This window comes from Burkholderia sp. AU19243 (genome assembly GCF_018148075.1).
Lineage (GTDB): Bacteria > Pseudomonadota > Gammaproteobacteria > Burkholderiales > Burkholderiaceae > Burkholderia > Burkholderia latens_A.
Map to the genome: position 1 here is coordinate 227,641 of NZ_JAGSTV010000005.1, position 189,560 is coordinate 417,200.

A 189,560-nucleotide genomic window follows, 5' to 3' on the forward strand; every position below is an offset into this window, starting at 1 on the left:
GCCGTTGATCAGGCGAACCGACGGGAACGTGCGGCGCACGAATTCGAACGCCTGCTGCGGCAACGCTTCGCCGCCGAACGCGAGCACGCGCAGCGTCGGCGGGACGCCGTCGCGCGCGGCAACCGCCGCGAATTCGCGCAGATACGCGGGCGGGAACGCGGCAACGCTGACCGATTCGCGCAGCATCAGCGCATGCGCGGCGTCCGGCGCGAACGGCTGCGGCGGCGCAATCGTCACGCTCGCGCCCACTGCCAGCGGCGCCAGCCAGCATTCGTGCGCGGCATCGAAGTTGACCGATGCGAAATGCAGCAGGCGATCGCCGCCGTGGATCGGCAGCGCCGCCGCGAGCGCATCGCAATGCGCGGCGAGCGGCCCGTGCTCGACGACCACCGCCTTCGGCGTGCCGGTCGAGCCGGACGTATAGATCATGTAGGCGGCCGCACGCGGATGCACAGGCACGTCTTCATCGTCGGCGCAAGCAGCCGCATCCGCATCGTCACCGTCTGCCCACGTCGCATCGAACGCATGCTCGAACGGCGCGCCGAGCGCCGCGCGACCCGCCGCGTCGGCGATCCCGTGCCGCAACTGCGCATCCCTGACGATCCAGTTCAGACGCGCGGCCGGATGACGCGGATCGAGCGGCACGAACACACCGCCCGCCTTCAGCACGGCCAGCAACGCAACGAACAGCTCGCACGAGCGTTCGACGCACACGCCGACGCGCACTTCCGCGCCGACGCCGGCCGCGCGCAAGCGCCGCGCAAGCTGCGACGCCCGCGCGTCGAGCGCGCCGCGCGACAGGCGCAGGTCGTTCTGGAAAGGCGCGGCGAGCGCGAGTGCGTCGGGCGCAACGCGCGCCAGTTCGCGGATTCGGTGATGCAGCGCAGTCGGGAAACTCGTCATGTGCGTGAAGTCCTTCGGTCCGGCCGCTTAGGCCAAGTCTCGGGGCCGCTTGGGCGGCTTCACTGGTGTGACGAACGGCGCGGCAGATTTTTTACCGTTTTATGCGCAAAGTCCGAACCATCGCATTCTTCGACGGCAGCGCTAAATATTTGCGCGCGCCGTTCGTCTATCAGGTGGGAAAGCCGCAACCGGGCCTGCCGGTGCACTGCTTTCACGTCACCTTTGCCGTTTCCGCAGAATTTGCCTGCCCTTCATTTACCGACGTTGCCGATGACCGCCGCTCACGAGCCTTCTTCCCCGCCGTCCCTCGACGCTTCCCCCGGCCGCCCCGCGGCCCGCCTGATCCTCGCGCTGCTGCGCGAAAGCCGCGCGTCGCTCGCGCTCGCGCTCGTCGCGTGCGTGCTCAACGGCATCGCGAGCGTGCTGCTCGTGGCGACGCTGAACCGCGCGCTCGCGACGCCCGGCGCCGCCGACGCGGCGCTCGCGTGGCGGTTCGCGCTGTGCGCGGTGACCGCGCTCGTCACGCGCATCGTGTCGGGCACGCTGTTCGCACGGCTGTCTCAGGACACGATGGCGCGGCTGCGCGTGCATCTCGCGCGCCGCGTCGGCGCGGCCGAGCTGCGCGACATCGAGCGGATCGGCGCCGCGCCGGTGCAGTCGGTGCTGACCGACGACGCGACCAACGTATCGATGCTGTTCTTCGCGCTGCCGAATCTGGTGATGCACGGCTCGATCGTGTTCGGCTGCCTCGGCTATCTCGCATGGCTGTCGTGGCCGGTGTGCGCACTCGCGCTGACCGCGATCGTCGCGGGCTCGCTCGGCTACCACACCGGCGACCGGCGCGCGATCGCATCGCTGGAAGCGGCCGGCCACGCGCAGGACCGCCTGTTCGGCTATCTCGGCTCGCTGTTCTCCGGCGCGAAGGAGCTGAAGCTGCACGACGCGCGCGCGCGCCAGTTCGTCGACGGCCAGCTCGGCGCCGCGATCGGCGAAGTGCGCGATCACCGGCGCCGCGCGTTCAGCGCGTATGCGGTCGGCGTCGGCTGGATCATCTTCCTGTTCTACGTGTTCCTCGGCGCGGCCGCGTTCTGGCCGCAGCTCGGCGTGCATGCGGACGCGCGCACCGCGGCCGGGTACGTCGTCGTGTTCCTGTTCATGCTCGTGCCGCTCGACGGGCTGCTGAACAATCTGCCGACCGTCAACGCGGCGCGCGTGTCGCTCGGACGGATCGAAGGCGTGATGACCGAATTCGGTGCGCTGCGCACCGTGCCGCCGGCGAGCGATGCGCCCGACGTGCCGCCGGCCGGCGCCGTCACGCTGCGCGGCGTCACGCACGCGTATTTCCACGAACGCGACGAACGAATGTTCCGGATTGGGCCGATCGACCTGACGATCCGGCCGGGCGAACTGGTGTTTATCGTCGGCGGCAACGGCAGCGGCAAGACCACGCTCGCGAAGGTGCTGACGGGGCTCTACGAGCCGGAGGAAGGCACGATCGAGGTCGACGGCCGCACGATCGGCTGGCGCGAGCGCGCCGCGTACCGGCAACGCTTCAGCGCCGTGTTCAACGACTTCCACCTGTTCGATGCGCTGCTCGGGATCGTCGATCCGGACGACCCGGCGCGCGCGCAGGCCGACGCGCGCGCGAACGCGCTGCTCGCGAAGCTCGCGCTGGATCACAAGGTGAAGGTCGTCGACGGTGCGTTCTCGAACCGCGCACTGTCGACGGGCCAGCGCAAGCGGCTCGCGCTCGTCGTCGCGTATCTGGAGGACCGGCCGTTCTACCTGTTCGACGAATGGGCGGCCGATCAGGATCCGTCGTTCAAGGCCGTGTTTTACGAGCAGTTGCTGCCCGAGCTGCGCGCGCGCGGCAAGGCCGTGATCGTGATTACGCACGACGACCGTTACTTCGGCCTCGCCGATCGGCTGCTGAAGCTCGACAACGGGCAGATCGTCAGCGACACGGCGCCCGCACGGCCGCACGCACGGGACGGCGCCGACGCGCTGAGCGCGTAAGTACGGATCGGCAACGGCCGCCCGTGCGCCGGAACACGCGGCGCACGAGCGGCCGGCGGTATCCGGCTCGAAGGATCGGAGGGAGCCGGAACAGCCGACGGCGCGCAAGACATTGCCCGGTCGACTGGCGTGTTCACGACACCTCTGCGATGGCGCGGAAAGAACCTTCGCGCAACGCGGCTTCGCGCCGCGCCTCCCTGCCCGCGCAAACGACCACCCGCACGCTCAGCGTGCGGCCGGCAGCTTCAGTACCGAATCGGTCATCACGTCGGCCAACTTCAGCGCCGACATCGGCCCGCCGAACCCCCAGATGTTCCGCTCGACGAGCGCGATCCTGCGCTCGCGCAGCGCGGGCACGAAGCGCCACACCGGCGAATCGAGTTTCGACGACAGCGGCACGTCCATCCCCGTTGCAGTGACGAACAGCACCGCGAGATCGCGTTGCGTGAGCAGATCCGCGGACGTCACGTAAAGCGTGCCTTCCCGCGTCGGCTTCTTCGGCCATGGATCGAGCCCCAGCGCGCGCGCAAGCCCCGCCGACGTACTGTTGCCCGTATACGCCCAGTAGCGGTCCGGCAGCCCGAGATCCTGCAGCAACGCGACGCGCTCGCCGCGGCGGCCGGCCGCCTCGAGCCGCGACGCATTGCGTGCGATCCCCGCGTCGAGTTGCGCTTCGACCGCCCGCGCACGCGCGTCGCGCCCGGTCACGTGACCGATCGTCCGGAAGATTTGCCGCATCCAGTCGAGTTGCGTGACGGGCACACCGTCTTCGGAAACGTTCGGGCTGAACTGGAACAGGATCGTCGGCGCGATCCGGTCGAGCGCAGCGAAGATCGGCGCATGGCGAAAGCCGACGCCGACGATCAGATCGGGCTTCACGGCCGCGATCGCCTCGAGCCCCGGCTCCTGCCGCGAGCCGATGTCGGTCACGCGCGCGAGCCGGTCGCTCTCGTAACCGAGCCAACCCGGGTAAAACGCGGTATCGGCCATGCCGGCCGGCACGATGTCGAGCGCGATCGCGCTTTCCGCGAACATGAAATCGAGCGCGACGATGCGCTGCGGCCGCACGGGCATCGTCGCGCTCGCCTGCGAGACGACAGGGTTGCCGGCGAGCGCGCCGCCCGCCGGCGCAACCGCGCTGCGCCCGCCCGCGCGCGGATTGTCGGCGGCTGCGACGCCCGGCGCGACGAACGCGACGCCGAGCGCCGCGAGCGCGCCGAGCGCATGCCGGCGGCCGGCATGCGCGACCGCCGTCAGCGGATCGCGTCCTGCTCGGCGAGTGCCGCGTCGTCCATCGTCAAAAGCAGCGGGCAGCTTCCACACAGTTGCGTTTCTCCTGGAATTTCATAGCGCAGGCAACACACGCGCCGCGCACGAAACGGTGTCGGCAGCAGCGGCGAGCGCGGCACGGCGTCGCGCACGGGCGTGCGCAGCGGGTTCGGCTCGCCGTGCATGCACGCCGAACCGAACAGCCAGTCCGCATCGCGGCCGGGATCGGCTGCGCACGGCAGCGAACGGTAGGTGCCGAGCAGATAATCGAGCAGATTGCCCGCGTTGCTCCACAGCACGCGCGGCGTCACGCGGCCCATCGCGGCGAGCAGTTCGATCACCGCGCCGAGATGCGCGACGAGCGCTGCATAGCGCGGCGCGGGCGCGTCGCACGGCGCGCCGAGCGCGTCGCGCGCGAAATACAGCGCGGCCGGCATTCCGTCGTCGAGTGCGACGAACGTGCGATCGGGCGCCATGTCGAGCGGCCGGCCGAGCGTCAGCGCGGCGACCACGCCCGCGGGCGCCGCGCGGCCGAAGTAGTATTTGCTCCATTGCGACATCAATGCGCGCGCATGCCGCGCCGGATCGCCACCGTAATGGCGGACCATCGCGTCGAGCATCGCGTCGCGATGATCGGGCAGCGCGCCGACCGGCACGACGGTGCGGCCCGGCGCGTGCACGTCGTCCGGCATGCCGAGCCACACGACGTCGAGATGCCCGGCAAACGGCTCGGGCGCGAACGTCGAGAAACGCGTGGCGCGCGCGTCGTCGAGCGCCGGCGTCATCGACCCGCGCGCCGGCCGCGGCGCCCCTCGACGATCAGCAGGCCGAGCAGGTACGGCGCGCCGATCAGCGCAGTCAGCACGCCGGCCGGCACCTCGCGCGGCGCGACGACCGTGCGGGCCGCAAGGTCGGCGCAGCCGAGAATCAGTGCGCCGCATGCTGCCGCGAGCCACAAGCGCGTGCGATGCCGGCGCGCACCGAGCATCGTCGCGACGTGCGGCGCCATCAGCCCGATGAAGCCGACCGGCCCGACTGCCGCGACGGCCGCGCACGCGGCGAGCGTCGCGATCGTCAACGCGAGCGGCCGCAGTGCGGCGACCGGCAGGCCGAGTGCGGCGGCCTGGTCGTCGCCGAGCGCGAGCATGTCGAGCGGCCGCGCGAGCCACGCGAACACGGGCACCGCGAGCGCACACCACGGCACGAGCATCGACACCTCGCCCCAGCTGCGGCCGTACGTGCCGCCGACGAGCCACACGACAAAGCGCGCGGGTTGCACGCTCTGCTGCGTGATCAGCCACTGCGCGAGCGTGGTCCACAGCGCGCCGATCACGATGCCGGTCAACGCGACCGCGAGCGGCGCGTAGCGATGCCGGTGATTCAACGCGAGCGTGATCGCGAGCGACAGCGCACCGCCGAGCAGCGCAGCGGCCGCCAGCGTTGCGTGGCCCATCAGCGGCCACGTCGACAACGCGAGCAGCGTGACGAGCCCCGCGCCCTGCGTGACGCCGAGCACTTCGGGGCCGGCGAGCGGATTGCGCACGACGCTTTGCATCGCGACGCCGCTCACGGCGAGCAGCGCGCCCGCGAGCAGCGCACACAGCAGGCGCGGCATGCGCAGATCGATCAGCATCCGCGCGAGCGCGTCGTGGCCCGACAGCGCGGCGGCCCAGCGCGCGGGCGACAGCCATTCGGGGCCGGCGGATACGCCGACGAACACCGCGAGCGCGCCGGCCGCGACGAACAGTGCGGTGCGCAGCGGCCAGCCGAGCCGCTCCAGCCAGCCGACGATCCGCGTCGAGCCGCTGCCGGCCGCGCGCTCGGCCTGCGCATGCAGCACGCCCGACCACGCGGCGCCGCGCCGGATCATCGCGAGCATCAGCGGCGTGCCGACCAGCGCGATCGCAACGCCGGTCGACAGCGTCGCGTCGAGGCCCGACGCGAGCACCGCGCTGTCGGTGACGAGCACGAGCGCACCGCCCGCGAGCGCCGACAGCGGCACCAGCACGCCGAGCCGCGCCGCACGCGCGCCGCGCACCTGCCGCAGCAGGTTCGGCGCGACGAGCCCGACGTACGACAGCGGGCCCGCGATGCTGACCGCGACGCTCGTGAACGCGACCGCAACGATCGTCGCAGCGAGCCGCGTCGCGTCGACGCGCACGCCGGCCGCGGCCGCCGCATCGTCGCCGAGCGCGAGCGGATTCAGCGGCCGGATCACGAACGGCAACGCGACGAGCGGTACGACGAGCCAGCGCGCGGCGAGCGCGAGCCCGGTCGCGCCGGGTTGATAAAGACTGCCGTTGGTCCACAGCGCGGCGCCCGCGATGTTCTGCTCGAAAAACGCGAGCACGAGCGTCGACAGCGCCGCGAACAGCAACATGCATACACTGCCCGCGAGCACGAGCCGCAGCGGTGTCGCGCGCCAGCCGCCGGCCGCGACGATCGCGAGCGCGGCGGCGATCAGCCCGCTGACGAACAGCAGCGGCACCGACGCGACCCCGGCGAGCGCCGGCACCAGCATCGCTGCGAGCAGGCCGAGCTGTGCGCCGCCCGTCACGCCGAGCAGATCGGGCGACGCGAGCGGATTGCGCGTGAGCGACTGGAACAGCGCGCCGGCGATGCCGAGGCAGCCGCCCGCGACCAGCGCGGCCGCGACGCGCGGCAGATTGAGGTCGAACAGGAACACGCCGGCAAGCGCGGCGGCGTCGCTGCCCGGCGCGGCATTCCACCATACGTGCAGGTCGGGCGCGACGCGCAGCACCGCCAGCGCCGCGATCAGCGCGACGAGGCCGAGCGCGAGCGCGCCCGCGCGACGGCCGCGAACGCTACGCTGCCCGCTCGCCGAGAGCCGCTTGCGCATCGCGAACGTCGTCATACGGCGATGTCCCGGCCGATCGCACGCTCGAACGCGTGCGCGGCGCCCGATGCTTTCGGCCCCGGCGATTCAGCCGGCGGCCCATAAGCCGGCACGCACATCGGCGCGCCGGTCTGCGGGTGCGCGAGCTTCAGCATGTCGACGCCGAACGCCGCGCGCAGCTGCGCGGGCTCGAGCATCGCGTCGGGCGAGCCTTGCGCGACGACGCGGCCAGCGCGCATCAGCACGATGTCGTCGCTGTACGCAGCCGCCTGGTTCAGGTCGTGCAGCACCCAGACGATCGTCAATCCGCGCGCGCGGTTCAGCGCACGCAGCGCGTCGAGGATGTCGAGCTGGTGATGGATGTCGAGATAGGTTGTCGGTTCGTCCAGCAGCACGATCGGCGCCTGCTGCGCGAGCGCCATCGCAATCCAAGCGCGCTGCCGCTCGCCGCCCGACAGCGCGCCGACGTCGCGCTCGGCGTCGCCCGCGAGTCCGCTCGTATCGAGCGCCTCCTCAATCGCCGCATGATCGGCGCGCGACAATCCGCGCAGGAAGCCGCCGTATGCATAGCGTCCGTACGCGACGAGTTCGCGCACGGTCAGCCCCGACGGAATCTGGTTGAACTGCGCGAGCATCGTGAGTTCGCGCGCGAGCGCGCGACGGCGAAACGACGCGAGCGGCCTGCCGTTCACGTCGATCTGCCCTGCACGCGCGGGCTGCAGGCCCGCGAGCGTGCGCAGCAGCGTGCTTTTGCCACAGCCGTTCGGGCCGCACAGCGCCGTGACGCGGCCGGCCGCGATCGACAGGTCCAGCCCGTCGATCACGACATGGTCGCGATAACCCACCGTCAACCCGCGCGCGGCAAGCGCGGCGGTACTACGCGTCATCGGTCCTCCGTTCGGCCGCACGCGGCGCCGTGTAACTCTGCGCCATCGCGACGACCACCTTGCGCGGCCCTTCGAACGGGTCGCGCGCATGTGCGCTCAGCATGTTGTCGAGCATCAGCACGTCGCCGGTCTGCCACGGAAACACGATGCGCTGGCGGTCGAGCACGCCGCGTATCTCCGCCAGCGCATCGGCCTCGAGCGGCGCACCGTCGCCGTAATAGACGTTGCGCGGCACGTTCTCGAGCCCGACCGCGTCGACGAGCGCGTCCTGCATGTCCTCGTCGAGCGCGGACAGGTGAAACAGGTTCGCCTGGTTGAACCACACGCGCTCACCCGTGCGCGGATGGCGCGCGACGGCCTGGCAGCGTTCACGCGTGCGCAGCAGCAGTTCGCCGTCGTCGCCGGTGCGCCATGCGCATTCGATCCCGCGCGCCGCGCACATACGCTCGACTTGCGCCGGCTCGTCGGTGCCGAACGACTGCTGCCATGGCAGATCGAGTCCCTGGCCGAAATTGCGCACGTACAGCAGCTCGCGCCGCTCGAAGCGCGCAACGAGCGCGGGATCGAGCGCCCGATGGACGGCGCGGCTGTCCGCGATCGGCGTTGCGCCGCCCTTCGGCGCCGCGAGCGCGCAGTGGAACCAGATTCGCAGCGGCCATTCGCGCGTATACGACTGCTCGTTGTGCAACGGAATTGCGCGATGCGGCGGGTATTCGGTCGACGTGTAGACCGCGCCTTCGACCTGGCTGCGCGGCGTCGACGCGTATTCATAGCCGATCAGCGGATCGCCGAACGATGCCGCGAACCGCTGGAACGCATCGATCGACGGCACGTGAAAACCGGTAAACAACACACCGCCCGCGCGCTCGAGCGTGTCGGCGGCGATCGCGTGCGCGAGCGGCGCGAGCGCATCGATCGACATCCCGTCGGCGCTGCGCGGCGACACGACGGTGGGCAGTCCCGGCTCGATACGCAGGTCGTCGAGCGTCGGCAACGAAAGCAGGGTCATGCAACGTCCTCTTCAGATGGCGCGCCGCACGGGCGGCGCAGCAGGTCACGACGCGCGTGAAGCGCGCTCGCCGTCCATCGCGCGGCGCAGGCTCGCCGGGCGCATGTCGGTCCAGACCGTTTCGATGTGCGCGAGGCAATCGGCCTTCGGGCCGCTCACGCCAACTTCGCGCCAGCCGGCCGGCACGGGCCGGAACGTCGGCCAGATCGAATACTGTTCTTCGTCGTTGATGACGACCGTGTAGACGATGTCGTCGGTATCGGAAGGCGTCGTGGCTTGCGTCATGATCGGAAAAAGCGGAAGGCGGTTGAAGGAGGCGAAGCGGCGAACCGTCGATTCGGCCGCTCCTGTGTTGAAGACGATTGGCCGGCGCGATTTTTTACCGGCGCCGTGCGCGGCCGCCGAGAAACACCGGGCAAGCGACGCCGCGCTGGCACGCGTCGAGACATTCCACGCAGTGCCGTTCGGCATCGCGCACCATGAAATGCACGAGCGTCTGCGACACGTTCAGCGCGCGCGCCGCGCTCTGCAGCGTCTCCTCGCGCAACCGCACCATCTCGAACGCCGCGCGGCTGCGCGCCGGCAGGTCGTCGAGCGCAGCCCACACGCGACGCAGCGTGTCGCGCGTCACCAGCGCGGCCTCGGGAGTCGGCTCCGGCGACGGAACGTCCAAGCCGTCGTCCTCTTCCGTGTGATAGACGTTTTCAAGACTCTGCCGGCGGCACGCGTCGATCGATGCGTTGCGCACCATCCGCGTCACGTATGCAACCGGCTGGCGCACCGCGTCCTGGTTCGGAAATTCGACGAGCTTCACGAACACGTCGTGCACGACGTCTTCGGCGCGGCTCGCGCATCCGACGAAGCCGCGCGCGACGTTCACAAGCATTGCCCGATGGGCGATCAGCACGTCGAGCAGCGCGCCGTGCGCGCGCGACTCCGCGACTCGGCGCACCCGCCGCGCGGGGCGCGACGGCCGCTCCGGACAACCGGCGACGAACGGGTTTGCCGGGGCTGCTGCCGATCGTTCGAGCACTTCCGCCATTGCCATCGATCTGCTCCGTCCAATTTCGAGATAGCGCAATTTAACGTAAACGCAAATCATTCTCAATCCGATTCCCGAATTCCCCTTCGGATCATCCGGATTTGTCTGATCAATCGGAGAGAACGGGTTTCGACGGCGCGCGCGGCGGCGCAGCATCGATTGGCGAGGGAAAGCTTTCTGCATGAAAGAAACATTCCCGCCGTCGGCGCATGGGGAGATTCATTCGCCGAGCCCCACGCCACGGGCCCGCGGCGGCTTCCGCCCATGCTGCGCGCCCCGCACGACGCCTGCGCATTCTTTCATCTGCCCGACAGAATGCGTACGAGCGTCATTTGCGGTAGCAACTTCTTACCGCGTGAAATTTTGGGGGCTCGTACGATGAACGAGCTGTTTCCAACGGAGAACGACATGAAATCCATCGTGTTATCCGCGGTGATGGCCGGCGCGCTGGCGAGCGTGATGCTCTCCGGCTGCGTGGCCTACCCCGGCCCTGCTGAAGTCACGCTCGGCTGGCATGGCGATCGCTACTGGGACGGACATCGCTACTGGGAGCGCCACGACTGGGAAGCGCAGCATCCGCGCGATCGTGACTATGGCCGGGACGAGCGCCGCGACGACCGCCGCGACGATCAGCGCCCGCAGTGGTGATGGCGCCCCTCCCCGTGAACCGATACTGAACGACAGGACCTCAACATGAAGACGCTACTGAAAACCCTGACTGCCGCCGCCGTCGCCGCCGCCGTGCTCGTACCGGCCATTGCCGAAGCGCACCCGCACCGCGTGTGCCATTTCGAGCATCACCATCACCACAAGGTGTGCCGCTGGGTGCGTTGAGCCCCGCGACGCGGGTTCGATGAAAAACGCCGGCATGCCGGCGTTTTTCGCTGCCGCGCATGCGTGCGCGTCAGTAGATGAACAGCCTGATCGTTGCGCTCGCATCGAAGCGTCCGATCTTCGGCGCCCCGAACGACTTCAGTACCGCGTCCATCAACACGCTTTGATTCATCACGTTCGACGGAAACTGCGCGAGCGTGAACTGCTGGTTGAACGGAATCGCATTGCCGCGGCTGTCCTCGATGCCGATTCCGAAATTGCTGTCTTTCGCCGGGACCAGCAAGCCGTTCTGCACCGGAAAGCTCGTTTCGAAATAGCCGTCGACTCGCACCGCGACGTTGCATTTCTTCGTCAGCGACAGCGAGAACCGCTTGCGCGGCACCGCCGGCATGAACCCGTTGCCGACCGCTTGCACCTGCCCGAAATTCACGATGCCCGGCTCGGGCGTCACCAGCACGTCGACCAGGCACGGCGTCGGCTTCAGGTTGCGCAGGCCGCTCAACCGGTACTGGAAGCTCGGGCTGTACGCGTTCAACCCGAACTCGCCGTCGAACTGGAACACCGTATAGACGTCGCTCGGCGGCTGCACCCAATTGCCCTTCTTGCGCACGACGACCTGATAGTCGATGCTGATCCGCGTCTGCTGACAGCGGCCGCGATCGAAGTCGTACCGGCTGCACGGCGGCACCGCATAGCCGGTGAACACGCCGCCGCCGCGATTGCTGGTCTTGTCGAAATAGTCGATGCCCTTGTAGCGGATACCGATCTCGAGCCCCCACGCGGCCGGATTGGTGCGGTTCGGGTTCGCGTAGAAATAGATGTTGTCGACGACTTTCAGGCTGCCGGCGTCGCCGAGGTCCTTGTAGCAATAGCCGGACGTCGTGCGCACCGGCGACACCCAGATCACGTAGCCGTCCGGTGCGTCGGTCGGATACGACGCCACGCCGCCGATCGGCTCGGTCAGCGACGTCGCGCCGCTGTTCGTCAGGCAGCGTAGCGCCCATGCGGGCTGCGCCGACGCGATCAGCAACGCGAGCATGAGCCATCGCAGCCACGCGGCCGGCGATCGCCGTTCGTGCACGGCTGCGCTCATTTCTTCACGCTCTTGCACGCCAGCGCATCGCACGCATACTCGACCGGCACCTGGCCGCCGTAATCGTCGATGTGCGTGACGAACAGCGTCGACGGCGCCGCGCCTTTGAACGGCACGTCGGCCGTGCTCATCGGACTCACCATCACCGGGTCGATCGGCACCGGCGTCTTCTGCGCGCCCGCCGCCACGTCGACGACCGTCACGTGATACGGCGTCGGATTGTCGAACACGAGCTTGTGCGCGGCCGCGTCCACACGCAGCGTCATCGGCAGCGTCCAGTCCTCGTCGCGTGCCGGCTGCACGCCTTTCGGCCGGTAGAACAGCTTCATCTGCGTATGCAGCGCGATCTGCAGCGTGTTCGGCGTATCGGTCTTCGGCGGCACTTCGCGAATGTTCAGGTAGAACACCGATTCGCGATCGGCCGGCAGCGCGGCACCGGGCAGCTTCGCGATGCGCAACACGTTGCGCTCGTTCGCCTCGACGCGCTGCAGCGGCGGCACGACCATCAGCGGCGACGCGATCTTGTTGCCGTGCGTGTCTTCCAGCCACGACTGCACGAGATACGGGTACGTCGTGCTCTTGTTCGTGATCGTGACGATCGCGGCCTGTTCGCCTTCGTTGAAAATCACGCGCGTGCGGTCCGGCACGATCGCCGCGTGCGCGGCGCCGGCAAGCAACGCACCGGCGGCACTCAGCATGCACGACACGCGTCGTACGCAGGAAAGGGAGAAAGCATGGTTCATCGCTGGGTCCGTGAAATCATCGTTCGGTTCGGCGCGCCGCCGCGTGCGGCCCGCCGGACGGCTGGCACGTCACCGGGATCGGCGTGCCTTCGAGTTGAAGCTGGTTCGGCAACGTGTGCACCGTGCACAGCGTGCGTTCGCCCGCGCGCACCGCGAGCGCGGATTTCGGCTGTACCTGCGTCAGGAACGCGGCGCCGCCCTCGCCGACGATCCCGAGCTCCTTGCCGTTCGCCGCGTCCTGCACCGATGCGCCGAACGGCAGCGGCTCGCCGGCCGCGTCGGTCAGCGTCAGGTACAGGTTGCTGCCGCGCGCGGCGGAGAACTTCGCGAAGCCGATCGCGCCGTCGGTCAGCACCATCCGCTGGATCGGGTTCGACACCTGCACTTCGAGCGGCAGCTTCTCGACGTTGACGGTCGCGTCGTACACGTTGTACGGCGAGATCCCGTCGAGCACCGCGTAGCCGCGCGAATCGGTATGCGTGAGCGTGCCGGACAGCGGCACGCCGGACACGCCGTCGGTCGACACCAGCAGGCGCGTATCGCCGGCGTTGCCGTTCGCGTGCGCGGACACGCCGTACTGCGTCGCGACGAGCGAGCCGTCGAGCTCGAGCGACGCCGCTGCATACGCGTTCGCGAGCGTCGATGCCTGCGCGCTCAGCTGGTACGTCGACGTGCGCTGGCGGAAGCTCGCGTTCGCCGACGCGCGGCCGTCGGTCGCGCCCGCGGCGATCTGATAAGTGCGCCCGGCCGGGTCGTCGTAGATGTAGCCCGCGCTCGCGCTCGTGCTGCCGTTGCCTGTCGTCAGGTTCGACGTGACCGTGTGGCGGCCGCCGATCGGCAGCGTCGCGGTCACCGAGAACTGGTTGCCGCTCGCGCCCGCGCTCTGCGTACGGAACGCCGACAGGCTGACGTTCAGGTTGCGCAGTGCGCCGAGCGAGAACGCGCGCGTCAGCGTAAGGCCCACGCGCTGCTCCGATGCGCGCGCCCAGTAGGTCGTCTGGTCGTACGAGAAATACGTCGACGTGTCGCCGAAGCGTTTCGACAGTGTCGCCGAGTAGCGCTGCTTGCTGTTCGCGAGCCCGTACGCGGTCGGATCTCCCGAGAACTGCGCGAAATTCGTGTAGTCGCGCTCGGAAAACCGATAGCCGAAAAAGCGCACGTCGGCGTCGAGGCCGTCGAAGTGCTTCGAGTAGTTGATGCGGTACGAGTTGCCGTTGCGCGTCGCGCCGGTCCACCACAGCCGTGCGCGCGCATGCGTGACGTCGGCCGACACCGCGCCGAACCGGCCGAAATCCCGGCCGACGCCGAGCGCGATCGACGTGTAGCCCGATGCGGCAATGAAGCCGCCATACACCGTCACGTCGAACGGCAGCCCGTACGCCGCTTCACCGAAGCCGAAGAACGGCGTGATCCCCGCGCCGCCGAACTGCCGCGGCTTGCCGACGGCGGCCTTGTAGCGCAATTGCCCGGCGCGAGCGAGAAACGGCACGGCGGCCGTCGTCACCTGGAAGCGCTGCACGCTGCCATCCTCTTCCTCGACCGCGACGTCGAGCGTGCCCTGCACGCTCGTGTTGATGTTCTGCAGCGCGAACGCGCCCGGCGACACGCGCGTCACGTAGAGCACGCGGCCGGCCTGCGACACGGTCACGGTCGCGTTGGTGCGCGCGACGCCCGCGATCAGCGGCGCGTAACCGCGCAGCGACGGCGGCAGCATCCGGTCGTCGCTGCGGATCGACGCGCCCGTCAGCGCGAACGTGTCAAAAATGTCCGAGCTCAGGTAGTCGTCGCCGAACGTCACCGTCGACCGGATCGACGGCAGCGCGCGAAACGCGTAAAGGCGGCTGAAGCGGAACGTGCGGTCCGCATACGCGCTGCTGCCCGCGTTCGACTGCGCCTGGTAGTCGCCGCGAAACCGCCATGCACTCCAGTTCGCGCCGATCGTCCCGTATGCCTGGATCGCGTTCGTCTGTTCGCCGCCCGCGCCGAAGCTGCGGTTCGTGTTCGCGATCACGCGATAGTCGAGCATCGCGCCGGCAATCCCGTCGGACCAGCGCTCCGGCGGCAGATACGACGCATCGGTGAATTCGAGCGCCGCCTGCGGAATCGTGATCTTGAGCCGCCCGTCGCTCTTCAGGTAGCGCACGGTCGCACCTTCTATCGCGCCGAGATCGACGCACCGTCCGCCCTGCAGGCGCGGCAAATCCCGCACGAGCGACGGCTTCAGCCCGAACTGCGCGACGAGTTCGGGCGCGACGCACGGCTTGCCCGCGCCGGAGCCGTCGAGCGCGACGAACTGGATCGCCTGCAGCCCGTAGAACAGGTCGTTGACCTGCACGTCGAGCATGTACTCGCCGGGCAGCGTGAAGTCTGGCTGCGAAAACTGCGACAGGTCGACGTTGCTGTTGCCGCCGATGTCGAGGAACGACGAATTGAATTCCGTCGCATGGCTCTGGCTGCCGACGACCAGCACGGAGACGCAAAGGAAGGAATGTCTGATTCGCACGCGGCGCTACCGAAAATCCTGAACGAAGCGGAAAGGGAAGATGGACGGAGAAAGGGTGCGCACACCCCTTCTCCGATTCGGCCGCTTACTGGTAGCGCACCGTGAAGTTAGCGACGCCGTCGGCGGTACCCGGCGTCACGCCGGCTGCCGTCGCTTCGTACATCGCCGCGAAGCGCGCGACGTTCGTGCCGTTCTGCAGCACGGTCGGCGCCTTCTGCTCGGCGCCGTTGTCGAGGTACTCGCCCGATGCGGCTTGCAGGCGGATGCCGACGTTGGTTGCCGAGCCGATCGTCGCGAGCAGTTTCGGCTGGCCGGCGCTCGACGTGCCCGTGAACGTGAAGTACGCGTTCTGCGCGATGCTCGTGTCGCAGTCGGTCAGCTTGATGTCGAAGTTGGCCGGCGTGGACTTGTCGCCGGCCTGCTTGAACGTGTGCGTCGGCACCTTGCCGAGGTTCACGGTCTGGTTGACCGAGCCCGAATCGATGCCGCATGCGCCCGCGACGATCTCGCCGGTGAAGTTGATCGTGCCGGAGCCGTCTGCGAACGCCGACGTGGACAGGGCCGCGAGTGCGACAGCGGTCAGGAGGGATTTTTTCATGACGTTTTCCGTGAGAATTGCGAAGGAAATGAACGACGTGGCGGATACAAAAGGCAGCGTGTGGTTGGCTCCCGTCCGTCACGAGGCGGCATTATCGAGATAGCAATGAAAGTTTTCTGTAAATCATTGTTAAATCCGGCATGACAATGTTCGATTCAGTACCGAACGAACCGAATACTTCCCGCCGATTAATAATCCCGATATTTTTCTTCCGCAGTCCTTTTCTATTTCCCGGAACCGGCTGAAATACAAGACGAATTCCGCCAAACCCTTACGGCAAAGCCTCTCTACACCGATGACAAAGGCTTTGCGGAATCGCCCCGCGTAAAAGCCAAAATACTGTCCCATTTCGCCATCGTTGCAGTATCGCAACGCGAGCATTCGACGATTTTCAACTGACAGGAAATTAATTTATGGATTCCAACATCGAAAAACTCTCGCGCAAACGATTGCGATGTGCATCCGAACGATTTACCGCGACACTTTGTCGCCCACATTATTAACGCAGCGAGAATTAATCGATTCGTCAATTCAGGATTTAAAGCGCGATGCGGCGCCGCGCATGATGGCGGATTTTGATGCACGAGTGCGACGACGCGCACGGCGCGATCCGGTTGCGTCGGAGGAAGGCGAAAAGCAGAAAGCGCGGCACGGCCGGCCCGCCGAGTGGCGACGCGACCGGTCGCGGTGATGCGTATCGGGTCGAACGCGGTCGTTCGGCCCGGCAGCCTGGAGAAACACATGCGCGACGGCGATACGCGAATGCGCGCACCGCCGCTCCCGCCGGAGGCCCGTCAGAATCAGAGCCTGTGAAAGACGACGACGCGCGGCAATGCGCGGCCGCCGCCGCGATCAACGACTCACGCGGCCGGCTGTCCTGGATCGCCCGACGCCCATCCGCCGCCGAGCGCACGATATAGCGCGATCGCGTTCGCGAGTTTCAACTGCTTGAGCCGGATCAGTTCCTGTCCCGACTCGTACGTGCTGCGCTGCGCGTCGAGCAGTTCGAGATATGTCGCGACGCCGCCCGCATAGCGGCGTTCGGCGAGCTTGAGACGCGCGCCGTCCGCCGCGTATACGTCCTGCTGCGCCGCCAGCTGGCGCTCGATCCAGTCGCGCGCGGCGAAAGCGTCGGCCACCTCGCGGAACGCGGTCTGCACCGCCTTCTCGTATTCGGCCACCGCGATGTGCTTGCGCGCATTCGCGACGTCGAGATTCGCGCGATTGCGCCCGCCCGCGAACAGCGGCAGCGTGATGCGCGGCGCGAACGTCCACACGCTCGTGCCACCCGCGAACAGGCTCGAGAACGCGTCGCTGACCGAGCCGTAGTCGGTCGTCAGCGCAATGCGCGGAAAGAATGCCGCGCGCGCGGCGCCGATCTGCGCATTCGCGGCCTTGAGACGCGCTTCGGCCTGCCGGATGTCGGGCCGCCGTTCGAGCAGTGCGCTCGGCGCACCGGGCGCGACCGGCGCGATCGCGAGCGCGTCGAGCGCGGCGCCGTCGGCCGGCACGCTGCGCGCGAAGTCGCCGGCGAGCAATTGCAGCGCGCGCACCGACTGCGCGTGCTCGCGCTGCAGCGCGGCCTGCGACGCGCGCGCGGACGCCACCAGCATCTCGGCCGAGCGCAGCTCGATCGCATCGGTCGTGCCGGCTGCATAGCGGCGCTGCGTGAGCGATGCGATGCGTTCGCGCGCGTCGAGCGTGCGCTGCGCGAGCGCCAGTTGCTCGTGCAACGCGCGTTCCGACACGTACGCCGCGGCGACTTCCGCGATGACGCCGATGCGTACCGTGCGCTGCGCGTCGGCGGTCGCGAAATACTCGGCAAGCGCCGCATCGGACAGGCTGCGCACGCGGCCGAACAGATCGAGCTCGTACGCACTGATGCCGACGCCCGCGCGATACAGCCCGCTCACCGCGCTCTCGCGCAGTACGGGATCGTACTGGCGCGCACGCTCGTAACCGACGTTCGCATCGACCGCCGGCATCAGGTCCGCGCGCTGCACGCCGTACAGCGCGCGCGCTTCGTCGAGCCGGCCGGCCGCGATCCGCAGGTCGCGATTGTTCGCGAGCGCCGCATCGATCCACGCCTGCAGCGCGGGATCGGTGAAATACGCACGCCAGTCGTCGAGCAGCGCGGCATCGGGCACCGCAACGGCGGCATCCGCGGCGCCGGCGCGCTGTGCGGCCGCATCATCGGCCGGCGCATAACCTGCGGGCACCGGCGCCGCGGGCCGCTCGTAACGCGGCGCCAGCGAGCAGCCCGCGAGCGCGAACCCGAGCGCGGCGGCCAGCGTGGCCCGCATGCCGGATGCGGCGCGTGCATTCAACGCGAACCTCATTGAGAACCCTCCAGCGTCGCCGGCCGCGCTGCGCCGCGCCGGCGCGGGCCGACGTCGAACAGCCTGCCGACGATCACGAAAAACAGCGGAACGAGAAACACCGCGAGCACCGTCGCCGTGATCACGCCGCCGAGCACGCCGGTGCCGATCGCCATCTGCGCACCGGACGCGGCGCCCGACGCGAACGCGAGCGGCAGCACGCCGACGCCGAATGCAAGCGACGTCATCACGATCGGCCGCAGCCGCAGGCGCGCCGCCTCGAGCGCCGCGTCGACGAGCGACATGCGCTGCGCGACGAGATCTTTCGCGACTTCGACGATCAGAATCGCGTTCTTTGCGGACAAACCGATCGTCGCGATCAGCCCCACCTTGAAATAGATGTCGTTCGGCATCGCGCGCAGCGTGACGCCGAGCACCGCACCGATCACGCCGAGCGGCACCACCAGCATCACCGCGAACGGGATCGACCAGCTTTCGTACAGCGCGGCGAGCGCGAGGAACACGACGAGCACCGACAGCGCGAACAGCATCGGCGCCTGCGCGCCGGACAGCCGCTCCTCGAACGACTGCCCCGACCACGCATGGCCGATGCCGGCCGGCAGCTTCGCGGCGAGCCGCTCGATCGCGCTCATCGCTTCGCCGCTGCTGTGCCCCGGCGCGGCCGAGCCGTTGATCGTGAACGACGGATAGCCGTTATAGCGCGTGAGCTGCGGCGGCCCGAGGGTCCAGTGCAGCGTTGCGAACGCGGCGAGCGGCACCATCTCGCCGCGCGCGTTGCGCACCCGCAGCTTCTTCACGTCGTCCGCATCGAGCCGGTGCCGTCCGTCGGCCTGCACGATCACGCGGCGCACTTGCGTGCCGTGCATGAAGTCGCCGATATAGTCGGAGCCGAACATCACCGCGAGCGTCGTGTTGATCTCGTCCATCGACACGCCAAGCGCCGATGCCTTCGCGCGGTCGATGTCGAGCTTCAGCTGCGGCGCGTCCTGCGTACCCGCGAACATTACGTCGGTAAGCGCCGGATCCTTGCCGGCCGCTGCGATCAGCCGCTCGCGCGCGGCGCTGAATGCAGCGTAGTCGAGGCCGCCGCGGTTCTGCAGCCGGAAGTCGAAACCGCTCGTCGAACCGAGATCGGGCAGCGCCGGCGAGTTCATCGCGAACACCGTCGTGTTCGGCGTGCCCGCGAAGCGCTCGTTGATCCGCGCGACGATCGCCTGCACGTGATCGCGTTCGGCCTTGCGTTCCTTCCAGTTCTTCAGCGTGACGAAGATCATCCCGCCGTTCGGCCCTTCACCGTACAGGTTGAAGCCGCCGAGCGCATACGTATAGGCGGTCGGCTCGTCGCGGCGAATGGCCGATTCCACCGCGCGCACGCTCTGCATCGTTTCGGCTAGCGGCGTGCCCTGCGGCCGGATCACCATCACCATGAAATTGCCCTGATCCTCGTCGGGCAGGAATGCCGTCGGCAGCTGCGCGAGCATCAACACCGCGGCCGCGGTCAGCGCGCCGTACACGACGAGCCAGCGCAGCGGCTTGTTCAGCATCGCGCCGACGCGCGTCGCATAGCGCTGCGTCGAGCGTGCGACGAAACGGTTGAACCAGCCGAAGAAGCCGCGCTTTTCGTGATGGTCGCCGGACGCCGGCTTGAGCAGCGTCGCGCACAGCGCGGGCGTCAGCGACAGCGCGAGGAACGCGGAGAAGCCGATCGACACCGCCAGCGCCAGCGCGAACTGCCGGTAGATGTTGCCAACCGCGCCGCCGAAGAACGCCATCGGCACGAATACCGACGTCAGCACGACCGTGATGCCGACGATCGCGCCGCTGATCTGCTGCATCGCCTTGACCGTTGCGTCGTACGGCGACAGCCCTTCCTCGACCATCAGCCGCTCGACGTTCTCGACGACGACGATCGCATCGTCGACCAGGATGCCGATCGCGAGCACCATCCCGAACATCGTCAGCACGTTGATCGAGAAGCCGGCCGCATACATCACGCCGAACGTGCCCGCCAGCGCGACCGGCACGACGAGCGTCGGAATCAGCGTTGCGCGCAGGTTCTGCATGAACAGGAACATCACGAGGAACACCAGCACGCCGGCCTCGATCAGCGTCGTGACGACCTTGTTCATCGACACGCGCACGAACGACGACGTCTCGTACGGGATCTGGTATTTGACGCCCGGCGGGAAATACGCGGACAGCTCGTCCATCGTCGCGCGCACGCGTTTTTCGGTAGCCACCGCGTTCGAACCGGGCGCGAGCTTGATGCCCATCCCGGTCGCAACCTTGCCGTTCACGTACGACGGATAGTTGTAGTCGTTGCCGCCGAACTCGACGCGCGCAACGTCGCGCAGGTACAGCGCGGATCCGTCCGGCTGCGTGCGCAGCGCGATCGCGCCGAAATCGGCCGGCGTCTTCAGCGGCGCATCGGCGAACACCGTCGCCGCGATCGGCGCGCTGTCCGGCACCGCACCGCGCCCGATGTCGCCGACCGTCGCCCGAGCGTTGTGCGCGCGCAAGGCCGACGCGATGTCCGACGCGGTGAGCCCGTGCCCGGCCAGCTTCACCGGGTCGGGCCAGATGCGCATCGCATATTCGGCGCCCCAGAACTGCACGCGGCCGACGCCGTCGACGCGGCGCAACGCCTGCACGACGTTCGCCGACGCATATTCGCCGAGCTGCACGTCGGTCAGCCGGCCGTCGTCCGACGTCAGCGACACGACGAGCTGGATGTTGTCGGCGGCCTTCTCGACCTGGATGCCGTCGCGCCGCACCGGTTCGGGCAGCCGCGCGTCGACCGACTTCAGGCGGTTCTGCACTTCGACGGCCGCGAGGTCGGCGTTGACGCCCTGCCTGAACGTCAGATACAGCGACGCGGCGCCGGCGCTGCTCGTCGCGGACGTATACAACAGCCCCGGCGCGCCGTTCATTTCGCGCTCGATCAGCGCGGTCACCGATTCCTCGACGACCTGCGCCGACGCGCCCGGATACGTTGCATAGATGCTGACGACGGGCGGCGCGATGTCCGGGTACTGGGCCACCGGCAGCGCGCGAATCGCGAACGCGCCGCCGAGCATGATGAAGAGTGCGATCACCCACGCGAAGACGGGGCGATCGATGAAGAAACGTGCCATGTTGGTCGATTGAACCGGTCAGGTTTGACGGGCGGCAGGCTGCGATGCGGCCTGGGCCGGCGCTGGGCGCTCGATGGGCTTCACCGGGGTGTCGGGTGCGAACTGCGCGGCGTTGTCGACGATCACGCGCTCGCCGCCGGCGAGGCCGCGCGTGATGCGCCAGTCGCGGCCGTTCATCTGGTCCGCGACGACCTCGACGTCCTTCACCTTGCCGTTCGCGCCCACCACGCGCACCGACGTGCGATCGGCCGTGCGCACCAGCGCATCGCGCGGCACGAGGATCGCGCGCTGGTCGACGGCCGCATCGAGCGCGATCCGCACGTAAGCGCCCGGCAGCAGTTCGCGCTCCGGATTCGGGAACAGCGCGCGCATCGCGACCGTGTCGGTGGTCGGATCGACCGCGAGATCCCTGAACAGCAGCTTGCCCTTCAGCGGATACGCGCTGCCGTCGGCGCGCAACAGCGTCACCGTCACGTCGTGCTGCGCGATCCCCGTCGCACGCCCGCTTTTTACCGCGCGACGCAGCGCGTCGACGTCGGCCGCCGGCTGCGAAAAGTTCACGTAGATCGGATCGAGCTGCTCGACCGTCGTGAGCGGGGTCGCCTGATCCTGGCCGACCAGCGCGCCTTCGGTGACCAGCGCGCGCCGCGCGCGGCCCGAAATCGGCGCGGTGACGGTCGCATAGTCGAGCTGCAACTGCGCGCGGGCGAGTTCGGCCTTCGCCGAAGCGACGTCGGCCTTCGCCCGCGTATCGTCGGCGATGGCCTCCGTGTGATCGCGCTCGCTGACCGCGCGGTCGCGCACCAGGTCGTCGTAGCGGCGGCGCTTGTCGCTCGCCGCGAGCGCCGCGGCCTGCGCCTTCGCGAGCGCGCCCTGCGCGGCGTCGCGTGCAGCCGTGAGCGGCGCGGGATCGATGCGGAACAGCACCGCACCCTGCTTCACTTCCTGCCCTTCCTCGTAAGTGCGCGCGGTGACGATGCCCGCGACCCGCGCGCGCACTTCCGCCTGCCGATACGCGTCGAGCCGGCCCGGCAGCTCGATGGTCATCGGCACGGCCGTCGGACGCACCGTGACGACGGTCGCCTTTTGCAGCGTGTCGGGCGCCTTGTCCGGCTCGCCCTTTCCGCATCCGGCCACGGCGAGCAGTGTCGCGAGCGCGAACGGCGCCAGCTGCAGGCGCCACAGGGTGCGTTTGTTGTTCATGTTCTGACCTCGGATCGTTCGCCGCCGATACAATGCGGCGGCTCAGGGTGGCCGATTATAATCAGTCACGACTGATTAAATATGGTCGTTTGCAACCGGATCGTCAGACTGTCTCAATAAAACGACAGCGAACTGTAAGGAAATTCACGCCATGGCCCGCAAGACCCGGGAAGAATCGCTCGCCATCAAGCACCGGATCCTCGATGCCGCCGAACTCGTGCTGCTCGAAAAAGGCGTGGCGCAAACCGCGATGGCCGATCTCGCCGAGGCGGCCGGGATGTCGCGGGGCGCCGTGTACGGCCATTACCGCAACAAGATGGAAGTGTGTCTCGCGATGTGCGACCGCGCGTTCGCGCGCACGTCCGAAGGTTTCGACGCGGTGGACAGCCTGCCCGCGTTCGCGACGCTGCGCCGCGCGGCGTCGCACTACCTGCGGCAATGTGGTGAGCCGGGCGCGATGCAGCGCGTGCTGGTGATCCTCTATACGAAGTGCGAACAGAGCGAGGAGAACGGCGCGCTGCAGCGGCGCCGCATGTTGCTCGAACTGCAGATGCTGCGCATTGCGAAGGCGCTCTTGCGGCGTGCGATCGCCTCCGGCGAACTGGCAGCCGATCTCGACGTCCATCTCGCGGCCGTCTATCTCGTGTCGCTGCTCGAAGGCGTGTTCGCGTCGATGATCTGGACCAACCGGCTGCGCGGCAATCGATGGACCGACGCGGAGGCGATGCTCGACGCCGGTTTCGACGCCGTCAGAACATCCGGGGCCCTCCGCGTGCGCGCGCAAAAATTGCCTGACGGACGAAACACCGCGCAATAAATGCGGATTTAACCCGATTTACCGCAGTGCGAAACGATTGAGCCGACCCTCTTTAAAATTTTTAACGTTTCGCGGAACATCGGTAGACTGACGCTGTCATCTTTCTTTAGCGTCTTCGTGATACCGGGTTCGACCCGGAAATTCACGCCGCCGTTCGAAGCGGGCCCGCCCGCAAGTTGGGTCGAACGGGAACGATACAGGCCCCTGGCGGGGCCTGTTTTGTTGCACGCCCGTCGCCTGCCCCCGTCGTCACCCGACGGATGGACCGCCGACGGTCCCTGCCCACACCTCTTTGAACCGCTTTCCTGGATGTGGACACCTTTGGTCAAGCCTGCCGCAACCCCTGATGCTTTCGCGCCCGGCCGCGCGCAGCGCCTCGTGCGCGCGCTCGTGCCGGCCGCCGTGCTCGGCGCCCTTGCCGCCTTCGGTCTCGCCGCCGCGCTGCCTGCCGTTTCGCAACTTCCGGGCGCCGTCGACACCGGCACCGCGGCGCTGCCGCAGCGCGTGCTGTCCGACACGCCGTTTCCCACCGCACAGCATTTCGTGACGAGCGAACTCGTACGCACGCTCGGCGAGCGCAACGAATTCGACGAACGCAGCAACCGCAGCGCACAGCCCGGCCTGTTCGCGCCGCTCAGCGCACACCGCAACGACATGCTCGGCTATACGAGCCTGTTCCAGTACGCGGCGCCCGAAAGCGCGCACGGGATGCGCGCGGGCGACATCGAACTCACGCTGTCCGATACGCTGAATCGCCTGGACGTGCCGCCCGAAGTGCGCATCCAGCTCGGCGATCTCGTCAGCGGCAAGGTCGCGATGCGCGCGAGTGCGCAGCGCGGCGACTACTACCGCGTCGCATACGACACGAACAACGGCACGCCGCATCTCAGCGCGGTCGAGCTGCGGGTCGCGGGCCGCACGTTCGGCGCGATCTGGTTCCGCGCGCCGGGCGCCGATCATGGTGCGTACTACGCCCTCGATGGCACGCCGCTCGAAGCGGCGGCATTCACGATGCCGGTCAAGTGGACGCGCATCAGTTCGTTCTTCGGCGAGCGCATCCATCCGCTGTCGCAGGCAATGGCGTTCCATACGGGCGTCGATCTCGCCGCGCCGTCGGGCACGCCCGTCACCGCGGCAGCCGACGGTGTCGTGTCGTTCGTCGGCACCGATCCGGGCGGCTACGGCCGCTACGTGATCGTCGATCACGCGGATGGCTATTCGACGTACTACGCGCACCTGTCCGCGTACGCGCGCGGGCTGAAAGTCGGCGAAACCGTCAAGCAGGGGCAGCGCATCGGCTCGGTCGGGATGACGGGCGCGGCCACCGGCCCGCACCTGCACTTCGAAGTGCGCGTCGCGAACGATCCGGTCGATCCGCTCGTCACGCTTGCGAGCGCGCAGACGGGGCTGTCCGACATGCAGCTCACCGCATTCCGTCAGGAGGCCGCGCAATGGCGCTTCCGCCTGGCATCGATCAGCACGGCGCCGTTCGCATTCGCGCAAAGCGACGGCCCGCTGTGGGGCGACTTCGCGACCGGCCCGTCCACGCTGCGTGCGGTGTTCGATACGCACTACAGCGCGTCCTGACGCGCACGCGAACGCGGTCCGCCGATATTTACGCGACGAAGCCGCCAAGCATCGCAGCACACCGATGGCCGTCGCCGCTCGGTGCAGCGGCGACGTGGCGGCGTTCCCGCCTCATCGCCGCAAATCCGCCGCGTGAATCGCACGCGGCACGCCGTCACCGCGCGGGTTCGGTGCGTTCGCGCGTCGCCTGCGCGATGCGCGCCTCACGCGGACGGCGCGACAGCAACCATCGCGCCGCGCCGTCGAGCGACGTGCACAGCACCAGGTAGATCGCCGCGACGAACAGAAAGACCGGGGCCGGATACACCATCAATCTGTTGTTCACCTGTGTCGCGACGAACGACAGTTCGGGCACCCCGACGATATACGCGAGCGACGTGTCCTTCACCAGCGCGACCCACTGGTTGACGAACGACGGCGTCATGATCCGTATCGCCTGCGGCAGCAGCACGTAGCGCACCGTCTGCCAGCGCGTGAGCCCGAGCGACAATCCCGCCTGCCGCTGTCCGTCGCCGGCTGCGACGATACCCGCGTGCACCGCGTGCGCGAGATACGCGCCGCCGACCAGCGCGAGCGCGCACACGACCGTCGCGAGGCCCGGCACGTCCATGTGCAGCAGCATCGGCATCAGGAAGTACGTCCAGAAGACGAGCATCAGCACCGGAATCGCGCGGAAGAAACCGACGAACGCGAGCAGCAGCACGCGTGACGGCCCGCGCGCGAGCGCCATCGCGACGCCGAGCGCCACGCCGAGCACCGCCGAAGCGACGGCCGACGCGATCGCGAGCACGAGCGACAGCGCAGCGCCGCCGAGCGGGCCGTCCGGAAACGGACCGACCAGCAGGTACGGAACGTTGGAGAGCAGCAGTGCGAAGTCCATCGTCAACGCCCTGCCCCGAGCCGGTCGCGCCATTGTGTCGCCGTATACGCGCCGGCCTCGATCGCGGCTACCGCCGCAACGTACAGCACGGTCGCCACGCCGAACGCGGCGAACGTCTTGAACGTCTCGGTCTCGACCTGCCGCGACGCATACGACAGCTCGGCGACGCCAATCGCCATCGCGAGCGACGAGTTCTTCACGAGGTTCATGTATTGGCCGAACAGCGGCGGCAGCGCAATGCGAACGGCCTGCGGCAGCACCACGTAGCGCAGTGACTGCAGCGGCGTGAGCCCGAGCGCCGCGGCCGCATCATGCTGCGCGCGGCGCACGCCGCGCAGCCCGGCTTCGCATTCCTCGGCGACGAACGCCGCCGTATATGCGCTCAGCCCGACCCAGCCCGCGACGAATTCGAACGACGGCCACGCGAGCGTGAGCAGTCCCGCGCCGAGCTCATGGCGAGCATTCAGCCATGCGATCCATGGATCGGGCAGCAGCGACGCAACGCCGAAATACCAGAACAGCAACTGCACGAGCAGCGGCGTGTTGCGAAACGCGACGATGTAGCCTGCCGCGAGCGTGCGAAGTGTCCGGGCGCGGGCATGCCGCGCGACGGCCAGCAGCAGCCCGCCGACGCTCGCGGCGAGCGCCGATGCCGCCGCGAGGCCGAGCGTCAACAGGAAGCCGTGCCAGAGCCACGACAGATATTTGGGAGCCAACCCGAGCATGCGATGGTGTGGTCGCGCAGTACACGCCGCGAAAAAGGATGTAGAAAGCGCCGCGATCCATGCGCGCCGGCATTGCCGGCGTCCGATCGCGGCGCGCCCGGTATGCGGCTCAGGTCTTGTCGCCGATGCGGAAGATGCGCGTGAGCGGCGTCTTCGTCGTCGGCCCGAACCATGCGTCGTAGATCCGCGCCGCGCGGCCGTTCGCCTCGAGCCCCTTCAGCGTGTCGTTCACGAAGCCGAGCAGCCGCGTTTCGCCCTTCGGCACGCCGACACCCATGTAGTCGTTCGAGATCGTGAACGGAGGAATTTCGTAGTTCTGCTTGTCGGGCACGTTCGCGAGCAGGCCGATCAGTTTCGGCCCGTCCTGCGTGATCGCCTGCACGTTGCCGGCGCGCAGCGCGGCGAACGCGAACGGCGTGTCGTCGTACGCGACGATCGTCGCCTTCGGGAATTTCTCGCGCAGTGTGATCTCGTTCGTCGTGCCCTTGTCCGCACCCACGCGCAGCGTGTTCAACTGGTCCGCCGACTTCAGCACGCCCTTCTTCGCGAGAAACTGCTGGCCCGACGAGAAATACGGAATACTGAAGTCGACCTGCTTCGCGCGCTCGTCGGTGATCGTGAAGTTCGCGAGCACGAGGTCGACCTTGCCCGACGTCAGAAACGGAATGCGGTTCGCGGGGTTCGTCGGCTGCAGCTGCAGCTTCACGCCGAGCTTGTCGGCGAGCGCCTTCGCATAGTCGACGTCGAGGCCGACGATGTGATTGCTTTTCGCGTCGACATAACCGAACGGCGGGTTGCTGTCGAACGTCGCGACGCGCAGCACGCCGGCCTTCTTGATGTCGTCGAGCCGATCCGCGTGCGCAAGCGTGCCTGCGGTGACGAGCGCGGCCCCGACGAGCCACGTGGCGAGTGTGTGGAATTTCATGAGCACGACCTGATTTGTTATGAAGGCCGCCGCGGATCGCGCGGCGGCCGGTTCGAGGAACATCGCGACGCAGTGTGTGTCGCCGCGAAGCCGCTAACGTATCAGCGCGTTCGGCAATTTCGAACCAACAAATGGTGCTTAGCTCTGCGGGTTTCGTGATGACGCGTGCACGGCTGCGGCGCACTCTGCGAACACGCAAAAAAACGCCCGCTGCACGCAGCGGGCGCGAATCCCAGTCAAGGAGGTGTCACACGAACTACGGGCACAGAATAAAAGCATCGTACGCGGCGAACAACGAAGCGATTTCGATATCGATATCGCGGGTCGCGCGATGAGCTTGCACGCGGCGATGCGAACGCGCCGCGCATGAAAAAACGGCGCGCCGCCTGCGTGGCGGAGCGCCGTTTCGGTGCGTCGCACCGGTGCGGGCAGCGTGGCCGCCCAGCCGATCACGGCTCGTGACGCAGATACCCTTCCTTGCTCGGATCCCGCATCCGCCACGACACGATCAGCGAGATCGCGCACAGCGCGGTCACGTACCAGTAGAACGTTTCCTCGCTGCCGATCGACTTGAACCACAGCGCGACGTATTCTGCCGAACCGCCGAAGATCGCGTTCGCGACCGCGTACGACAGGCCGACGCCCATCGCGCGCACTTCGGGCGGGAACATCTCGGCCTTGATGAGGCCGCTGATCGACGTGTAGAAGCTGACGATCGCCAGCGCGACGGTAACGAGCACGAATGCGGCCGTCGGGCTCGTCACGGTCTTCAGCGCGTGCATCAGCGGCACCGTGCCGATCACCGCAAACGTGCCGAACAGGATCATCGACGTGCGGCGGCCGATCTTGTCGGACAGCGCGCCGAACACCGGTTGCATCAGCATGTAGACGAGCAGCGCGACGGTCATCACGTTGCTGGCCGTCTTCGCATGCATGCCGGCGGTGTTGACCAGGTACTTCTGCATGTACGTCGTGAACGTATAGAAGATCAGCGAGCCGCCCGCCGTGAAGCCGACCACCGTGAAGAACGCGCCCTTGTGCTGCCACACGCCGCGGATCGTGCCCGCATCCTTCTTGTCGCGCGACGCGCTCGTCGACGTTTCGTCGAGCGATTTGCGCAGGTACAGCGAGATCAGCGCGGCCGCCGCACCGACGACGAACGGAATGCGCCAGCCCCACGCTTTCAGTTCGCCCGCCGACAGCGTCTGCTGCAGGATCACAAGCACCAGCAGCGCGCACAGCTGCCCGCCGATCAGCGTCACGTACTGGAACGACGCGAAGAAGCCGCGCCGCCCCTTCAGCGCGACTTCACTCATGTAGGTCGCGCTGGTACCGTATTCGCCGCCGACGGACAGCCCCTGGAACAGTCGCGCGACGAGCAGCAGTGCCGGCGCGAGCGCGCCGATCTGCGCATAGGTCGGCAGCACCGCGATCACGAGCGACCCGCCGCACATCATCAGCACCGAGATCATCATCGCCGTGCGCCGGCCGTGGCGGTCGGCGATGCGGCCGAACAGCCAGCCGCCGATCGGACGCATCAGGAAGCCGGCCGCGAACACGCCCGCCGTGTTCAGCAGTTGCGTCGTCGTGTTGCCGCTGGGGAAGAACGCCGGCGCGAAGTACAGCGCGCAAAACGAGTAGATGTAGAAGTCGAACCACTCGACGAGGTTGCCCGACGAGGCGCCGACGATGGCGAACACGCGCCGCCGGGTGTCATGCGCGGACAGCGCAGCTTGGTCGCTCTGGACGTCCATGGGTTGGTCTGTTCCTTTTAGTGCTTTCTGGGCGAGACGGCTCGAGGGCCGCCGCGTGCGGTCGCACGTGGCACCGGTTCCGGCGCACGGCGCTACGGGATTTTAGCGAAATGTAAAGTAACGGGCGCTCCGGGTTCGTCCCGATGTAGAAAAATTTTCTCCGGCAACGCGTTCGTCATATGAAAACGCCAGCGCTGAGGCTGGCGTTTCATGCAAGCTATTCTTCGTCGATCACACGCGCACCTCCGGGGGCACGTACCGGCACTCGTAGCGCTTGCGCACGGTGCCCGCCTCGTCGACGCTCTCCAGGAACACGTCGAACTGCCAGAGCCGCGCCATGTGCTTGAGCACTTCCTCGCTGTCGTTGGACAGATGGCGGTTGTCGGTCATGAAGTGACGCAGCGTGAGGCTGCGGTCGCCGCGCGTGTTCACGGCCCACACCTGGATGTTCGGCTCGCGATGATGGATGTCGTACTGCCGCGACAACGCCTGCCGCACGTACTGGTAACCGGATTCGTCGTGGATCGCCGACACCTCCAGCGAATCGCGCATGTCGTCGTCGAGCACCGAGAACAGTCGCATCTCGCGGATCAGGTTCGGCGACAGGTACTGCGCAATGAAGCTCTCGTCCTTGAAGTTGCGCATCGCATAGTGCATCGCCGGCAGCCACGGCGTGCCCGCGATCTCCGGAAACCACTTGTAGTCTTCCTCCGTCGGCGCTTCGCAAATCCGCCGGATGTCGCTCATCATCGAGAAGCCGAGCGCATACGGGTTAATCCCGCTGTAGTACGGCTTCGTGACGGGCGGCTGATACACCACGTTGCTGTGCGAATGCAGGAACTCCATCATGAAGCCGTCTTCCAGCTTGCCCTGGTTGTACAGCGTATTGAGCAGCGTGTAGTGCCAGAACGTCGCCCAGCCTTCGTTCATCACCTGCGTCTGCCGCTGCGGATAGAAGTACTGGCCGATCTTGCGCACGATGCGGATCACTTCCCGCTCCCACGGCTCGAGCAGCGGCGCATTCTTCTCCGCGAAATACAGCAGGTTCTCCTGCGGCTCCGGCGGATAGCGTTCCTCCTGCTCTTCCGCGAGCTCAGGCTTGCGGCCCGGCAGTGTGCGCCACAGCTCGTTGACCTGCGACTGCAGATACGCCTCGCGTTCGCGGCGCAGCGCAGCCTCTTTCGACAGCGAAGGCTTCTGCGGCCGCTTGTAGCGGTCGACGCCGTAGTTCATCAGCGCATGGCACGAATCGAGCAGTTCCTCGACGCGGTCGAGGCCATAACGCTCCTCGCATTCGGCGACGTAGTTCTTCGCGTACACGAGGTAATCGATGATCGCGTGCGCATCGGTCCACAGCCTGAACAGGTAGTTGCCCTTGAAGAACGAATTGTGTCCGTACGCCGCATGCGCGATCACCAGCGCCTGCATCGTCATCGTGTTCTCTTCCATCAGATACGCGATGCACGGATTCGAGTTGATGACGATTTCGTACGCGAGGCCCATCTGGCCGCGGCGATAGCTTTTCTCGGTCGCGAGGAAATGCTTGCCGAACGACCAGTGGCGATAATTGACCGGCATCCCGACCGACGCATACGCATCCATCATCTGCTCGGCGCTGATCAGTTCGAGCTGGATCGGATAGATGTCGAGTTCGTATTGCTCGGCGACCTGCGCGATGTGCGTGTCGTATTCCTCGAGCAGTTCGAACGTCCAGTCGGACGGACACGGCAACGGCTTGCGTTCGGCAACGTTCATACGCGCTTCCTTTTGCCCGGCGGCGGGCAAGTCGGCGGCCGGCGGCGCCGGTTCGGCCGGGCCGCGTTGCTGCGATGCGGCAGTGCCGGACGTATCGTCGCCGGAAGGGCGCGGCGTGTAGCCGCGCGACTCGTTGTGCAGATGGCGGCTCGTCATGACATTTCCACCTGCTTTTCGAACAATTCGCGAAACACCGGGTAAATATCGGCAGCCGATTCGACTTTCTTCATCGCCAGATGCGGTTGCGACAGCGCGAGCTGCGCGTATTCCAGCCACAGGTTCTGCTCTTCCGGCGCAACCTGGATATACGCGAAGTAGCGCGTCTTGGTGAGGATATCCTCTTCGAGGATTTTGCGACACTTCGGCGAATCGTCAGTCCAGTTGTCGCCGTCGGACGCCTGCGCACCGTAAATGTTCCATTCGGTCGGCGAATAGCGCTCGTTCATCACCTTGCGCATCAGTTCGAGTGCGCTCGACACCACGGTGCCGCCGCTTTCGGTCGAATGGAAGAACGTATCCTCGTCGACTTCCTCCGCGCGCGTGTGGTGCCGGATGAACACGACCTCGATACGCTCGTAGTTGCGCTTCAGGAACAGATACAACAGGATGAAGAAGCGCTTCGCGAGATCCTTGCGCTGCTCGTCCATCGAACCCGACACGTCCATCAGACAGAACATCACGGCCTGGCTCGACGGCTGCGGTTGCTTCACGCGATTGATGTAACGCAGGTCGAACGGATCGATGAACGGAATCCGCCAAATGCGCCCCTTCAGATGATGGATCTCGGCCTCGAGCGTCGCGATTTCCGCGCGGCGGTCTTCCGTGTCGCTCTTCAATGCTTCGAGCTGCGCCTCGAGCTCGCGCAGTTCGTTGACGAGCGGCGAGCCGAGCGCGATGCGCCGGCCGAGCGCGCTTCTGAGCGAACGCACGACGTCGATGTTGTTCGGCGTGCCTTCCGCCGACCAGCCCGCGCGCACGTTTTTCCAGCTCGGCACCGTCAGCAGGTGCGTCTTCACGAGGCGCGGCAGTTCGAGGTCGTCGAAGAAGTACTGCATGAACTCGTCGCGGGACAGTTCGAACACGAAGTCGTCCTGCCCTTCGCCCTCGTTGCTCGCCTGACTGCCGCCGCCACCCGAGCCGCCCTGCGGCCGCGGAATCTTGTCGCCGCGCACGTAGTCCTCGTTGCCGGGGTGCACGTACTCGCGACGGCCGCCCGGCGCGTGCCGGAAATTCGGCTCCGCGATGTCCTTGCGCGGGATCGTGATGCTTTGCGTGCTCTGGATATCCTTGATGCTACGGTCGCGCACCGCGTCGGACACGGCACGACGAATGTAGTTCTTGACGCGACGCAGAAAGCGTTCGCGGTTGGCGATGCTCTTGTTCTTGCCGGCCAGCCTGCGGTCGATGATTTGATGAAGCACTCCCGGTCTCCCGCTCGAAAGTCGATATGCCGGGACGCTCGCCGCACATGCCGTCTGCCGTCATGCGGGCGGCGTCTCTGAAGTCGCCCGTGCGGACGAACCGCACGGGCGCGGTACCGCGCGCGTCATGACGACTTGCGCACGCGCAGGTACCAGTCGCAAAGCAGCCTCACCTGCTTCGGCGTATAGCCCTTCGCGACCATTCGGTTCACAAAGTCCTCATGCTTGCGCTGCTCCTCGGCCGAGCCCTTCGCGTTGAACGAAATGACCGGCAACAGTTCCTCGGTATTCGAGAACATCTTCTTCTCGATCACGACCCGCAACTTCTCGTAGCTCGTCCATACGGGATTCTTCCCGGCATTCGCCGCCCGTGCGCGCAACACGAAGTTCACGATCTCGTTGCGGAAATCCTTCGGATTGCTGATCCCGGCCGGCTTCTCGATCTTCTCCAGCTCCGCGTTCAGCGCGGCGCGATCGAAGCTCTCGCCCGTGTCGTGATCGCGGAATTCCTGGTCCTGGATCCAGAAGTCGGCATACGTGACGTAGCGATCGAAGATGTTCTGCCCGTACTCGGAATACGACTCGAGATACGCGGTCTGGATCTCCTTGCCGATGAACTCCGCGTAGCGCGATGCCAGCACGTCCTTCACGAACGACAGATATTTCTGCTCCGTTTCCGGCGGGAACTGCTCGCGTTCGATCTGCTGTTCGAGCACGTACATCAGATGCACGGGGTTCGCCGCGACTTCGCTCGTATCGAAGTTGAACACGCGCGACAGGATCTTGAACGCGAAGCGCGTCGACACGCCGGTCATCCCTTCGTCAACGCCTGCGTAGTCGCGATATTCCTGGTACGACTTCGCTTTCGGATCGGTGTCCTTGAGGTTTTCGCCGTCATACACCTGCATCTTCGAGAACAGGCTCGAATTCTCCGGCTCGTGCAGGCGCGACAGCACCGAGAACTGCGACATCATCTTCAGCGTGCCCGGCGCGCACACGGCTTCCGCGAGCGATGAATTGCGGATCAGCTTCTCGTAGATCTTGATCTCTTCCGACACGCGCAGGCAGTACGGCACCTTCACGACGAAGATCCGGTCGAGCAGTGCTTCGTTGTTGCGGTTGTTGCGGAACGCCTTCCACTCCGACTCGTTCGAGTGCGCGAGAATCACGCCGTCGAACGGAATCGCGCCGAATCCTTCGGTGCCCTTGAAGTTGCCCTCCTGCGTTGCAGTGAGCAACGGGTGCAGCACCTTGATCGGCGCCTTGAACATTTCGACGAATTCGAGCAGGCCCTGGTTCGCGAGACACAGGCCGCCCGAGTAGCTGTATGCGTCGGCATCGTCCTGTGCGTACTGCTCGAGCTTGCGAATGTCGACCTTGCCGACGAGCGACGAGATGTCCTGATTGTTTTCGTCGCCAGGCTCCGTCTTGGCGATGCCGATCTGCCGCAGGATCGACGGATAGCGGCGCACCACGCGGAACTGGCGGATGTCGCCGTTGTATTCGTGCAGGCGCTTGACCGCCCACGGACTCAGGATGCTCTTCAGGTAACGGCGCGGAATGCCGTACTGCTCTTCGAGGATCGGGCCGTCTTCGTCGTAGTCGAACAGCCCGAGCGGCGATTCGTTGACGGGCGAACCCTTCAGCGAATAGAACGGCACGCGCTCCATCAGCTGCTTCAGACGCTCGGCGATCGACGACTTGCCGCCGCCGACCGGGCCGAGCAGGTAGAGGATCTGCTTCTTCTCTTCGAGCCCTTGCGCAGCGTGGCGGAAATACGCGACCACCTGCTCGATCACTTCCTCCATTCCGTAGAACTCACGGAACGCCGGATAGACCTTGATGACCTTGTTCGCGAAGATCCGCGACAGGCGCGGGTCGTTGCGGGTATCGATTTGTTCCGGTTCCCCGATTGCAGCCAGCATGCGTTCGCCAGCCGTGGCGTACGCTGACGGATCGTTCTTGCAGAGCGCGAGATACTCCTCCAGCGAGAACTCTTCCTCTCGCGTTTTTTCGAAGCGGTTCGCGAAGCTGCTGTAAATATCCATGCTACCTCCCTCGCCTGAGTCTGAAGACGTGCCTGCCTTCTATGACTGCGCAGAAGCAAGCGCGTTCGAATTCATCCTAAACCCTTTCTTATTTTTTTTCACGAACTCTTCGTATGAAGTTCGTCATTCTCGACAACCCCGCTTGGACAACGCATTTCGACGCTTTACAATTGTTGCCCCGAGCCGCAGAAACTGCATCCGCCGCGTCTCGTCGAGCATCGAATCGTCTCGTGCGTTGGACACCTCCGGTGTCGCCACCCTCCCTTCTTCCCCCTCTGCATCCCTATACGTTCGAGCGGTCCTCTGCGATGACGCCGCCCGTGCATCGTTACAAATTTTTTTCGCATCTTCCACGATGGCGCGGCACGCGAATGCACAGACGGAACGCGTGACGACGCGCGGCTGTGTCGGCGCGACTGTCACATTCCGCCGGTCGCGAAAACGACGACGCCCGCATGCCGCGGGCGCCGAGCGTTGCCAAATAGGGATAGATGCGCGAGCCTCCGCGAATCAGAACGTCTCCCAGTCGTCGCCGCCAGCGCCGGCCGCAACCGCCGCCTGTGCAGGCGCGGCGGATGTGGCCACGGGTTTGCGAGCAGACGGAGCAATTGCCGTGCGCTGCGCCGCTGCGTCGCGTACGTCGCGCGCATCCCGCTCGTCACGTGCGGGCGCCGGTGCCGGCGCGGCAACCGGCGTGACCGCCGCGCGCGGCTTTTGACGCACCGCAACGGCGGCGGTCGCGCTAGCCGCCGGCCGCACCGCGTCGTCGTCGATCCGGAACACCGACGCCGCCTCGCGCAGGCGTGCCGCCTGTTCGTCGAGTGATTGCGCGGCGGCGGCCGCTTCCTCGACGAGCGCCGCGTTCTGCTGCGTGACTTCGTCCATCTGCGCGACCGCACGCGCGACCTGGTCGATACCGCCGCTCTGTTCTTCGGAAGCCGCCGCGATCTCGCCCATGATGTCGGTCACGCGCTGTACCGCGCTGATCACGTCGCTCATCGTGCGCCCGGCTTCATCGACCAGCGTCGAACCCGTGCGAATACGCTCCACCGACGCGTCGATCAGCGCCTTGATTTCCTTGGCCGCGCTCGACGAGCGCTGCGCGAGGCTGCGCACCTCGCCCGCGACCACCGCGAAACCGCGCCCTTCCTCGCCGGCACGCGCGGCTTCGACGGCCGCGTTCAGCGCCAGAATGTTGGTCTGGAACGCGATTCCCTCGATGATCGCGATGATGTCCGCGATCTTCGCGGAGCTGTCGTTGATCTCGCCCATCGTGCCGACCACCTGGCCGACCACCGTATTACCCTTGTTTGCAATTTCCGACGCATTCGCGGCCAGCGAGCTTGCCTGCCGCGCATTGTCCGCGTTCTGCTTCACGGTGCCCGTCAGCTGTTCCATGCTCGAGGCCGTTTCCTGCAACGCGGCGGCCTGCTCCTCCGTGCGCGACGACAGGTCGATGTTGCCGGCCGCGATCTGCCGCGCCGCGGTCGCAATCGACTCGCTGCCGCCGCGCACCGTGCGCACCGTATCGACGAGCCCGCGCTGCATCCTCGCGAGACCGTCGAGGAGCTGACCCATTTCGTCGCGGCGCTGCACGACGATCGTGCGGCGCAGGTCGCCGGCGGCAATCGCGTCGAAATGCGCGAGCGCGTCCGCGATCGGGCGGCCGATCGCGCGCGTGAGCGTCAGCCACGACAGTGCCGCCGCGACGAAGCCGGCCACCAGCGCGGCGATCGACGCCGCGCGCAGCGTTTCATGCACCGATTCCGCGTGATCGAAGCCCCTCTGCGCATCGCTGAACTGGAAGTTGCGCAGCGCTTCGCTCGCGTTCGCGAGCTCGTTGTACAACACCTGGAGCTGCTTCGCGCCTTCGCCGATCCGGTCGTGGTCGCCCGCCGTGACGAGGCTGCCGAACGCGTCGCAGCTGCGCTGCAGCGCCTGCCGCTTCGCGGCGACGTCCTGCGCGAGCCGGTCTTCCTCCGGGCCGCGCGGCAACGCGAGGTACTTTTGCCACCACGCATCGGACTGCGTGCGCATCGCGCGGCTGCGCTCCACTGCCGCGGCGGAGTCCGGCGTACCCGCCAGCAGCGCCGCACGGTCGAGCGCCAGACGCTCGCGCGCAGCATACGTGTCCGCAACGGCTACGTTGACCGCGCTCGGCATCTGGTTCGTGAAGATTTCGCGCGTCGAGTCGTTCGCCGTCGTCATCCCGTAAATGCCGAGTATGCCGATCGCCGCCAGCAGCACCGCGAGAAACGCCATCGTCAGACCGATGCGCGCACGTATGGTCAGGTTTCGGATCACCATCATTCTTCCTGTGTTGCGTCGTCAAGGACGGGCGAGGCCCGTTTTCGAAACAGTGTTTCGCTCTGACTCATTTACGACCGTCTGTTGCGCAACTTGATGGTATTGACAGCAATTTTCCCCGCAATTCCTTAGTTCATTACGAATTCTTGAATGATGGGGACGATACAACGCACGCCTGCGCGAACGGAAGGCGGCGCGGGTGCCGGTGTCGGGAAATCGGGAAGAAACGGCCGGCGGCACGCGCCGGCCGTGACGGACGACCGAGCCTATTCGGCCAGTTCCGCGAGCGTGGGAATCGACGGCTGCGCGCCGGCGCGCGTGACCGACAGTGCCGCCGCGCGTTGCGCGAAGCGAATCGCGGGATCGACGTCGTCGCCGGCCGCGATCCGCGCGGCAAAGCCGCCGATGAACGTATCGCCGGCCGCGGTCGTGTCGAGCGCGCGTACGACCGGCGCCGGATAATGGCGCGCCGCGCCGTCGGCGGTGAGCGCGAGCACGCCGCGCGCGGAGAGCGTGATCAGCACGTTGCGCGCGCCGGCCGCCTGCAACGCGCGGGCGGCCGCTTCCGCATCGGCCGGATCGCGCACCGGCAGCCCGGTCAGCGCGGCCGCCTCGACCTCGTTCGGGATCAGGTAATCGACGAGCGGCAGCCAGCCGTCCGGCAGCGGCGCGACCGCCGGCGCCGGATTCAGCACCACCGTGCGGCCGAGCCGCCGGCCCGCCGACAGCGCCGCATGCACCGCATCAGGCGGCGTCTCGAGCTGGCAGATCAGCACGTCGGTCGCGGCCAGCGCGGCCTCGTGCCGCGCGACCGTATCGGGCGTGACTTCGCCGTTGCCGCCGGCGACGATCACGATCGTGTTCTGGCTCGCATCGTCGACGACGATCAGCGCGACGCCGGTCGACGCCGCCGTGCTGGTGGACAGCCCCGCGCAATCGATTCCTTCCGCTTCGAGGCCGGCCCGCAGCGCGGCGCCGTGCGCGTCCGCACCGACGCAGCCGATCATCGCGACCCGGGCGCCAAGACGCGCGGCCGCGACGGCCTGATTGCCGCCCTTGCCGCCTGCCGCCTGCGCATACGCTCGGCCGGCGAGCGTCTCGCCCGGCACCGGCAGACGCGGTGCGCGCACGACGAGATCCATGTTGAGGCTGCCGACCACCGTCACCCGGCCGGCGCCCGTGCGGCGCGCCGTCATGCGCGATCGCCGGACGCGGCCGGCTCGCGGTAGATCGCCGTCGATTCGCGCAGCACGAGGCGCGGCGACACGACGCGACGCCGGCTCGGCGCGGCCGACGAGCCGCCGCCAATCCGCTCGATTAGCGTCTGCGCGGCCATCTCGCCGAGCGCGCGCACCGACTGGCCCACCGTAGACAGCGCCGGATACGTGTAACGGGAGAATTCGATGTCGTCGAAACCGATGATCGAGCACTCGTCCGGCACGCGCAGCCCGCGCTCGGCCGCCGCGCGCAGCGCGCCGACGCCCATCAGGTCGTTGCCCGCGAAAATCGCGCTCGGACGCACCGACTCGAACAGCCGGGCCGCCGCGTGGTAGCCGCCAAGGCACGAGAAGTCGCTTTCCGCGATCGCACCCGGCACGATGTCGATCCCGCGCTCGGCCATTGCGCGGATGAAGCCGTGCACGCGCATCGCGCTGACGGCCGTGTCGGTCGGGCCGGTGATGCAGCCGATCTTCGCATGCCCGAGTTCGAGCAGGTGGCGCGTCGCGAGGTAAGCGCCGCGCTCGTGATCGATCTGCACGAGGTCGGCGGCGAGCCCCTCGATGTTGCGGTCGACGACGACGAGCGGCGCGTGCGCGTCGGCAAGCGTCTGCGCGAGCACGGCGTCCTCGCCGGCCGACGCGACGATCAGCCCGTCGATGCGCTTTTCCTGGAGCACGCGCAGGTAGTTGCGCTGCTTCACCGGATCGTCGTCCGAGTTGCAGAAGAACACGCAATAGCCGTTCGCCGCGCACTGGTCCTCGATACCGCGCGCCAGCTCCGCGAAGTACGGATTCGTGCTGTTCGGCACGACGAGGCCGATGGTCGCCGTCGCGCGCGCCTTCAGCGAACGCGCCACCGCCGACGGCACGTAGTTCAGCTCGCGGATCGCGCCTTCGACCTTCGCACGCACATCCGCGGACACCGGCCGCGAATTGTTCACCACGTGCGAGACGGTCGTAAACGACACGCCCGCCATGGCCGCCACATCCTTGATCGTCGCCATTTCCCGTTTCTCTCTGGTCTGCTTTCTGTGTAGTTCTACCGGGCGCGCGCGCGCCGGCTGCGATACGTATCGAGCACGACCGCCACCACGATCACCGCCCCGGTGATGATCCGTTTGGTCGGCTCGTTCGCGCCGATCTGCGCGAGTCCGGCGGCCAGCACCGAGATGATCAACACGCCGAAGAACGTGCTGATCACCGAGCCGCGCCCGCCCATCAGGCTCGTGCCGCCGATCACGACGGCGGCGATCACCTGCAGTTCGAGGCCTGCGCCCGCATTCGGGTCGGCGGCCTCGAGCCGCGAAATCTGGAACAGCGACGCGAGCCCCGCGAGCGCCCCCATCAATGCGAATACGAGGATTTTATACGGCCGCGGGTTAACCCCGGCAAGCCGCACTGCCTCCTCGTTCGTGCCGATCCCGACCAGATAACGGCCGAACACGGTGCGCGTCAGCACGAACTGCGCGGCAATCATCACCACGACCGCGATCAGGAACGCCGGCGAGATGCCCAGCGCGATCGGGTTCGACAGGAAATCGAACGCGTCGCCGATGTAGGCCGTGCGCGAATTCGTCAGCTGATACGCGACACCGCGCGCGGCCTCCAGCACGCCGAGCGACACGATGAACGACGGAATCCGCCAGCCCACCGTGATCGCGCCCGTCAGCGAGCCCGTCGCGGTCGCGACCGCGATCCCGATCAGCGCGGCCGGCAACGGCCCCCATTGCCATTTCAGCGCGGCCACGCTGACCATCGACGCGGCCAGCGCGAGCACCGAACCCACCGACAGGTCGATGCCGGCGATGATCAGCACGAAGGTCATCCCGACCGACATCACGACGAGATCGGGGATCTGGTTCGCGATCGTACTGAACGTATCGTAGGTCAGGAAATGCGAGCTCAGCGCCGAAAACAGCGCGATCATCGCGACGAGCGCGCCGGCGAGCCCGAGGTAGTTCGACACGCCGAGCCGCGTGCCGGACAGCGTGCGCGCACGGCGCCCGGTTACGTCCTGCTGCGCGCCGGCGTCGCTCGGGGATACGGGGGGCTGGGTCATTGCTGGGATCCTGTCGTCGAAGTGCCGGAAGCCGCGCGCGGCGCCGCTCCCGCGTCCGGATGGCGCACGCCTTCGGGCAGCGCTTCGCGGCCGAAGCCGGCGAACGCCGCCGCCAGCAGCGCATCCTGGGTCCAGTTGCCGCGCTCGAACACGGCGGTCATGCGGCCGGCCGACATCACGCCGATCCGGTCGCAAATCAGCATCAGTTCGCGCAGATCGCTCGATACGACGACCAGCGCACGGCCTTCGCGCGCGAGCGCGCCCATCAGCGTGTAGATCTCGAACTTCGCGCCGACGTCGATTCCGCGGGTCGGCTCGTCGAACAGCAGCACGCCCATGTCGCGTGCGAGCCAGCGGCCGATCACGACCTTTTGCTGGTTGCCGCCCGACAGTTCGCCGACGGCCTGCGCGGCGCCGTGGGTACGGATCCGCAACGCGTCGATCTGCTGCTCGGCGAGCGCCGTCTCGCGCGCCGTATCGACGATGCCGCCGCGCGCGAGCCGGTCGAGCTGGCCGAGCGACACGTTCGACGTGACCGATTGCGTCAGCAGCAGCCCCTCACCCTTGCGATCCTCGGTGATCAGCGCGATACCGTGCCTGACCGCGTCGACCGGCGACTCGATGCGCACCGGCTTCGGCGGATCGCCGACCGCGATGGTTCCCGCATCCGGCGTATCGGCGCCGTAGATCAGGCGCAGCAATTCGGTGCGCCCGGCGCCGATCAGCCCCGAAACGCCGAAGATTTCGCCGGCGCGCACTTCCAGCGACACGTCGCGCACCGCCGTGCCGCGCGTCATCCCGGACACCGCGAGCCGCGGCGCGCCGAGCCGGCGCACGCCGAGATCGATGTGCTCGCCGATCTCGCGCCCGACCATCAGCGTGACGAGCGCGTCGGACGTCGTCGCGGCCATGTCGCCCACATGCACGAGCCGGCCGTCGCGCAGCACCGCGACGCGCTCGGCGACCCGCGCGAGTTCCTCGAGCCGGTGCGAAATATAGACGATCGCGACGCCGCGCGCCTTCAGCCTGTCGATCTGCTCGAACAGCAGTTCGACTTCGCGCGCGGTCAGCATTGCGGTCGGCTCGTCGAGAATCAGCACGCGACAGTCGCCGATCAGATTGCGCGCAATCTCGACCATCTGCTGGTGGCCGATGCCAAGCGCGCCGACCGGCGTGTCGGGATCGACCGAATCGAGCCCGACCTGCGCCATCGCGGCACGCGCGTCGTCCCGCAGCCGCGCACGGTCGATGATGCCGAAGCGGCGCGGCAGACGGTTCAGAAACAGGTTTTCGGCGACGGTCAGCGTCGGCAGCAGGTTCAGCTCCTGCATCACCATGCGCACGCCGAGCGCCTCGGCCTGCGTGCGGCTCGCCGGCGCATAGGCTTCGCCGCCGAGCAGCATCGTGCCCGCCGTCGGATCGACGAGGCCGCCGATGATCTTCGACAGCGTGCTCTTGCCCGCACCGTTCTCGCCGGTCAGCGCGAGCGCTTCGCCGGCCGCGAGCGTCAGCGTGACGTCGGCGAGCACGGGTTCGGCATAGGTCTTGCCGATGCCGGCGACGGACAGTACGGGAACGGCTGAACGGGAGGGTTGGAAGGTCGGTTCCATCGCGATCCTGGTTGCGGCCGCGCGCGGGGCGCGGATATGACGCTCACAAGTGCAAGTGCATGCAGTGGCCGTGATCGCGCTCACCCCGTATAACGGCCGCCGCCCCGGATTCTTGAGGGAGGCGGCCGCAACGGCGCGGCGTTACTTCGTCACGAGGTCCACCGGCGTCTCGACCACACCGGTCATGTCGGCCTGCTTGCGATGCTCGGCGATCGCCTTGAGCGCCGTGTCGATGCCGAATACTGCCTGCTTCGCGGCGTACTGGTCGGCGGTCGCGAGCACGCGGCCGTCCTTGAGCATCGGCTTGATCGCATTGATGTTGTCGTAGCCGACCACGAACACCTTGCCCTGCTTGCCCGCCGCACGCACGGCCGACACGGCGCCGATCGCCATGTTGTCGTTGCCGCACAGCAGTGCGCGCAGGTTCGGGTATTCGTTGAGCATTGCGGACGCGACCGCGTTGCCCTTGTCGATCTCCCATTCGCCTGACTGCACCGACACGACCTTCATCCCGCCTGCCTTCATCGCGTCCTGGAAACCGGCCGTGCGCTGCTGCGCGTTGGTCGTCGTCGACACGCCTTCGATGATGCCGACCTGGTCGCCGGCCTTCAGCCGCTTCGCGAGGTAGTCGCCGATCTTGCGCGCGCCCTTGCGGTTGTCGGGACCGACGAACGGCACATTCAGATTTTTCGACTTCAGCACGTCGGGATCGAGCCGGTTGTCGATGTTCACGACGATGATCCCCGCATCGACGGCCTTCTTCACGACCGGCACGAGCGCTTTCGAATCCGCCGGCGCAAGCACGATAGCGTCGACCTTCGACACGATCATCTGCTCGACGATGCGGATCTGGTTCGCGGTGTCGGTCTCGTCCTTGATGCCGTTGGTGATCAGGTCGAACTGCGCGGCGTTGTGCTTCTGGTACTCCTTCGCGCCATTCTCCATCGTCAGGAAAAACTCGTTGGCGAGCGACTTCATCACGAGCGCGACCTTCGGCTTGGCCGCAGACTGCGCGTGAACGGCCGCCGGTGCGGCAGCGACCGCGACCGCGGCAAGCGCGGCGGTCAGAAAGCGACGGCGAAACAGGACATTCATACACATCTCCTGGCGACTGGCCCGACGGGCCGGATTGTTATTCGACTGTTGTTTTAATGCGAGCAAACGTTTGCGCCACACTACCCGGGCAATGGCCATCGATGCTGCTTGTCGGTACCAAGGAATGGAGCGAGGCAGACGGCCGACTGCCTGGCGCGTGCTGTCGTCGACGCGCCGCCGCCAGCGGGGACGCCAGCGGAGTGACGGCTATGCTGTACCGTTTCTATGCAACGCGCAACCCGTCTGATCAATATTTAAGGGTTTATTCGGAGCGCATTGTCGTTCGCGTCGGTTGCCGCGTGTTACGGCAGACGGATCACCGCTTCGCGCGGCGCGCACCGCCGGGTGCCGCCGCGCAGCGATGCGATGCAGCGAGCGCGCGCATGCCGCGCCCGCTGCGACCGCCGTGCATCGGCGGATCAGACTGCTTCGCGCAGCATCCCGGCGATTTCCGCTTCGTTCAGGTGCGGCGCGAACATCTCGATCAGCCGGTACGCATACGCGCGCAGGAACGCGCCCTTGCGCAAGCCGACGCGCGTCGTGCTCGCCTCGAACAAGTGCTGCGTGTCGAGCGCGACGAGCCCCGTGTCGCGCTGCGGATCGAACGCCATTGCGGCGACGACGCCGATCCCCATGCCGAGCTCGACGTAAGTCTTGATCACGTCCGCGTCGATCGCGGTCAGCACGACGTCGGGCACCGCGCCCGCCTGCGCGAACGCCTGGTCGATATGCGAGCGGCCGGTGAAGTCCTGGTCGTACGTGATGATCGGATATTCGGCGATTTCGTCGAGCGTGAGGTTCTCGCGGCCGACGAGCGGATGGCCTTTCGGCACGACGACCGTGTGATGCCACGAATAGCACGGAAACGTGACGATGTCCGGATAGCGATCGAGCGCTTCGGTGGAGATGCCGAGATCGGCTTCGCCGTTCAGGATCATCTGCGCGATCTGCTGCGGGCTGCCCTGGCGCAGCGCAAGATGCACCTTCGGGAACACCTCGGTGAACTGCCGGATCACCTTCGGCAGCGCGTAGCGCGCCTGCGTGTGCGTCGTTGCGACGACGAGGTGGCCGCTGTCCTGGTCCGCGAACTGGCGCGCGACGCGGCGCAGGTTCTCCGCGTCGAGCAGCATCCGCTCGATCAGCTGGTGCACGGCCTTGCCCGGCTCCGTGAGCCCGGTGAGCCGCTTGCCGCGCCGGATGAAGATGTCGACGCCCAGTTCATCCTCGAGATCCTTGATCTGTTTCGACACGCCCGACTGCGACGTGTACAGCACGTTCGCGACTTCCGTCAGGTTCATGTTCTGGCGCACGGCCTCTCGCACGAAACGCAATTGCTGAAAATTCATGGGTATGCCTCTTAGGCTGTCGTTGTTCGAATATCGATTCGATGTCGATCCGGAGCGGTATCCGCCCTCTTCTCGTTGCCGGGTTCAGGCGTCAGTGCGCGGGAAACACGCGAACCGCGCGCGGAACGGCCGTCGCGCCGTCGCCCACCTGCAGTTCGAGCGCACGCCACGCGTCGCGATCGAGCTCCGCCTCCAGCGCGCCGCCCGAGCGCGCCTCGAGCTCGATGCGTACCGAGCCGCCGAGCGGGATCACGCGGCGCACGTCGACCGCAATGCCGTCGCGATGGCCGTCGCCGGCCGGCCACAGCTGCAGATCGTGCGGCCGCACGTATGCGTTCGCGGGGCCTGCGAAATCGGCGTCGACCGCGATCGGCGCGGCCGCGCCGTCGGCGACGAAGCCGCGGCCGGCGACCGTGCCCGGCAGCCGGTTCGCCGCGCCGAGAAACTCGTAGACGAACGCGCTTTGCGGATGATCGTAGACGTCCTGCGGGCTGCCGACCTGCTCGACGCGACCGCGGTTCAGCACGACGATGCGGTCGGCCACTTCCAGCGCCTCCTCCTGGTCGTGCGTGACGAAGATCGTCGAGATGTGCAGGTCGTCGTGCAGGCGACGCAGCCAGCCCCGCAGCTCCTTGCGCACCTTCGCGTCGAGCGCGCCGAACGGCTCGTCGAGCAGCAGCACTTTCGGCTCGACCGCGAGCGCGCGCGCCAGCGCGATCCGCTGTCGCTGGCCGCCCGACAGCTCGGACGGATAGCGCTGCGCGAGCCAGTCGAGCTGCACCAGCTTCAGCAGCTCGTGCACCTTGTCGCGAATCACGGCTTCCGACGGCCGCTCGCGGCGCGGCTTCACTCGCAGCCCGAACGCGACGTTCTCGAACACGGTCATGTGGCGGAACAGCGCGTAATGCTGGAACACGAAGCCGACCTGGCGATCGCGCGCGCCGACCGATGCGACGTCGAGCCCCTGCAGCACGACCTGGCCGGCGTCCGCGTGCTCGAGGCCCGCGATCACGCGCAGCAGCGTGGTCTTGCCGCAGCCGGACGGCCCGAGCAGCGCGACGAGCTCGCCGGGCGGGAAGTCGAGCGACACGTTGTCGAGCGCGGTGAAATCGCCGAAGCGCTTCTGAAGATGACGGACAGTGATACCCATTCTGGTTGCCTCTTTACGATTTCGACGAAATGGCGGCGGCGGGGCCGGCATGAGCGGGAACGTCATCGCGCGCGCCGGCCAGTTCGGCGGCGAGATGGCGCTCGGCGAGCAGCTTCAGCGCGAGCGTGACGAGCGCGAGCAACGCCAGCACCGACGCCACTGCGAACGCGGCCGCGAAGTTGTATTCGTTGTACAGGATCTCGACGTGCAACGGCATCGTGTCGGTGACGCCGCGGATGTGACCGGATACGACCGACACCGCGCCGAACTCGCCCATCGCACGCGCGTTGCACAGGATCACGCCGTACAGCAGCCCCCATCTCACGTTCGGCAGCGTCACGCGCCGGAAGATCTGCCAGCCCGACGCACCGAGCACGCGCGCGGCCTCTTCCTCGTCGGTGCCCTGCGCCTGCATCAGCGGAATCAGCTCCCGCGCGACGAACGGGAACGTGACGAAGATCGTCGCGAGCACGATGCCCGGCACTGCGAAGATGATCTGCACGTCGTGATCCTGCAGCCACGGGCCGAGCCAGCCCTGCGCGCCGAACAGCAGCACGTAGACGAGCCCCGAGATCACTGGCGACACCGAGAACGGCAGATCGATCAGCGTCGTCAGGAGCGCCTTGCCGCGGAACTCGAACTTCGCGATCGCCCACGATGCACACACGCCGAACACGAGATTCAGCGGCACCGCGATCGCGGCGACGGTCAGCGTCAGCTTGATCGCCGACCACGCGTCGGGATCGGCGAGCGATTCGAGATAGAAGCCGACGCCCTTGCGCAGCGCCTCGAAGAACACCGCGGCGAGCGGCACCACGAGAAAGAACGCGAGGAACGCCAGCGCGATGCCGATCAGCAGCCAGCGCACCGCACGCGGCTCGCTGACGGGATCGAGCTGTTTGGCGGCGCGCGCACGCGCGGCGGACGGATTGTTCAGCACGACAGTGGACTCCCGGCTCATCGCTGGCCTCCGGCGGCGGCCGCCGTACCGGCCGCGGTGGCGGTTGCGGGCGCGGGGCCGCTCGCGCCCTTGCTCGTGCGGCGCTGCAGATACCACTGCAGCGTGTTGATCAGCAGCAGCATCAGGAACGACACGACCAGCATCACGACGGCCAGCGCGGTCGCGCCCGCGTAGTCGTACTGCTCGAGCTTCGTGATGATCAGCAGCGACGTGATCTCGGACTTCATCGGCACGTTGCCGGCGATGAAGATCACCGACCCGTATTCGCCGAGCGCACGCGCGAACGCGAGCGCGAAGCCCGTGAGCAGCGCCGGCAGCACCGCGGGCAGCACGACGCGGCGAAACGTCAGCCAGCGCGACGCGCCCAGGCATGCGGCGGCCTCTTCCTGCTCTCGCTCGAAATCCTCGAGCACCGGCTGCACCGTGCGCACGACGAACGGCAGCCCGATGAAGGTCAGCGCGACCAGGACGCCGACCGGCGTAAACGCGATCTTGATGCCGAACGGCGCGAGATACTGGCCGACCCAGCCGTTCGTCGCATAGACGGCTGCGAGCGAGATGCCGGCGACCGACGTCGGCAGCGCGAACGGCAGGTCCACGATCGCGTCGACGACGCGCTTGAACGGGAACGTGTAGCGGACCAGCACCCACGCGACGAGAAAGCCGAACACGGCGTTGATCAGTGCGCCGCCGAGTGCGGCCGAAAACGTCAGCCGGTACGACGCGAGCACGCGCGGCGACGTGACGGCAGTCACGAACTGGCCCCACGACAGCGTCGCGGTTTTCAGGAATGTGGCGGCGAGCGGGATCAGCACCACGAGGCTCAAATAAGCCACCGTGATGCCGAGCGTCACGCCGAAACCGGGCAGCGCGCTCGGCTTGCGAAAGGTGTACGTCGTCATCGGATGCTCTTGCTGGGTCGATGCTGCTCATGGGCCCGACGCAAACGCCGGCGCGAAGAATGCTCTCTCGCGCCGGCGGCCCGCCGGGGATGCTGCGCGCTGTCGTGGCGCGCCGCTGTCGTTATGGTGTTGCGTGCGTTACTGCGGCTTGTAGATCGAATCGAACACGCCGCCGTCCGCGAAATGCGTCTTCTGCGCATTCGTCCAGCCGCCGAACGTGTCGTCGACCGTGTACAGCTTCAGCTTGGGAAACTGCTTCGTCAGTTCCGCCGGCACGTTCTTCGCGCGCGGACGGTAGTAGTTGCGCGCCGCGATCTCCTGGCCTTGCGGGCTGTACAGGAAATTCAGGTACGCCTCGGCCAGCTTGCGCGTGCCCTTCTTGTCGACCACCTTGTCGACCACCGCGACCGGCGGCTCGGCCAGGATGCTGACCGACGGCACGACAATCTCGAACTTGTCGGTGCCGAATTCCTTGATCGACAGGAACGCCTCGTTTTCCCACGCGATCAGCACGTCGCCGATTCCGCGCTGCACGAAGCTCGTCGTCGCGCCGCGCGCGCCCGAATCGAGCACGCCGGCGTTCTTGTACAGCTTCGTCACGAATTCCTTCGCGCTCTGCTCGTTGCCGCCCGGCTTGTGCACCGCATACGCCCACGCGGCCAGATAGTTCCAGCGCGCGCCGCCGGAGGTCTTCGGGTTCGGCGTGACGATCGAGATGCCGGGCTTGGTCAGGTCGTCCCAGTCCTTGATCCCCTTCGGATTGCCCTTGCGCACCAGGAATACGATCGTCGACGTGTACGGCGACGCGTTGTCCGGCAGGCGCTTTTGCCAGTCCTTGTTGACGAGGCCCTTGTTGGCGATCGCGTCGATGTCGTACGCGAGCGCCAGCGTGACGACGTCGGCCTGCAGCCCGTCCAGCACCGAGCGCGCCTGTGCGCCCGAGCCGCCGTGCGACTGTTTGAAGTTGACCGTCTCGCCCGTCTTCGCCTTCCACTCCTTGCCGAACGCCTGGTTGAAATCCTGGTACAGCTCGCGCGTCGGGTCGTACGACACGTTCAGGAAGGTCGTATCGGCCTGCGCGTGGGTCGCGACGCCCAGCGCCGCCGCCGCCCCCAGCGCGAGTGTTGCGATCAGGCGGCCCGCTCCGCCCACCAGCCCCGTATTGCGCTTCGCCATCCTTGGTTCTCCAGTGTTGTCGATGTTGCGATGTCGGGCCAGTCTATCGAACGGGTTACATGATTAAAAATAATCGTTCTTCATTTTTTAATACTCAAAAGTGCTAACGCAGACTGGACGGACGGTTGCGGCAGACAAACCGGCGTCAGGGCGGCACAAAATGACGCCGGAACCGGCGCGATCGCGGCGAACCTCAAGTAACACTTGAAATTCGCGAAGTACTGTATAAAAATACAGCTCACTGTCTATCCATACAGTTCAGCCATGACCAAACTCACCGCCCGTCAGCAGCAAGTGTTCGACTTGATTCGCCGCGCGATCGAGCGCTCCGGTTTTCCACCCACGCGCGCCGAGATCGCCGCCGAGCTCGGCTTCAGTTCGCCGAACGCGGCCGAGGAGCACCTGCGTGCGTTGGCGCGCAAGGGCGTGATCGAGCTCGCGGCCGGCGCGTCGCGCGGCATCCGGCTGCTCGGCGTCGACGACGTCCCGCATCAGTTCACGCTGCCGCACGCCGGCCTGATGCAACTGTCGCTGCCGCTGGTCGGCCGGGTCGCAGCCGGTAGCCCGATCCTCGCGCAGGAGCACATCTCGCAGCATTACGCGTGCGATCCGGCGCTGTTCACGAGCAAGCCCGACTACCTGCTGAAGGTCCGCGGGCTGTCGATGCGCGACGCCGGCATTCTCGATGGCGACCTCCTCGCGGTGCAGAAGCGCACCGAAGCGAAGGATGGCCAGATCATCGTTGCGCGTCTTGGCGACGACGTCACGGTCAAGCGCCTGATGCGCCGCCCCGGCGGCATCGAGCTGATCGCGGAGAACCCGGATTACGAAAACATCTTCGTCAAGGCCGGCAGCGCGGAGTTCGCGCTGGAAGGCATCGCCGTCGGGCTGATCCGCTCGGGCGAACTCTGACAATCGGTCTCGCTGAGGAGAACACCATGGAACGCCTTTCCCGTCTGCTGCCTTTCCGTCAATTCGGCCGCCTGCGTCATCTGCGCGGCCGCACGCCCTGCGCGCCGCTGTCCGCCGCGGCGCCCGTGGTGAGCCAAGAAGTCGCAGTTGAACGGCAGGCGTCGCTGCTGCCGTCAGCGCTTCCCGCCTTCGCGCGCGTCTCGCTGAATGCCGGCCTCAATCACGCGGAACCGGCGCGCCGGGCGCCGGTGCGCGTCTATCACGGCCGGTCGCGCCTGATCATGGTGGGCACGATCGATGCCGTGTGCCGGATGATCGATCGCTGCATCGCCGAGGAACGATCGGCCACGCACGGCGGTCTCTGATAGCGGAACCCGTCCACCCGGAGGCATCGTGACTGGAGCAACGGGCCGCACGTTGCGGCTCAAACCTCTGCTGATCGTCGTGTTGGCCGTCGCCGTATTCGCGGCGATCGGCTACGCGTACGCTTCCCCGTATATCGCACTCGGTCGCCTGAAATCGGCGGTCGACGCGCGCGATGCGCAAGCGGTCAGTGAATACGTCGATTTCCCGTCGCTGCGCATCAGCTTGAAACAGCAAGTCACGGAAGAATTGATGCGCCGGATCGATGCAGTGAAGAAGGACAACCCGTTCGCGGTGATCGGCGCGCTGATCGGGTCTGCATTGATCGGCCCGTTGGTCGATGCGTATGCGACACCGGAAGGCGTAGCGGCGCTGATGAGCGGGATCCCGCCGCGCGGCAATCCCGGCGAAAGGCCGCCCGATTGGTCGGACGCTGTGCCAGACGGCACGCGTGGCAACGCAGCAGCACCACCAGCGGCAGTGCCTGCGGCCCCAGGCACCGCCGCCAGCGTGCCGCAACCCGGCAGTAGCACGATTACGACTGCGCCGGCCCCGCCTGCGGCAGCGCCCGCACCGGCCCGCCCCCGCGACGCAGGCCATCCGCAGCAGACGAGTGCGGGCTATCGGAATATCGATGAATTCGTCGTGACCTACCAGCGCAGCGCCGACGGCACGCGCTATGCAGCGATCTTCCACCGCGTCGGGCTGTTTTCCTGGAAGCTGTCCGCGATCGACCTGCACGCGTGAGCGTGCTTCGAGCGGATGAGATGCCGCCAACGCAGCGCGGCGCGAAACCGGCATGAATCGCGGCGCACCGCGCCCGGTCACGCGCTTGCGATATCGGGTGCGGTGTTACGTGCCGCTCGCGATCGCCGCTTCGCGCTCGCGCGCGATCTCGGCCTTTTGCTCTTCCGCCGAAGAACACGCGACGAGAATGCTGCAATTCACGCGATCCAGCAGTTGCGTGTTGCCCGAGCCCATCCACCATCTCGACAAGCCGCTGCGGCACCGGTGGCCGACGACGACGAGATCGGCGTTGATTTCCGTCGCGAGATTCGCAATTTCGTCGATCGGATAGCCGAACGCGAAATGCCCTTCCGCCTGAACGCCGCGCTCGCGCAGCCAGTTCACGCCTTCCTGCAGGATCTCGCGCGCGGTTTCTTCGAAGCGGCCGCACGCGACGTCGGTGAGCAGCCCGGCACTTTGCGCGATGCTGGAACGCATGTCGACAACCGACAGCAAATGCGTTTCCGCCTTTAGATCCAGCGCGAGATTGGCTCCGCACCGCAGTGCCTTGCGCCCTTCGAGGGTGCCGTCGTAGCAGAGCAGAATCTTGTTGTAGCTAGCCATGAAACCTCCCTATCGCGACTACGTGCGCTATGCACTCATCATGGTGCGCCGCAATTGCGGACGCAAGGGATGGAAAACGCTGATTCGCCACGCGGGGCGGGTCGGCGATGATGCGGTGCATGATCGGCGCGTGCATGCACCGCCCCGCGCGGACATGCCGTGATCGGATGCAACCGATGCACTAAAATGGCCCATTCGTGCCGCCGATGCACGGTCGCGTCGGCCATGCGCGTGTGACACGCATGCGCGCGATCCGTTCGCACGCCGGCAAGCCGGCCCGGCCGGCCGCGATACGCGCCCGCTTACAACGACAAACCCGCCCATGTCCGTTGCACCGATCGATTTCCGGAACGTCGAAAAGCGCTATGGCGACAAGCTCGTCGTCAACGGCCTGTCCTTCCACGTGCAGGCTGGCGAATGCTACGGCCTGCTCGGGCCGAATGGCGCCGGCAAGACCACGACGCTGAAGATGCTGCTTGGCCTTGCGTACCCCGATGCCGGCGCGATTTCACTGTGCGGCGAACCGGTTCCGTCGCGTGCGCGGCATGCGCGCCGCCGCGTCGGCGTCGTCCCGCAGTTCGACAACCTCGATCCTGACTTCACGGTCCGCGAGAACCTGCTCGTATTCAGCCGCTATTTCGGACTGTCCGCAGCGGCTGCACGCGGGCTCGTGCAGCCGCTGCTCGAATTCGCGAAGCTGGAGAACAAGGCCGATGCGAAGGTCGGCGAGCTGTCGGGCGGGATGAAGCGGCGGCTGACGCTCGCACGCGCGCTCGTGAACGACCCGGACGTGCTCGTGCTCGACGAGCCGACGACCGGTCTCGATCCGCAGGCGCGGCATCTGATGTGGGAGCGGTTGCGCTCGCTGCTCGCGCGCGGCAAGACGATCCTGATCACCACGCATTTCATGGAGGAAGCCGAGCGGCTGTGCGACCGGCTGTGCGTGATCGAGGACGGTCGCAAAATCGCCGAAGGCGCGCCGCACGCGCTGATCGAATCGGAAATCGGGTGCGACGTTATCGAAGTCTACGGACCGGATCCGAGCACGCTGCGCGACGAGCTGTCGCCGTTCGCGAAACACACCGAAATCAGCGGCGAGACGCTGTTCTGCTACGTGACGGATCCCGAGCCGCTCAGTGCGCGGCTCAAGGGTCGCACTGGCTTGCGCTATCTGCATCGTCCGGCGAATCTTGAAGACGTGTTCCTGCGGCTCACGGGCCGCGACATGCAGGACTGATCGATGATGGACGTACGCAACTATTCCACTGCCGCGCCGCTAACCCCGCCGCGCGAATCGCGCTTCGCGATTGCGCTGCCCGCGAATGCCACGAACTGGATCGCGGTGTGGCGGCGCAACTATCTCGTGTGGCGCAAGCTCGCGCTTGCGTCGATGTTTGGCAATCTCGCCGATCCGATGATCTATCTGTTCGGGCTGGGATTCGGGCTCGGCCTGATGCTCGGCCACGTCGACGGCGTGTCGTATATCGCATTTCTCGCGGCCGGCACGGTCGGGTCGAGCGTGATGATGTCCGCGAGCTTCGAATCGATGTATTCGGGCTTCTCGCGGATGCACGTGCAGCGGACCTGGGAGGCGATCATGCATACGCCGCTCGCGCTCGGCGACATCGTGCTCGGAGAAATCGTCTGGGGTGCGAGCAAGGCGCTGTTGTCGGGCGTCGCGATCATGCTGGTTGCCGGCCTGCTCGGCTATGCGCGGTTTCCGTCGATGCTCGCGGCCCTGCCCGTGATCGCGCTGGCCGGCCTCGCGTTCGCGAGCACCGCAATGATCGTCACCGCGCTCGCACCGTCCTACGACTTCTTCATGTTCTATCAGACGCTCGTGCTGACGCCGATGCTGCTGCTGTCAGGCGTATTCTTTCCGATCGCGCAGTTGCCGCCGATCGCACAGCACGCGGCGCACGTGCTGCCGCTCGCGAACGCGGTCGAATTGATCCGGCCCGCGATGCTCGGCCGGCCGGCGGCCGACGTCGGCATGCACCTCGCGGTTCTCGCAGGCTATGCGGTTGGCGGTTTCGTGGTGTCCGCGTGGCTGTTCCGGCGGCGAATGATGCGCTGACAGCCGGCGCGCGTTGCGCCGGCTCGATACGAAGCAATCGTGACGACGTTATTCGTCGTCATCGCTCCACGGGATCTCCACGTCGGTCAGGAACGCGACGGTCGCGAGCGGCCCGCCTTCGTGGCGGCCGAGTTTGCCGTCCGCGCGATGCCATTCGACGCGAAACTGCGTACCCGGGTCGTCTGCGACCAGATAAACCGCGCGCAGTTCTTCCGGATCGGCTTCATCGACCGGGCCGTCGAACGACACCAGCATCTTCTGCGGCCACAGGCCGTTTACCGGATCGTAAATGCGGTCGCCTTGCGGAATGTCGATGCTCGCCTCGACGCCGATCGTGGCCGACGCTTCGATGATCATCGTGCCGAGCGCGTTCAGCACGGCAGTCGCCCGCGCGGAATTGGCCTGGCGGATCGCGAGATCGCCGCGCGTCAGCGCCTTTTCGAGTCGAGGATGAATCTTCGGTTGGGTCATGCGTTTTCCTGTTTGCTTCTTGTAAAGGGCGCCGCACGCTCGAAGCGGCGGTGCCGGATGAATACGACGGTCGCACGGCAGGCGCAAGCGGCGTGGCGGGCGGCGGCTGTCATGCCGGCTCGTTTGCGGCCAGCCGCGTCTGTCGTGCCTGGCTGCCCGACCGGCGATGCGAACCCGGATGCGTCCGACCGCATCGCCCCGCTCGCGTGCCCGTCGCGCGCGGCCGTCAGAACCCGAACGCGATCGCAAGCAGCCCGCTCGCGATCCCGAATACGACGACGAGGCCCGTCACGATCGCCAGCATGTAAGGCTTGAACGAGCGCGCGAGCATCGCGAGCGACGGCACGCTGATCGGCGGCAGCGTCAGCAGCAGCGCAGCAGCCGGGCCGACGCCCATGCCGAGCGACAGCATGGCGTGGATGATCGGCACCTCGCCGGCCGTCGGGATCACGAACAACGTGCCCGCGACCGCGAATGCGATGATCCAGCCGAGATGGTTGCCGATGTCCGGGCCGATGTGCGGAAACAGCCACGCGCGCGCCGCGCCCAGCAGCAGCACGAGCACGATGTACTCGGGCACGAGCCGCACGGCCATCCGCGCAAGCAGCTTGACCCAGCGCACGAACGGGTTGCCCGCGGCAGCCTGTTCGGCCGCCAGCGCCGCGAGCTGTGCATCGTCGATGCTGCGGTCCTCGGGGCGGGCGATCCGGTTCAGCAGATAGCCGATCCCGAACACCATCGCGATGCCGAGCACGAGCCGCAACACGCTCCAGTGCCAGCCGAGCACGAAACCCATGAACACCAGCGCTGCCGGATTCAACACCGTGTTGCCGAGCCAGAACGCGACCGCGCCGCCGGGCGACGCGTGCCGCGCGCGCAATCCCGCGACGACCGGCGCCGCGCAGCACGTGCACATCATGCCCGGCAGCGACAGCAGGCCGCCCGCCGCGACGCTGCCGAAACCGCTGCGACCCAGCACGCGCGCGACCCAGTGCGCGGGCAGCAGCGCCTGCACCGCCGAGCCGAGAAGCAGGCCGAGTACCATCGCCTGCCAGATCGCCTTGCCGTATGCCCATGCATAGTCGAGCGCCGCCTTCAGCGACGGTTCGGGCGCGCTTGCCGACGTGCCCATCAGGATCGACTGACCGATCGAGTGGTGCTCGGCGGCAACGAACGCCTTGTTGTAGTACGGGAACCATTTCACGTAGAAAAGCCCCGCGACCGCGATCAGCAGGAAGGTCATCCAGCCGAGTGCCGGACTGGGTTGAGTGCGTGTGGTCGTCATCGTGTGGTGGTCGGTTGGTTTTTGTCGGTATCGGATCCGGCATGCGCGCCCGCGGCGGGCAGCGCCGGCAGCCCGGCCTGCTCCAGTGCGTCGAGCAGCGCGCGCGCCTGCTGCCGCCCGTCGGCCGCACTCGGCCGGAACGCGAACGTGAGCACGCGGTTCGGGTTGCCGTACGACGAACGGTTGGTGCGTGCGTACGCGGGATCGTAATGCTTGTCGATCAGCGTGCGAAACAGTTCGGCGCGCGCGTTCGCGTCGATCATCGCGTTCCAGCGCGCGACCTCTTCCCGGCTGTGCAGGCCGATCAGCCGGTCAAGCTGCGCCTTGAACGCGGCCGGCTCGTCGAACAGGTTCGCGTAATCGTCGAGCAGGAATGCGATGCGCTCGTCATGCGCGGCCTCGACCTGCACCCACGGCCCCGCGCGAAACGCGTCCAGCAGCGCGAGCGGCAACTGGATAAGCCCGATCTTGCGGCTTTCCGATTCGACGAATACCGGCCACGCGGGGTCGAAACGTTCGAGCGTCTTCACGAGACCCGAGTCGAACGACTTCTGCGTAGGCTGCGGCACGCCCGGCAGTGCGCCGAGCAGCGAGCCGCGATGGCACGCGAGCGCCTCGAGATCGAGCGTCTGCGCGCCTTCGTCGCGCAGCGCGTTCAACAGTCGCGTCTTGCCGCATCCCGTATGGCCGACGAGCGCGATGTAGCGAAAACGCGTCGGCAGCGTGTCGAGCGTCGCGCATACCGCGCGCCGGTACGCCTTGTAGCCGCCCTCGAGCTGGCGCGCCTGCCAGCCGATCAGGTTGAACCAGGTAGTCATCGAGCCGGAACGCTTCCCGCCGCGCCAGCAGTAGATCAGCGGCCGCCAGTTGCGCGGGCGGTCGGCAAACGTGGTGTCGAGATGGCGCGCGATGTTGCGCGCGACCATCGCAGCGCCGACGCGCGTCGCTTCGTACGGCGACACCTGCCGGTACATCGTGCCGACGATCACGCGCTCCTCGTTGCTGAGGACGGGCGCGTTCAGCGCGCCGGGAATGTGGTCCTCGGCGAACTCGAGCGGCGTACGCACGTCGATGATCTCGTCGAACTCGCCGGCGCGATCGAGGGTGACAATCAGGTTCTTCAATTCGGCGTCGAACAGGGGCGATGCGGCTCGGCGAGCCGCACGGGCACGGAAGGCGGATTCGAGATTATCTCACGCCCGGGCGCCCCGGGCCGCGCGCGGCGACCGGCGGCGCCGACGCGGCACGCATTGCGTCGACCAGATGGTCGCGAAACGCGCGCACCGACGCGGGGAGATCGCGCCCCGCCATGGTCTGCACCTGGATGCTCCGTTCGCGCAGTTGCGGGTTCGTGACGGGCACGACGACAAATCCGTCCGCGTCGATGCGGTCGCGCACCGACAACAGGCCCGTGAACATCACCGCGCCCGTACGCTGCGCGTAGCGGTACATCACCGCGGTGTTGTTGCTCGTCAGTTCCGGCTCCAGCATCAGGCCGTCGAGCACGCACGCGATGTCGATCAGCTGACGCACCGTCGTGCCTGCCTCGGGCAGCACGTGCGGGTGGCCGGCGATATCGGCAAGCGACACCGCGTCGCGCGCGGCGAGCGGGTGATCGCGGCGCACCAGCGCGAAGATCGGCGCGCGCTCCGCGTGTTCGACGCGCACGCCCTGCTCCGGTGCGAGGCTGAACGTCAGCGCGATGTCGGCATCGCCGTCGCGCACACGCCGCGTCGCGTCCGCCGGCGACACGACCCACACCGTGAAATCGACGCCCGGGTGGCGCGCCTTGAAGCTCGCGAGCGCGCCCGGCAGGAAATCGATCGCGAACCCTTCCGAGCATGCGATCTTCAGCAGGCTGCCGTGCAGCGCCTCCAGCCCGCCGATCTCCTTCATCACATGCTCGGCTTCCAGCAGACTGCGCTGCGCGAAGCCCAGCAGCCGTTCGCCGGCCTCGGACAGCGCCATCCCGCGCGGGCGCCGCTCGAACAGCGGCGCGCCGAGCTCGCTTTCGAGCTTCGCGATCTGCCGACTGATCGCCGAAACAGCCACGTGCAATCGCGCGGACGCGTCGCTGATCGACCCGGTGCGCGCCACTTCGACGAAGTACCGCAGCGCAAGACCATGCAGGAAAGCCGTCATCGTGGTGTCTCCGAGGCCGTCGACCGGGCCGCTCCGCTTTGCCTTTTCGGCAACGAAAGGTTCGAAATTCGATCATTGTGACAAAAAAAACGGCTTTCTAGAATCGATCGCAACCTGGACCCTGCGCGCCGCACCGGGCTCGCAAAACGACAGAGGAGACCGTCTTGAGCCGCACCGCCGTCCTTCAGCACGCATTGAATCAGTTCGAATCGGGTGCGCTCTTCGCGACCCTGAGCCGCCGTGTCGGTCTGCGCACCGAAAGTCAGGACTGCTCCGCAGGCGCCGCGCTGCGCGCGTATCTGACCGACGAGATCGCACCGGAGGCCGCGCGCCTCGGTTTTACGTCGCGCATCGTCGACAACCCCGTCGACGGCGGCGGCCCGTTTCTGCTGGCGTCCCGCCACGAGGACGACGCGCTGCCGACCGTGCTGATCTACGGCCACGGCGACGTCGTGCGCGGCTACGACGCGCAATGGCGCGCGCCGCTGTCGCCGTGGACGCTGACCGTCGACGGCGATCGCTGGTACGGCCGCGGCAGTGCCGACAACAAAGGCCAGCACACGATCAACCTCGCCGCGCTGGCGAGCGTGCTCGCCGGCCGCGGCGGCCGGCTCGGCTTCAACGCGAAGCTGCTGATCGAGATGGGCGAGGAAACGGGTTCGCCGGGCCTCGACGCACTGTGCCGCCGGGAGCGCGATGCGCTCGCGGCCGACGTGCTGATCGCATCCGACGGCCCGCGGCTGACGGCGGAACGCCCGACCGTGTTCCTCGGCTCGCGCGGTTCGGTCAACTTCAAGCTGAGCCTGCGCGCGCGCGATGGCGCCCATCACTCCGGCAATTGGGGCGGGCTGCTGCGCAATCCGGCGACCGTGCTCGCGAACGCACTCGCAAGCCTCGTCGATGCGCGCGGCGCGATCCGGGTTGCCGGGCTGCGCCCGCCGCCGATTCCGGCCGCCGTGCGCGCCGCGCTTGCCGATCTGTCCGTCGGCGGCGGCCCGGGCGACCCCGCGATCGATGCGGACTGGGGCGAGCCGGGCCTCAGCGCCGCCGAGCGCGTGTTCGGCTGGAATGCGTTCGAGATCCTCGCGTTCAAGGCCGGCAATCCCGAGCATCCGGTCAATGCGATTCCGCCCGTCGCGTATGCGCACTGCCAGTTGCGCTTCGTCGTCGGCACCGACTGGGAAGCGCTGCAGACGCACCTGCGCGCGCATCTCGATGCACACGGTTTCGCCGACATCGAGATCGACGTCGAACGCGGCGCACCGGCAACGCGACTGCCGCCCGACGATCCGTGGGTCCGCTGGGCCGTCGCATCGATTGCACGTACGACCGGCAAGAAGCCGGCGATCCTGCCCAATCTCGGCGGCACGCTGCCAAACGAAGTGTTCGCGGACACGCTCGGACTGCCGACGCTGTGGATTCCGCACTCGTATCCGGCGTGCTCGCAGCACGCGCCCGACGAGCATCTGCTCGCGAGCGTCGTACGCGAGGGGCTGCAGATGATGGCCGGCCTCTTCTGGGATCTCGGCGACGCACCGCCGTCCGCACGCCGCGCGGCGCCGGCCGTGGCCAGCACCGTCCTTTAACGCGTTCGCTCCTTTCTCGGGATCTGCTCATACGATGAATACGACTACCCTGACGTCGCAGGACGCCGCCCGCCCGAGCGCCGCGAAGATCCGGCGCATCATCTTCGCCGCGTCGATCGGCAACGCGCTCGAATGGTTCGATCTGATCGTCTACGGTTTTTTTGCGGTGACGATCGCCAAACTGTTCTTTCCGGCGACGAGCGAAGCGACATCGCTGTTGCTCACGCTCGGCACGTTCGGCCTGTCCTACCTGATCCGGCCGATCGGCGGCTTCGTGCTTGGCGCATACGCGGACCGCGCGGGCCGCAAGGCGTCGTTGCTGCTGTCGATCGCGATGATGATGGCCGGCACGCTGCTGATCGCCCTGATGCCGACCTACGCGTCGATCGGCGTGCTGGCGCCGCTCGGGATCATGCTGTCGCGGCTGATGCAGGGCTTCTCGGCCGGCGGCGAATTCGCGAGCTCGACCGCGTTCCTCGTCGAACACGCGCCGCAGCGGCGGGGCTTCATGTCGAGCTGGCAGTTCGCGAGCCAAGGGCTCGCGACGCTGCTCGCATCGGGCTTCGGTGCGCTGCTGACCGCAACGCTGAGCACCGTGCAACTCGAAAGCTGGGGCTGGCGCGTGCCGTTCCTGTTCGGGCTCGCGATTGGACCGGTCGGGCTCTATATCCGCCGCTACGTCGACGAAGGCATCGAATTCAAGACGCAAGCACGCTCCGCGGCCCCCGTGCGCGAACTGTTCGCCGACCAGAAAATGCGCGTGCTGCTGGCGATCGGCGTGCTCGTGATCTCGACCGCAATCAACTACATGGTGCTGTACATGCCGACGTACGCGATCAAGCAGCTCGGGCTGCCGGCGTCGACGGGCTTCGCGGCGACGCTCGCGACCGGCTTCGTGCTGACGCTGGTCACGCCGCTCGTCGGCCATCTGTCGGATCGCACGGGCCGGATTCGCGTGATGGCGGCCGCTGCCGTGCTGATGCTCGCGACCGTGTGGCCGACGTTCGCGTGGCTCACGCATCACGCATCGTTCGCGACGATGCTCGCCGCGCTGATCTGGATCGGCCTGCTGAAGGCGACGTACTGCGGCGCGCTGCCGGCGCTGATGGCCGAGCTGTTTCCGGCGCAGACGCGCGCGACCGGGCTCGCGGTCAGCTACAACACGGGCGTCACATTGTTCGGCGGCTTCGCGCCGTTCGTCATCACCTGGCTAATCAGCGCGACGGGCAATCGGCTGTCGCCGGCGCTTTACCTGATCGGCTGCGCGGTGCTGAGTCTTGCGGCGCTGCTGGTTGCGCGCACGCGGCTCGGGATGCGGTAACGGCACTTCTGCGCGCGGCGCATCCGCCTATTCATGTACCGCCGGTTTGCGACCGCGAAAGCCGCGAGCGCGCTGGGATGCGCGCGCTGCACGGCCCGCCGCCGCACTCGCGCCGCGCGGGCCGCTCGTCGTCTTACGGTGCCGGATTCGGCTGCAACTCGTGCAATGCGTCGATCTCGGCAAGGATCTCGTCGGACAGTTTCACGTCGATGCTGCCGATGTTCTCCTTCAGCTGCTCGAGCGACGTCGCGCCGATCAGGTTGCTGCGCACGAACGGCCGGCTGTTGACGAACGCAAGCGCGAGCTGCGCGGGCGACAGCCCATGACGTTTTGCGAGCGCGACGTAACGCGACGTCGCTGCGACGGCCTGTGGCTTGCTGTAGCGCTGAAAACGTTCGAACAGCGTGATGCGCGCCCCGGCCGGACGCGCGCCATTCTCGTATTTGCCGCTTAGCCAGCCGAACGCGAGCGGTGAATACGCGAGCAGGCCGATACCGTCACGGTGCGTGAATTCGGACAGACCATTTTCGAACGTGCGATTGAGCAGGCTGTACGGATTCTGGATGCTCGCGATGCGCGGCAGCCCGAGCTTCTCGGCCGCGCGCAGGAACTGCGCGACGCCCCACGGCGTTTCGTTCGACACGCCGATCGCGCGAATCTTGCCGGCCTTCACGAACTCCGCGAGCACGCCGAGCGTTTCCTCGATCGGCACCGTGTACGCATCGTCGACCCACGGATACGCGGGCCGGCCGAACGTCGTCGTGCTGCGATCGGGCCAGTGCAGCTGGTACAGGTCGACATAGTCGGTTTGAAGGCGCTTGAGGCTGCCGTCGAGCGCCTCGGTCAGGTTCTTTCGATCGAACTGATTGCCTTCGCCGCGAATATGGCGCGGATTGTGCGGCTGCCGCGCCGGACCCGCGATTTTCGTCGCGAGCACGATCCGGTCGCGCTGCGCGCGATGCCGAGCAAGCCACGTGCCTATGTACTGCTCCGTGCGGCCCTGGGTATCGGGCTTCGGCGGCACCGGGTACATTTCCGCGGCATCGATCAGCGTGACGCCCTGCCCGAGCGCGTAATCGATCTGCTCGTGCGCGTCGCGCTCCGAATTCTGCTCGCCCCACGTCATCGTGCCGAGACCGATCAGGCTGACTTCGATGCCCGAATCGCCGAGTGTGCGGTATTCCATGCTGTTCCTGTGGCGTCAGTGGAAAGCAGGAAAGCTATCACATTGACGCGAGCGCTTCAGACAGGCGGTGCGCGCGCTTACAGGCGGCCTTCGATACGCTGGCGGCACTCTGGATGCGCATGAAGGCCGCGTCCCGTTGACCGTCCGCTGCGTTGCCCACTGCAACAGCGTGCAACAGCTCACCCGTGCCCGCGCCGTTACTGCGGCCGTTGAATGAAGCAGGTCGCCGATGCATGCGCGACGATCTTGTCGTCCGGCGTCTTCAACGTCCCTTCCGCGACGCCCAGCGAACGCGACAGGTGAATCACGCGTCCTTCCGCGATCAGATCGACGTCGCGCGGCACGGGGCGCAGCATCTTCACGTGGAGATCGACCGTGCCATAGCCGACGCCCGCATCGAGCATCGAATGCACCGCACAGCCGGTGACCGAATCGAGCACTGTCGCCGCGAACCCGCCGTGCACACCGCCGAGCGGATTCAGGTGCCGCCCGTCCGCGCGCGCGGACATCTTCACGTAACCGAGCTCCACACCGAGCGGCCGCATCGGGATCGTCTCCGAAATCGACGCGAGCGGCACGTCGCCCGCAGCCGCCGCACGCAGCAGTTCGAGACCGGACAGGGAAAGCGGATTCATCGGGTTGTCTCCTGGTTGAACGCGCGTCGGCGCGCTAGTAAGTTCCGAATTGGAACGAATTATTGACAACCGCGCACGGCTTGTCAACGCAACCCGCAGCGATGGCAATCGAGCACGGGTTCTATAATCGAACCCGCTCCTTTACTGAACCGCCGCACGAGACTCGATCATGAAATGGGATGACATCGGCACGCTGAACTGTTCGGTCGCGCGCACGCTCGCCGTGCTCGGCGATCGCTGGACCATGCTGATCCTGCGCAACGCATTTCTCGGCTGCCGCCGCTTCGATGCGTTCCAGACGCAGCTCGGGCTTACGCGCCACGTCCTGGCCGAGCGGCTGGCGCGACTCGTCGACGAAGGCGTGCTGGTCAAGCGCGCGTATCAGGAACGCCCGCCGCGCTTCGAATACCGGTTGACGGAAAAAGGTCTCGACCTCTACCCGGCCCTGCTGGCGCTGATGACATGGGGCGATCACTGGAAGGACGACGGCAAGGGGCCGCCGATGCAATTGCGCCATCGCAATTGCGGGCAGTTGATGCATGCGGTCGCGGTGTGCTCGGCGTGCGGCGAACCGCTCGATGCGCACGACGTGCAGCCGGAACCCGGGCCCGGCTGGATTGCATGCGAGACTGGGGGGCCGCGCGATACCTGATGTTCGATGCTGCTGGCGTGCCGCACGTCGATCACCGCCATCGGCCCGCATGCGCGCGTACACGCGCCGCATAGGTTCGAGCATGCCGGCGCCCTCGAGTTGATGCGCCCCACTCGCAGTGTCGGTCGTTCACCCTTACCGCAGCGCGCTAACCGTTGCGATTGCGTGCACGCAAGCCGCCATGCCGCGGCAATCTACACGAGCGCGCATGCGCACGCATTCGCCGCCGAACCCGGGCACCGGCCCGACCATCCGGCCAATGCAAACGAGAGGCGACACGACGCGCCACGCCACGTCGCGCATGCCGCCTGCGCGACTGTGCATCTCGTTCCCACGAAGGCGTGGCTGCGCCGCCGTGTCTGCGTTACACTCACGGCCCGCTGTCTCGAAATCATTCGCTGTCCAAGATGTTGACGCGCCAACGCCTCGCCGCTGCCTGCCTCGCCGCCTCCCTGCTCGCCACACCGTTCGCCGCCTTCGGCAAAACGCATAACGAATCGCTGTTGCAACAGGCGATCGATTTCATCGCGCAGCTGCTGCCGGCTCCGACCCACGAAGCGCCGGCCACGCAGGTCGTCGAATCGGCGTTCTCGCCCGACGGGGGCGCCGAGGCGCTCGTGCTGAAGGCAATCGGCGCCGCGCGCAGTTCGATTCGCGTCGCCGCCTACTCGTTCACGTCGCCGCCCGTCACGCGCGCACTGCTGGCCGCGAAGCGGCGCGGCGTGAATGTTGCAGTCGTCGTCGACGACAAGGGCAATCGCGCGAAGAGCAGCAAACAGGCACTGAACCTGCTCGTCAATGCGGGCATTCCGACACGCACGATCGATGCCTATGCGATCCATCACGACAAGTATCTCGTGATCGACGCCGAACACGTCGAGACGGGCTCGTTCAACTACAGCGCGTCGGCCGCAAGCCGCAATTCCGAAAACGTCGTCGTGGTGTGGAACAACCCGCAGCTCGCGTCGCGCTACCTCACGCATTGGCAGAGCCGCTTCGACCAGGGCACGCCGTACCGGTCGTCCTATTAACGTACCGCACGCACGCGACCGCCAGCCGGGTGCGTCACGCGGGCGCTCGCCGTTGCCCGCCTTCGCTGCGTGATGTCGTCAATGATCGGCGCACCTCGGCCGCCAATCAATCTGGCCGAATGGCCGGCGCGCCGAGCGTGGCATTGCCGCAGCGAGCTGGATCAGTGGATGCCTGGCGATCGCTCGGAGATTTGCGCGGACGCGACGCAGCTGCGCGCATGCGCGTCGCTTACGGCAGGCTTCGGTCCGTCATGCGCGGCGCCCGGCAACGCCCCGAGTACGCATTCCGTGCTGAAATTCAGCGTGTTCTGGACCATTGGGTACAGCAAGTACAACGCAAACGCGAGATAACCCGCGTACAGAAGACGAACCATGGTGCGATAGGTGAACGATTGATCTCGTCCTGTTTACGGCATCGTCGTGCACGCCTTGAGACGTCAAACAAAAAAATCATGCCTGCGTCATGCATGATGTGCCGGTCGCAGACCATGGCGGCGGCGCTCAGAATCCGCGATACTGTCCCATACGCACTCGATGGCGGCGACAGCAGCGGCGTGAAGACACCCCGCGCGTGCGCAGCCCCGAGCGACACACGATCGATGTCCGGCCTTGTGGCTGGACCAGAGACAAAAGCCCATGCAGATTGCTGCCAAACCGGCCGATGAGGCGGCCCGGCTCGAGACGCTTCATTCGCTATCGATCCTCGACACACCGCCGGAAGAACGGTTCGACCGGCTCACGCGTCTCGCGCGCCGACTGTTCAACGTCCCGATTGCGCTCGTGAGCCTCGTCGACGAGAATCGCCAGTGGTTCAAGAGCCATCCCGGACTCGACGCCGCGCAGACGTCCCGCGACGTCTCGTTCTGCGCGCATGCGCTGCTCGCGAGCGATACGATGGTGATCCAGGATGCGCGCAACGACGATCGTTTTCACGACAACCCGCTCGTCACCGGCCAGCCCGGCATTCGCTTCTATGCGGGCCGGCCGCTTGCAGCGCCGAACGGCGCGCCGGTCGGCACACTGTGCCTGATCGACACGCAGCCGCGCGAGTTCTCCGCGGACGAACGCGCACTGCTTGGCGATCTCGCGCACATGACCGAACGCGAGATCGCGGCACTGCATCTGGCAACCACGGACGAGCTGACGCAACTGACGAACCGGCGCGGCTTCGAGATCCTCGCGCGCCACGTGCTGAGCCTGTGCGAGCGTGTGGGCCGGCACGCGGTATTGCTGTTCTTCGACCTGAACGGCTTCAAGGCGATCAATGACCGGTTCGGCCACGCGGAGGGCGACCGCGCGCTCAAGACATTCGCGGACACGCTGACCGCCGCCCTGCGCGACAGCGACGTGATCGCCCGGCTCGGCGGCGACGAATTCGTCGTGCTGCTGAGCGCCACCGAGGCGGCTGACGTCAGCGAGCCGATCGCGCGCGTCGCCGAGGCGCTCGATCGGCGCAACGCCGCCGACGCACGCGGTTATGCGATCCGGTTCAGTGTCGGCCATGTCGCGTACGATCCCGCGCGGCATCGCACGGTGGCCGACCTGCTCGAATCAGCCGATCGCCGGATGTATGAGGACAAGCAGCGCGGCAAGGCCGACGGCGCGTAGGTGCGACGAGTCGTGCACGCGCACACGCCACCGTGGGCGCTTGCCGCACAGTGCCGGTCGCCCGCCGCCGGTCGCCCTCAATCCGGTTGACCGGGCCCGCTCAGCTCCCGCACGGCGGCGCGCTCGCCATCGCTTCCGCGATCTGTTCCGGCGTCAGGTCGCGCTGATGGGTCGCGATCGACCATCGATGGCCGAACGGATCCTCGATCTGTCCATAGCGGTCTCCCCAGAACATGTCCGCGGCCGGCATCCGGACCGTCGCGCCCGCCGCGACGGCCTGTGCGATCGCCGCATCCGTATCCGGCACGAACAGGTGCAGGCAGACCGGCGTACCTTTCAGCGTTTTCGGACCGAGCGCGCCGTGCTCGGGCATTTCATCCACGAGCATCAACGTCGCATCTCCGATTGCGAGGCATGCGTGTGCGAGCTTGCCGTCGGGCGTCGGCAGGCGAAACCGTTCGGTCGCGTTGAACGCGCGTTTGTAGAACTCGATCGCGGCGGCGGCGCCGGCGCAGATCAGGTGCGGCGTCAGCGTGCGCATCCCTTCCGGGATCGGCTTGACGGTGGTGGCCATGGGTGTCGCTCCTTCAGTCGGTTGTCGTGTCGAAAAACGGGCGGACGCACGATGCGTACGCCCCCGACGCTACGACGAACGGGATCGACGCAAATCGACACGCGTGCCGATATTTTTTTCGTTCTCGAAGGCGCGATCTGGCCCGAAGCATCCTCGATGCGGCGAACCGATCCGGGTGACTGACGGGTTCATCGAGCACGCCGAGCTGTCCGCGACATGTTCCGCGCGACACGGCAGACGCCTGGCAAACGAGCCGTTACCACGGGCCGGCAGGACTACCGGTCATGCGCGACGCCCGCCAATGTATGCGCGTGCGGATCGACATGGCAGCTGGAAACCGTCCGCAGACATGCTTCGCCCGGCGCATCGGCGGCCTCGTCAATTGCATGCGTTGGCCGTACCGTCGGACGTGCACTGATGGACACTCCAGTGACTCTGCCCCGTAAGGTGCGGAGCGAAAGCGATCCCGCGAATGGGCGCCGCTGGTGACGCCGGAACCGCTGTCGATGCGGTCTCGGGCGACGGGTGCACGGGTTCGGTCTGGCAGGCGGCGAGCATCAGACAAGGAGCGGCCGCCAACGACACGATGAGGGATCGGCACATGGCTTCGTCCTCGCTAGGAAGATAGCTGCTTGAGCGATTCGCGGGCGCTCGCGCCCCTCTCCGCTCAGATCTGCGGAAGATCGCGCAACGTGCGCGACTCGTTGGTTGCGTCGATGTCCAGTTCGATGCCTTCCGACGCGTCGCGATACAGCACGCGCTTGAGCCTCGGGCCGACCGCCATTCCGTCCGTTTCGTCGAACACGGCACGAACTTCGCTGCCGCACGCAAGCGCGCGCGCCACTTCCGCGACCGTCGCCTCGCTCGGCGTCGCGGCCCAAGACCGGTCCGCCGGATTGACGGCCGCCCAGCGAACGTGCGTGACGCGCGCGCTGAGCACATCGATTCGGACACCATTCACCGCGAACATCGACATCGGTCTCTCCTCCGAAAAGGTGGCGGCCGGCAACGGCCGGACGACGAAGCCAAACGGCGGCGTGTCGGCAACACGAATTCGATCGGCACCGGCCGTTGCCCGACGCGTGACGAGCGCTTCGGCCAACCTGATTTTCGATGATACATTGGGACGCTTTGCAACCGTCAACAGACAATCGTGCACGGGAGAAACACATGACCGACGCCTGGGGAACCTTCCCGGCCAGAATGGGCGACCATCAGGCTTTCATCAGCTTCAATCACGGCTTCGCGGAGATCGCGGAAACCGACCCGCGCACGTCGCTGCTCAGCGTGCGCGTCGCGCTTGCCGATCCGACGCCCGAGGGCCTGCCGAGCAGCGACGAGTTCGCCGGTCTCACACAGATCGAGGATCTGCTGGACGCGGCCGTGACCGCGAAAAACGGCGTGCAGGTCGGCCGCATCACAGTCGACGGCAACCAGGATTTCCTTTTCTATGTGCCGTTCGACGAGGAAGCAGCGGCCGAAATCGTCGACTCGCTGGCCGAACGGACGACCTACGCGCTTCAGTACGCCTACCAGGACGATCCGGACAAGGAAACTTACTGGCGTACGCTCTACCCGACCGACGACGACTGGCAACTGATGCGCGACATGCGCGTGCTGGAAGCGCTGCGCCAGAAAGGCGACGTGAGCGACGTGAGCCGGCGCGTGATGCATTGGGCGTACTTCGCGGAACCGAGCGATGCGCATCAATTCGCGGACTGGGCCGAGTCGAAAGGTTATCTCGTCGAGTCGGTCGCCCCCACCGAGGATGGCAAATCGGCCGTACGATTCGCGCACGAAGGCACGACGGCGCTCGCCGATATTACCCGCCATACGCTGCAGATCAATGCCGAGGCACGCGCGCTCGGCGGCGAATACGACGGCTGGGAAACCAGCATCGAGCAGGCAGGTTGATCAGGCCGACGCGCGTGCGCCGCACGGAATTCGGCTTGACGGATTCAGTACAAAAAACATCCCGGCAGCGCGACGGCACGCCGCCGGGATCAAGGCGTCGCCGGCCACAGCCGGCGACGGGCCCAAGCAAGCGCTCAGGCACGAGGAAAGCGATTCATGCGGATCAGGCGAACGGATGCCGCGGCGCGAGACGCCGTGTGCCGAACGCCTGTCCCGTTCCGCCGGCGCGGCCTGCATGCGTCGGACGGGCAAAAAGCCCCGCTCCTGCGCGAGCGAGCGGGGAAACGGTTGACCGGGCCGGGGTAGAACGGTCAACCGGTAAGATTGTGACCTCGGCCCGTGCAACGGTATGTGCGGCAACTCACCCTTGCGGCGGGAAAACGTCCGCATGCGACGCGACGCGCGCATCGCGACATCGTCGGCGCGGCACACCGGCGAGCAGCGCAGCGGTCGCGACTCTCTCCGGCGATAAATCGATCGACGGGCCGTTCATATCGGGCGGTTTCGGACGGCGTCGCGGCAGTGGAGATTGCGCATTCCAGCGTCCGGATTTTTCGATTTATACAGGCGATTTTTAATCGTGCGCCGCTCTCCGGCATGTCGTATTCCTTCGCCGAGCGCCGTCATTCCGCCGTTCTCGTATTCGTGATTTTCTATCGGTTTTTTTGGCGAAGCGACGTTTCGCGATTGACATCGCCCGCTTGACGGAGAGGCGAGTCCGACGCTATGCCGGACCGTCCGTGAACCATTCGGCAATCATGTCGATCCAGCCGAGATCGCTGGCAATTTCGACGCCGACGTCGCTAATGACTTCCGCGACGGAAGAATCAGTCTCGACTGCGCTAACCGCGCCGATTTCAGCACGGCGCGTGACACCGCCGATCGCCGCCGCGGGTGACGCCGTCATGTCCGGGGGCGTTGCACCGCGTGTGGTCCCCAGCTGGTCGAGCCACTCGACGATATTCGCGCGCGCATCTTCCGGGTGCGCGAAATCGTTGCGCTTCAAGAACCGGTCGAGCAGCGTCCATGCGAACGTCTTGCCTCGCCCGACGGAATCGAGTTGCCAGTCGACCACGGCGACCCGCCCCGTTTCGCGCGTCGCGAGTGTCGCCGTGAAACGGTAATCGAGATAGTCGATCTTTAGTTCCGATGACATGATTTTCGCTGGTCAATAATCCGCACTCGGTTCTCGCAAGCGTTGCAATTGACGGCTTCACGTGTTGCGTGAACCTTCTGTGAATCCGTCGCCGCCCGTCATTCCGACAGAAGGTATCGCGATATTCTCACAGTCTGACGACGTCGCTTGAAAATGCCGGCCGCCTGCGTTTTGCGATCGTCTCCATGCAGCGCTTCCCGGCAGACGGTCTCGCCACATCTGGCCGGCGTTTCGGCCGCCTCGCGAGCGCGGCGCCGCTGCTACACTCGCGCCGCAAAGACCGCTTCCCCACTCAAGGAAACAATGACACTCGTTCGGGCACAACATCACGGCGTCGATGTATGGATCGTGCAGCTTCCGGGACACGCCACCTATGCGTACACGCACCTGAAGCGGATATTCGCATCCGACGATTCGCGCCACCGCGTCGTGACCGTCGACCTGACGAAGCTGTTGGTTTGCGCCGACCGCGACACGACCGACTATGTGCTGCCGTCGGTCCAGTACTGGGCGCCCGGCAAAGCCGCCGGCATTCGCGACTTTCTCGACCCTGCCAAAGCGAGGATTCCGGACATGCCGTTCATCACGTTTCGCGAGACGAGAACGCGGACGCTGCTCGGCATCCCGGGCCTGTCGAAGGTCGGCGTCGCGTCGTTCCGCAACGGCCAGCATCGCGCGCGCTATCTCGCATATGCGGGGGCGACGAGTGTGCCGGTCGAAGTGCATGAAACGGAAGCGGATTTGCTCGTCAGGTATTGCGGGGAGTAACGGACACATCGCCTCGCTTTTTGTGGAATGTGCTGCGCCGCGCGTGACGTTCCAGTGGGCTCAGACGCACCGAGCATGAGGTTCGTAATTCATTTGCTGCGGTCCGCGGCGTGTCGCGCGCATTGCACGCGCGCGTTGTCGCGTGGCTGTCCTCTGATTCGTTCGCGGTGCGCGCCGACAAAAAATGTCCCGACGCGTTCCGGGTCGTCGGGACCGAACGAGCCTGCAAAACTGCGGGCACGAGGAAGTCACCACATTACCCAATGCACGCATGTTAAGCATCGGCTGCTGACGCCAAGCCTCTGGCCTATTCCGCCAAATTCTCGCGATGCGTGCCGCGAAACGGGGGCGCCGCTTTGTTGCGCCGACGCGCCAGCGGACGGGAGGCTGCCGCGCGGCGCGAGTGAATGACGACGATCGTCGCTCGGGCACAGTATCGAAACTGCGACGAGCGGCTCGTGCAATACGGATGGATTGATCGTGGGCGGAACGCCGCGGGAGTGACGGGGGGGGATCCGCGGGACAGTCTCGCTCCGTGTAGAATCCCCCCGAAATCGAGACCCCCACCCGCAATGACTACACAACCGCGAGCATCAAAATTTGAATTTGTGGACGGACTTCGCGGCGTCGCTGCCCTGCAAGTCGTCCTTCTTCACTACGGCTCAGCGTTCTTGCCAGTATTTACGCGCGCCGGCTTGCCGGAACATTTCTCGTGGGAAAAGGCCGCGTCAAGCTCCCCGCTTTTTGTTGCAGTCCAAGGATATGTGGCAGTCTACATATTCTTCATTATGAGCGGATTCGTGCTTGCCAGCTCTTTTCTAAACTCGCCCTCTTCGATCCCAACACAAGTACTCAAACGATCCCTGCGGCTCTATCTTCCAGTCGCAGCATCGCTGATTATCGCCGCACTTCTAAAACTATTTTTTCACAATGCGGAGGCGCACGCAGGCGCAATTTCAGGATCAACTTGGCTAGCCGCATTATGGAGAGAAGATCTCAGCCCTGTTATGTTCGCGAAGGAACTGGTCGCGAATTCGATGCTTCTTGGATACGGCCCATTCTCTATCTTCTCGCATATTGAATTCCTTACATCCTCGCAAATACTGACCCCGCTAATCAATTCGACGAACCCTCCTCTCTGGACTCTTCATCTTGAGTTCTGGGGGTCGATCGTGGTACTGGCGGCGGCATTCATCGTTCGGTCATTTCCGAAAATCGTCGCGCGAGTCGCCATACTGGTGATATTCGTGACCGCAGGCACGAGTTTCTTGTCCCTATTCATGCTCGGCTTCGTTGTCTACCAGGTAGTGCATACGGGCAATCTTAGAGCCTCTCTGCTCAACTCGGCAGTTGGACTGACCATGCTGGCGGGAGGGATCTTGTTGGCATTTATCCCACTGGAGCATCAATTTCAACAAATATTAGATGTCACAAACCGGGCGCCGGTTATGCGGGCAATTAACGCATTCCAACTTGAATGCCAAGTCAGTGCGGTTTTTATTTTTCTCGGCGTACTTTTCTGCAAGGGCGCGCGCGACCTCCTGTCCTCGCGCATCCCTCAATGGCTGGGGAAAATTTCGTTCAGTCTTTACCTGACACACTTCGCCATCCTGCTCACATTGGGATGCGCTGTGTTCTCATGGGCCCAGCCATTTGGCTATATGACAGCTGTCATCGCATCGACCTCGATTGGACTGACAGCCTCGCTTCTTATTGCGGTCCCTTTTTACAAATACGTCGATCGCACTTCGATCCGTATTTCGAGGCGGGTGGCTCAATACCGACACCACGGCTCCCCTGTCAATCGCCAATCGATGGAGCGGTAAACAGCTTTCCGTTCACGGCCAGGAGCGCCGTAGCTCCGCTCGTCGCATTGAAGATTGCGTAAATGCCGACGACACCGCCGCTCGGCGCCGTGCCGGTATCCATGCCGCCCGCGCCGTTCGCCGCGAGACTTATCGTCTTGTTGAAACCCGCAACCACACGGGTTTTTCCACCTCGGTGCGGTACCGACATTGTCCGGTCTCCGGTCAGTGCGGCAGTCGCGGACGCACTCGGAATGTTCGTCGTCCGGTTCCGAACGGAAGCGACTACCGCGGCCGACTGCGCCTGAAAAGCGGTTTTCGGATTTGCGGGCAGCGTGGCGGTCGTCCCATCGTCGATCGCGTCCTCCCCGTCAGGTCAGCGATGCATTACGCCAGTACGGCCGCGATGATCGTACTCCGGCGCCCCGCCGTGTTGAGTTGCTGCGACCGCGCGGTACCGCTTTGGAAGCCAGTGAGCAGCCCAACGAGCGCGTCGTAATCGGCCAGCCTCATCACGTTCGCGTTGGCTGCACCCGCGAACACTTTGAAGTTATTGTTCGCCCTCTGTGTATTGTTCGCCCTCTGTGCTCCGAGCAATAGAAAAGCCGCCCGCAGGCGGCTCATGGCGATAAGCGCGTTGGGTGTTTTAGGCTAGTACGGCCGACGCCCCGGTATCGAATCCAGCGATGTATTGATCGCTAACGTCAAAACCGAATAGGGACACGGTGTCGACGCGGGTCACGATCGCGTAGTTCACCCGCACGCCCTCGCGTTTCAGCGGAATGTAGCCGCCGGCGAGCAGCGCGAGGAAGACGGCCGAAGGAACCTTGCCTACGATCCCGACCGTCATCGACATGTCCTGGTGGTCCTCGATGAACACATGCGTGTCCGCGCCGAAAATGATGCTCCGGGTCACAGCGCTCGACTCAAGCGTGTCGTCCCAATGGTTCGGGCCGATCTTCGCGTGGGCGACGAGCCGATACGTGTCGTCCTCCAACACGGTTGCAGTACACGCGCGACGACTACAAGCAACGCAGCGGACCGCTGTTGGGAACGTTCGACGACATGTGCGCCGCGGACATCGATGCAACTCGCGTCTCGCGCGACCTCCGCATCGAGCGCGCGGCCGCGACGGTGCGCGCCAAGCGCGAGGTCGCCCTGAGGCAAAGCGCCCCCTGTCGTGAGGTGCAGCGGAACGAACAGCAGCCGCGCACCGAGGCGCCGGAGCCGTAAGACTTCCAGGCCTTCGCCGCCTCGGTCGCATTACTAGCAGGCCCGAATCGGTATTGAAGACGTCCCCGGCAAGCGTGCGCCGCGTTTCGTGGGTTTTCGTGGTCGTCATAGGCCGCGCTCGCACGTTGCGCGCTCGATCTCTCGGCGCTTCACCAGACCCGGCAGCACGCGGCCGCCGCCCGTCACCCGCTGAGGCCGGCCGTTGCCGGCCTCGTTCATCGCGCGGCACGCGCCCGTACAGTCATCAGCATTGGAGCGCCTCGACGTCGTGCTGCCGCAATACGCGCCGGCGCCGACGTTGCAGGTAAAGCTCACGGCGGCCGCGAGCCGGTGCGTGCGTCCCTTCAGGCCGGGCGTGCATTTCGGCACCGGCGAGCGTGCTCGATCAGGCGTTGCTCGAGGCGCGCACGGCACTCGTCGGGCGTGAAGCGCTGGCCGGCGCGCACGTCCTTCGTGTCGCCGTTGCACGCCGTGACGATCCCGATCGGGTTCGGCCGCGCGACGAGCTCAAGTCCCCCGAACTTCGGGACCCGGAAACAAGAAGAGCTGCCGCAGCAGCCCCCACAACACCAGCGAGTGTCTTCTTCGGTACGTTGGCCATCGAGCAGTGCCCTCTTGCTCTTGTTTTTGATCAGGTAGCACGCCCGCAGGCCGATGTGCGCTATCGTCGCGACGGCTACCCACCAGTTGATGTCGTGGCCGGTGAGCCACAGCCAGAAGTTGCTACCCGCTGCGGGCGCCACTTGCGCAACACTCGTCGCGAGATCGTTCTTCATCGAGTCGCCGTAAACGAAAAAAGCCGCGCGTTGGCGGCAGATGTAAAATCCCTCGTCTTGCGCGCTGCGAATCTCACACTCGCAAGCCCGATTTGACAGTAGCAATAGAATGTGGCACTCGCCTGAGAACAGCGTCTGACTCTTATGCCCGCTTACTTGCACAATTTCGCCAATACAGCCTTGGCATACGCTCATAACTTGCTGCCGGTGCTTGCTGCTCGAACTGCTCCTGCCGCTGGGGAGAGCAACGCTTGCATCCAGGGTCCGGGGAGCTGGGTTTTGGGCGGCGTATGTGGTCATCACAACGGCATTTTTCGCCGCCTTCAATAGTCTATGGACGAGTCTCGGCCTCCGACCGCTGTTCATGCTCGACATCAGCGTCCTGAGCCACTCTGAGCACGCGGCGCTGCGCTGGCCGGCCTATATCGCGATAGCGATCGTCTCGACGATCCTCGGCGATTTTTTCTATTATTGGTTTCACCGGTTTCAGCACACCAGTGCTTTTCTATGGCGCTTCCATGAAGTCCATCATGCAATTCGCAACATGAACGCGTTCAACAGCGCGCACCACTGGACTGAAGAAATTTTCCGAATCCCGTTTCTCATCGTTCCGATGACGCTACTTATTAACTGGAACACCGGATACATCCCGGCGATTATCGGCGCCATATTAGGAGCACAGGGGATTTACGAACACTCAGCCACGCGCATCAGCCTCGGATGGTTCCGATACATCATCCCGGACAACCGATTCCATCGCATGCACCACTCTATTCATAAGAGCGACTGGAACCGCAACTTTGGGTCCGGCTCGGCGATCTGGGACATCCTATTTCGGACGGCTCGGTTCCCGCGTCGCGACGAATGGCCCGAAGTCGGAGTGCCCGGAGTCGCCGAACCCAGGACTATGGCCGACTACCTGTTCATGCCGTTCCGACGCCGAGACGATACTATCGCGGCGCAGTCGGCGGAAAACGTCACGGTGAAGTAGGCGCGGGCATGTCAGCCCGGGCGAATTCCGGCTGCGCGTCGTAATACGCCGCCCACCGTGGGTCCGAGTAATCGGTCTCGCCACAGTTCGCGTATCACCCTGTTGCTGCGGCATACCGAACCAGCCTCCGATTTCCTGCTCGCTCGAGTCAGTGAACTGCACGTAGATGGTCGGCATGATCAGAACTCGTATCTCCATGCCGAGGGTGTCGAAATACCGCGGCAATACGCCTACGGCATGGGCTCACTCGACTGCCTGCATTGTACGGCCCACCTTGCAGAAGCCGGCGGCAAGCTTCCCTATCTGCGCGACTTCCATCCCGATGTCGCCGTCGAGTATGAGCGACGCCTGCGCCTGATTCAAAGCGAGCAGGAACGGCACGCACGCCTGGTGAAAATCGCCCTGGGAGAACTCGAGCCGTCGACCGGTGAAGGAATAGCCGACTGACTACGTTAATGGACCGCGCTTGCCCATGGCCCGGCAACGGCCAAAGAACAGCCAAAGACCGCACCTCTCTGTCAGAACGGCGGCAAAACAGCAAACGCTGAACGCCGGTTCGACGCTTTGAAATCAATCAAAGGAATTCAAACGCCGGACCGAGTCAGCCTGCAAAAAACTCCTAGCGCCAATTGGTTGGCACGACCGAACGGAATCATTCTAGGACAGATACGCGCCCGCGACGGGACTAGTTTTCCGTGTCCATAAAAAAGCCACGAGTTTTCGGACCAATACGTGCGTGCGCGCGCGAGGCTACGAGTCCCGAAAATACGTCTTGGCGTCGATATTTTCTACGGTGCGCCTCACCTGCTGGTCATCCATCTGCATGACGTTGAGGCGTTGTTCGATGCGGTTTAATTTCGTCGAGACGGACTGTAGTTCCACGAGGATCAAAATAACGAGAATTGCAAGCCAATGAGCGTTGGCCCAGTCCCAGGCGGCCCCGATGCCGCTGACTGTCAGCGCGAATATACCCCATAACCATTCCATTTCTCGTTCTCCTATCGTGCCGGTGTCTTTCTGCGAAATCCCCGCCGAATCCAACCTACAGAAAAGAAAAACGCCCCGACCGAGCCACTTACCCACGCGACGAAGGACACTGTTGCAATAGCCAAGTCTCGCTTGGATACGGCAATAGCGTCGTCTCGTTTGCTTGCCAATTGCGCCGCGCTTAATGCCCCGGTCTTTGCACCATCGGCACAATCCCGGTACAGCAATTGGCCGAACGCGTCTGAAGCACCAGGCTGCCCAGCTGCTAGCGTCTGTCGGCAGGACTCCGCGGCGTCGAGCGCAGTGCGATATTCCTGGTTCGCACGCCGCTCAGCCGATTGGACCCTGTCCGTATAGGTCCATGCAGCGATAACACTCATCGCAACCGTCAACACCACCCAGATTCTGGTCCACCCGCCCATTTTGCCCCCTTACCCCGTTCAACTTTTAGTCGAATGGTAACGGATGGCGGATGAGTTGCGGTGATAGGACCGACACCTTCTCCGACGTTAGAGAAGAGTCATGCAGCCGTGATGAGCTGTCCGACGTTACAGGAGCGCTGCTAGAGAATTGCTGTCACGCGCAAATCAGATGCGCACAACATCTCCGGCATCTGGAGTGCGGCCACTGGCACCCAGTATTCCTTTGCGAGCTGTTCATTCAAGGCCATGAACGGGGCAGATGGATTGAAGCGAATCGGACCGGAGAGTAGATGCCAGTCCGCCACGTGCACTGCAGCGTCTGGAACGACCATCTCGACTTCGTACAGATGCGCGGGAGATGCCCACAACGGCATTCGCGCGACGGCTTGACCGTGGTCTGTAAATGCAAACGTGCAATCCAAACGGCTTGGCAGGTGCGAGGCAATCTCCCGCCTTACCTGCTCGAGCACCAGTTCACTGGCGAGCCGCCAGCCCTTGTACGCGCCGTCAGGTGAGCCCGCGTCGAAGTGATAATTCCGAAGGGCATTACCCCAGCGACCGCGCTGTACCAAGTCACCAATCGCGAATTGATGGTTGGAGATGTGAAAGAGCGGCATTGAGATTCGCTTCGCGATTGACGAAATCCGGTTACATGGTGGTTACACGGATTTCAGAAAGCAAAAAGCCCAGTCGCAATGACTGGGCTAAGTGCTTGAATTTGTTGGGGTGGCTGATGGGACTCGAACCCACGACAACAGGAATCACAATCCTGGACTCTACCAACTGAGCTACAGCCACCACTGATACTGCTTTGTTTCTTCGCTGTTTCGTTTCGTGTTCAGCAGCGAAGAACAAGATTATACGAACACTTTTGAATCTTGCAAAGCATTTTTTTCAAAAATTTCTTCGGCGACGTTCAGATGCGTACGCGCCTCCTCGAACACGGCCAGATCGCCGCGTGCGAGCTTCTTGTTGTCGGACAGCACGCGACGCCAGCCGCGCGCACCGGCGACGCCGCGATACAGCCCAAGCGCATGCCGCACGATCGCGCCGAGATACGTGCCGCGCTTCAGTTCCGCCGCACAGTATTCGATCAGCTTCGCCTCGGCCTCCTCGCGCGTCGGCACCGCCGCGGTCGATCCATAAAAGCGCGCATCGACGCCCGCGAGCACGTACGGGTTGTGATAAGCCTCGCGACCGAGCATCACCCCGTCGACATGCTCGAGATGCTGCGCAACCTCGTCGAGCGTCTTGATCCCGCCATTGATCACGATCTCCAGCGACGGGAAATCCCGCTTCAGCCGGTACGCATAGTCGTACTTGAGCGGCGGGATCTCGCGATTCTCCTTCGGCGACAGCCCCTTCAGGATTGCATTGCGCGCATGCACGACGAACGTCTCGCAGCCGGCTTCCGCCACCTTGCCGACGAAGTCGCGCACGAACGCGTAGTCCTCCACCGCGTCGACGCCGATCCGGTGCTTGACCGTAACCGGCACCGACACCGCGTCGCGCATCGCCTTCACACAGTCGGCCACGAGCTGCGGCTCGTTCATCAGGCACGCACCGAACGCTCCACGCTGCACGCGCTCGGACGGGCAGCCGCAATTCAGGTTGATCTCGTCATAGCCCCACTGCTCGCCCAGCTTCGCGGCGCGCGCGAGATCGTCCGGCTCGCTGCCGCCGAGCTGCAGCGCAACCGGCGATTCGCTCGGCGTGAACGCGAGATGCCGCTGCGCGTCGCCGAACAGCAGCGCGCCCGTCGTGATCATTTCCGTATACAGCCACGTGTCGCGCGTCAGCGTGCGATGAAACGACCTGCAATGACGGTCGGTCCAGTCGAGCATGGGCGCCACGGACACACGGCGAGGAGGAAGCGAAGACGAAGCGGACATGAAATTCGGCACGGAAAGCGGCGCGGGAAATAACCCGACATTTTACCGCAACGCCGCCGGACCGGCTGGGCGCCCGGACTAGACCGCTCCGCCACCGCCCAGTTCGGCGTCGACGGCCCGCCGCGCTTCGTCGAGGACGCGCTCGATCACGCGCCGTTCGGTCAGCAGCATCCCGTCGACCTTGACGAGCCGCCAGTCGATCCGCACGGCGTCGCCTTGCAGCACGCGGAAGTGTGCACGCTCACCGTCCCATACCTGCTCGGTCTTCACTTCGATCTCGTAGCCGCGGTACGGCTCGCTGAAGTCGCCGAGATCGCTGCCTCTCGGTTCCATCGTTCGCTCCGTCGCGACGCGGCACCGGGCCGCTTTGGCGGCCGGCGCCGTGCGCTCAATCGTATTCGTTGGACAAAACGGATTTGCCGTCGGCGGTCAGGTCGACGCGGTCCGCGGCCGCCTGGTAAATCAGCCCTTCGTTCAGCAACGCATAGACCACGTCGTCGAACGCAGCGGGAACCGCCCGGCTGTCGCCGAACTGGTCGATCCACTTCAGCGCCTCGATGGCTTCGGGAGAAAGGATGGGGGTCATGCGTTGGCCTCCGGCATCGGTGTCGCTCCATCCTAGCACTTCGTCCGGACGCCGAATACAGAGGCAAACGCGCGGCAAGGCCGCCGGCCGCCGCGCTCCGGTAGTCCGTACGCAGCCCGCCGGCGCCACACAACGGGATCAGAGGCGCGCGATCGACACCTCGGTGGACTTCACCAGCGCGACGACTTCCGCGCCGACCTTCAACTCCAGTTCGTCGACCGAACGCGTGGTGATCACCGACGTGACGATGCCGAACGGCGTCTCGACGTCGACCTCGGACACGACCGGCCCGCGAATGATCTCCTTAACCTTGCCTTTGAACTGGTTGCGCACGTTGATTGCAGTAATGCTCATCGGGTTGATCGCTCCGAAGAAAAAGTCCGAGAACGGGCGGCCGATGCCGCCCGGATTTAAACGGCCCAGCGGATCTGCCCGGCCGGTCGTACGTGATTGGTTTCAGAGGCGACAGGCTGTCCGGCACCGCCGGGCCCACCCGCGAGCACACGCTGCAGCACGCGATCCTCGAGCGCCGCGAATGCGGCCGACGCACGCGCACGCGGCCGGTCCAGCGGCACCGCTTGGTCGAGCGCGACACGTCCCTGCTCGATCAGCAGGATCCGGTCGCCGAGCGCGACGGCTTCCTGCACGTCGTGCGTGACGAGCAGCGCGGTGAACCGGTGTTCTCGCCACAACCGCTCGATCAGCGCATGCATCTCGATGCGGGTCAGCGCGTCGAGCGCACCGAGCGGCTCGTCGAGCAGCAGCAATTGCGGCCGATGTACGAGCGCGCGTGCGAGCGCGACGCGCTGCCGTTGGCCGCCGGACAGCTGCGCGGGCCAGTCGTTCGCACGCTCCAACAGCCCGACTTCGTCGAGTACCGCACGCGCCTGATCGCGTGCGCCGCGGCCAAGGCCGAGCATCACGTTCTGCAGCACGGTCTTCCACGGCAGCAGCCGCGCATCCTGATACATGATCCGGGTGTCGAGCGCGCCGCCGCCGTCGCCGCGCGTCACGAGCGTGCCGCCGCTCGGTTCCTCGAGCCCCGCGACGAGACGCAACAGCGTGGATTTCCCGCAGCCGCTGCGCCCGACGATCGCGACGAAACTGCCGCGCGCGATGCCGAGCTCGACGTTGTCGAGCACGGTACGCGAACCGAAACGCTTGCTGACGCCCGACAACGTCACCGCGTCGTCCTGCGCCGGGCCGCCCGTGCGCCGCCGGGAGAGCGGCACGATCGATGCGCCACTGTCCCGGTCGACGATTGCCGCATTGCGTGCGTCGTCATCCGCCACGCGCGCCTGCGCCAGCTCCACGTCCAGGTCCGCGCCGGCGAGCGGGCCGTAGGCGGCCGCCGAAGTCGTCGCATTCATGCCTTCGCTCCTGATTGATAAGCGGGGTGCCAGCGCAGCGTCACGCGCTCGATCCATTTCGCGAGCACGTCGGCCAGCTTGCCGAGCACCGCGTACAGCAGGATCCCGACTACCACCACATCGGTTTGCAGGAATTCCCGCGCGTTCATCGTCATGTAGCCGATGCCCGACTGCGCGGAAATCGTTTCCGCGACGATCAGCATCACCCACATCAGCCCGAGCGCGAAGCGCACGCCGACGAGAATCGACGGCAATGCGCCGGGAAGAATCACGTCGCGGTACAGCGCGAAGCCGCGCACGCCGTAGCTCTTTGCCATCTCGATCAGGTTTGCGTCGACCGATCGGATCCCGTGATACGTGTTGATGTAGACGGGGAAGAACACACCGAGCGCGACGAGGAACAGCTTCGCCTTCTCGTCGATCCCGAACCACAGGATCACGAGCGGAATCATCGCGAGCGCCGGAATGTTGCGGATCATCTGAATCGTCGAATCGAGCGCAACTTCCGCCGCTTTCGACAAGCCGGTCGCGAGCCCGAGCGCAAGGCCCACGCCGCCGCCGATCGCGAAGCCGAACAGCGCTCGCCAGGTGCTGACCTTCACGTTCGCCCACATCTCGCCCGAACTCACGAGCGACCACGCGGCCCGCACGACCGCAATCGGTTCGGGCAGCACGCGGGTCGACAGCCAGCCGACGCGCGCGCCGACTTCCCATGCAACCAGCAGCGCGAGCGGCACGAGCCATGGCGCGACGCCGCGCCATGCACGTGCGGCCACGGCGCCTGTCGTCGACGTTTTGGTAGTCATTGCAGGCCTCCTTCGTTCAACTCTGGGCCGCCTTCGGCAGGTAGTTGTTGCCGACGATCTCGCCGAACGGCCCCGACAGCGGACCGGAAGCCCGCTTTGCGTCCTTGCCCTTGATCAGCGGAAACACGAGTTCGGCGAAACGGTACGACTCTTCGAGATGCGGATAGCCGGACAGGATGAACGTCTCGATGCCGAGATCCGCGTATTCGCGCATGCGCGCCGCGACCTGCTCCGGATTGCCGACGAGCGCGGTGCCCGCGCCGCCGCGCACGAGCCCGACGCCGGCCCACAGGTTCGGATAGACCTCCAGCGCCTCGCGGCCGCCGCGCTTGCCGCCGTGCAACGCGGCCATCCGGCGCTGGCCTTCGGAATCCATGTTCGCGAATGCCTTCTGCGCGCGGGCGATCGTGTCGTCGTCGAGTCGGCTGATGAGCCGCTCGGCGTCGCGCCATGCTTCATCCTCGGTCTCACGCACGATCACGTGCAGCCGGATGCCGAACTTGATCTTGCGCCCGCGCGCGTCGGCACGTGCACGGATGTCGGCGATCTTCTTCGCGACAGCGTCGGGTGGTTCGCCCCAGGTCAGATATGTATCGATGTGATCGGCTGCGATCGCGTGCGCGGCCGGCGACGACCCGCCGAACCACAGCGGCGGGTGCGGCCGCTGCACGGGCGGATACAGCGCCTTGCCGCCCTTCGACTGAAGGTGCTTGCCGATGTAGTCGAACCCGCCGTTCTCGTGCGATGCGGACAGCAGCCCGCGCCAGATGTTCAGGAAGTCGTCGGTAATTTCGTAGCGCGTGTCGTGATCGGCGAACAGGCCGTCGCCTTCGAGCTCGGCCGCATCGCCGCCCGTCACGACGTTGATCAGCAGGCGGCCGCCGGACAGGCGGTCGAAGGTGGCGGCCATCCGCGCCGACAGCCCCGGCGACGCGATCCCGGGACGGATCGCGACGAGGAACTTCAGACGCTGCGTCGCCGGAATCAGGCTCGACGCGACGACCCACGCGTCCTCGCACGAACGCCCGGTCGGCAGCAGCACGCCCTCGTAGCCAAGCGTGTCGGCCGCGACGGCGATCTGCTTGAAATAGTCGTAGTCTGCGGCGCGCGCGCCTTCGGCGGTGCCGAGATAACGGCTGTCGCCATGCGTGGGGATAAACCAGAAAACATTCATCTGCTGCTCCTGCTTCACTGTCCTTGCCGGAATCGGGATAAAACGACGCCCTGCTCGCGTCGCGAGGGCGCGACGCATGCATGGTGTGCGTTCGAATCGGGATGGCTCGCCGGTCAGGCCGTGCAGCGGGCGAGTACGCGATTGCACGGCTGTTTCTGGGAAATCAGTCTATGGATCGGTGCAGGGCTTTGGAACGATTTTTTTGAGCTTAGGTTTTCCGCTTTCGTGATTAGCACGACGCTGCAGCGAATATCGCGTCGGCCGGGCCCTATAATGGCGCACCTATCCGAATAACTTCGCGCGGACAGCCCCGGCCGACCGCGCCTGCAATGCACTCATCGATGCAGAAAGTCATCCTGCCGTTTCTGTCCGGCTTCCTGGCCGCCCTCTTCTTCCGCGAAGCGACGCTCGCACTGCTGCACACGGCCGACTTGATCGCGGCAGCCGGGTTTTCCACGCAACCGTTCGCGCCGCTCGGCATTCCTGAATTCGTCGCGAACGCGCTGATCAGCGCATGCTGCGCGATCCCGATGGCGTGGCTGCTGCGCGTGTCGCCGGAACGGGAAGCTCCGTGGATCGGCGCGCTGGTATTCGGCGGGATCGTACTCACCGCCGCGCGCGTGTTCGCGATCGATCCGCTGCGCGGGATCTGGCCGTCCGGCAACATGATGCCGGTGCTCGCGACCGGTTTCGCCGCGAATGCGGTGTGGGGATTCGGCGCGCTCGTGTTCATGCGCGCGTTCATGTCCGACGAGGCCGGCGACGAATGAAGCACACGGCGGCGCCGCGCGCTGCGCGCCGCCCGACCGAACGGCATCCGCCTGCGAAAAGGCCGCCTGCACGAGCATGCAGGCGGCCTTTTTTGTGTGCCGTGTCGATTCGGCCACGCGCCGGCGTCAGTCCTTCAGATTCCGCAGCGGATGCGTATCGGGCGTCCACGGGCTGTCGAACATCGCGAGCACGTCCGTACGGTCGACGTCCGCGGTCGACTTGAAGCGCCACGCCGGTTGATGATCCTTGTCGACGATGAGCGCGCGCACGCCCTCGATCACGTCGCCGCGCGCGAACGTCGAGCGCGTGAGATCGAGATCGCGCCGCAGGCACTCGGCCATCGTCGCGCCACGGGCCCGCTCGACGAGTTCGAGCGACACGGCCATCGACAGCGGCGACAATTGCGTGCGCATCGCATGCGTCGCCTTCTCGACCCATCCGTCGACGGCCGCGCAGTCCTGCTCGGCGTCGAGCGACGCGAGAATCGCGCCGATATCGGGCCGCGCAAAGTGCCGGTCGATGCCGGAGCGCGCATCGGCCAGCGCCGACGTATCAGGCGTCGGCACGACCTTGTGCGCGGCAGCCGCGTCGGCCACGCAGGCAACGGCCTGCGCACCGCTGTCGATGCGCGCGGTACGCAGCGTGTCGAGCAGCGCCGGCAACGCGGCATCGGGCACGTAGACGTCGGCGAGCTGCGCATACAGCGCGCCGGCCGCATCGAGCGTCGCGCCGGTCACGGCCAGATAGCGGCCGAGCGCGCCGGGCGTGCGCGCGAGGAACCAGCTCATCCCGACGTCCGGGAACAGGCCGATGCGCGTTTCGGGCATCGCCATCTTCGTCGAGTCGGTGACGACACGCAGCCCGCCCGTATGCCGGGCCGCCTGCGAAATGCCCATGCCGCCGCCCATCACGACGCCGTGCATCAGCGCGATGTACGGTTTCGGATAGGTGAAGATCGTATGGTTGAGCGTGTATTCGTCGATGAAGAACGTGTCGACCGCGGCGCGGTCGCCCCGCCGCCACGCGTCGTGGAAGAAGCGCACGTCGCCGCCCGCGCAGAACGCGCGCGGATGCGGGCTGTGCACAACGACGGCAACAACTTCGGCGTCATCGCGCCACGCGTCGAGCGCCTGCTGCATCAGGCGTATCATCTCAACCGACAGCGCATTCAGCGCCTTCGGCCGGTTCAGTTCGAGATAGCCGATACGGTTGGCTACGTACGTGCGCACGTCGGGCTGGGCGGATTCTGCGGAAGCGGGAGTGGAATCGGTCATGTGAGCCATCCGGCGTAGTGAAAGCGCACGCTCAGTGCGCCTGCATCTTCGAGAACAGGTTCAGCACCACGACGCCCGCGACGATCAGTCCGAGACCGATCACCGCCGGCAGATCCGGCACCTGACGATAGAGCAGCATCGCGACGAGCGTGATCAGCACGATACCGGCGCCCGACCAAACCGCGTAAATGATGCCGACGGGCATCGTGCGCAGCGTGAGCGACAGGCAGTAGAACGCGGTGCCGTAGCCGGCCACGACGAGCACGGACGGCCACAAGCGCGTGAAACCGTCTGCCGCGCGCAGCGCAGACGTGCCGATCACTTCCGCGACAATCGCGATCGCGAGCCATGCATAACCTGGAAGCTGCATCGTTCAGTTCCTCGCGAGCGCCAGCACGGCGTAGTCCTGGCCGAGTTCGGCGCACAGCGCTTCGACGACGAACTCGTGATCCGCGCGCTGCGGCAGCCCAGATGCGGTGATCGAGCCGATCACGCCGGCGCCGGCGACGGTCAGCGGAAAAGAACCGCCGTGCGCGGAATACTCGGAAATCGGCAACCCGTGCTTGTCCGCGAGCGTCGCGCCGGCCTGCTGCATGCGCAGCCCGATCGCATACGAGCTGCGGCGGAAATGCGCGACGACGTTGCGCTTGCGGCGCACCCAGTCGGCGTTGTCGGGGGTCGCGCCGGCGAGCGCCGCATAAAACAGCGGTTGCCCGAACGTGACGATGTCGATTGCGATCGCATGCCCGCGCGACGTGGCGAGCGCATGCATCCGATTGCCGAGCGCCCACGCACGTGCCGGGTCGAAATGGGAAAACACGAGCGCCTGTTCCTGCGCGCCGATCGATTGCAGATCGTGAGCGATGTCCATGAATCAGTCGATGCAGTAGTGAGGGTGACAACGACGCCGGCGCAATGACGCGCGGCCCGCTGCAGGAATGAACGACAAGCAAACCGCTCGATTCTAGCGCACGCGCCCGCCGTACCGGCCCTACAAGGACACCGCTGTCGATCGCAGCACGATTGTCAGAAAGTGCTTGCACGCATTCGCGTTACTCCCTATAATTCAATTCTTCGACGGACGCGGGGTGGAGCAGTCTGGCAGCTCGTCGGGCTCATAACCCGAAGGTCGTAGGTTCAAATCCTACCCCCGCAACCAACGTCCCGATTCGATGCAAAAAGCCCGGCTCCATGCCGGGCTTTTTGTTTTTCCACGCACGGCGGCGCACGTCGCATCGTGCGCTTCGCAGCCTGCGTCACGCACGCGCGCTCGCGTTCGAGAATGCCCCGCCCCGGTGATACACTCGCATCACCTCGTCCCTTCCACTCGACATGAAATTCTGCTCCGTCTGCGGTCACGAAGTCATCGCGCGCATTCCTCCGGGCGACAACCGCGAGCGCTTCATTTGCGATCACTGCGGCACGATCCATTACCAGAATCCGCGCAACGTGGTGGGCACGGTGCCGGTCTGGGGCGATCAGGTGCTGCTGTGCCGGCGCGCGATCGAACCGCGCTACGGGTTCTGGACGCTGCCGGCGGGTTTCATGGAAATGGGCGAAACGACGGCCGAGGCCGCAGCACGGGAAACGCTCGAGGAAGCCGGCGCACGCGTCGAAGTGCAGAACCTGTTCACGTTGCTGAACGTGCCGCACGTGCACCAGGTCCACCTGTTCTACCTGGCGCGTCTGGTCGATCCTGCGTACGAGGCCGGCGAGGAAAGCCTCGAAGTCAAGCTGTTCGACGAAGCCGACATCCCGTGGGACGAAATCGCGTTCCCGACCGTCAGCCAGACGCTGCGCTTCTTCTTCGCCGATCGCGCCGCCGGCGACTACGGCGTCCATACCGGCGATATCTTCCGCTCGCTGCGCAACGGCTGAGCCGCACCCATGGTTCCCTGGCTCGGCCCGGACGATCCGTTCCCGCCCATCGAGCGCGCGCTCGGCGCCGCGACCGGCGCGCCGGGGCTGCTGGCCGCGAGCGCCGACCTGCTGCCGTCGCGGCTGATCGACGCGTATCTGCGCGGCATCTTTCCGTGGTATTCCGACGGCCAGCCCGTGCTGTGGTGGAGCCCCGATCCGCGGATGATCCTGGTGCCGGCCGAATTCAAAGTGGCCCCGTCGCTGCGCAAGACGCTCAAGCGCGTGCTGCGCAATCCCGCGTGGGAGGTGCGCGTCGACCACGATTTTCCGGGCGTGATGCGTGCGTGCGCTCAGGCGCCGCGGCGCGGGCAACGCGGCACGTGGATCACGGCCGAGATCATCGACGCCTATACGTCGCTCTATCGTTCCGGCAACGCCCACAGCATCGAGACGTGGCATGACGGGCGCCGCGTCGGCGGTTTGTACGGCGTCGCGTTCGGACGGATGTTCTTCGGCGAATCGATGTATGCCGACGTCACCGACGCGTCGAAGATCGCGCTCGCGACCCTCGTCGCCCACCTTCGCGAGCACGGACTGGAAATGATAGACTGCCAGCAGAATACGTCGCATCTAGCGTCGCTCGGTGGCCGCGAGATCGCACGCAAAGCCTTTGTCGCTCACGTGCGCCGCGCGGTAACCGAACCGCCGATTCCGTGGCAGTTTGACAAGCGCGTGCTCGCCGCGCTGACAGGCCCCGCCGAACCGGCGACTCCCTCCGGGAACGAGCGCTAGCGCGGCACTCCTTCCCTGCATCGAGAGCTGCCCATGACTCACCCGACTGAGCTGCCGCTTTCACCGCTTTCGGCGCTGCAATTCTATGCAACGGCGCCCTATCCGTGCAGCTATCTGGACGGCCGCATCGCGCGCTCGCAAGTCGCGACGCCGAGCCACCTGATCAATTCCGACATCTATACCGAGCTCGTGAAGGCCGGCTTCCGGCGCTCGGGCGTGTTCACTTATCGCCCGTACTGCGACGGCTGCCGCGCGTGCGTGCCCGTGCGCGTGCCCGTCGGCGCATTCAAGCCGTCGCGCACGCAGCGCCGGATGTGGAAGCGCCACCGCGCGCTCGTCGCGACGGTCTCGCCGCTGCACTACGACGAGGAGCATTACGCACTGTACATGCGCTACCAGTCCGCGCGCCACGCGGGCGGCGGGATGGACCGCGACAGTCGCGACCAGTACGAGCAGTTCCTGCTGCAGAGCCGGATCAATTCGCGACTCGTCGAATTCCGCGACCTCGACGCGCCGGCAGGCGAGCCGGGCAAGCTGCGCATGGTCAGCATGATCGACATCCTCGGCGACGGGCTGTCGTCGGTCTATACGTTCTTCGAGCCGGACGACCAGCACACGAGCTACGGCACATACAACATCCTGTGGCAGATCGAGCAGGCGAAGAGCCTCGGCCTGCCGTACGTGTATCTCGGCTACTGGATCCGCGAGAGCCCGAAAATGGCGTACAAGGCGAACTTCCATCCGCTCGAAGGGCTGCTCGACGGGCGCTGGAAAATACTCGATCCGGATCGCATCGACCTGCCGCCGGTCGATGCCGCACTCGCGCGCGCGCCGCTGCCGGGCGGGCATTCCGGGTCCGGTTGACGCGCACGCCACGGGTGCGACCGCACGGCGACAACGCACGGCGCGGCGCAGTACGGCGCGCGGTGCAGCCGCGCGCTACGAACCGAACCGCGCCTTTGCCGTGCAACTCCCGGTAAAATAGCGGGTTGTCATCATTCCGGCTGTCCGCCCAATTCCCGTGTTCAGTTCCCTCTATCCGCTGGCCCGCGCATCCCTGTTCAAGATGGATGCGGAAGACGCTCACCACCTCACGCTGCGCGCGCTCGGCGCGGCCGGCCGCACCGGCCTCGCCTGTGCGCTGTCGGCCCGCGTGCCCGACGCGCCGCGCACCGTGATGGGGCTCACGTTCCGCAATCCGGTCGGCCTTGCCGCCGGTCTCGACAAGGACGGCGCCGCGATCGACGGCCTCGCGGCGCTCGGCTTCGGCTTCATCGAGGTCGGCACGGTCACGCCGCGCGCGCAGCCGGGCAACCCGCGCCCGCGGATGTTCCGCCTGCCGCAGGCCGACGCACTGATCAACCGGATGGGCTTCAACAACCACGGCGTAGACCAGTTCGTGAAGAACGTGCAGGCAGCCCGCTATCGCGGCATCCTCGGCCTGAACATCGGCAAGAACGCCGACACGCCGATCGAGCGCGCGGCGGAAGATTACCTCTACTGCCTTGAGCGCGTGTACCCGTTCGCGAGCTACGTGACGATCAATATTTCGTCGCCGAACACGAAAAATCTGCGGCAGCTGCAGGGCGCGGGCGAACTCGACGCACTCCTTGCCGCGCTGAAGGACAAGCAGCAGCGCCTCGCCGACCTGCACGGCAAGCTCGTGCCGCTCGCGCTGAAGATCGCGCCGGATCTCGACGACGAACAGGTGAAGGAGATCGGCGACACGCTGCTGCGCCACAAGATCGAAGCGGTCATCGCCACCAACACGACGCTGTCGCGAGCGGCCGTGCAGGGGCTGCCCCATGCGGACGAAGCCGGCGGCCTGTCCGGCCGCCCGGTGTTCGACGCGTCGAACGAAGTGATCCGCAAGCTGCACGCGGAAGTGGGCAGCGCGGTGCCGATCATCGGCGTCGGCGGTATTTTCTCGGGCGAGGACGCGCGCGCGAAGCTCGCGGCCGGCGCATCGCTCGTCCAGCTGTACACGGGCTTCATCTATCGCGGGCCGGCACTCGTCGCCGAATGCGTGAAGGCCATCGCACGCGATCGCGCCGCGTAATATAGTCATAAACAAACGATATTTAGTGGTCGATTGCGATTTTGCTATGATCGGCGCCACATTCAGAATCAAGCGCGCCACTCGCGCAAGGAAATCCACACGATGAAAATCTCGCTGCTGAAGAAGTTGCTCGTCGCCGGCCTGATCGGCACGTCGTTCGCCGCCGCCACCGCGCATGCGGCCGACCTGCTCGACCAGGTGAAGCAACGCGGCACGCTGCGCATCGGCCTCGAAGGCACGTTCCCGCCGTTCAACTCGAAGAACCCGCAAGGTGAACTGGTCGGCTTCGACGTCGACATCGCCAAGGCCGTCGCCGCGAAGCTCGGTGTGAAGCCCGAATTCGTCACGACCGAATGGAGCGGGATCATCGCCGGGCTGCAGGCTGGCAAGTTCGACGTGATCGTCAACCAGGTCGGCATCACCGACAAGCGCAAGGAAACGCTCGACTTCTCGCCGGCGTACACGTACTCGTCGGCGCAGCTGATCCAGCGCAAGGACGACACGCGCGAGTTCAAGTCGCTGGAAGACCTGAAAGGCAAGAAGCTTGGCGTCGCGCTCGGCACGAACTACATGGACATGGCGAAGTCGGTGCCCGGCATCGACGTAAAGACGTACCCGGGCGCGCCCGAGTACCTGCGCGACCTCGCGGCCGGCCGTCTCGACGCAGCGCTGAACGACCGCCTGATGCTCGCGTACCTGACGAAGAACTCGCAGCTGCCGCTGCGTCCGGGCGCGAATGTCGGCTCGGCGAATCCGTCGGGCATCCCGTTCAAGAAGGGCAATCCGAAGTTCCAGAAGGCAATCGACGACGCGATGACGCAACTCGAGGCCGACGGCACGTTCACGAAGATTTCGGACAAGTGGTTCGGTATCGACGTGACGAAGCCGATCAAGTAAGCACCCCTCTGTTTCCCGCCCGACGGCGGGCCGGAAAGGGCGGCATCTGCAACGATGCCGCCCTTTGTTTTATCGGTCCGGTTTATGATTGCGCTTTCGCGCACGCATTCGATCCGTATTCCATGTCGACAACGTCCCTGCTCGTCCAATCGCTGCCGGTGCTCGCCCAGGGTGCCGTACTGACCGTCAAGTTCGCCGTGCTGTCGATGGTGTTCGGCCTGCTCGGCGCCGTCGTGCTCGCGATGATGGGCATCCGGCAAGGCGAGACGCTCGAGGGTTTCGAACGCATCTGGGTCAACGCGCTCGCGTGGCTCGCGCGCGCGTACGTGAGCCTGATGCGCGGCACGCCGCTGCTCGTGCAGATCTTCGTCATCTATTACGGGCTGCCGAGCCTCGGCATCTCGCTCGATCCGACGCCGGCCGGCGTGATCGCGCTGTCGGCGAACGTCGCCGCATACATGTCCGAAAGCATGCGCGGCGCGATCAACGGGATCGCGCGCGGCCAATGGCTGGCCGCCTACAGCCTCGGGCTGTCGTGGTCGCAGACGCTGCGCTACGTGATCGGCCCGCAGGCATTGCGCATCGCGGTGCCGAGCCTGTCGAACAGCCTGATCAGCCTGATCAAGGACACGTCGCTCGTCTCGGTGATCACCGTGACCGAGCTGCTGCGCAGCGCGCAGGAAGTGATCGCGGCGACCTACCAGCCGCTGCCGCTGTACCTTGCCGCCGCGGCCATTTACTGGGTGCTGTGCCAGATCCTCGAATGGATCCAGCGCTGGTACGAAAAGCGCCTGTCGCTGCCGGCGCGTCATTGAGCACGCGGTTGCATCCGTGGCCGGGCCGCGGCGCGCCCGGCCGCCGCCTTCGTTTCCGCGCTTACTCTCCCGAGTAACGTACGCCGAGCGCCGCGCGCGCCGCATCGGTCATCGCGATCATCCGTCGTGAATGATCGTGCGTCATGATCGGACTCTCGCGTTCGCCCGCGCGCAGCAGGTCGCAGAAATGCGCGGTCTCGTAGTTGAGGCCGCCGCCTTCGGCCGGCACATCGAGTTCGACGGTGCGCCCGTCCGCATAGCGGATCGTCGCGCGTGCCGGGTTCCACCACTTCTCGTGAATCGTCACGTGACCGCCCGCTGCGGCGATCAGCGCGTCGCCGCGTCCCATCACGTCAAGCCCGCAAAAGAGCTGTGCGATGCCGCCATTCGCGTGACGGCTGTTCAGGCTGGCGAATACGTCGACACCCGTCGCGCCGACACGACCGAGCGTCTGCACGTCGAGCGCGGCGCCGAGCCAGTCGACCGCGAGAAACGCTTCGTAGATCCCGATGTCCAGCAGCGCGCCGCCGGCGCGGTCGAGCCGATACACCGAATGGTCGTCGGGCACCGACGATGACGCACAACCCGCGCGCACGAGCCGGATCTCGCCGATCGGATCGTCATCGAGATGCGCGCGCAGTTGACGGTACAGCGGAAAGAACGGCGGCTTCATCGCCTCCATGAACAGCCGGCCGGACGCGCGCGCCGCGTTCAGCACCGCGTCGAGTTGCGTCGCGTTGAGCGTCGCGGGTTTTTCGCACAGCACGGCCTTGCCGGCGGCCAGCGCGGCCTGCGCGTAGTGCGCATGACTGTCGTGGAGCGTCGCAATATAGACTGCGTCGATATCGGTCGCGAGCAGTGCGTCGAGCGTCGCGGCGGGCGTGCCGCCGCACGCGGCGCAGAATGCGGTGGCCGCGTCCGCGCGGCGTGCCCACACGCCGGCCAGCACGGCACCCGGCACGTGCGCGAGGCTCTGCGCGAAACGCCGTGCGATGCTGCCTGCGCCGACGATGCCGAAGCGCACCGGACGGTTGTCGAAGTCGTTCATCCGGATCTTCCGTGTCGGTCGTATGACGGTGGCCGGCACGCTGCCGGCCGGCCGTCATGATAAACGGCTCGCCGGCTTGTGAATCAACGACGCATTCGGATTCAGGCGCGCACGGGTACGTCGACGGAGAAATCGCGCGAGATCTCGTCCGCACTGAAATCGATCAGCGCGAGCGACGCCGCTTCGGCCTCGCGCGGATCGCGCCGCTCGATCGCGTCGACGACGCGCGCGTGTGCATTGACGGCGGTTTCGTGCGCGCCTTCCTTCTGCACGACGCGCGGATTCACGAGCCGGACCGCACCGCGCACGATCGCCGCCATCTGCTGGAAAAACTGGTTGCCGCTCGCCTGCACGATACGCGTGTGCAACAGTTCGTCGGCCGTGTCGTAGCCGGGGTCGCCCGGTTGCAACACCTTGAACGCATCGAACGCCTCGCGAATACCGGCGATGTCGACGGCCGTCGCACGAACCGCCGCCTGCGCGGTCGCACGCGGTTCGATCAGCATCCGGAATTCGATGACGTCGCGCATGAATTGCGGATCGGGTTTCGCACGAAACCGCCAGCTCACGACGTCCTCATCGATCATGCGCCAGTCGCGCATCGGCCGAACGCGCGTCCCGACTTTCGGACGCACGTCGAGCATGTCGCGCGCAAGCAACATCGACAATGCTTCACGCATCACGGTGCGGCTCACGTCGAACTCTTTCGACAGCACGTCCTGCGGCGGCAGAATGCCGCCGTACTTGTCCTCGACGATACCCGTAACAAGCCCATCCATCACTTTGGCGACCAGTGACCGGTCTTTGCCCTGCTCCATGACACCTCCCCGTGCGTCGATTTGCGAACAACTGCTCCGCAGTTCCGCCGGCCCTGGTTACGACTGTTCTTATGATCTATAAGTTGATGAGTTCGGGGATATTTCGCTATCTGGTAAACACCTGACAGGGTTATCCCTCTTTTAAACGGGGTGATTTATACGACTTCAAAAAAAGCCCGGGAAGCGCGCTGCGCTTGCCGGGCCGGGATTTCGACAAAATTTAAACATGCAGTCCATTACGGCATCCTGACGCCATTACGGACTGCTTCTCATTCAGTTTTGATTAACCGGGATAAACGATCGTCTCGACGCCGTTTGCGGTGCCGAGCAGGCACAGATTCGCGCCGCGCTCGGCGAACAGGCCAACCGTCACGACGCCCGGCCACGCATTCACCTGCGCCTCGAAACTGCGCGGATCGGTAATCTGCAGCCCCTTCACGTCGATGATCTCGTTGCCGTTGTCGGTGATGTAGGGCGCGCCGTCCTTCGTCACGCGAAGCACCGGCACGCCGCCGAGCGCCGCCACGCGTCGACCGATCGCCGTACGCGCCATCGGGACGACCTCGATCGGCAACGGGAACGCGCCGAGCACGGGCACGCGCTTGCTGCCGTCCGCGATGCAGACGAACGTGTCGGCCACCGACGCGACGATCTTCTCGCGCGTCAACGCACCGCCGCCGCCCTTGATCATCGCGCCGCTCGCGTCGATCTCGTCCGCGCCGTCGACATACACCTGCAGCGAGTCGACCTCGTTCAGATCGAACACCTTGATGCCGTGCGATTTCAGGCGCTCGGTTGTCGCGACCGAGCTCGACACTGCGCCGCGATAGCGCGACTTGACGGCGGCGAGCGCGTCGATGAAGCAGTTGGCGGTCGAGCCTGTGCCGACGCCGATTACCGCGCCTTCCGGCACGTTCTGGATCACATAATCGGCGGCCGCCTGGCCGACCAGGCGTTTGAGTTCGTCTTGAGTCATGAGAGGTGGGAATACAGCAGGATTGCGGAAAACCGCCAGTTTACCGGACTCGGAAGACGGCCCGGTCTTTTTAGGCGGCGCTGCCGGCAGCGATCGCCGCGGCGGTTACGGCGCGCCGACGGCGGATGCCGTGCCAGCTGCCGGCGTTTCGGGGAAGTACTTGTCGAGTAGCGCCTGCGCGATCGCGTCGGTCTCGGCGTCCGGATTGCCGGCATAGTCGGACGGCCGGAAATGCATCTGGAACGCGGCGAACACACGCCGTGTCCGCGTGTCGAGCACGCCATCGATCGGTACGTCGTAGCCGTAACGCGCGAGCTTCTGCTGCAACCCGCGTACGTCGACGAGCGCGCGCGGATCGCGGCCGGCGAGCCGCGCGGTCACGGTCGCGTCGTCCGGCCACGCGCCCACGCCCGCCTGCGCGAGCGCATGCCACGGGAACAGCGGACCGGGATCGATCTTTCGTTGCGGCGCGATGTCGCTGTGGCCGACCACGCGCGTCGGCGGAATGCGATAGCGCGCGACGATGTCCTTCGACAGCCGGATCAGCGCATCGACCTGGGCGGGCGGATACGGCTGCCACGTAAGGTTTTGCGCATCGAGCGGGCCGCGGTTCACATTCTCGATGCCGATCGACGCCGCATTGAGTTCCGTCGTGCCCTGCCATTCGCTGATGCCCGCATGCCACGCACGCTCCGATTCGGGAACGAGCTGGTAGACGACCGGCATCCCGTGTTCGATGCGCGGTTGCGGCGGCACGACGTAATGCACGCTGACCGAGTCGCCGGTCAGCGTGCGCAGCGAATTCGCTTCGTCGCTTTCGGTGTAGTGCATCACGAGGAAGCGGACCCGCGAATCCGCACCGCGCGCATGCAGGCTCGTATCGGCGTAGTAGGCGCCGCGCCCGACGAGCGACGGCGACGTACAGGCGGCCAGCAGGCCGAGGACGGCGCACGCTGCGCCGAGGCGAAACAGGGTCATGGTTCGCGCGCTGGATGAGCCGCGGGCCGCGCGCGATCGCGGCACGCGTCGTTCGGTCGTTGCGGCGCACGCGCCGCGTGCAGCCGCACCTGCAGGCCTGCGTAGCGCCCGGCCTGTCAGCCCTTCGCGCGCCGCTGGCGCACCGCTTCGTACAGGCATACGCCGCTCGCGACCGACACGTTCAGGCTTTCGACGCTGCCGGCCATCGGGATGCTCATCACGTCGTCGCACGTGTCGCGCGTGAGCCGGCGCATGCCCTCGCCTTCTGCGCCCATCACGATGGCGACCGGGCCGTCGAGCTTCGTGTCGTATAGCGTCCCCGACGCCTCGTCCGACGTGCCGATGATCCACACGCCAGCGTCCTTCAGTTCGCGCAGCGCGCGGGCAAGGTTCGTGACAGTAATGTACGGCACCGTGTCGGCCGCGCCGCTCGCAACCTTCGCCGCGGTTGCGTTCAGGCCCACCGCGCGGTCGCGCGGGGCGATCACCGCATGCGCGCCGGCCGCATCGGCGACTCGCAGGCACGCGCCGAGATTGTGCGGATCGGTGACGCCGTCGAGCACCAGCAGCAGCGCCGGACCCTGGATGCCGTCGAGCAGTTCCGACAGATTCTGAGCGAGCGGGACATCCTCGACACGCGCGACGACGCCCTGGTGGCGCTCGGTGTGCGCGAGGCCCCACAGGCGCGTTTCGTCGGCCGCGATCAGCCGCACGCCCGCTTCCTTCGCGGCGTGCAGGAACTCCTGCATGCGGCGGTCGCGGCGCGTCTGGTCGTACAGCACCTCCGCGACCGTCGACGCGTCGTGCCGCAAACGTGCGGTCACCGCATGAAAACCGTAAAGAACCTTCAGACGTGACATGACTGGAACAACCTTCGATCAAACGTGCGGCCGCGCGATGCGCGCGGCCGCGATCCATGGAAAAGGAAAGCGCCGCGTTGCCGGCGGTGACCGGTAGAACGCGGCGGCTGTCGATACTGCAACGGGCGTGCGCATGCGCCGCCCATACGCTCAATACTTCTTGCGGGCGTGCGCCTTCTTCGCGGCGGTCTTGGCCGCCGCACCGCCCTTTTTCTTTGCCGCGCGTGCGGCACGCGCTTCCTTCACCGCGGCGGTCGGCGCGCTGGCCGCTTTCTTGCGGCGCGGCGCGGCTTCGTCCGCCGGCGGCAGCGAGCGCACGCGCGGGCCGCCGCGCTCGCTGCCCGTGCCGTTACCGGCAACAGCCGGCGCCGGCGCGGGGCGCGGCGCCTTCACCGGCGTGTCGCGCACGAGCCGGAAGTCGATCTTGCGTGCGTCGAGATCGACGCGGCTTACCTGCACGCGCACACGATCGGACAGACGATAGCGGATGCCCGTGCGTTCGCCGCGCAGCTCGTTCTTGATCTCGTCGTACTGGAAGTAGTCGGAGCCGAGTTCCGTCACGTGCACGAGCCCTTCGATGAACAGCGTATCGAGCTGCACGAAGATCCCGAACGACGTGACGCCGTTCACCATCCCGCCGTACTCCTCGCCGAGCTTGTCGCGCATGAAGTAGCACTTGAGCCACGCCTCGACGTCGCGCGACGCTTCGTCGGCACGCCGCTCGTTCGCCGAGCAATGCAGGCCGAGTTCTTCCCAGATCGCGGTGTTCGAACGCGAACGGCCGCGCGTTTCGTCGTCGGCCTGCTGCATCGCGCGGGCGCGCGGCGACAGCGCGGTGTTCAGCTCGAAGCCGTCCGGCGCCTTCGGCGTGTACTTCTTGCCCGACAGGATCGCGTAGATCGCGCGATGCGTGAGCAGGTCGGGATAGCGGCGGATCGGGCTCGTGAAGTGCGCGTACGCCTCGTACGCGAGACCGAAGTGGCCGATGTTGTCCGGGCTGTAGACAGCCTGCTGCATCGAGCGCAGCAGCATCGGCTGCAGCATTTGCGCGTCGGGACGGTCGCGGATTTGCGCCATCAGCGCCGCGTAGTCGCTCGCGTGCGGCTTGTCGCCGCCGCCAAGCGACAGGCCCATGCCGCGCAGGAACGCACGCAGGTTCTCGAGCTTCTCCGGCGTCGGACCGGCGTGCACGCGATACAGGCCCGGGTGCTTGTGACGCTTCAGGAAGTCGGCCGCGCAGACGTTCGCCGCCAGCATGCATTCCTCGATCAGCTTGTGCGCGTCGTTGCGCTGGCGCGGGACGATCTGCTCGATCTTGCCCTGCGAGTTGCAGACGATGTAGGTCTCGGTCGTGTCGAAGTCGATCGCGCCGCGCTTCTGGCGCGCGGCGAACAGCGCCTTGTAGACGCCGTACAGGTCCTGCAAGTGCGGCAGCAGCTCGGCGCGGCGCGCGGCCTCCGGCCCCTTGGTGTTCGACAGCACGGCGGCGACTTCGGTGTACGTCAGACGCGCGGCCGAATGGATCACCGCGGGATAGAACTGGTACGCCTTGATCTCGCCGCGTGCGGTAATCACCATGTCACACGCGAGCACGCAACGGTCGACCTGCGGGTTCAGCGAGCACAGCCCGTTGGACAGCTTCTCAGGCAACATCGGGATCACGCGGCGCGGGAAATACACCGACGTGCTGCGCTCGAGCGCGTCGGCATCGAGGCCGCTGCCCGGTTGCACGTAGTGCGACACGTCTGCGATCGCGACGATCAGGCGGAAGCCGTCGCCGCGACCGACCTTGGTCGGCTCGCAATAGACGGCATCGTCGAAGTCACGCGCATCCTCGCCGTCGATCGTCACGAGCGGCACGTCGCGGAGGTCCACGCGGAAGCGCAGATCCGCCGGGCGCACCTTGTCCGGCAGCGCGGCGGCCTCGTCGAGCGCCGGCTGACTGAATTCGTGCGGCACGCCGTACTTGCGCACCGCGATCTCGATTTCCATGCCCGGATCGTCGATGTCGCCGAGCACTTCGACGACGCGGCCGAGCGGTTGCGAATGGCGGCTCGGGAAGTCGGTCAGTTCGACGACGACGACCTGCCCGACCTTCGCCTTCTTCACGTTCTGCGTGATCAGGATGTCGTGGCCGATGCGCTTGTCTTCAGGGGCGACGATCAGCGCGCCGTTCTCATTGAGCAGACGGCCGATCACGCGCTTGTTCGCGCGCTCGGTGACTTCGACGACATGGCCTTCGGGCCGGCCGCGGCGATCGTAGCCGACGATCCGCGCGAGCACGCGATCGTTGTGCATCACCTTCTGCATTTCGCCGTTCGGCAAGAACAGGTCGTCCTGACCGTCATCGCGGATCACGAACCCGTAGCCGTCGCGATGGCCCTGCACGCGACCGGCAACGAAATTCGACGGGTGGGTAAGCTGGTAGTGGCCGCGCTTGTCGAGGCGGATCTGTCCGTCGCGTTCCATCGCGGCGACACGCCGGAAGAACCCTTCGCGCTCCTGGCGTTTGATCGACAGCGCCTCGGCGATGTCGTTGGCGGCCAGCGGCGCGTCGCTCGTACGCAGCACGCCGAGAATTTCTTCACGGCTCGGAATGGGGTACGGATATTTGCTCAAGGGTTTGTCGATGATTGTTCTCGTTGCGTTGACTGATGGTGCACGGCATCAACATAGAAGTGTCCGTCAGACAGTTCTATAGTGACGGCGGCGGACCATTCTATCACCCGCCTTGCGCAGCAAAATGACGCGAACGCCGCGGGCACGCGCGGCTGCGTCGGGTTTGCGGCATATCGCAAAAAAGTGTTGACACGAATAATTGGGGCGCTATAATTTCATTTCTTTGCAGGAAGCAGCTACTGCAAAACGTGCCCAGGTGGCGGAATTGGTAGACGCACTAGGTTCAGGTCCTAGCGGTGGCAACACCGTGGAGGTTCGAGTCCTCTCCTGGGCACCATCTGTTTTTAAAAAGGTCGGCTTCTTAGCCGGCCTTTTTTCATTTCGAGCCCAGGAAGCAAAGCGCCTGCGCGCTTTGCGCGACGACTCGAAAGGCTGCGCTTGCAAGCGCAGCCGGGGTCGCGCTTGCGTGACCGAGTCCTCTCCTGGGCACCATCTGTTTTAAAAAGGTCGGCCTCTTAGCCGGCCTTTTTTCATTTTCGGCACTGCATGAGTCATGCGTGCCGCGTCTTATGCCCACCGCTCCGATCGATAGCAGAATTAATCGCTTATCGATTGCCACCCCCGTTGGTACGTTAGCCGCGTCGCTTTCAATGAACCCAACGAGGAAGAACATCCATGACGTTGATGAACCGCCGCGCATTCACTCGCGCGATGCTGGCCGCCGGCCTGAGCGCCATCGGCATGCGAGCGCACGCGGAGAAAGCAGCCACGACGTTACGCATCGGATACCAGAAATCGTCGACGCTCATTACGCTACTCAAGTCGCGCGGCACGCTGGAGCAGTCGCTCGCGCCGCTCGGCCTGCGCGTATCGTGGCATGAATTCGCGAGCGGCCTGCCGCTGACCGAAGCACTCAACATCGGCGCGGTCGATTTCAGCGCGGACGTGGCCGACACGGTGCCGGTATTCGCGCAGGCCGCGCACGCCCGGTTCGTATATGTCGCGCAGGAAGCGCCGTCGCCGAAGGCGCAGGCCATCGTCGTGAAGCAGGACAGCAGCATCCGCACGCTTGCCGATCTCAAAGGCAAGCGAATCGCGGTCACGAAGGCCGCCGGCAGCCACTACCTGCTGCTTGCCGCGCTCGCACGCGCGAACCTCGCGGTGCGCGACACAGCGGTCCACTACTTGACACCGGCGGACGGTCGCGCGGCATTCGAGCGCGGCAGCGTCGATGCGTGGATCACGTGGGATCCGTACGTCGCTTCGGTCGAAGCGAATCCCGATGTGCGGATTCTGGCCGACGGCGACGGTCTCGCGTCGTACCAGCGCTATTACCTCGCGTCGAGCAGTTTTGCGGCCGCGCGTCCCGACGCCATCCAGATCGTATTCGATCGGTTGTCGCAGGCCGGTGCGTGGCTGCACGATCATCAGCAGGAAGCCGCCAATACGCTGGCGCCGATCTGGGGACTGGATGCCCGCACGATCGAGCGTGCGAATGCGCGCCGCAGCTATGTGGTCCGCGCGGTTGCCGCGCAGAACTTCGGCGAACAGCAGAAGATCGCCGATACGTTTCTCGCGGCCGGCTTGCTGCCCGCCCGCGTCGACACAAGCGATGCGCTGCGATGGAATTTCACGGCCAAACGGGCAGAGCCGCTTGGCGCATGAGGGCTCGATACGCAGCATCCGATATTTTTATCGCCATCGATCGAATTGTGTTGACAGCGTCTCCAGTCACGCTATAATTTCGCTTCTTTGCAGCAAGCAGGTACTGCAAAACGTGCCCAGGTGGCGGAATTGGTAGACGCACTAGGTTCAGGTCCTAGCGGTGGCAACACCGTGGAGGTTCGAGTCCTCTCCTGGGCACCATCTGTTTTTAAAAAGGTCGGCTTTTTAGCCGGCCTTTTTTCATTTCGAGCCCAGGAAGCAAAGCGCCTGCGCGCTTTGCGCGAGGACTCGAAGGGCTGCGCTTGCAAGCGCAGCCGGGGTCGCGCTTGCGTGACCGAGTCCTCTCCTGGGCACCATCTGTTTTTAAAAAGGTCGGCTTTTTAGCCGGCCTTTTTTCATTTTCCGGCGCCCAATCGCGCGCGCACCCACGCGACACCACCCGCTCCGTTCGGCGAACACCTGCCTCCCTCGTCGCACCTCCTCACGCCGAGCAAACAAGCCGCAAAATATTTGCGCCCCAAGACGTCGAATTGTATTGACACAACCTTTAGACGCGCTAAAATAGCGGTCTTCGCATCGCAGCAAGCGAAACGTGCCCAGGTGGCGGAATTGGTAGACGCACTAGGTTCAGGTCCTAGCGGTGGCAACACCGTGGAGGTTCGAGTCCTCTCCTGGGCACCATCTGTTTTTAAAAAGGCCGGCTTCTTAGCCGGCCTTTTTTCATTTCCAGCCCCGCATCGCGCCACCGACGCTGCGCGACGCTCTCCCCACACGAACCGACCGGCCTCGCCGCCCCGGCCGCGCTCCCACGGCTGCTCGTCATTCGGGCCCGGAACCCGCACCCGCTGCCCGTCCGGCACGCCGCCATCCTCGCTCTCGCCGCGCCACCGGGATTTCCCTAGGCTGACACGCCGTCGCTCACACGGTTAAATAAATCAACGTGATTTATTTAATGCGCCGCCATATGGCGCACCATGGAAGGAGACGCCATGCGAAGCCCGCACATCGGCCAGGGCAGCAACTCGGCCAACGTGCGCCGTTACAACGAGCGCCTGCTGCTGAAAACGCTGCGCCGCGCGGGCAGCGCGTCGAAGGCCGATCTCGCCCGGCTCGCGAACATGACGGGCACGGCAGTCGGCAGCATCATCGCGTCGCTCGCCGACGCGAAGCTCATCGAATTCGCCGGGCGTACCGAAGGCCAGCGCGGCCAGCCGGCGTCGCTGATCCGCCTCGATCCGCGTGGCGCATTCGGCATCGGCGTCCATCTCGACCGGATGCGCATCGAAACGGCGCTTGTCAATTTCGCGGGCGACGTGCTCGGCCGCCGCTCGCACGACACGCTGCTCCCTTCGCCCGCCGATGTGCTCGACATCGTCCGGCGCGACATCGACGCGATGCAGGATCTGCTTCCGGCGCACGAGCGAGCGCGCTTGACGGGCGTCGGCGTCGCGCAGCCGTACAACCTCGGCGCATGGATGCGCGAGCTCGGCCTCGCGCCCGACACGTTCCGTGCGTGGGAGGACGTCGACTTCGCGAGCGACCTCGGCCGCACGGTGTCGCTGCCGGTGTTCGGTGAAAACGACGGCAACGCGGCCGCGATCGCCGAACTGTTCTACGGTTACGGCCGGCAGTGCGATGACTTCTTGTACCTGTTCATCGGCCCGGCGATCGGTGGCGGCATCGCAATCGACGGCGACTGCCTGCGCGGCGTGACCGGCAATGCCGGCGACATCGCCGTGATTCCCGTGCCGCCGAGCCGGCTGGCGTCCGCGCCGCCGCCGCGCGGCCCGTGGGACATCCTGCTCGCCCGCGCGTCGCTGCATGCGCTCGTGCGTCACCTGCGCCATCACGGCGAGACAGTCGAGAACCGCGCCGATCTCGAGACCTGCATCGCCCGCGGCCTGCCGGCAGTCGACGAATGGATCGACGACTGCGTCGACGCGCTCGCGCCGGCATTGCGTGCGGTGTTGTGCGTCGTCGATGCGCCGGTGGTCGTGCTCGACGCCGATACCGATGCCGGCCTCCTCGATGCGGTCACGACGCGCCTGCGCGCGGCGCTGGTCGCGACCGCACCGGAAGCACGCGGCACACCGACGCTCGTGCGCGGCACGTTCGGCGCCGACGCCGGCGCAATCGGCGCCGCGACGCTGCCCATGTATTTCAATTTCTCCCCGCGGGCCGGCATCCTCAAGGGCGCCCGCACCGATTTGCAGGAGGTCCACCATGTCGCGTTCTGAGTCGCCCCGCCCGCTGCTCGAGATGCGCGGGATCAGCAAGACGTTCCCGGCCGTGCGCGCGCTCGACAACGTCAGCCTGACCGTCTATCCGGGCGAGATCCATTCGCTGATGGGCGAAAACGGCGCCGGCAAGTCGACGCTGATGAAGATCCTGTCGGGTGCGTACCAGGCTGACGCCGGCGGCGAAATCCTGATCGACGGCGCGCGCATCGACGTCGACGGCCCGCTCGCCGCACGCGATGCCGGGGTCGCCGTGATCTACCAGGAACTGTGCCTGGCGCCAAACCTGACCGTCGCCGAAAACATCTACGTCGGCCGCGAACTGCGGCGCGGCAACCGGCGCTGGGGCACCATCGACCGCGCGGCAATGGCGCGCGGCTGCCAGGACGTGCTCGCGCGTCTCGGCGCGCCGTTCGGGCCCGACACACTTGTCGGCACGCTGTCGATCGCCGAACAGCAACTCGTCGAGATCGCGCGCGCCGTGCATACCCGCGCACGCATCCTCGTGATGGACGAACCGACGACGCCGCTGTCGTCGCGCGAAACCGAGCACCTGTTCGGCCTGATCCGCCAGCTGCGCGAGGAAGGCCTCGCGATCATCTACATCAGCCACCGGATGGCGGAGATCTACGAACTGTCCGACCGCGTGTCGGTGCTGCGCGACGGGTCATACGTCGGCACGCTCGAACGCGCAACGCTGTCGGCCGAGCGGCTCGTCGCGATGATGGTCGGCCGCGACATCTCCGGCTTCTACAAGAAGGAACACGCGCCTTACGACCCCGGCCATCTGCTGCTGTCGGTGCGCGACATCGCCGACGGCGACCGCGTGCGCGGCTGCAGCCTCGACCTGCATGCCGGCGAAGTGCTCGGCATCGCCGGACTCGTCGGCGCGGGCCGCACCGAGCTCGCGCGGCTGATTTTCGGCGCGGAGCCGCGCACGCGCGGCGACGTGAAGCTCGGCGACCGCACGTTCGGCGCGCACTCGCCGCGCGACGCAATCGACGCGGGCCTCGTCTACCTGACGGAAGATCGCAAGCGCCAGGGCCTGTTCCTCGACATGAGCGTGCGCGACAACATCAACATCTCCGTGTGCAATCGCGACGCACGGCTCGGTGCGCTCGATCTCGCTCGCGGCGCCGAACGCGCGCGCGACGCGATCGCATCGCTGTCGATTCGCGTGCCGAACGCGAACGTAAACGTCGGTGCGCTGTCGGGCGGCAACCAGCAGAAAGTGCTGCTGTCGCGCCTGCTCGAAACGAAGCCGCGCGTGCTGATCCTCGATGAACCGACACGCGGCGTCGATATCGGCGCGAAATCCGAGATCTACCGGATCATCAACGAACTGGCCCGCGCGGGCGTCGGCGTGATCGTGATCTCCAGCGAATTGCCGGAGATCATCGGCGTCGCCGACCGCGTGCTCGTGATGCGCGAAGGCGAGATCGCGGGCGAACTCGGCGGCCACACGCATACCCCGATTACGCAGGAAGCGATCATCGCGCTCGCGACCGGCTCACAGGCCGAACTCGCCGACGCGCACTGACCACGGCCCCTTCCTTTCCCTCTTCATTCAAGGTACCGAAATGATCAACCCGACCAAGCAGCGGAACCTCGCTTCCGCGACGGCCCATCCGGTCGCCAACCGCACGCCGCTGATGCGCGGCGCCGATCATCGCGCGCGCATGCAGTCGCTGATGCGCACCGCCGGCATGCTGCCGGTGCTGCTGGTCCTCTGCATCGGCTTCGGCTTTCTGACCGACGGCTTCTTCACGCTGCAGAATCTGTCGATCGTCACGCAGCAGGCATCGATCAACATCGTGCTGGCTGCGGGCATGACGTTCGTGATCCTGACGGGCGGCATCGACCTGTCGGTCGGCTCGGTGCTCGCCGCATCGGCCGTCGCCGCGCTGATCGCATCGACCATCCCCGGCTGGGGCTGGCTCGGCGTGCCGATCGCGCTCGCCGTCGGTCTCGTGTTCGGCGCGATCAACGGCGGCCTGATCTCGTTCCTGCGCCTGCCGCCGTTCATCGTGACGCTCGGCGCGATGACCGCCGTGCGCGGCGTCGCCCGCCTGATCGGCAACGACACCACCGTCTTCAACCCTCAACTGCCGTTCGCGTTCATCGGCAACGGCTCGGTGCTCGGCGTGCCGTGGCTCGTCATCATCGCGGTCGCGGTGATCGCGCTGTCGTGGTTCATCCTGCGCCGCACGGTGCTAGGGATGCGCATCTATTCGGTCGGCGGCAACCCGGAGGCCGCGCGGCTGTCCGGCATCAACGTGCGTGCGATTCAGCTGTTCGTCTATGCGGCATCCGGCCTGCTTGCCGGCCTCGGCGCGGTGATGTCGGCCGCGCGCCTCTATGCGGCCAACGGGCTGCAGCTCGGCCAGTCGTACGAACTCGACGCGATCGCCGCGGTGATTCTCGGCGGCACGAGCTTCGTCGGCGGTGTCGGCTCGATCGTCGGCACGCTGATCGGCGCGCTGATCATCGCGGTGCTGACCAACGGCCTCGTGCTGCTCGGCGTATCCGACATCTGGCAATACATCATCAAGGGGCTCGTAATCATCGGCGCGGTCGCGCTCGACCGCTACCGGCAGCGCGACTCGGCCCGTACCTGACGCGGACTTGCGCCGTACCGCCCGACGTTCAACCATCGAGGCGCAGTCAGGTCCTCCTGCGCCCATCCGCCAACGGACCATCCGGAGACACAACGACATGTTGAAGAACAAAGCCGCCCTGACCGCCGTCGCCTGCGCACTCGCATTCGGCGCCGCCGCCGCCCATGCCGCCGACAAGCCGCTGAAATCGATCGGCGTCACGGTCGGCTCGCTCGGCAACCCGTACTTCGTCACGATCGTCAAGGGCGCCGAAGCGCGTGCGAAACAGCTCAATCCGAATGCGAAAGTCACCGCGGTGTCGGCCGACTACGATCTGAACAAGCAGTTCACGCAGATCGACAACTTCATCTCCGCGCACGTCGACATGATCCTGTTGAACGCGACCGATCCGAAGGCGATCGAACCGGCGGTGAAGAAGGCGCAGGCAGCCGGCATCACGGTCGTCGCGGTGGACGTCGCGGCCGCCGGCGCGAACGCGACCGTGCAGACCAACAACGTGAAGGCCGGCGAACTCGCATGCGATTACCTCGCGAAGAAGCTCAACGGCAAGGGCAACGTGATCATCGAGAACGGCCCGCAGGTGTCGGCCGTGATCGACCGCGTGAACGGTTGCAAGACCGTGCTTGCGAAGAACCCGGGCATCAAGCTGTTGTCGAGCGACCAGGACGGCAAGGGCTCGCGCGAAGGCGGGATGAACGCGATGCAAGGTTATCTGACGCGCTTTCCAAAGCTCGATGGCGTGTTCACGATCAACGACCCGCAGGCGATCGGCAGCGATCTCGCGGCGAAACAGCTGAATCGCCCGAACATCGTGATCACGTCGGTCGACGGCGCGCCCGACATCGAGGTGGCGCTGAAGTCCAACACGCTCGTGCAGGCGTCGTCGAGCCAGGATCCGTGGGCGATGGCGCAGCAGGCCGTCAACGTCGGCTACGGAATCATGAACGGGCAGAAACCGGCCAATCCGATGATCCTGATCGAGCCGACGCTCGTCACGCGCGAGAACGTGAAGAGCTACAAGGGCTGGAGCAGCCCGCGCTGAGTCCGGCCGCGCGATACGGCGATCCCGGCCGGCGCCGCACCGGGCCCCGTCGCGTCACGCGGCGCCCGGCCGCCCTGCCCGGCCGTTCATCTCAACCGCTGCACTGCCGCGCGACACGCGCGGCACAAGGTTTCGACATGACGACGACGTTCCCCCGCCTGATCGTATTCGGCGAAGCGCTGACCGACTTCATCCGCGACGACGCGCAGCACTGGCGCAGCATCGCCGGCGGCTCGTGCTGGAACGTCGCGCGCGTCGGCGCACGGCTTGGTGTGCCGACTGCCTTCGCCGGCACGGTCAGCCGCGACATCTTCGGCGACGAACTGATGCGCAGGAGCGCCGATGCCGGACTCGACCTGCGCTTCATCCGTCAGGTCGATCGCGCGCCGCTGCTCGCGATGGTCGTGTCGAAACAACCGCCCGAGTATTTCTTCATCGGCGAGAACAGCGCCGACCTCGCATTCGATCCGGCCGATCTGCCGAACGGCGCGCTCGATGCGGCGGAAGTCGTGCATGTAGGTTCGCTCGGCGTCGTGCGCGAGCCGCTCGCGTCGCGCCTGATCGAAGCCGCCCAGACCGCGCGCGCGGCCGGCAAGCGAATCTCGTTCGATCCGAACTATCGCGCACCGATGGCCGCGCCGTCGTATCGCCATACGCTGCGCCGGCTCGCCGGTCTCGCCGACTGGATCAAGGTCTCGGATGAAGATCTGCGCGGGCTGTTTCCCGAACTCGACGAAGCGGCCGCGCTCGCGCAATTGCGCGAGTGGGCGCCCGATGCGGCCGTGCTGGTCACGCGCGGCGCGACCGGCATGCAGCTGCTGCATCGCGACACCACCTTGTTCCAGCCGGCGTTCGCAACCGAAGTCGCCGACACCGTCGGCTGCGGCGACGCCAGCATCGGCGGCTGGCTCGCGAGCCAGCTCGCGCATCCCGACGCCACGGACGCCGATCATTTGCGCTACGCGGCCGCGTGCGCGTCGGTCGCCTGTGCGCATGCGGGCGCGTATGCACCGACTGCCGACGAGGTAGCGGACGTCATCGCCCGTAGCGCACGCGGCGAGCCGGCCGATACGGCTGTGTCCTACTAGGCGGCGCCGAGCGGCACTGAACCGCAACGCGCCGCACTTCGACGTCCCGGGCAGCGGATGTGCGCCCCGTCGTCACGCGCCGCGCGCGTCGCCGGCTCCGGCGCTGCCGCGCGCCAGCAGCAATTGCAGGCTCTCGTCGACACTCAGTTCCGACATTGCATCGTCGCGCAGCGTAGCGTCTGCCGCACGACGCAGCGCATGCAGCGCGTGCTCCTTGAGCCGCACGATCGCGAACTGCAGTCCGCGCGCCGCGCATTCGGCCGCGAACGTGCGCAGCGACTCGATCGTCGTACCGTCGACGTCCGGCGTTTCCTCCAGGCTCAGCATCACGGTATGCGTGTCCGGCGCGGCTTTCAGCAGCCCGCGCACGCGATTGAGCATCCGGTCCGCGTTCGCGAAGAACAACTGCGCCTCCGGCCGCACAATGAGCACGCCGGGGATCGTCTTCGCATCGGCGTGATTCGCGACGTCGACGAAATCGTGCCCGTCGCGCAGCCGGCCCAGCACGCTCACGTTCGGCTCCGAAAGCTTGCGCAGCGTCAGCAAGAGACTCACGCCGATCGCTGCGAGCAGCCCGTGCAACACGCCGAGCACGAGCACCGCAAGCAGTGCGGCAATCACCACGAGCCGGTCGCGATGCCACGCCCAGTACGGCCGGAACACCGACGGATGCAGCGAATGGCTGACCGCGAAAATCACGATCGCCGCGAGCACCGGCTCAGGCGTGCGCGCGAGCTGCGGCAGCAGCAGCCACACGATCAACGCAACTACGCCGGCCGCCCACAGGCCGGCGAAACGCGATTGCGCGCCGGCCGCCTCGTTCGCGGACGTCGCCGAGTAGCCTGCTCCGACCGGCATCCCGTGCAGCAACCCCGATACGAGGTTCGCGCAGCCGAGCGCGACCAGGTCGCGATTCGCCGACACGCTGTCGCCGTGCTTGAGCGCGAAGTTGCGAATCGATCCGTACGACTCCGCATACAGGATCAGCATCAGCGCGAACGCGAGCTCGACCGTCTGCATCCAGGCGTTGCGATCGAGCTGCGGCAGCCCGAAGTCAAGGTGCCGGAAGTCGATGTGTCCGACGATCGCGATCCCGTAGTGCTGCCAGTCGAGCAGATAGCTGGCCGCGATCGACAGCACGATCACGACAAGTGTCGCCGGGACGCGCGAGCGCCGTCCGAGCACGAACAGCAGCGCGAGCGCGGTCGCGCCGAGCGCGACGCTCGCGAGATTCGCCTGCGGCGCACCGGTGACGAGTTCGAGTGCGACATGCGGCGCGTCGCCGTGATGCACGGAAATCGCGAGAATCTTTGGCAACTGCTTGATGACGATCGTCAGCGCCAATCCGAACGTGAAGCCGCGCAGGACCGGACGCGCGACGAAGTCCGACATGCCGCCGAGCCGCGCGGCGCCCGCGAGGATGAACAGCACGCCCGTCATCGCAACGAGCGCGGCGGCCAGTGCGAGCTGCGCGGCCAGCGCCATTCCGGATTCGGCCAGCACGGTCGCCGCGAGCACCGCTGCCGACGACGACGTCGACGACACGATCGCGAAGCGGCTGCTGCCGGTCAGCGCATAGATGACGAGCCCCGAGAGCAGCGCGATGAGGCCGGCCTGCGGCGGCAGGTTTGCGAGGCCGGCATACGCGACCGCCTCGGGAATCAGCAGCCCGGCGATCGACAGGCCGGCCAGCGCATCGAGGCCAATGCGCCGCGCAGGCTGCGGCGGGGCCGCATCGAGTGCAGCGAAATGCTCGGGATGCTGCGGGCCGGCATCCGGTCGGGTCGGTGCTGTTGTCATGACGTAGAAGCCGACGAGCCCGTGTCAGGGCTTCACGGCGATCACGCCCGACCACCCGGGCAGATAGCGCGCGTCCTGGTCGTGTGCGCGGCTTAGCGCGACGTCGAGCGCCTTCGAGAAGTTCTTGCGGATCTGGTCGAGCGTCACGTGCTGGCGCAGGTAATCGGCCCACAGGAATTCGCTGAACGGCGTCGCGTCCTTCGCATAGCCGCCGGCGGTGCGCAGTTCGCCCGCGAGACTGCGATACGGATCGTCCGCGAGCCCCGTCAGCGACTTCGGCAATTGCGCGTAGTCGCGGCGCGAGCCGTCCACGCCGAACGGATGCACCCACTGGTTGTGTTCCATCATCCGCCAGAAGATCGTGTCGTCGAGCCAGGATAGATCCTTCAGCAGCATCGCGTTCACGCTCGACTCCCCTTCCTCGATCAGCGCGAGGCCGAGATGGTGATGATCGGTGATGTAGTGCAGCCCGCCCGGGCCGAGGACGGCCGGAAACCAGTGCGATTCGATCGCGGCCTTGCGCGCACGCTTGCCGAGTGTCTTCCAGTGTTTGCGCTTCGCTTTCACTTCACGATAGCCGACCGTCATTTGCGTCGGACGCAGTGCGTCGAGCCGGACGGGAATCAGATGAACGTCGTTGCCGAGTGCCACGGTCGTACCCCATGTTTCGAATTTCCGGCAACGATACTCCTGATCTCGCGCGCCGTTAATACGTCGCGAGACCGATGCGCGCGCGTTTGACGATCCCTGACACCCGGCCGCACCACGTTGCAGCGTCACATTGCCGTGTCACGTGCGCAGGTCGTCGCGTTCGAGGCGATGGCGAATGTACGGAATCCCGTCCTGCACGACACCCACGCGGCGCATCCCGAGCTTGCGCGCGACGTTCAGCGAGCCCGTGTTCGCCTCGGCAATGTCGGCGATCATGCGCGGCAGCCGCACGGTGTCGAACGCGTGACGCACGACGGCCGCGGCGGCCTCGCTCGCGATGCCGCGCCCCCAAGCCGCACGCACGAGCCGCCAGCCGATCTCGACGTCGCGCGCGCCGTTCGCATAATCGGGAATCAGCAGGATCCAGCCGATGAACGCTTCGGGCGCGGCCTTCTCGAAGATCGACCAGTAGCCGAGGCCGGGCGGATACTCGCGTGTGATGCGGTGCGTGACGAAGCGGCGGTGCTCGACCGGGTCGTGCCATGGCCCTGCGATGTGCCGCGTGACTTCCGGATCGCGATCCATCTCGATGCACGCGTCGAGATCGTCCAGCACGCGCTGCCGCAGCCACAACCGCTCGGTCTCGAGGACGGGCAACGTGGCGACGGAAGGTTCGTTCATCGGGGCTCCTGATGCGGGGAAGGCGCGCATCGCGCATTACATAACGGATACAACAAGCCTTCCTGAATGATACAGATGGCTGTCGCTTGTCTGGCACGGCCGCGCTCCCGCTTTCGCAACAGCGCGTTTCGTAGGGATTATTCCCGATTCTCCGTGTCGCGCCCCGCAACGCGCGGCTCGGCCGCCTACACTCCATCCATGCCCCTGCACCGCGCGCGAGCCTGGCCGGCACCCGCGTGCGATACGTGAACGCGCAAGCCAACGAGGAGACCCGGACATGAGCTGGACCCGCGAACAACGCAACGTCACGATCGCCGCCTACCTCGGGTGGACGCTCGACGCATTCGACTTTTTCCTGATGGTGTTCGTGCTGAAGGACATTGCCGCCGAATTCGCGTCGACGATCCCCGCGGTCGCGTTCGCACTCACGCTGACGCTCGCGATGCGCCCGATCGGCGCGCTGATCTTCGGCCGGCTCGCTGACCGCTTCGGTCGCCGCCCGACGCTGATGGTCAACATCGCGTGTTATTCGCTGCTCGAGCTCGCGTCCGGCTTCGCGCCGAGTCTGACCGCGCTGCTGGTACTGCGCGCACTGTTCGGGATCGCGATGGGCGGCGAATGGGGCGTCGGCTCCGCACTGACGATGGAAACCGTGCCGACCCATGCGCGCGGCATCGTGTCGGGATTGCTGCAGGCCGGCTATCCGAGCGGTTACCTGCTCGCGTCCATCGTGTTCGGCCTCCTCTACCAGTACATCGGCTGGCGCGGGATGTTCATGATCGGCGTGCTGCCCGCGCTGCTCGTGCTGTACGTGCGCGCGCACGTGCCCGAATCGCCCGCGTGGAAGCAGATGGAAAAGCGTGCACGGCCGGGTCTCGCCGCAACGTTGCAGCAGAACTGGAAGCTCACGATCTACGCGATCGTGCTGATGACCGCGTTCAACTTCTTCTCGCACGGCACGCAGGATCTCTACCCGACCTTCCTGCGCGAACAGCATCACTTCGATCCGCACACCGTGTCGTGGATCACGATCGTGCTGAACATCGGTGCGATCGTCGGCGGGCTGTCGTTCGGCGCGATTTCAGAGCGCATCGGCCGACGTCGCGCGATCTTCATCGCCGCGCTGATCGCGCTGCCGGTGCTGCCGCTGTGGGCGTTCTCGAGCGGCGCGCTCGCGCTCGCCGCAGGCGCGTTTCTGATGCAGATCTCCGTGCAGGGCGCGTGGGGCGTGATCCCCGTCCACCTGAACGAAATCTCTCCGGATGAAATTCGCGCGACGTTCCCCGGTGTCGTCTATCAACTCGGCAATCTGCTCGCATCGGGCAACGCGACAATGCAGGCTTCGCTCGCGGTTTCGCAAGGCAGCAACTACGGGTTTGCGCTCGCGCTCGTCGCCGGCATCGTCGCCGTCGTGATCGCGGTGCTGATCCTGTTCAGCCGCGAACGCCGCGGGATTGATATGACGCAATCGGTCAATACGCGTACTACCGCCGGTTGAGCCCGCGCATTTGCGCAATGCATCATCGCGCGGGCCGCGTCGCCGCGCGATCGCACGCGACGATTGCCGCACTCGCACATTGAACTAGAGGAATTTTTCGAGATTCCCTGCTTGCCCGCGCCGCCCGCGTTTTTTTATCTTAATGAAAACGGCTGTTTGAATCAGATAATCAAATCACCTGTTCGCGCCCGGGCGACCGGCGTTGGGAGGCGGGACATGGCAGTAAGTCAGGAGGGGCGACCGTCTGCGGGACGGCCGTCCGGGACGCGGTCATCCGGCAATCGGCAGGCCGGCGGAACGAAGGCGCGCATTCTCGATGCCGCCGAGGACCTGTTCATCGAGCATGGCTTCGAAGCGATGTCGATGCGGCAGATTACGTCGCGTGCGGCAGTCAACCTCGCCGCGGTCAACTACCACTTCGGCAGCAAGGAAGCGCTGATTCACGCGATGCTGTCGCGCCGGCTCGATCAGCTCAACCAGGAACGCCTCGGCATCCTCGATCGCTTCGATGCGCAGCTCGGTGCGCACATCACCTGCGAACACGTGCTCGGTGCAATGTTCATTCCGGCGCTCAAGGCATCGCGCGATCCCGATCGCGGCGGCCCCGCGTTCCTGCGGCTGATCGGCCGTGCGTACACCGACCCGTCGCCGTTCGTGCGCAACTTCCTGACCGCGCACTATGCGAGCGTCGCGGGGCGCTTCTTCGATGCGTTCCAGCGCGCGCTCCCGCATCTGCCACGCACCGAACTCGGCTGGCGGCTGCACTTCGCGATCGGCGCGCTGTCAGGCGCGCTGGCCGGTGCAGAAACCGAAAGCCTGATCGACGAATTCTCGCAGGGTCGGACGATGAACGACGTGCAGATGATCGCGCGGCTGTCGTCGCTGATCGTCGCCGCGCTGAAGGCGCCGATGCCTGACAGCGCGCAGTTGTCGATCTTCGCGGCCGTGCTCGACGATGCGGGCGCGAGCGAAGCGTTCGGACTGCCGTCGAGCACGGCGGCCGCCGATACGGCGCCGATGCATTCGGCGAGTTGAGCGCGTCTGGTCGCGCAGACGGGGTATCACGATGGAGCCGGCTTGGGTCGGGGCGCACGCGCCGGCGCGGGCCGGACAAATGCGATGCGGTGAAGGTCCGTATGGCTCTCGGCGATGGAAAACACCGCAGGAGCGAGCGCTGAAGCGCTGATGCTCAACAACCGCGAAGCATGGGGCGAGAGTAAGGCGCTAAAGCGCCAGCTCTCGTCGACCGCGAAGCATGGGGCGAGAGTAAGGCGCTAAAACGCCAATTCTCGTCGACCGCGAAGCATGGGACGAGAGTAAGGCGCTAGAGCGCCAACTCTCGTCGACCGCGAAGCATGGAACGAGAGTAAGGCGCTAAAGCGCCAACTCTCGCCGACCGCGAAGCATGGGACGAGAGTAAGGCGCTGAAGCGCCAACTCTCGTCGACACGGAGACACGTCATGTCCTCATTCGCAGCAACCGCAGCAACCCAGCTCCCGCCAAACACCGACGGCATCTGGTACGCATCGTACCCGCCCGGCGTGCCGCACGAGATCGACGTCACACAGTACGAATCACTCGTGCAGTTCTTCGACGAATGCACGGCCCGCTTCGCGGACCGCGTCGCCTACGTAAGCGCCGGCGCGTCGATGACGTACCGCACGCTCGCGCAGAAAGTCGACGCGTTCGCATCGTATCTGCAAAGCATCGGCGTCAAGCCAGGCGACCGCGTCGCGATCATGCTGCCGAACACGTTCCAGTACCCGGTCGCACTGTTCGGCACGCTCAAGGCCGGCGCAATCGTGGTCAACGTGAATCCGCTCTACACCGCGCGCGAACTCGCTCATCAGCTGAAAGACAGCGGCGCGCAAACGATCGTCGTGTTCGAGAACTTCGCACGCACGCTGCAGGATGCGTTGCCTGAAACGCAAGTGAAGAACATCGTCGTCACCGCGCTCGGCGATCTCCTCGCCGACGGCTTCAACGCGAAAGGACGCCTGATCAATTTCGTGCTGAAACACGTGAAGAAGCTCGTGCCGGCCTATAACCTGCCACAGGCGGTCCGGCTGCGCTCGGCACTCGCGCTCGGCGCGCGCGGCAAGCCGCAACCGGTGCAAGCCGCGCGCGACGATCTCGCGTTCCTGCAATATACGGGCGGCACGACCGGCGTCGCGAAAGGCGCGATGCTCACGCACGGCAACCTGATCGCCAACCTGCTGCAGGCGAAGGCATGGATCGCCGACCAGGTATCGGGCGACGTCGAAACCGTATTGACGCCGCTGCCGCTCTACCACATCTATTCGCTGACCGTGAACGCGTTCATCTTCATGGGTCTCGGCGGACGCAACATCCTGATCGCGAACCCGCGCGACATGACGATGGTGATGAAGATCATTCGCCACGAAACGTTTACCGGAATCACCGGCATCAACACGCTGTACAACGCATTCCTCGACAACGAGGAATTCCGCAAGCGCGACTTCTCGAAGCTGAAGCTCGCGATGGCGGGCGGCATGGCGATGCAGCGCGCGGTCGCGGAGCGCTTCCAACAGGTTACCGGGCGACCGGTCGTCGAGGGTTACGGGCTTACCGAATGCTCGCCGATCGTCACGATGAACCCGGTCGACCTGAACGACATGGCCGCGTTCAGCGGCTCGATCGGCCTGCCCGCGCCGTCGACGATGGTGCGCTTTCGCCGCGAGGACGGCAGCTGGGCAGGCATCGGCGAGCCGGGCGAGCTGTGCGTGCGCGGGCCGCAAGTGATGCGCGGCTACTGGCAGCGGCCCGACGAGACCGCGAAAGTGATCGACGCCGACGGCTGGCTCGGCACCGGCGACATCGGTGTGATGGACGAGCGCGGCTTCATCAGGCTCATCGACCGCAAGAAGGACATGATCCTCGTGTCGGGCTTCAACGTATATCCGAACGAGATCGAGGAAGTGCTGGTCATGCATCCGGGCATCAGCGAAGCGGCTGCGATCGGCATCCCCGACGACGTGCAGGGGGAACGGATCAAGGTGTTCGTCGTGCGCCGCGACCCCTCGCTTACGGTCGACGACGTGCTCGCGCACTGCCGCAAGAACCTCACCGGCTACAAGATGCCGAAGTTCGTCGAGTTCCGCGACGCGCTGCCGCAGACGAACGTCGGCAAGATCCTGCGCCGTGCGCTGCGCGACGAGGAGCTCGCGAAGATCAACGCGGCGAAGCAAGGTTGATCGCCCCACCGTTCCGAGACACTATCGATGAACGAACGAAAGAAGCGCCGCGCTGCGGCCGTTGCCGCCGCTGCGATCGCAGCCATGCTGCTCCTCGTGCAGCCGAGCCTGCATGCGCAGGAATCGGCCGACACCGCCGGTGCGGCACAAGAGGCCGTGCTGCCGGCGGAGCTGGCGAAGGTAACGCGCGAGCCGGTCGCGCAGCAGGCGCGCTGGCTGCATATGGCCGCGCAACGCGGCACGCTCGCGCAACTCGACGATGCGACGCTCACGGCATTCTTCAAGGCGCTCGACCCGCTCGCGGTGCCGCTCTACATCCGCAACGGGCCGAACGGCTATCCGTCGTACCAGTTCACCATGGTGCGCCAGGAGCGCATCAGCGGGAAATGGTCGGACACGCCCGACCGCATGCTCGTGAAGACCACCCGCGAGCCGCTGCGCATCTATGCGAAATGGCTGCCAGGCGGCGCGCATGCAGGACAGGAAACGATCTACGACGCGACACAGCGCAAGGACGAGATGTACGGCCACCTCGGCGGGCTGCTCGGCAAGATTCCGTTGTGGACCGCGCTCGACGGGGCGCTCGCGCGTGCGCAGTCGAATCACCAGGTAAAGGATCTCGGCACCGAGTTCATCGCAAACTTGTACCTGAGCGAGGGAAAGAAATACCAGGAAGCCGGCGTGCAGCGGCCGACGCAAGTGGAAGCGAAAACGATCGGCGGCGTGCGCGTGGTCGCACTGACGTACGAGACACCGACCGGACGCCCGCAGTTCTATGCAAAGAAGGAAATCCTCGGGCTCGATCTGCACGCGCCCTACTTCCGGACCGTCGAATCGTATGACAACGACGGCCGGATTTTCGAGCGGATCGTCATCGAGAAGATCGCCCCGGTGACGCTCGACGAATCCGCATTCGATCCGAAAAACCCGGATTACGCGTTCTGACCGTCACCGCGACGACGCATGCCGCGCTCAATCGTCGTCATCGTCGTGATGCTTGCGCCAGTGCTTGTAATAGTGCTTGCGCCATTTCCGGTCGCGGTCGTCATCGTCACCGTAGTAGCCATATCCGTAACCCGGATAGGCGACCACCGCCGGCTGCGGCGCCACATAGACTGGCGCCGGTTCGACATAGACGGGTGCAACCGGCACGCCGATGCCGACCGAAAGATCCACCTGCGCCATTGCAGTGCCGGACGCGAGCAATGCCGCGCTCCCGATCCACACCGCCCATCCCCTGTTGTTCATGTTTCGGTTCCCCATTTCCCGCCGGCCTGCCCGGCACGCGCGACGAATGTAATCCCGGCCGGCGCGCGCAGGTGCTACGCCGGTGCGAGAGTCGTAACGCGACGTAACGAACGGCATAGCCATTCGACCGAATCGCGAAAACGCGCGGGAACGTCTATAGTGGGTTACGGTTCGACACAATCGCGACCGCGCGCTGGCGGAACGAACAGGGTAAAATCCCGCCAAACACCCGGTGGGCGACCACGCCACACACACGCACAACATATTCTCTGACGCAGGCTCCTGCCGCACCTCAATGGCCAATCCCGCAGAATCCCATCCGCAAAACGACTTCATCAATGCGGCGCGCAAGGAACGTAAGCGCGTTGAAATCTATCTCGTCAACGGCATTCGTCTGACGGGTTGCATCGAGTCGTTCGACCAGTATCTGGTGATGCTGCGCACCCCCGTGGGTCTGCAAGGCATCTACAAGCGTGCAATTTCGACGATCCAGCTCGACACCGGCGGCTCGCGCCCGGGCGGCGGCCCCCGCGGCCCGCGTACCGGCGGCCGGCCGGGCGGCCGCGAAGGCGGCGGCCATAGCCCGTACGGCTCGCACGGCGGCTCCCGCGAGCCGCGCGGCGACGGCGGCTACGGCTCGCGCGAGCCGCGTGAAGGATACGGCTCGCGTGAACCGCGCGAAGGCTATGGCCCGCGCGAACCGCGCGAGGGTTACAGCGCGCCGCGCGAAGGCTACGGCGCGCCGCGCGAACCGCGTGAAAGCTACGGTGCGCCTCGCGATGCCGGCGATGCATCGGGCAACGCGCCGTCGGACTCGCGCAGCGGCAATGGCCCGGTTATCGTCACCCGCCGCCGGCGCATCGTGCCGGACGGCCAGTAAAACGAAAGGGCAAGCCAACCGGCTTGCCCTTTTTTCTCGTGGGGCGGCGCGGCATGTCGCCGCACCGCCGGACCATGATCGCGCTCAGTGCGCCCTCGACGGCAAACCCGCGTCAGCCTCGCGCTGCAGCGAACGCACCTGCTGCTGCAATGCGCGCAATTGCGACTGAAGTTGCGCCTGTTGCGCCTGCAGCGCCGCCGTTTCGTTGCGTACGCTCTTCTGGCGATCGGCCACCGCCGCCTGCTGTTCGCGAGCGATCGAAATGTCCGCTTGCAGGCGGCGCGCGCGGTCTTGCGTGACCTGGATCTGCCGGTCCATTTGCGCCTTCTGCGCTTCCAGTTTCGCCGCACGCAGCTCGTTTACCGCCAACCGCTCGGCCTGATGCGAAAAATCGCGGTAGATCGCTTCTGCGCGCGCATCGTCGTGCGTCTTGATCACCCGCCAGAACGCCTTCTGCTGGAACAGCGCAACGAAGTACGCACCGTCCTTGACGTTGAACAACAGGCTCGCGCCGTAGCTGCCGTTATAGCTGGTGCGCATTTCCGTCAGCGAATGCGCCTGGATCTGCCGTTGCAGTTCGTCGACCGTGCTGGGCCCCGTCGTCTCGCCGGCCTGCGGCTGCACCGACGGCTGCGCCTGCTGATCGATCGCCGGGATCGCCGCCACCGGCGCCGACGCCTGCTGCACCGCCTGCGCCGCGTCGCCCGCCAATCCCTGCGCGTACGCGCCCTGCATGCCTCCCATCATGGCGAACAAAAGACATGCCCGCCCCAACCTCGTCATATGGCTCATGAATGCTTATTCCCCGCCCGTGTCGTTGTAATTGCACGCGATTTTATCTCATTAATTACTCGCTTTCGCGGGCCTCGGGCTCTTCGTCGAAGATCTGATACTTGCGCATCTTTTCCCACAACACCTTGCGGCTGATGCCGAGCTGTTGCGCCGTGTCCTGGCGACGCCAACCGTTCGCGTCGAGCGCGGCGATCACGCGACTGCGCTCGTTCATGTCCCACTTGCTGCGGTCGACGAACACTTCCGCCGCGCTCTCCGCCGGCACCGGCTGCGCCGAATTGCGTGCGTGCGCGACCAGCCGCTGGAGTCGCGCGGCGTCCCAACCGCCGGTCTGCCGCACCGTCACGCCGACGCGCTCCGCCAGATTGCGCAACTCGCGCACGTTGCCGGGGAAATAGCTGTCCGCGACCGCGTCCGCGAGCCAGTAAGGCAGATCGGACAGTTGCGCGAGCCGCTCGTCGCCCACCACGTCCGCGACGAACGACTTGAACAGCGCGATCTTGTCGACCGCGCCGCGTTCCTCCAGCGACGGAATGTTGAGCTCGATCACCGCGAGGCGATAGTAAAGATCCGCGCGGAACAGGCCGTCCTTCACGAGTTGCGGCAGTTTCTTGTTGCTCGCCGCGACGAGACGGAAATCGACCTTGATCGGCGTCGTCGCGCCAACCCGCAGCACCGCGCCGTCCTCGAGCACGCGCAACAGCTTCACCTGCTGGTATAGCGGCAGGTCGCCCACTTCGTCGAGGAACAGCGTGCCGCCGGCCGCCTGTTCGAAATAGCCTTTATGCGCAACAACCGCACCGGTAAACGAGCCTTTCGCGTGACCGAAGAACAGCGATTCGAACAGGCCGTCCGGAATCGCGCCGCAGTTGACCGGCACGAATTCGCCGTGCCGGTAGCGCGAATGCTTTTCGTGCAGCAGTTGCGCGATGCGCTCCTTGCCGACGCCGGTTTCGCCGTGCAGCAGCACGTTGGTATCGCAGTCGGCGAACGTGTCGACTTCACGCAGCAGCGCCTGCATCGATTCGGAGTGCGCGACGAGTTCGGACGGCTGCAGCGTTTCGGCGGCGTGCGCGCGCAACTGCGTGACGAGCTTGCCGACCATCCCGCGCAGCTCGGCGCACGTGAAGTCGAGCGGCAGGATGTGTGAATAGTCGGGCGGATACTGCGATGCGTCGTGGTCGCGTGCCGCACCGACCCATACGACCGGCATGCCGATGTTCGCCTGCCAGTCGCGCAGGAACGCCGCGCCGGTTTCGATCATCGTCACGCTGATGATCGCGAGCGACGGCCGCAACGCGGCGCGCTCGGGCGAGATCTCCGCGTTGTCGGCGCGGATCACTTCGACGTCGAAGCTCGCCATGCAGCGGGCAACGCGGTCGACGATGTCCGCCTTGCCTTCCCAGACGTACAGGTCGAGTTCTGCGATTGCGGGGGGGGTTCTCATTGTTGATGCTTTCAATGAACGATTTGCGGGGCGTTGCAAGTCAGGCCGTGTTGAATCACGGTTAATTGGCCGATTTGCAATCCTAGTGCCGCCAGCAATGGCGTCACCAGCGTATTGAGCAACGGATTGACGAGCCCGAGCAGCAACGGGATGAGCTGGTCCGTCAGTGGCTGAAGAATCACGGTGAGAATCGACAGATCCAGCCCGAGAATGTCGAGCTTGAACGACTGGAGATTCAATAGATTGGTCAGTTGCACGTTGAGCGAGTTGGTCGCGCTCGACGACGTGCTCCAGTTGGGTCCCGGAGACCATGCAGACGACGAACACGCGCCATTGCTCGGCGTCGTATTGCAGAACGAGTATTGTGAATTGTTCGGATAAAGCGTGCCGGTCCCGGCCAACGACAGATTGGCATTGAGCGCCCCCGGGGTCGACGGCAACGGCGGGCCGCTGTAGACGGGCGCACTGGTGCTGCTCCCGACGTAAGCTACCGGGTTCGACACGGATAAAACCACTTGCAGGAGCGAAAAATTGCCGAGCAGCCCGCCACCGGATATTTTCGCTACGGGAATCGTGCCCGACGCGGACGAGCAACTCGGTGAATTGAGGTTCAAACTTCCCCCGGTATTTTGTCCGGCGCAAATCATCGCCACGCCCGGCAATGCACCGAACGTCGCGGTGCTCGATGCAGGCGTCGTTTGGCAACTCGTGTTGGCTAGCCATGCCCGGCCGGGGCCGCCAAGGATGATATACAGGGGCAAATGCGGCCCCGTCACTTGAAGCGTCAATAGACCAGACAAGCCCAGCGGTTTCGGATCCGACAGCGCCTGCACATCGACGTAAAGCCCGATCTCGGCCTGCGACGCCTGCGTGCGCCAGATGCCGTTTACCTGTCCGGCTTCGCCGATTCCGATCGACGGCGGCGCGAGCACCTGCAATTGCAGGCTATTGACTCGGACCAGTGACGACACCGCCGAAATAAGCGGACAGAATGCACTGCCGGGGCAATTGGCCTGTCCAACCGACAGCGTCAGCGCGCTGTTGTACGCGCCGATCTGTGCTGTGGTCAGCAACAACTGAAGCACGTTGATGCTGGCGTTCGCCGCCGCCTCCGGATTACTGCCCGAGTACTGCAGGAGGCTTCCCAAAGCGATCTTGTTCGCATTGACGTTGGCACCGACGCTGTTCTTCAGCACCGTGAGCGCCGCGCCGACCGTGGTATTGCTGCCCACCGCCGTAGCGGCAAGGTTCAGGATATCCGATACGGACAGACTGAGGCCAAGCAACTTCCCGACGCTGGCTGGATTGGACATGCCTGCCGTGCCGAGTTGGGTCGCGACGTTCGCCAATTGCCCGAGCGTCACGTTTGCCGCGGCCAACGCCTGGTAATTGGCCAAGCCCACGTTGACATTGGTCGAGGCACCGAGCAATCCGGTCAACAGCGGATCGAGTATCGCCGACGAAGAGCTATTCAGGTTCGCAAGCGTCGAACCCACGCTAAACGTATCGATCGCGGCTGCACGTGCGGTCGCCGTCGCGGAGATGATCGCCCGCCGTCCGCTCAACTGGTTGAGCAGCCCCAGGAAGAAGTAGTTCACCTGACGATACGCCGTCACCTGGGCCGCATTCGCCACGGCCGACGCGGGCGTCACGTAAGCAGTCGACGCATCCCACCTCCCGCAACTGACGGCAATCTGGTCGTTTCCCGCAGTAGGACTTGCCGCCGCCGTGGCGCTTATCAGCGTGAACGCGTAACCCTTGTCGTTGATGGTCGCACTCGTCGTTACGTTGTTCCGGGCATCGGTCAGGCAACCGGTCGGATCGGTCGTCATCGGCTGCACTGCCGCCAACGCGGCCAAGTCCGCGACCCTTTGCAGATCGCGCTTCTGCCAATACAGATTCGCAACGTCGACCACGCCGAGCACCACGATCGCGACCATGACCCAGATCGCTGCCATGACTGCAATAGAGCCACGTTGGCGCCGCTTGCCGAACCAGCGAGCGCCGTGCCGCAAAGACTCATGTGCTTGATCTGCGCGCATCGTCATCTCGCCTACTGCGCACTCTGCCCGCTGCCCGACATCCCGTTCGACGAACTGCCGAGCTGCGTGCTCATCGACACCGGAATCTTGTTCTTGAACGAATCAAGATAGCGCTGGTAGACCAGCGACGCGACGTCGCCGAGCAGCGGTTGTGCCGGGGCCGCAGCACGGTTTTCTCGTTGGATCGAGAGCCACTCTTTCGTCGAACGGTCGACATCGGAGGCGCCTGGCGTCGTTTCCGATTGTTCCTGCGCGACTGCGGTGCCCATCGTCATCGTCATGATCGCGGCGAGAATCACGATGCGGCTCGCTCGCGCGTTTCGATAATGTTTGTTGTTCATGTCGATCCCCGCATCCTTGTTCATTGTGCAAATCGCTGCAGCAGCGGCACGGTCTGGTCATAACCGAAATTGTTTGCCATTGGCGTAATGGGCGCATTCGGCACGTGCCGCGACACCACCGGCGGCATCGCGACCGCGCGTTGCTGCGCACGCGCCGCGGCTGCGACCTTCGCGGCATCGCTCGCGATGTCCCGGCGGATATCCGCAGGTAGTCGCTGCTGATTCATCAGCCGCTGCGCGTCTTGTGTGCGCCCGGCGGCAAGCAAATACAAAGCAAGGTTGCTGACGATCTTCGGATTGCGCTGGTCCAGTTCGGCCGCCTTCATCAAGGGCACCCGTGCGCCCACCACGTCGCCGTTACGCAATTTCGCATAGGCGAGATCGGACAGCAACGACGCGTCCGTCGGCGCAAGCTCCGACGCCTGTGTCAGAGCACGTACCGCCTGATCGAAATCCCCGGCCGCGCCGGCGAGCAATCCGAGTCCACGATACCCGCGAGCGGCGAGCGGCGTCTTCAGCAACTGCGTGTAGGCGGCCGCGCTCGCAGCCGGCTGATCTGTCATGCGCAGCGCGTCCGCGCGAAGCAGGATCGTATCTGGTGAAATGCCGTATGCCTTGTCATAAGCGTCGATGTGGGCAAGTGACGCGTAATAGAGACCTTGGGCCTGCATCCGCTGGATCAAGCCGAGATACATCGCCGGTGTGTCCGGCACGGCCTGCTTCTGCTCAGCCGCCTGGATCAGTGCCGCGCGTTCGGTTTGCGCACCGACACCGTATCCGCTTTCCTTGGTCGCGCAAGCGCCAAGCAGCAGCACTGCCGTTGCCATACCTGCGTGCGTTGCCGCTCTGCCGATCCGCTTCATCGTCATTCCTTCCATCTATCAATGATGCGCCGACAGCGCATGCATCACCGCCAGAAATCCGGGCCCCGCGGTCACGATCAGCAGCGCCGGCAACAGCGTCAGGATCATGACTCCCGTCATCTTCACCGTCAGTCGACCGATGCGTTCGCGAAGCATCGCGCGGCGCGTCTCGCGCAGCCTGTCGCCGAACTGCTTGAGCGGCTCCTGCACCGCGCCGCCGTGCTTGTCGACCTGAACCATCAAGCGGACAATCGCGCGCAAATCCTCGTTATCGAATCCGCCGGACAACCTTTGCATCGACTGATCTCGCGTGCGGCCCGCTGCAAATTGGCGCTGCGCGATCCCGACCTCCGACGACAGCACGGGCATCATCCCCCGAAAATCGTTGGTTACGACCTGCAAGCTTTGATCCAGCGATAGTCCGACTCCTTGCAACAGGCGCAGCATGTCGACGAACAGCGGAAGTTCATCGACCACGCTTTGGCGACGCGCCGACGCGCGGCGCCGCAAGAAAATCTTCGGCAGCATGAAGCCGAGCGCGAATGCAGCGAACATCCCGATCGTCCAGTATCCGCCCCTCATTCGCCCGCTGGCGAAAATCGCGAAGATAACCGGCAGACTGATTCCGCACGCGATCCGCGCACTCAGGAACAGTCCGCGGGTGCGGGTGTCGATGTAGCCGCACTGCTCAAGAAGGCGGCGATCTTCTTCCGCGACAATGTGTTTGCCGAAACCGGTATCGAGCCAGCGCATGCCGACCGCCGACACACGAGCCAGTAGACGTTCAAAGCGCTGGCGGTCACGCGTAGCCGGCTGCGTATCTGCACTGCCGTCCGCCGTCGCCCGCACCTTGGCCGCTTCGAGCGCCGCCATGCGCCGATCGAGCGCATCGACGAGTGCGCGTTCAGCGCGCGAAACTGCGCTCGCACGCAGCAACGCGACCATCCCGAGCAACAGCACGCCGAGCGCGCCGAGTGCCACGGCAACCGATCCGATTTGAGTAGCCGTCATCGCATCACCTGAGCCTAGCCATTCGATACAACCACACGCTGCCGGCCACTTGCGCGAGAAACGCGAACATGAGAAGCATTCGACCGCTTGGATCGTTCCACATCCCTTCCAGATACTTCGGGTTGGTCATCACGACGAAACTGCCGATCGCGATCGGCAGCATCACGAGGACGAAAGCCGACAGTCGCGTCTCCGCCGACATCGCCGCCAGTTCACGCTCGGCCTGCTCCAGGTCGCGCATGAACACGGCCATGCGATCGAGCATGACGTCTGCACGTCCCCCATACTTGACCGACAAACGCAGCACCGATCCAAGAAGCTCGAATTCCTGCGTCCGGTAAATTTTCGCGATATGAAGCATCGCGCGATCGATCTCCACGCCGGTCCGCAACATCCGGGAAACGTGATCGAGACACCCGCGCAAGGGCTCTTCCGTGGTCAGCAACGCAGCCTGAAATGCGGCGGGCACGCTGTTGCCGAGCGTCACCAGACGCACAATTCCGTCGAGAAACGAAGGGATCTGGCGGACAATCTTCAATCGCCGCCGCTGGATGCGTGAAGTGAGCCAGATGCCGAAAATCGCGCTGCCGCACACAAGCGCAGCGAATGCAGCGAGCACACCACCGCGGCTCCCGGCTGTCGCCGCGATTGCAATGAGCACGGCAAGCGCGCCGGTGGCCTTGGCACGCGCTCCGTCGATCCCGGCACGACTCGCGAGGTTGGTCAGATGCTCCTTGGCCTCCCCGTACCATTGCATCCACAACGCGTTCGACGCCGCATTGTGCACGTTGGGCGATGATGGGGCACGCGGCACATTGGACGCCGCCGGCTTCGCGGCCGGAACCGCTGCGCGTGCGCCCGGTTCGAGCCGGCTGTCGATGAAGCGCTTCGCATCGGTACGCACACGCCGGGTTTCCGCATGTCGCCAAAGCATCAGGGCCGACGCCGCGCACAGCATCGCGACCGCGAGCACCCAGATCATTGCGCTATACATTGAAGCCCCCGCCGCGGCCGAACCCGCCACCGCCAAAGCCGCCGCCGAACCCGCTGCCACCCGATCCGCTGTTCGTCAGCGTCTGGCGGAAACGCGCGAGCTTCGGCGAATGCGGGTGGATGCCCAACGATTCCCAGTGATCGACTTCCTCGCCTTCGGGCGTCACGCGCGCTTCGTACCGATACAGCTCTTGCGTCGCGATGATGTTGTCGGACAAGCCGGTCACTTCGGTGATCGAAAGAATCCGGCGGCGCCCGTTCGACAGGCGTCCGATCTGCACGATGAAGTCGATCGCGTTCGCGATCTGGCGACGCAGGCTCGACTCGGTCCCCTGGAAGCCGGCAAAGCCGGCGAGCATCTCGAGACGGTACAGACATTCGCGCGGCGAACTTGCGTGCACGGTCCCCATCGAGCCGTCGTGGCCCGTGTTCATCGCCTGCAGCATTTCAAGCACTTCACCGCCTCGCACTTCGCCGACGATGATACGGTCCGGACGCATCCGTAGCGTGTTGCGCAGCAGATCGCGAATCGTCACGACGCCCGTGCCGTCGAAACCGCCCGGCCGGCTTTCGAGCCGCACGACGTGCGGATGGTTCAGGGATAGTTCGGCCGTATCCTCGATCGTCACGACCCGCTCGGCCTCCGGAATGTGGAACGCCAGCGCGTTGAGCAGCGACGTCTTCCCCGAACTCGTGCCGCCGGATACGAGTATGTTGCAGCGCGCCTCGACTGCCGCCTCGAGCAACGCGCCGATCTCTTCGTTGTACGTGCCGTTGCCGAGCAGGTCCGACGGCTTGAGAGGATCTTTGCGGAATTTCCGGATCGACACGATCGGGCCGTCGATCGACAGCGGCTCGATCACGACGTTCACGCGGCCGCCGTCGGGCAATCGCGCATCGACCATCGGATTCGACTCGTCGAGACGGCGTCCGATCGGAGCAAGAATCCGCCGCACGATGCGCAGCAGATGCGCGTTGTCCGTGAAGCGCACCGGCAGCTTTGCCAGGATCCCGTGACGTGACACGTACACGTCGTTGTAGCCGTTGATCAGGATGTCCTCGACCGCCGGATCCGCGAGCAGATCCTCGATCGGACCGAAACCGGCAAGCTCCTTCGTGAGCGCCTCCGCAACGGCACGCACCTCGTTCTCGTTGAGCGGGATACGGCGCAAGCGCACGAAGCTGTCGATCTCCAGGTCGACGAACTGGTTGATCGCCTGACGGGACCACCGGCCGAATTCGGCCCCCAGTTCCTCGATGCGCGTCAGCAAGTGCTCGTGCGCGGCATTCTTGATGTCGTGGAATTGCTGGGTCTGGGAGAACGGCGCTGCGCCGTCGGCGAATTGAATGTCGTGTGCCATCGGTTACGACCGCTTGGACGAGGGTTGAATGAAACGCTTGAGCGCGGACAGGCCGGGCGCGGCCCGCGACGCGCCCGCCATGCCGGATATGCCGGGCAGCCGCGTGGCGAGGGATTCGAGTGCGCGCACGTATGGGTCGCGCTCGGCCGCATCGACAATGAGTTTTCCCTGGTTCGCGGCATGACCGATCGCGACGCGGCGTGCGGGCAACGTGCCGACGAGCGACAGCCCGAGACGCTCGGCGATCTGCGCGGGCATCAGGTCCAGCCCGGGATCGTACTGGTTGACGACCAGTTTGACGCGATCGGTATCGACACCGACATCGCGTAGCCCTGTCAGCAGGTCGGCCGCGGACACGATCGATGCGACACCTTGGTCGCAGACGAGCCACGCCTCGTCGGCCGATGCGGCGATCTGCGTGACGAACTCACGATTCGTGAACCCGCCGAGATCGACGACCTGCTGGTCGAAGAACGCGCGAAACCGGTTCAACAAACCGATGCACGACGCATACGATACGTCGCGCAACGCGCCGAGGTCCGGCGGCAGCGTTGTCAACGCAACACCGCTGTGATGGCGGGTCAACGCAGTGTTCACGAACGTGCGATCGATGCGGCGCAGATTCTGCACGGCATCGATGAAGTGGAATTCGCAGCGCGTGTTCAGGAACAACGCACCGTCTCCGGCGGGCAGCCCGAGGTCGATCAGCGCGGTCTGCCGGCCGGCCGGCGCGCTGCCGTTCGGGTTGCGCGTCACCCCCGGCCCGAGTGCGCGCTTCTGCAGCCACACAGCAAGATTCGCGGCGAGCGTGCTGACTCCCATGCCGGCGCGCGCGCCGAGCAATGCGACGACCTTGCCGTGTCGGCTCGCGGGCTCGCTGACGTGCGACAGCATTCCGCGCGTGGTCCGCAGCGCATCCTCGGCGGGACCGGACACGTCGATGAAATCGCGCACGCCCGCACGCAGCGCGGCCAGCGTGCTCTCCGGCTGCGCGAGCGAGCCGAGCGCGACGATCGGCAGGCCCGGATGCGCTGCGCGCACCGCGGCAACCGCGGCGCTCGCCACCTCGCTGCGATCGGAGAAATCGATAAAGACCAGCGCCGGATTCAGCCCCGTGATGCGCTGCGCGAGCATCGCCGGTTCCAGCGACGCCGCCTCCACTGCTCCGGCGGACACCAATGTTTCGGCGAGCCAGCGCACATGTGCTTCCTTTGTCGACGCACAAACGAAATAGTCGATCACGGCGGGTTCACACAATGATTGGGTTCGTGCGTTCATGTCGAACACCCCCGATTAGGCAAGGCGTCGCGACGTATCGCAACGCGCCATGCTTCACATTCATTTGGAAAATCCCGGGGCGGCGTCCGGCGACGCCGCCCCGCCCAGATACGATCGCCACACCGGGCCGTCGCGCTGCTCGGACAGCTCGCCGGGCGTCGCCGGCAGCACCGCGCCCTTCGCAATCGGCGCAACCAGGTGCGGCGTCACGATAATCAGCAATTCCTTGTCGTTCTGCTGGTAATTCAGGTTCTTGAAGAACGTTCCGATGATCGGCAGGTCGCCGAGCAGCGGCACCTTGCTCACATTCGACATGGTCTGGCGATCGATCAGGCCGCCGATCACGAAGCTCTCGCCGTCGCCGAGTTCGACCGTCGTATCTGCGCGTCGCGTCGTAATGCCCGGTACCGCAACGCCGCTGATCGTCACGCTGTTGACGAAGTCGAGCTGGCTCGACTCCGGCGCGACCTTCAGCGCGATCCGGTTCGGGCTCAGCACCGTCGGCGTCAGCGACAATCCGACGCCATACTGCTTCCACTGAATCGCGGTCGAGCCGAGCCCTTGCGGCGACGGCACCGGAATCTCCCCGCCGGCAAGAAAGCTCGCGCTCTGACCGGACAACGCAACGAGCGTCGGCTCGGCGAGCACACGCGCCAGATTGTTCGCCTCGAGCAGCGACAAGTCGGCAAAGATGCCGCGGCCCGCCGCGTTCACCACCAGGTTGAATGCCGATGCAACCGGTGCGCCAAGGGTCGGGACGTACCCTCCGGTGCCTGGCCCGCCTCCACCGCCATATGACTGCACGCCGCCCGGCGAGAACGAGCCGAACGAGAAGCCGTTGCTCTGCTTGAAGAAGTTGAACCCGACCTGCTTGAGCACCGAACGACTGAATTCCACCACCCGCACGTCGACTTGCACGACGTTTTTGCCGGCCAGCGTCGAGCGATCGATCACCGTGCCCTTGGGGCTCATGTTTTTCGCAACGGCGGCGGCCCGTTCGTGCGCATCCAGGGAAGTCGCCGTTCCCTGGAGCACCGACGTCCCGCCGAACGCCTTAACCTGCGGCGTCGAACCGTCGAGTACGGCGTGCGCAGCCGCATCGACGACTTCGACGCTCCAGACCGTCGGCTCGTCGCGACCGCGCGCCCACAACATCACGTTCGTTGCACCGGGTGCCTTCGCAGTGAGCAGCACGGAGCCGGAACGACTGCCCTTCATGATCAGCACATCGGCGATCGCCGGATCCCCGACGGCGACCCGTTGCAGCGCACGGCCAGCGGAAAGCTGCCGCTGCGCGCCGACTGCGAGTTCGATCGTGCCGCCCGCGCTCGCAATGGAGGCGAATGTCAGGGTCCAGAGCGCAATCGCGAATGCAATCAGTATGTTTTTCATTGTTTGTTGGACCGCCGCGCGGCCGTTACTTGTCGTCGCCGATGTCGATGGTCGTCGATGCTGTTCAATATGAGACCGTTTCGGACCGGCCGCCACGAATCACCTCGATGCTGCCCCCGCTTCCGCTTCCGCCCGAGCGCACCGGCGGCGCGAGGCGCGACGGGAGCGGCGGCACGTTCACGTTGGCCACCGCAGTCCTCGGCGTGCCGGACAGCTGTTGCAGCGATACGCCGGCCGCGGCGAGCGCCGACGGAGACAGTTTGTTGTCCGTGCGCACGGCCACGGTCTGCGTCGCGAGTTCATCGTCCCGCGGATTGCGCAGCGCGAGCGTAAGCCGGCCGCTGGATTCGCCGAGCGTCAGCGCGTCGACCTGCGCGGTCGGCACCGCAAGCACCGCAATGCGTGCGTTGCTCGGCTGTCCATTGCTGCCGTTGGCGGTGTTGCCGCTGTCACGTTCGGGCGTCGCGTCGCCGAACGACAGCACGCGAACTTTCGACATCAGCAGCCGAGCTTGTGTCTGCGATACCTCGCCGTCGACCATCGCACTATTCGGTTCGCGCTTCAGATTCACGAATACGTCGACAAAGTTGCCGGGCCGCAAGCGGTTGCCAACGGCGTTGGTCTCGTCGACGCGAACCGCGACCGCACGTTCGCCGGGCTGGATGTCCTCGGCAAGCCCCGATACCAGTGCTTCTGACAAGACCGGCGCTGCCGCCGGAACGTCCCTCGCCGGAATACGGCCGACCAGCGCGGCAGGATCGGCAAATGCACCTGCTGGCGCCGAGGCGGTCGGTTGGACTTTCAATGCATCAGCGCCAATCGGCTGGCCGGCCGGAAGCGTACGCGTCGCGACGACGACCGGCACCGGACTCGACGTATTGGTCTGTTGTACAGGGACGGGGTGCGCCGTGCTCCGCCCAAGCATCCACGCGTAAATTCCGAGCAGAATAGCGATCGCAATCAGCAACCCCGCGACGATTTTTGTCAGATTGTTGGCCATGTTGATATGGGAATGCCGGAATCGGTTCTGGAGCGTGGCGACGGTGAGATGACTGGTTCACGGGGATTCAATTCAAAGCATGCTCGGCAGAACCTGCACGGTCGCGCTACTCTGCAACTGCGGCGCACTGAAAATGAATATCCACGGGATCAACGGATTTGCCGCGTACGAATAGCTCGTCGTCACCATCACGTTGAATGACGACGTCGAAGTCGAAGTGAACGTTCCGCTGCAAGTGACGCCGGGTGTCGTAGCGGGCGCCGGCACCGATGTGGAAACCTGCGCAGCAAAACCCACGCTCTGCGCCCACGGCACGCCGGCCAGCGCTCGCGACACGGCATTTCGGGCATTGACCTGGAGCCGGTCACACGGCGCGGACGTGTAATTCAACGCGGCACGTGCACCTTCGGTCGCCGCGAATGTCAGGCTCTGCTGGATGATGAAAATCATCCCGAAGGTGACGATCGCGTAAAAGATGAGGAAGAACAACGGAAATACAAACGCGAACTCGATAGCCGCCGCTCCCCGTTGACGCCGCCATGCGGGCGACTGGCGTGCTTGCGTCCACCGAGCCATCACACTCCCCTCACGTGCGTAAGATGTAGAAGCCAAACGACGGCCGGCATCACGAGTAACGCTGCGTAAGGCGTCGCTCGGCGGCCCCCAAGCGTCATCGCCGGCGTATCGCGCTTGCATAGCGCCGAAATTGAAGTTCGTGACAAAACCATTACCGACAGCGCATGGAAAGCCGCTGCTACGCTTGCGATGAGCCACAACCACGGCAACGCTTGCACACCGCACCAGGCCCCGAGCACCGCGAATACCTTGACGTCGGCAGCGCCCATTACACGTAATGCAAAAAAAAGGGAGAAGCAGACTAGGCCGACAAACGCGCCGATCATTGACTGACCCATGGTCACCCCGAACGGATTTCCACTGATGGCCGCGCCGGTCAATGCACCGGCCAAACCCGCAATAACGAGCGCATTCGGAATGCGCCGATAGCGAATATCACTGGCCCCGACGAGCGTAGCCCATACCAGGAAAATCCCGGTAAACAATAGATGCGCCATGACCACGAGCGACTGCTAGCGGGTAGGCAGCGCACGGAATGCGTTGGCTGCCTATCCCAACGGATAGCAAGATCAGCTGGCCTTACAGGTAGCAGGTGCGGTTACGCAGCTTGAGATTGTCGAGAACATGGTTCCCAGATCGGTACCGATCTTGGAGACGCTTGCGATGATGGCCACCGCGATCAGCCCCGCAATCAACCCATACTCGATCGCGGTAACCCCGTCTTCTTCCTTCAGGAAGCGCTTGATGAGTGCTTTCATTTTATTCCTCGTGCCTGTATGTACATTCTTTGGCCTTTTATACGTTCTACATCCCCGCATATCCGGCCCTTGCCCCACGTCGTTCGTCACATCAGATGCAACGACAACCGGGTGCGCTTTCTTTATATGTCACCCCGAGGGGTATGTATCAATATTTGATGCAAGTTAACATTCGCGATAGTGAGCCTCCTCGAACGTCTTGTACCACACCGTACATTTGCTTACATCTGCCCCCGGATTCTATATCCGATCCAATTTACTTTCCAACCTCTTTTGAATCGAGACCGAAAAACTTTCCGGGAGCACAACGTATTTGTACGGCGTTTCGGTACGCCTTACACATAGGATTTACGATAGGTTAGATGTGCACACCTAATCCACCAGTAAAACAATCCGCCCGGTCGGCTGTGCGGCGCCCCAACCACGTTACGCCGCACGCGTAACGCCAATGTTGTGACGTTACGTTACGAAACGAGCGAAACCGTTCTCATTTGACGGCTCTTAAACAGTTTCAACAATCTTTCGACTGCCGCAAACTCCTTTTCCGACAAGGAATTGGCGCGTTTAAAACCAATCGCCGAACCAGCGACCGTCGAAATGGCACGACAGTTGCAGAGTAATCCTCGCATCACTCAACACAACATCAGCTTCAATGCGAGGACGAAATGGACATTCAGGTTATCCCTCATGGCACGCTCCGGACGACTATGATCGCGGCCACCGTGGCAGCCATGCTTTCCCTCTCCGCGTGCGGCGGTTCCGGTTCAATCAGCAAGGGTCTCAGCGGCGGCTCGAGCTCCGGCGGCGGCGACTCCATCTCCACGTCGGGCGGCGGTACCTCGGGCGGCACGTCCGGCTCGACGAGCGGCGGCACGTCGGGCAGCACCAGCGGCTCGACGAGCGGGTCGACTAGCGGCAGCACGAGCGGCTCGACGAGTGGAACGTCCAGCGGTACTTCCAGTGGTACTTCCAGCGGCACGAGCGGTACGTCCGGCGTATCGGCGAATCCCGTGGGTACCGTCATCGCAAAGAGCAGCAATCTCATCACGGATATCGGCGGCACCGTGTCGGGCGTCGGCACCCTGATCGCCGGCCAGTCGCTGCCGGGCGTGAACCCGGGCACGACGCAGGCGGCAGGCGGCATCGTGCAAAGCGTCGGCGGCGCAGTCACGGCACTTGGCAACGGCGTCGGCAGCGGTCTCGGTCAACTCGGCGCGACGAAAGACCCGGTCGGCGTCACCGTCGCCAGCACGGGCGGCGTCGTGAACCAGCTCGGCGGCGCAGTGACGCAGACCGGCAACCTCGTCACGAGCCTCGGCACCGGCCCGCTGTCGCCGCTCGCGCCCGTCACCGGCGCCGTCGGCGGCCTGGTCACCCAGGTCGGCAGCGCAGTATCGAACGGCGGCACCACGCTTTCCAACGTGCTGTCGACCGGCCCGATCCAGCAGGTCACGCAAACGGTCAGCTCGGCAATCACGCCGATTACGACGATGGTCGGTCAGACGACGCAAACGATCGGAACGGCCACCGGTCTCGGCGCTCCGGTCAATACGCTGCTCGGCACGATCGGCAACGGCCTGAACCAGGGCGGCGCGCTCATCGCATCGACGGGTGGCAACCCCGTCACGACCGGCCTCGGCAACACCGTCTCGTCGGCCGGCAATACCGTGAAATCCGTCGGCGGGTTGCTTACCGGCGGCACCGGTGGCGTGACGAATCCGCTCGCGCCGCTCACAGGCCTCCTCGGCACCGTGGGCGGGCTGGGCGGCGTAGCAGGCGGCACGAGCGGCGGCCCGCTCGCCCCCGTCACCGGCCTCGTCTCCACCGTGACCGGCGCACTCGGCGGCGCGGCAGGCGGCAGCGGCGGCCCGCTCGCCCCCGTCACCGGCCTCGTCTCTACCGTGACCGGCGCACTCGGCGGCGCGGCAGGCGGCGCGAGCGGTGGCCCGCTTGCCCCCGTCACCGGCCTCGTCTCTACCGTGACCGGCGCACTCGGCGGCGCGGCAGGCGGCAGCGGCGGCCCGCTCGCCCCGGTTACGGGTCTCGTCTCTGCGGTTACCGGCGCACTCGGCAGCGTAACGGGCGGCGGCAATCCGATCGCCGCGCCGATCCCCGCAGGCACCGGCACGGTGGGCGCGCCGGCACTGAGCGGCGGTACGGGCGCCGTGACGAGCTCCGGCTCCGGCACGAACCTGCTCGCGCCTGTCACGTCGCTGATCGGCGGCTTGCTCGGCGGCACGCACAAGTAATCCGACATCCATTCATCGAAAAGACAGCGAGGAGTCCATCATGTCCCAGCGTTCCATCACGACGACCGCCCTGCGCCAATGGCGCGTACCCCTTACCGTGTTGGCGACGGCCTGCCTGCTCGCCGCGTGCGGCGGCAACAGCGTCAGCGCACCGCCGAGCGGCAGCACCAGCGGCACGAGCGGTACCAGTGGCACGAGCGGTACCAGCGGAACGAGCGGCACCAGCGGCTCGACGTCCGGCACCAAAGGCGCCGTCAGCACGCTCGGCCAGACCGCAACCGATCTCGGCAGCACCATCGGCAACGTGAGCCTGCCCGGTCTCGGCGACGGCCTGACGAAGGGCGTCGGCAGCACCGTGTCGAGCACCGGCACGATCATCAACGCGGCCGCCGATGCGCTGAGCAACGGGCTGGGGCAGACCGGCTCGATCAAGGATCCCGTCGGCACGACGGTCGCCGGCCTGGGCAATGTCGTCGGCGCGACGAGCAACACGGTGTCCGGCTTGAGCTCCACGGTCAAGGCGCTCGGCACGGGTCCGCTGGCACCGCTGGCGCCGGTCACGACGCCGGTCGGCACGGTGCTCGACACGGTAGCCAACGGCCTGTCGGCGGCCGGCACGACGGTCGGCTCGACGCTGTCGTCGGGTGCCGTACAACAAGTCACGCAACCGCTCAGCTCCGCGATCACGCCGCTGGTGATCACCGCGGGCCAGCTGACACAGCAGGTCGGCACGACCACCGGCCTCGGCCAGCCCGTGTCGGGCCTGCTGGGCCAAGTCGGCGGCGCGATCAGCTCGGCGGGCAAACAGGTCGCCGGCACGTCGAATCAGCCGCTCGTCGGTGACGTCGGCCAACTCGTCACCGCGGTCGGCAACACCGTGACCAACGCGGGCGGCCTCGTGAATCCGAACGGACCGAATGGCGCGGCGCCGATCCCCGGCCTGATCACGAGCCTCGTCGGCGGCTCGACGGCTACCGTCCAGAATGGCCCGTCGTCGGGTTCCGGTTCGACGAACCCGCTCGGCGGCCTGTTGTCCGGCCTCGGCTCGACGCCACTCGGTTCGCTCACGGGCGCAGTCGGCGGCGCAACGGGCAGCTCGGGCAGCAATCCGCTCGCCCCCGTCACCGGCCTCGTGTCGACGGTAACCGGTGCGCTCGGCGGCGCAACGGGCGGCGCAGGCGGTGCAAACCCTCTCGCGCCCGTCACCGGTTTGCTGAATACTGTCACGGGAGCAGTCGGCGGCGCAGCGGGTACCGGCGGTTCGTCGAATCCGCTCGCACCGGTCACGTCACTCGTTGGCGGCGCAACCGGTTCGGCGTCGTCTGGAAGTTCGACGGGCCTGCTCGCGCCGGTCACGGGTTTGCTGGGCACGCTGGGTAGCGTTGGCAAGTAAGGAGGACGGTCGCGCCTTTGCAGCCGGAGCAGGACGCGCGGCCGTACAAACACAACCGGCAATGCGGTACGCGGCGCGCGGCACCCTGGTGTCGCGCGCCCGCATTAGAAAGAAGACGAAAAAGCAAGGCCTACGAGGAAGAACAATGAAATCCAGACTCGACAGATGGATGATGCTGCTCGCCATCGCGGCAGCAGGCACGGCACATGCACAAACGCGCGCGGCGGGTAATCCGCTCGACTCCCTTCCCCAGATCAACGCACCGAAAACAGGCCCGAGCGTCACCGTCCAGGTCGCGCCGCAGGCGCCGCAACTTCAGGAACTGCTGTCGCGTCACCTGACGCCGGCGACGTTTCAGGTGGAAGGCGTGAAATCGATACCGTTCGAAGAAATCTCGCGCCGCTTCACGCCGCTCGTCGGCAAGGACATCACGATCGGCGACCTGATCGAAGCCGCGAACGGCGTGACCAAGCTGTACCAGGAGCGCGGCTACGCGCTGTCGTTCGCGTTCATTCCGGCGCAGACGTTCGAGAACGGCGTCGTGCGCGTAACGGTGGTCGAAGGTTACGTGTCGGACGTCAAGGTCACCGGCAAGCCCGGCGCGATGGAGTCGAAGATCCGCGCGATCGCCGCGCACATCACGGCCGATCGGCCGCTACGCCGCGCGACGTTCGAACGCTACGTGAACACGTTCGGCCTCCTGCCCGGTGTCACGGTGAAAGCGAACGTGCCGCCGCCGCAGACGACCGACGGCGCGACGACACTCGAACTCGCGGTGGACCGCAAGGCTTTCAACATCAGCACCGGCATCGATTTCAACCACCCCGGCGTGCAAGGCCTCATCACCGCAACCGAAAACGGCCTGACGTCGTTCGGCGAGCAGTTGAGCATTTCCGCGCTGGTGCCGCCCGGGCGCGACAAGCAGACCTACGTCGCGTTCAGCGGCGCGGTACCGGTCGGCAGCAGCGGACTCGTCACACGTCTCGATGCCAGCACCTATCGCGGCAAGCCGACCGACAACCCCGGCCTCCCGTCGTCGGTCGAGCGCACGGTCAAGAACGAGAAGCTTGGTCTTTCGGCCTCCTATCCGTTGTTGCTGAACAATCAGCGCAGCCTGCTCGGCACCGTGTCGGGTTATGCGTCGCACAACGAAGACCGTTACCAGAGCAAGATCAACGGCAACAGCATCGATACGCGCTCGCAAGTGCGCGTGCTGCAAATGCAGCTCGACTACACGAGCGTATCGGACAAGCAGGTGCAGAAGCTGAGCGTCAACGTCGCAAAGGGCTTCAACATTCTCGGCGCATCGAAAGCGCAGGACGTCACGATCAGCTCGAACACGACGTCGGTGGACAGCCCGATCTCGCTGACGTTCGTGCGCACCGGCGCGACGTTCACGCAGACCAACGAATGGCCGTTCAAGATCGGCACGTCGGTCTCGCTGACCGGCCAGTACAGCCCCGACTCGCTGCCGACGTCGGAACAGATTTCGTTCGGTTCGACACGCTATGCGCTCGGCTACCAGCCCGGCGAAACATCGGGCGACTCCGGCTGGGGAATGTCGGTGGAACTCAACCGCGCGTTCACGCCCGGCTGGACGTACATGAAATCCATCACGCCATATATCGCATACGACATGGCGCGTGTGTACTTGCATACCGGCACGCCGTCGCCGAGCCGGCTATCGTCCGTCGGGATCGGCGTACGGTTTTCCGACAGCCGCTACTACAGTCTCGACCTGAACATCGCGAAGCCGGTCGGCGATGCGCCGGTTGAAAGCGCGTCGCGCAGTCCGCGCGTGAATGCCGCGTTTTCCTATCAGCTCAACTGATCGGACACCAAACGGCCCGCGTCTCGCGGGCCGTTTCGATTAGAGTCCCCTCTATCAAACGCGACGAGCGGTTTCACGTATTCTGGCAAAGCTCGCAACAAGCCACCGCCCCATGCAGACGGTCGTGCGGGCACATCGAACACGACATGAAACAAGGAGGAAGACAATGATTCAACTGACTCGCCCGTTGCGCGCATTGGCCGCCGCAAGCGCACTGCTCGCCTGCGCCGCACCCGCCTTCGCCCAGGCCGACAGCCCCGTCGGCATGTGGCAGACGATCGACGACAACACGCATCAGCCCAAGGCGCTCGTGCAGATCGCAGATGACGGCGACGGTACGCTGTCGGGCAAGGTCGTCAAGGGCCTCGGCGCCAACGATACGCCCGACCGCCGCTGCACTGCTTGCACGGACGAGCGCAAGGATCAGCTCATCAAGGGCATGACGATCATCAAGGCGATGAAGAAGGACGGCGATCACTGGGACGGCGGCAATATCCTCGACCCGGAAAACGGCAAGGTCTACAAGTGCAAGATGGCGCTGGAAGATGGCGGCCAGAAGCTGGTCGTGCGCGGTTACATCGGCGTATCGCTGCTCGGCCGCTCTCAGACCTGGGTTCGCGCGCAGTAAGTTCCGCGCCGCACATCGATGCGCACGACGCAATAAAAAAATCGGCCGGCGACGATGTCGTCAGGCCGATTTTGCTTTGATGTCCGCTTGAATGAATCAACGGGCGTCATGCTGCGTGCTTCATCGCACTCGGCGCATAGCTGCCCGGCGCTCGATATACCGGCACGGCAGCGCTTCTCACTTCGGCGGCCTTCGACTGCGCGTGCTTGCGCATCCGCGTCGACAGTTCGTTGCACAGGTTGACGCCGGCATCGCCATACAGTTCGCGCATCACCTGCATCAACGTGCCGGTTTCGTGCCACACCTTGAAGCGGCGATGGCAAGTTTGATACGACGGGTAACGACGCGGCATTGCGGACCACGTCGCGCCGCTATAAATAACCCAGAGCACGCCGTTCAGAACGGCACGCGTGTTGGCCAATGGCCGGCCGCGCAACTCGGTGCGCGGCTGCATTTCGGGCAGAAGCGGTGCGACCGCGCGCCACTCGTGGTCGGTCAGATCTCGATACGGTGTCATGGACATCTCCAGCCTTGGAACCATGACGCAACGATATCGGCTGACCTCACCGGTGAATATAAGACGAGTCCGAAAATACCCCGAGATCGCGGGAATTTGACCGGAATTGAAGATTGAAGCCCGCCGCTTGGCGCGAGCCGTCGATCAGGTCAGCGAAGTATCGACGATGCGACGCGGTGTTTCGAGGTATTCCTTCGATTGCATCTCGACGATACGCGAGACCGTGCGCGCGAATTCGTTCGCCATCGGCCCTTCGACATACAACTGCTCGGCCGGCACCGCCGCCGACATCAGCAGCTTGACCTTGTGGTCGTACAGCACGTCGATGAGCCAAGTGAAGCGACGTGCTTCCGACGCCATCCGCGGCGACATCTGCGGCACTTCCGACAGCACGATCGCGTGGAAGCGGCTGGCCAGCTCCAGATAGTCGTTCTGCGAGCGCGGGCCGCCGCACAGCGTTGCGAAATCGAACCACACGACCCCGTCTGCCTTGCGCAGCGCCTTCAGTTCGCGTTTCTCGATGTGCAGGATCGGGCTTTCGTCCGGCACCGCGGCAAGCTTCGCGAACGCATGACGCAGTTCGCGATCGGCGTCCGCGCCGAGCGGCGTGTGATACATCTGCACCTGCGCGAGCGTACGCTGGCGATAGTCGACACCCGCGTCGACGTTCAGCACGTCGAGCTTCTGTTTGATCAGCGCGATCGCCGGCAGCATGCGGTCGCGATGCAGGCCATCCGGATACAGATCGTCGGGATCGTAGTTGGACGTCATCACGAACTGCACGCCGTTGTTGAACAGGCGATCGAGCAACCGGTACAGGATCATCGCATCCGCGATGTCCGACACGTGGAATTCGTCGAAACAGATCAGCCGGTAACGCTTCGCGATGCGCCGTGCGAGTTCGTCGAGCGGATCGGCCTGCCCTTTCAGCTCCTCGAGTTCGCGGTGCACTTCGCGCATGAATTCGTGGAAGTGCAGGCGTGTCTTGCGCTGCACGGGCACCACCGCGTAGAAGCTGTCCATCAGGAAGCTCTTGCCGCGGCCAACGCCGCCCCACATATAGACGCCGCGCGGCAGATCCGGATGATTGATGAGCTTTTTGAACGCGTTCGAGCGGCGTGCCTTGTAGTCGACCCACTCGTCGAAGCAGCGCTGCAGGCGATCGACGGCCGCGCGCTGGGCGGGATCGGACTGATAGCCGCGCGTGGTCAATTCGCGCGTGTAGTATTCGGTGACGTTCATCGGGACAAACCGGAAAAAACGAAGGCGAGCGGGAACCCCCCGCCCGCCTTCGTCATGAGACGGCTGCGCCGGCCAAAGGCCGGCCGGCGCTATACCGCGCTCAGCTGTTCAGCGAGCGCTTGTCGACCGCGAGCGCCGCTTCGCGCATCACTTCCGACATCGACGGGTGCGGATGGCAGATGCGGGCGATGTCTTCCGACGCCGCCTTGAACTCCATCGCCACAACGGCTTCCGCGATCAGGTCCGACGCGTTCGCGGCGATCACGTGCACGCCGAGCAGTTCGTCGGTCTTCGCATCCGCGATCATCTTCACGAAACCGTCCGGCGCGTTCATGCCGAGTGCACGGCCGTTGATCGAGAACGGGAACTTGCCCGTCTTGATTTCGCGGCCTTCCGCCTTCAGCTGCTGTTCCGTCTTGCCGACCCATGCGATTTCCGGGTACGTGTAGATCACCCACGGAATGCAGTTGTAGTCGATGTGCGGCTTCTGGCCGTCGATCACTTCCGCGACCAGCACGCCTTCGTCTTCCGCCTTGTGCGCGAGCATCGGGCCGCGCACCACGTCGCCGATCGCGTAGACGTTCGGCACGGCCGTACGGCAGTGGTCGTCCACGTCGATGAAGCCGCGCTCGTTCGCCTTCAGGCCGATCGCCTCGAGGCCGAGATTGTCGGTGTTCGGCACGCGGCCAACCGACACGATCAGACGGTCGGCGTCGAGCGTCTGCGCGTTGCCGTCCTTGTCCGTGTACGCGATCGACACGCCGTTCGCGGTCGTCTTCACGTCGCCGATCTTCACGCCGAGATGGATGTCGAGGCCCTGCTTCTTGAACAGCTTCGCCGCTTCCTTCGCGAGCGCTTCGTCGGCTGCGCCGAGGAAAGCCGGCAGCGCTTCGAGCACCGTCACTTCCGCGCCGAGACGACGCCACACCGAGCCGAGCTCGAGGCCGATCACGCCTGCGCCGATCACGGCGAGCTTCTTCGGCACCGAGTCGAACGTCAGCGCGCCTTCGTTATCCGACACGATCTTGTTGTCGACCGGAATGTTCGGCAGGTGGCGCGCCTTCGAACCCGTCGCGATGATCACGTTCTTCGCGGTGACGACTTCGCTTTCGCCCTCGCCGCTCACTTCGATCTGCACGCCGGCGTCGGTCTTGCCGGTGAACTTGCCATGGCCCTTCAGCCACGTGATCTTGTTCTTCTTGAACAGGAACTCGATCCCGCTCGTCATCTTCTCGACGATTGCGTCCTTGCGGCCGAGCATCTTCGCGACGTCGATCTTCACGCCGTCGACCGTGATGCCGTGGTCGGCCAGGTGATGCGACGCGTTCTCGAACTCTTCCGACGACGCGAGCAGCGCCTTCGACGGAATGCAGCCGACGTTCAGGCAGGTGCCGCCGAGCTTGAGCGCGCCGGCCGGGTTCTTCCACTTCTCGATACAGGCAACGGTCTTGCCGAGCTGCGCGGCGCGAATCGCGGCGATATAGCCGCCGGGGCCTGCCCCGATCACGACGACGTCAAATTCCTTGGACATGACAATCCTTTCTACTTGTGCGTCCGCACGTTCGCGCGAGCGCGCGAACGTGCGACAGGGTCAATGCGGTGAGACTCGGCTTACAGGTCGAGCAGCAGGCGTGCCGGATCTTCCAGCGCGTCCTTCATCGCGACGAGCGACAGCACCGCTTCGCGGCCGTCGATGATCCGGTGGTCGTACGACAGTGCCAGGTAGTTGATCGGACGGATCACGATCTGGCCGTTTTCGACGACCGGGCGCTCCTTCGTCGCGTGCACGCCGAGGATGGCCGACTGCGGCGGGTTGATGATCGGGGTCGACAGCATCGAGCCGAACACGCCGCCGTTCGAGATCGAGAACGTACCGCCCGTCATTTCCTCGATCGACAGCTTGCCGTCCTTCGCCTTCTGGCCGAATTCGGCGATCTTCTTCTCGATTTCGGCGAGGCTCAGCTGATCCGCATTGCGCAGGATCGGCACGACGAGGCCGCGCGGCGAACCGACCGCGATACCGATGTCGAAGTAGCCGTGGTAGACGATGTCGTTACCGTCGATCGACGCGTTCACCAGCGGGAACTTCTTCAGCGCGTGCACGGCCGCCTTCACGAAGAACGACATGAAGCCGAGCTTCACGCCATGTTCCTTCTCGAACTTGTCCTTGTACTTCGCGCGCAGGTCCATGACCGGCTGCATGTTGACTTCGTTGAACGTCGTCAGGATCGCGTTGGTTTGCTGCGACTCGAGCAGACGCTCCGCGATACGCGCACGCAGACGCGACATCGGCACGCGTTGTTCCGGACGATCGTTCAGCCACGTGGTGGCCGATGCCGGCACCTTCACTTCCGGCAGCGACGGCTTCGCAGCGGCAGTCTTTGCAGGTGCGGCGGCCGGCGCGGCCTTCGGTGCGCCCGCGGCCAGCGCGTCGCCCTTCGTGACGCGGCCGTCGCGGCCCGAACCAGCAACGTCGCCTGCCGACAGGCCCTTCTCGGCCAGCAGCTTCGCTGCGGCCGGCGATGCGGCTGCCGAGCTCGATGCGGTTGCGGCTGCCGGCTGCACTGCCGGTGCGGCCGCAGCGGGCGCTGCCGCCGGCTTCACTTCCGCGGCGCCTGCCGCTGCTTCGGCGGCACCCGCCTTCGCTTCGGTGTCGATCGTCGCGATGATCTGGTCGGCCACGACCGTGTCACCGTCGTTCTGCAGCACTTGCGCGAGCACGCCCGCGGCCGGCGCCGGCACTTCGAGCACGACCTTGTCGGTCTCGAGTTCGATCAGGATTTCGTCCTGCGCGACTGCTTCGCCCGGCTTCTTCTTCCACTGCAGCATGGTCGCTTCCGAAACCGACTCCGAAAGCTGGGGGACTTTGACTTCTACGATAGCCATGTGATTTTCCTGGATGCTTAATCTGGGGTGTGACGAGGTTCGTGCGACTCCTTCGGCCGATGCGGCGCGCCACGCGCGCGGCAGGCCAAAAGAGACGGGAAAGCGCTGTGCGCCTTCCCGTTTCGCTTGCCGTCGGTTATTTCGCGATCGATGCGCTCTTCAGGCGGCCGAACGCACCTTCGATGAGGGCCTTCTGCTGCTCGTAGTGCTTCGCGTAGTAGCCAACCGCCGGCGAGGCCGAAGCCGGACGGCCGCTGTACGCCAGCTTCTGCCCTTCCTTCATGCCTTCCTTCAGGTGGTGCTCGACGTAGAACCAGGGACCCTGGTTCTGCGGCTCGTCCTGCACCCAGACCACTTCAGTCGCGTTCTCGTACTTCTTCATTTCGGCTTCGAACTGCTTGTGCGCGAACGGATACAGCTGCTCGATACGGATGATCGCGACGTCGTTCGCCTTCGCTTCGCGGCGGTGCGCGACGAGGTCGTAGTACACGCGGCCCGAGCACACCAGCACGCGCTTGACCTTCTTCGCGTCGATGCCGCCGTCGGTCTCGCCCAGCACCGGCTGGAACGAACCCTTCGCGAGTTCCGACAGGTCCGACACCGCTTCCTTGTGACGCAGCAGCGACTTCGGCGTCGCGACGATCAGCGGCTTGCGGAACAGGCGGATCATCTGGCGACGCAGCAGGTGGAAAATCTGCGCCGGCGTCGTCGGCTGGACGACCTGCATGTTGTGATCGGCGCACAGCTGCAGGAAACGCTCGATACGCGTCGACGAGTGTTCCGGACCCTGGCCTTCATAGCCGTGCGGCAGCAGCATCGTGAGACCCGACACGCGGCCCCACTTCACTTCGCCCGACGAGATGAACTGGTCGATCACGACTTGTGCGCCGTTCACGAAGTCGCCGAACTGCGCTTCCCACAGCACGAGCGTGTTCGGCTCGGCGGTCGAGTAACCGTATTCGAAGCCCAGCACCGCTTCTTCCGACAGCACCGAGTCGATCACCGTGAACTTCGCCTGACCGTCGGCAATGTTCTGCAGCGGCACGTACGTGCCGTCGTTCCAGCGCTCGCGGTTCTGGTCGTGCAGCACGGCGTGACGGTGCGTGAACGTGCCGCGGCCCGAGTCCTGGCCCGTCAGGCGCACCGAGTAGCCCGATGCGACGAGCGACGCGAATGCGAGGTGCTCGGCCATGCCCCAGTCGAGCGGCTGGTCGCCGCGCGCCATGTTGCGGCGGTCGTTGATCACGCGCTCCACGAGCGGGTGGACCTTGAAGTTTTCCGGGACCGTCGTGATGCGTTCGCCGAGGCGCTTCAGTTCGGCGAGCGGCACGGCCGTGTCGGCTGCGTCCGTCCACTTGCGGTTCAGGAATGGAACCCAGTCGACCGCGTACTTGCTCTTGTAGTTCGACAGGACCGGATCCACGGTGTGGTGGCCGTCGTCCATCGCCTTGCGGTAAGCCTTCACGTAGTTGTCGGCGTCTTCCGCGGTGATCACGCCCTGCTGCACCAGCTTCTCGGCATACAGCGCACGGGTGCCCGGGTGCTGCGCGATCTTCTTGTACATCAGCGGCTGCGTGACGGCCGGCGTGTCCTGCTCGTTGTGACCCAGCTTGCGGAAGCAGACGATGTCGATCACGACATCCTTGTGGAACTGCATCCGGTAGTCGATCGCGATTTGGATCGCGAGCACGACGGCTTCCGGATCGTCGCCGTTCACGTGCAGCACCGGCGCTTCGATCATCTTGACGACGTCGGTACAGTACAGCGTCGAGCGCGCATCGCGCGGGTCCGACGTCGTGAAGCCGATCTGGTTGTTGATGACGATGTGCAGCGTGCCGTGCGTGCCGTAACCGCGCGTCTGCGCAAGGTTCAGCGTTTCCATCACGACGCCCTGGCCCGCGAAGGCCGCGTCGCCGTGGATCTGCACCGGCAGCACTTGCAGGCCGTCTTCGTCGCCGCGACGGTCCATCCGCGCCTTCGCGGAACCTTCGACGACCGGGTTCACGATTTCGAGGTGCGACGGGTTGAACGCCAGCGACAGGTGGACCGGGCCGCCTTCCGTGGACACGTCGGACGAGAAACCCTTGTGGTACTTCACGTCGCCTGCCGGCAGGTCGTCGACGTGCTTGCCTTCGAATTCGGCGAACAGGTCAGCCGGCATCTTGCCCAGCGTGTTGACGAGCACGTTCAGGCGGCCGCGGTGCGCCATGCCGATGATGATTTCCTGCACGCCGCGCTTGCCCGCGTGCTGGACGACTTCGTCCATCGCCGCGATGAAGCTTTCGCCGCCTTCGAGCGAGAAGCGCTTCTGGCCGACGTACTTGGTGTGCAGATAGCGCTCGAGGCCTTCCGCCGCCGTCAGGCGATTCAGGATGTGCTTCTTCTTGTCGGCCGAGAACGACGGCGTCGCGCGGATCGATTCCAGGCGCTCCTGCCACCAGCGCTTCTGCTCGGGGTCGCTGATGTACATGAACTCGGCGCCGATCGTGCCGCAGTACGTATCGCGCAAGCCCTTGACGATGTCGCGCAGCGAAGCCTGGTCGAAACCGAAATACAGGTTGCTCGCGCTGTAGGTCTGGTCGAGGTCGCCTTCGGAGAAGTCGTAGAAAGCAGGTTCGAGTTCGGGGATGGCGGGACGTTCGCGACGCTTCAGCGGATCCAGATTGGCCCATTGCGAGCCGAGGAAGCGATAGGCGCTGATGAGGGACTGGACGTGAACCTGCTTGCGCGCGGTCGCCAGATTGCTGGTGCTTTCGCGCGGAATGAAGGCATTGGCCTTCGCACGCTCGGCAAACGATTCGACGATCGGGAAGTGAGCGACGTCATTGGCGTTCGAGCCGTCCGTTGCAGGTACGTTCTGCAGCGCGTCGAAATACTCTCGCCAGTTCTCCGGCACCGATGCCGGATTGTTGAGGTATGCATCGTACAGTTCTTCAACGTACGAAGCATTGCCGCCGAACAGATAGGAGTTCAGCTGAAACTGCTTCATTACATCTGACATTTTACGCTCACCTTTCTTCGAGCTTCTCGAGAAATAGCGGGTTACTCAACCTTCCGCGACACGGCCTGACCGTTTAGCGGATTGCGAATCAAGTCTTGCTTGGAAGGACCTAAAACTTGCGTGCGCGCAGCATATCACAGAACCGATACCGAAGCTCACGGCGAAATGCGCGTGAAAGCCCGCGCGGCGGGGTTTTGCCGGATTGCGGGCAGCGGCGGAAACAGTGTTTTGCAACCGTTCCGGCCGCACGTCGCGCGAATGCAAAAAAGGCCGCCCGAAGGCGGCCTTTGCCGTGCTGCACGGGAACGGTCGATGCTTAGTCGACCGCGCCTTCGCGGCTCGCGCGGCGACGCTCGTGCTCCTTCAGGAAGCGCTTGCGCAGACGGATCGACTGCGGCGTCACTTCGACGAGTTCGTCGTCGTCGATGAATTCGACCGCGTATTCGAGCGACATCTGGACCGGCGGCACGAGGCGCACGGCCTCGTCGGTGCCCGACGCGCGCACGTTGGTCAGCTGCTTGCCCTTGATCGGGTTCACGACGAGGTCGTTGTCGCGGCTGTGGATGCCGATGATCATGCCCTCATACAGCGCGTCGCCCGGCTTCACGAACATGCGGCCGCGATCCTGCAGCTTCCACAGTGCGTAGGCCACGGCCGCGCCGTCGTCCTGCGAGATCAGCACGCCGTTGCGGCGCTCGAACACCGAACCGTCCTTGACCGGCGCGTATGAGTCGAAGATGTGGCTCATCAGGCCCGTGCCGCGCGTGAGCGTCAGGAATTCGCTCTGGAAGCCGATCAGACCGCGCGCCGAGATCCGGTATTCCAGGCGCGTGCGGCCGCGGCCGTCCGACGCCATGTCGAGCATTTCGCCCTTGCGGCGGCCCAGCTCTTCCATCACGCCGCCCTGGTGCTCGTCCTCGACGTCGACCGTCAACAGTTCGTACGGCTCATGCTTCACGCCGTCGATTTCCTGCATCACGACGCGCGGGCGCGATACCGCGAGTTCGTAGCCTTCGCGGCGCATGTTCTCGACGAGAATCGTCAGGTGCAGCTCGCCGCGGCCCGACACTTCGAACACCGTTTCGTCGCCCGTGTCCTTCACGCGCAGCGCGACGTTGTGGTTCAGTTCCTTCATCAGACGGTCGCGGATCTGGCGGCTCGTCACGAACTTGCCTTCGCGGCCGGCGAGCGGCGACGAGTTGACGAGGAAGTTCATCGTCAGCGTCGGCTCGTCGACGGTGATCATCGGCAGCGCTTCCGGCGTGTCGACCGCGCAGATGGTCGCGCCGATGCCGACGTCTTCAATACCGTTGATCAACACGATGTCGCCGGCTTCGGCCGAGTCGACCTGCACGCGCTCCAGGCCCTTGAACGACAGCACCTGGTTGATCTTGCGGTTCAGCACGTCGCCTTCGGGGCCGAAACGCATGACGACCGGCTGGCCCGGCTTGATACGGCCGCGCGTGATGCGGCCGACACCAATCCGGCCGACGTACGTCGAATAATCGAGCGACGTGATCTGCAGCTGCAGCGGCGCGTCCGGATCGGCCGGGCGAACCGGCACGTGCGTGAGGATCGCCTCGAACAGCGGACGCATGTCGCCTTCGCGGGCCGCCGGATCGAGCGACGCGTAGCCGTTCAGGCCCGATGCGTAGACGATCGGGAAGTCAAGCTGCTCTTCGGTCGCGCCGAGCTTGTCGAACAGGTCGAAGGTCTGGTTGATGACCCAGTCGATTCGCGCACCCGGACGGTCGATCTTGTTGATGACGACGATCGGCTTCAGGCCGAGCGCGAGCGCCTTCTTCGTGACGAAGCGGGTCTGCGGCATCGGGCCCTCGACCGCGTCGACGAGCAGCAGCACCGAGTCGACCATCGACAGCACGCGCTCCACCTCGCCACCGAAGTCCGCGTGCCCCGGCGTGTCGACGATGTTGATGTGCGTGCCTTCGTATTCGACCGCGCAGTTCTTCGCGAGAATCGTGATCCCGCGCTCTTTTTCGATGTCGTTCGAGTCCATCACCCGCTCGGCAATCTGCTGGTTCTCGCGGAAGGTGCCGGACTGGCGGAGCAGTTGGTCGACGAGCGTGGTCTTGCCGTGGTCGACGTGAGCGATGATGGCGATATTGCGAAGGGCGCGGGTCATAGAAACCTGAAATCGTTGAACGCGCAAACGCGCACGCTCGTCAGTCACCGGGACACGTGCGCGCGCGTTGCAGCTTGGAAACCGCAAATTATAGCACGTGAGAATGTCGAAAGCCCCGCCGCCTCGTTGCAACGCAACACGCCGGGGCGCCCCGCCCTTGGGTTGGCGGGACCAATCGGGCCCGTGCACGGCCGTGAGAGCGCGAAAACCCTGACGTCCGCGAGGTAATTTTCGGACGCCGAGCGCGGCTCCAGCCGTTCGATTAACATTTGCCGCGGCAAGCAATTGCGCCTACAATGCTGCCTAGTCAACTATTGCAGCTTCAGGGTTTTATGTCGGACTCTTCTTCTCAATCGCCCGTTTCGCCGTTGTCCGCGTATCAGATGAACGACAGCGTCGGTTATCTGATGTCGCGCGTGAAGTCGGTGATGACGAACCTCGTCACCCAGCGCACGCAGGAAGAACTCGGCATCACCGGCACGCAGGCAAGCATGCTGTTCATGATTGCGGTCGGCAGGTGCTCGACGGCGGCCGAACTTGCGCGGGAGTACGGAATCGACGCAAGCGCGGTCACGCGGTTGCTGGATCGCGTCGAAAAGCGCGGCTTGCTGTCCCGCGTGCGCAGCATCGAGGACCGGCGGGTCGTTCGGCTCGAACTGACCGACGAAGGCCGCGCGCTTGCCGAACGGCTGCCGCCGGTATTCCGCAGCGTGCTGGATGAGTTGCTGGACGGCTTTACGCCGGAAGAAGTCGGCTTTCTGAAGAGCATGCTGCGCCGCATTCTCAGCAACTATTGCGAGAACGCCGGCGGTAGCGTCACGTAATAGTTGCCATAACAATTACTTTTGACAGATTAATGTAAGGAAATCCTTGCAGTGTCCATCATTCATTCCGAGTCAGGGAACAGCGCGATGAAATCCTCCCCGTTGTCCGTGCGCGCCGGGTCGTGCCGCGCCGCCGTCGCAGCCGCGGTTGCCGCGCTGGCGCTGGCGGGCTGCGCCAACTATATCGGCATCAAGAGCGACAAGCAGATCGCTCCCCCGTCGCAATTCGAAACCGCTCAGAGCCTGCCCGCCCAAGGCGGCCAGTGGCCGACGCTCGACTGGGCGAGCCAGTTCGGCGACCCGCAGTTGCCGAAGCTGATCGACGAGGCGCTTCAGGGCAATCCGTCGATCGCGCAGGCGCAGGCGCGGATCGCGAAGGCGTCGTCGTACATCGAATCGTCGCGCTCGAACCTGATGCCGAAGGCCGAAGCGAGCTACTCCTGGACGCGCGAGCTGTATTCGTCGAACGCGCTGTTCCCTCCGCCGTACGGCGGCCAGTGGTACAGCGAGAACAACGCGCTCGCGAGCGCGTCCTGGGATCTCGACCTCTGGGGCAAGAACCGCGAGCGGCTGCATACCGCGGTATCGCAGGAAAAGGCCGCCGAAGCCGACATGCAGCAGGCGCGCATTACGCTCGCATCGTCGGTCGCCCGCACCTACAACTCGCTCGCTCAACTCTATGCGCTGCGCGACATTGCGCAACGCGAGATCACCAACCGGCAGACGGTCGGCAAGATCACGGATGGCCGCGTATCCGCCGGGCTCGACACCAACGTCGAACGACAGACCGCGCGCGGCAACATCGCCACCACGCAGGCATCGCTGTCCGACCTCGACGGTCAGATCACGACCGTGCGCTATCAGCTCGCCGCGCTGCTTGGCAAGGGGCCCGACCGAGGGCTGCAGATCGCCGCGCCGGTGATGAATCCGACCGGCGAAATCGCGCTGCCCGGCAACCTTCCCGCCGACCTCGTGTCGCGCCGCCCCGACATCGTTGCCGCGCGCTGGCAGGTCGAGGCCGCGCTGCACGACGTGAAGGAAGCGAAGGCCGAGTTCTTCCCGGATGTGAACCTCGCGGCCGGTTTCGGCTTCGATGCGTTCGGCTGGGGCAAATTCCTGAACTTCGCGAGCCGTCAGGCGCAGTTCGGCCCGGCCATCCACCTGCCGATCTTCGACGCGGGCGCGCTGCGCGCGCAGCTCAAGGGCCGCTATGCGGACTTCGATCTGTCGGTCGCGAACTACAACCAGACGCTGATCAATGCGCTGAACGACGTCGCGACGCAGGTTGCGTCGATCCGGGCGGTCGATCGCCAGATGGACGACGCGCAGCGTGCGCTCGACGCGTCGACGCGCGCGTACGATCTCGCCGTGATTCGCTACAAGGCCGGCCTGTCGCCGCAGTTGCAGGTGCTGACCGCGGACAGCAACCGCCTCGCGGCGGAGCAGACCGTGACCAACCTGAAGATGCGCCGGCGCGACATGCAGCTCGCGCTGATCAAGGCGCTCGGCGGCGGGTTCGACGCGACGGGCACGCGGCTCGCCGCTCCCGACGCCGACAAGCAGACCAAACAGGCCGCCAACTGATTCGGCGCCACCACTACGCAGACACTCGAAATAACGGACGGAGAAAATCGCCATGAGCGACCCTCAACAAAACGCTGCCAGCGCACAGCCGCAGAACAACGGAAAGCGCAAGCGGATGATGACGCTGCTGATCGCGGTTATCGTGATCGCCGCCATCGCGTACGGTCTGTACTACTTCCTCGTCGCCCGCTTCCATGAAGAAACGGACGATGCCTACGTGAACGGCAACGTCGTGCAGATCACGCCGCAGGTCACGGGTACCGTGATCGCCGTGAAGGCGGACGACACGCAAACGGTCAAGGCCGGCGATCCGCTCGTCGTGCTCGATCCGGCGGATTCACAGGTCGCGCTTCAGCAGGCCGAAGCGAATCTCGCACAGACGGTGCGCCAGGTGCGCGGCCTGTTCGTCAACGACGACCAGTACCGTGCCCAGGTGGCGCTGCGCCAGTCCGATCTGTCGAAGGCGCAGGACGACCTGCGCCGCCGTTTGGCCGTCGCGCAGACGGGCGCTGTGTCGCAGGAAGAAATTTCCCATGCACGCGACGCGGTGCGCGCCGCGCAAGCGTCGGTCGACGCGGCCCAGCAACAGCTCGCATCGAACCGCGCATTGACTGCGAACACGACGATTGCATCGCACCCGAACGTGATGGCCGCGGCGGCGAAGGTTCGCGACGCCTACCTCGCGAATGCGCGCAACGTGCTGCCGGCGCCGGTCACCGGCTACGTCGCGAAGCGCTCGGTGCAGGTCGGCCAGCGCGTGTCGCCGGGCAACCCGCTGATGTCGGTCGTGCCGCTGAACGCGGTGTGGGTCGACGCGAACTTCAAGGAAGTCCAGCTCAAGCACATGCGCATCGGCCAGCCGGTCGAATTGACGGCTGACATCTACGGCTCGTCGGCCGTCTATCACGGCAAGGTCGTCGGCTTCTCGGCCGGCACGGGCTCGGCGTTCTCGCTGCTGCCGGCGCAGAACGCAACGGGCAACTGGATCAAGGTCGTGCAGCGCCTGCCGGTGCGTATCGAGATCGATCCGAAGGACCTCGAGAAGCACCCGCTGCGCATCGGCCTGTCGATGCAGGTCGACGTCGACATCAAGGACGAGCGCGGCGACCAGCTTGCCAACGCGCAGAACACGGTCTACGAGACCAACGTGTTCGCAAAGTACGGTGATGAAGCCGACGCCGAGATCGCGCGCATCATTGCAGAGAACGCCGGCGGCAACGCGCCGGCGCCGGCCGCGGCGAAGTCGAACACCGCCGCCAAGATGATGTAACGGTTCCGACTCCGGAAATTTACCGACATGGCACAGGCTCCTGTCTCCCACCCGCCGCTGCAAGGCGGGCAACTCGTGCTCGGGACGATCGCGGTATCGCTCGCGGTGTTCATGAACGTGCTCGACACGTCCATCGCGAACGTCGCGATCCCGACCATCTCGGGCGACCTCGGCGTGTCGTCCGACCAGGGCACGTGGGTCATCACGTCGTTCGCGGTCGCGAACGCGATCTCCGTGCCGCTGACGGGCTGGCTGACCGACCGCTTCGGACAGGTGCGCCTGTTCCTCGCGTCGATCATCCTGTTTGTCATCTCGTCGTGGATGTGCGGGCTTGCGCCGAGCTTGCCGTTCCTGCTCGGGTCGCGGGTGCTTCAGGGCGCGGTCGCCGGACCGATGATTCCGCTGTCGCAATCGCTGCTGCTGTCGAGCTATCCGCGCGCAAAAGCGCCGATGGCGCTCGCGCTGTGGTCCATGACGACACTGATCGCACCGGTCGCCGGGCCGATTCTCGGCGGCTGGATCTCCGACAACTATTCGTGGCCGTGGATCTTCTACGTGAACATCCCGGTCGGCATCGCCGCCGCACTCGCGACGTGGTCGATCTATCGCTCGCGCGAATCGACCGTGCGCCGCGCGCCGATCGACGGCGTCGGCCTCGCACTGCTCGTGCTGTGGGTCGGCTCGCTGCAGATCATGCTCGACAAGGGCAAGGATCTCGACTGGTTCGCGTCGACGACGATCATCGTGCTGGCACTGATCGCGGTCGTGTCGTTCGCGTTCTTCGTGGTCTGGGAACTGACTGCGGAACACCCGGTCGTCGACCTGTCGCTGTTCCGGATGCGCAACTTCACAGGCGGCACGATCGCGCTCGCGGTCGGCTACGGGCTCTACTTCGGCAACCTGGTGCTGCTGCCGCTGTGGCTGCAGACCCAGATCGGCTACACGGCAACCGATGCGGGCCTGGTCATGGCGCCGGTCGGGCTGTTCGCGATCCTGCTGTCGCCGCTGACCGGCAAGTTCCTGCCGCGCACGGATCCGCGCTACATCGCGACCGCCGCGTTTCTGACGTTCGCGCTGTGTTTCTGGATGCGCTCCCGCTACACGACAGGCGTCGACGAGTGGTCCCTGACGCTGCCGACGCTCGTGCAAGGCATTGCGATGGCCGGCTTCTTCATCCCGCTCGTGTCGATCACGTTGTCCGGGCTGCCCGGTCACCGCATTCCCGCGGCATCGGGCCTGTCGAACTTCGTGCGGATCATGTGCGGCGGCATAGGCACGTCGATCTTCCAGACCGCGTGGGATCACCGAAACAACTTCCATCACGCCCAACTGGTCGAACAGGCCAACCCGTACAACCCGACGTTCAACCAGGCCGTCACGCAAATGGGCAACCTCGGACTGACGCGTGACCAGGCGCACGGCCTCATCAACAACATGGCCACGCAGCAGGCTGCGCAACTGGGCGTGAACGATCTGTTCTATATCTCGGCGGCGATCTTCGTGCTGCTGATCGGACTGATCTGGATCACGAAACCGGAACGCGCCGGCGGCGGCGATGCGGGTGCGGCCGCGTCGGCGGCACACTGAGCCGTCACGCTCGTACGCGCGTGCAACAAAAAGCCCGGTCTCGACCGGGCTTTCTTTTTTCTCGTTCTCGACGGCGCCTGTGCGCCGTGCGTCACGCAGCCGTCACCACGAGCCGCTCGGGGGCGAGCACGCCGTTCGCCTTGCGGGCGACCCCGAGCAGTCGCTGTGCGTCGTACACGCGCACGCGCGCGCCGTCGGTCGCGTCGATCGGATCGAGTGCCGACAGCGGCAAGCGCTGGCCATGCAGAAACCGCTTCGCGCTGGCTTCGTCGAGCTGCACGCGCGGAAACGTCGACAGCAACGCGTCGACCGGCTGGAGCCACGCGTCGCGCGCCGCTTCGGCAGCGTCGGACAGCGCATCGAGCGTCACCGCGTGCTCGAGCGTGAGCGCGCCGACGCCCGTCCGGCGCAGCATCGTCAAATGCGCGCCGCAGCCGAGCGCCTCACCGAGATCTTCCGCGAGCGTGCGCACGTAAGTGCCCTTGCTGCACGTCACGCGAAACGTCACATCCGGCAGTTCGCAAGCGACCAGGTCGAGCGCATGGATCGTCACGTTGCGCCCTTCCCGTTCAACCGTCTGGCCGGCGCGCGCATATTCGTACAGCGGCTTGCCGTCGCGCTTGAGCGCCGAATACATCGGCGGCACCTGCACGATCTCGCCGATAAAACGCGCGAGTGCCGCTTCCACGGCCGCGCGATCGCATTGGACGGCGCGCGTGTCGAGCACGTCGCCTTCGGCATCGCCGGTCGCCGTACGCACGCCGAGACGCATCGTCGCTTCGTAGGTCTTGTCCGCTTCCAGCAGGTCCTGCGAGAACTTCGTCGCTTCGCCGAAGCACAGCGGCAACAGTCCCGACGCCAGCGGATCGAGCGTACCGGTATGGCCGGCCTTTTTCGCGAGCAGCAGGCGCTTCGCGCGAATCAATGCGTCATTGCTCGACAGGCCGACCGGCTTGTCGAGCAGGAGAACACCGTCCAGCGCGCGGCGCGGCACGCGCGGGCGCTGGGAAGCTGCAGTCGTCATGGGGTGCGCGCTCAATCGTCCTTCGCGGGTGCGTCGGCTTCGTCGTCGTCCTTCGCGCGCGTCGAGTTGGCTTCCTTGATCAGGCGCGACATTTCGACGGCCTTCTCGATCGTCTGGTCGTAATGGAAATGCAGCGTCGGCACCGTATGGATGTGCAGGCGCTTGAACAGCAGATTGTGCAGGTGACCCGACGCATGATTCAACGCTGCCTGCGTCTTGTCCGGATCGCCGGTGAGCGCGGTGAAATAGACCTTCGCATGCGCGTAGTCCGGCGTCAGCTCGACGCTCTGGATGGTCACGATACCGATGCGCGGGTCTTTGACCTCGCGCATGATGAGTTCGGACAGATCGCGCTGAATCTGATCGGCGATCTGAACGTTGCGATTGGGGGAAGTACGTTTCCTGGACATGATCGATCCGTGATCCGTTTATCAGGATGAAGCGGCGCGCGTCGAGCACGCCACCATGAAAATGGGCGGGACAGGCCCAAGCCTGCCCCGCCCAAGAGCCGATACGCGACGATTACAGCGTACGTGCGACTTCGGTCACTTCGAAGACTTCGAACTGATCGCCTTCGACGATGTCGTTGAAGTTCTTCACCGACATACCGCACTCGAAGCCTTGCTTGACTTCCTTCACGTCGTCCTTGAAGCGCTTCAGCGATTCGAGTTCGCCCGTGAAGATCACGACGTTGTTGCGCAGCACGCGAACCGACGACGAGCGCTTGACGATACCGTCGGTGACCATACAGCCGGCGACCGTACCGATCTTCGGCACCTTGAACACCTGGCGCACTTCGACCATGCCGGTGATCACTTCGCGCTTCTCCGGCGCCAGCATGCCCGACATCGCGGCCTTCACCTCATCCACTGCGTCGTAGATGATGTTGTAGTAACGGATGTCGATACCGTTCGCTTCGGCCAGCTTGCGCGCCTGTGCGTCCGCACGCGTGTTGAAGCCGATGATGACCGCCTTCGAGGCCGTTGCCAGGTTGACGTCGTTTTCGCTGATGCCGCCCACCGCGCTGTGCACGATCTGCACGCGCACTTCGTCGGTCGACAGCTTGAGCAGCGACTGCACGAGCGCTTCCTGCGAGCCCTGCACATCCGCCTTGATGATGAGCGGCAGGTTCTGCACTTCGCCTTCGCCCATCTGCTCGAGCATGCTTTCCAGCTTCGCCGCCTGCTGCTTCGCCAGCTTGACGTCGCGGAACTTGCCCTGACGGAACAGCGCGATTTCGCGCGCCTTGCGCTCGTCCGGCAGCACGATCACTTCCTCGCCCGCACCCGGCACTTCCGACAGACCCTGAATTTCGACCGGGATCGACGGGCCTGCTTCCTTCGTCGGCTTGCCGTTCTCGTCGAGCATCGCACGCACGCGACCGTAAGCCGTGCCTGCAAGCACGATGTCGCCGCGGTTCAGCGTGCCGGACTGCACGAGGATCGTCGCGACCGGGCCCTTGCCCTTGTCCAGCTTCGCTTCGATCACGATGCCCTTGGCCGGCGCCTCGACCGGTGCCTTCAGTTCCAGCACTTCGGCTTGCAGCAGCACGTTCTCGAGCAGGTCGTCGATACCGGCGCCCGTCTTCGCCGATACCGGCACGAACGGCGAATCGCCGCCGTACTCTTCCGGCACGACGCCTTCGGCGACCAGTTCCTGCTTGACGCGATCAGGGTTCGCTTCCGGCTTGTCGATCTTGTTGATCGCCACGACGATCGGCACGCCACCGGCCTTCGCGTGAGCGATTGCCTCCTTCGTCTGCGGCATCACGCCGTCGTCGGCCGCCACCACCAGCACCACGATGTCGGTCGCCTTCGCGCCGCGAGCACGCATTGCCGTGAACGCCTCGTGACCCGGCGTATCGAGGAACGTAATGACGCCGCGCGGCGTCTCGACGTGGTATGCGCCGATATGCTGCGTAATACCGCCCGCTTCGCCTGCTGCAACCTTCGCGCGGCGGATGTGGTCGAGCAGCGAGGTCTTGCCGTGGTCGACGTGACCCATCACCGTGACGACCGGCGGACGCGGCAGTTGCTCCGCATCGGAGCTGGTCTCGCCTTCGACCAACAGCGCTTCCGGGTCGTCCAGCTTCGCGGCAACCGCGCGGTGGCCCAGTTCCTCGACGACGATCATCGCCGTTTCCTGGTCGAGCACCTGGTTGATCGTGACCATCTGGCCCATCTTCATCATCACCTTGATGACTTCAGAGGCCTTGATCGACATCTTGTGCGCGAGATCGGCAACCGAGATAGTTTCCGGCACGTGCACTTCACGCACGATCGGCTCGGTCGGCGCCTGGAACGTCGACGCGCTGTCCTGGTGACGGCCGCGACCCTTCGGGCCGCCGCGCCAGCCGCGGTCGACGCCGCCGCTCGAATCGCCACGCGTCTTGATACCGCGGCGCTTCGCTGCGTCGTCCTGCCAGCCGCCCTTGCCGCCGCCCGGCTTCTTGTTGCGGTCGCCCGCGCCTGCCGGTGCCTGGGTAGTTGCCGGCGCTGCGCCGGCCGGCTTCTTCACCGCGGGACGCGCCTGCGCAGCCGCGCCGGCCGGCTTGGCCGGCTTGTGCAGCGTGCCCTTCGCTTCGGCCGGCTTCGGCGGCTCCACCGGCTTCGGCGGCTCGACTGCCTTGACCACGGCCTTGCGCGGCGTGTTCATCATTTCGCGAATCGCGCGTGCTTCGGCTTCCGCCGCCGCGCGACGCTTGCTGATCTCTTCCTGCTCGGCGCGCGCCTTGTCCGCCGCCTCGCGGGCCGCATCCTCAGCCTTCTTCGCCGCTTCGCGCTGTGCCGCACGTTCGGCGGCAGCGCGCGCCTCATCCTGCGCGGACTGCGCACTGGCGGTTTCCTGCTGTGCCTCGGCGGCTTGCTGCGCAGCTGCCTGCTTTGCCGCCGCTTCGACCGCTGCACGCTTCGCCGCCGCCTCTTCCTCGGCACGACGGCGCTCGGCTTCGGCCGCTTCCTCGCGGGCGCGGCGTTCGGCTTCCTCGCGCTCGAGGCGCTCCTGGCGCTCGCGCAGTTCCTGCGCCTGCTTTTCCAGCAGCTCGGCCTCGCGGCGCGCCTCTTCCTCGCGACGCTTCAGTTCCGCATCGTCGTCCGCTTCGGCGACCTGCGCCTGACCCTGTTCCGCACCTTCGGCCACGTCGTCGCGCTTGACGAACGTACGCTTCTTGCGGACCTCGACCTGAATGGTGCGAGCCTTGCCCGTCGCGTCAGACTGCTTGATCTCCGACGTATGCTTGCGGGTCAGCGTGATCTTGCGCTTGTCGCCGTCGGTTGCGCCGTGCGACTTGCGCAAATGATCGAGCAGACGCGCCTTGTCCGACTCGGACAGCGCATCGTCTTCACTCGCTTTCTGGACGCCCGCTGCCTGCAGCTGTTCGAGCAGCACACCAGCAGGCATTTTCAGTTCCGCGGCAAATTGGGCTACGTTGTTACTCGCCATTCATTCCTCTTAGTGCAAGGACCGATTCCTTGCGGTTAGCATCGGGTCAGGCCATACGGCCGCCATCAAATCAGTGCGCCATGGTCATTTCTCACTGGAACCAATGTTCACGTGCTTTCATGATCAACGCCTTAGCGGCATCCTCTTCCATCCCGGTCATGTCGACCAGTTCATCCACAGCCAGCTCGGCGAGATCGTCGCGCGTCTGCACGCCGTGCTCGGCCAGCTTCGTGAGCAACTCCGGCGTGATGCCGTCGAGGCTCTTCAGATCCAGCGCTGCGTTTTCGACCTTTTCTTCGTTCGCGATCGCCATCGTCAGCAGCGCGTCGCGTGCGCGGTTGCGCAGCTCGTGCACGGTATCCTCGTCGAACGCCTCGATCTCCAGCATTTCGTTGAGCGGCACGTAAGCGATTTCTTCAAGACTCGTGAAGCCTTCGTCGATCAGGATGTCGGCGACTTCTTCGTCGACGTCGAGACGCGCCATGAACAGCGCACGCAGCCGATCGCGCTCTTCACCCTGCTTCAGGGCGGATTCGTCCGGCGTCATGATGTTGATCTGCCAGCCGGTCAGCTCGCCGGCAAGGCGAACGTTCTGACCGCTGCGGCCGATCGCGACAGCCAGCTCGTTCTCGTCGACGACGACGTCCATCGAATGCTTTTCTTCATCGACGACGATCGACTGGACGGCTGCCGGCGCGAGCGCGCCGATCACGAACTGGGCGGGATCCTCGGACCATAGCACGATGTCGATGTTTTCGCCACCGAGCTCATTGCGCACGGCCTGCACGCGCGAACCGCGGATGCCGACGCACGTGCCGATCGGGTCGATCCGCTTGTCGTAGGCAATCACGCCGATCTTCGCGCGCACACCCGGATCGCGAGCGGCTGCCTTGATCTCGAGCAGGCCCTGCTCGATTTCCGGCACTTCCATCTCGAACAGCTTCATCAGGAACTCGGGCGCCGTGCGCGAGAGTTCGATCTGCGGGCCGCGCGCGGTGCGGTCGACCTTCGCGATGTATGCACGCACGCGGTCGCCCACGCGCAGGTTTTCCTTCGGAATCAGCTGGTCGCGGCGCAGCAGCGCCTCGACGCGGCCCGATTCGACGATGAAGTTGCCCTTGTCGAGGCGCTTCACCGTGCCGGTCATGATCTTTTCGCCGCGTTCGAGGTAGTCGTTCAGGATCTGCTCGCGCTCGGCGTCGCGCACCTTCTGCAGGATCACCTGCTTGGCCGCCTGCGCGCCAATACGGCCGAACTCGATCGACGGCACCGGTTCCTCGATGAATTCGCCGACTTCGACGTCGGGCTTCTGCTCACGCGCTTCGAACAGCAGGATCTCGCGATCCGGCTCCTGCAAGCCCGCCTCGTCGGGCACGACGAGCCAGCGACGGAAGGTTTCGTGCTCGCCGCTTTCGCGATCGATATGGACGCGGATTTCGGCGCCTTCGTCGAACAGCTTCTTGGAAGCGGACGCGAGCGCGGCCTCGAGGGCGCCCAGCACCACATCCTTGTCGACGTTTTTCTCGCGCGCCAGCGCATCCACCAGCATCAACACTTCGCGACTCATTATTTGCGGCTCCTAAAGTCAACTTGCGGAATCAGGCGGGCTTTGTCGATATCGGCCAGCGTGAAATCCAGCATGGCTGCCTCGCCCTTCTTCCTCTCAAATTCCAAACCGATCGTTTCGCCGTTCGGCGCGTGCAGAATGCCCCGGAACGTCTTGCGCCCGTCCAGCGGCTTTTTCAAGGTCACGGAAACTTCGCTGCCGGCGAAGCGCTCGAAGTCGGCCAGCTTCTTCAACGGGCGGTCGAGCCCCGGGGACGAGACTTCGAGCCGTTCGTAATCGATGTTTTCGACCGTCAAGACGTGCTGGAGCTGACGTGTGACCTTTTCGCAATCTTCGAGCGAGATGCCGGCAGGCTGATCGATATAGATGCAAAGCATGCCGCGCCCGGTGCGCTCGAGATCCACCAGCTCGTAGCCGAGCCCGGTGACCGTGGTTTCTATCAGTTCCGTCAGTTGCACAGTGTCCTCTCAGGTGTTCGCGCCCGCCGCTCGCGATTCACCCGCGGGCGCGCGCCTTAGCCGGCGCAGGAAGCGCTACCCGAGATGCCTAACCGTTTCAGCAAAAAAAAATGGGCGGAACGCCCATCTTCTTACTGGTGGTCGCACCTGAGCCGCACATTGAATCCGTACGCCCAGCGACTCCGCGATTATAGCGATTTTTGGCGCAAACGCCAAGCCAGCCGGTAAAAGCAGCGTCTATCCGGCCTCTACCGACCAAAAATGCTAACCGGACGGCGCGCCGAAGGGATTCAGTCCGGCAACGCGATATATCCAGCCGAAAGCAAACGACGACAAACAGCCGCAGCGCGAGGCGCCGGCGCAACCGGATCGATGCCGATTTCGCCGGCATCCCGGCACCGGCGGCGTTACGCCGCCGGCCGCGCACGCTCAGCGGCCGCGCGAGCGATTGCGCTGCGGACGCTGACCGCCGCGCGCGCCGCCATTGCCACCGCCGTCGGCGCGATTGCCGTTCGGGTTGCGGTTGCCGCCCTTGCCGCCACCGCGCTTGCCGCCGCCCGCGCCTTCGCGTTTCGGACCCGAGCCGTACGACGCGCGATTGCCATCGACATCGCGGCCGCCGCCCGAACGATTGCCATAACCCGACGGCGAAACCGGCAGGCTGCCGTAGCCGCTCAGGCCCGGCAGGCCCGCGCCGCCGCGGCGGCCCCCACCGCGACGCGGCTGATCGAGCTGGCCATGCGTGGTCAGCACCGGCTCTCGGCTGATGAAGCCCATCGACGTCTGCATCGGATCCGGCTGGCGGCGCTCGCTTTGCCCGCCGCTACCGCGTTTGCCCTTCTCTTCGGTCGGCGCCTTCAGGCCGACGGTCGCCATCAGCTTGCGCACTTGCGCCTCGTCCAGCTCTTCCCAGCGGCCGCGCTTGAGGCCGCGCGGCAGCGCGATCGGGCCATGGCGCGTACGGATCAGGCGGCTCACCATCAGGCCGGCCGCCTCGAACATCCGGCGCACTTCACGGTTACGGCCTTCGGCCAGCGCGACGTGGTACCAGTGGTTCGTTCCTTCGCCGCCGCCGTCGCGAATGCGCAGGAAGTTCGCCGGACCGTCATCGAGCTCGACGCCATGCAGCAGCTTCTGCCGCATCCCTTCGGACAGCTCGCCGACGACGCGCACCGCATACTCGCGCTCGACGCTGTAGCGCGGGTGCATGAAGCGGTTCGCGAGATCGCCGGACGTCGTCAGCATCAGCAGACCTTCGGTATTGAAGTCGAGGCGCCCGACCGCGAGCCATTTCGCCGTCTTCATCGGCGGCAGGCGGTCGAACACCGACGGACGGCCCTCCGGATCCGCGTGACTGACGATTTCGCCCGTCGGCTTGTGGTACAGCAGCACGCGCGGCGGCTTGTTCGGGAGCTTGCGCTTGACCGGCTTGCCGTTGATGCGAACTTGGTCGGTCGGCATGATGCGCTGGCCGATGTGCGCCGGCTCACCGTTCACCGACACGCGGCCGGCGACGATCAGCTCTTCCATTTCGCGGCGCGAGCCCATGCCGGCTTCGGCAAGCACCTTGTGCAGCTTCGGCGCATCGTCGTCCGGCGACAGCACGCGCCTGTTAGCCGGCTGTGCGCGCCCGCGGCGCAGCATCGGCGCACGCACGCCGCTACCGCCTGCCGAGTTGTCCGCGTCGAATGCCGGCGACGTCACGTACGCGAACAGATCGTCCTGCGACGCCGCGTCGCCGTCCGCCTTCGCCGCGCCGCCATCGGCCTTCGCCGAACCGCCGCGCCGCCCTTGCCCACCCTGCGCACCTTTGGCCGCGCCTTCCCGCTTGCCGGCCGGCTTGCGGCCGCCCCGGGCCGCACCTTCCTTGCGTGGCGCGCGTGCGGGTTGAGCTTCAGCGACCTCGGCCGGCTGCGGATCCGCGCCTTCGCCGCCCTGCGGCTCACCATCGGCGCCTTTCGACTTGGCCGCCGCGCGACGCCGCGCGATCAGGCTGCGCGGGCCGCGCCGCAGGCCGCGGCGGGGACGCTCGTCACCGCCCGCGGCGGGAGCGTCCTGCTCCGGCGTATCGTCGGCACGCGCGGCCTGCACGGCAGGCGCGGACGATTCAATATCGTGGATATCTGTCAAAACAACCTCAAAATGTCAGGTCTCGCGCCCGGCGCGGGCGCGGCAAGAAGTCGGCCGCGATCAGGCGCGGCGCTGTTCGGGTTCTGCTTCGTCGTCCGGCAACGCATCGGCGCCGATGGGCGCACTGGCGCTGCGTACGGCGTCGGCGAGACTGTCCGACGTATCGTCCAGCATCTCGCCGCCGGCGGGACGGGAGCGCAAGGCGCCGGCCTGGCCAGCGTCAGCCGGCATGTCGCCGGCCGCTTCCGCTCCGTCTCCGGCAACCGTGTCGGCGGCCGGCCTGCGATCTTCCTCGTTCCATTCCGCGCGCAGCGGCGCGGGCTGCCCGCCGGCCGGCGCTGCTTCGGCGCCGCCCTGTTCGGTTCGAACGCGATCAGCTTCCAGCGTATCGCGGTTCGGCATTTCCTGCGTTGCCGTCACGCGCGCCGCCGCCTCGCCCTCCACTTCCTCGGGCTGCGGCTGCGGCTCGCCGGCCGCTGCTTCGCCGCCTTCCACGGACGCTTCCGCGTGCGGCGCATCGCCGTCGAAATCCATTGCCTGTTGCGCGAGCAGCGCGGCCTCGATGTTCGCGGCGGGCTCCTCGAGCGCGGGCAGATCGTCGAGCGCCTTCAGGCCCAGATCGTCGAGGAACTGCTTGGTCGTCGCGTACAGCGCCGGGCGCCCCGGCACGTCGCGATGCCCGATCACCTCGATCCAGCCCCGATCCTCGAGCTGCTTGACCACCTGCGTATTGACCGTGACGCCGCGAATCTCTTCGATGTCGCCGCGCGTGACGGGTTGCCGATACGCAATGATCGCGAGCGTTTCGAGCACCGCGCGCGAGTATTTCGGCGGCTTCTCGGGATGCAGTCGATCCAGATAGTGGCGCATCGCCGGCTTGCTCTGAAAGCGCCATCCGGTTGCCAGAGCCACCAGTTCGACACCGCGGCCGGACCAATCCTGTTTCAGATCTTCGAGCAACGTGCGGACCGTGTCAGCCGACACGCCGTCGGCAAAGAGCTTGCGCAAATCGCCGAGCTTCAGCGGTTCCTGCGCACAGATCAAAGCAGTCTCGAGGACGATCTTCGCCTCTTGGGTATTCATGCAGCTAGGCCAGACCCTGTGGTCAAACGAACCGGATCAACAAACAGACGAAAGGAACGGAAGACGCGCTCGCCCGATTCTGATCGGTCATATTGATGGGAGCACGAACCGGGGGCGGCGAACCAAACTTCAAGCCAGGCCCAAACCGGACGGAACAGCACGGCTCAACGGCGGAACCGCGTGACTGAGCGCCATATTACGCAAAATTGCCCGGTGCGTAAAGATGAGCCGAAAGGCTGATCATCCACGGGGCGCGCCGCTACGCCCGGCCTCGGCCCAGGCGCGCCGCGCGGGAAACACGCCCGCACCGCGCCGCGACGGAGCGCACGCGCCGAGCCGGCGCGCGAAGAGTCATCCTGGGCCCGGATGTGCGCTCCTGCGCGACCCAAGCCCCATCTCCCGCCTCGCGCACGAACGCCCTGCCGCACGCGAATCGGCACAGTCAGTCGAGATCCTCGGCCCGCGCCGGCATCTGCCGCACCAGTTCCCAGATCGCCTGCGCGGCGGGCGACAGCGACCGATCGCGGCGACGCACCAGCTCGACGGTACGCTCGGTGCGCGGCGTCAACGGTCGCGCGACCAGCGTCGATCCGGCCGGTAACGGCAGCGACAGCCACGGTTGAACGCTCACGCCGACACCAGCCTCGACGAGCCCGAACACCGTCGCCGAGTGGCCGAGTTCCTGCATGACGGCCGCGTTGACACGATGGGTGGCCAGCGCAGCGTCGATCAACGGCCGGCTGCCGGATGCGTGGTCGAGCAGCACCAGCCGTTCGCCATCGAGCGCCGTCCACGGCACCTCGGTGCGCGCCGCGAGCGGATGATCGGCGCGCGCGACCAGGCAAAAGGAGTCGGTCATCAACGGCTCGCACAGAAGGTCGGCAACGGCGAGCGGCCCGATAACGACGCCGAAATCGACCTCGCTCGACTTCACCTTGCGTAACACGTCGCTCTGCACGTCGTCGCGCAAACCGAGCGTGACGAACGGGAACTGACGTTCGCACGACGCTACGACGCGCGGCATCAGCCGGCACGCGATGGTCGGACTCGCGGCGACGATCACCCGCCCGCGCCGCTGTTCACCGATCTCGCGAATCTCGCGCAGCGTGTCGTCGAGATCGTCGATCAGCCGCGACACGCTCGCGATCAGATTGCCGCCGACGTCGGTCAGCTGTACGTCGCGCGTCGTCCGGTCGATCAGCTTCAGCCCGAGCTCGGCCTCGAGTTCGCGTACGCAGCGGCTGACCGCGGACTGCGTGAGGCCGATTTCGTCGCCTGCGCGACTGAAACTCCGCAACCGCGCTACTTCGATGAAGACGCGAAGCTGGCGCAGCGTAACGTTCATCCGCTCACCTCATCAATTGTCGGTATCGATGCGCGATTCTAATGTGCGAATGCGGGTTCGATGTACGAATCCGGCATCGGGCGGCCATGTTTCGCTGCGGTGCAATATCCCGCCAAACGCACGCGGTGCGGGCGGACTGCACAAGATTGGTGATTGTCCTGATTTGCTGGCGGGTTATTTTGGCGTCTTATACGCCCCTAGCTGACTTAGCCGTTAGCCCGCTGCCAAGCGGCTCTCAAGGGAATCGCCTTCGACGTGGCACGCTTCGTGCATTACCTGATGCACAGGGCGCAGGTCTCGTCGGACGGAAGGCAGAAAGGCCGCTGCCGGCCAACCGGGCGCCCCCACCCGGCACTCGACGCTCGAGTGCCTGAAGAGTGCGCGGCGCAGGGCAGCGCACCGGAGTTAGCTTCGCTGAGGTGAGGACATGATGCTGTTCGACGATTTGAGAGATAACGAGTGGGCGCTGGTCGAGGGTCTGTTTTGCTCGGAACCCGCGCGGAGCGAACGGCGCGGCCGTCCCCGCGTGGAGGCCCGCGCGGTGGTCAACGCGGTGCTCTGGGTACTGTCGACGGGTGAAGGCTGGTCGAAGCTGCCGGGCCGCTATCCGTCACCGCCGACCTGCCGCCGCCGCTTCGACGAATGGCAGGCTGACGGCACGCTCGCCGAAATCGTCAAGCGACTCGGCACGAGCGGCCGGCAGATTTCGCTGCGCGGGCGCATCGGCGCAAGCGCGGCCAAACCGCCCGCACCGCCGAGCCGCGACAGGCTGCGCGGCGCGTTCTGGACCAATCCGGAGTCGTGGCGCGCCCCTGTGAAGATGGCGTAACGCATGCTGATTCGGGCGGCTTCGGTCGCCCGGTTCATTTCGGCATCCCGGCTTTTGCACGGCCCGCGCGCCGCCGCCGGTTATCGCTGTCGTGCGGCGATACATCTATTTACTATTATTTACAGCAACCCTGCACTCCCGCGCTTACCTTAGCGACATATCAACAAGCCGCGCCGACGGCTTGAAGGGAGCCCGCCATGAAAACAATGTCACTGCTCGTCGCATGCGGCATTGTCGGTTCATTGGCGCTGACCGCTCCCGCGCACGCCGACGATCGCTCAAAGCCTCCTCACCACCAGCAGGATCACCGCAATACGCTGCGTCAGCAACAGCCGGTGGCGCCCTCCAGTCGACAGACCGTGCCGCGCGGCGACTTGCGCGGCGACATCGCGAGCAACGCGCGCGCGCGAATCGGCTCGCAGGCAACGGCAATGCCGCGGCATCCGTAGTCCGGTGATACGAGCAGCACCACGAAAGAAAATTCCCGGAAGCGGGAACTGCCCGACATGGGGCGAGTCACAACGTTGCCATGAGCACAGCATGGCAACAGCAAAAGTATCCGGTACGCCCGTATCCTCGCGATACGGGCTTTTTTTTGCGTCGCCGGCGGCGGCGCGCGAGGACGGAAGTGGACGCTACAGGCGGCTTTCGAGAATCGCCACGGCGCTCGCTTCGCTCAATACGTAGTCGTCCATACGGCGATCGGTCCAGGACAGTAGTTTCTCGTCGCGCTCGAGGCGTGCACATTCGGCTCGACCGTTATCGGTCAGCACCGCAATGTCGACCGGCGCGTGGAAACCCGGTGCGGGAGCGACGGTCTTCTGCCTGACCGTGTCCATCAGCCCAAGTGACCGGAGATACTCGAACACGCCCGGGCGGCGCGCCCACGGTACCTGGCGGTACTGCACTCGTCTCAATGCGTCGAGCACCGCTTCGTTGGAATACGTGGCCATCTCGATTCTTTCTTAAAGTGCAGCGACAATGCGAAGCGGCGCACCGGGCGGGATCTCCACCCGCCGATACCGCCACCGATTCTGGAGGCCGACGTTCGGCGTCGCGTCAGGGCCGGATCGTCAGCCGTCCATAAAAAGACACCATACCCCAATCAAATTGATTCTGTTCGATTCATTTGTACTTCTCTTCATCTGTTTCATGCTCTGCCGCAAGCGGCGGCGAGTCGTCGCGATTGCCGGCGCGACGCTGTTCTGGCTGATCGCGTCGGGGTGGCTCGCCGCGCCGCTCATCGCGTGGACCGAAGCCGGCGTCACGCCGATCGAGCGGCCCGACATGCATGGGCACACCACGCTCATCATCATCGGCGCCGGCACGCGACGCACCGATGCCGGCTTGCAACCGCCGCGCGACGGTGACGCACGCATCCGCAAAACCGCCGCGCTATATCGCATGTGCCGGCAGCAAGCCGCCCGCTGCACCGTCGTGATGTCGGGCGGCGACCCGCAACATCATGGCGATACCGAGGCGTCCGTCTATGGACGCCGACTGATCGCCGACGGCGTCGCTCCCGGCGACCTCATTCTGGAGCCGAACAGCCGGACGACCCACGAAAATGCGAAATTCACTGCGTCTATACTACGCTCTCAACATGACGACGCGCGCATTCTCGTCACTTCGTCGTACCAGATGCGCCGCGCGTTGCTCAATTTCCGCCGCTTCGGCATCGATCCGCAGCCCGTCTACGCGAATCGCCGACGTGCCGAAACCGGCTGGCTGCCGCGCTGGCACAACCTGGCGGATGCCGACCGCGCGTTGCACGAGCTGATCGGCATCGCGCAATTTCACGTCTACCGATGGCTGGGCTGGTTCTGACCACGACGCCGGAGCGTGAAAGCGCAAACGTTGGCACGACACCGTATGGCATGCGCATGACGGAATACACGGAAGTGTTGCGCGACTTCAACGGGGCCTTGCGCCGCACCGCGTTCCGGTGCACATTGATCCGTCACTTTTGTTACACTCGACACGCACTCGATTGCAGTCGCCAGACAAAACGGCAACATTCGGGTTCATCACCACTTAGCGGAGGTTAAGCAATGAAGAAGACGTCCCTGGCTATTCTGGTCGCGATGTCGGCGCTGACTGGCGCAGCGTATGCGCAAGAGAGCACGCAAATCCAGACCATCACCGACCCGGCGAAGATCGCCGAGATCGAGCAGCGCGCACAAGCACTGCAACAGCAGCAAGCAGCGGAAGCTGCTCAGCCGGCTGCTCAGGAAGAGCACCACCACGGCAAGAAGGCGGCTCACCACAAGGCAGCGAAGAAGGCCGGCAAGAAGGCCGCCAAGGCCGCTCCGGCAGAAGCTGCCAGCCAGTAAGTTCGGCGGCACCGCACACGCGAAAAGCCGAATCCGGGCAACCGGGTTCGGCTTTTTTTGGTTGCGGCGCCTGCGCGCTGTGCTAAAGTCGCGCACCGAAATTTTCCACCCGTGCGCACCCCGGTGCGGAGGACAGCATGAGCAACATTCAACTCGACATCGAGTGGACCGACGCGGCCACTCGCAAGATCAAGCAACTTATGCCGCGCGGCTCGGACGACGCCTTCCTCGCGCTGCCGCCGATCGAGTGCCTGCCGATGGAAGGCGACGTGCTTTTCCTCGGTCCGCAAGGCAAGCAGCAACCATTCATCGTCGCCGAGCGCCAGTATCACCACGACGGCGACGCCGACTGGACGATCATCCTGATTCTCGACGTTCCCAGCGCGTCGCACTGACGCGCCGCAGCGGCCGGGAATGCGCCCGGCCGCGCGCTCTGCGCATATCCGCGCTTCATTGGCGCGAGCTTGCTCGACGTGAGAGCGATCCGCTCTGCCCGCCCCGCATCGTGAGTCGCCGTGGCCGCGGGCAACATCGCTTGCACCACGTGCGCCATTTCCGTCATTCGCGGCCGCTCCGCGCCACACGAATACGACTACGGCACGACGCAATCGGCACGCCGCTGCATGGTCGCCCACAAAAAAATTGCCCACGCTTCAGAAGAAGCGTGGGCAAAAACCGTCGCCCTACGAGGATAGGCGACGGGGCCATCGAGATCCGCGCGTCGCGCGGATCGTCATCGGTTGCGCCGGTGCTCGCGGCCCGGCATTTGAAGACGCGGATACCGTTGATCGGGGCGCTCGCGACGCCCGCCCGACATCTCGCGCCATCCTCCCTGCCTTAACGATTCGAACTTATAAAGCACTTTGCGTGCCAGACGCGTTTTCAGATGCACACCATTGATTCAAAACGATATTTTTTCCTATCGTGACGATGTAACACCGCGTTGGCCGCCGTAACGCGCGGATGTTACGTAACGTCACGCAGGACCCCGAACGTCGGGAACGAATCCCCGCGCAGGCGGACGACGCGAAAAAAAACCCGCCGGGGAGGCGGGTTCTTCCATAAACGGGATCGTTTCGCGATCAGCGGAGTTGATTCACGAGCAGCGCCATGATTTGACGGGCTGGCGACGACGTATCGATCGCACCGGAATCGTCGACGACCGCGACGCGTGTCTGGTCGGGTGTCAACGCCTTGACGTTCACGCGATACTGCTTCGCCTGCTTTTCCTTCTTGCCATGGAACAGCTGGCTCCAGAAGCCCTGCTCAGCCGCGCTCAGATCCTTCGGATCGACATAACGGACGAAATACAGGCCCTTCGTGCGATCGCGATCGTCGACCGTGAAGTTCGCGCGATCGAGCGCGAGGCCGACGTGCAGCCACGAACGGTCGTACGGCTCGCCAAGCGTGACTTCGGACGGCACCGAGGCGGAGTCGACGTCGTTCGCTTGCGAAGACGTACGCGCGACGTTCTGCGCGGCGATTGCCGCAGCCGCAGCCTTCGACGCGTCGGTATCGGCCTTCTTGTCCTTCGGCACCGCGTTGTCCTTGATGTTCGCGATCGGCGGCTCGCCGTTCTTCGCTCGCTGCTCATTTTGTGCGAGCACCGCCATCAGTCGCTTCAGATACTCTGTTTCGAGCGCTGGATCGTTCGGCTTCGCTTCCCACTTGCTCGAATCGTTGCTGGCGCCGGTAAGCGCCTCCCGCATCCCCTTCTGACTGATGAACACGTAGGTGCCGCCGTTCGGCGCCGTATCGAGACGCGTGCGGTACTTGTTGCGCTCGGCGGTCACATACGAGTTGCCCATCGCCTTCGAGATCACGCTGCGGATCAGGCCGTCGTTGATCTGCGGGTGCGTTTCGTTCCAGTCGGTTTCCATCACGCCCTTGTCGCGCTGGTCGACGACGAGCAGAAAGCCCTGTTCCTGCCAGAAACGGCGAACCTGCGGCCAGATGTCGGCGGGCTTCTTGCCGTCGATCACGAGCCAGCTCTCGGTGCCGTCGCGCTGTATGTGCATGCCGGCCACCGCGGGCGCGACGGTGTCCGTGGCGGGGGCCGCCTGCTGGACCTGCTGAAGCGCGGACAGGGAAGTCGCGCCGCCCTGCGGCGGCAGCGAACGCTGATCGGCCGTTTCGTCGAGCATGTTGGGCGGCACTGCGAGCGACGCTTCCTTCGATTTGGAGTCGCTCTTGTAGTCCACTTTCGTGGGCGACGACGTACCGCAACCGGCAACGAGCGCACCGGTGGCGAGCACTGCAGCGAACCGCATGGTAAGACGAAGATCAGTCATGTTCGGGGAATCCTCTTCCGCTAAATCACGGCGCTTTCCGTGGATCAACCTTGCATTTTACCGGGGCCGCGCCGCGATGTGCAAAAAAGCGACGGGCAAGAAAAAACCCGCGTCAGCTTGAACTGACGCGGGTTCTTGTCTGGTCGGGGCGAGAGGATTTGAACCTCCGACCACCTGCACCCCATGCAGGTACGCTACCAGGCTGCGCTACGCCCCGAAAGAAAAAAATTATAACAGACAGTTCACCGGCTGAGAACGGGTCGCATGCATTTTGTACATTCGCCGGCGTAACTTTTTTGATGGCGCGGTGTGATCGATGCGAACGACCGGCGCACTCGCGAATACCGCGTCGCGAAGCGAATGGAGCCGGCCGTTGCGTCGCGGAGCGCTAGCGTGTGCGTGCGCTCGTCGCGTGACAACGTCGATGAGCGCGACGCTTCGTCAGATCGCACGCCGATCGACACGCGGCCAATGTCGCTCAATCAGGAAAAGCGGCGCCGGATGCCGACCGCCGCGACAACCATACCGCAGCACTCGCCCGCCGCTCAGCTGCTGGCGGCATTCGATCAAGTCGTCATGTTCGAGCGCTTGATGATCGCGCAGATCGACAAAACCAAACGAGCGTTTGATCCGACCGCCCCGCGTCCGCGGATCCGTTGTCCCGCCGTGCGCCGCGCCGCCGAGGCCCGGCGCCGACTGTTTGGTTACGCCGCTCTAGCGCGCTATGACACACTGCATGGCATCGACGTCTGCGCCGCGCATTCGCGGTGCGCCGCGTCGATCACGACAAGACATGGAGACAGACGATGCGGAATGCGGTCCGGCGCGGCCATCGCACGCCTTTGGCACTACTCGACAGGATGTCCGGCCTGCGACGCACGGCCGGCCTCGTTTCACTCGGCGCTTCCCGCGCGCTCGGTTGCGCTGCGCTTGCGCTCGGGCTGCTCTGTGCCGGTTGCGCCGAACCGGCCGCGCAGCGGGACGGCAACGCATCGGCTGCGCCGACCCGGATCGAACGCGCCAAAGCGGAACGTCTCGCCCGCGAGCGGCAAATTGCGCGCACCGTGCCGTCGCTCGCGTCGCTCAGCCTCGCGCAACCACGGCCGTACACGCTGCGCGACTCGGGCCAGAGCGGCGCGATGACGTTCCTGCGCGATGTCGATTTCCGCATCGTCGGCAACCTTGGCTTTTTCGTCCATCAATTGTCCGCAACCCTGTTGCCGACCCAGCGCGGCGCGCCGATCGTGTTCGACGATCCGACGAGCTTCGAGATCGACGTGCACGAAGGCACCGTCACGCTCGACGACGCGAAGCTGACCGCGCTCTTCAACACGTACATCTTCGGCTATCGCAACGCGCCGCTACGCAAGCTCGCGGTGTCGGCCGGCGACGGCGTGATTCATCTGCGAGGCGAGATGCAGCGCGACGGCTGGGTGCCGTTCTCGCTGACCGGCACGCTCGCGATCCGCGATGGCAGCCAGCTCGTGTTTCATCCGAGCGCCGTCCGCGTGTCCGGCATCGATGCGCAGCCTGTAATGCGCGCGGCCAATGTAAAGATGGCCGATTTGCTGAAGGTGGAGACGCCGATCGCGCGACTCGCCGGCGACGATCTGGTGATGTCGGTCGACAAGCTGATGCCGCCGCCGCGGCTGAAAATCCGGATTGCCGCGCTGCGCGTGACGCCCGCCGGCCTCGACCTTACGCTCGACGACGGCTCGCACGCCGGCTTCGCGCTCCCGGTGAACGCGTCACAACAGGCGATGTACATCCGTGGCGGCGACGTGAAGTTCATGCGGTCGATGCCGATGAACGCCGATATCCTGATCGGCCCGGTCGATCCGGCAAAGCGCGGCCAGAATTTCGTGTTCGACCTCTATCACTATCGCGATCAGGTATCGGCCGGCTACTTCAATTTCGACGAAAACGGCGCGATGGCGATCCGGATGCCGTCATATGCGGATCCGGCCGGCGGCGCCCCGCTCGGCAATGCGGCCGCTCGTCTGAACGACAGCTTCCTCGCCGCGCAGCAGAGCGCGTTGCGCGACGCGCGTCAGCACTGGGAAGCGTTTGCGGTCGCGGACGGCACGCCACGCTTCGGCATGCAGAAAGTGGCGATGCGCCGCACGTCGACGACGCCGTTCAACGAGCGGCACGTGTCGAACCGCAATCCGACGATCCATCTGCACAACGTGCACTTCAACCTGTCGGGCGACATCGGGTTCCATGTCGAGGATCTCGACGTGCAACTGATCGCGAAGCGGGCTGGCGAACCCGTCGACCTAGACGACCCGAACCAGTACGACATCCGCATTCTTGGCGGATCGGTCGTCGAGTCGTGGAAGGCGATGTCGGCGCTCTTCAACGACTACCTGCTCGACTACTCGCCGCGCTCGCTGAACGACCTGCAACTGAGCGCGGACGGCCAGGACCTGCGCGTGCAGGGCGGCATCAAGCTGTGGAATCACGTGCCCGGCGTGTGGCTGCCGACCGACATGAAGGGCTCGCTGACGGTCCTCGACGATCGCCACCTCGCGTTCAAGCCGTCGCAGGTGTCGGTGCTCGGCATCCCGCAGGCGAAGCTGCTGCGCTCGCTCGGCATCGAGCTCGCGTCGCTGACGCCGCTGCAGCGCCGCGGCGCGGAATTGCGCGGCGACACGCTCGTGCTCGACCAGTACACCGTCTTCCCGCCGCCGGTGCTGAACGGCAAGCTCGACCACGCAATGGTCGAGCGCGACGGGTTGCGCCTCACGTTCCGGCGCGCCGCCGATGCACCGGTGCCGAAGCGGCCGCAGATCGATGCGCCGAGCTACATGTGGATGGAAGGTGGCGACATGAAAATGTTCAACGTGCTGGAGCTGAACGTCCGTGCGCTGATCCGGAATTCGGCCGAAGCCGGCCCGATGCGTTTCGACCTGTACGACTACCGCCGCCAGGTTGCACAGGGCTCGGTGCGGATGCTGCCGGACGGCACGCTGGTCGTCGACATGGGCAAGCCGAACCCGCTCGCGGCACGCTGATCGCGTCAGCCAGCGGACATGAAAATGCCCGGCGGCGCTACGCCTACCGGGCATTTGCTGTTTCGAGCGTCGTGCTCGTTCGCGTTTTCAGTCGTGCTTCAGCCCGTCGATGACGTCGAGGAGCGCCTGCCGCAGCGCGACCACGTCGACCGCCACCCCGGGCCTGGCCACGCCGCGCACGTCGGCGGCCGGCATGCCGGGATCGGCCGGCTCTGCCGCCGCGCGTTCACCGCCCGGCGAATCGAGCCGGTTGCGCGCGCCGTTGATCGTGAACCCCTGTTCGTACAGCAACTCGCGAATCCGCCGGATCAGCAGCACTTCATGGTGCTGGTAATACCTGCGATTGCCGCGCCGCTTCACCGGCCGCAACTGCGTGAATTCCTGTTCCCAGTAACGCAGCACGTGCGGCTTGACCCCGCACAGTTCGCTGACTTCGCCGATCGTGAAGTAGCGCTTCGCGGGAATCGGAGGCAAGACGACTTTCTCAACCGTAGTGGTCATCGTCGGTTAACCGTCGGTAAAGGGTGCGCGGCGGCCGCGCGGAGACGTCGGCGCGCGGACGTTACTCCGCGCCGTTTTCGACCAGCGCCTTCAGCTTCTGGCTCGCGTGGAAGGTTACCACCCGGCGGGCAGCGATCGGAATCGCCTCGCCCGTCTTCGGATTGCGGCCCGGACGCTGCGGCTTGTCGCGCAGCTGGAAATTGCCGAATCCCGACAGCTTGACGCTTTCACCATTTTCGAGCGCGTCGCGGATCACTTCGAAGAACGCCTCGACCATGTCCTTCGCTTCACGCTTGTTCAGCCCGACGCTGTCGAACAACAGCTCCGCCAGCTCCGCCTTCGTCAGCGTTGGCGTCTCGGCGGACGCCGGCGCCGAAGCGTCGCGGTTCATGGCGCTGCGTTGCGCCGTCAGGAGGGCTTCGAATTCACTCGAGGTCATGTCGTTCATATCTGCCATACAGCGCGTTAAACCAAAACTTACGAGGGGAAAAAGCCGCCCGTGAACGGGCGGCCCCTCTCCTTAGCCGCGCAGGCGCGCACCGGCTCGAGCCATACGCTCGACCAGCGTCTGGATCGCCTGATCGACGACCTCGTCCTGTAGCGTGCCGGCCGCGTCCTGCAGCGTCACGCGGAAGGCAAGGCTCTTCTCGTGTGCGGCAAGACCACCGGAAGTATTTGATTTTGCACGAAATTCGTCGAAGAGTACAACCTTCTGAACGAATCGGCACGCGTCCTCGGCCAGCGCCTTCTTCATTTCGTCGAAAAGTGCCTGAACCTCCACCGCCTGATCCACCACGACGGCGATATCGCGCCGCACCGGCGGGAATTTCGACACGTCGGTCGGTGCCGGCAGTGCGCGCGGAATCAGCGCGTCCGCGTCGATTTCGAACATCACCGGCGCGTGCGGCAGCTCGTACTTCTGCATCAGGCGCGGGTGCAATTCGCCGATCCAGCCGACCGCACGGCCATCGAGTTCGATGCGCGCGCTGCGGCCCGGATGGAGGGCCGGATGCGCCGCCTTCACGAAGCGCGCGGCGGCCGGCGCGAGCAGCGCCTCGAGATCGCCCTTCACGTCGAAGAAATCGACTGCGCGGGTTGCCACCCCCCACTGCTCGTCGACCGCCGGGCCGTATGCGAGCGCGCCGACCCGCTTAGGCTGCCTGTAGCCTTCGACGGTCAGCTCGCCGGCCTTCACCGCAGGATCGGCGAGGAACACGCGGCCGGCCTCGAACACGCGCACGCGGTCCGCCCGGCGATTCAGGTTGTGACGCAGCACCGAGATAAGGCTGCCGAACAGCGTCGTGCGCATCACCGACAGCTGGCTCGCGATCGGGTTCAGCAGGCGGATCGGTTTGTCGTTGCCGGCGAAATCGAGCTCCCACTCTGCATCGACGAAGCTGAAGTTGACCGTCTCCGCATAGTCGCGCGCCGCGAGCGCATGGCGGATGTCGTGGATCGAGCGCTGAGTCTCGTTGGTCGCGCGCATCTCGCTCGTCGCGACGGGCGGACGCGCCGGAATCTTCTCGAAGCCGTAAATGCGCGCCACTTCCTCGATCAGGTCTTCCTCGATCTCGATATCGAAGCGGTGCGACGGCGGCGTGACGAGGAATGCGTCGTCATCGCGCTCGAACGGCAGGCCGAGGCGCGTGAAGATGTTCGCGATTTCGTCGGCGTCGATCTTCACGCCGATGATGCGGTTCGCGCGCGACACGCGCATCTTCACCGGCGCGCGCTGCGGCAGGTTGACCGCCTGATCGTCGACCGGGCCGGCCTTGCCGCCGCAGATCTCGAGAATCAGCTGCGTGATGCGCTCGACGTGCTCGACCGTGGTCGCGTAATCGACGCCGCGCTCGAAGCGATGCGCGGCATCGGTCGAGAAGTTGTACTTGCGCGCGCGGCCGCGGATGCTGTCCGGCCACCAGAACGCGGCTTCCAGATAGATGTTGGTCGTATCGAGCGTGACGGCCGTGCTGTCGCCGCCCATGATGCCCGCGAGGCTTTCGACCTGACGGTCGTCCGCGATCACGCCGACCGTTTCGTCAAGTTCGACCGTGTTGCCGTTCAGCAGCTTCAGCGATTCGCCGCGCTTGCCCCAGCGCACTTCGATACCGCCGTGGATCTTGTCCAGGTCGAACACGTGTGACGGACGACCGAGCTCGAACATGACGTAGTTCGAGATGTCGACGAGCGCCGACACGCTGCGCTGGCCCGCCCGTTCGAGGCGCTCGACCATCCACTGCGGCGTTTTCGCGCGCGCGTTCACGCCGCGGATCACGCGGCCGGAGAAGCGGCCGCAGAGATCCGGCGCGGCGATGCGCACCGGCAGCGTCTCATCGAGTTCGACGCGCACCGGACGGATGTCGACCGGGGTCAGCGGCGCGCCGGTGATCGCGGCCGTCTCGCGTGCGATACCGAACACCGACAAGCAGTCGGCCTTGTTCGGCGTCAGCTTGATTTCGAAGATCGTGTCGTCGAGATTGAGCGTGTCGCGGATGTCCTGACCGACCGGCGTGTCTTCCGGCAGGATCAGCAGGCCGCTGTGGTCTTCCGACAGCTTGAGCTCGCGCGCCGAGCACAGCATCCCCTGGCTCTCCACGCCGCGCAGCTTCGACAGCTTGATCGCGAACGGCTTGCCGCCTTCTTCCGCCGGCGGCAGTTCCGCGCCGACCAGCGCGACCGGCACCTTGATGCCTGGCGCGACGTTCGGTGCACCGCACACGATGTTCAGCGTCGCGCCGGTGCCGGCGTCGACCTGGCAGACATTGAGCTTGTCCGCATCCGGATGCTTGACGACTTCGAGCACGCGGCCCACGACGATCTTCGACGTCGGCGGCGCGGCCTTGCTCAGCGATTCGACTTCGAGCCCCGCCATCGTCAGCGCGTGCGACAGCTCGTCGGTCGTCAGCTGCGGGTCGACAAAGGTTCTCAACCAGGATTCAGGGAATTGCATGGATGTCTACGTTCGAAACAGGTTAGATCGACGCGCAGGCCTCGTCTGATCGTGCGACGGAGCGTGCGCGGGCACGTGTGGGCGCGGCGCGTGCGTTATGCGAACTGGCGCAGGAAACGCAGGTCGTTCTCGAAGAACAGCCGCAGATCCTGCACGCCGTAGCGCAGCATCGTCAGGCGCTCGAGGCCGCTGCCGAACGCGAAGCCGATATAGCGCTCGGGATCGAGGCCCATGTTGCGGATCACGGTCGGATGCACCTGCCCCGAGCCGGAAATCTCGAGCCACTTGCCGGCGTTCTTGCCGTGCTCGAACATCATGTCGATCTCGGCCGACGGTTCCGTGAACGGGAAATACGACGGACGGAAGCGCACGAGGATGTCGTCGCGCTCGAAGAATTTCTTCAGGAAATCGGTGTAGACGCCTTTGAGATCGGCAAAGCTGATGTTCTCGTCGATCCACAGCCCCTCGACCTGATTGAACATCGGCGAGTGCGTCGCATCGCTGTCGACGCGATACGTGCGGCCCGGCGCGATCACCTTGATCGGCGGACGGTTCATGCGCGCATAACGCACCTGCATCGGGCTCGTGTGCGTGCGCAGCAGCAGCTGGCGGCCGTCGGCGTCCTTGCCTTCGACGTAGAAGGTGTCCTGCATCGAACGCGCCGGATGGTTCTCCGGGCTGTTCAGCGACGTGAAGTTGTACCAGTCGGTCTCGATTTCGGGACCGTCGGCCACGTCGAAGCCGATCGAGCGGAAAATCTGTTCGACGCGCTCCCACGTGCGCATCACGGGGTGCAGGCTGCCCGCACCGGCGCCGCGGCCCGGCAGCGTGACGTCGATCGCCTCTGCGGCGAGGCGCTGGTTCAAAAGCGCGTCCGCGAGCGCCTGGCGGCGAGCGGTCAGCGCGGCCTCAACCTGCTGCTTCGCGACGTTGATGCGTGCGCCTTCGGTCTTGCGTGCTTCGGGATCGAGCTTGCCGAGGCCCTTGAGCAACTCGGTCAGCGCACCCGACTTGCCGAGAAATCGTGCTTTCTCGTTTTCGAGCGTGGTGATGTCGGCAGCCTGTTCGAAGGACTGCTGCGCGTCGGCGACAATCTGGTCCAGATCCATAGATCCCATCATTTCCAACGTCATTCGGTCTTGGCGAGCGAATCTGCCCGCCAAACAAAAAAGGGGCTCGGAAGAGCCCCGTTTTCGCTGCAGCGGCCGAAACTACCGGAACATCGCTGCAACTAACCACGCAGTGCTAATTTCGCAATTAGGCTGCAACGGCGGCTTTCACCTGCTTGACGATCGCAGCAAAAGCAGCCTTGTCGAACACCGCCATGTCGGCCAGCACCTTACGGTCGAGTTCGATCGACGCCTTCTTCAGGCCGTTGATGAACACGCTGTAGGTCATGTCGTGCTGGCGAACTGCCGCGTTGATACGCGTGATCCACAATGCGCGGAACACACGCTTCTTGTTGCGGCGATCGCGGTACGCGTACTGACCAGCGCGCATCACCGCTTGCTTGGCGATGCGATAGACGTTATTGCGACGGCCGCGATAACCCTTGGCCAGGTTGATGATCTTCTTGTGACGGGCCCGTGCGGTTACCCCACGTTTGACTCGAGGCATGTTTCTCTCCTTTGAGTATCAGTTGAGGGGTTACGCGAACGGCAGCATCGCGCGGACGGAGTTCAGATCGGAATCATGAACTGCCGTTGCGCCGCGCAGGTGACGCTTGTTCTTCGTGGTTTTCTTGGTCAGGATGTGGCGCTTGAAGGCTTGACCGCGCTTGACGGTACCGCCCGGACGCACCACGAAGCGCTTTGCAGCACTCTTCTTGGTCTTCATCTTAGGCATGACGAACAACTCCAGTTTATTAGATGGCGATGGGTGTGCGGTTGGCTTGCGCCCTTGACCCGCCCTTCGAAACCCAGTCCACTTGTGTACGGCGAACCGCTTGCGCAGCCGCCGTCATTGTTGGCGCGCCGCCCTGACCGGGCAGCGCACCGAACCACTATCGAACCTGCGCGACCGGCGCGCGGGCCCGTTACTTCTTTTTCTTCGGCGAGAGCACCATGATCATCTGGCGCCCTTCCATCTTCGGCATCTGCTCGACCTGGCCGACTTCCTCGAGATCCGTGCGCAGACGCTCGAGCATCCGCATGCCGATCTCCTGGTGAGCCATCTCGCGGCCGCGGAAACGCAACGTGATCTTCGTCTTGTCGCCCTCTTCGAGGAAGCGCACGAGGTTGCGAAGCTTGACGTTGTAGTCACCGTCATCGGTACCCGGGCGGAATTTGACTTCCTTCACCTGGATGACCTTCTGCTTCAGCTTCGCTTCGTGCTGCTTCTTGGACTCCTGATACTTGAACTTGCCGTAGTCCATCAGACGGCAGACCGGCGGAACGGCCTGCGGCGCGATTTCGACCAGATCAACGTCCAGCTCTTCCGACTTACGGAAAGCATCAGCGAGTTTTACGATACCGAGCGGTTCGTTCTCGATCCCGACCAGACGCACTTCCGGCGCAGTGATTTCACCGTTGATGCGATGCGACGACTTATCAGTAGCGATGTTACGTTTCCTCTAAAAATTAAAAAAACGAGCCGCGCTGCCAGGGCGGTTACTTGAACGAGCGCAGGTCTTCCTGCAGACGCTCAACGAAGGCTTCGACCGGCATAACGCCAAGATCGACGCCGCCACGGGCACGCACGGCTACCGTTTGCGCATCACGCTCCTTATCGCCCACGACGAGGAGATAAGGCACCTTTTCCAGCGTGTGCTCGCGTATTTTATAGCTAATCTTCTCGTTGCGCAAATCCGCCGCCACTCTAACCCCTTGTTTTTGCAACGTTTGGACCAGAGATTGCGCATATTCGGCCTGACTTTCGGCGATATTGAGCACAATTGCCTGGTACGGCGCGAGCCAGGCCGGCATTGCGCCGGCATGGTGCTCGATCAGAATGCCAAGGAATCGCTCCATCGAACCGACGATCGCACGGTGCAGCATCACCGGCCGGCGGCGGCTGTTGTCTTCCGCGACGTACTCGGCGCCAAGGCGCTCCGGCAGCACCATGTCGAGCTGCAGCGTGCCGCACTGCCACGAGCGGCCGAGCGCGTCCTTGATGTGGTACTCGATCTTCGGGCCATAGAACGCACCCTCGCCCGGCAGTTCTTCCCACGACAGGCCGCACGCCGTGAGCGCGTCGCGCAGGCCCTGCTCGGCGCGATCCCACGTTTCGTCGGTGCCCGCACGCTGCTCGGGGCGCAGCGACAGCTTGATGTCGATGTGCTCGAACCCGAAATCCTTGTACACGCTCATCGCGAGCGTATTGAACGCGATCGATTCGGCGATGAACTGCTCTTCGGTACAGAAAATGTGCGCATCGTCCTGCACGAAGCCGCGCACGCGCATCAGGCCGTGCAGCGCGCCCGATGCCTCGTTGCGGTGGCACGAACCGAATTCCGCGTAGCGCAGCGGCAGGTCGCGGTACGAGCGCAGCCCGTGCTTGAACACCTGAACGTGCCCCGGACAGTTCATCGGCTTGATCGCGTAGTCGCGCTTCTCCGACTCCGTCGTGAACATGTTCTCGCGGTAGTTCTGCCAGTGGCCAGACGCCTCCCACAGCGAGCGGTCCATGATCATCGGCGTCTTGATCTCGAGATACCCGGCTTCGTTCACGCGGCGGCGCATGTACTGTTCGACCTGCTGCCACAGCGCCCAGCCCTTCGGATGCCAGAACACCATGCCCGGCGACTCTTCCTGCATGTGGAACAGGTCGAGCTGCTTGCCGAGCTTGCGGTGGTCGCGCTTCTCCGCTTCCTCGAGCATGTGCAGGTACTGATCCTGATCTTCCTTCTTCGTCCACGCCGTGCCGTAAATGCGCTGCAGCTGCTCGTTCTTCGAGTCGCCGCGCCAGTATGCGCCCGCGACCTTCATCAGCTTGAAGACCTTCAGCTTGCCGGTGGACGGCACGTGCGGGCCGCGGCACAGGTCGGTGAAGCCGCCGTGCGAGTACAGCTTGATTTCGTCGCTTTGCGGAATCGATTCGATGATCTCGGCCTTGTACTTCTCGCCGATGCTGCGGAAATAGCCGGCCGCCTCGTCGCGCGACACGACCCGGCGGGTGACCGGCTCGTCCTTCTTCGCCAGTTCCTGCATGCGCTTTTCGATCTTTTCCAGATCTTCGGGCGTAAACGGACGGTTGTACGAGAAGTCGTAGTAGAAGCCGTTGTCGATCACCGGGCCGATCGTCACCTGCGCATCCGGGTACAGTTCCTTCACCGCATAGGCGAGCAAGTGCGCGGTCGAGTGACGGATGATGTCGAGGCCGTCCGCATCCTTGTCCGTGACGATCGCCAGCGACGCGTCGCGATCGATGACCGTGGACGTGTCGACGAGCTCGCCGTCGAGCTTGCCGCCAAGCGCAGCCTTCGCGAGACCGGGACCGATCGAGGCCGCGACCTCGGCAACTGTCACCGGATGCTCGTATTGTCGAACTGAGCCGTCAGGCAAGCGTATCGAAACCATAGCAATCTCCGTGATGCCGACAGTGGGCGGCAAACCAAGCACGCGATATCAAAGTCACGCGCGAAAATTTCGCGACAAAAAAAATGCGGCCCCGCTTTCGAGGGGCCGCATTCGATACTTCACTCAAACTGAAAGGGCGAAAACGTTCCTCGACTAGCGTCGCTCCGAAAAGGTTTCGGTCAACGTTCGCGGTGTCATAACCGTATTCGCCTTGTTCGCGTTGAGTTATTTACTGCATCAAACACCCGAAACCGGGCGTTCTCAATTCGTTGGTAGGCTCGATTGGACTCGAACCAACGACCCCCACCATGTCAAGGTGGTGCTCTAACCAGCTGAGCTACGAGCCTAGTGAAGCTAAAATTATATGGGTTGACTGCGCACTTGGCAAGCGTTTTTATGCGGCCGCAGCAAAACGGCGATATTCCGGCCCCGTTACTGTGGCCTCACCCTTTCCGTCCGGCCCGTACAACGCCCTGCACTTCGCCCAGCAATGTACACGCACGCTGCACCTGCGCCGAATTCGACACCTCGACCGTGAACTGCATGAATGCCGCGTTGCGGCGGCTCTGCGTCTTCACGCCGACCACGTTCATCTTCTCCCGCGCGAACACTTCGGAGATATCGCGCAGCAAGCCCTGACGGTCGGTCGCCTCGATCATCAGGTCGACCGGGTACACGGACATGCCGCGCCCGCCGAGCACGTCGGCCGACCAGGTCGTCTGCAGCACGCGCTCCGGCGCGCGCTCGGCCATCCGCCGGAACGTGGGGCAGTCGCTGCGGTGGATCGACATGCCCTTGCCACGCGTCACGAAGCCGCTGATCGGGTCGGGCGGCGCCGGACGGCAGCAGCGTGCAAGCTGGGTCAGCAGCGCGTCGACGCCGACCACCAGCACGCCGGTCGATGCGCCGTGCGCGACGCTGGCCCCGCTGCTGCGTTTTTCGAAATCGGCCGGCGCCTCGGGCGCGTGTTCGGGAGGGGGCGCATCCGACAGCGCCTGCTCGACGTTACGCAGGCTGAACTCTTCCTTGCCGACCACCGAGAACAGCTCATCGGGCGACTTGAAGCCGAGCTTCGCTGCGAGGTGGTCGAGGTTGACCGACGTCTTGCCCTCGCGCTGCAGCGTCTTCTCAACGAGCGCGCGGCCGTGCGCGATGTTTTCTTCCTGCTCGATCGAGTTGAACCACGCACGCACTTTCTGGCGCGCACGCGAACTCTTCAGGTAGCCGAGCTGAAGATTCAGCCAGTCGCGCGACGGGCCGCCCTCCTTCACCGCGACAATTTCGACCGTCTGGCCGTTCGCGAGCGGCGTGTTCAGCGGCACCATCACGCCGTCGACGCGCGCCCCGCGGCAGCGGTGGCCAAGCTCGCTGTGCAGGTGATACGCGAAATCGACCGGCGTCGCGCCCTGCGGAAGCGCGATCACGCGCGCCTGCGGCGTGAGCACGTAGATGTGATCGTCGTCGAGCGACGTCTCGCGCAATTGCGCCCATGCCTGGTCGCCCGACACTTCGGCGCCGTCCTCGACGTCGTCCTTCCACGCGAGAAGCTGCCGCAGCCACGCGATCTTCTCGTCGTACTTGTCGCTCGCCGAGAACTGGCCGCCGTAGCCGCGCGCGCCCGCTTCCTTGTAGCGCCAGTGGGCGGCCACGCCGTATTCGGCGAAGCGGTGCATTTCCTGCGTGCGGATCTGCACTTCGAATGCGCGGCCGTCGTCGCCGATCACGACGGTGTGCAGCGACTTGTAGCCGTTCGGTTTCGGACGCGAGATGTAATCGTCGAACTCCTTCGGCACCGGCTGCCACAGGTGATGGACGATGCCGAGCACCGCGTAGCAATCCTTGATGTCCGGCACGATCACGCGGAATGCGCGCACGTCGTACAGCTCGGAGAAGTCGAGTTCCTTGCCACGCATCTTCCGCCAGATGCTGTAGATGTGCTTCGGCCTGCCGCTCACGTCGGCCGGGATGTGCGCCTCCGCGAGCTCGTGCTGCAGCCGGTCGATCGCCTGCGCGACGTACGCCTCGCGCTCGACGCGCTTTTCGTCGAGCAGTTTCGCGATGCGCTTGTAAGTGACCGGATCCTCGAAGCGGAACGCGAGATCCTCGAGTTCCCACTTCAGTTGCCAGATGCCGAGACGGTTCGCGAGCGGCGCGTAGATTTCGAGCGTCTCGCGTGCGACGTCGGGCGGCGGATCGATCTTTGCCGCCGCGTAGTAACGCAGCGACTGCAGCCGCGACGCGAGCCGGATCAGCACGACGCGGATATCCTGCGCGAACGCGAGCAGCATCTTGCGCAGCGCCTCGATCTGCGTGCGCCGCTCCTGCGCGGCGTCGCGCCCTGCGTCGGGCATCGCGTTCTGCGCGCGCAGGCTGACGGTGCCGAGCCGCAGCAGCTTGCGCACGTCGGCGACGAGCCGCGCGACCTCTTCGCCGAACCGTTCGGTCAGCTCGCGCCCGGGATCGCTCAGGTGCGGCGTCAGCACGAACAGCGCGGCCGCCTGCATCGCGTGCGGATCGACGTTCAGCGTGCGCATGATCGACGCGGTGCCGGCCGAGTGGTCGGCGAGCAGCTCGCCCGACGACAGCCGCGCGTCGCCGGCCCGTTCGCGCACGAACGCGAGCACATCGTCGAACGACGGCGTCGCGACGGAGGAAGCGGAAACGGACTCGGTCATCGCACGGCCTGGCGTATTGCGGTCATCGTGATGCTTCGCTCAGCTCCGCTGGGCCGCAACGACGACGATCTCGACGAGCAGCGCCGGATCCGCGAGCTTCGCCTCGACCGTGGCGCGCGGCGGCGTGTTGCCCGGCGCGACCCACGCGTCCCATTCGGCGTTCATGCCCTCGAAGTTCGCGAGATCCGAGATGTAGATCTGCACCGACAGCAGATGCGCCTTGTCGCTGTTCGCTTCGGCAAGCAGGCGGTCGATATGGCCGAGCACTTCGCGCGTCTGGCCGCGGATGTCCTGCGTGGTGTCTTCGGCGATCTGGCCGGCCAGATACACGGTACCGTTGTGGATCGCGGTTTCGGAGAGACGTGCTCCGACGTGGTGACGAATGACTGCCATGGAAATTTCCGGTCGTATGGATGAGTGACGATTCGGCGGTGACGCGGCCCGCGTGCCGCCGAACCGCATATTATGACGCGTTTATGCGTTGCCTTCGACGAAAAACCGGCGCGCGAGCGCGATCTGGTCCGCGCTGACGAACGCCGGCGCGTGGCCGGCACCCGCGATTTCGGCCTGCGTCACGTGACGGCCGCGACGCACCATCTCGGCCGCCGTGTCGCGCGACAACAGGTCGGAGCTTTCACCGCGCACGACCAGCACCGACGCCTCCGTCGTCTCGATCGCGCGCCATAACGCGGCCTCGCCGAGCGCGGCGAGCTCCGGCGTCGTCGCCTTGAACGGCTCGGCAATGCGCGGATCGTAGCGCATCGTCCAGCCGCCGTCGGGCAGCTCGCGCAGCAAGGGCCCGTTGATCTCGCGCCATTCGTCGGCGTTCAACGCGCCGAACGGCAACGACAGCGACGTCAGGTAGTCGACGCCCTCCTGCTCGGTCGCGAAGCGCGGTTGGACACCGAGGTATTCGCCGATGCGCGCGAGCGATTCCGGCTCAATGCGCGGGCCGACGTCGTTGACGATCATCCGGCGCAGCGGCGCACCGCGCAGCCCGGAGAACGCCATGCCAATCAGTCCGCCCATCGACGTGCCAAACCAGTCAACCGATTCGACGTCGAGCCGGGCAATCAGCGTCACCATGTCGGCGACGTATTGCGGAATCGCATACAACCGCGGATCGGCGAGCCAGTCCGACTGGCCGCGCCCGACGACGTCCGGACAAACGACCCGATACGTATCGGACAGCGCGGCGGCCAGCCGGTCGAAATCGCGCGCGGAGCGTGTCAGGCCGTGCACGCAGACCAGCACGCGCGGATTCGCGGGGTCGCCCCACTCGGTATAGGCGACGTGGTGAAGTCCGGCGGCGCTCGCACACTGCACGCGTCGTTGACGGGGAACCGGAAGGGTCGCTGAGGTCGTGGGCATCGTTGGCATCCTGTGGAACGGTGACGGCGCGGCGGGCCGCGCTTGCATCCGACGAGCCGCCTGATGCAAACGATTGTAAACCGCTTCATCACGACGGGGCGTCACGCGGCCGCCGGCCTGCGGCGCACCCCTCGTTCGCAACGGCCCGTGCGTCGCCGCGCTACGAGCCGCGCAACTGCTCGCGCAGGAAATCGACGAACGACCTCACGCGCAACGGCACGTGACGGCTGCCGGGATAGACCGCATGCAGCGGTGCCGCTTGCACCGCGAATGCCGGGAGCACGCGCACGAGCCGGCCGGCATCGAGATCCGCGCCGACGTCCCAGATCGACTTCAGCGCAATGCCCGCCCCCTCGAGCGCGAGCGTGCGCGCGGCACCGCCGTCATTCGTCAGCAGCGCCGCCGTCACGTCGACGGCGACCGTGCCGTCGGCGCCGTCGAACCGCCACTCGGTGCGCGGCTGATCGCCCATCACGATGCACCGGTGCGCACGCAGTTCCGCCGGGTGAGCCGGCTGCCCGTGCGCGACCACGTAGCCCGGCGCCGCGCACAGCACGCGATGATTCGGCGCGAGCTCGCGCGCGATCATCGACGAATCGGCGAGGCTGCCGATCCGCACGGCGACGTCGATCTCCTGCGCGAGCAGGTCGACGATCGTGTCGGTCAGCATCAGATGCACGACCAATTCCGGATGCCGCCGCTGAAACGCCGCGACGAGCGGCGCGATCCGCAGCCGGCCCAGTTCGCCCGGCGCAGTCACGCGCAGCACGCCGCCGACCGTGCCGCGGCGATCGCTCATCAGCGTTTCGGCGCGATCGACCTCGGCCAGGATGCGCAGCACCTGCGCGTGAAACTGCGCACCGTCGTCGGTCAGCGTCTGCTGCCGGGTCGTCCGGTGCAGCAGTCGCACGCCCAGTCGGGACTCGAGATGCGCGAGCCGCTTGCTCACGACGGACAGCGACAGGTCGAGCTCGCGCGCGGCCGCAGACAGGCTGCCGGCCGACACGATTCTCGCGAAGGTGTCGAGGGCGGGGAGATCGTCGATCAGCATCGCGACACTCGGCTCGGCTCACCCTTTCCTTTTTTCGAATAATTCATTCGCTTTTTGCCCGTATTCCGATCAAGAACGGAAACCTACCATACCTGCTCCGCGTCGTCCCACGATGCGTCATACAGGACTCTTCAGCCATGCCGATTCGCCTTTCTTCAGTCGCTCGTCCGCTCGCCCGCGCAATCGCCGCCGCAGCCTGCGTGGCCGCGCTGTCGCCCGTCGCCTCGCACGCCGCCGAACTCGTCGAGCCCCACGGCCTGACCGTCGCGACCGACGTGCCGGCCGCGCAGGCGCGGGCGCAGATTCTCGCCGCGCGCCGTTACGGCACGTTCTGGGATACCGGCGATGCGGCCCTCGCGCGCGCGGCGCTCGCCCCCGACTTCATCGACCGCACGTTGCCGGCAGGGCGCGCGCAGGGCGTATCGGGCCCCATTGCGGCATCCGGAACGATGCGTGCGGCGGTCCCGGACCTGCGTTGCGATATCGAACAGATGATCGTCGCCGGCGACCGCGTCGTCGTGCATCTGCACTTTCGCGGCCATTTCACCGGCACGTTCAATGGCGCGGCCGGCCACGGGCAAACGGTCGACTTCATCGCGACCGACATCTATCGGATCGATCACGGCCGGATCGCGGAAAACTGGCATATCGAGGACAACCTGACGCTGATGCGCCAGCTCGGGCTCGTCGGCTGACGGAGGAAACGATGACCTACATCGACAACGATCCTTCCGCGCCAAAGCCGGGCCGCCGCACGTTTCTCGCGCAAGCCGGCGCGGGGGTGGCCGCGGGTATCGCGATGGCCGCAGGCGCGTCGCACTCGGCTGTCGCCGCGCCGTTACCGGGCGCCGCTGCAACGGACACCGGCCGGTTCTGGCCCGACGACACACGGCTCGCGATTTCGATCTCGATGCAATTCGAGGCTGGCGGCCAACCAGCGAAGGGTGCGGATAGCCCGTTTCCGCCCGTCGAATTCCCGGCGTCGGTGCCGGTTGACCTCGCGTCGGCCACGTGGTTTGCGTACGGCTACCGGGAAGGCATTCCGCGGCTGCTCGATCTGTGGGACCGGCACGGCGTGAAAGTGACGTCGCACATGATCGGCGAAGCCGCCCGGCGGCATCCCGAACTGGCACGCGAGATCGTGTCGCGCGGCCACGAAGCGGCCGCGCACGGACCCACATGGCGATCGCAATTCGCGATGAACCGCGATGACGAACGGCGCTTTCTCACGGAAGCCCGCGACATGGTCGAAGCGGTGACGGGGCAACGGCCGATCGGCTACAACTGCAACTGGCTGCGGCGCGGGCCACACACGCTGCCGCTGCTACAGGAGCTCGGATACGTGTACCACATCGACGACGTCAGCCGCGACGAGCCCTTCATCGAGACCGTCGGCGGTCGCGATTTCGCGGTCGTGCCATACACGCTGCGCAACAACGACATCCTGCTGATCGAAGGCCGCAACTACTCGCCAACGATGTTTCTCGAACAGATCAAGCTCGATTTCGATCAGTTGTACGCGGAAGCCGGGCAGCGCCGCAGATTGATGTCGATCAGCGCGCACGACCGAATCAGCGGCACACCGCAGATGGTGCGCGCATGGGACGCATTCCTGCGCTACGCGCGCTCGCATCCGGGCGTGGCGTTCATGCGCAAGGACGACATCGCGCGCTTTGCATTGCGCAGCCGGTCGACGCTCCGCGAAGCGGAAACGATCTGACCGGATTCCACCTACTTCTTCATTACGGGAGCACCATCATGGACGATCCGCTACATGGAAAGAAAGTACTGGTCATCGGCGGCACCTCGGGTATCGGCGCCGCGGCCGCGACAGCATTCGCACAGCGTGGCGCTGTCGTGACGGTCGCATCGCGCGATCCGGCGAAGGCCGGCGCAGACATCGGTAGATACGGGCAGGTGCGTGCCGAAGCGCTCGACATTACCGATACGGCCGCCGTCGAAGCATTCTGCGCGCGCGCCGGACAGTTCGACCATGTCGTGATCTCGGCCGCGCAGACCGCCACCGGCCCGCTCCGCTCGCTGCCGCTCGCGGACGCGCAGGCTGCGATGGACAGCAAGTTCTGGGGCGCATACCGTATCGCGCGCTCGATCGATATCGCAGCCGGAGGCTCGCTGATGTTCGTATCGGGTTATCTCAGCGTGCGGCCGAGTGCGTCGTCGGTACTGCAAGGCGCGATCAATGCGGCACTGGAAGCGCTTGCACGCGGCCTTGCGCTGGAACTGGCGCCGGTGCGCGTGAATACCGTTTCGCCGGGCCTGATCGCGACGCCGCTGTGGGACAAGCTTGCCCCCGACGCGCGCGACGCGATGTATGCGAACGCTGCACAGCGCCTTCCGGCGCGCCGCGTGGGCCAGCCTGAGGACGTCGCGAATGCGATCGTTTATCTGGCAGCCACGCGTTATGCAACGGGCTCGACGGTGTTGGTCGATGGCGGCGGCGCGATTGCGTGACGCGCGGTCATGGCAAAACGCCCCGCGTTCCGTCAGGAACACGGGGCGTCGGGCGCCGTGCGCAACAGCGTCGCTTACGCGACCGCGCTGAGGTCGAGCGGTGCGCCCGTTTTTGCCTGGATCTCTTCCGCGCTCACGCCGTCGGCGAGCTCGAGCACCTTGAGCCCATCCGGCGTCACTTCGATCACGCCCAGATCCGTGATGATCAGGTCGACCACGCCGACACCCGTCAGCGGCAGATTGCATTCGTCGAGGATCTTGTGCTGGTCGCCCTTCGCGACGTGCTCCATCAGCACGACGACGCGCTTCACGCCCGCGACGAGGTCCATCGCGCCGCCCATCCCCTTGATCATCTTGCCCGGGATCATCCAGTTCGCGAGGTCGCCCTTTTTGCTGACCTGCATCGCGCCGAGGATCGCGAGATTGATGTGGCCGCCGCGAATCATCGCGAACGAATCGGCCGACGAGAAGATCGACGAGCCGGGCAGCGTCGTGACGGTCTGCTTGCCGGCGTTGATCAGGTCGGCGTCGACTTCGTCCTCGGTCGGCGACGGGCCGATGCCGAGCAAACCGTTCTCCGACTGCAGCCACACTTCGACGCCCGCCGGCACGTGGTTGGCAACGAGCGTCGGCAAGCCGATGCCGAGATTCACGTAGAAGCCGTCTTGCAGTTCCTTCGCCGCGCGCGCGGCCATCTGGTCACGATTCCACGCCATGTCAGTCTCCTTTCGCGCGTACGACGCGTTGTTCGATGCGTTTTTCCGGCGTCGCGTTCAGCACGATACGCTGCACGAAGATGCCCGGCGTATGGACCTGGTCCGGATCGAGCTCTCCGTTCTCGACGATCTCCTCGACCTCCGCCACGGTGATCTTGCCGGCCATCGCGCACATCGGGTTGAAGTTGCGTGCGGTGCGGCGATAGATCAGGTTGCCGGACTTGTCGGCCTTCCACGCCTTCACGAGCGCGACGTCGGCCGTCAGCGACGGCTCCAGCACGTAGTGGCGATCGCCGAACTGGCGCGTTTCCTTGCCTTCCGCGATCACGGTGCCGTAGCCGGTGTTCGTGAAGAACGCGGGAATGCCCGCGCCGCCTGCACGCAGCTTCTCGGCGAGTGTGCCCTGCGGCGTGAATTCGAGCTCGAGTTCGCCGGCCAGATACTGGCGCTCAAACTCCTTGTTCTCGCCGACGTACGACGAGATCATCTTCTTGATCTGGCGCGTTTCCAGCAGCAGGCCGAGACCGAAGCCGTCGACGCCCGCGTTGTTGCTGATGCAGGTAATGCCCTTGACGCCGGAATCGCGCAACGCCGCGATCAGCGCCTCGGGAATCCCGCACAGGCCGAAACCGCCCACCGCGAAGGTCTGTCCGTCGCGGACGATCCCTTCCAGCGCGGCGGCCGCGCTTGGATAGACTTTGTTCATCTGTATGTCCCTTCCTCTATGGAAACCAGCGAAACCGGTTCACGCGCCCACTGGGCAGCACGCCCGCCGCATCATTCTATGCATGCGCGGCGATAGCTGCGTCGTAGCGCGCTGTTTTTATATCGCGACAAACCGCCGCGAGATGCCTGAAAGGGTACGATGCGGCGAGGATGCGGCACAATACGCAAAAATACATAAGCGTTTGCCTACGCTTGCCCGCGCCATGCCCGCTCTCGATTACCAGACAGCCTTTCACCTCGCGCCGCTCGGCCTCGTGATGTCGCGCGACCGCGTGATCGAGGATTGCAACGACGCGCTCGCGGCAATCTTCCGCTGCGCGCGGGCCGACCTGATCGGCAAGTCGTACGAGGTGCTCTACCCGTCACCGGACGAGTTCCAGCGCATCGGCGAGCGCATCACGCGCGTGATGATCGCGAACGGCACCTATGCCGACGACAGAATCATGAAGCGGGCCGACGGCGAACTGTTCTGGTGCCACGTGACGGGCCGCGCGCTCGATCGCACCGCGCCGCTCGCGGCCGGCGTCTGGACGTTCGAGGATCTGAGTGCGACACGCCGGGTCGCCGTCGAGCTGACGCCGCGCGAACGCGAGATCGCCGCACAGCTCGCGACCGGCAAAACCAGCAAGCAAATCGGACGCGTGCTCGACATCAGCTCGCGCACCGTCGACATCTATCGCGCACGGCTGATGCGCAAGTACGGCACGAACAACACGCCGGAGTTGCTGCAGCGCCTGCTCGGCCAATAAAGGCCGCGCGCAATGACAATCGGCCGCGTGACGCGGCCGATTCCGGAGATCGGGAAATGGCGACTCTCGGGCGCGCGGGCGCCCGGTTCGGCGCGACGGCGCTCAGTCGACCTTCGCCGCGAGCGCGCGCTCGATCGTGTCGCGAAGCAGTTGCGGCAGCGGCACAGACTTGCCGAGCGCATAGTCGACCCACACGCAGCGCGCATTGCCGCGCGCATAGACATGATGCGGGTCGTCCGCACGGGTGAGTTCGAATCCGGTATCGAAACTGCTGCGGCCAGGCTTCGCGGCCGACATTCTCGCGATCACGTCGCCCGGATAGTGCAGCTGCTTCAGGAATTCCATCGACGCCGTGACGATCACGGGCCCCTGCCCCTCGCCGTTGCCGCCCGCGATGCCGAGTTCCTCGAACCACGAAATCCGCGCCTGTTCCATGTACCGGAAATAGACGGTGTTGTTCACATGGCCGAACGCGTCCATGTCGCCCCAGCGGATCGGCATCGACATTTCAAATACGGGGGAATATTCGCTCATTGCAGTCTTCTTCGTTGCTGAGGGTCAGCCGCTCATGCGAGGCCGAAGCCGTCGTCGGCGGAGATAATCGAGCCATTGATGAACTGCGACTCGTCGGCCGCGAGCAGCAACAACAGCCCGTCGAGATCCTGCGGCTTGCCGACGCGCCGGCGCGGCAGCATCGACTGCAGCTTCTGGCCCTGTTCGGTTTCCCACAGGTAATGATTGATTTCGGTATCGATATAGCCCGGACAGATCGCGTTCACGTTGATCCCGTGGCGGCCCCATTCGAGCGCCATCGCACGCGTCATCTGCACGACCGCCGCCTTGCTCATCGCATACAGCCCGATCTGCGGAAACACGCGCAGGCCGGCGACCGACGCGATGTTGATGATCCGGTACGGCGGCTTGCCGTTGCCGTTCGCGCGCATCATCATCCGTTTCGCGACTTCCTGCGCGACGAAAAACGCACCGCGCGTGTTGGTGTCGAACACGAATTCGAAATCGGCCGGCGTCACGTCGACGAGCTTCTGCATCGTCGACACGCCCGAATTGTTGACGAGGATGTCGATGGTGCCAGCTTCCGTCTCCGCGTGCGCAATGGCCGCCTTGATGCTCTGCACGTCGGTGACGTCGAGCGACACGACGTGCGCGGCGCCGCCCGCCGCCTCGATCTCCGCACGCAGCTCCTTCAGACGCTCGACGCGGCGGCTCGCGAGCACGACTTTCGCGCCTGCCTGTGACAGCACTTGCGCGAAGCGCTGCCCGAGGCCGCTCGAGGCGCCCGTGACCAGCGCGACCTTGCCTTCCAGGTTGATCGATCGACCCATTGCACATCCCCTTTCGATGTCGTTTCGCCGCCGCGGGCACGCAGCCCGTGCAGCATAACCCTAGCACAAAAAATAGAACGATCGTGCTAATCTGTTCGCATGCTGTTGCGGCAAGCGTTTCGTTTCGCAGACAATACGCTCCCGAATAAAAGCATTCTAACGGTTAGAGGAACGCCAATGACCCCCGCAAGCCTCATCGAGCAATACGGCCCGCGCGAATCGATGGAATACGACGTCGTGATCGTCGGCGGCGGCCCCGCCGGGCTGTCGGCGGCGATCCGGCTCAAGCAGCTGGCCGCCGAGAAAGGCGCCGAGATCGGCGTGTGCGTGC

At 65.5% G+C, this 189,560-nt stretch carries 175 protein-coding genes, 7 tRNA genes and 1 pseudogene (1 of these 183 running past the window's edge); 63 read left to right on the forward strand and 120 right to left on the reverse strand.

Annotation, left to right across the window (positions count from 1 at the left end; genetic code table 11):
• Positions 1 to 903, reverse strand: the 5' portion of a protein-coding gene (locus KDW55_RS12300) for a non-ribosomal peptide synthetase (protein ID WP_212160640.1). It extends 8,793 nt beyond the left edge of the window; only the first 903 of its 9,696 coding nucleotides appear in the window; it begins with the start codon at positions 901 to 903; its stop codon lies off the left edge, out of view.
• Between the two features lie 270 nt (positions 904 to 1,173).
• On the opposite strand from KDW55_RS12300, the gene KDW55_RS12305 reads away from it, so the two are divergent.
• The gene (locus KDW55_RS12305) at positions 1,174 to 2,919 is read left to right on the forward strand and encodes a cyclic peptide export ABC transporter (protein WP_040144168.1); all 1,746 of its coding nucleotides are present in this window, start codon (positions 1,174 to 1,176) and stop codon (positions 2,917 to 2,919) included.
• 225 nt (positions 2,920 to 3,144) lie between these two features.
• On the opposite strand, the gene KDW55_RS12310 is transcribed toward KDW55_RS12305, so the two are convergent.
• The 7 genes from KDW55_RS12310 to KDW55_RS12340 all read right to left on the reverse strand — a co-directional run bounded on the left by KDW55_RS12310 (position 3,145) and on the right by KDW55_RS12340 (position 9,989).
• Positions 3,145 to 4,176: an iron-siderophore ABC transporter substrate-binding protein gene (locus KDW55_RS12310; RefSeq protein ID WP_040144946.1), complete on the reverse strand. Its 1,032-nt coding sequence runs from the start codon at positions 4,174 to 4,176 to the stop codon at positions 3,145 to 3,147.
• The gene (gene fhuF / locus KDW55_RS12315; protein ID WP_040144945.1) at positions 4,173 to 4,973 is read right to left on the reverse strand and encodes a siderophore-iron reductase FhuF; all 801 of its coding nucleotides are present in this window, start codon (positions 4,971 to 4,973) and stop codon (positions 4,173 to 4,175) included. Before fhuF ends, KDW55_RS12310 begins: the two co-directional genes overlap by 4 nt.
• Complete coding sequence (gene fhuB / locus KDW55_RS12320) at positions 4,970 to 7,063, reverse strand: Fe(3+)-hydroxamate ABC transporter permease FhuB (protein WP_212160641.1); 2,094 nt, start codon at positions 7,061 to 7,063, stop codon at positions 4,970 to 4,972. The genes fhuF and fhuB overlap by 4 nt, the downstream gene beginning before the upstream one ends.
• Positions 7,060 to 7,932, reverse strand: a complete 873-nt coding sequence (locus KDW55_RS12325) for an ABC transporter ATP-binding protein (RefSeq protein WP_212197965.1) — start codon at positions 7,930 to 7,932, stop codon at positions 7,060 to 7,062. Before KDW55_RS12325 ends, fhuB begins: the two co-directional genes overlap by 4 nt.
• A complete protein-coding gene (locus tag KDW55_RS12330) occupies positions 7,922 to 8,941 on the reverse strand; it encodes a TauD/TfdA family dioxygenase (RefSeq protein ID WP_209821069.1) in 1,020 nt (339 codons plus the stop codon). Before KDW55_RS12330 ends, KDW55_RS12325 begins: the two co-directional genes overlap by 11 nt.
• A gap of 45 nt (positions 8,942 to 8,986) precedes the next feature.
• Complete coding sequence (locus KDW55_RS12335) at positions 8,987 to 9,226, reverse strand: MbtH family protein (RefSeq protein ID WP_040144164.1); 240 nt, start codon at positions 9,224 to 9,226, stop codon at positions 8,987 to 8,989.
• A 94-nt stretch (positions 9,227 to 9,320) separates the two neighbouring features.
• Entirely contained in the window at positions 9,321 to 9,989 is a 669-nt protein-coding gene (locus tag KDW55_RS12340) for an RNA polymerase factor sigma-70 (protein ID WP_069241378.1), read from the reverse strand.
• Between the two features lie 402 nt (positions 9,990 to 10,391).
• On the opposite strand from KDW55_RS12340, the gene KDW55_RS12345 reads away from it, so the two are divergent.
• Complete coding sequence (locus tag KDW55_RS12345; protein WP_212160643.1) at positions 10,392 to 10,631, forward strand: hypothetical protein; 240 nt, start codon at positions 10,392 to 10,394, stop codon at positions 10,629 to 10,631.
• 45 nt (positions 10,632 to 10,676) lie between these two features.
• Positions 10,677 to 10,817, forward strand: coding sequence for an HHHH-motif protein (locus tag KDW55_RS12350; RefSeq protein WP_167432643.1), 141 nt, complete (start codon positions 10,677 to 10,679; stop codon positions 10,815 to 10,817).
• Positions 10,818 to 10,887: 70 nt separating this feature from the next.
• Here the strand turns inward: KDW55_RS12350 and KDW55_RS12355 are convergent, their stop codons facing one another.
• The 7 genes from KDW55_RS12355 to KDW55_RS12385 all read right to left on the reverse strand — a co-directional run bounded on the left by KDW55_RS12355 (position 10,888) and on the right by KDW55_RS12385 (position 22,430).
• Positions 10,888 to 11,910 (reverse strand): fimbrial protein, encoded by a 1,023-nt coding sequence (locus KDW55_RS12355; protein WP_212148644.1) that lies wholly within the window; start codon positions 11,908 to 11,910, stop codon positions 10,888 to 10,890.
• A complete protein-coding gene (locus tag KDW55_RS12360; RefSeq protein ID WP_059544158.1) occupies positions 11,907 to 12,653 on the reverse strand; it encodes a molecular chaperone in 747 nt (248 codons plus the stop codon). The genes KDW55_RS12355 and KDW55_RS12360 overlap by 4 nt, the downstream gene beginning before the upstream one ends.
• Positions 12,654 to 12,669: 16 nt before the next feature.
• Positions 12,670 to 15,123, reverse strand: coding sequence for a fimbria/pilus outer membrane usher protein (locus tag KDW55_RS12365; RefSeq protein ID WP_059544159.1), 2,454 nt, complete (start codon positions 15,121 to 15,123; stop codon positions 12,670 to 12,672).
• Positions 15,124 to 15,241: 118 nt separating this feature from the next.
• Positions 15,242 to 15,754, reverse strand: coding sequence for a fimbrial protein (locus KDW55_RS12370; RefSeq protein WP_040144159.1), 513 nt, complete (start codon positions 15,752 to 15,754; stop codon positions 15,242 to 15,244).
• Positions 15,755 to 16,614: 860 nt separating this feature from the next.
• Positions 16,615 to 18,093, reverse strand: a complete 1,479-nt coding sequence (locus KDW55_RS12375) for an efflux transporter outer membrane subunit (protein WP_282972509.1) — start codon at positions 18,091 to 18,093, stop codon at positions 16,615 to 16,617.
• The gene (locus tag KDW55_RS12380; protein ID WP_212160644.1) at positions 18,090 to 21,227 is read right to left on the reverse strand and encodes a multidrug efflux RND transporter permease subunit; all 3,138 of its coding nucleotides are present in this window, start codon (positions 21,225 to 21,227) and stop codon (positions 18,090 to 18,092) included. Before KDW55_RS12380 ends, KDW55_RS12375 begins: the two co-directional genes overlap by 4 nt.
• A gap of 18 nt (positions 21,228 to 21,245) precedes the next feature.
• Complete coding sequence (locus KDW55_RS12385; protein WP_040144156.1) at positions 21,246 to 22,430, reverse strand: MexX/AxyX family multidrug efflux RND transporter periplasmic adaptor subunit; 1,185 nt, start codon at positions 22,428 to 22,430, stop codon at positions 21,246 to 21,248.
• Positions 22,431 to 22,581: 151 nt separating this feature from the next.
• Here KDW55_RS12385 and KDW55_RS12390 point away from each other — a divergent pair, with 151 nt between their 5' ends.
• Together KDW55_RS12390 and KDW55_RS12395 are read left to right on the forward strand one after the other, a co-directional pair.
• Entirely contained in the window at positions 22,582 to 23,247 is a 666-nt protein-coding gene (locus tag KDW55_RS12390; RefSeq protein WP_212148643.1) for a TetR family transcriptional regulator, read from the forward strand.
• Positions 23,248 to 23,556: 309 nt separating this feature from the next.
• Positions 23,557 to 24,834, forward strand: a complete 1,278-nt coding sequence (locus KDW55_RS12395) for a M23 family metallopeptidase (protein ID WP_059544167.1) — start codon at positions 23,557 to 23,559, stop codon at positions 24,832 to 24,834.
• Between the two features lie 154 nt (positions 24,835 to 24,988).
• Here KDW55_RS12395 and KDW55_RS12400 read toward each other — a convergent pair whose 3' ends face one another.
• From KDW55_RS12400 to KDW55_RS12485, 18 genes are all read right to left on the reverse strand, one after another.
• On the reverse strand, positions 24,989 to 25,714 hold the full coding sequence (locus tag KDW55_RS12400; protein ID WP_212160645.1) for an amino acid ABC transporter permease: 726 nt from the start codon (positions 25,712 to 25,714) through the stop codon (positions 24,989 to 24,991).
• 2 nt (positions 25,715 to 25,716) lie between these two features.
• Positions 25,717 to 26,439 carry an amino acid ABC transporter permease gene (locus KDW55_RS12405; protein WP_212160646.1) on the reverse strand — a complete coding sequence of 241 codons (723 nt, stop codon included), beginning with the start codon at positions 26,437 to 26,439 and terminating at the stop codon, positions 25,717 to 25,719.
• Between the two features lie 109 nt (positions 26,440 to 26,548).
• Complete coding sequence (locus tag KDW55_RS12410; RefSeq protein WP_040144943.1) at positions 26,549 to 27,364, reverse strand: ABC transporter substrate-binding protein; 816 nt, start codon at positions 27,362 to 27,364, stop codon at positions 26,549 to 26,551.
• 449 nt (positions 27,365 to 27,813) lie between these two features.
• Positions 27,814 to 29,118, reverse strand: a complete 1,305-nt coding sequence (locus KDW55_RS12415) for an MFS family transporter (protein WP_040144151.1) — start codon at positions 29,116 to 29,118, stop codon at positions 27,814 to 27,816.
• Between the two features lie 231 nt (positions 29,119 to 29,349).
• Entirely contained in the window at positions 29,350 to 31,029 is a 1,680-nt protein-coding gene (locus KDW55_RS12420; protein ID WP_040144150.1) for a SpoVR family protein, read from the reverse strand.
• Complete coding sequence (locus tag KDW55_RS12425; protein WP_040144149.1) at positions 31,026 to 32,294, reverse strand: YeaH/YhbH family protein; 1,269 nt, start codon at positions 32,292 to 32,294, stop codon at positions 31,026 to 31,028. The genes KDW55_RS12420 and KDW55_RS12425 overlap by 4 nt, the downstream gene beginning before the upstream one ends.
• A gap of 125 nt (positions 32,295 to 32,419) precedes the next feature.
• On the reverse strand, positions 32,420 to 34,342 hold the full coding sequence (locus tag KDW55_RS12430; protein ID WP_040144148.1) for a PrkA family serine protein kinase: 1,923 nt from the start codon (positions 34,340 to 34,342) through the stop codon (positions 32,420 to 32,422).
• Between the two features lie 510 nt (positions 34,343 to 34,852).
• The gene (locus tag KDW55_RS12435) at positions 34,853 to 36,649 is read right to left on the reverse strand and encodes a methyl-accepting chemotaxis protein (RefSeq protein ID WP_069241371.1); all 1,797 of its coding nucleotides are present in this window, start codon (positions 36,647 to 36,649) and stop codon (positions 34,853 to 34,855) included.
• A 266-nt stretch (positions 36,650 to 36,915) separates the two neighbouring features.
• Positions 36,916 to 37,845, reverse strand: a complete 930-nt coding sequence (gene rbsK / locus KDW55_RS12440) for a ribokinase (RefSeq protein ID WP_069241370.1) — start codon at positions 37,843 to 37,845, stop codon at positions 36,916 to 36,918.
• A complete protein-coding gene (locus KDW55_RS12445; protein ID WP_040144146.1) occupies positions 37,842 to 38,873 on the reverse strand; it encodes a LacI family DNA-binding transcriptional regulator in 1,032 nt (343 codons plus the stop codon). Before KDW55_RS12445 ends, rbsK begins: the two co-directional genes overlap by 4 nt.
• Positions 38,874 to 38,908: 35 nt before the next feature.
• Positions 38,909 to 39,928, reverse strand: a complete 1,020-nt coding sequence (locus KDW55_RS12450; RefSeq protein ID WP_040144145.1) for an ABC transporter permease — start codon at positions 39,926 to 39,928, stop codon at positions 38,909 to 38,911.
• Complete coding sequence (locus KDW55_RS12455) at positions 39,925 to 41,538, reverse strand: sugar ABC transporter ATP-binding protein (protein ID WP_212148641.1); 1,614 nt, start codon at positions 41,536 to 41,538, stop codon at positions 39,925 to 39,927. The genes KDW55_RS12450 and KDW55_RS12455 overlap by 4 nt, the downstream gene beginning before the upstream one ends.
• Positions 41,539 to 41,679: 141 nt before the next feature.
• Complete coding sequence (locus KDW55_RS12460; protein WP_040144143.1) at positions 41,680 to 42,633, reverse strand: sugar ABC transporter substrate-binding protein; 954 nt, start codon at positions 42,631 to 42,633, stop codon at positions 41,680 to 41,682.
• A 419-nt stretch (positions 42,634 to 43,052) separates the two neighbouring features.
• Positions 43,053 to 43,979, reverse strand: a complete 927-nt coding sequence (locus tag KDW55_RS12465) for a CysB family HTH-type transcriptional regulator (protein ID WP_040144142.1) — start codon at positions 43,977 to 43,979, stop codon at positions 43,053 to 43,055.
• 91 nt (positions 43,980 to 44,070) lie between these two features.
• Positions 44,071 to 45,129, reverse strand: coding sequence for a sulfate ABC transporter ATP-binding protein (locus KDW55_RS12470; protein WP_040144141.1), 1,059 nt, complete (start codon positions 45,127 to 45,129; stop codon positions 44,071 to 44,073).
• A 13-nt stretch (positions 45,130 to 45,142) separates the two neighbouring features.
• Positions 45,143 to 46,090 carry a sulfate ABC transporter permease subunit CysW gene (cysW, locus tag KDW55_RS12475; RefSeq protein WP_059544178.1) on the reverse strand — a complete coding sequence of 316 codons (948 nt, stop codon included), beginning with the start codon at positions 46,088 to 46,090 and terminating at the stop codon, positions 45,143 to 45,145.
• Positions 46,087 to 46,992, reverse strand: a complete 906-nt coding sequence (gene cysT, locus KDW55_RS12480) for a sulfate ABC transporter permease subunit CysT (protein ID WP_040144139.1) — start codon at positions 46,990 to 46,992, stop codon at positions 46,087 to 46,089. Before cysT ends, cysW begins: the two co-directional genes overlap by 4 nt.
• A 138-nt stretch (positions 46,993 to 47,130) precedes the next feature.
• Positions 47,131 to 48,168 carry a sulfate ABC transporter substrate-binding protein gene (locus KDW55_RS12485; RefSeq protein ID WP_040144138.1) on the reverse strand — a complete coding sequence of 346 codons (1,038 nt, stop codon included), beginning with the start codon at positions 48,166 to 48,168 and terminating at the stop codon, positions 47,131 to 47,133.
• 264 nt (positions 48,169 to 48,432) lie between these two features.
• Here KDW55_RS12485 and lexA point away from each other — a divergent pair, with 264 nt between their 5' ends.
• The 3 genes from lexA to KDW55_RS12500 are packed head-to-tail and all read left to right on the forward strand — an operon-like array spanning position 48,433 to position 50,190.
• Positions 48,433 to 49,080 carry a transcriptional repressor LexA gene (gene lexA, locus KDW55_RS12490; protein WP_040144137.1) on the forward strand — a complete coding sequence of 216 codons (648 nt, stop codon included), beginning with the start codon at positions 48,433 to 48,435 and terminating at the stop codon, positions 49,078 to 49,080.
• A gap of 26 nt (positions 49,081 to 49,106) precedes the next feature.
• The gene (locus KDW55_RS12495; protein WP_040144136.1) at positions 49,107 to 49,445 is read left to right on the forward strand and encodes a hypothetical protein; all 339 of its coding nucleotides are present in this window, start codon (positions 49,107 to 49,109) and stop codon (positions 49,443 to 49,445) included.
• Positions 49,446 to 49,473: 28 nt separating this feature from the next.
• Positions 49,474 to 50,190 (forward strand): DUF2939 domain-containing protein, encoded by a 717-nt coding sequence (locus tag KDW55_RS12500; RefSeq protein WP_212160647.1) that lies wholly within the window; start codon positions 49,474 to 49,476, stop codon positions 50,188 to 50,190.
• A gap of 105 nt (positions 50,191 to 50,295) precedes the next feature.
• Here KDW55_RS12500 and KDW55_RS12505 read toward each other — a convergent pair whose 3' ends face one another.
• Complete coding sequence (locus KDW55_RS12505) at positions 50,296 to 50,793, reverse strand: universal stress protein (RefSeq protein ID WP_040144134.1); 498 nt, start codon at positions 50,791 to 50,793, stop codon at positions 50,296 to 50,298.
• Between KDW55_RS12505 and KDW55_RS12510 the strand changes: the two genes are divergently transcribed.
• The 3 genes from KDW55_RS12510 to KDW55_RS12520 all read left to right on the forward strand — a co-directional run bounded on the left by KDW55_RS12510 (position 50,792) and on the right by KDW55_RS12520 (position 52,870).
• A complete protein-coding gene (locus KDW55_RS12510; RefSeq protein WP_212160648.1) occupies positions 50,792 to 50,956 on the forward strand; it encodes a hypothetical protein in 165 nt (54 codons plus the stop codon). The two genes, KDW55_RS12505 and KDW55_RS12510, sit on opposite strands and share 2 nt — an antisense overlap.
• Before the next feature lie 159 nt (positions 50,957 to 51,115).
• Positions 51,116 to 52,030 carry a nodulation factor ABC transporter ATP-binding protein NodI gene (nodI, locus tag KDW55_RS12515; RefSeq protein WP_209825246.1) on the forward strand — a complete coding sequence of 305 codons (915 nt, stop codon included), beginning with the start codon at positions 51,116 to 51,118 and terminating at the stop codon, positions 52,028 to 52,030.
• Between the two features lie 6 nt (positions 52,031 to 52,036).
• Complete coding sequence (locus tag KDW55_RS12520) at positions 52,037 to 52,870, forward strand: ABC transporter permease (protein ID WP_209825298.1); 834 nt, start codon at positions 52,037 to 52,039, stop codon at positions 52,868 to 52,870.
• A gap of 48 nt (positions 52,871 to 52,918) precedes the next feature.
• On the opposite strand, the gene KDW55_RS12525 is transcribed toward KDW55_RS12520, so the two are convergent.
• From KDW55_RS12525 to KDW55_RS12540, 4 genes are all read right to left on the reverse strand, one after another.
• A complete protein-coding gene (locus tag KDW55_RS12525; RefSeq protein ID WP_040144131.1) occupies positions 52,919 to 53,341 on the reverse strand; it encodes a hypothetical protein in 423 nt (140 codons plus the stop codon).
• A 226-nt stretch (positions 53,342 to 53,567) separates the two neighbouring features.
• The gene (locus tag KDW55_RS12530; RefSeq protein ID WP_212160649.1) at positions 53,568 to 54,626 is read right to left on the reverse strand and encodes a permease; all 1,059 of its coding nucleotides are present in this window, start codon (positions 54,624 to 54,626) and stop codon (positions 53,568 to 53,570) included.
• Positions 54,623 to 55,750, reverse strand: coding sequence for a tRNA 2-selenouridine(34) synthase MnmH (gene mnmH, locus KDW55_RS12535; protein ID WP_069241366.1), 1,128 nt, complete (start codon positions 55,748 to 55,750; stop codon positions 54,623 to 54,625). Before mnmH ends, KDW55_RS12530 begins: the two co-directional genes overlap by 4 nt.
• Positions 55,751 to 55,814: 64 nt before the next feature.
• A complete protein-coding gene (locus tag KDW55_RS12540; protein WP_069241365.1) occupies positions 55,815 to 56,768 on the reverse strand; it encodes a LysR substrate-binding domain-containing protein in 954 nt (317 codons plus the stop codon).
• Between the two features lie 164 nt (positions 56,769 to 56,932).
• On the opposite strand from KDW55_RS12540, the gene KDW55_RS12545 reads away from it, so the two are divergent.
• Both KDW55_RS12545 and KDW55_RS12550 read left to right on the forward strand, forming a co-directional pair.
• Positions 56,933 to 58,354, forward strand: coding sequence for a M20 family metallopeptidase (locus KDW55_RS12545; RefSeq protein WP_212160650.1), 1,422 nt, complete (start codon positions 56,933 to 56,935; stop codon positions 58,352 to 58,354).
• A 34-nt stretch (positions 58,355 to 58,388) separates the two neighbouring features.
• Positions 58,389 to 59,675, forward strand: a complete 1,287-nt coding sequence (locus tag KDW55_RS12550) for an MFS transporter (protein ID WP_212160652.1) — start codon at positions 58,389 to 58,391, stop codon at positions 59,673 to 59,675.
• A gap of 133 nt (positions 59,676 to 59,808) precedes the next feature.
• On the opposite strand, the gene KDW55_RS12555 is transcribed toward KDW55_RS12550, so the two are convergent.
• Entirely contained in the window at positions 59,809 to 60,861 is a 1,053-nt protein-coding gene (locus tag KDW55_RS12555; RefSeq protein ID WP_040144125.1) for an NADP(H)-dependent aldo-keto reductase, read from the reverse strand.
• 197 nt (positions 60,862 to 61,058) lie between these two features.
• Positions 61,059 to 61,496: a PaaI family thioesterase gene (locus KDW55_RS12560; RefSeq protein ID WP_040144124.1), complete on the reverse strand. Its 438-nt coding sequence runs from the start codon at positions 61,494 to 61,496 to the stop codon at positions 61,059 to 61,061.
• 169 nt (positions 61,497 to 61,665) lie between these two features.
• Here KDW55_RS12560 and KDW55_RS12565 point away from each other — a divergent pair, with 169 nt between their 5' ends.
• Together KDW55_RS12565 and KDW55_RS12570 are read left to right on the forward strand one after the other, a co-directional pair.
• Positions 61,666 to 62,148, forward strand: a complete 483-nt coding sequence (locus KDW55_RS12565; RefSeq protein WP_212160653.1) for a helix-turn-helix domain-containing protein — start codon at positions 61,666 to 61,668, stop codon at positions 62,146 to 62,148.
• A 407-nt stretch (positions 62,149 to 62,555) separates the two neighbouring features.
• Positions 62,556 to 63,179 carry a phospholipase D family protein gene (locus tag KDW55_RS12570; RefSeq protein WP_069241361.1) on the forward strand — a complete coding sequence of 208 codons (624 nt, stop codon included), beginning with the start codon at positions 62,556 to 62,558 and terminating at the stop codon, positions 63,177 to 63,179.
• A gap of 161 nt (positions 63,180 to 63,340) precedes the next feature.
• On the opposite strand, the gene KDW55_RS29425 is transcribed toward KDW55_RS12570, so the two are convergent.
• Entirely contained in the window at positions 63,341 to 63,553 is a 213-nt protein-coding gene (locus tag KDW55_RS29425) for a hypothetical protein (RefSeq protein ID WP_059544199.1), read from the reverse strand.
• A gap of 262 nt (positions 63,554 to 63,815) precedes the next feature.
• Between KDW55_RS29425 and KDW55_RS12575 the strand changes: the two genes are divergently transcribed.
• Positions 63,816 to 64,787, forward strand: a complete 972-nt coding sequence (locus KDW55_RS12575; protein WP_040144119.1) for a sensor domain-containing diguanylate cyclase — start codon at positions 63,816 to 63,818, stop codon at positions 64,785 to 64,787.
• A 100-nt stretch (positions 64,788 to 64,887) separates the two neighbouring features.
• On the opposite strand, the gene KDW55_RS12580 is transcribed toward KDW55_RS12575, so the two are convergent.
• From KDW55_RS12580 to KDW55_RS12585, 3 genes are all read right to left on the reverse strand, one after another.
• Positions 64,888 to 65,361 carry a VOC family protein gene (locus KDW55_RS12580; protein WP_040144118.1) on the reverse strand — a complete coding sequence of 158 codons (474 nt, stop codon included), beginning with the start codon at positions 65,359 to 65,361 and terminating at the stop codon, positions 64,888 to 64,890.
• Positions 65,362 to 65,739: 378 nt separating this feature from the next.
• Positions 65,740 to 65,964, reverse strand: coding sequence for a hypothetical protein (locus KDW55_RS29755; protein ID WP_080294580.1), 225 nt, complete (start codon positions 65,962 to 65,964; stop codon positions 65,740 to 65,742).
• Between the two features lie 64 nt (positions 65,965 to 66,028).
• On the reverse strand, positions 66,029 to 66,337 hold the full coding sequence (locus KDW55_RS12585; protein ID WP_212160654.1) for a phosphatidylserine/phosphatidylglycerophosphate/cardiolipin synthase: 309 nt from the start codon (positions 66,335 to 66,337) through the stop codon (positions 66,029 to 66,031).
• Between the two features lie 194 nt (positions 66,338 to 66,531).
• On the opposite strand from KDW55_RS12585, the gene KDW55_RS12590 reads away from it, so the two are divergent.
• On the forward strand, positions 66,532 to 67,275 hold the full coding sequence (locus KDW55_RS12590; protein ID WP_212160655.1) for a DUF695 domain-containing protein: 744 nt from the start codon (positions 66,532 to 66,534) through the stop codon (positions 67,273 to 67,275).
• A gap of 724 nt (positions 67,276 to 67,999) precedes the next feature.
• Here the strand turns inward: KDW55_RS12590 and KDW55_RS12595 are convergent.
• On the reverse strand, positions 68,000 to 68,431 hold the full coding sequence (locus tag KDW55_RS12595; protein ID WP_069241359.1) for a hypothetical protein: 432 nt from the start codon (positions 68,429 to 68,431) through the stop codon (positions 68,000 to 68,002).
• A gap of 303 nt (positions 68,432 to 68,734) precedes the next feature.
• On the opposite strand from KDW55_RS12595, the gene KDW55_RS12600 reads away from it, so the two are divergent.
• Both KDW55_RS12600 and KDW55_RS12605 read left to right on the forward strand, forming a co-directional pair.
• Positions 68,735 to 69,199, forward strand: a complete 465-nt coding sequence (locus tag KDW55_RS12600) for a hypothetical protein (protein WP_040144114.1) — start codon at positions 68,735 to 68,737, stop codon at positions 69,197 to 69,199.
• 572 nt (positions 69,200 to 69,771) lie between these two features.
• On the forward strand, positions 69,772 to 71,025 hold the full coding sequence (locus KDW55_RS12605) for an acyltransferase (RefSeq protein ID WP_212160656.1): 1,254 nt from the start codon (positions 69,772 to 69,774) through the stop codon (positions 71,023 to 71,025).
• Here the strand turns inward: KDW55_RS12605 and KDW55_RS12610 are convergent.
• The 3 genes from KDW55_RS12610 to KDW55_RS12620 form a co-directional block, all read right to left on the reverse strand.
• Positions 71,000 to 71,215 (reverse strand): hypothetical protein, encoded by a 216-nt coding sequence (locus KDW55_RS12610; protein WP_212160658.1) that lies wholly within the window; start codon positions 71,213 to 71,215, stop codon positions 71,000 to 71,002. The two genes, KDW55_RS12605 and KDW55_RS12610, sit on opposite strands and share 26 nt — an antisense overlap.
• 176 nt (positions 71,216 to 71,391) lie before the next feature.
• The gene (locus KDW55_RS12615) at positions 71,392 to 71,628 is read right to left on the reverse strand and encodes a hypothetical protein (protein WP_212160659.1); all 237 of its coding nucleotides are present in this window, start codon (positions 71,626 to 71,628) and stop codon (positions 71,392 to 71,394) included.
• A gap of 22 nt (positions 71,629 to 71,650) precedes the next feature.
• Positions 71,651 to 72,001, reverse strand: coding sequence for a DUF2612 domain-containing protein (locus KDW55_RS12620; protein WP_249173930.1), 351 nt, complete (start codon positions 71,999 to 72,001; stop codon positions 71,651 to 71,653).
• A 5-nt stretch (positions 72,002 to 72,006) separates the two neighbouring features.
• Between KDW55_RS12620 and KDW55_RS12625 the strand changes: the two genes are divergently transcribed.
• Positions 72,007 to 72,237 carry a hypothetical protein gene (locus KDW55_RS12625; RefSeq protein ID WP_158374038.1) on the forward strand — a complete coding sequence of 77 codons (231 nt, stop codon included), beginning with the start codon at positions 72,007 to 72,009 and terminating at the stop codon, positions 72,235 to 72,237.
• A 105-nt stretch (positions 72,238 to 72,342) separates the two neighbouring features.
• On the opposite strand, the pseudogene KDW55_RS12630 reads toward KDW55_RS12625, so the two are convergent.
• A pseudogene (locus KDW55_RS12630) lies at positions 72,343 to 72,838 on the reverse strand (lysozyme).
• 386 nt (positions 72,839 to 73,224) lie between these two features.
• Here KDW55_RS12630 and KDW55_RS12640 point away from each other — a divergent pair.
• Together KDW55_RS12640 and KDW55_RS12645 are read left to right on the forward strand one after the other, a co-directional pair.
• Positions 73,225 to 74,004, forward strand: a complete 780-nt coding sequence (locus tag KDW55_RS12640; protein ID WP_212160660.1) for a sterol desaturase family protein — start codon at positions 73,225 to 73,227, stop codon at positions 74,002 to 74,004.
• 102 nt (positions 74,005 to 74,106) lie between these two features.
• Entirely contained in the window at positions 74,107 to 74,451 is a 345-nt protein-coding gene (locus KDW55_RS12645; protein ID WP_249173931.1) for a hypothetical protein, read from the forward strand.
• 303 nt (positions 74,452 to 74,754) lie between these two features.
• Here the strand turns inward: KDW55_RS12645 and KDW55_RS12650 are convergent, their stop codons facing one another.
• The 10 genes from KDW55_RS12650 to ssuD all read right to left on the reverse strand — a co-directional run bounded on the left by KDW55_RS12650 (position 74,755) and on the right by ssuD (position 81,241).
• Positions 74,755 to 74,991, reverse strand: a complete 237-nt coding sequence (locus KDW55_RS12650; protein WP_212160661.1) for a hypothetical protein — start codon at positions 74,989 to 74,991, stop codon at positions 74,755 to 74,757.
• 562 nt (positions 74,992 to 75,553) lie between these two features.
• On the reverse strand, positions 75,554 to 76,030 hold the full coding sequence (locus KDW55_RS12655; RefSeq protein WP_212160663.1) for a hypothetical protein: 477 nt from the start codon (positions 76,028 to 76,030) through the stop codon (positions 75,554 to 75,556).
• Positions 76,031 to 76,135: 105 nt separating this feature from the next.
• A tRNA-His gene (locus KDW55_RS12660) sits at positions 76,136 to 76,211 on the reverse strand.
• A gap of 59 nt (positions 76,212 to 76,270) precedes the next feature.
• The gene (gene dusA / locus KDW55_RS12665; protein WP_069241358.1) at positions 76,271 to 77,257 is read right to left on the reverse strand and encodes a tRNA dihydrouridine(20/20a) synthase DusA; all 987 of its coding nucleotides are present in this window, start codon (positions 77,255 to 77,257) and stop codon (positions 76,271 to 76,273) included.
• 126 nt (positions 77,258 to 77,383) lie between these two features.
• Positions 77,384 to 77,638, reverse strand: a complete 255-nt coding sequence (locus tag KDW55_RS12670) for a hypothetical protein (RefSeq protein ID WP_040144106.1) — start codon at positions 77,636 to 77,638, stop codon at positions 77,384 to 77,386.
• Positions 77,639 to 77,693: 55 nt separating this feature from the next.
• Entirely contained in the window at positions 77,694 to 77,891 is a 198-nt protein-coding gene (locus KDW55_RS12675; RefSeq protein WP_006758004.1) for a hypothetical protein, read from the reverse strand.
• A 138-nt stretch (positions 77,892 to 78,029) separates the two neighbouring features.
• On the reverse strand, positions 78,030 to 78,245 hold the full coding sequence (locus tag KDW55_RS12680; protein WP_006400187.1) for a molybdopterin-binding protein: 216 nt from the start codon (positions 78,243 to 78,245) through the stop codon (positions 78,030 to 78,032).
• Between the two features lie 56 nt (positions 78,246 to 78,301).
• On the reverse strand, positions 78,302 to 79,261 hold the full coding sequence (locus tag KDW55_RS12685) for an ATP-binding cassette domain-containing protein (RefSeq protein WP_040144105.1): 960 nt from the start codon (positions 79,259 to 79,261) through the stop codon (positions 78,302 to 78,304).
• Positions 79,258 to 80,067 carry an aliphatic sulfonate ABC transporter permease SsuC gene (gene ssuC, locus KDW55_RS12690; RefSeq protein ID WP_040144104.1) on the reverse strand — a complete coding sequence of 270 codons (810 nt, stop codon included), beginning with the start codon at positions 80,065 to 80,067 and terminating at the stop codon, positions 79,258 to 79,260. Before ssuC ends, KDW55_RS12685 begins: the two co-directional genes overlap by 4 nt.
• Before the next feature lie 16 nt (positions 80,068 to 80,083).
• Positions 80,084 to 81,241, reverse strand: coding sequence for an FMNH2-dependent alkanesulfonate monooxygenase (gene ssuD, locus KDW55_RS12695; protein ID WP_069241953.1), 1,158 nt, complete (start codon positions 81,239 to 81,241; stop codon positions 80,084 to 80,086).
• 341 nt (positions 81,242 to 81,582) lie between these two features.
• Between ssuD and KDW55_RS12700 the strand changes: the two genes are divergently transcribed.
• Entirely contained in the window at positions 81,583 to 82,011 is a 429-nt protein-coding gene (locus KDW55_RS12700) for a hypothetical protein (RefSeq protein WP_040144938.1), read from the forward strand.
• 126 nt (positions 82,012 to 82,137) lie between these two features.
• On the opposite strand, the gene KDW55_RS12705 is transcribed toward KDW55_RS12700, so the two are convergent.
• From KDW55_RS12705 to KDW55_RS12715, 3 genes are read right to left on the reverse strand one after another with little or no spacing between them, the layout of a single operon-like run.
• Positions 82,138 to 83,286: an enoyl-CoA hydratase/isomerase family protein gene (locus KDW55_RS12705; protein WP_209825238.1), complete on the reverse strand. Its 1,149-nt coding sequence runs from the start codon at positions 83,284 to 83,286 to the stop codon at positions 82,138 to 82,140.
• Between the two features lie 31 nt (positions 83,287 to 83,317).
• On the reverse strand, positions 83,318 to 83,656 hold the full coding sequence (locus KDW55_RS12710) for a multidrug efflux SMR transporter (protein ID WP_040144102.1): 339 nt from the start codon (positions 83,654 to 83,656) through the stop codon (positions 83,318 to 83,320).
• 3 nt (positions 83,657 to 83,659) lie between these two features.
• Positions 83,660 to 84,157 carry a heme-degrading domain-containing protein gene (locus tag KDW55_RS12715; RefSeq protein WP_212160664.1) on the reverse strand — a complete coding sequence of 166 codons (498 nt, stop codon included), beginning with the start codon at positions 84,155 to 84,157 and terminating at the stop codon, positions 83,660 to 83,662.
• 211 nt (positions 84,158 to 84,368) lie between these two features.
• On the opposite strand from KDW55_RS12715, the gene KDW55_RS12720 reads away from it, so the two are divergent.
• From KDW55_RS12720 to KDW55_RS12750, 7 genes are all read left to right on the forward strand, one after another.
• Positions 84,369 to 84,445, forward strand: a tRNA-Met gene (locus KDW55_RS12720).
• Between the two features lie 173 nt (positions 84,446 to 84,618).
• Positions 84,619 to 85,164, forward strand: a complete 546-nt coding sequence (locus KDW55_RS12725) for an NUDIX hydrolase (RefSeq protein ID WP_040144100.1) — start codon at positions 84,619 to 84,621, stop codon at positions 85,162 to 85,164.
• Positions 85,165 to 85,173: 9 nt separating this feature from the next.
• The gene (aat, locus tag KDW55_RS12730; protein ID WP_040144099.1) at positions 85,174 to 85,938 is read left to right on the forward strand and encodes a leucyl/phenylalanyl-tRNA--protein transferase; all 765 of its coding nucleotides are present in this window, start codon (positions 85,174 to 85,176) and stop codon (positions 85,936 to 85,938) included.
• A 33-nt stretch (positions 85,939 to 85,971) separates the two neighbouring features.
• Entirely contained in the window at positions 85,972 to 86,802 is an 831-nt protein-coding gene (locus tag KDW55_RS12735; protein ID WP_040144098.1) for an arginyltransferase, read from the forward strand.
• A 157-nt stretch (positions 86,803 to 86,959) separates the two neighbouring features.
• A complete protein-coding gene (locus tag KDW55_RS12740; RefSeq protein ID WP_040144097.1) occupies positions 86,960 to 87,997 on the forward strand; it encodes a quinone-dependent dihydroorotate dehydrogenase in 1,038 nt (345 codons plus the stop codon).
• A 102-nt stretch (positions 87,998 to 88,099) separates the two neighbouring features.
• On the forward strand, positions 88,100 to 88,894 hold the full coding sequence (locus KDW55_RS12745) for a cystine ABC transporter substrate-binding protein (RefSeq protein ID WP_040144096.1): 795 nt from the start codon (positions 88,100 to 88,102) through the stop codon (positions 88,892 to 88,894).
• Positions 88,895 to 89,016: 122 nt separating this feature from the next.
• Positions 89,017 to 89,709 (forward strand): amino acid ABC transporter permease, encoded by a 693-nt coding sequence (locus KDW55_RS12750; protein WP_040144095.1) that lies wholly within the window; start codon positions 89,017 to 89,019, stop codon positions 89,707 to 89,709.
• A 61-nt stretch (positions 89,710 to 89,770) separates the two neighbouring features.
• Here the strand turns inward: KDW55_RS12750 and KDW55_RS12755 are convergent, their stop codons facing one another.
• The 6 genes from KDW55_RS12755 to rnr form a co-directional block, all read right to left on the reverse strand.
• A complete protein-coding gene (locus KDW55_RS12755; RefSeq protein ID WP_212160665.1) occupies positions 89,771 to 90,757 on the reverse strand; it encodes a Gfo/Idh/MocA family oxidoreductase in 987 nt (328 codons plus the stop codon).
• A 101-nt stretch (positions 90,758 to 90,858) separates the two neighbouring features.
• Positions 90,859 to 91,575 (reverse strand): FadR/GntR family transcriptional regulator, encoded by a 717-nt coding sequence (locus KDW55_RS12760; protein WP_040144093.1) that lies wholly within the window; start codon positions 91,573 to 91,575, stop codon positions 90,859 to 90,861.
• A gap of 283 nt (positions 91,576 to 91,858) precedes the next feature.
• On the reverse strand, positions 91,859 to 92,551 hold the full coding sequence (gene rpiA / locus KDW55_RS12765) for a ribose-5-phosphate isomerase RpiA (RefSeq protein ID WP_212197966.1): 693 nt from the start codon (positions 92,549 to 92,551) through the stop codon (positions 91,859 to 91,861).
• A 105-nt stretch (positions 92,552 to 92,656) separates the two neighbouring features.
• Positions 92,657 to 93,529, reverse strand: a complete 873-nt coding sequence (locus KDW55_RS12770) for an N-acetylmuramoyl-L-alanine amidase (RefSeq protein ID WP_212197967.1) — start codon at positions 93,527 to 93,529, stop codon at positions 92,657 to 92,659.
• A gap of 116 nt (positions 93,530 to 93,645) precedes the next feature.
• Entirely contained in the window at positions 93,646 to 94,389 is a 744-nt protein-coding gene (gene rlmB / locus KDW55_RS12775) for a 23S rRNA (guanosine(2251)-2'-O)-methyltransferase RlmB (RefSeq protein WP_040144090.1), read from the reverse strand.
• Positions 94,390 to 94,539: 150 nt separating this feature from the next.
• Positions 94,540 to 97,008, reverse strand: coding sequence for a ribonuclease R (gene rnr / locus KDW55_RS12780; protein WP_069241353.1), 2,469 nt, complete (start codon positions 97,006 to 97,008; stop codon positions 94,540 to 94,542).
• A gap of 250 nt (positions 97,009 to 97,258) precedes the next feature.
• On the opposite strand from rnr, the gene KDW55_RS12785 reads away from it, so the two are divergent.
• From KDW55_RS12785 to KDW55_RS12825, 9 genes are all read left to right on the forward strand, one after another.
• A tRNA-Leu gene (locus KDW55_RS12785) sits at positions 97,259 to 97,345 on the forward strand.
• A 338-nt stretch (positions 97,346 to 97,683) separates the two neighbouring features.
• A complete protein-coding gene (locus KDW55_RS12790) occupies positions 97,684 to 98,673 on the forward strand; it encodes an aliphatic sulfonate ABC transporter substrate-binding protein (RefSeq protein WP_040144088.1) in 990 nt (329 codons plus the stop codon).
• 114 nt (positions 98,674 to 98,787) lie between these two features.
• Positions 98,788 to 98,874 (forward strand) — tRNA-Leu (locus KDW55_RS12795).
• 393 nt (positions 98,875 to 99,267) lie between these two features.
• A tRNA-Leu gene (locus KDW55_RS12800) sits at positions 99,268 to 99,354 on the forward strand.
• Positions 99,355 to 99,662: 308 nt separating this feature from the next.
• A complete protein-coding gene (locus KDW55_RS12805; protein ID WP_212197968.1) occupies positions 99,663 to 100,910 on the forward strand; it encodes an ROK family protein in 1,248 nt (415 codons plus the stop codon).
• Complete coding sequence (locus KDW55_RS12810; RefSeq protein ID WP_212197969.1) at positions 100,897 to 102,450, forward strand: sugar ABC transporter ATP-binding protein; 1,554 nt, start codon at positions 100,897 to 100,899, stop codon at positions 102,448 to 102,450. The genes KDW55_RS12805 and KDW55_RS12810 overlap by 14 nt, the downstream gene beginning before the upstream one ends.
• A 40-nt stretch (positions 102,451 to 102,490) precedes the next feature.
• Positions 102,491 to 103,528 carry a ribose ABC transporter permease gene (locus KDW55_RS12815; protein ID WP_040144086.1) on the forward strand — a complete coding sequence of 346 codons (1,038 nt, stop codon included), beginning with the start codon at positions 102,491 to 102,493 and terminating at the stop codon, positions 103,526 to 103,528.
• Between the two features lie 97 nt (positions 103,529 to 103,625).
• Positions 103,626 to 104,570 (forward strand): ABC transporter substrate-binding protein, encoded by a 945-nt coding sequence (locus tag KDW55_RS12820; RefSeq protein ID WP_040144085.1) that lies wholly within the window; start codon positions 103,626 to 103,628, stop codon positions 104,568 to 104,570.
• 137 nt (positions 104,571 to 104,707) lie between these two features.
• Entirely contained in the window at positions 104,708 to 105,658 is a 951-nt protein-coding gene (locus KDW55_RS12825; protein WP_212197970.1) for a carbohydrate kinase, read from the forward strand.
• A 72-nt stretch (positions 105,659 to 105,730) separates the two neighbouring features.
• Here KDW55_RS12825 and KDW55_RS12830 read toward each other — a convergent pair whose 3' ends face one another.
• The 3 genes from KDW55_RS12830 to KDW55_RS12840 form a co-directional block, all read right to left on the reverse strand.
• Positions 105,731 to 107,458, reverse strand: a complete 1,728-nt coding sequence (locus tag KDW55_RS12830; RefSeq protein ID WP_212160669.1) for a SulP family inorganic anion transporter — start codon at positions 107,456 to 107,458, stop codon at positions 105,731 to 105,733.
• Between the two features lie 24 nt (positions 107,459 to 107,482).
• Positions 107,483 to 108,109, reverse strand: coding sequence for a ParB-like protein (locus KDW55_RS12835; RefSeq protein WP_040144082.1), 627 nt, complete (start codon positions 108,107 to 108,109; stop codon positions 107,483 to 107,485).
• 138 nt (positions 108,110 to 108,247) lie between these two features.
• Positions 108,248 to 108,790, reverse strand: coding sequence for a GNAT family N-acetyltransferase (locus KDW55_RS12840; RefSeq protein ID WP_040144081.1), 543 nt, complete (start codon positions 108,788 to 108,790; stop codon positions 108,248 to 108,250).
• A 277-nt stretch (positions 108,791 to 109,067) separates the two neighbouring features.
• On the opposite strand from KDW55_RS12840, the gene KDW55_RS12845 reads away from it, so the two are divergent.
• The 4 genes from KDW55_RS12845 to KDW55_RS12860 all read left to right on the forward strand — a co-directional run bounded on the left by KDW55_RS12845 (position 109,068) and on the right by KDW55_RS12860 (position 114,448).
• The gene (locus tag KDW55_RS12845) at positions 109,068 to 110,288 is read left to right on the forward strand and encodes an MFS transporter (RefSeq protein WP_212160671.1); all 1,221 of its coding nucleotides are present in this window, start codon (positions 109,068 to 109,070) and stop codon (positions 110,286 to 110,288) included.
• A 216-nt stretch (positions 110,289 to 110,504) separates the two neighbouring features.
• On the forward strand, positions 110,505 to 111,323 hold the full coding sequence (locus tag KDW55_RS12850; RefSeq protein WP_040144079.1) for a TetR/AcrR family transcriptional regulator: 819 nt from the start codon (positions 110,505 to 110,507) through the stop codon (positions 111,321 to 111,323).
• 425 nt (positions 111,324 to 111,748) lie between these two features.
• The gene (locus tag KDW55_RS12855) at positions 111,749 to 113,503 is read left to right on the forward strand and encodes an AMP-binding protein (RefSeq protein WP_040144078.1); all 1,755 of its coding nucleotides are present in this window, start codon (positions 111,749 to 111,751) and stop codon (positions 113,501 to 113,503) included.
• 27 nt (positions 113,504 to 113,530) lie between these two features.
• Positions 113,531 to 114,448 (forward strand): DUF1571 domain-containing protein, encoded by a 918-nt coding sequence (locus tag KDW55_RS12860; protein WP_209825227.1) that lies wholly within the window; start codon positions 113,531 to 113,533, stop codon positions 114,446 to 114,448.
• Between the two features lie 27 nt (positions 114,449 to 114,475).
• Here the strand turns inward: KDW55_RS12860 and KDW55_RS12865 are convergent, their stop codons facing one another.
• A complete protein-coding gene (locus tag KDW55_RS12865; protein ID WP_069241951.1) occupies positions 114,476 to 114,751 on the reverse strand; it encodes a PXPV repeat protein in 276 nt (91 codons plus the stop codon).
• A 295-nt stretch (positions 114,752 to 115,046) separates the two neighbouring features.
• On the opposite strand from KDW55_RS12865, the gene hfq reads away from it, so the two are divergent.
• Positions 115,047 to 115,631 (forward strand): RNA chaperone Hfq, encoded by a 585-nt coding sequence (gene hfq / locus KDW55_RS12870; protein WP_040144076.1) that lies wholly within the window; start codon positions 115,047 to 115,049, stop codon positions 115,629 to 115,631.
• An 84-nt stretch (positions 115,632 to 115,715) separates the two neighbouring features.
• Here hfq and KDW55_RS12875 read toward each other — a convergent pair whose 3' ends face one another.
• From KDW55_RS12875 to KDW55_RS12940, 14 genes are all read right to left on the reverse strand, one after another.
• The gene (locus tag KDW55_RS12875) at positions 115,716 to 116,423 is read right to left on the reverse strand and encodes a DUF2968 domain-containing protein (protein ID WP_059544241.1); all 708 of its coding nucleotides are present in this window, start codon (positions 116,421 to 116,423) and stop codon (positions 115,716 to 115,718) included.
• Between the two features lie 55 nt (positions 116,424 to 116,478).
• Complete coding sequence (locus tag KDW55_RS12880; RefSeq protein WP_212160672.1) at positions 116,479 to 117,870, reverse strand: sigma-54 dependent transcriptional regulator; 1,392 nt, start codon at positions 117,868 to 117,870, stop codon at positions 116,479 to 116,481.
• A gap of 11 nt (positions 117,871 to 117,881) precedes the next feature.
• Positions 117,882 to 119,912 (reverse strand): pilus assembly protein TadG-related protein, encoded by a 2,031-nt coding sequence (locus KDW55_RS12885; RefSeq protein WP_212160674.1) that lies wholly within the window; start codon positions 119,910 to 119,912, stop codon positions 117,882 to 117,884.
• Positions 119,913 to 119,923: 11 nt separating this feature from the next.
• Complete coding sequence (locus KDW55_RS12890; RefSeq protein ID WP_209825222.1) at positions 119,924 to 120,253, reverse strand: DUF3613 domain-containing protein; 330 nt, start codon at positions 120,251 to 120,253, stop codon at positions 119,924 to 119,926.
• Positions 120,254 to 120,273: 20 nt separating this feature from the next.
• Positions 120,274 to 121,116 (reverse strand): tetratricopeptide repeat protein, encoded by an 843-nt coding sequence (locus tag KDW55_RS12895; protein WP_059544311.1) that lies wholly within the window; start codon positions 121,114 to 121,116, stop codon positions 120,274 to 120,276.
• An 18-nt stretch (positions 121,117 to 121,134) separates the two neighbouring features.
• Positions 121,135 to 122,127: a type II secretion system F family protein gene (locus tag KDW55_RS12900; protein ID WP_040144072.1), complete on the reverse strand. Its 993-nt coding sequence runs from the start codon at positions 122,125 to 122,127 to the stop codon at positions 121,135 to 121,137.
• Positions 122,128 to 122,131: 4 nt separating this feature from the next.
• Positions 122,132 to 123,121: a type II secretion system F family protein gene (locus KDW55_RS12905; RefSeq protein WP_212160675.1), complete on the reverse strand. Its 990-nt coding sequence runs from the start codon at positions 123,119 to 123,121 to the stop codon at positions 122,132 to 122,134.
• Positions 123,114 to 124,481, reverse strand: a complete 1,368-nt coding sequence (locus KDW55_RS12910) for a CpaF family protein (protein WP_040144070.1) — start codon at positions 124,479 to 124,481, stop codon at positions 123,114 to 123,116. Before KDW55_RS12910 ends, KDW55_RS12905 begins: the two co-directional genes overlap by 8 nt.
• Positions 124,482 to 124,484: 3 nt before the next feature.
• Entirely contained in the window at positions 124,485 to 125,759 is a 1,275-nt protein-coding gene (locus KDW55_RS12915) for a fimbrial protein (RefSeq protein WP_040144933.1), read from the reverse strand.
• 60 nt (positions 125,760 to 125,819) lie between these two features.
• Positions 125,820 to 127,151, reverse strand: coding sequence for a type II and III secretion system protein family protein (locus KDW55_RS12920; RefSeq protein WP_212160676.1), 1,332 nt, complete (start codon positions 127,149 to 127,151; stop codon positions 125,820 to 125,822).
• A gap of 64 nt (positions 127,152 to 127,215) precedes the next feature.
• Positions 127,216 to 128,151: a Flp pilus assembly protein CpaB gene (cpaB, locus tag KDW55_RS12925; protein ID WP_209825214.1), complete on the reverse strand. Its 936-nt coding sequence runs from the start codon at positions 128,149 to 128,151 to the stop codon at positions 127,216 to 127,218.
• A gap of 72 nt (positions 128,152 to 128,223) precedes the next feature.
• The gene (locus tag KDW55_RS12930) at positions 128,224 to 128,727 is read right to left on the reverse strand and encodes a TadE/TadG family type IV pilus assembly protein (protein WP_209825212.1); all 504 of its coding nucleotides are present in this window, start codon (positions 128,725 to 128,727) and stop codon (positions 128,224 to 128,226) included.
• Entirely contained in the window at positions 128,727 to 129,224 is a 498-nt protein-coding gene (locus KDW55_RS12935; RefSeq protein ID WP_069241340.1) for a prepilin peptidase, read from the reverse strand. The genes KDW55_RS12930 and KDW55_RS12935 overlap by 1 nt, the downstream gene beginning before the upstream one ends.
• Positions 129,225 to 129,296: 72 nt before the next feature.
• Complete coding sequence (locus KDW55_RS12940) at positions 129,297 to 129,485, reverse strand: Flp family type IVb pilin (RefSeq protein ID WP_212160677.1); 189 nt, start codon at positions 129,483 to 129,485, stop codon at positions 129,297 to 129,299.
• A 665-nt stretch (positions 129,486 to 130,150) separates the two neighbouring features.
• Between KDW55_RS12940 and KDW55_RS12945 the strand changes: the two genes are divergently transcribed.
• The 4 genes from KDW55_RS12945 to KDW55_RS12960 all read left to right on the forward strand — a co-directional run bounded on the left by KDW55_RS12945 (position 130,151) and on the right by KDW55_RS12960 (position 135,586).
• On the forward strand, positions 130,151 to 131,734 hold the full coding sequence (locus KDW55_RS12945; protein ID WP_212197971.1) for a collagen-like triple helix repeat-containing protein: 1,584 nt from the start codon (positions 130,151 to 130,153) through the stop codon (positions 131,732 to 131,734).
• A 37-nt stretch (positions 131,735 to 131,771) separates the two neighbouring features.
• Positions 131,772 to 133,127 (forward strand): collagen-like triple helix repeat-containing protein, encoded by a 1,356-nt coding sequence (locus KDW55_RS12950; RefSeq protein WP_156432109.1) that lies wholly within the window; start codon positions 131,772 to 131,774, stop codon positions 133,125 to 133,127.
• Between the two features lie 145 nt (positions 133,128 to 133,272).
• Positions 133,273 to 134,958 carry a ShlB/FhaC/HecB family hemolysin secretion/activation protein gene (locus KDW55_RS12955; RefSeq protein WP_040144062.1) on the forward strand — a complete coding sequence of 562 codons (1,686 nt, stop codon included), beginning with the start codon at positions 133,273 to 133,275 and terminating at the stop codon, positions 134,956 to 134,958.
• Between the two features lie 166 nt (positions 134,959 to 135,124).
• Positions 135,125 to 135,586, forward strand: a complete 462-nt coding sequence (locus tag KDW55_RS12960) for a DUF2147 domain-containing protein (RefSeq protein ID WP_040144061.1) — start codon at positions 135,125 to 135,127, stop codon at positions 135,584 to 135,586.
• A gap of 106 nt (positions 135,587 to 135,692) precedes the next feature.
• Here the strand turns inward: KDW55_RS12960 and KDW55_RS12965 are convergent, their stop codons facing one another.
• The 6 genes from KDW55_RS12965 to typA form a co-directional block, all read right to left on the reverse strand.
• Positions 135,693 to 136,103: a transposase gene (locus tag KDW55_RS12965; RefSeq protein ID WP_040144060.1), complete on the reverse strand. Its 411-nt coding sequence runs from the start codon at positions 136,101 to 136,103 to the stop codon at positions 135,693 to 135,695.
• Positions 136,104 to 136,247: 144 nt separating this feature from the next.
• Positions 136,248 to 137,345: a cell division protein ZapE gene (zapE, locus tag KDW55_RS12970; RefSeq protein ID WP_040144059.1), complete on the reverse strand. Its 1,098-nt coding sequence runs from the start codon at positions 137,343 to 137,345 to the stop codon at positions 136,248 to 136,250.
• Between the two features lie 100 nt (positions 137,346 to 137,445).
• Entirely contained in the window at positions 137,446 to 138,876 is a 1,431-nt protein-coding gene (lpdA, locus tag KDW55_RS12975; RefSeq protein WP_069241337.1) for a dihydrolipoyl dehydrogenase, read from the reverse strand.
• 80 nt (positions 138,877 to 138,956) lie between these two features.
• Positions 138,957 to 140,231: a 2-oxoglutarate dehydrogenase complex dihydrolipoyllysine-residue succinyltransferase gene (gene odhB, locus KDW55_RS12980; protein ID WP_069241336.1), complete on the reverse strand. Its 1,275-nt coding sequence runs from the start codon at positions 140,229 to 140,231 to the stop codon at positions 138,957 to 138,959.
• A 136-nt stretch (positions 140,232 to 140,367) separates the two neighbouring features.
• Entirely contained in the window at positions 140,368 to 143,232 is a 2,865-nt protein-coding gene (locus tag KDW55_RS12985) for a 2-oxoglutarate dehydrogenase E1 component (protein WP_059544268.1), read from the reverse strand.
• A 316-nt stretch (positions 143,233 to 143,548) separates the two neighbouring features.
• Complete coding sequence (gene typA / locus KDW55_RS12990; protein WP_040144055.1) at positions 143,549 to 145,375, reverse strand: translational GTPase TypA; 1,827 nt, start codon at positions 145,373 to 145,375, stop codon at positions 143,549 to 143,551.
• A 332-nt stretch (positions 145,376 to 145,707) separates the two neighbouring features.
• Here typA and KDW55_RS12995 point away from each other — a divergent pair, with 332 nt between their 5' ends.
• From KDW55_RS12995 to KDW55_RS13010, 4 genes are all read left to right on the forward strand, one after another.
• Positions 145,708 to 146,199 (forward strand): MarR family transcriptional regulator, encoded by a 492-nt coding sequence (locus tag KDW55_RS12995; RefSeq protein ID WP_040144054.1) that lies wholly within the window; start codon positions 145,708 to 145,710, stop codon positions 146,197 to 146,199.
• 87 nt (positions 146,200 to 146,286) lie between these two features.
• A complete protein-coding gene (locus KDW55_RS13000; protein WP_040144053.1) occupies positions 146,287 to 147,783 on the forward strand; it encodes an efflux transporter outer membrane subunit in 1,497 nt (498 codons plus the stop codon).
• Positions 147,784 to 147,835: 52 nt separating this feature from the next.
• Entirely contained in the window at positions 147,836 to 149,053 is a 1,218-nt protein-coding gene (locus KDW55_RS13005) for an HlyD family secretion protein (RefSeq protein ID WP_040144052.1), read from the forward strand.
• 27 nt (positions 149,054 to 149,080) lie between these two features.
• The gene (locus KDW55_RS13010; protein ID WP_040144051.1) at positions 149,081 to 150,640 is read left to right on the forward strand and encodes a DHA2 family efflux MFS transporter permease subunit; all 1,560 of its coding nucleotides are present in this window, start codon (positions 149,081 to 149,083) and stop codon (positions 150,638 to 150,640) included.
• Positions 150,641 to 150,731: 91 nt separating this feature from the next.
• On the opposite strand, the gene truB is transcribed toward KDW55_RS13010, so the two are convergent.
• From truB to KDW55_RS13050, 8 genes are all read right to left on the reverse strand, one after another.
• Entirely contained in the window at positions 150,732 to 151,664 is a 933-nt protein-coding gene (gene truB / locus KDW55_RS13015) for a tRNA pseudouridine(55) synthase TruB (RefSeq protein WP_069241335.1), read from the reverse strand.
• An 11-nt stretch (positions 151,665 to 151,675) separates the two neighbouring features.
• The gene (rbfA, locus tag KDW55_RS13020) at positions 151,676 to 152,074 is read right to left on the reverse strand and encodes a 30S ribosome-binding factor RbfA (RefSeq protein WP_069241334.1); all 399 of its coding nucleotides are present in this window, start codon (positions 152,072 to 152,074) and stop codon (positions 151,676 to 151,678) included.
• A gap of 112 nt (positions 152,075 to 152,186) precedes the next feature.
• Positions 152,187 to 155,105 (reverse strand): translation initiation factor IF-2, encoded by a 2,919-nt coding sequence (gene infB / locus KDW55_RS13025; RefSeq protein ID WP_040144049.1) that lies wholly within the window; start codon positions 155,103 to 155,105, stop codon positions 152,187 to 152,189.
• Between the two features lie 91 nt (positions 155,106 to 155,196).
• A complete protein-coding gene (gene nusA, locus KDW55_RS13030) occupies positions 155,197 to 156,672 on the reverse strand; it encodes a transcription termination factor NusA (protein WP_040144048.1) in 1,476 nt (491 codons plus the stop codon).
• Complete coding sequence (rimP, locus tag KDW55_RS13035) at positions 156,672 to 157,130, reverse strand: ribosome maturation factor RimP (protein WP_040144047.1); 459 nt, start codon at positions 157,128 to 157,130, stop codon at positions 156,672 to 156,674. The genes nusA and rimP overlap by 1 nt, the downstream gene beginning before the upstream one ends.
• 429 nt (positions 157,131 to 157,559) lie before the next feature.
• Positions 157,560 to 159,260: a 23S rRNA pseudouridine(2605) synthase RluB gene (gene rluB, locus KDW55_RS13040; protein WP_212161758.1), complete on the reverse strand. Its 1,701-nt coding sequence runs from the start codon at positions 159,258 to 159,260 to the stop codon at positions 157,560 to 157,562.
• 60 nt (positions 159,261 to 159,320) lie between these two features.
• Complete coding sequence (gene scpB, locus KDW55_RS13045) at positions 159,321 to 160,343, reverse strand: SMC-Scp complex subunit ScpB (RefSeq protein WP_069241333.1); 1,023 nt, start codon at positions 160,341 to 160,343, stop codon at positions 159,321 to 159,323.
• A 442-nt stretch (positions 160,344 to 160,785) separates the two neighbouring features.
• Positions 160,786 to 161,688 (reverse strand): LysR family transcriptional regulator, encoded by a 903-nt coding sequence (locus tag KDW55_RS13050; protein WP_040144044.1) that lies wholly within the window; start codon positions 161,686 to 161,688, stop codon positions 160,786 to 160,788.
• Between the two features lie 427 nt (positions 161,689 to 162,115).
• Between KDW55_RS13050 and KDW55_RS13055 the strand changes: the two genes are divergently transcribed.
• Together KDW55_RS13055 and KDW55_RS13060 are read left to right on the forward strand one after the other, a co-directional pair.
• Complete coding sequence (locus KDW55_RS13055; protein WP_040144043.1) at positions 162,116 to 162,517, forward strand: transposase; 402 nt, start codon at positions 162,116 to 162,118, stop codon at positions 162,515 to 162,517.
• Between the two features lie 197 nt (positions 162,518 to 162,714).
• Positions 162,715 to 162,966: a hypothetical protein gene (locus KDW55_RS13060; RefSeq protein WP_212161757.1), complete on the forward strand. Its 252-nt coding sequence runs from the start codon at positions 162,715 to 162,717 to the stop codon at positions 162,964 to 162,966.
• A gap of 186 nt (positions 162,967 to 163,152) precedes the next feature.
• Here KDW55_RS13060 and KDW55_RS13065 read toward each other — a convergent pair whose 3' ends face one another.
• Positions 163,153 to 163,470 carry a hypothetical protein gene (locus KDW55_RS13065; RefSeq protein WP_040144041.1) on the reverse strand — a complete coding sequence of 106 codons (318 nt, stop codon included), beginning with the start codon at positions 163,468 to 163,470 and terminating at the stop codon, positions 163,153 to 163,155.
• A 157-nt stretch (positions 163,471 to 163,627) separates the two neighbouring features.
• Between KDW55_RS13065 and KDW55_RS13070 the strand changes: the two genes are divergently transcribed.
• The 3 genes from KDW55_RS13070 (at position 163,628) to KDW55_RS13080 (ending at position 165,245) form a co-directional block, all read left to right on the forward strand.
• Positions 163,628 to 164,344 (forward strand): YdcF family protein, encoded by a 717-nt coding sequence (locus KDW55_RS13070; RefSeq protein ID WP_059544272.1) that lies wholly within the window; start codon positions 163,628 to 163,630, stop codon positions 164,342 to 164,344.
• A gap of 224 nt (positions 164,345 to 164,568) precedes the next feature.
• A complete protein-coding gene (locus KDW55_RS13075) occupies positions 164,569 to 164,850 on the forward strand; it encodes a hypothetical protein (protein WP_040144039.1) in 282 nt (93 codons plus the stop codon).
• A gap of 137 nt (positions 164,851 to 164,987) precedes the next feature.
• Positions 164,988 to 165,245, forward strand: a complete 258-nt coding sequence (locus tag KDW55_RS13080; protein ID WP_009691224.1) for a hypothetical protein — start codon at positions 164,988 to 164,990, stop codon at positions 165,243 to 165,245.
• 687 nt (positions 165,246 to 165,932) lie between these two features.
• Here KDW55_RS13080 and bamC read toward each other — a convergent pair.
• A complete protein-coding gene (gene bamC, locus KDW55_RS13085; protein WP_040144038.1) occupies positions 165,933 to 167,141 on the reverse strand; it encodes an outer membrane protein assembly factor BamC in 1,209 nt (402 codons plus the stop codon).
• A gap of 140 nt (positions 167,142 to 167,281) precedes the next feature.
• Positions 167,282 to 167,358, reverse strand: a tRNA-Pro gene (locus KDW55_RS13090).
• Positions 167,359 to 167,947: 589 nt separating this feature from the next.
• Here KDW55_RS13090 and KDW55_RS13095 point away from each other — a divergent pair.
• On the forward strand, positions 167,948 to 170,158 hold the full coding sequence (locus KDW55_RS13095) for a hypothetical protein (protein ID WP_212161756.1): 2,211 nt from the start codon (positions 167,948 to 167,950) through the stop codon (positions 170,156 to 170,158).
• A gap of 87 nt (positions 170,159 to 170,245) precedes the next feature.
• On the opposite strand, the gene KDW55_RS13100 is transcribed toward KDW55_RS13095, so the two are convergent.
• From KDW55_RS13100 to KDW55_RS13160, 13 genes are all read right to left on the reverse strand, one after another.
• Positions 170,246 to 170,659 carry a MerR family transcriptional regulator gene (locus KDW55_RS13100; protein WP_040144037.1) on the reverse strand — a complete coding sequence of 138 codons (414 nt, stop codon included), beginning with the start codon at positions 170,657 to 170,659 and terminating at the stop codon, positions 170,246 to 170,248.
• 61 nt (positions 170,660 to 170,720) lie between these two features.
• Positions 170,721 to 171,107, reverse strand: coding sequence for an integration host factor subunit alpha (locus KDW55_RS13105; RefSeq protein WP_040144036.1), 387 nt, complete (start codon positions 171,105 to 171,107; stop codon positions 170,721 to 170,723).
• A 72-nt stretch (positions 171,108 to 171,179) separates the two neighbouring features.
• Positions 171,180 to 173,609, reverse strand: a complete 2,430-nt coding sequence (pheT, locus tag KDW55_RS13110; RefSeq protein ID WP_212161755.1) for a phenylalanine--tRNA ligase subunit beta — start codon at positions 173,607 to 173,609, stop codon at positions 171,180 to 171,182.
• Between the two features lie 95 nt (positions 173,610 to 173,704).
• Positions 173,705 to 174,718 carry a phenylalanine--tRNA ligase subunit alpha gene (pheS, locus tag KDW55_RS13115; protein WP_006753318.1) on the reverse strand — a complete coding sequence of 338 codons (1,014 nt, stop codon included), beginning with the start codon at positions 174,716 to 174,718 and terminating at the stop codon, positions 173,705 to 173,707.
• A gap of 148 nt (positions 174,719 to 174,866) precedes the next feature.
• Positions 174,867 to 175,226, reverse strand: a complete 360-nt coding sequence (rplT, locus tag KDW55_RS13120) for a 50S ribosomal protein L20 (RefSeq protein WP_004192938.1) — start codon at positions 175,224 to 175,226, stop codon at positions 174,867 to 174,869.
• Between the two features lie 30 nt (positions 175,227 to 175,256).
• Positions 175,257 to 175,454, reverse strand: a complete 198-nt coding sequence (gene rpmI, locus KDW55_RS13125; RefSeq protein ID WP_004191477.1) for a 50S ribosomal protein L35 — start codon at positions 175,452 to 175,454, stop codon at positions 175,257 to 175,259.
• 190 nt (positions 175,455 to 175,644) lie between these two features.
• Positions 175,645 to 176,169, reverse strand: coding sequence for a translation initiation factor IF-3 (gene infC / locus KDW55_RS13130; RefSeq protein WP_071734130.1), 525 nt, complete (start codon positions 176,167 to 176,169; stop codon positions 175,645 to 175,647).
• A gap of 49 nt (positions 176,170 to 176,218) precedes the next feature.
• Complete coding sequence (gene thrS / locus KDW55_RS13135) at positions 176,219 to 178,126, reverse strand: threonine--tRNA ligase (protein WP_069241318.1); 1,908 nt, start codon at positions 178,124 to 178,126, stop codon at positions 176,219 to 176,221.
• 270 nt (positions 178,127 to 178,396) lie between these two features.
• Positions 178,397 to 178,473, reverse strand: a tRNA-Val gene (locus KDW55_RS13140).
• A 96-nt stretch (positions 178,474 to 178,569) separates the two neighbouring features.
• Positions 178,570 to 180,801 (reverse strand): bifunctional (p)ppGpp synthetase/guanosine-3',5'-bis(diphosphate) 3'-pyrophosphohydrolase, encoded by a 2,232-nt coding sequence (locus tag KDW55_RS13145; RefSeq protein WP_040144033.1) that lies wholly within the window; start codon positions 180,799 to 180,801, stop codon positions 178,570 to 178,572.
• 39 nt (positions 180,802 to 180,840) lie between these two features.
• Positions 180,841 to 181,194, reverse strand: coding sequence for a RidA family protein (locus tag KDW55_RS13150; protein WP_006486103.1), 354 nt, complete (start codon positions 181,192 to 181,194; stop codon positions 180,841 to 180,843).
• A gap of 81 nt (positions 181,195 to 181,275) precedes the next feature.
• On the reverse strand, positions 181,276 to 182,172 hold the full coding sequence (locus KDW55_RS13155) for an alpha/beta hydrolase (RefSeq protein ID WP_212161754.1): 897 nt from the start codon (positions 182,170 to 182,172) through the stop codon (positions 181,276 to 181,278).
• A 160-nt stretch (positions 182,173 to 182,332) separates the two neighbouring features.
• A complete protein-coding gene (locus tag KDW55_RS13160; RefSeq protein ID WP_212161753.1) occupies positions 182,333 to 183,223 on the reverse strand; it encodes a LysR family transcriptional regulator in 891 nt (296 codons plus the stop codon).
• Positions 183,224 to 183,360: 137 nt separating this feature from the next.
• Between KDW55_RS13160 and KDW55_RS13165 the strand changes: the two genes are divergently transcribed.
• The 3 genes from KDW55_RS13165 to KDW55_RS13175 are packed head-to-tail and all read left to right on the forward strand — an operon-like array spanning position 183,361 to position 185,695.
• Positions 183,361 to 183,918 carry an ester cyclase gene (locus KDW55_RS13165; protein WP_040144030.1) on the forward strand — a complete coding sequence of 186 codons (558 nt, stop codon included), beginning with the start codon at positions 183,361 to 183,363 and terminating at the stop codon, positions 183,916 to 183,918.
• 11 nt (positions 183,919 to 183,929) lie between these two features.
• Positions 183,930 to 184,943 (forward strand): polysaccharide deacetylase family protein, encoded by a 1,014-nt coding sequence (locus KDW55_RS13170; RefSeq protein WP_212161752.1) that lies wholly within the window; start codon positions 183,930 to 183,932, stop codon positions 184,941 to 184,943.
• A 38-nt stretch (positions 184,944 to 184,981) separates the two neighbouring features.
• A complete protein-coding gene (locus tag KDW55_RS13175; RefSeq protein WP_212161751.1) occupies positions 184,982 to 185,695 on the forward strand; it encodes an SDR family oxidoreductase in 714 nt (237 codons plus the stop codon).
• A 74-nt stretch (positions 185,696 to 185,769) separates the two neighbouring features.
• Here the strand turns inward: KDW55_RS13175 and KDW55_RS13180 are convergent, their stop codons facing one another.
• Together KDW55_RS13180 and KDW55_RS13185 are read right to left on the reverse strand one after the other, a co-directional pair.
• Positions 185,770 to 186,411: a CoA transferase subunit B gene (locus KDW55_RS13180; RefSeq protein ID WP_040144027.1), complete on the reverse strand. Its 642-nt coding sequence runs from the start codon at positions 186,409 to 186,411 to the stop codon at positions 185,770 to 185,772.
• Between the two features lies 1 nt (position 186,412).
• Complete coding sequence (locus KDW55_RS13185; protein WP_040144026.1) at positions 186,413 to 187,117, reverse strand: CoA transferase subunit A; 705 nt, start codon at positions 187,115 to 187,117, stop codon at positions 186,413 to 186,415.
• A gap of 223 nt (positions 187,118 to 187,340) precedes the next feature.
• Here KDW55_RS13185 and KDW55_RS13190 point away from each other — a divergent pair, with 223 nt between their 5' ends.
• Positions 187,341 to 187,886 carry a LuxR C-terminal-related transcriptional regulator gene (locus KDW55_RS13190; RefSeq protein WP_040144025.1) on the forward strand — a complete coding sequence of 182 codons (546 nt, stop codon included), beginning with the start codon at positions 187,341 to 187,343 and terminating at the stop codon, positions 187,884 to 187,886.
• 102 nt (positions 187,887 to 187,988) lie between these two features.
• On the opposite strand, the gene KDW55_RS13195 is transcribed toward KDW55_RS13190, so the two are convergent.
• Positions 187,989 to 188,420 carry a thioesterase family protein gene (locus KDW55_RS13195; RefSeq protein ID WP_040144024.1) on the reverse strand — a complete coding sequence of 144 codons (432 nt, stop codon included), beginning with the start codon at positions 188,418 to 188,420 and terminating at the stop codon, positions 187,989 to 187,991.
• Between the two features lie 32 nt (positions 188,421 to 188,452).
• Positions 188,453 to 189,229, reverse strand: a complete 777-nt coding sequence (locus tag KDW55_RS13200; RefSeq protein WP_040144023.1) for an SDR family oxidoreductase — start codon at positions 189,227 to 189,229, stop codon at positions 188,453 to 188,455.
• A 105-nt stretch (positions 189,230 to 189,334) separates the two neighbouring features.
• On the opposite strand from KDW55_RS13200, the gene KDW55_RS13205 reads away from it, so the two are divergent.
• Positions 189,335 to 189,560, forward strand: a 226-nt coding sequence (locus tag KDW55_RS13205) for an FAD-binding protein (protein WP_226223384.1), incomplete at its 3' end; no start/stop codon positions are given.

Excerpts from the sequence above, each read along its gene's own strand:
- KDW55_RS12305 (WP_040144168.1), top strand. The coding sequence starts at position 1,174 with ATGACCGCCGCTCACGAGCCTTCTTCCCCGCCGTCCCTCGACGCTTCC.
- fhuF (WP_040144945.1), bottom strand. The coding sequence starts at position 4,973 with ATGACGCCGGCGCTCGACGACGCGCGCGCCACGCGTTTCTCGACGTTC.
- fhuB (WP_212160641.1), bottom strand. The coding sequence starts at position 7,063 with ATGACGACGTTCGCGATGCGCAAGCGGCTCTCGGCGAGCGGGCAGCGT.
- KDW55_RS12325 (WP_212197965.1), bottom strand. The coding sequence starts at position 7,932 with ATGACGCGTAGTACCGCCGCGCTTGCCGCGCGCGGGTTGACGGTGGGT.
- KDW55_RS12330 (WP_209821069.1), bottom strand. The coding sequence starts at position 8,941 with ATGACCCTGCTTTCGTTGCCGACGCTCGACGACCTGCGTATCGAGCCG.
- KDW55_RS12335 (WP_040144164.1), bottom strand. The coding sequence starts at position 9,226 with ATGACGCAAGCCACGACGCCTTCCGATACCGACGACATCGTCTACACG.
- KDW55_RS12340 (WP_069241378.1), bottom strand. The coding sequence starts at position 9,989 with ATGGCAATGGCGGAAGTGCTCGAACGATCGGCAGCAGCCCCGGCAAAC.
- KDW55_RS12345 (WP_212160643.1), top strand. The coding sequence starts at position 10,392 with ATGAAATCCATCGTGTTATCCGCGGTGATGGCCGGCGCGCTGGCGAGC.
- KDW55_RS12350 (WP_167432643.1), top strand. The coding sequence starts at position 10,677 with ATGAAGACGCTACTGAAAACCCTGACTGCCGCCGCCGTCGCCGCCGCC.
- KDW55_RS12355 (WP_212148644.1), bottom strand. The coding sequence starts at position 11,910 with ATGAGCGCAGCCGTGCACGAACGGCGATCGCCGGCCGCGTGGCTGCGA.
- KDW55_RS12360 (WP_059544158.1), bottom strand. The coding sequence starts at position 12,653 with ATGAACCATGCTTTCTCCCTTTCCTGCGTACGACGCGTGTCGTGCATG.
- KDW55_RS12370 (WP_040144159.1), bottom strand. The coding sequence starts at position 15,754 with ATGAAAAAATCCCTCCTGACCGCTGTCGCACTCGCGGCCCTGTCCACG.
- KDW55_RS12375 (WP_282972509.1), bottom strand. The coding sequence starts at position 18,093 with ATGAGGTTCGCGTTGAATGCACGCGCCGCATCCGGCATGCGGGCCACG.
- KDW55_RS12380 (WP_212160644.1), bottom strand. The coding sequence starts at position 21,227 with ATGGCACGTTTCTTCATCGATCGCCCCGTCTTCGCGTGGGTGATCGCA.
- KDW55_RS12385 (WP_040144156.1), bottom strand. The coding sequence starts at position 22,430 with ATGAACAACAAACGCACCCTGTGGCGCCTGCAGCTGGCGCCGTTCGCG.
- KDW55_RS12390 (WP_212148643.1), top strand. The coding sequence starts at position 22,582 with ATGGCCCGCAAGACCCGGGAAGAATCGCTCGCCATCAAGCACCGGATC.
- KDW55_RS12395 (WP_059544167.1), top strand. The coding sequence starts at position 23,557 with ATGTGGACACCTTTGGTCAAGCCTGCCGCAACCCCTGATGCTTTCGCG.
- KDW55_RS12400 (WP_212160645.1), bottom strand. The coding sequence starts at position 25,714 with ATGGACTTCGCACTGCTGCTCTCCAACGTTCCGTACCTGCTGGTCGGT.
- KDW55_RS12405 (WP_212160646.1), bottom strand. The coding sequence starts at position 26,439 with ATGCTCGGGTTGGCTCCCAAATATCTGTCGTGGCTCTGGCACGGCTTC.
- KDW55_RS12410 (WP_040144943.1), bottom strand. The coding sequence starts at position 27,364 with ATGAAATTCCACACACTCGCCACGTGGCTCGTCGGGGCCGCGCTCGTC.
- KDW55_RS12415 (WP_040144151.1), bottom strand. The coding sequence starts at position 29,118 with ATGGACGTCCAGAGCGACCAAGCTGCGCTGTCCGCGCATGACACCCGG.
- KDW55_RS12420 (WP_040144150.1), bottom strand. The coding sequence starts at position 31,029 with ATGACGAGCCGCCATCTGCACAACGAGTCGCGCGGCTACACGCCGCGC.
- KDW55_RS12430 (WP_040144148.1), bottom strand. The coding sequence starts at position 34,342 with ATGGATATTTACAGCAGCTTCGCGAACCGCTTCGAAAAAACGCGAGAG.
- KDW55_RS12435 (WP_069241371.1), bottom strand. The coding sequence starts at position 36,649 with ATGGTGATCCGAAACCTGACCATACGTGCGCGCATCGGTCTGACGATG.
- rbsK (WP_069241370.1), bottom strand. The coding sequence starts at position 37,845 with ATGACGGCGCGCCGCACGGGCGCCGGCCGGGTGACGGTGGTCGGCAGC.
- KDW55_RS12445 (WP_040144146.1), bottom strand. The coding sequence starts at position 38,873 with ATGGCGACGATCAAGGATGTGGCGGCCATGGCGGGCGTGTCGTTTACG.
- KDW55_RS12450 (WP_040144145.1), bottom strand. The coding sequence starts at position 39,928 with ATGACCCAGCCCCCCGTATCCCCGAGCGACGCCGGCGCGCAGCAGGAC.
- KDW55_RS12455 (WP_212148641.1), bottom strand. The coding sequence starts at position 41,538 with ATGGAACCGACCTTCCAACCCTCCCGTTCAGCCGTTCCCGTACTGTCC.
- KDW55_RS12460 (WP_040144143.1), bottom strand. The coding sequence starts at position 42,633 with ATGAATGTCCTGTTTCGCCGTCGCTTTCTGACCGCCGCGCTTGCCGCG.
- KDW55_RS12465 (WP_040144142.1), bottom strand. The coding sequence starts at position 43,979 with ATGAATTTTCAGCAATTGCGTTTCGTGCGAGAGGCCGTGCGCCAGAAC.
- KDW55_RS12470 (WP_040144141.1), bottom strand. The coding sequence starts at position 45,129 with ATGGGTATCACTGTCCGTCATCTTCAGAAGCGCTTCGGCGATTTCACC.
- cysW (WP_059544178.1), bottom strand. The coding sequence starts at position 46,090 with ATGAGCCGGGAGTCCACTGTCGTGCTGAACAATCCGTCCGCCGCGCGT.
- cysT (WP_040144139.1), bottom strand. The coding sequence starts at position 46,992 with ATGACGACGTACACCTTTCGCAAGCCGAGCGCGCTGCCCGGTTTCGGC.
- KDW55_RS12485 (WP_040144138.1), bottom strand. The coding sequence starts at position 48,168 with ATGGCGAAGCGCAATACGGGGCTGGTGGGCGGAGCGGGCCGCCTGATC.
- lexA (WP_040144137.1), top strand. The coding sequence starts at position 48,433 with ATGACCAAACTCACCGCCCGTCAGCAGCAAGTGTTCGACTTGATTCGC.
- KDW55_RS12495 (WP_040144136.1), top strand. The coding sequence starts at position 49,107 with ATGGAACGCCTTTCCCGTCTGCTGCCTTTCCGTCAATTCGGCCGCCTG.
- KDW55_RS12510 (WP_212160648.1), top strand. The coding sequence starts at position 50,792 with ATGAAACCTCCCTATCGCGACTACGTGCGCTATGCACTCATCATGGTG.
- KDW55_RS12505 (WP_040144134.1), bottom strand. The coding sequence starts at position 50,793 with ATGGCTAGCTACAACAAGATTCTGCTCTGCTACGACGGCACCCTCGAA.
- nodI (WP_209825246.1), top strand. The coding sequence starts at position 51,116 with ATGTCCGTTGCACCGATCGATTTCCGGAACGTCGAAAAGCGCTATGGC.
- KDW55_RS12520 (WP_209825298.1), top strand. The coding sequence starts at position 52,037 with ATGGACGTACGCAACTATTCCACTGCCGCGCCGCTAACCCCGCCGCGC.
- KDW55_RS12525 (WP_040144131.1), bottom strand. The coding sequence starts at position 53,341 with ATGACCCAACCGAAGATTCATCCTCGACTCGAAAAGGCGCTGACGCGC.
- KDW55_RS12530 (WP_212160649.1), bottom strand. The coding sequence starts at position 54,626 with ATGACGACCACACGCACTCAACCCAGTCCGGCACTCGGCTGGATGACC.
- KDW55_RS12540 (WP_069241365.1), bottom strand. The coding sequence starts at position 56,768 with ATGACGGCTTTCCTGCATGGTCTTGCGCTGCGGTACTTCGTCGAAGTG.
- KDW55_RS12550 (WP_212160652.1), top strand. The coding sequence starts at position 58,389 with ATGAATACGACTACCCTGACGTCGCAGGACGCCGCCCGCCCGAGCGCC.
- KDW55_RS12555 (WP_040144125.1), bottom strand. The coding sequence starts at position 60,861 with ATGGAATACCGCACACTCGGCGATTCGGGCATCGAAGTCAGCCTGATC.
- KDW55_RS12560 (WP_040144124.1), bottom strand. The coding sequence starts at position 61,496 with ATGAATCCGCTTTCCCTGTCCGGTCTCGAACTGCTGCGTGCGGCGGCT.
- KDW55_RS12565 (WP_212160653.1), top strand. The coding sequence starts at position 61,666 with ATGAAATGGGATGACATCGGCACGCTGAACTGTTCGGTCGCGCGCACG.
- KDW55_RS12570 (WP_069241361.1), top strand. The coding sequence starts at position 62,556 with ATGTTGACGCGCCAACGCCTCGCCGCTGCCTGCCTCGCCGCCTCCCTG.
- KDW55_RS29425 (WP_059544199.1), bottom strand. The coding sequence starts at position 63,553 with ATGGTTCGTCTTCTGTACGCGGGTTATCTCGCGTTTGCGTTGTACTTG.
- KDW55_RS12575 (WP_040144119.1), top strand. The coding sequence starts at position 63,816 with ATGCAGATTGCTGCCAAACCGGCCGATGAGGCGGCCCGGCTCGAGACG.
- KDW55_RS12580 (WP_040144118.1), bottom strand. The coding sequence starts at position 65,361 with ATGGCCACCACCGTCAAGCCGATCCCGGAAGGGATGCGCACGCTGACG.
- KDW55_RS29755 (WP_080294580.1), bottom strand. The coding sequence starts at position 65,964 with ATGTGCCGATCCCTCATCGTGTCGTTGGCGGCCGCTCCTTGTCTGATG.
- KDW55_RS12585 (WP_212160654.1), bottom strand. The coding sequence starts at position 66,337 with ATGTCGATGTTCGCGGTGAATGGTGTCCGAATCGATGTGCTCAGCGCG.
- KDW55_RS12590 (WP_212160655.1), top strand. The coding sequence starts at position 66,532 with ATGACCGACGCCTGGGGAACCTTCCCGGCCAGAATGGGCGACCATCAG.
- KDW55_RS12595 (WP_069241359.1), bottom strand. The coding sequence starts at position 68,431 with ATGTCATCGGAACTAAAGATCGACTATCTCGATTACCGTTTCACGGCG.
- KDW55_RS12600 (WP_040144114.1), top strand. The coding sequence starts at position 68,735 with ATGACACTCGTTCGGGCACAACATCACGGCGTCGATGTATGGATCGTG.
- KDW55_RS12605 (WP_212160656.1), top strand. The coding sequence starts at position 69,772 with ATGACTACACAACCGCGAGCATCAAAATTTGAATTTGTGGACGGACTT.
- KDW55_RS12610 (WP_212160658.1), bottom strand. The coding sequence starts at position 71,215 with ATGTCGGTACCGCACCGAGGTGGAAAAACCCGTGTGGTTGCGGGTTTC.
- KDW55_RS12615 (WP_212160659.1), bottom strand. The coding sequence starts at position 71,628 with ATGAGCCGCCTGCGGGCGGCTTTTCTATTGCTCGGAGCACAGAGGGCG.
- KDW55_RS12650 (WP_212160661.1), bottom strand. The coding sequence starts at position 74,991 with ATGGAATGGTTATGGGGTATATTCGCGCTGACAGTCAGCGGCATCGGG.
- KDW55_RS12655 (WP_212160663.1), bottom strand. The coding sequence starts at position 76,030 with ATGCCGCTCTTTCACATCTCCAACCATCAATTCGCGATTGGTGACTTG.
- dusA (WP_069241358.1), bottom strand. The coding sequence starts at position 77,257 with ATGCTCGACTGGACCGACCGTCATTGCAGGTCGTTTCATCGCACGCTG.
- KDW55_RS12670 (WP_040144106.1), bottom strand. The coding sequence starts at position 77,638 with ATGGAACCGAGAGGCAGCGATCTCGGCGACTTCAGCGAGCCGTACCGC.
- KDW55_RS12675 (WP_006758004.1), bottom strand. The coding sequence starts at position 77,891 with ATGACCCCCATCCTTTCTCCCGAAGCCATCGAGGCGCTGAAGTGGATC.
- KDW55_RS12680 (WP_006400187.1), bottom strand. The coding sequence starts at position 78,245 with ATGAGCATTACTGCAATCAACGTGCGCAACCAGTTCAAAGGCAAGGTT.
- KDW55_RS12685 (WP_040144105.1), bottom strand. The coding sequence starts at position 79,261 with ATGAATGCGACGACTTCGGCGGCCGCCTACGGCCCGCTCGCCGGCGCG.
- ssuC (WP_040144104.1), bottom strand. The coding sequence starts at position 80,067 with ATGACTACCAAAACGTCGACGACAGGCGCCGTGGCCGCACGTGCATGG.
- ssuD (WP_069241953.1), bottom strand. The coding sequence starts at position 81,241 with ATGAATGTTTTCTGGTTTATCCCCACGCATGGCGACAGCCGTTATCTC.
- KDW55_RS12700 (WP_040144938.1), top strand. The coding sequence starts at position 81,583 with ATGCAGAAAGTCATCCTGCCGTTTCTGTCCGGCTTCCTGGCCGCCCTC.
- KDW55_RS12705 (WP_209825238.1), bottom strand. The coding sequence starts at position 83,286 with ATGACCGATTCCACTCCCGCTTCCGCAGAATCCGCCCAGCCCGACGTG.
- KDW55_RS12710 (WP_040144102.1), bottom strand. The coding sequence starts at position 83,656 with ATGCAGCTTCCAGGTTATGCATGGCTCGCGATCGCGATTGTCGCGGAA.
- KDW55_RS12715 (WP_212160664.1), bottom strand. The coding sequence starts at position 84,157 with ATGGACATCGCTCACGATCTGCAATCGATCGGCGCGCAGGAACAGGCG.
- KDW55_RS12725 (WP_040144100.1), top strand. The coding sequence starts at position 84,619 with ATGAAATTCTGCTCCGTCTGCGGTCACGAAGTCATCGCGCGCATTCCT.
- aat (WP_040144099.1), top strand. The coding sequence starts at position 85,174 with ATGGTTCCCTGGCTCGGCCCGGACGATCCGTTCCCGCCCATCGAGCGC.
- KDW55_RS12735 (WP_040144098.1), top strand. The coding sequence starts at position 85,972 with ATGACTCACCCGACTGAGCTGCCGCTTTCACCGCTTTCGGCGCTGCAA.
- KDW55_RS12745 (WP_040144096.1), top strand. The coding sequence starts at position 88,100 with ATGAAAATCTCGCTGCTGAAGAAGTTGCTCGTCGCCGGCCTGATCGGC.
- KDW55_RS12750 (WP_040144095.1), top strand. The coding sequence starts at position 89,017 with ATGTCGACAACGTCCCTGCTCGTCCAATCGCTGCCGGTGCTCGCCCAG.
- KDW55_RS12755 (WP_212160665.1), bottom strand. The coding sequence starts at position 90,757 with ATGAACGACTTCGACAACCGTCCGGTGCGCTTCGGCATCGTCGGCGCA.
- KDW55_RS12760 (WP_040144093.1), bottom strand. The coding sequence starts at position 91,575 with ATGGAGCAGGGCAAAGACCGGTCACTGGTCGCCAAAGTGATGGATGGG.
- rpiA (WP_212197966.1), bottom strand. The coding sequence starts at position 92,551 with ATGACTCAAGACGAACTCAAACGCCTGGTCGGCCAGGCGGCCGCCGAT.
- KDW55_RS12770 (WP_212197967.1), bottom strand. The coding sequence starts at position 93,529 with ATGACCCTGTTTCGCCTCGGCGCAGCGTGCGCCGTCCTCGGCCTGCTG.
- rlmB (WP_040144090.1), bottom strand. The coding sequence starts at position 94,389 with ATGTCACGTCTGAAGGTTCTTTACGGTTTTCATGCGGTGACCGCACGT.
- KDW55_RS12790 (WP_040144088.1), top strand. The coding sequence starts at position 97,684 with ATGACGTTGATGAACCGCCGCGCATTCACTCGCGCGATGCTGGCCGCC.
- KDW55_RS12805 (WP_212197968.1), top strand. The coding sequence starts at position 99,663 with ATGCGAAGCCCGCACATCGGCCAGGGCAGCAACTCGGCCAACGTGCGC.
- KDW55_RS12810 (WP_212197969.1), top strand. The coding sequence starts at position 100,897 with ATGTCGCGTTCTGAGTCGCCCCGCCCGCTGCTCGAGATGCGCGGGATC.
- KDW55_RS12815 (WP_040144086.1), top strand. The coding sequence starts at position 102,491 with ATGATCAACCCGACCAAGCAGCGGAACCTCGCTTCCGCGACGGCCCAT.
- KDW55_RS12820 (WP_040144085.1), top strand. The coding sequence starts at position 103,626 with ATGTTGAAGAACAAAGCCGCCCTGACCGCCGTCGCCTGCGCACTCGCA.
- KDW55_RS12825 (WP_212197970.1), top strand. The coding sequence starts at position 104,708 with ATGACGACGACGTTCCCCCGCCTGATCGTATTCGGCGAAGCGCTGACC.
- KDW55_RS12830 (WP_212160669.1), bottom strand. The coding sequence starts at position 107,458 with ATGACAACAGCACCGACCCGACCGGATGCCGGCCCGCAGCATCCCGAG.
- KDW55_RS12840 (WP_040144081.1), bottom strand. The coding sequence starts at position 108,790 with ATGAACGAACCTTCCGTCGCCACGTTGCCCGTCCTCGAGACCGAGCGG.
- KDW55_RS12845 (WP_212160671.1), top strand. The coding sequence starts at position 109,068 with ATGAGCTGGACCCGCGAACAACGCAACGTCACGATCGCCGCCTACCTC.
- KDW55_RS12850 (WP_040144079.1), top strand. The coding sequence starts at position 110,505 with ATGGCAGTAAGTCAGGAGGGGCGACCGTCTGCGGGACGGCCGTCCGGG.
- KDW55_RS12855 (WP_040144078.1), top strand. The coding sequence starts at position 111,749 with ATGTCCTCATTCGCAGCAACCGCAGCAACCCAGCTCCCGCCAAACACC.
- KDW55_RS12860 (WP_209825227.1), top strand. The coding sequence starts at position 113,531 with ATGAACGAACGAAAGAAGCGCCGCGCTGCGGCCGTTGCCGCCGCTGCG.
- KDW55_RS12865 (WP_069241951.1), bottom strand. The coding sequence starts at position 114,751 with ATGAACAACAGGGGATGGGCGGTGTGGATCGGGAGCGCGGCATTGCTC.
- hfq (WP_040144076.1), top strand. The coding sequence starts at position 115,047 with ATGGCCAATCCCGCAGAATCCCATCCGCAAAACGACTTCATCAATGCG.
- KDW55_RS12875 (WP_059544241.1), bottom strand. The coding sequence starts at position 116,423 with ATGAGCCATATGACGAGGTTGGGGCGGGCATGTCTTTTGTTCGCCATG.
- KDW55_RS12880 (WP_212160672.1), bottom strand. The coding sequence starts at position 117,870 with ATGAGAACCCCCCCCGCAATCGCAGAACTCGACCTGTACGTCTGGGAA.
- KDW55_RS12885 (WP_212160674.1), bottom strand. The coding sequence starts at position 119,912 with ATGCGCGCAGATCAAGCACATGAGTCTTTGCGGCACGGCGCTCGCTGG.
- KDW55_RS12890 (WP_209825222.1), bottom strand. The coding sequence starts at position 120,253 with ATGAACAACAAACATTATCGAAACGCGCGAGCGAGCCGCATCGTGATT.
- KDW55_RS12895 (WP_059544311.1), bottom strand. The coding sequence starts at position 121,116 with ATGAAGCGGATCGGCAGAGCGGCAACGCACGCAGGTATGGCAACGGCA.
- KDW55_RS12900 (WP_040144072.1), bottom strand. The coding sequence starts at position 122,127 with ATGACGGCTACTCAAATCGGATCGGTTGCCGTGGCACTCGGCGCGCTC.
- KDW55_RS12905 (WP_212160675.1), bottom strand. The coding sequence starts at position 123,121 with ATGTATAGCGCAATGATCTGGGTGCTCGCGGTCGCGATGCTGTGCGCG.
- KDW55_RS12910 (WP_040144070.1), bottom strand. The coding sequence starts at position 124,481 with ATGGCACACGACATTCAATTCGCCGACGGCGCAGCGCCGTTCTCCCAG.
- KDW55_RS12915 (WP_040144933.1), bottom strand. The coding sequence starts at position 125,759 with ATGAACGCACGAACCCAATCATTGTGTGAACCCGCCGTGATCGACTAT.
- KDW55_RS12920 (WP_212160676.1), bottom strand. The coding sequence starts at position 127,151 with ATGAAAAACATACTGATTGCATTCGCGATTGCGCTCTGGACCCTGACA.
- cpaB (WP_209825214.1), bottom strand. The coding sequence starts at position 128,151 with ATGGCCAACAATCTGACAAAAATCGTCGCGGGGTTGCTGATTGCGATC.
- KDW55_RS12930 (WP_209825212.1), bottom strand. The coding sequence starts at position 128,727 with ATGGCTCGGTGGACGCAAGCACGCCAGTCGCCCGCATGGCGGCGTCAA.
- KDW55_RS12935 (WP_069241340.1), bottom strand. The coding sequence starts at position 129,224 with ATGGCGCATCTATTGTTTACCGGGATTTTCCTGGTATGGGCTACGCTC.
- KDW55_RS12940 (WP_212160677.1), bottom strand. The coding sequence starts at position 129,485 with ATGAAAGCACTCATCAAGCGCTTCCTGAAGGAAGAAGACGGGGTTACC.
- KDW55_RS12945 (WP_212197971.1), top strand. The coding sequence starts at position 130,151 with ATGGACATTCAGGTTATCCCTCATGGCACGCTCCGGACGACTATGATC.
- KDW55_RS12955 (WP_040144062.1), top strand. The coding sequence starts at position 133,273 with ATGAAATCCAGACTCGACAGATGGATGATGCTGCTCGCCATCGCGGCA.
- KDW55_RS12960 (WP_040144061.1), top strand. The coding sequence starts at position 135,125 with ATGATTCAACTGACTCGCCCGTTGCGCGCATTGGCCGCCGCAAGCGCA.
- KDW55_RS12965 (WP_040144060.1), bottom strand. The coding sequence starts at position 136,103 with ATGACACCGTATCGAGATCTGACCGACCACGAGTGGCGCGCGGTCGCA.
- zapE (WP_040144059.1), bottom strand. The coding sequence starts at position 137,345 with ATGAACGTCACCGAATACTACACGCGCGAATTGACCACGCGCGGCTAT.
- lpdA (WP_069241337.1), bottom strand. The coding sequence starts at position 138,876 with ATGTCCAAGGAATTTGACGTCGTCGTGATCGGGGCAGGCCCCGGCGGC.
- odhB (WP_069241336.1), bottom strand. The coding sequence starts at position 140,231 with ATGGCTATCGTAGAAGTCAAAGTCCCCCAGCTTTCGGAGTCGGTTTCG.
- KDW55_RS12985 (WP_059544268.1), bottom strand. The coding sequence starts at position 143,232 with ATGTCAGATGTAATGAAGCAGTTTCAGCTGAACTCCTATCTGTTCGGC.
- typA (WP_040144055.1), bottom strand. The coding sequence starts at position 145,375 with ATGACCCGCGCCCTTCGCAATATCGCCATCATCGCTCACGTCGACCAC.
- KDW55_RS12995 (WP_040144054.1), top strand. The coding sequence starts at position 145,708 with ATGTCGGACTCTTCTTCTCAATCGCCCGTTTCGCCGTTGTCCGCGTAT.
- KDW55_RS13000 (WP_040144053.1), top strand. The coding sequence starts at position 146,287 with ATGAAATCCTCCCCGTTGTCCGTGCGCGCCGGGTCGTGCCGCGCCGCC.
- KDW55_RS13005 (WP_040144052.1), top strand. The coding sequence starts at position 147,836 with ATGAGCGACCCTCAACAAAACGCTGCCAGCGCACAGCCGCAGAACAAC.
- KDW55_RS13010 (WP_040144051.1), top strand. The coding sequence starts at position 149,081 with ATGGCACAGGCTCCTGTCTCCCACCCGCCGCTGCAAGGCGGGCAACTC.
- truB (WP_069241335.1), bottom strand. The coding sequence starts at position 151,664 with ATGACGACTGCAGCTTCCCAGCGCCCGCGCGTGCCGCGCCGCGCGCTG.
- rbfA (WP_069241334.1), bottom strand. The coding sequence starts at position 152,074 with ATGTCCAGGAAACGTACTTCCCCCAATCGCAACGTTCAGATCGCCGAT.
- infB (WP_040144049.1), bottom strand. The coding sequence starts at position 155,105 with ATGGCGAGTAACAACGTAGCCCAATTTGCCGCGGAACTGAAAATGCCT.
- nusA (WP_040144048.1), bottom strand. The coding sequence starts at position 156,672 with ATGAGTCGCGAAGTGTTGATGCTGGTGGATGCGCTGGCGCGCGAGAAA.
- scpB (WP_069241333.1), bottom strand. The coding sequence starts at position 160,343 with ATGAATACCCAAGAGGCGAAGATCGTCCTCGAGACTGCTTTGATCTGT.
- KDW55_RS13050 (WP_040144044.1), bottom strand. The coding sequence starts at position 161,688 with ATGAACGTTACGCTGCGCCAGCTTCGCGTCTTCATCGAAGTAGCGCGG.
- KDW55_RS13055 (WP_040144043.1), top strand. The coding sequence starts at position 162,116 with ATGATGCTGTTCGACGATTTGAGAGATAACGAGTGGGCGCTGGTCGAG.
- KDW55_RS13060 (WP_212161757.1), top strand. The coding sequence starts at position 162,715 with ATGAAAACAATGTCACTGCTCGTCGCATGCGGCATTGTCGGTTCATTG.
- KDW55_RS13065 (WP_040144041.1), bottom strand. The coding sequence starts at position 163,470 with ATGGCCACGTATTCCAACGAAGCGGTGCTCGACGCATTGAGACGAGTG.
- KDW55_RS13075 (WP_040144039.1), top strand. The coding sequence starts at position 164,569 with ATGAAGAAGACGTCCCTGGCTATTCTGGTCGCGATGTCGGCGCTGACT.
- KDW55_RS13080 (WP_009691224.1), top strand. The coding sequence starts at position 164,988 with ATGAGCAACATTCAACTCGACATCGAGTGGACCGACGCGGCCACTCGC.
- bamC (WP_040144038.1), bottom strand. The coding sequence starts at position 167,141 with ATGACTGATCTTCGTCTTACCATGCGGTTCGCTGCAGTGCTCGCCACC.
- KDW55_RS13095 (WP_212161756.1), top strand. The coding sequence starts at position 167,948 with ATGCGGAATGCGGTCCGGCGCGGCCATCGCACGCCTTTGGCACTACTC.
- KDW55_RS13100 (WP_040144037.1), bottom strand. The coding sequence starts at position 170,659 with ATGACCACTACGGTTGAGAAAGTCGTCTTGCCTCCGATTCCCGCGAAG.
- KDW55_RS13105 (WP_040144036.1), bottom strand. The coding sequence starts at position 171,107 with ATGAACGACATGACCTCGAGTGAATTCGAAGCCCTCCTGACGGCGCAA.
- pheT (WP_212161755.1), bottom strand. The coding sequence starts at position 173,609 with ATGCAATTCCCTGAATCCTGGTTGAGAACCTTTGTCGACCCGCAGCTG.
- pheS (WP_006753318.1), bottom strand. The coding sequence starts at position 174,718 with ATGGATCTGGACCAGATTGTCGCCGACGCGCAGCAGTCCTTCGAACAG.
- rplT (WP_004192938.1), bottom strand. The coding sequence starts at position 175,226 with ATGCCTCGAGTCAAACGTGGGGTAACCGCACGGGCCCGTCACAAGAAG.
- rpmI (WP_004191477.1), bottom strand. The coding sequence starts at position 175,454 with ATGCCTAAGATGAAGACCAAGAAGAGTGCTGCAAAGCGCTTCGTGGTG.
- thrS (WP_069241318.1), bottom strand. The coding sequence starts at position 178,126 with ATGGTTTCGATACGCTTGCCTGACGGCTCAGTTCGACAATACGAGCAT.
- KDW55_RS13145 (WP_040144033.1), bottom strand. The coding sequence starts at position 180,801 with ATGACCGAGTCCGTTTCCGCTTCCTCCGTCGCGACGCCGTCGTTCGAC.
- KDW55_RS13150 (WP_006486103.1), bottom strand. The coding sequence starts at position 181,194 with ATGGCAGTCATTCGTCACCACGTCGGAGCACGTCTCTCCGAAACCGCG.
- KDW55_RS13155 (WP_212161754.1), bottom strand. The coding sequence starts at position 182,172 with ATGCCCACGACCTCAGCGACCCTTCCGGTTCCCCGTCAACGACGCGTG.
- KDW55_RS13160 (WP_212161753.1), bottom strand. The coding sequence starts at position 183,223 with ATGCTGATCGACGATCTCCCCGCCCTCGACACCTTCGCGAGAATCGTG.
- KDW55_RS13165 (WP_040144030.1), top strand. The coding sequence starts at position 183,361 with ATGCCGATTCGCCTTTCTTCAGTCGCTCGTCCGCTCGCCCGCGCAATC.
- KDW55_RS13170 (WP_212161752.1), top strand. The coding sequence starts at position 183,930 with ATGACCTACATCGACAACGATCCTTCCGCGCCAAAGCCGGGCCGCCGC.
- KDW55_RS13175 (WP_212161751.1), top strand. The coding sequence starts at position 184,982 with ATGGACGATCCGCTACATGGAAAGAAAGTACTGGTCATCGGCGGCACC.
- KDW55_RS13180 (WP_040144027.1), bottom strand. The coding sequence starts at position 186,411 with ATGGCGTGGAATCGTGACCAGATGGCCGCGCGCGCGGCGAAGGAACTG.
- KDW55_RS13185 (WP_040144026.1), bottom strand. The coding sequence starts at position 187,117 with ATGAACAAAGTCTATCCAAGCGCGGCCGCCGCGCTGGAAGGGATCGTC.
- KDW55_RS13190 (WP_040144025.1), top strand. The coding sequence starts at position 187,341 with ATGCCCGCTCTCGATTACCAGACAGCCTTTCACCTCGCGCCGCTCGGC.
- KDW55_RS13195 (WP_040144024.1), bottom strand. The coding sequence starts at position 188,420 with ATGAGCGAATATTCCCCCGTATTTGAAATGTCGATGCCGATCCGCTGG.
- KDW55_RS13200 (WP_040144023.1), bottom strand. The coding sequence starts at position 189,229 with ATGGGTCGATCGATCAACCTGGAAGGCAAGGTCGCGCTGGTCACGGGC.